Source organism: Urechidicola sp. KH5, from assembly GCF_054661455.1.
On sequence record NZ_BAAFSW010000002.1, the window covers coordinates 519,043 to 749,728 of the forward strand.

At 33.7% G+C, this 230,686-nt stretch carries 192 protein-coding genes and 5 tRNA genes (2 of these 197 running past the window's edge); 89 read left to right on the plus strand and 108 right to left on the minus strand.

Translation table 11 applies throughout. The features are described from left to right. The 4 genes from ACYQ5R_RS06975 to ACYQ5R_RS06990 form a co-directional block, all read right to left on the minus strand. On the minus strand, window positions 1–2,243 hold the 5' portion of the coding sequence (locus tag ACYQ5R_RS06975) for a TonB-dependent receptor (protein WP_460190201.1). Its footprint begins 157 nt before the window's first position; 2,243 of the gene's 2,400 nt are visible here — the first part of the coding sequence; the start codon lies at window positions 2,241–2,243; its stop codon lies beyond the left edge, outside the window. 40 nt (window positions 2,244–2,283) lie between these two features. Continuing rightward, window positions 2,284–2,637 (minus strand): hypothetical protein, encoded by a 354-nt coding sequence (locus ACYQ5R_RS06980; RefSeq protein ID WP_460190202.1) that lies wholly within the window; start codon window positions 2,635–2,637, stop codon window positions 2,284–2,286. A gap of 91 nt (window positions 2,638–2,728) precedes the next feature. Continuing rightward, complete coding sequence (gene alr / locus ACYQ5R_RS06985; RefSeq protein ID WP_460190203.1) at window positions 2,729–3,829, minus strand: alanine racemase; 1,101 nt, start codon at window positions 3,827–3,829, stop codon at window positions 2,729–2,731. Continuing rightward, entirely contained in the window at window positions 3,822–4,451 is a 630-nt protein-coding gene (locus ACYQ5R_RS06990; RefSeq protein ID WP_460190204.1) for a thymidine kinase, read from the minus strand. Before ACYQ5R_RS06990 ends, alr begins: the two co-directional genes overlap by 8 nt. 96 nt (window positions 4,452–4,547) lie before the next feature. Between ACYQ5R_RS06990 and ACYQ5R_RS06995 the strand changes: the two genes are divergently transcribed. Both ACYQ5R_RS06995 and ACYQ5R_RS07000 read left to right on the plus strand, forming a co-directional pair. Continuing rightward, window positions 4,548–5,354, plus strand: coding sequence for a hypothetical protein (locus ACYQ5R_RS06995; RefSeq protein ID WP_460190205.1), 807 nt, complete (start codon window positions 4,548–4,550; stop codon window positions 5,352–5,354). Beyond that, window positions 5,354–6,088 (plus strand): glycosyltransferase, encoded by a 735-nt coding sequence (locus tag ACYQ5R_RS07000; RefSeq protein ID WP_460190206.1) that lies wholly within the window; start codon window positions 5,354–5,356, stop codon window positions 6,086–6,088. Before ACYQ5R_RS06995 ends, ACYQ5R_RS07000 begins: the two co-directional genes overlap by 1 nt. A 1-nt stretch (window position 6,089) precedes the next feature. On the opposite strand, the gene ACYQ5R_RS07005 is transcribed toward ACYQ5R_RS07000, so the two are convergent. Next, window positions 6,090–7,724: a hypothetical protein gene (locus ACYQ5R_RS07005; RefSeq protein WP_460190207.1), complete on the minus strand. Its 1,635-nt coding sequence runs from the start codon at window positions 7,722–7,724 to the stop codon at window positions 6,090–6,092. A gap of 40 nt (window positions 7,725–7,764) precedes the next feature. Continuing rightward, entirely contained in the window at window positions 7,765–8,118 is a 354-nt protein-coding gene (locus ACYQ5R_RS07010) for an arsenate reductase family protein (RefSeq protein ID WP_460190208.1), read from the minus strand. Window positions 8,119–8,164: 46 nt separating this feature from the next. Between ACYQ5R_RS07010 and ACYQ5R_RS07015 the strand changes: the two genes are divergently transcribed. Next, window positions 8,165–8,620: a DinB family protein gene (locus ACYQ5R_RS07015; protein WP_460190209.1), complete on the plus strand. Its 456-nt coding sequence runs from the start codon at window positions 8,165–8,167 to the stop codon at window positions 8,618–8,620. On the opposite strand, the gene ACYQ5R_RS07020 is transcribed toward ACYQ5R_RS07015, so the two are convergent. The 3 genes from ACYQ5R_RS07020 to ACYQ5R_RS07030 all read right to left on the minus strand — a co-directional run bounded on the left by ACYQ5R_RS07020 (window position 8,617) and on the right by ACYQ5R_RS07030 (window position 11,878). Next, window positions 8,617–9,456, minus strand: coding sequence for a THC0290_0291 family protein (locus ACYQ5R_RS07020; protein WP_460190210.1), 840 nt, complete (start codon window positions 9,454–9,456; stop codon window positions 8,617–8,619). The genes ACYQ5R_RS07015 and ACYQ5R_RS07020 overlap by 4 nt on opposite strands. A 73-nt stretch (window positions 9,457–9,529) precedes the next feature. Further along, window positions 9,530–11,137, minus strand: a complete 1,608-nt coding sequence (locus ACYQ5R_RS07025) for an Ig-like domain-containing domain (protein WP_460190211.1) — start codon at window positions 11,135–11,137, stop codon at window positions 9,530–9,532. 51 nt (window positions 11,138–11,188) lie between these two features. Continuing rightward, window positions 11,189–11,878, minus strand: a complete 690-nt coding sequence (locus ACYQ5R_RS07030) for a ComF family protein (RefSeq protein ID WP_460190212.1) — start codon at window positions 11,876–11,878, stop codon at window positions 11,189–11,191. A 156-nt stretch (window positions 11,879–12,034) separates the two neighbouring features. Between ACYQ5R_RS07030 and ACYQ5R_RS07035 the strand changes: the two genes are divergently transcribed. Further along, window positions 12,035–12,916, plus strand: coding sequence for a hypothetical protein (locus ACYQ5R_RS07035; protein WP_460190213.1), 882 nt, complete (start codon window positions 12,035–12,037; stop codon window positions 12,914–12,916). Between the two features lie 99 nt (window positions 12,917–13,015). Beyond that, window positions 13,016–14,557 (plus strand): glycine--tRNA ligase, encoded by a 1,542-nt coding sequence (locus tag ACYQ5R_RS07040; RefSeq protein WP_460190214.1) that lies wholly within the window; start codon window positions 13,016–13,018, stop codon window positions 14,555–14,557. A gap of 54 nt (window positions 14,558–14,611) precedes the next feature. Here ACYQ5R_RS07040 and ACYQ5R_RS07045 read toward each other — a convergent pair whose 3' ends face one another. From ACYQ5R_RS07045 to ACYQ5R_RS07060, 4 genes are all read right to left on the minus strand, one after another. Next, complete coding sequence (locus ACYQ5R_RS07045; RefSeq protein ID WP_460190215.1) at window positions 14,612–15,109, minus strand: DUF3575 domain-containing protein; 498 nt, start codon at window positions 15,107–15,109, stop codon at window positions 14,612–14,614. A 69-nt stretch (window positions 15,110–15,178) separates the two neighbouring features. Beyond that, on the minus strand, window positions 15,179–18,556 hold the full coding sequence (locus ACYQ5R_RS07050; RefSeq protein WP_460190216.1) for a hypothetical protein: 3,378 nt from the start codon (window positions 18,554–18,556) through the stop codon (window positions 15,179–15,181). 32 nt (window positions 18,557–18,588) lie between these two features. After that, complete coding sequence (locus tag ACYQ5R_RS07055) at window positions 18,589–19,077, minus strand: methylated-DNA--[protein]-cysteine S-methyltransferase (RefSeq protein ID WP_460190217.1); 489 nt, start codon at window positions 19,075–19,077, stop codon at window positions 18,589–18,591. Next, complete coding sequence (locus ACYQ5R_RS07060) at window positions 19,067–19,834, minus strand: TatD family hydrolase (protein ID WP_460190218.1); 768 nt, start codon at window positions 19,832–19,834, stop codon at window positions 19,067–19,069. The genes ACYQ5R_RS07055 and ACYQ5R_RS07060 overlap by 11 nt, the downstream gene beginning before the upstream one ends. Before the next feature lie 35 nt (window positions 19,835–19,869). Between ACYQ5R_RS07060 and ACYQ5R_RS07065 the strand changes: the two genes are divergently transcribed. The 4 genes from ACYQ5R_RS07065 (at window position 19,870) to ACYQ5R_RS07080 (ending at window position 22,874) form a co-directional block, all read left to right on the plus strand. Continuing rightward, complete coding sequence (locus tag ACYQ5R_RS07065; protein WP_460190219.1) at window positions 19,870–20,325, plus strand: retropepsin-like aspartic protease family protein; 456 nt, start codon at window positions 19,870–19,872, stop codon at window positions 20,323–20,325. Window positions 20,326–20,459: 134 nt separating this feature from the next. Continuing rightward, window positions 20,460–21,023 (plus strand): RNA polymerase sigma factor, encoded by a 564-nt coding sequence (locus ACYQ5R_RS07070; RefSeq protein WP_460190220.1) that lies wholly within the window; start codon window positions 20,460–20,462, stop codon window positions 21,021–21,023. Further along, window positions 21,010–21,762, plus strand: a complete 753-nt coding sequence (locus ACYQ5R_RS07075) for a hypothetical protein (RefSeq protein WP_460190221.1) — start codon at window positions 21,010–21,012, stop codon at window positions 21,760–21,762. The genes ACYQ5R_RS07070 and ACYQ5R_RS07075 overlap by 14 nt, the downstream gene beginning before the upstream one ends. 38 nt (window positions 21,763–21,800) lie before the next feature. After that, window positions 21,801–22,874 carry a coiled-coil domain-containing protein gene (locus tag ACYQ5R_RS07080; RefSeq protein ID WP_460190222.1) on the plus strand — a complete coding sequence of 358 codons (1,074 nt, stop codon included), beginning with the start codon at window positions 21,801–21,803 and terminating at the stop codon, window positions 22,872–22,874. A 73-nt stretch (window positions 22,875–22,947) separates the two neighbouring features. On the opposite strand, the gene odhB is transcribed toward ACYQ5R_RS07080, so the two are convergent. Next, window positions 22,948–24,159, minus strand: coding sequence for a 2-oxoglutarate dehydrogenase complex dihydrolipoyllysine-residue succinyltransferase (gene odhB / locus ACYQ5R_RS07085; RefSeq protein ID WP_460190223.1), 1,212 nt, complete (start codon window positions 24,157–24,159; stop codon window positions 22,948–22,950). Between the two features lie 44 nt (window positions 24,160–24,203). After that, window positions 24,204–26,939: a 2-oxoglutarate dehydrogenase E1 component gene (locus ACYQ5R_RS07090; RefSeq protein WP_460190224.1), complete on the minus strand. Its 2,736-nt coding sequence runs from the start codon at window positions 26,937–26,939 to the stop codon at window positions 24,204–24,206. 172 nt (window positions 26,940–27,111) lie between these two features. Here ACYQ5R_RS07090 and ACYQ5R_RS07095 point away from each other — a divergent pair. The 5 genes from ACYQ5R_RS07095 (at window position 27,112) to ACYQ5R_RS07115 (ending at window position 30,375) form a co-directional block, all read left to right on the plus strand. Then, window positions 27,112–27,185 (plus strand) — tRNA-Asn (locus ACYQ5R_RS07095). Window positions 27,186–27,564: 379 nt separating this feature from the next. Then, a complete protein-coding gene (locus ACYQ5R_RS07100; protein ID WP_460190225.1) occupies window positions 27,565–28,275 on the plus strand; it encodes an NUDIX hydrolase in 711 nt (236 codons plus the stop codon). A 362-nt stretch (window positions 28,276–28,637) separates the two neighbouring features. Further along, window positions 28,638–28,712, plus strand: a tRNA-Pro gene (locus ACYQ5R_RS07105). 93 nt (window positions 28,713–28,805) lie between these two features. After that, complete coding sequence (locus ACYQ5R_RS07110) at window positions 28,806–29,567, plus strand: hypothetical protein (RefSeq protein WP_460190226.1); 762 nt, start codon at window positions 28,806–28,808, stop codon at window positions 29,565–29,567. A 46-nt stretch (window positions 29,568–29,613) separates the two neighbouring features. Then, window positions 29,614–30,375: a LuxR C-terminal-related transcriptional regulator gene (locus ACYQ5R_RS07115; RefSeq protein WP_460190227.1), complete on the plus strand. Its 762-nt coding sequence runs from the start codon at window positions 29,614–29,616 to the stop codon at window positions 30,373–30,375. A 291-nt stretch (window positions 30,376–30,666) separates the two neighbouring features. Here ACYQ5R_RS07115 and ACYQ5R_RS07120 read toward each other — a convergent pair whose 3' ends face one another. The 5 genes from ACYQ5R_RS07120 to ACYQ5R_RS07140 form a co-directional block, all read right to left on the minus strand. Further along, window positions 30,667–32,202, minus strand: a complete 1,536-nt coding sequence (locus ACYQ5R_RS07120; RefSeq protein ID WP_460190228.1) for a sulfatase-like hydrolase/transferase — start codon at window positions 32,200–32,202, stop codon at window positions 30,667–30,669. After that, window positions 32,202–33,602: a sulfatase-like hydrolase/transferase gene (locus ACYQ5R_RS07125; RefSeq protein ID WP_460190229.1), complete on the minus strand. Its 1,401-nt coding sequence runs from the start codon at window positions 33,600–33,602 to the stop codon at window positions 32,202–32,204. The genes ACYQ5R_RS07120 and ACYQ5R_RS07125 overlap by 1 nt, the downstream gene beginning before the upstream one ends. A 166-nt stretch (window positions 33,603–33,768) precedes the next feature. Next, window positions 33,769–35,490, minus strand: coding sequence for a RagB/SusD family nutrient uptake outer membrane protein (locus ACYQ5R_RS07130; RefSeq protein WP_460190230.1), 1,722 nt, complete (start codon window positions 35,488–35,490; stop codon window positions 33,769–33,771). A 16-nt stretch (window positions 35,491–35,506) separates the two neighbouring features. Then, window positions 35,507–38,671, minus strand: a complete 3,165-nt coding sequence (locus ACYQ5R_RS07135; RefSeq protein ID WP_460190231.1) for a SusC/RagA family TonB-linked outer membrane protein — start codon at window positions 38,669–38,671, stop codon at window positions 35,507–35,509. A 457-nt stretch (window positions 38,672–39,128) separates the two neighbouring features. Beyond that, window positions 39,129–43,196 carry a hybrid sensor histidine kinase/response regulator transcription factor gene (locus ACYQ5R_RS07140; RefSeq protein WP_460190232.1) on the minus strand — a complete coding sequence of 1,356 codons (4,068 nt, stop codon included), beginning with the start codon at window positions 43,194–43,196 and terminating at the stop codon, window positions 39,129–39,131. 227 nt (window positions 43,197–43,423) lie between these two features. Here ACYQ5R_RS07140 and ACYQ5R_RS07145 point away from each other — a divergent pair, with 227 nt between their 5' ends. Together ACYQ5R_RS07145 and ACYQ5R_RS07150 are read left to right on the plus strand one after the other, a co-directional pair. Then, the gene (locus ACYQ5R_RS07145; protein ID WP_460190233.1) at window positions 43,424–43,972 is read left to right on the plus strand and encodes an RNA polymerase sigma-70 factor; all 549 of its coding nucleotides are present in this window, start codon (window positions 43,424–43,426) and stop codon (window positions 43,970–43,972) included. Between the two features lie 44 nt (window positions 43,973–44,016). Then, entirely contained in the window at window positions 44,017–45,618 is a 1,602-nt protein-coding gene (locus ACYQ5R_RS07150) for a sulfatase family protein (RefSeq protein ID WP_460190234.1), read from the plus strand. 76 nt (window positions 45,619–45,694) lie between these two features. On the opposite strand, the gene ACYQ5R_RS07155 is transcribed toward ACYQ5R_RS07150, so the two are convergent. From ACYQ5R_RS07155 to ACYQ5R_RS07170, 4 genes are read right to left on the minus strand one after another with little or no spacing between them, the layout of a single operon-like run. Then, complete coding sequence (locus ACYQ5R_RS07155; protein WP_460190235.1) at window positions 45,695–46,717, minus strand: UDP-glucose--hexose-1-phosphate uridylyltransferase; 1,023 nt, start codon at window positions 46,715–46,717, stop codon at window positions 45,695–45,697. A gap of 5 nt (window positions 46,718–46,722) precedes the next feature. After that, window positions 46,723–47,871, minus strand: a complete 1,149-nt coding sequence (galK, locus tag ACYQ5R_RS07160) for a galactokinase (protein WP_460190236.1) — start codon at window positions 47,869–47,871, stop codon at window positions 46,723–46,725. 4 nt (window positions 47,872–47,875) lie between these two features. Continuing rightward, window positions 47,876–50,986 carry a beta-galactosidase, LacZ type gene (lacZ, locus tag ACYQ5R_RS07165; RefSeq protein WP_460190237.1) on the minus strand — a complete coding sequence of 1,037 codons (3,111 nt, stop codon included), beginning with the start codon at window positions 50,984–50,986 and terminating at the stop codon, window positions 47,876–47,878. Window positions 50,987–51,011: 25 nt separating this feature from the next. Continuing rightward, window positions 51,012–52,010, minus strand: coding sequence for a GntR family transcriptional regulator (locus ACYQ5R_RS07170; protein WP_460190238.1), 999 nt, complete (start codon window positions 52,008–52,010; stop codon window positions 51,012–51,014). A gap of 173 nt (window positions 52,011–52,183) precedes the next feature. Between ACYQ5R_RS07170 and ACYQ5R_RS07175 the strand changes: the two genes are divergently transcribed. Then, entirely contained in the window at window positions 52,184–54,397 is a 2,214-nt protein-coding gene (locus ACYQ5R_RS07175) for a tetratricopeptide repeat protein (RefSeq protein ID WP_460190239.1), read from the plus strand. A 7-nt stretch (window positions 54,398–54,404) separates the two neighbouring features. Here ACYQ5R_RS07175 and ACYQ5R_RS07180 read toward each other — a convergent pair whose 3' ends face one another. From ACYQ5R_RS07180 to ACYQ5R_RS07225, 10 genes are all read right to left on the minus strand, one after another. Continuing rightward, window positions 54,405–55,427, minus strand: a complete 1,023-nt coding sequence (locus ACYQ5R_RS07180) for a S1C family serine protease (protein ID WP_460190240.1) — start codon at window positions 55,425–55,427, stop codon at window positions 54,405–54,407. 56 nt (window positions 55,428–55,483) lie between these two features. Then, window positions 55,484–56,503: an HAD family hydrolase gene (locus tag ACYQ5R_RS07185; RefSeq protein WP_460190241.1), complete on the minus strand. Its 1,020-nt coding sequence runs from the start codon at window positions 56,501–56,503 to the stop codon at window positions 55,484–55,486. Window positions 56,504–56,557: 54 nt separating this feature from the next. Next, entirely contained in the window at window positions 56,558–58,087 is a 1,530-nt protein-coding gene (locus tag ACYQ5R_RS07190) for an arylsulfatase (protein WP_460190242.1), read from the minus strand. A 9-nt stretch (window positions 58,088–58,096) separates the two neighbouring features. After that, window positions 58,097–59,629: an arylsulfatase gene (locus tag ACYQ5R_RS07195; protein WP_460190243.1), complete on the minus strand. Its 1,533-nt coding sequence runs from the start codon at window positions 59,627–59,629 to the stop codon at window positions 58,097–58,099. 151 nt (window positions 59,630–59,780) lie between these two features. Continuing rightward, window positions 59,781–61,094 (minus strand): BatD family protein, encoded by a 1,314-nt coding sequence (locus ACYQ5R_RS07200; RefSeq protein ID WP_460190244.1) that lies wholly within the window; start codon window positions 61,092–61,094, stop codon window positions 59,781–59,783. Next, the gene (locus tag ACYQ5R_RS07205; RefSeq protein WP_460190245.1) at window positions 61,088–62,815 is read right to left on the minus strand and encodes a VWA domain-containing protein; all 1,728 of its coding nucleotides are present in this window, start codon (window positions 62,813–62,815) and stop codon (window positions 61,088–61,090) included. Before ACYQ5R_RS07205 ends, ACYQ5R_RS07200 begins: the two co-directional genes overlap by 7 nt. Further along, window positions 62,808–63,800 carry a VWA domain-containing protein gene (locus tag ACYQ5R_RS07210; protein WP_460190246.1) on the minus strand — a complete coding sequence of 331 codons (993 nt, stop codon included), beginning with the start codon at window positions 63,798–63,800 and terminating at the stop codon, window positions 62,808–62,810. Before ACYQ5R_RS07210 ends, ACYQ5R_RS07205 begins: the two co-directional genes overlap by 8 nt. After that, a complete protein-coding gene (locus ACYQ5R_RS07215) occupies window positions 63,793–64,308 on the minus strand; it encodes a DUF4381 domain-containing protein (RefSeq protein ID WP_460190247.1) in 516 nt (171 codons plus the stop codon). The genes ACYQ5R_RS07210 and ACYQ5R_RS07215 overlap by 8 nt, the downstream gene beginning before the upstream one ends. Continuing rightward, a complete protein-coding gene (locus ACYQ5R_RS07220) occupies window positions 64,305–65,243 on the minus strand; it encodes a DUF58 domain-containing protein (RefSeq protein ID WP_460190248.1) in 939 nt (312 codons plus the stop codon). The genes ACYQ5R_RS07215 and ACYQ5R_RS07220 overlap by 4 nt, the downstream gene beginning before the upstream one ends. An 11-nt stretch (window positions 65,244–65,254) precedes the next feature. Further along, entirely contained in the window at window positions 65,255–66,229 is a 975-nt protein-coding gene (locus ACYQ5R_RS07225) for an AAA family ATPase (RefSeq protein WP_460190249.1), read from the minus strand. Window positions 66,230–66,387: 158 nt separating this feature from the next. Here ACYQ5R_RS07225 and ACYQ5R_RS07230 point away from each other — a divergent pair, with 158 nt between their 5' ends. Beyond that, a complete protein-coding gene (locus tag ACYQ5R_RS07230) occupies window positions 66,388–67,125 on the plus strand; it encodes an outer membrane beta-barrel protein (RefSeq protein ID WP_460190250.1) in 738 nt (245 codons plus the stop codon). Between the two features lie 4 nt (window positions 67,126–67,129). Here the strand turns inward: ACYQ5R_RS07230 and ACYQ5R_RS07235 are convergent, their stop codons facing one another. The 7 genes from ACYQ5R_RS07235 to ACYQ5R_RS07265 all read right to left on the minus strand — a co-directional run bounded on the left by ACYQ5R_RS07235 (window position 67,130) and on the right by ACYQ5R_RS07265 (window position 78,699). Beyond that, a complete protein-coding gene (locus ACYQ5R_RS07235) occupies window positions 67,130–68,017 on the minus strand; it encodes a metallophosphoesterase (protein ID WP_460190251.1) in 888 nt (295 codons plus the stop codon). A 473-nt stretch (window positions 68,018–68,490) separates the two neighbouring features. After that, complete coding sequence (locus ACYQ5R_RS07240) at window positions 68,491–70,884, minus strand: glycoside hydrolase family 31 protein (RefSeq protein ID WP_460190252.1); 2,394 nt, start codon at window positions 70,882–70,884, stop codon at window positions 68,491–68,493. 138 nt (window positions 70,885–71,022) lie between these two features. Continuing rightward, entirely contained in the window at window positions 71,023–72,924 is a 1,902-nt protein-coding gene (gene glgB, locus ACYQ5R_RS07245) for a 1,4-alpha-glucan branching protein GlgB (RefSeq protein ID WP_460190253.1), read from the minus strand. Window positions 72,925–72,928: 4 nt separating this feature from the next. Beyond that, entirely contained in the window at window positions 72,929–74,191 is a 1,263-nt protein-coding gene (locus tag ACYQ5R_RS07250) for a glucose-1-phosphate adenylyltransferase (RefSeq protein WP_460190254.1), read from the minus strand. A gap of 3 nt (window positions 74,192–74,194) precedes the next feature. Next, entirely contained in the window at window positions 74,195–75,601 is a 1,407-nt protein-coding gene (locus tag ACYQ5R_RS07255) for a glycogen synthase (RefSeq protein WP_460190255.1), read from the minus strand. A gap of 144 nt (window positions 75,602–75,745) precedes the next feature. Next, complete coding sequence (lepA, locus tag ACYQ5R_RS07260; RefSeq protein ID WP_460190256.1) at window positions 75,746–77,542, minus strand: translation elongation factor 4; 1,797 nt, start codon at window positions 77,540–77,542, stop codon at window positions 75,746–75,748. 65 nt (window positions 77,543–77,607) lie between these two features. Then, window positions 77,608–78,699, minus strand: coding sequence for a TolB family protein (locus ACYQ5R_RS07265; protein WP_460190257.1), 1,092 nt, complete (start codon window positions 78,697–78,699; stop codon window positions 77,608–77,610). Between the two features lie 78 nt (window positions 78,700–78,777). Here ACYQ5R_RS07265 and ACYQ5R_RS07270 point away from each other — a divergent pair, with 78 nt between their 5' ends. Beyond that, window positions 78,778–79,998 (plus strand): M28 family peptidase, encoded by a 1,221-nt coding sequence (locus ACYQ5R_RS07270; RefSeq protein WP_460190258.1) that lies wholly within the window; start codon window positions 78,778–78,780, stop codon window positions 79,996–79,998. 19 nt (window positions 79,999–80,017) lie between these two features. After that, entirely contained in the window at window positions 80,018–80,998 is a 981-nt protein-coding gene (gene dusB / locus ACYQ5R_RS07275) for a tRNA dihydrouridine synthase DusB (protein WP_460190259.1), read from the plus strand. A gap of 55 nt (window positions 80,999–81,053) precedes the next feature. Here dusB and ACYQ5R_RS07280 read toward each other — a convergent pair whose 3' ends face one another. Then, complete coding sequence (locus ACYQ5R_RS07280) at window positions 81,054–82,256, minus strand: ABC transporter permease (RefSeq protein WP_460190260.1); 1,203 nt, start codon at window positions 82,254–82,256, stop codon at window positions 81,054–81,056. Between the two features lie 3 nt (window positions 82,257–82,259). Next, complete coding sequence (rbfA, locus tag ACYQ5R_RS07285) at window positions 82,260–82,652, minus strand: 30S ribosome-binding factor RbfA (RefSeq protein ID WP_460190261.1); 393 nt, start codon at window positions 82,650–82,652, stop codon at window positions 82,260–82,262. Between the two features lie 43 nt (window positions 82,653–82,695). Here rbfA and mce point away from each other — a divergent pair, with 43 nt between their 5' ends. The 5 genes from mce (at window position 82,696) to truB (ending at window position 85,882) form a co-directional block, all read left to right on the plus strand. Next, window positions 82,696–83,103 (plus strand): methylmalonyl-CoA epimerase, encoded by a 408-nt coding sequence (gene mce, locus ACYQ5R_RS07290; RefSeq protein WP_460190262.1) that lies wholly within the window; start codon window positions 82,696–82,698, stop codon window positions 83,101–83,103. Window positions 83,104–83,209: 106 nt separating this feature from the next. Next, the gene (locus tag ACYQ5R_RS07295; protein ID WP_460190263.1) at window positions 83,210–84,088 is read left to right on the plus strand and encodes a cell division protein FtsX; all 879 of its coding nucleotides are present in this window, start codon (window positions 83,210–83,212) and stop codon (window positions 84,086–84,088) included. A 51-nt stretch (window positions 84,089–84,139) separates the two neighbouring features. After that, window positions 84,140–84,394 (plus strand): DUF3098 domain-containing protein, encoded by a 255-nt coding sequence (locus ACYQ5R_RS07300; protein WP_460190264.1) that lies wholly within the window; start codon window positions 84,140–84,142, stop codon window positions 84,392–84,394. Then, window positions 84,391–85,185: an undecaprenyl-diphosphate phosphatase gene (locus ACYQ5R_RS07305; RefSeq protein WP_460190265.1), complete on the plus strand. Its 795-nt coding sequence runs from the start codon at window positions 84,391–84,393 to the stop codon at window positions 85,183–85,185. The genes ACYQ5R_RS07300 and ACYQ5R_RS07305 overlap by 4 nt, the downstream gene beginning before the upstream one ends. A gap of 4 nt (window positions 85,186–85,189) precedes the next feature. Next, on the plus strand, window positions 85,190–85,882 hold the full coding sequence (gene truB, locus ACYQ5R_RS07310) for a tRNA pseudouridine(55) synthase TruB (RefSeq protein ID WP_460190266.1): 693 nt from the start codon (window positions 85,190–85,192) through the stop codon (window positions 85,880–85,882). Here truB and ACYQ5R_RS07315 read toward each other — a convergent pair. Then, complete coding sequence (locus ACYQ5R_RS07315; protein ID WP_460190267.1) at window positions 85,879–86,361, minus strand: ABC transporter ATPase; 483 nt, start codon at window positions 86,359–86,361, stop codon at window positions 85,879–85,881. The two genes, truB and ACYQ5R_RS07315, sit on opposite strands and share 4 nt — an antisense overlap. Window positions 86,362–86,483: 122 nt before the next feature. Between ACYQ5R_RS07315 and ACYQ5R_RS07320 the strand changes: the two genes are divergently transcribed. The 3 genes from ACYQ5R_RS07320 to ACYQ5R_RS07330 all read left to right on the plus strand — a co-directional run bounded on the left by ACYQ5R_RS07320 (window position 86,484) and on the right by ACYQ5R_RS07330 (window position 90,243). Continuing rightward, the gene (locus ACYQ5R_RS07320; RefSeq protein WP_460190268.1) at window positions 86,484–87,122 is read left to right on the plus strand and encodes a hypothetical protein; all 639 of its coding nucleotides are present in this window, start codon (window positions 86,484–86,486) and stop codon (window positions 87,120–87,122) included. 82 nt (window positions 87,123–87,204) lie between these two features. Further along, entirely contained in the window at window positions 87,205–89,283 is a 2,079-nt protein-coding gene (locus ACYQ5R_RS07325; protein ID WP_460190269.1) for a M13 family metallopeptidase, read from the plus strand. Window positions 89,284–89,373: 90 nt separating this feature from the next. Next, on the plus strand, window positions 89,374–90,243 hold the full coding sequence (locus ACYQ5R_RS07330) for a cupin-like domain-containing protein (protein WP_460190270.1): 870 nt from the start codon (window positions 89,374–89,376) through the stop codon (window positions 90,241–90,243). Window positions 90,244–90,258: 15 nt separating this feature from the next. Here the strand turns inward: ACYQ5R_RS07330 and ACYQ5R_RS07335 are convergent, their stop codons facing one another. The 6 genes from ACYQ5R_RS07335 to ACYQ5R_RS07360 all read right to left on the minus strand — a co-directional run bounded on the left by ACYQ5R_RS07335 (window position 90,259) and on the right by ACYQ5R_RS07360 (window position 100,229). Next, complete coding sequence (locus tag ACYQ5R_RS07335; protein WP_460190271.1) at window positions 90,259–92,763, minus strand: M14 family metallopeptidase; 2,505 nt, start codon at window positions 92,761–92,763, stop codon at window positions 90,259–90,261. A gap of 38 nt (window positions 92,764–92,801) precedes the next feature. Further along, window positions 92,802–93,275 (minus strand): regulatory protein RecX, encoded by a 474-nt coding sequence (locus tag ACYQ5R_RS07340; RefSeq protein WP_460190272.1) that lies wholly within the window; start codon window positions 93,273–93,275, stop codon window positions 92,802–92,804. A 297-nt stretch (window positions 93,276–93,572) separates the two neighbouring features. Then, window positions 93,573–97,043, minus strand: coding sequence for an efflux RND transporter permease subunit (locus ACYQ5R_RS07345; protein WP_460190273.1), 3,471 nt, complete (start codon window positions 97,041–97,043; stop codon window positions 93,573–93,575). 73 nt (window positions 97,044–97,116) lie between these two features. Next, window positions 97,117–98,283: an efflux RND transporter periplasmic adaptor subunit gene (locus tag ACYQ5R_RS07350; protein ID WP_460190274.1), complete on the minus strand. Its 1,167-nt coding sequence runs from the start codon at window positions 98,281–98,283 to the stop codon at window positions 97,117–97,119. A gap of 16 nt (window positions 98,284–98,299) precedes the next feature. Further along, on the minus strand, window positions 98,300–99,634 hold the full coding sequence (locus tag ACYQ5R_RS07355) for a TolC family protein (RefSeq protein WP_460190275.1): 1,335 nt from the start codon (window positions 99,632–99,634) through the stop codon (window positions 98,300–98,302). Beyond that, window positions 99,624–100,229 (minus strand): TetR/AcrR family transcriptional regulator, encoded by a 606-nt coding sequence (locus ACYQ5R_RS07360; RefSeq protein ID WP_460190276.1) that lies wholly within the window; start codon window positions 100,227–100,229, stop codon window positions 99,624–99,626. Before ACYQ5R_RS07360 ends, ACYQ5R_RS07355 begins: the two co-directional genes overlap by 11 nt. Window positions 100,230–100,352: 123 nt before the next feature. Here ACYQ5R_RS07360 and ACYQ5R_RS07365 point away from each other — a divergent pair, with 123 nt between their 5' ends. Continuing rightward, entirely contained in the window at window positions 100,353–101,324 is a 972-nt protein-coding gene (locus ACYQ5R_RS07365) for a polyprenyl synthetase family protein (protein ID WP_460190504.1), read from the plus strand. Here the strand turns inward: ACYQ5R_RS07365 and ACYQ5R_RS07370 are convergent. Further along, window positions 101,321–101,854 (minus strand): alpha-ketoglutarate decarboxylase, encoded by a 534-nt coding sequence (locus ACYQ5R_RS07370; RefSeq protein WP_460190277.1) that lies wholly within the window; start codon window positions 101,852–101,854, stop codon window positions 101,321–101,323. The genes ACYQ5R_RS07365 and ACYQ5R_RS07370 overlap by 4 nt on opposite strands. Before the next feature lie 119 nt (window positions 101,855–101,973). Here ACYQ5R_RS07370 and ACYQ5R_RS07375 point away from each other — a divergent pair. After that, window positions 101,974–102,047: transfer RNA gene (locus tag ACYQ5R_RS07375), tRNA-Ile, on the plus strand. A 75-nt stretch (window positions 102,048–102,122) separates the two neighbouring features. Next, entirely contained in the window at window positions 102,123–102,302 is a 180-nt protein-coding gene (locus ACYQ5R_RS07380; RefSeq protein ID WP_460190278.1) for a PID-CTERM protein-sorting domain-containing protein, read from the plus strand. Here the strand turns inward: ACYQ5R_RS07380 and ACYQ5R_RS07385 are convergent, their stop codons facing one another. Continuing rightward, window positions 102,303–102,887: a riboflavin synthase gene (locus ACYQ5R_RS07385; protein ID WP_460190279.1), complete on the minus strand. Its 585-nt coding sequence runs from the start codon at window positions 102,885–102,887 to the stop codon at window positions 102,303–102,305. Between the two features lie 56 nt (window positions 102,888–102,943). On the opposite strand from ACYQ5R_RS07385, the gene pdxA reads away from it, so the two are divergent. From pdxA to accC, 6 genes are all read left to right on the plus strand, one after another. Further along, window positions 102,944–103,984, plus strand: coding sequence for a 4-hydroxythreonine-4-phosphate dehydrogenase PdxA (gene pdxA, locus ACYQ5R_RS07390; protein ID WP_460190280.1), 1,041 nt, complete (start codon window positions 102,944–102,946; stop codon window positions 103,982–103,984). Window positions 103,985–104,051: 67 nt separating this feature from the next. Continuing rightward, the gene (locus tag ACYQ5R_RS07395; protein ID WP_460190281.1) at window positions 104,052–104,570 is read left to right on the plus strand and encodes a YceD family protein; all 519 of its coding nucleotides are present in this window, start codon (window positions 104,052–104,054) and stop codon (window positions 104,568–104,570) included. Window positions 104,571–104,578: 8 nt separating this feature from the next. Then, window positions 104,579–104,773, plus strand: coding sequence for a 50S ribosomal protein L32 (rpmF, locus tag ACYQ5R_RS07400; RefSeq protein WP_460190282.1), 195 nt, complete (start codon window positions 104,579–104,581; stop codon window positions 104,771–104,773). A 152-nt stretch (window positions 104,774–104,925) separates the two neighbouring features. Then, window positions 104,926–105,927: a beta-ketoacyl-ACP synthase III gene (locus ACYQ5R_RS07405; protein ID WP_460190283.1), complete on the plus strand. Its 1,002-nt coding sequence runs from the start codon at window positions 104,926–104,928 to the stop codon at window positions 105,925–105,927. Between the two features lie 36 nt (window positions 105,928–105,963). Beyond that, complete coding sequence (accB, locus tag ACYQ5R_RS07410) at window positions 105,964–106,461, plus strand: acetyl-CoA carboxylase biotin carboxyl carrier protein (protein ID WP_460190284.1); 498 nt, start codon at window positions 105,964–105,966, stop codon at window positions 106,459–106,461. Window positions 106,462–106,508: 47 nt separating this feature from the next. Then, entirely contained in the window at window positions 106,509–107,846 is a 1,338-nt protein-coding gene (accC, locus tag ACYQ5R_RS07415; protein ID WP_460190285.1) for an acetyl-CoA carboxylase biotin carboxylase subunit, read from the plus strand. Window positions 107,847–107,918: 72 nt separating this feature from the next. Here the strand turns inward: accC and ACYQ5R_RS07420 are convergent, their stop codons facing one another. Both ACYQ5R_RS07420 and ACYQ5R_RS07425 read right to left on the minus strand, forming a co-directional pair. Continuing rightward, complete coding sequence (locus tag ACYQ5R_RS07420; protein WP_460190286.1) at window positions 107,919–108,617, minus strand: Bax inhibitor-1/YccA family protein; 699 nt, start codon at window positions 108,615–108,617, stop codon at window positions 107,919–107,921. Between the two features lie 104 nt (window positions 108,618–108,721). After that, entirely contained in the window at window positions 108,722–109,396 is a 675-nt protein-coding gene (locus ACYQ5R_RS07425) for a zinc metallopeptidase (RefSeq protein ID WP_460190287.1), read from the minus strand. A 67-nt stretch (window positions 109,397–109,463) separates the two neighbouring features. Here ACYQ5R_RS07425 and ACYQ5R_RS07430 point away from each other — a divergent pair, with 67 nt between their 5' ends. From ACYQ5R_RS07430 to ACYQ5R_RS07460, 7 genes are all read left to right on the plus strand, one after another. After that, window positions 109,464–110,495, plus strand: a complete 1,032-nt coding sequence (locus ACYQ5R_RS07430) for an asparaginase (protein ID WP_460190288.1) — start codon at window positions 109,464–109,466, stop codon at window positions 110,493–110,495. Window positions 110,496–110,679: 184 nt separating this feature from the next. Continuing rightward, window positions 110,680–110,766: transfer RNA gene (locus ACYQ5R_RS07435), tRNA-Ser, on the plus strand. Between the two features lie 77 nt (window positions 110,767–110,843). After that, window positions 110,844–111,578, plus strand: a complete 735-nt coding sequence (locus ACYQ5R_RS07440; protein ID WP_460190289.1) for a MotA/TolQ/ExbB proton channel family protein — start codon at window positions 110,844–110,846, stop codon at window positions 111,576–111,578. 9 nt (window positions 111,579–111,587) lie between these two features. After that, entirely contained in the window at window positions 111,588–112,055 is a 468-nt protein-coding gene (locus tag ACYQ5R_RS07445) for a hypothetical protein (RefSeq protein ID WP_460190290.1), read from the plus strand. A 14-nt stretch (window positions 112,056–112,069) separates the two neighbouring features. Further along, a complete protein-coding gene (locus ACYQ5R_RS07450; protein WP_460190291.1) occupies window positions 112,070–112,708 on the plus strand; it encodes an ExbD/TolR family protein in 639 nt (212 codons plus the stop codon). Window positions 112,709–112,723: 15 nt separating this feature from the next. Further along, window positions 112,724–113,185 (plus strand): ExbD/TolR family protein, encoded by a 462-nt coding sequence (locus ACYQ5R_RS07455; RefSeq protein ID WP_460190292.1) that lies wholly within the window; start codon window positions 112,724–112,726, stop codon window positions 113,183–113,185. 68 nt (window positions 113,186–113,253) lie between these two features. Then, window positions 113,254–113,928, plus strand: coding sequence for a porin family protein (locus ACYQ5R_RS07460; RefSeq protein WP_460190293.1), 675 nt, complete (start codon window positions 113,254–113,256; stop codon window positions 113,926–113,928). On the opposite strand, the gene ACYQ5R_RS07465 is transcribed toward ACYQ5R_RS07460, so the two are convergent. The 6 genes from ACYQ5R_RS07465 to pyrH form a co-directional block, all read right to left on the minus strand. Continuing rightward, the gene (locus tag ACYQ5R_RS07465; RefSeq protein WP_460190294.1) at window positions 113,916–114,515 is read right to left on the minus strand and encodes a hypothetical protein; all 600 of its coding nucleotides are present in this window, start codon (window positions 114,513–114,515) and stop codon (window positions 113,916–113,918) included. The two genes, ACYQ5R_RS07460 and ACYQ5R_RS07465, sit on opposite strands and share 13 nt — an antisense overlap. 1 nt (window position 114,516) lies before the next feature. Next, a complete protein-coding gene (rpoN, locus tag ACYQ5R_RS07470) occupies window positions 114,517–115,965 on the minus strand; it encodes an RNA polymerase factor sigma-54 (RefSeq protein WP_460190295.1) in 1,449 nt (482 codons plus the stop codon). An 81-nt stretch (window positions 115,966–116,046) separates the two neighbouring features. After that, on the minus strand, window positions 116,047–117,480 hold the full coding sequence (gene asnS / locus ACYQ5R_RS07475; RefSeq protein ID WP_460190296.1) for an asparagine--tRNA ligase: 1,434 nt from the start codon (window positions 117,478–117,480) through the stop codon (window positions 116,047–116,049). Window positions 117,481–117,567: 87 nt separating this feature from the next. After that, entirely contained in the window at window positions 117,568–119,844 is a 2,277-nt protein-coding gene (locus ACYQ5R_RS07480; RefSeq protein ID WP_460190297.1) for an efflux RND transporter permease subunit, read from the minus strand. A 257-nt stretch (window positions 119,845–120,101) separates the two neighbouring features. Further along, window positions 120,102–120,656, minus strand: a complete 555-nt coding sequence (gene frr / locus ACYQ5R_RS07485; protein ID WP_460190298.1) for a ribosome recycling factor — start codon at window positions 120,654–120,656, stop codon at window positions 120,102–120,104. Window positions 120,657–120,677: 21 nt separating this feature from the next. Beyond that, the gene (pyrH, locus tag ACYQ5R_RS07490; protein WP_460190299.1) at window positions 120,678–121,385 is read right to left on the minus strand and encodes a UMP kinase; all 708 of its coding nucleotides are present in this window, start codon (window positions 121,383–121,385) and stop codon (window positions 120,678–120,680) included. A 109-nt stretch (window positions 121,386–121,494) separates the two neighbouring features. Here pyrH and ACYQ5R_RS07495 point away from each other — a divergent pair, with 109 nt between their 5' ends. After that, complete coding sequence (locus ACYQ5R_RS07495) at window positions 121,495–122,169, plus strand: spondin domain-containing protein (protein ID WP_460190300.1); 675 nt, start codon at window positions 121,495–121,497, stop codon at window positions 122,167–122,169. Between the two features lie 82 nt (window positions 122,170–122,251). On the opposite strand, the gene ACYQ5R_RS07500 is transcribed toward ACYQ5R_RS07495, so the two are convergent. Genes ACYQ5R_RS07500 through ACYQ5R_RS07510 form a run of 3 tightly spaced genes read right to left on the minus strand, consistent with a single transcriptional unit; the run spans window position 122,252 to window position 126,223 of the window. Continuing rightward, a complete protein-coding gene (locus ACYQ5R_RS07500) occupies window positions 122,252–123,838 on the minus strand; it encodes a beta-N-acetylhexosaminidase (RefSeq protein WP_460190301.1) in 1,587 nt (528 codons plus the stop codon). A 22-nt stretch (window positions 123,839–123,860) separates the two neighbouring features. Then, window positions 123,861–125,789, minus strand: coding sequence for a glucosamine-6-phosphate deaminase (nagB, locus tag ACYQ5R_RS07505; RefSeq protein WP_460190302.1), 1,929 nt, complete (start codon window positions 125,787–125,789; stop codon window positions 123,861–123,863). Between the two features lie 11 nt (window positions 125,790–125,800). Then, window positions 125,801–126,223, minus strand: a complete 423-nt coding sequence (locus ACYQ5R_RS07510) for a hypothetical protein (RefSeq protein ID WP_460190303.1) — start codon at window positions 126,221–126,223, stop codon at window positions 125,801–125,803. Between the two features lie 269 nt (window positions 126,224–126,492). Here ACYQ5R_RS07510 and ACYQ5R_RS07515 point away from each other — a divergent pair, with 269 nt between their 5' ends. The 4 genes from ACYQ5R_RS07515 to ACYQ5R_RS07530 all read left to right on the plus strand — a co-directional run bounded on the left by ACYQ5R_RS07515 (window position 126,493) and on the right by ACYQ5R_RS07530 (window position 130,791). Next, entirely contained in the window at window positions 126,493–127,542 is a 1,050-nt protein-coding gene (locus ACYQ5R_RS07515; protein ID WP_460190304.1) for a sensor histidine kinase, read from the plus strand. Further along, complete coding sequence (locus tag ACYQ5R_RS07520) at window positions 127,539–128,267, plus strand: LytR/AlgR family response regulator transcription factor (protein ID WP_460190305.1); 729 nt, start codon at window positions 127,539–127,541, stop codon at window positions 128,265–128,267. The genes ACYQ5R_RS07515 and ACYQ5R_RS07520 overlap by 4 nt, the downstream gene beginning before the upstream one ends. Before the next feature lie 117 nt (window positions 128,268–128,384). Beyond that, window positions 128,385–129,692: a sugar MFS transporter gene (locus tag ACYQ5R_RS07525; protein ID WP_460190306.1), complete on the plus strand. Its 1,308-nt coding sequence runs from the start codon at window positions 128,385–128,387 to the stop codon at window positions 129,690–129,692. Window positions 129,693–129,696: 4 nt separating this feature from the next. Then, window positions 129,697–130,791, plus strand: a complete 1,095-nt coding sequence (locus tag ACYQ5R_RS07530; RefSeq protein WP_460190307.1) for an acyltransferase family protein — start codon at window positions 129,697–129,699, stop codon at window positions 130,789–130,791. Window positions 130,792–130,865: 74 nt separating this feature from the next. On the opposite strand, the gene tsf is transcribed toward ACYQ5R_RS07530, so the two are convergent. The 7 genes from tsf to ACYQ5R_RS07565 all read right to left on the minus strand — a co-directional run bounded on the left by tsf (window position 130,866) and on the right by ACYQ5R_RS07565 (window position 135,276). Beyond that, window positions 130,866–131,687, minus strand: a complete 822-nt coding sequence (tsf, locus tag ACYQ5R_RS07535) for a translation elongation factor Ts (RefSeq protein WP_460190308.1) — start codon at window positions 131,685–131,687, stop codon at window positions 130,866–130,868. Window positions 131,688–131,747: 60 nt separating this feature from the next. Continuing rightward, window positions 131,748–132,494, minus strand: coding sequence for a 30S ribosomal protein S2 (gene rpsB / locus ACYQ5R_RS07540; RefSeq protein ID WP_460190309.1), 747 nt, complete (start codon window positions 132,492–132,494; stop codon window positions 131,748–131,750). 163 nt (window positions 132,495–132,657) lie between these two features. Further along, the gene (gene rpsI / locus ACYQ5R_RS07545; RefSeq protein WP_460190310.1) at window positions 132,658–133,044 is read right to left on the minus strand and encodes a 30S ribosomal protein S9; all 387 of its coding nucleotides are present in this window, start codon (window positions 133,042–133,044) and stop codon (window positions 132,658–132,660) included. Between the two features lie 3 nt (window positions 133,045–133,047). Continuing rightward, on the minus strand, window positions 133,048–133,503 hold the full coding sequence (rplM, locus tag ACYQ5R_RS07550) for a 50S ribosomal protein L13 (RefSeq protein WP_460190311.1): 456 nt from the start codon (window positions 133,501–133,503) through the stop codon (window positions 133,048–133,050). Between the two features lie 252 nt (window positions 133,504–133,755). Then, window positions 133,756–133,837, minus strand: a tRNA-Leu gene (locus ACYQ5R_RS07555). Between the two features lie 488 nt (window positions 133,838–134,325). After that, window positions 134,326–134,649, minus strand: coding sequence for a YegP family protein (locus ACYQ5R_RS07560; protein WP_460190312.1), 324 nt, complete (start codon window positions 134,647–134,649; stop codon window positions 134,326–134,328). A gap of 177 nt (window positions 134,650–134,826) precedes the next feature. After that, the gene (locus ACYQ5R_RS07565; protein ID WP_460190313.1) at window positions 134,827–135,276 is read right to left on the minus strand and encodes an acyl-CoA thioesterase; all 450 of its coding nucleotides are present in this window, start codon (window positions 135,274–135,276) and stop codon (window positions 134,827–134,829) included. Window positions 135,277–135,495: 219 nt separating this feature from the next. Here ACYQ5R_RS07565 and ACYQ5R_RS07570 point away from each other — a divergent pair, with 219 nt between their 5' ends. Genes ACYQ5R_RS07570 through ACYQ5R_RS07580 form a run of 3 tightly spaced genes read left to right on the plus strand, consistent with a single transcriptional unit; the run spans window position 135,496 to window position 136,117 of the window. Then, a complete protein-coding gene (locus ACYQ5R_RS07570) occupies window positions 135,496–135,639 on the plus strand; it encodes a hypothetical protein (protein WP_460190314.1) in 144 nt (47 codons plus the stop codon). After that, on the plus strand, window positions 135,624–135,863 hold the full coding sequence (locus tag ACYQ5R_RS07575) for a hypothetical protein (RefSeq protein WP_460190315.1): 240 nt from the start codon (window positions 135,624–135,626) through the stop codon (window positions 135,861–135,863). Before ACYQ5R_RS07570 ends, ACYQ5R_RS07575 begins: the two co-directional genes overlap by 16 nt. Further along, complete coding sequence (locus ACYQ5R_RS07580) at window positions 135,803–136,117, plus strand: hypothetical protein (protein ID WP_460190505.1); 315 nt, start codon at window positions 135,803–135,805, stop codon at window positions 136,115–136,117. Before ACYQ5R_RS07575 ends, ACYQ5R_RS07580 begins: the two co-directional genes overlap by 61 nt. Here ACYQ5R_RS07580 and ACYQ5R_RS07585 read toward each other — a convergent pair. Together ACYQ5R_RS07585 and ACYQ5R_RS07590 are read right to left on the minus strand one after the other, a co-directional pair. Next, window positions 136,114–137,202, minus strand: coding sequence for an ABC transporter permease (locus ACYQ5R_RS07585; RefSeq protein ID WP_460190316.1), 1,089 nt, complete (start codon window positions 137,200–137,202; stop codon window positions 136,114–136,116). The genes ACYQ5R_RS07580 and ACYQ5R_RS07585 overlap by 4 nt on opposite strands. A gap of 41 nt (window positions 137,203–137,243) precedes the next feature. After that, a complete protein-coding gene (locus ACYQ5R_RS07590; protein WP_460190317.1) occupies window positions 137,244–139,559 on the minus strand; it encodes a carboxy terminal-processing peptidase in 2,316 nt (771 codons plus the stop codon). A 317-nt stretch (window positions 139,560–139,876) separates the two neighbouring features. Between ACYQ5R_RS07590 and surE the strand changes: the two genes are divergently transcribed. From surE to ACYQ5R_RS07610, 4 genes are all read left to right on the plus strand, one after another. Further along, the gene (gene surE, locus ACYQ5R_RS07595; RefSeq protein WP_460190318.1) at window positions 139,877–140,644 is read left to right on the plus strand and encodes a 5'/3'-nucleotidase SurE; all 768 of its coding nucleotides are present in this window, start codon (window positions 139,877–139,879) and stop codon (window positions 140,642–140,644) included. Next, entirely contained in the window at window positions 140,641–140,919 is a 279-nt protein-coding gene (locus ACYQ5R_RS07600) for a hypothetical protein (protein ID WP_460190319.1), read from the plus strand. Before surE ends, ACYQ5R_RS07600 begins: the two co-directional genes overlap by 4 nt. After that, window positions 140,920–142,032 (plus strand): lipid-A-disaccharide synthase, encoded by a 1,113-nt coding sequence (lpxB, locus tag ACYQ5R_RS07605; protein WP_460190320.1) that lies wholly within the window; start codon window positions 140,920–140,922, stop codon window positions 142,030–142,032. Window positions 142,033–142,233: 201 nt separating this feature from the next. Then, window positions 142,234–144,258: a ComEC/Rec2 family competence protein gene (locus tag ACYQ5R_RS07610; protein ID WP_460190321.1), complete on the plus strand. Its 2,025-nt coding sequence runs from the start codon at window positions 142,234–142,236 to the stop codon at window positions 144,256–144,258. 7 nt (window positions 144,259–144,265) lie between these two features. Here the strand turns inward: ACYQ5R_RS07610 and ACYQ5R_RS07615 are convergent, their stop codons facing one another. From ACYQ5R_RS07615 to ACYQ5R_RS07625, 3 genes are all read right to left on the minus strand, one after another. After that, window positions 144,266–145,795, minus strand: coding sequence for a peptide MFS transporter (locus ACYQ5R_RS07615; RefSeq protein WP_460190322.1), 1,530 nt, complete (start codon window positions 145,793–145,795; stop codon window positions 144,266–144,268). A gap of 66 nt (window positions 145,796–145,861) precedes the next feature. Continuing rightward, window positions 145,862–147,394, minus strand: a complete 1,533-nt coding sequence (locus tag ACYQ5R_RS07620; protein ID WP_460190323.1) for a peptide MFS transporter — start codon at window positions 147,392–147,394, stop codon at window positions 145,862–145,864. Between the two features lie 35 nt (window positions 147,395–147,429). Then, on the minus strand, window positions 147,430–149,571 hold the full coding sequence (locus ACYQ5R_RS07625; RefSeq protein WP_460190324.1) for a S9 family peptidase: 2,142 nt from the start codon (window positions 149,569–149,571) through the stop codon (window positions 147,430–147,432). A gap of 137 nt (window positions 149,572–149,708) precedes the next feature. Between ACYQ5R_RS07625 and ACYQ5R_RS07630 the strand changes: the two genes are divergently transcribed. The 4 genes from ACYQ5R_RS07630 (at window position 149,709) to ACYQ5R_RS07645 (ending at window position 153,597) form a co-directional block, all read left to right on the plus strand. Then, window positions 149,709–150,986, plus strand: coding sequence for a hydroxymethylglutaryl-CoA reductase, degradative (locus ACYQ5R_RS07630; protein WP_460190325.1), 1,278 nt, complete (start codon window positions 149,709–149,711; stop codon window positions 150,984–150,986). A gap of 81 nt (window positions 150,987–151,067) precedes the next feature. Then, window positions 151,068–151,994, plus strand: coding sequence for a GYDIA family GHMP kinase (locus ACYQ5R_RS07635; protein ID WP_460190326.1), 927 nt, complete (start codon window positions 151,068–151,070; stop codon window positions 151,992–151,994). A 44-nt stretch (window positions 151,995–152,038) separates the two neighbouring features. Beyond that, window positions 152,039–152,389: a GIY-YIG nuclease family protein gene (locus ACYQ5R_RS07640; protein WP_460190327.1), complete on the plus strand. Its 351-nt coding sequence runs from the start codon at window positions 152,039–152,041 to the stop codon at window positions 152,387–152,389. Then, on the plus strand, window positions 152,386–153,597 hold the full coding sequence (locus ACYQ5R_RS07645) for a BaiN/RdsA family NAD(P)/FAD-dependent oxidoreductase (RefSeq protein ID WP_460190328.1): 1,212 nt from the start codon (window positions 152,386–152,388) through the stop codon (window positions 153,595–153,597). The genes ACYQ5R_RS07640 and ACYQ5R_RS07645 overlap by 4 nt, the downstream gene beginning before the upstream one ends. Window positions 153,598–153,647: 50 nt before the next feature. Here ACYQ5R_RS07645 and ACYQ5R_RS07650 read toward each other — a convergent pair whose 3' ends face one another. Beyond that, on the minus strand, window positions 153,648–153,881 hold the full coding sequence (locus ACYQ5R_RS07650; RefSeq protein WP_460190329.1) for a hypothetical protein: 234 nt from the start codon (window positions 153,879–153,881) through the stop codon (window positions 153,648–153,650). A gap of 75 nt (window positions 153,882–153,956) precedes the next feature. Here ACYQ5R_RS07650 and ACYQ5R_RS07655 point away from each other — a divergent pair, with 75 nt between their 5' ends. From ACYQ5R_RS07655 to ACYQ5R_RS07680, 6 genes are all read left to right on the plus strand, one after another. Further along, window positions 153,957–155,030, plus strand: coding sequence for a diphosphomevalonate decarboxylase (locus ACYQ5R_RS07655; protein ID WP_460190506.1), 1,074 nt, complete (start codon window positions 153,957–153,959; stop codon window positions 155,028–155,030). A gap of 63 nt (window positions 155,031–155,093) precedes the next feature. After that, window positions 155,094–156,023, plus strand: coding sequence for a mevalonate kinase family protein (locus ACYQ5R_RS07660; protein WP_460190330.1), 930 nt, complete (start codon window positions 155,094–155,096; stop codon window positions 156,021–156,023). A gap of 46 nt (window positions 156,024–156,069) precedes the next feature. Beyond that, a complete protein-coding gene (locus tag ACYQ5R_RS07665) occupies window positions 156,070–156,960 on the plus strand; it encodes a geranylgeranylglycerol-phosphate geranylgeranyltransferase (protein WP_460190331.1) in 891 nt (296 codons plus the stop codon). 81 nt (window positions 156,961–157,041) lie between these two features. Further along, a complete protein-coding gene (locus ACYQ5R_RS07670) occupies window positions 157,042–157,908 on the plus strand; it encodes a pseudouridine synthase (protein ID WP_460190507.1) in 867 nt (288 codons plus the stop codon). A 192-nt stretch (window positions 157,909–158,100) separates the two neighbouring features. Then, complete coding sequence (locus ACYQ5R_RS07675; RefSeq protein ID WP_460190332.1) at window positions 158,101–160,443, plus strand: arylsulfatase; 2,343 nt, start codon at window positions 158,101–158,103, stop codon at window positions 160,441–160,443. A gap of 92 nt (window positions 160,444–160,535) precedes the next feature. Beyond that, on the plus strand, window positions 160,536–161,714 hold the full coding sequence (locus ACYQ5R_RS07680; RefSeq protein WP_460190333.1) for a hypothetical protein: 1,179 nt from the start codon (window positions 160,536–160,538) through the stop codon (window positions 161,712–161,714). A 487-nt stretch (window positions 161,715–162,201) separates the two neighbouring features. Here ACYQ5R_RS07680 and argH read toward each other — a convergent pair whose 3' ends face one another. Genes argH through ACYQ5R_RS07740 form a run of 12 tightly spaced genes read right to left on the minus strand, consistent with a single transcriptional unit; the run spans window position 162,202 to window position 173,166 of the window. Continuing rightward, entirely contained in the window at window positions 162,202–163,488 is a 1,287-nt protein-coding gene (argH, locus tag ACYQ5R_RS07685; protein WP_460190334.1) for an argininosuccinate lyase, read from the minus strand. A gap of 1 nt (window position 163,489) precedes the next feature. After that, a complete protein-coding gene (locus ACYQ5R_RS07690) occupies window positions 163,490–164,548 on the minus strand; it encodes a M20 family metallo-hydrolase (RefSeq protein WP_460190335.1) in 1,059 nt (352 codons plus the stop codon). Beyond that, window positions 164,545–165,327 (minus strand): acetylglutamate kinase, encoded by a 783-nt coding sequence (argB, locus tag ACYQ5R_RS07695; protein ID WP_460190336.1) that lies wholly within the window; start codon window positions 165,325–165,327, stop codon window positions 164,545–164,547. The genes ACYQ5R_RS07690 and argB overlap by 4 nt, the downstream gene beginning before the upstream one ends. Next, entirely contained in the window at window positions 165,320–165,499 is a 180-nt protein-coding gene (locus ACYQ5R_RS07700) for a hypothetical protein (RefSeq protein ID WP_460190337.1), read from the minus strand. The genes argB and ACYQ5R_RS07700 overlap by 8 nt, the downstream gene beginning before the upstream one ends. Beyond that, window positions 165,496–166,455: an N-acetylornithine carbamoyltransferase gene (locus tag ACYQ5R_RS07705; RefSeq protein ID WP_460190338.1), complete on the minus strand. Its 960-nt coding sequence runs from the start codon at window positions 166,453–166,455 to the stop codon at window positions 165,496–165,498. The genes ACYQ5R_RS07700 and ACYQ5R_RS07705 overlap by 4 nt, the downstream gene beginning before the upstream one ends. A gap of 1 nt (window position 166,456) precedes the next feature. Further along, entirely contained in the window at window positions 166,457–167,227 is a 771-nt protein-coding gene (gene proB, locus ACYQ5R_RS07710) for a glutamate 5-kinase (protein ID WP_460190339.1), read from the minus strand. Continuing rightward, window positions 167,211–168,404, minus strand: a complete 1,194-nt coding sequence (locus tag ACYQ5R_RS07715; RefSeq protein ID WP_460190340.1) for a glutamate-5-semialdehyde dehydrogenase — start codon at window positions 168,402–168,404, stop codon at window positions 167,211–167,213. Before ACYQ5R_RS07715 ends, proB begins: the two co-directional genes overlap by 17 nt. After that, window positions 168,401–169,525 carry an aspartate aminotransferase family protein gene (locus ACYQ5R_RS07720; protein WP_460190341.1) on the minus strand — a complete coding sequence of 375 codons (1,125 nt, stop codon included), beginning with the start codon at window positions 169,523–169,525 and terminating at the stop codon, window positions 168,401–168,403. The genes ACYQ5R_RS07715 and ACYQ5R_RS07720 overlap by 4 nt, the downstream gene beginning before the upstream one ends. 2 nt (window positions 169,526–169,527) lie before the next feature. Next, entirely contained in the window at window positions 169,528–170,328 is an 801-nt protein-coding gene (gene proC, locus ACYQ5R_RS07725; RefSeq protein WP_460190342.1) for a pyrroline-5-carboxylate reductase, read from the minus strand. A 27-nt stretch (window positions 170,329–170,355) separates the two neighbouring features. Further along, window positions 170,356–171,333, minus strand: coding sequence for an N-acetyl-gamma-glutamyl-phosphate reductase (argC, locus tag ACYQ5R_RS07730; RefSeq protein ID WP_460190343.1), 978 nt, complete (start codon window positions 171,331–171,333; stop codon window positions 170,356–170,358). After that, entirely contained in the window at window positions 171,333–172,520 is a 1,188-nt protein-coding gene (locus tag ACYQ5R_RS07735) for an argininosuccinate synthase (RefSeq protein WP_460190344.1), read from the minus strand. Before ACYQ5R_RS07735 ends, argC begins: the two co-directional genes overlap by 1 nt. 1 nt (window position 172,521) lies before the next feature. Continuing rightward, window positions 172,522–173,166, minus strand: coding sequence for a GNAT family N-acetyltransferase (locus ACYQ5R_RS07740; RefSeq protein WP_460190345.1), 645 nt, complete (start codon window positions 173,164–173,166; stop codon window positions 172,522–172,524). 483 nt (window positions 173,167–173,649) lie between these two features. Between ACYQ5R_RS07740 and hisG the strand changes: the two genes are divergently transcribed. The 9 genes from hisG to ACYQ5R_RS07785 are packed head-to-tail and all read left to right on the plus strand — an operon-like array spanning window position 173,650 to window position 181,059. Then, on the plus strand, window positions 173,650–174,507 hold the full coding sequence (gene hisG, locus ACYQ5R_RS07745; protein WP_460190346.1) for an ATP phosphoribosyltransferase: 858 nt from the start codon (window positions 173,650–173,652) through the stop codon (window positions 174,505–174,507). A 1-nt stretch (window position 174,508) separates the two neighbouring features. Further along, window positions 174,509–175,810: a histidinol dehydrogenase gene (gene hisD, locus ACYQ5R_RS07750; RefSeq protein ID WP_460190347.1), complete on the plus strand. Its 1,302-nt coding sequence runs from the start codon at window positions 174,509–174,511 to the stop codon at window positions 175,808–175,810. After that, window positions 175,800–176,849, plus strand: a complete 1,050-nt coding sequence (gene hisC / locus ACYQ5R_RS07755; RefSeq protein WP_460190348.1) for a histidinol-phosphate transaminase — start codon at window positions 175,800–175,802, stop codon at window positions 176,847–176,849. The genes hisD and hisC overlap by 11 nt, the downstream gene beginning before the upstream one ends. Then, complete coding sequence (gene hisB, locus ACYQ5R_RS07760; RefSeq protein ID WP_460190349.1) at window positions 176,842–177,981, plus strand: bifunctional histidinol-phosphatase/imidazoleglycerol-phosphate dehydratase HisB; 1,140 nt, start codon at window positions 176,842–176,844, stop codon at window positions 177,979–177,981. The genes hisC and hisB overlap by 8 nt, the downstream gene beginning before the upstream one ends. After that, complete coding sequence (gene hisH / locus ACYQ5R_RS07765) at window positions 177,982–178,563, plus strand: imidazole glycerol phosphate synthase subunit HisH (RefSeq protein WP_460190350.1); 582 nt, start codon at window positions 177,982–177,984, stop codon at window positions 178,561–178,563. After that, on the plus strand, window positions 178,560–179,288 hold the full coding sequence (gene hisA / locus ACYQ5R_RS07770; protein WP_460190351.1) for a 1-(5-phosphoribosyl)-5-[(5-phosphoribosylamino)methylideneamino]imidazole-4-carboxamide isomerase: 729 nt from the start codon (window positions 178,560–178,562) through the stop codon (window positions 179,286–179,288). The genes hisH and hisA overlap by 4 nt, the downstream gene beginning before the upstream one ends. A 2-nt stretch (window positions 179,289–179,290) precedes the next feature. After that, window positions 179,291–180,046 carry an imidazole glycerol phosphate synthase subunit HisF gene (hisF, locus tag ACYQ5R_RS07775; protein WP_460190352.1) on the plus strand — a complete coding sequence of 252 codons (756 nt, stop codon included), beginning with the start codon at window positions 179,291–179,293 and terminating at the stop codon, window positions 180,044–180,046. After that, window positions 180,046–180,639: a bifunctional phosphoribosyl-AMP cyclohydrolase/phosphoribosyl-ATP diphosphatase HisIE gene (gene hisIE / locus ACYQ5R_RS07780; RefSeq protein WP_460190353.1), complete on the plus strand. Its 594-nt coding sequence runs from the start codon at window positions 180,046–180,048 to the stop codon at window positions 180,637–180,639. Before hisF ends, hisIE begins: the two co-directional genes overlap by 1 nt. Continuing rightward, window positions 180,640–181,059, plus strand: a complete 420-nt coding sequence (locus tag ACYQ5R_RS07785; protein WP_460190354.1) for an acyl-CoA thioesterase — start codon at window positions 180,640–180,642, stop codon at window positions 181,057–181,059. It abuts the gene before it with no gap. On the opposite strand, the gene ACYQ5R_RS07790 is transcribed toward ACYQ5R_RS07785, so the two are convergent. From ACYQ5R_RS07790 to ACYQ5R_RS07820, 7 genes are all read right to left on the minus strand, one after another. Next, window positions 181,033–183,267, minus strand: a complete 2,235-nt coding sequence (locus ACYQ5R_RS07790) for an FdhF/YdeP family oxidoreductase (RefSeq protein ID WP_460190355.1) — start codon at window positions 183,265–183,267, stop codon at window positions 181,033–181,035. The two genes, ACYQ5R_RS07785 and ACYQ5R_RS07790, sit on opposite strands and share 27 nt — an antisense overlap. Window positions 183,268–183,358: 91 nt before the next feature. After that, entirely contained in the window at window positions 183,359–184,744 is a 1,386-nt protein-coding gene (locus ACYQ5R_RS07795) for a TolC family protein (RefSeq protein WP_460190356.1), read from the minus strand. Window positions 184,745–184,746: 2 nt separating this feature from the next. Beyond that, window positions 184,747–186,090 carry an HlyD family secretion protein gene (locus ACYQ5R_RS07800; protein ID WP_460190357.1) on the minus strand — a complete coding sequence of 448 codons (1,344 nt, stop codon included), beginning with the start codon at window positions 186,088–186,090 and terminating at the stop codon, window positions 184,747–184,749. Beyond that, window positions 186,084–187,760, minus strand: coding sequence for a peptidase domain-containing ABC transporter (locus ACYQ5R_RS07805; protein WP_460190358.1), 1,677 nt, complete (start codon window positions 187,758–187,760; stop codon window positions 186,084–186,086). Before ACYQ5R_RS07805 ends, ACYQ5R_RS07800 begins: the two co-directional genes overlap by 7 nt. Beyond that, complete coding sequence (locus tag ACYQ5R_RS07810; RefSeq protein WP_460190359.1) at window positions 187,760–188,440, minus strand: TetR/AcrR family transcriptional regulator; 681 nt, start codon at window positions 188,438–188,440, stop codon at window positions 187,760–187,762. The genes ACYQ5R_RS07805 and ACYQ5R_RS07810 overlap by 1 nt, the downstream gene beginning before the upstream one ends. Before the next feature lie 150 nt (window positions 188,441–188,590). Continuing rightward, a complete protein-coding gene (locus ACYQ5R_RS07815) occupies window positions 188,591–189,919 on the minus strand; it encodes a GntP family permease (protein ID WP_460190360.1) in 1,329 nt (442 codons plus the stop codon). A gap of 11 nt (window positions 189,920–189,930) precedes the next feature. After that, entirely contained in the window at window positions 189,931–191,577 is a 1,647-nt protein-coding gene (locus ACYQ5R_RS07820) for a sulfatase (protein ID WP_460190361.1), read from the minus strand. A gap of 212 nt (window positions 191,578–191,789) precedes the next feature. On the opposite strand from ACYQ5R_RS07820, the gene ACYQ5R_RS07825 reads away from it, so the two are divergent. From ACYQ5R_RS07825 to ACYQ5R_RS07870, 10 genes are all read left to right on the plus strand, one after another. After that, window positions 191,790–192,737: a 2-dehydro-3-deoxygalactonokinase gene (locus ACYQ5R_RS07825; protein WP_460190362.1), complete on the plus strand. Its 948-nt coding sequence runs from the start codon at window positions 191,790–191,792 to the stop codon at window positions 192,735–192,737. Between the two features lie 9 nt (window positions 192,738–192,746). Further along, window positions 192,747–193,388: a bifunctional 4-hydroxy-2-oxoglutarate aldolase/2-dehydro-3-deoxy-phosphogluconate aldolase gene (locus tag ACYQ5R_RS07830; protein WP_460190363.1), complete on the plus strand. Its 642-nt coding sequence runs from the start codon at window positions 192,747–192,749 to the stop codon at window positions 193,386–193,388. 90 nt (window positions 193,389–193,478) lie between these two features. Further along, a complete protein-coding gene (locus ACYQ5R_RS07835) occupies window positions 193,479–194,009 on the plus strand; it encodes a carbohydrate binding domain-containing protein (RefSeq protein ID WP_460190364.1) in 531 nt (176 codons plus the stop codon). A 145-nt stretch (window positions 194,010–194,154) separates the two neighbouring features. Continuing rightward, window positions 194,155–195,561: a T9SS type A sorting domain-containing protein gene (locus ACYQ5R_RS07840; RefSeq protein WP_460190365.1), complete on the plus strand. Its 1,407-nt coding sequence runs from the start codon at window positions 194,155–194,157 to the stop codon at window positions 195,559–195,561. Between the two features lie 150 nt (window positions 195,562–195,711). Continuing rightward, on the plus strand, window positions 195,712–197,079 hold the full coding sequence (locus tag ACYQ5R_RS07845; RefSeq protein ID WP_460190366.1) for a T9SS type A sorting domain-containing protein: 1,368 nt from the start codon (window positions 195,712–195,714) through the stop codon (window positions 197,077–197,079). A 189-nt stretch (window positions 197,080–197,268) separates the two neighbouring features. After that, the gene (locus ACYQ5R_RS07850; protein WP_460190367.1) at window positions 197,269–198,678 is read left to right on the plus strand and encodes a T9SS type A sorting domain-containing protein; all 1,410 of its coding nucleotides are present in this window, start codon (window positions 197,269–197,271) and stop codon (window positions 198,676–198,678) included. A 174-nt stretch (window positions 198,679–198,852) separates the two neighbouring features. Continuing rightward, window positions 198,853–199,161 (plus strand): Dabb family protein, encoded by a 309-nt coding sequence (locus ACYQ5R_RS07855; RefSeq protein WP_460190368.1) that lies wholly within the window; start codon window positions 198,853–198,855, stop codon window positions 199,159–199,161. 107 nt (window positions 199,162–199,268) lie between these two features. After that, window positions 199,269–200,426, plus strand: coding sequence for a mandelate racemase/muconate lactonizing enzyme family protein (locus tag ACYQ5R_RS07860; protein ID WP_460190369.1), 1,158 nt, complete (start codon window positions 199,269–199,271; stop codon window positions 200,424–200,426). 11 nt (window positions 200,427–200,437) lie between these two features. After that, window positions 200,438–201,886: an NAD-dependent succinate-semialdehyde dehydrogenase gene (locus tag ACYQ5R_RS07865; protein ID WP_460190370.1), complete on the plus strand. Its 1,449-nt coding sequence runs from the start codon at window positions 200,438–200,440 to the stop codon at window positions 201,884–201,886. 25 nt (window positions 201,887–201,911) lie between these two features. Beyond that, window positions 201,912–202,937: an L-rhamnose/proton symporter RhaT gene (locus ACYQ5R_RS07870; RefSeq protein WP_460190371.1), complete on the plus strand. Its 1,026-nt coding sequence runs from the start codon at window positions 201,912–201,914 to the stop codon at window positions 202,935–202,937. Window positions 202,938–203,011: 74 nt separating this feature from the next. Here the strand turns inward: ACYQ5R_RS07870 and ACYQ5R_RS07875 are convergent, their stop codons facing one another. Then, window positions 203,012–203,875, minus strand: coding sequence for an AraC family transcriptional regulator (locus tag ACYQ5R_RS07875; RefSeq protein WP_460190372.1), 864 nt, complete (start codon window positions 203,873–203,875; stop codon window positions 203,012–203,014). 404 nt (window positions 203,876–204,279) lie between these two features. Here ACYQ5R_RS07875 and ACYQ5R_RS07880 point away from each other — a divergent pair, with 404 nt between their 5' ends. The 4 genes from ACYQ5R_RS07880 (at window position 204,280) to ACYQ5R_RS07895 (ending at window position 211,999) form a co-directional block, all read left to right on the plus strand. Next, window positions 204,280–206,055 carry a tail fiber domain-containing protein gene (locus ACYQ5R_RS07880; protein WP_460190373.1) on the plus strand — a complete coding sequence of 592 codons (1,776 nt, stop codon included), beginning with the start codon at window positions 204,280–204,282 and terminating at the stop codon, window positions 206,053–206,055. 105 nt (window positions 206,056–206,160) lie between these two features. Continuing rightward, window positions 206,161–208,332: a tail fiber domain-containing protein gene (locus ACYQ5R_RS07885; protein WP_460190374.1), complete on the plus strand. Its 2,172-nt coding sequence runs from the start codon at window positions 206,161–206,163 to the stop codon at window positions 208,330–208,332. A gap of 79 nt (window positions 208,333–208,411) precedes the next feature. Further along, entirely contained in the window at window positions 208,412–210,130 is a 1,719-nt protein-coding gene (locus tag ACYQ5R_RS07890) for a tail fiber domain-containing protein (RefSeq protein WP_460190375.1), read from the plus strand. A gap of 147 nt (window positions 210,131–210,277) precedes the next feature. Beyond that, window positions 210,278–211,999, plus strand: coding sequence for an autotransporter outer membrane beta-barrel domain-containing protein (locus ACYQ5R_RS07895; RefSeq protein ID WP_460190376.1), 1,722 nt, complete (start codon window positions 210,278–210,280; stop codon window positions 211,997–211,999). Between the two features lie 55 nt (window positions 212,000–212,054). On the opposite strand, the gene ACYQ5R_RS07900 is transcribed toward ACYQ5R_RS07895, so the two are convergent. From ACYQ5R_RS07900 to ACYQ5R_RS07955, 12 genes are all read right to left on the minus strand, one after another. After that, the gene (locus ACYQ5R_RS07900; RefSeq protein WP_460190377.1) at window positions 212,055–213,626 is read right to left on the minus strand and encodes a sulfatase; all 1,572 of its coding nucleotides are present in this window, start codon (window positions 213,624–213,626) and stop codon (window positions 212,055–212,057) included. A gap of 10 nt (window positions 213,627–213,636) precedes the next feature. Beyond that, window positions 213,637–215,715 (minus strand): hypothetical protein, encoded by a 2,079-nt coding sequence (locus ACYQ5R_RS07905; RefSeq protein WP_460190378.1) that lies wholly within the window; start codon window positions 215,713–215,715, stop codon window positions 213,637–213,639. Continuing rightward, window positions 215,716–217,704, minus strand: coding sequence for a beta-galactosidase (locus tag ACYQ5R_RS07910; RefSeq protein ID WP_460190379.1), 1,989 nt, complete (start codon window positions 217,702–217,704; stop codon window positions 215,716–215,718). Between the two features lie 7 nt (window positions 217,705–217,711). Then, window positions 217,712–219,094, minus strand: a complete 1,383-nt coding sequence (locus ACYQ5R_RS07915; RefSeq protein ID WP_460190380.1) for a sulfatase-like hydrolase/transferase — start codon at window positions 219,092–219,094, stop codon at window positions 217,712–217,714. Between the two features lie 159 nt (window positions 219,095–219,253). After that, window positions 219,254–222,667 carry a carbohydrate binding domain-containing protein gene (locus tag ACYQ5R_RS07920; RefSeq protein ID WP_460190381.1) on the minus strand — a complete coding sequence of 1,138 codons (3,414 nt, stop codon included), beginning with the start codon at window positions 222,665–222,667 and terminating at the stop codon, window positions 219,254–219,256. Between the two features lie 193 nt (window positions 222,668–222,860). Further along, on the minus strand, window positions 222,861–222,992 hold the full coding sequence (locus ACYQ5R_RS07925) for a hypothetical protein (protein WP_460190382.1): 132 nt from the start codon (window positions 222,990–222,992) through the stop codon (window positions 222,861–222,863). Window positions 222,993–223,437: 445 nt separating this feature from the next. Further along, entirely contained in the window at window positions 223,438–224,640 is a 1,203-nt protein-coding gene (locus ACYQ5R_RS07930) for a carboxypeptidase-like regulatory domain-containing protein (protein ID WP_460190383.1), read from the minus strand. 85 nt (window positions 224,641–224,725) lie between these two features. Then, the gene (locus ACYQ5R_RS07935) at window positions 224,726–225,655 is read right to left on the minus strand and encodes an alpha/beta hydrolase (protein ID WP_460190384.1); all 930 of its coding nucleotides are present in this window, start codon (window positions 225,653–225,655) and stop codon (window positions 224,726–224,728) included. A 1-nt stretch (window position 225,656) separates the two neighbouring features. After that, window positions 225,657–227,567: a LamG-like jellyroll fold domain-containing protein gene (locus ACYQ5R_RS07940; RefSeq protein ID WP_460190385.1), complete on the minus strand. Its 1,911-nt coding sequence runs from the start codon at window positions 227,565–227,567 to the stop codon at window positions 225,657–225,659. A 57-nt stretch (window positions 227,568–227,624) separates the two neighbouring features. After that, a complete protein-coding gene (locus ACYQ5R_RS07945; RefSeq protein ID WP_460190386.1) occupies window positions 227,625–228,656 on the minus strand; it encodes an alpha/beta hydrolase family protein in 1,032 nt (343 codons plus the stop codon). A gap of 24 nt (window positions 228,657–228,680) precedes the next feature. Further along, a complete protein-coding gene (locus tag ACYQ5R_RS07950) occupies window positions 228,681–230,096 on the minus strand; it encodes a hypothetical protein (RefSeq protein WP_460190387.1) in 1,416 nt (471 codons plus the stop codon). A gap of 210 nt (window positions 230,097–230,306) precedes the next feature. Continuing rightward, on the minus strand, window positions 230,307–230,686 hold the 3' end of the coding sequence (locus ACYQ5R_RS07955) for a sialate O-acetylesterase (RefSeq protein ID WP_460190388.1). The gene runs 1,687 nt beyond the window's last position; only the last 380 of its 2,067 coding nucleotides appear in the window; its start codon lies beyond the right edge, outside the window; the stop codon is at window positions 230,307–230,309.

The following is a 230,686-nucleotide window of genomic DNA, read 5'->3' on the forward strand; positions in this document are numbered from 1 at the left end:
CTCGAATTAAAGTTTAAAAGGTGATACGCATCTGGTGGTGTACTGATATCTACCTCTTCGTAGGTTTGCGTTTCTGGAATAAATACTTCAAAATTATTGTCTGGATATTCGTTTTGACGGAATACATATTCGCTTTGCAATGACAAACGCAAATTGTTTAACGCTGCTTTGGTAAAAACAAGCTCGTTAACAGTACTTACAGGTGGTACATCAATTAAGGGTTCGTCTTGTATATTATCATATCCCTTTAAGAATGAAAATTGACTCGTTAAAAGAAAATCATCTAAAAAAGCATAAGACGCATCTAAATCTACACCATACAGATTAGCATCTGTTTGTCTGTACTCCCATACAGGAAAACTCCCTCTTAAGGTTTGGTTAATACCGGTTGGTTCTAAAAGAATATAATTGGCTACATTGTTATAAAAAGGTGTTACTTTAAAACTAAACTTGTCATGCGACCTTTCTAAACTTGCCGAAAACTTATGTCCAATTTCTGATTCTATTCTCAAATCTCCATATTCTATTCTAGCGGCAGAATGGTGCAATCCTTCACTAAATAATTCAGACGCATTTGGTGCTCTAGAGGCTAAAGAATAATTTAAATACAATTTATAATCTTCTGAAATTGTATAATTGGCACCAAGCATAGCTGAACCATTAGAAAAATTTAGTTGCGGCTTGGTAAGAACACTGTTATTGGTTTCTTCCACTACGATATCAGCAAACTCCTCGTCGTAAACTCTTTCTTCCCAAAAAGATTTTCTATAGAATTTCCATACATCCATGTAGCGGTAATCAAATCGAGCACCAGCTTCTACGAGCCAAGAATCATTTAGTTTATAATCTGCGATAGCAAAGATTCCAAAGTCGTATTGGTCGTAGTCAGGAATTAAACGTTTTACTCCCGTTTCAGGGTCTGGAAAATTAACTTGGTACCTACCAGTGATACCAGCTTTTAAATTTAGGTTTTCCTTCAATTTAGTATCTAAATCAAAAGTTAATGAATGCGTGTCTAGCTGAAGATCTAAAGCTGGTTTGTTTTGTCTTTCACCTCTTCTAATATCAAATTCTAATCTGTTATTGAGCTGAAAATCGTATTGCAGATTTAATTTGGTTTTGTTATTGAGCCAATAAAACCCATTTAGTTTAGCTAAATGATGTGTTACTTCTTGTCTCGGAGGGTTAATCTCATAAGTAAAATCCTCAATGTATAGAGGTACATCGCTTTCGATAGCTCTATATAAATCTCGAATGTTTCCTAAATGAGATGCTCTTAAAATGCCAATGTCGTTTTTAAACATAGAGTAGTACAGGTCTATGCCGTAGTCAATTCGATTAATCCCCGCATTTATAGAAAAATTACGTTCATAAATTCCGGTATTACTCAATACATAATCCGGAGCTTCGTAATCTCCGAACCTTTTAATAGTACCTTGTATGGTAGTATAAAAACCTTTTTCTGTACTTCTGGTAAGTTGAGAAGTTGCAGAAAAGCCTCTGCCGTTAGTAGTACCAGTTAATAAGGTTTTGCCGTAAATACTATCTTTAAGATGTGCTCTTTTTGGAGATACTACAATAACTCCTCCAATCGCATCTCCACTGTATTGCAATGCCCCAGCGCCCTTAACCAAGGTAATGTTTTGGGCTGCATTAATATCAATGTTAGGTGCATGTTCAGAGCCCCATTCTTGGTCTTCCATTCGTACACCGTTATTGATAATTACAACTCTGCTACTGTGCAACCCATTGATAATTGGTTTTACAATATTATTACCAGTATTTAATGTTGATACGCCACTTAAACTCTTTAACGCATCTCCCAGAGTGGCACCATTGTTTTGTTCGATTTCCTTTTCAGAAATAGTACTAACATTTATAGTTTTTGCAGTATTATTAAATGCCTTACCATTAACAGAAATTTCGTTTAGTTGATCTAAGTGATGTTCAAGTTTAAAATCTTTATTTTGATTTTTTGATAAGGTGACATTAAAGCCTCTAGTCGCACATTCTGGGTGCGATATTTGTATAAAATACTTGCCTTCACACAAGTTTTTAATAGTATAGTTCCCATCAAAATCACTTTCTATAACAAGATTAATATCAGCCACAACAAGTGTTGCCCCAACTAATGGAGAATCATCATGAATGTCTATAATCTTTCCTGAAAGTGTTAAATCACAATTTTGTGATATGGTAACAATACTACTAAAAAGTAGCACTGTTATAAATAAAAACCGCATAGTAAATGTTTCTTAATTAACGTGATAGCTAGATCGTTGATTAAGAATAAATAGGAGGTGCGCGAAGTTGTTTGTTTGAATGGTGATAGGAAGAAATAGCAACGGTTGTGTAGCTATCAATTTTTGATAAGATTGGAAGATTTAAACTATAGTCATTTGTGAAAGCTACAGCATTATTATAAGAAAATGCTTCAAATGAACAGATACTACAGTCTAAGTCAGTTTTGCAAAAGTGAGTTTCAGTTTCATTACACGTCATATGCTCATGTCCTTCAAACACATGCAACAACTGAACAGCAGAAGGAGTCATTAGCGCAATAAAAAGCACTAAAGACAACATGTTTTTTTTACACTGTTCTGTAATATTCACTTCAATAATTTGATTAAGTGGCAAAACTAATGAATTAAAATTTGATTTGCTTATAAAAAATAGAGCAATATGTTAAACAAGTCTTAAATAGCTACTACAATTTCTAATTGCAATTTTAGGAGTTAATTACTCTTTCCACCCTCTGAGAAATAGCAGTTAGAAGTTCGTAAGAAATAGTTTCTGCTGCTTGAGCTAAATCTTCTATCATTTCTTGGCTATCAAAAATAACGACAGTATCTCCTTCAGTACAATCAATTTTAGAGATATCAACCATAATCATATCCATACACACATTGCCTACAAAAGCCGCCTTTTGGTTCTTAATTTTTACATACCCCTTACCTTTGCCTAAAGCTCTTAGAATACCATCTGCATGGCCAATAGGAATGGTAGCAGTTTTCATTGCAGAAGTTGCTATTAAACCTCTATTGTAACCCACACTCTCACCAGGTTCTATAATATGAATCTGTGAAATGATACTGTGTAAAGAATTGACATTTTTTAGTTGCGATGTAAAATGTGTGTCATTTGTAAATCCATGCAAGCCAATTCCAATGCGAACCATATCAAAGTGGGCTTCTGGATAATTTAATATACCCGAAGTATTACACATATGCAGCATTGGTTGGTAGCTCAATTGCGACGCTAGTTTATTTGTAATAGTTTTAAACATATCAATTTGACTCAATGAGAATTGCCTTTCGCTTATGTCTTCTGATGCAGCTAAATGTGAGAAAACACCATTTAGTTTTAAATTCGAATTGTTTTTAAAATAAGAAACTATATAATCTACATCAGAATGCCAAAAACCAAGTCTATTTAATCCCGTATTAAATTTGATATGAACAGGCAACTGGTTGAAGTTTTGTTGCTCAGCTAGTTTAAAAAATGCTTTCAAAATTCGGGCATTATACAAGTTGGGTTCTAAAGCAAAATCAACAAGAGTTTGTAAATTGTCTATTTGTGGATGCAATACTAAAATAGGGGTATCTATTCCAGATTTCCTCAATGCAACTCCTTCTTGAACATAAGCAACAGCAAAATAATGAACTTTATCTTTCAAGTGGTTGGCTATTTTAAAAGCATCACTACCATAACCAAAGGCTTTGATTACAGCCATTACCTTGGTAGATTCAGAAATCTTAGTTTTAAAAAAATATAGATTGTGTGAGAGTGCGTTTAAATCAATAAAAAGCTTGGTGACATGCTTATTCATTCTTTTTTACTTCTTCTTCAATAACATCCATTTTAGCGACCTCTTTTTCAAGATTGGCTTTATAATATGCAGCTCTACTTAATGGCTCGTATTCTTGAGTTTCACCCAATAAAACCAAATCATCGCTTTCTGCTGTTCTATGGCTATAATGCGCCAAATTTCCTGTTCTAGTGCATACAGCATGTACTTTTGTTACATATTCTGCAGTTGCCATTAATGCTGGCATAGGGCCAAACGGATTGCCTTTAAAATCCATATCTAATCCAGCAATTATTACACGAATTCCTTTGTTGGCTAAATCGTTGCAAACCGAGACAATTTCATCGTCAAAAAATTGTGCTTCATCAATACCTACAACGTCTACATCGTTTGCCAATAATCTAATGTTTGCTGCAGCAGGCACAGGAGTAGATCGAATCTCGTTTGAATCATGAGAAACCACCATCTCGTCATCATACCTCACATCTACTGTAGGTTTGAATATTTCTACCTTTTGTTTCGCAAATTGAGCACGTTTTAAGCGTCTGATTAGTTCTTCGGTTTTACCAGAGAACATTGATCCACATATCACTTCAATCCACCCAAATTGTTCTGTATGATTTACCGTATTTTCGAGAAACATTTTGTAATTTTCGGACTTGTAAAGGGTTTAGTAAAGAAATTTAACTACGTAACTCCACAAATGTATCAAAAATAACCCATATAAATTCTGCTACTTATGCACAAAAAATTGGAATCTGAATTGATTAGTCTTGCACACAGTATCTTACAGATGAAAAATAGAGATGATGTTCTTGCATTAAGAGATAAAGCTCAAAAATTATACGAGCGATTGGCTTTGTTAAGTTATGTAGATGAGTTTATAACTACAACTCCTCAAAACACCAAATCAAAAGAAGAATTGCTCGATACTGTTACTGTCGAAATTGAGGCTGCTGAGCAAGTAGACGAGGTTGTTGAGAAAATTGAAAGTTTGGATGAAGTGGTTGAAGATATTGTAGAGGAAGTTGTAACGAAAGTTGAAGAAGAAATAGAAAGTGTATTTGTTCCTGAGGAAAAGGAAGAAACAAAAGATGAAGTTGAAGAAGTATTTGAGAAAGCTGAAATGGTTGAACCTGTTCCAGCTATTGAGAATGTTGAAGAGGTAAAAGAAAAGTTAGTTGAAGAAACACCTCCCAAAAAACAACTATCATTAGAGGAAGAGTTTAAAGATGCGGTTTCTGTTGATGTTACAGCCGATTTATTTCAAAAGGCCGATGAGGTTCTTCAAGCAAAACCAACACTAAACGATAAATTTAAAAATAAACATATTCAAGTTGATTTAAATGATCGTATTGCTTTCGTAAAGCATTTATTTAATCAAAGTCAATCTGACTTTAATCGTGTTTTATCGCAGCTAAATTCTATTGAAACTGAAAAAGAAGCCAAACAGTTTATTAATAAAATGGTGAAACCTGATTACGATTGGGAAGGGAAAGAAGAGTATGAAGAACGTTTTATGGCTTTAATTGAACGCAGATTTTAATGAGCATTACCACCAATTATATTTTTTGCATGAAATGGGGCACCTTATATGGTCCTGAATATGTAAACAGATTGTATTCTATGGTCAGTAGAAACCTGACAATACCTTTTAAAATGGTTTGTTTTACAGATGATACTACTGGAATAGATGATGCCGTTGATTGTTACCCTATACCAGAAGTTGACATAGATTCAAATCTTCCTGAACGAATGTGGAAGAAGCTTACTACAATGAAAGAGGATTTGTATGGTTTAGAAGGGAGGGCGCTGTTTTTGGATTTGGATATCGTCATTGTAGATAATATTGATTGCTTTTTTGAAGTTGATGGAGAGTTTAGAATAATTAAAGATCATAGCTGGAGGTCTTGGCGCATTACAGGTAATTCTTCTGTATATCGTTTTGATATTGGTAAACACGGTTATGTGTTTGATAATTTTGTAGTGAATTTTGATACCATTAGAAAAGAGCATCGCAATGAGCAAGAATATTTAACGCATGCAATTAACGATAAAGGAAAATTGCAATATTGGCCAGCAGAATGGTGTCCCAGTTATAAATACGATTGCATCTCTAGATTTCCATTAGCATTTTGGAAAGTTCCTGTAATTCCAGAAGGTTCTAAAATCATCATTTTTCACGGAGAGATTAACCCTCATAAAGCTATAAAAGGTGGTAGAGGAAAATGGTATCGATATGTGAGAGCTGCACCTTGGGTAGCAGAATATTGGAAATAATTTATTTTTTCTTTTTCACTTTTTTACCAACCGGATTTAGTGTGTTTACTAATCCAGACTGAATGGTTTTCCAGAAGTAATTACCCAAACCTTTATAGGGCACGCGTTCAAATTGCATGATAACTTCTCTAGGTTCTTTTCCTTTTTTTGGATTGGATTCATGAATCAAAGAATTGACACCCCAGGATAAGAATTTATTTTCTTCTAGAGAATTTGATTTAAAGATTTCAGCCTCTAAGTCATGATAAAGCATGGTCATACTACCTTCTGAAGAAATCGAATTGGCAGATCCTTGAAAACTTAAATGGTCTAATTCTCCCTTTATAACTTTTAAGCCTAATGCAGGAAAAAGTGCAGAGTCAAAGAGTTCTAATTTTGATTTGCTTAAAGTTCCATTAAAATAAAAGCGGTGGTTGTTGTCTTGCATGTTAAATGATGCCTTTGCATGAATTTTACCTGATTTCATAAGCAATGCATTAATATCTGCTATAATGGGTGCTTTTCTATATTTCGCAATTGAACTTACATTAGAAATAGATGCATTAATCTGGTTAATTGGGACCTCCATCAATATGTCTTTTTCGGCTAATTTTTCTTGAACTAAAATGCTGCAATCTACTAAGGCAACATTTTTTATCAATAATGGAAGTTTCAATTGTTTTAATTTAATGTGAGGTAAGCCAGGTCTTTTACTTTCATTAAATGGTTTGCGCTTGTCTTTAAAAATAGTTATGTCAGCTTTTTCCAAAGAAACACTATCTATAAAAACCCCATTGCCATTTATTAAATTCTCTATATTAAAATTGTATAATTGAATTTTTTGGATATCTACATCTATTATATCATCATTATGTTTTTTAGTTGTGGCGAGTTTAAATTTGTCTGTTTTTGGATGAATACTTAGCTTTTTGAGGTCCCAAATATTTTTGGTATTGTCGTATTCAAAAGAATTGAGTTTGAATTGATAATCTATATTGTCAAATCCAATACCTTTTATAGCAAATGATTTTCCTAATACTTCAAGTTTAAAATAGTTCTTCCCATTAGGGGTTAATTTTAAACCACCCATTTTTAAATCTAGTGGTACACTTGTAAAAGTAATTTGATTACTGTTGAAATCGAAGGATTCAAATTGCGCTTCATTAAAAGTAAATTTCTTTACTTCTAGACCATTAATGTCTTTAATTGGTATACTATCAAGCTTAATTTTTATTCCCGATTTTTTAATTTTTGATTCTGAATTTTTGAATTTATAGAACTTTAATCCATTTACTGCTAATTCACCTATATTTATTTCTTTATGAAACAAAAAGTCGAAGAAGCTAATGTTATTTATTGAGATGTATTTAGCTGAAATTTTATCAAGATTGTTTTTATCGAGATCTTTCTCCATCAAATTGAGTAAGGCTTTACTCTTAGGAGTAAACTTAATGTCTTTAAGAGTTATATTACGTTGAATAAATTTAAAAGAAACATCTGAGACTGAAACGGTGTAATTTGTAATAGGATTCTGCTTAAGAATCGACTGTAATTTTTGTTTGATAAATACGGAGACTGCAATATCTGTTAATAGAATGAGTAGCAATAGTATTGCAAGTATTCTTACTCTTTTATTTGAAAATAGACTGTTGGGCATAGCTATGCGTTAGCTATATAAAGGTAATAAATTAAATTAACTATTCACTTTTAAGAGCTAATTGCAATGCCTCGACATTTTTTTTGCTGTTGCCTATAAAAATATTGTTTCTAATTATTGCCACAGGTCTTTTGAGAAACGTATACTCGTCTAACAGTAATCTTCTATACTCTTTCTCAGAAAGATTTTGGTTTTTAAGATTCATTTGCTTGTACTTCTTTGCACGTTTATTAAATAAACTTTCATAAGAATCTGTTAAAGTATACATTTCTTCTAATTGTTGAACAGTAACAGGATTAGATTTAATTTCTTGAAGCTCTATACCGTCAATATTTAAAGATTTAAGAATTCTTGAACAGGTATCACAGGTTTTTAAAAAGTAAATTTTTTTCATGAGTTAAAAATAATCAGTTTGTGTACATTTATCAAAAAAATGAGATATGCAAGATCAGTTTGATATACTTCATAAAAATAGAGCCTTAATAACTAAAATAGTTTCAGGTTTAACCTTAGAACAATTAAATACAATACCACAAGGATTTAAAAATAATATTGCTTGGAATCTTGCCCATTTGGTTGCTACTCAGCAGTTACTTTGTTATTTTAATTCAGGCAATAAAATGTTGGTTGACGATACCTTTATTGAAACCTATAAAAAAGGTACTGCACCAATAAAGTTGATGTCACAAGAAGAATTAGATCAAGTTTTACAATTCTTCAAATCTTTACCAGAGCAACTTGAAAAAGATTATTCTAATGGTTTATTGAATAACTATAATGTTTATACCACTAGTGTCGAAGTAACTTTAGATTCTGTAGAAAAGGCAATTGGATTTAACAATTTTCATGAAGGTATACACTTAGGGTGTATATTAGCTCTCAGAAAATTGGTTTAATTAAGATAATAGATAAAGCCAAAGTTTACAAATAAACTCCAATCGTTATATTTATTATTTGGATCGGTACCATTGACATCAGGTCCTGTGGCATTTAATCCGTCAATCCAATCATTAAAATAGTAGTGCCATTTTCCTTCTAAGAAAACGTCTGAGTATTCACCCAACTTAATTCGAGAACCTAAACTAGAAGTAAGTGTTCCTGTAAAACCTGCATCAGTGCTTACATAAGCTGGATTCGCCCATTTCTGATACAATAAGTCGTAATTGCTTTCCCAGTCACCATCACCATAAGTGGTTTCGATTGATGGATTATAATAAGTTGCCATTATACCAATACTTAAATAAGGTGAGAAGCGTAGTTTAGGATTTCGTCTAGAACCAAAATCTGTAATATTTACAAAGTGGTACTCTGCTTGTGTACCAAAATTAATAGTTTTGGCCTCTCCTGTATGTGCACGTAATCGATCTGCTTGATCAGAGGTTTGGCTATCATCAACATACTGCCCAAAATGCTCTAATTTAGCTTGATAATAAGATAATTCTGTTCTAAATCTAAAGTGATCCCTAAAGAAACTATGTCTCTGATTCCAACGATATCTGTAATCCGCTAAGGTAAAATAATGTATTGCGCTAATTCCAAAACCAGTATTTCCTGCTCCACTACTTTGAGTTTCATATCGCTCTCCATAATCAGTAGAAAAAAATGGAACACCTATACTCACTCCAATTTCGTGAGTAACTTTTCCATGTCTATTCCAGTCTTGTGCATGCAGATTATTGCAAACAAAAATAATGAGTAGTATTGGGGTTAGTATTTTTGTACTATTAATCAAAAAATATTTTTTTCTTGTCAACAAAAGTAGCAAAATCTATCAAACATACAACGTTTTATTAAATTCTTTATTGTTATTTTAAATTTAAATTAAAATCTTCGATTTGCTCCCAATTAGGTTTTATCTCTATCTCCCCTTTTCTATAAACGACTTTTTCAGGTTTGATGCGCTTTAAAAAATTACCGGTATCCCAAATGCCATTTTCATTTGTGTCGTAAATAACTCTAAATTGATAGTTGTCTGGAGTCAGGTATTCAAATTTGAAACGGTTATTTTCTCTTACATAAATTTGTTCTATTATTTCTTGCTTACTGTTTAATAGTTCCAGAATATATGGGTAAGAAGCTGCATTTTGCATATTTAATTGAATGGTGCCATACATATCTAGTGTTCCTGTTCTTGCAGTCATATTTAATGTATCATTGGTGTCGCCAAACAAATCTTCAATAGCATTAGGTAAAAAGCGAAGGTTGTAATTCTCTTCAAAGTTTTTATCGAAATTTAATTTTAACTCTTGTTTAGAGGAAGACAAATGCATTGTGAAATTTACAGGTAATGAATCTTTATCTAGAATTGATATTTGAGATTTTCTGATATTTAACATGGGTACATTGGAGGAAATCGAAAAGGTGTCCTTTAAACTTAAAACTCCAGATGTAACTTGAGAAATACGCAATGAATCGCGCTCTTTTTTCCTCAAAAAGACTTTAAGTGTATCTAAATATTCATTTTTAGAAACCTCAAAAAGTAAAGAATCAGCGTTTATTGGAGTGTACCAATAACTCAAAGTATCTTTATCTTTTTCAAAAACAATATGAGAATTAAAAATGCTGTCTGGTGGAGATAACAATTTAATTGAAGCTCCAGTGGGATCTCCTTCATATCCAAAATATAATTGCCCCATTTTGTTTTCAGAAGGTCTTATAAAACGAAATGGTAAAACTTCATTAAATAATGTTAACTCAAATATAGTATCATTCGGAATTGTAATATAGGTTGGGTGATAGCCAATTTTGTCAACTTTTGCATCAAATTTATAGTTCCGACTTACATCTTTTATTGCGACCATTAAATAAGTGCCTTCTTTTAAGTTTGTAAGTTCAAAAGCAATACTGTCTAATGTGTTTGCAACATAACTAGGACGTTCTTTGTATATGATGGAATCAGAAAATTCTTCAGTTATTTCGTATAACTGAACAGATACATTTTTCTCTGATTCTAGATTGAATGCATCAGATATTCGGCCTGAAATGGACAAAGAATCTATATAGTCTCCTGTTGAAAAAATATATTTAAACTGTGCTAACGGATTTTCCTCGTTGTTATCTACCACACTATTGCCAAAATTAAATGTGTATGTAGTATTTGGTTTAAGGGTATCTGTAATTCTAATATTTATATCTTGACTAGCCGTTCCAACAGGTGTAATTATTGGTTGATTTTCTAATGGTGGAGATACAACAAGCTGTTGATTAATATCTTTTAATTTAATGTATTCGTCAAAACTTATTCTAATTTTTTCTTCATCAAAATTAATACTTAAATGTTCTGGTTTAGCTGTAATTACAATAGGTGGCAATTCATCTTTAGGTCCCCCAGAAGGTCTACCTCTTCTCGCACAACTGGCTAATAATAGTAATACAACGGCCACATAAAACCAATTGTTAAGTTTAAAAATCATACAGCTAAATTTGTTACAAAGAAACCATTTTTTTTGGCTTTTGTAAAGCTTTTATTCGGTATAAGCCATAACAGCAATACTTAACTTAATTTCTGATATTTTGAATAAGGCGTTTGCGCAATTAGTAATAGTTGCTCCAGTTGTAATTATGTCGTCGATTAATAGTACGTGCATCCCGCGCAATTCTGAAGTATTTGTAATTTCAAATTGTTTATCCGCATTTTCCCACCGATTAAATTTTGTTCGTTTGGTTTGACTAACTCGTTGTTTCGTTTTGATAAGTGTAGAAGTGTTTATTGGAGCATTTAATAGCTTTGACAAAGCCTTGCAAAAAAGAGTTAATTGATTGTATCCCCGTTTTTTCAACTTGGCAGGGTGTAAAGGTACAGGCACAATTACATCAATTGTTTTAAATCGATTACTTTTTAACATCTCATATCCAAGCCAATTTCCTAATAAATCGCCAATATTTTCGTGTCCTCTATATTTTAATTGGTGTATTACTTTTTGAACTATATGATTTTTGTGAAAGAAAAATAAGGCGGTTGCTTCTTGCAATTCAAAAATTCCATAGAGTCGTTTTTCTATTAAATTTCCAGTGCAGTTACTAAAATTAGTTAAGGGTACTTCGTTGCGACAGTTAGTACATATCAGTAATTCACTCTTCATCAATGTTTGTTCGCACGAATAGCACAATTTTGGGAAAAATAATGCAACTATATTCTTAGCAATAGTCAACATAGCTTTTTGTTTGTAAGTTACAATTATTTAATGATTTAGGTGATTTTTGAAGAGACTCCAAATGATGGGAAAATCATAAAAATAATAGGGTAGTCATATAATTTCAATTAAATTTGCACATTTGTTATAATTAACCCTAAATAATTCATTTTAATCATGGAAGATACTAAATCACAAAGAAAAATTGTTGTTGGTATTTTGCTTTTACTTTTGGTAAGTCTTGGAGTTTATACCATCTATCAAAATAATCAGTTAAATGCTTCAAACAACTTTTTAGAAGAAGAAAAAGTAACCATTCAAAATAACTTAGATGAAATGGTTGCGAAGTATGATGCTGCAATTGCAGAAAACTCTGAGTTGAGTGAAGAGTTAAAATTAGAACGTGAAGACATTATTTTATTGCGCGATTCTGTAAAAAACCTAAGGAGTACTAATTATAGTATTATTAAACGTTACAGGTCTAAAATAGAGGATCTTGAGGCCTCAAATAAAGAATTGTTTCGTTTAAACGATTCACTTAGAATCGCAACGCAAATTTTAGAACAAGATTTAGAAAGTGCTGAAGGCGTTATTGCTACTCAGAATTCGGCTCTAGATTCTATTAATTCGCAAAATGAAACCTTAAATGGTAAAGTGGCAGTTGGCGCACAGTTACAAGCAAATAGTTTAATCGTAAGTACTTTAAAAGAGAAGAGTAGTGGGAAAATGGTTGAAACTACAAGAGCTAATAGAACTGATGCCCTGAGAATTCAATTTACAATTGCAGAAAATGCATTAACAGAGGCCGCTACTAAACAAGTGCAGATTCAATTGTTAAATCCAAAAGGAGAAGTATTAAATATTGTTGGAAATTCTACAACTTCTGATGGAACAAATTTTGACTATTCAGATGCTACATCTGTAGATTATGCAAATAAAAACCAAGATGTTATTTCTTTAATCAAAGTAGACAGAAAAGAAATGCAGAAAGGTACACATACAGTAAACATTTATTTAGAAGATAGATTGGTAGCTGTTGGTGGATTTGTATTAAAATAAATTCGGTAGAAATATACAAATTGGTGGCTTTTGTTTGCGCTTAAGCCACTTTTTTTATGTTCATACCTCTAATCTTAAAACCTTTATTATTTTTGCAGCATGGCAAAACAAGAAGATAAATTTAAAGCAGTAATATCTCACGCAAAGGAGTACGGATATGTATTTCAAAGTAGTGAGATTTATGACGGTTTGAGTGCAGTTTACGACTATGCTCAAAATGGTGTAGAGTTAAAGAAGAATATTAGAGAATATTGGTGGAAAGCCATGGTGCAAATGAATGAGAATATTGTAGGAATTGACGCTGCAATTTTTATGCATCCAACCACTTGGAAAGCTTCTGGGCACGTTGATGCTTTTAACGATCCATTAATTGATAATAAAGATTCTAAAAAACGATATAGAGCTGACGTTTTAATAGAAGATTACGTTGGTAAATTAGATGCTAAAATTGAAAAGGAGGTAAAAAAAGCAGCTAAACGTTTCGGAGAGGCTTTTGACAAAGAGCAATTTTTAGCCACCAACCCCAGAGTTTTAGGTTATAAAGAAAAAGGAAATACCATATTAAAGCGCATGGGCCAATCTTTAGAGAAAGAAGATTTAGCAGATGTAAAAGCTTTAATTGAAGAGTTAGAAATTGCTTGTCCATTATCTGGTTCTAAAAACTGGACAGATGTAAAGCAGTTTAACTTAATGTTCGGCACAAAACTTGGTGCATCTGCTGAAAGTGCGATGGATTTATATCTTAGACCAGAGACAGCGCAGGGTATTTTTGTAAATTTCTTAAACGTTCAGAAAACAGGACGTATGAAGATTCCTTTTGGTATTGCTCAAACAGGTAAGGCATTTAGAAACGAAATTGTAGCTAGACAATTTATTTTTAGAATGCGAGAGTTTGAACAAATGGAAATGCAATTCTTTATAAAGCCAGGAACTCAAAAAGAGTGGTACGAGCACTGGAAAGAGGCTCGATTAAAATGGCACTTATCTTTAGGAATGGGTAAAGATAATTATCGTTTTCATGATCATGAAAAATTGGCGCATTATGCTGATGCAGCATCGGATATTGAGTTTAGATTTCCGTTCGGGTTTAAAGAACTCGAAGGAATTCATTCTCGAACAGATTTTGATTTATCGCAACACGAAGAATTTTCTGGTAAAAAATTACAATACTTCGATCACCAAGAGAATAAATCGTATGCGCCATACGTATTGGAAACTTCGATTGGTTTAGATAGAATGTTTTTGGCTGTTTTCTCTAATTCGTTACAAGAAGAGGAGTTAGAAAACGGCACAACACGCACAGTTCTTAAATTACCTGCTGTTTTAGCGCCTACAAAAGCTGTAGTATTGCCATTGGTAAAGAAAGACGGGTTGCCCGTTATTGCCCGTAAAATAGTAGACGACTTGAAGTGGGATTTTGCTGTTGGATATGATGAGAAAGATGCAGTTGGTAGACGTTACCGTAGACAAGATGCTGCTGGTACTCCATTTTGTATCACAGTTGATCACGATACATTAGAGGACAATTCGGTTACGATTCGTCACAGAGATACTATGGAACAAAAGAGAGTGCCAATTTCAGAATTGAGAAGTATTATTGGTGAAGAAGTGTCAATGCGAAACTGGTTACAAAAAATGTAAACTATTGCCTATATAAATTATAGAAAAAAGCCTTACTTCTGTAAGGCTTTTTTATTAAAATCGTTTTCCAATGCTTATTCCAATTCTAGGGATTCCTTCGATATCGTGATTGCCAAATAGGTTTCTGCCAACTCCAACATAAAGTTCTCCAACAAAACCATTTTTAGATAGAAATTTCCCACCCAATCCTAAACCAAGGGCAAAATCATTCGTAACAATATCATAATCGTCTCGAGTAGAGTACATTCCAAAACCTTCAATAAAAAATCCTGCAGTTGGTTTATCACCAAAATAGAATCTATAATAAGGTGTAAACGCAAAATTTAAATCGGTATCATCATTTAAAGCAAGCAATACAGAAGCGCCTAAGGCAGAATCTTCATTTAATAGATATTCATAAGAAATTTCAGGAATGGCCAAAAGTGAGTACAAAGCGTTTAGTTTGATTTCGTGTTTGGCTTGTTTGGGAGATGATTTTTCAAAGTCATTATTCTGAGCATTTATTGTCAAAACTGTACAAAATAATACGAGGGGCAATAACGTTTTTTTCATAGGTATTTTAGGTTATGTTGATAAGATGATAATTTTACTCTTTGGTTGCGTGCAAACTTAATACCATTTTTAAAAATTTGCTCTCAACTGGACAGTGCCTGTGTGAATCGCACCAGTTTCTTCACTTTTTCTTCCGAGATAGCTCAAATTAAGATCTAAAAAATTAGTGAGTCGCTGTTGCCACAAAACGCTCCAAGTGAGGTTATTGCCAGGTTGCAAACCTTCTAGCATTTGATATGCAACAGGGCTTTGTTGATTGCCATCAAAATTGTTGATTAAAAAATTGAAGTCAGCTGAAATAGAAGTACGCTTTTGATTTGAAGCTTTAAAGGCAACTCCCAATTTATGTGATTCTAACTGCTCTAAATTGCCAACGGTATTCTCTTTTAATTGAAATTCATAGAAAAAATCTAAGGTGGTTGTCTGATTATAGAGGTACGAAATTTTAGGAAAGGCACTCAACGTATTTAAATCAAAATTTCTACTTGGGTAATTTACTGAGGTGTTTTCATGAGTGCCAGAAGTTGCTCTAATATCACTAAGCCAATTCATTCCTATTTTATGTAAAAATTGAATCTGATGAGCAGTAATTTGAGTGTCTACTTCGTCTACTGTAAAATTAGTTTTAACTCGCGTATTTAAATAGGTATAATTAGTAGAGTAATTCTGTAATCCTCTGTTGTAAAATAAGGTGTTTTTAAAATTGGTATTCAAAGCGAGTAAATTATCTGTTTTAAACGGATTCATATTAAACCCGTTGTCTTGTCTTTCTTGCTTGTTATCTAGTAATAAAAATGTCTGATTTTGAAAATGTGATAATCCTTTTAAAAACCCTTTTTGATTTTGCCATTGCTGAAAGTTCACTAAAACCGATTGACTCAACTTTGTTTGATGGGTTTCTAAATAATTTATGGTGGGTAAGGCTACGCGAAGATAAGTAGCTTCATCGGGAAATTGAGCAATTTCAAATTCATCTAATTCTTGAATTCCGTTACTATTGTAATCTATCCATGTGTAAAAACCTTGTCCGGGTTCTACCTCTATATAGGTAAATTCTTGCTGTGGTAGGCTTCCAGAAACGGTTTCATAAACTGTACTTAAATTGACAATTCTATTAAACAACTGTTGATTGTAAACAAGTCTTGAATTAAGTGCTTCTGAATCGTTTATAAAGGTATTATTTACTTTCCTGTAGTTCACATATAAGCGCAGGTTTGCTTTTTGTTTTTGAATTAATTGTGAATTGATAAAATACGTTTGTGCTTCACTCACTTTTTGTAACGTGCCATTGTGCAAACTGTCATTGGTTCTTAAATTTATACCAAGCTCAACAAAAACCTTGGTAGAATCTCCAATTCCAAAAAAGGCCTCATAATCTTGAAATCGCTGACTTAAAGGAGAGATACTATTGTCTATAGCAATTGTTCGCTCTGAATCTTCGGCCTCAATTTTAGCTCCTACCCAACTTTTATTAAAACTGTACTTAGCAGTGCTGTACAATCTAAAAAAAGCATTTTCTTTAATTTCGGATGTGCTATTTAAAAGGCTTGTATTAACTCGTAATTGTAAACGTTCAAAATTTAATGTGCTCAAAACGCTATGTCTAATTCCATCAAATGAGTCATCAAAATTTAACGATTCAAAAACATATCTAATATAGCCGTTAGTGTCGTTACTATAATCTAAACTACCACTAAATAATTGCTGTTGACCTGTGGGATTTATTAGAGTCCAATCACGATTAAATTCTATGTTTCTGAAATTTTCAATGGTTTGAAAATGCTCGCTTAACAACTCGAAATTTAGATTGCTTTTTAGGTCCCAATCTCTATCAAGAATTGTTTGATCCCAATTAGCTTTTATGGCAACGCCATCATTCATTTCGTTGTCAATAGAAGAAAAGAGATTGGCATCTCTTTGACTAAAGGCTACTTCTGCAGCAACATTGGTCTTATCAGAAGGGTAGTATTTGCTATTAACAATCATAAGCTGAGTTTTTTCAGGTGGTACCAACCTAATTAATGGTGCGTAGTCTCCCATATTAGCGCCCACATATTCATATACTTTACCTGTTGCAATGGTTGTAGCTAGTATGTAAGCTCCATTATTATTGCCAATATTTGTGAATCGTACATTAAATAATTCGTCATCTGGGTTGTTTGAATACACAAAAACTTCTTCTGAGCCAATCAGTTCTTTACGGTATAAAATTTTGTTTTCAGAATAACTATCTGGCGCATCACTTGGAGCAAACATTTTTAATGGGTCATTCCCTGCATCGGCCAATATTTGTTTTTGTGCATCTGTTAAATCTTGTTGTAATGGTTGATTTTTAGAATCACTTTCTAAATAATATGAACCGCCAATTGCAAATTTTTCTCCTTCATAATAAGCGCCATCATGTGTAACAAATCGAGTGTAGTTCTCATCAGAATATTGAAATTCTACAGTAATTCGCATATTGGCATTAATAGGGTAGGTAGGTGTAAACGTAATTTCGGCAGTGTTGTAGTCTATAATATAATCATTGTTTTCACCGCGAGTTAAAGGAACACCATTTACATAAACAGTTTCACTCCCAGAAATAATTACAATATACTGCTCGTTATTTGGTCCAAACAATCGATACGGACCTTGATTACTTTCTTGCCCCACAAATCGATAGGTAGTAAATTTACCTCTTACCAAGGCTCCAGATGCAAATACTTTGGTGGTGCCCGTGCCATGGTCTAGAGTAGCATCTATGGCAATCCCTGCTACTTTTTTATTGAAACTGCCGTAATAAGATTGGTTGTTATATAGGTTAACATCACCAGCAGTAATTTTCCATTTTTCCGTGTACAATTCAATAAATACGCGATCGAATTCATTTAATTGTTGGGTGTAGCCATTTTCTTGAATGGGTATGTTACTATCAGTAATAGAGGCTCTTAATGTGACTTTATCAGATAATTTACCTGCAATTTGCAGGTCAAGAGCAGAGTTTACTACGGCATCTTGATTGTTACCTATGGTTAGTCCTCTGCTAATACTCCCAGTTGATTGCAACCCTTCAAAAGGAGTAAAAAAGCTTTGTTGTTTTTGGGGCCTAACAGAATATAATGTTGCATTAGGGCTGCTAGCTGGAACAATTATATTAGGGTCGTAGGCACTGTAGGTTTTGGTTATAAATTCTGGAAATGCTAAATAATTAACTGTAATCTCTGAGTAATTATTAGCATCAATCACTAAATAGGCTTCGGCAAAATTTACTCTATATTGAAGTGGATTCACTTCTTTTTGGTTATCATCAAAGACCTTTATAAAGCTCGAATTTATGCTTACGGTGTCTATTTGAACAGTGTCTTTAGCAACTAAAAAAGTTTTAGTTCGATACACACTATCTTCTTTTTGCGCCCAAAGTGAGCAGCTAAATACAATAAAGAAAATAAGGAGTACCTTTTTCATGTTGTTATGAACGCTAATAACACAAAAATAGTTTAAAATAAAGACTGCTGTTTACTACCACTTTCATGCTCTAATAACCATTTCTTTCGCGATATTCCACCCGCATATCCAGTTAAAGAGCCATCAGATCCAACAACTCTGTGGCAAGGAACTACAATCCATAACGGATTTTTTCCATTTGCATTTGCTACAGCTCTTATGGCTTTTATATCACCTAAATGTTTTGTTTGTTCGCTGTAGGTTCGAGTGCGGCCATATGGAATGTCTAAAAGTGCGTTCCATACTTTTTTTTGGAATGGAGTTCCTTGCGGTTGTAACTTTAAATCAAATGAAGTCCTCGAGCCATTAAAATATTCTTTTAATTGAATAGCGGCTAATTTCAAATAATTAGGCATTTCATTGATTGGTGTTGGTGTTGTATGTTCGTCTTCTAGAACAGATATTTCCGCAATACCTTCTTGATCACCACTAATTTTAGCAATGCCTAATGGAGTTTCTATGTACACTGATTTAAATTCCAAAAATAGCTTTTGAATTTTGAGTAGTAATATCGGCAATTTCTTGGAAAGATTTTCCATAGATATCTACTAATTTGTCTATTACATAGGTCAAGTAGCTACTTTCGTTTCTTTTGCCTCTATAGGGTTTTGGTGCTAAATATGGCGCATCTGTTTCTAAAACAATATGCTCTAAAGGAATTTCATTTAAAAATTTATCCATCTTACCATTCTTAAAAGTTGCCACCCCACCAATGCCTAATTTCATATTAAAAGAAAGTGCCTTTTCTGCCTGTTCTTTGGTTCCAGTAAAGCAATGGAATATTCCGAAGAGTTTATCGTCTTTTTCAGTTTCTAAAACTTCAAAGATTTCGTCAAAAGCATCGCGACAATGAATTACAATTGGTAGTCCTTTTTCTTTTGCTAATTGTATCTGAATTCTAAAAGCTTCTTGTTGTTGTTTTAAAAAGGTTTTATCCCAATATAGATCTATACCAATTTCTCCAACCGCATAAAAATCTCGTTTGTCAAATTGCTCTTTAACATGTGCTAATTCTTCTAAATAATTTTCTCCAACCGAGCATGGATGTAGCCCCATCATTAAAAACACATTTTTTGGATAGGCCTTTTCTAAATCGTACATACGGTTTGTATATTCAGAATCAATTGCGGGAATAAAGAAACGATGAACTCCAGCATCTATAGCTCTTTGCATCATTACCGATCTATCTTCATCGAATTGTGAGCTGTACAAATGGGTGTGAGTATCTGTTATATTCATATGCTTTCGTTACTTTTAGGCAAAAATACTACTTAATGACAAGCCTCAAAAAGATACTTTCTAAAAAGGGTTATATAGCTATAAACTTTAAACGAACCAAAACAAACCATATAGAAATTAAGGCCAAAATAAATGGAGTAAAAGGTCGATTTATATTAGACACAGGAGCTTCTAATTCTTGCTTGGGTATAAGTGTTTCTGAAAAGTTTAAGTTAGAGGTTACAGATTCTGAAATTAAGGCTGCAGGTGCAGGTGCTATAGATATGGAAACACAAGCCTCTAAAAAGAATAGTATTAAAATTGGTAAATGGGCTTTTGAAAATTTAAACCTAATTATTTTTGATTTAGCGCATGTAAATACTGCTTTATTAAACCATGGCGCAAAAACTGTAGATGGTATAATTGGAGCAGATGTTCTAGATAAAGGTTCTGCGATTATAGACTACAAAAAAGAACGTCTTTATTTAAAACGATTAGTTTTCAAATATTAAAAGCGTAACTAATAAGGAGTTGAAGCGTCTTTTTAGTAGCGAGTTTATTAATTTTGAAAAAAAAATGAGTCACGGGCAACCATTTTCTTAAGTGCGCCGTCTTTATAAGTGAAGATCAAAACCAACTGAATATTTTGAAAATTATTCAATTGCATAGCAATCAAAAATCATTGCTTAAAAAAGCAAAGCAAAATGATAGAGAAGCGCAAAAGCGTTTGTTTGATTTGTATGCGTCTAAAATGCTAAGTGTTTGTAGGTATTATATTAAAGATGTTCAAACAGCAGAATCGGTTATGTTAAGCGGCTTTTTAAAAGTGCTTACTAAATTGGATTTATATTCAGGTTCAGGAAGTTTTGAAGGATGGATAAGACGTATTGTGGCTCGTGAGGCAATTTCGTATTTACGCAGTCAGAAACGTATCGAGTTTTCTGTAGAAGAAGTTACCGTACCTCATTCTTACGAAAATAATATTCAATCGGCTATGGATGTTGCGCAAATTCAGCAGTTGATAGATAAGTTGCCAGATGGTTACAGAATTGTTTTTGTTATGTATGCAATTGAGGGGTATAAACACCATGAGATTGCTAAAGAGCTGGGTATAAGCGAAGGGACTTCTAAATCACAGTTATTTAAAGCAAGAAAATTATTGCAACAGCAATTAACGGCATTAAACACGACTAGTTATGGCACCGTATAAATTTGAAGAAGACATAAAAAACACGTTAGAGAAACGCACTATTGTACCTTCTCAAGATGCTTGGAGTACATTAGAAGCTTCTTTAAATACGAGTCCTAAAAAAAAGGTTGTGGGCCGCTTTTGGTGGCTTGGTATTGCGGCAAGTATGGTTGGTATTACATTGTTGGCTTTCGCTGTTTTTGGAGATCAAGATCCAATAAGTCCGACAATAGTTGATACTCCAGAAAAATTTGAAACACCAATTCAAGAAGTCGAAACACCGGTTGAAGTAATTGCACAAACAGATGCAGTAGCACCAATTGAAACTCTAGAATTAAAAGAGGAGCAGATCGTTACGGATACAGAAAATCAGCAAGTCGCAACAGTAGTTGAAAGCTATGAGCGAAATGAAGAAGCCACAGTAGTCAAAACAGCAACAAAAGAGTTTGTTGAAAAAGAAGTTCAAAAAGTGACTGTTGTAGAAAGTGCTGTTCCAATGGAAGCTGTAGCTTTAAATACTGAAACTAGTTTAGACTCAAAAGAAGCTGTTTTAGATGCTGAGGTTGAGACTTTGCTTTTGATGGCTAAATATAAGTTAGACACCAAAAAAGGTCAGGTAACAGATGCAGATATCAATGCACATTTACTTTTGCTTGAAGTTGAAGAAGAACTCGATCCAACATTTAGAGACAAATTGTTTAATATGTTAAAAGAAAATTACCAATCGGTAAAACATGCGGTTGCCAATCGCAACGAATAAAGAACCAATCATTTACATCAAAATTAAAATTGAAAACTATGCGTACTATTACACATTATATGCTATTTATTGCCTTGTTTTTAAGTGCAACAATGTATGCTCAAGAGGAAGAAAAGACTCAAGCAAACGAAGAGAAAATAGAAGTTTTAGAAAAACAAAAAGCAGCAATTGAAGCAGAAGAAAAAGCACTGTTAAAAGAAGAAGTGGCTGCGATTAATGCAAAACTGAGTAAAGGAGAAATTAGCCAAGAAGAGGCAGATAAATTAAAACAGGAGGCTGCCCAAAGACGTGCCTTGAATATTGAAAATAGAACAACCATTATTGATAATAAAATTGCTTATTTAAAACGAAACGAAGATTCTTATATGGATGAATATAAAATCTTTGGAGTTACAGTTGTGGCAGAAGAAGATGATGTAGTTAGTATTCGATTTAAAGATGATGATTACGACAAGCCTATTAAATATGATAGAAGAACTACAAGTGATTTAGTAGTGTCATTTGGGTGGAATAATGCTGTGATTGAAGGAGAGAGCTTTAATGATTCTCCATATAAGTTTTGGGGGTCTCGTTACTTTGAACTAGGATGGGCATGGAAAACCAGATTGTTAAACAGTTCGAATGCATTGCGTGTTAAATACGGTTTTTCGTTTCAATGGAACGGTTTAAAATTAGATGACAACATGTACTTTGTTGAGAATGGAGATGAAACCGTTTTTGAAGAGCATCCTTTTAACTTAAAGAAGGCCAAATTAAATATTACCAATGTAATTTTTCCAGTGCACTTAGAATTTGGTCCGTCTAGAAAAACGCAAACCGATTCTTATGTACGATATAGTACACGAAATAAATTTAAAATGGGTGTAGGAGGTTATTTTGGATTTAATATTGGCACTTATCAAAAGTTAAAGTATACAGATGATATGGGCGATAAAGGGAAGGATAAAATCAAAAAAGGATACAATGTAAGCGATTTGGTTTATGGTTTAAGTACATACGTTGCCTTTAGTAATGTAGGGTTGTATGCTAGATATGAATTATCTACCATTTTTGAGAATCAATCAGTAGATCAAAATTTAGTGGCCTTAGGATTGCGATTTGATATGAATTAATCTTTGTTTTTCATTATAAATAAAAAAGCCCAAGTTTAAAACTTGGGCTTTTTTTAAAATATATTGTTTGAATTTACATCTCCAATGCAGATTTTGGATCGTCGTTCATTAATAACTCCACTGGATTTTCTAATGCTTCTTTAACAGCAACTAAGAAACCAACAGATTCTCTACCATCAATAATTCTGTGATCGTAAGAAAGTGCTACATACATCATAGGTCTAATCACTACTTGACCATTTTCTGCAACAGGACGCTCAACAATGTTGTGCATACCTAAAATACCACTTTGAGGAGGGTTAATAATTGGCGTAGACATCATAGATCCAAATACACCACCATTGGTAATTGTAAATGTACCACCAGTCATTTCGTCAACAGTAATTTGACCATCACGTGCTCTAATGGCTAAACGTTTAACTTCGCTTTCAACACCTCTAAAAGTTAAGTTTTCTGCATTTCTAATTACAGGAACCATTAATCCTTTTGGTCCAGATACGGCGATTGAGATATCTTGGAAATCGTGAGAGATTTTAAAATCTCCATCAATCATCGAATTTACATCTGGATACATTTTTAAAGCACGAACAACAGCTAGTGTAAAGAAACTCATAAAGCCTAATCCAACACCGTGTTTTGCTTTAAATGCTTCTTTGTATTCGCTACGTAAGTCGAAAATAGGTTGCATGTTAATCTCGTTAAACGTAGTTAACATAGCCGTTTCATTCTTCACAGAAACCAAACGCTGTGCAACTTTTCTGCGTAGCATAGAAAGTTTTTTGCGTTCACTGTTTCTTGTACCATGAGCAGGAGGTGTACCCATTGAAGGTACAGCGCTAATAGCATCAGCTTTAGTAACTCTACCATCTTTTCCGGTACCCTTAACTTCAGAAGCTGCAATACTTTTTTCAGCTAAAATCTTTTTGGCTGCAGGTGATGCGCTTCCTGTTGCATACGTATCGGCAGCAGGTGCTTCAGCTTTTGCTGCTGGAGCCTCTTCTTTTACTTCTACTTTGGCAGGTGCATCTTCAGACCCCTCAGGTTTTTTAGCATCCATATCAATTAAACAAACCACAGCACCAACTGCTACGGCGTCTCCTTCTTCTGCTTTTAAAGTAATTACACCACTTTCTTCAGCAGGTAATTCTAAAGTAGCCTTATCAGAATCTACCTCGGCAATGGCTTGATCTTTTTCTACATAATCACCATCTTCTACCAACCAAGTGGCAATTTCTACTTCTGTAATAGACTCTCCCGGAGAAGGGACTTTCATTTCTAAAATCATGGTCTTAATTTTTTATTTCTAACCTAATTTGTTGTCGTATTTATTTATGATTCAGTGCTAAAAACACTATCAATAACTCGTTGTTGTCTGCGTTTATCACGTGCACCATTACCTGGTGCAGGTGCTGCAGCAAAATCTCTAGCGGCTACTTTTAAAGGAGCCAATTCAAAGCGTTGTAACATGTAGCTCCAAGCTCCCATGTTTTTTGGTTCTTCTTGTGCCCAAACATACTCTTTAACGTTCGGGTACTTATCCATAATTGCTTTGATTTTATCGTGATGTAATGGGAATAATTGCTCTATTCTAATTAGGGCAACATCATTACGGTCTAATTTCTCTCTTTCTGCCAATAAATCATAATAGAATTTACCTGTACAGAAAGCCATTTTAGTTACATTTTCAGGTGCTATAGTATCATCTATTACTTCTTGAAAACCACCTTCTGCTAGTTCACTTATAGATGAGATTGCTTTTGGATGACGCAATAAACTCTTAGGTGTAAGCACTACCAATGGTTTTCTAAAATCGCGTTTCATTTGACGACGCAACAAGTGGAAAAAGTTGGCAGGGGTAGTACAGTCTGCAACAATCATATTGTGGTTTGCACACAATTGTAAGTAACGTTCCATACGAGCACTTGAGTGTTCAGATCCTTGACTTTCGTAACCGTGAGGTAATAAAACTACAATACCATTTTGCATTTTCCATTTATCTTCAGCAGCTGAAAGGTATTGGTCAAAAATAATTTGAGCACCATTGCTAAAATCTCCAAACTGCGCTTCCCAAATAGTTAAGGTATTCGGGTTTGCCATGGCATAACCATAATCAAAACCTAAAACACCATATTCAGATAAAAGAGAGTTGTAGATGTACATTTCTCCTTTATTTTCTGAGTTGGTATTTAAAAGATTGATACGTTCCTCTGAAATTTCGTCTCTCAAAATAGCATGACGATGACTAAAGGTACCACGCTCTACATCTTGACCTGTAATACGAACATCGTAACCTTCTTCTAATAAAGAACCATAAGCCATAGTTTCTGCCATACCCCAGTCTAAAGTATCTGTCTCAAACACCATTTTCTCTCTCCCTTTTAAAATTCGCTCAGCTTTACGAACAAACTTCACACCTTCTGGAACGGTAGAAACTACTTTTGCAATATTTTTAAGGTTGCTTTCGGGATATGCGGTTTCCTGATCTTGCAACATACCGTCTAATTTTTGACGTTCAAATCCTACCCAACGTTCTTGCATGAATTCACGCACTTTAGAAGAATCAGATTCTTTTGCTTTGGTATACTCACTTTCTAAAGTAGCCTTAAATTCAGCTACAATATTTTTAGCATAATTGCTATCAATAGTACCTTCAGCAATTAACTTATCGGTATATATTTTTAAAGGATTATCGTGTTTAGAAATAGCCTTGTATAATTTAGGCTGTGTGAAACGAGGTTCATCACCTTCATTATGACCATATTTACGGTATCCTAATAAATCGATATAAATGTCTTTTTTGAATTTCATACGGTATCTAACCGCTAATTCAACAGCATGAACAACCGCCTCAGCATCGTCTGCGTTTACGTGAAGAACAGGTGATAAGGTAACCTTAGCAACGTCTGTACAATACGTACTTGATCGGGCATCTAAATAATTGGTTGTAAATCCGATTTGGTTGTTTACAACAATATGAATTGTACCACCAGTTTTATAACCGTTTAATTGACTCATTTGAGCAACTTCGTACACTATACCTTGACCAGCAATAGCAGCATCACCATGTACTACAATAGGTAAGATTTTAGAATCGTCGCCTTTGTAGTCTTTATCTATTTTTGCTCTTGTAATTCCTTCTGCAACCGGTGCAACAGTTTCTAGGTGCGATGGGTTAGGAACCAAGTTCATTTTTATCGTCTTTCCGTTTTGATAAGTTTTATCAAGTGTAAGACCAAGGTGATATTTAACATCACCATCAATATTTTCGTCTTCAAAATCTTTTCCTTCAAATTCACTAAATAGCTCATTCATTGGTTTACGGAAAATATTTACCAAGGTACTAAGCCTACCTCTATGGGCCATACCAATAACGGCTTCTTTGACATCAAAATCTTTTACAGCATCATATAGAGCAACACTAATTGCTGGAATTAATGATTCGCCTCCTTCTAATGAAAAACGTTTTTGACCAACATATTTTGTTTGTAAGAAATTCTCAAAAGTAACAGCGTGGTTTAGCTTCGAAAGAATATATTTTTTAGCATCATCAGAAAATTGCTTGTGATTGTCATTTTTATTTAACTGCTCTTGCCACCATTTAATCACTTCTGGATTTCTAATATACATATATTCTACACCAATAGAATCGCAATAAATCAATTCTAGGTGGTGAACAATATTTTTAAGAGAAGTACTACCTAAACCTAGAACATCTCCAGCATTAAAGGTTGTGTCTAAATCATTTTCTGATAAACCAAAATTAGAAAGTTCAAGCGTAGGTCTATAAGTTCTGCGATTTCTAACTGGGTTAGTTTTAGTAAATAAATGCCCTCTAGTACGGTAACCGTTAATCATGTCTAAAACACGAAATTCTTTATGAACCTGCTCGGGAACTTCTACTTCAATTTCTTCGCCATCTATGCTATAATTTTCATTGGCTAAATCATAACCTTGAAAAAAGCTTCTCCATGTTGGTTCAACCGCATCTGGGTTTACCAAATACTGGTCGTATAAATCAGAGATAAACTCTGAATGAACTGCATTTAAAAATGAAAACTTGTCCATATGATTTTTCGTGCTAAAAATGTTTTATTTAAAACAGGAACAAAAATACAACTTCTTAATTTATAGCCCCATATTTTTAGCTTGATTTAAGCCTAAATATTTTTTTTAAAATTTGTTTGGTGAAACTATAAAAAGATATATATTTGCACACCGAATTTAACAACGGAAACATTCCTCCTTAGCTCAGTTGGTTAGAGCATCTGACTGTTAATCAGAGGGTCCTTGGTTCGAGCCCAAGAGGGGGAGCTGTAAAAAGCAAAAGTCATTCAAGAAATTGGATGACTTTTTTGTTTAAACAGCATATAGTATTTGATTTATTTTTTAAATGAATGGGATTTGATTAAGTTATGTATTAATGCTCGTAGGGTTCTAGTTTCATTCGTATTTTTATGAACTTTTTAAGTTTGTTTTATTTTTTATTTTTTTAATGTTAACTTAAACATACTGGTAGGGAAATGCAAAATTATTTTGTAATTTTGTGAATGCGGCAAGTAATATTCTTAAATCTTTTGGTTTACCGATAAAATGGTTAAAACTTAATAGGTAATGATGTTGATTTGTTGTCTAAATAAAAACTAACTAGCTATAAAAGCTATAACTACTTCATTTATAAATGACGAATGTTATGAACATTACACAGCACGATATGGAATATGTATATGCAGGTCAAGATAAAATATTGTTGGCTGTAGATTGTGTTGTATTTGGATTTGATTCAAAAGAAATTAAACTATTATTATTTAAGAGAAAGGTAGCCCCATTAAAAGGAGAATGGTCTTTAATAGGTTCGTTTATAAAAAACGATATGAGTCTTGAAGATTCCGCTCAAAGAGTATTAAATGAATCTACTGGCTTAGATAACGTATTTTTTGAGGAATTAAAAACGTATAGTAATGTAAATCGTGATCCTGGTGCGCGTGTTATATCTGTAGCCTATTATAGTCTAATACGTTTAAACGATATGAACAAGGAGTCTGTAGAAAAGTACGATGCACGTTGGTTTGGTTTGAATGAAATACCAGAGCTAATATTAGATCATGGTGATATGGTACGATTAGCTATTGAAAGACTAAAAGTAAAAGTGAGAAGAAGACCAGTTGGATTTAATTTATTGCCAGAGAAATTTACGTTACCCCAATTACAAATACTTTACGAAAGTATCTATCAAAGAAAAGTAGATGATAGAAATTTTAGGAAGAAAATATTGTCTTTTGATATTCTTACTAAAACAGAAGAGAAAGATAAATCTAATTCAAGAAAAGGAGCTTTTTACTACAAATTTAATAAAGACAAATTTGATGAATTCGTAGCAAATGGCTATAACTTTGAATTGTGATTATAAATAGTAATAGCTATTAAAAAACTTCACATTATCAATATATAGTATAAAAACAGTAAAATTAGACATCTAAATTGCATGTTTGTTAAAAAACATTGTGCTAATTTATCAATACGGCTTTTTTAGCTATTGTAAAAGTTTTTATTTTATTGGTCGCTTTTTGCTTAATATCATGTAGTGCTACTAAATCAACTACGGCAAATTCTCAAAACACAAAAGAGAGCAATCATGTAGTACCTCCAGATACTGGGATCAAATAAGTATTAAAAAAAAGATAAGGTGGTTAAAAAAATCTTAGAAGTAAACACCATTTTTAATGGTATTTTTTTATAGAAATTAGTACTTTCACTGCGATAAATCGGGATGTAGCTTAGTCCGGTTAAAGTGCTGGTCTGGGGGACCAGAGATCGGAGGTTCGAATCCTCTCATCCCGACTTTTTCAATTTTAGATTCCATTTTACAATACGAAAAGTTTTAGCATTTTTAAAATATTCAAATCTGTTGTATTTTTAAAGAAAAATAATGCTATGAAAAATATCTTTTTTCTTTCATGCTTCTTTGCAACTTTTTCACTTTTAGGCCAAGAGAACATATCAAAAACTGAAGAGTCGGAACAAAGAACTTATTTAATAGCACCTTATTTACTATTTCCGAATATGGAAGGTGCAAATAAAATTAGAATGTTACCACCAGTTGAGGTAGATGCTCGTCCGTCTGATATTTTCGGACAACTGAAATTTGGAGGAATGCTATATTTTGAAACCAGTAAAAATAAATGGATTATAAGTACTGACTTTATTTACATGCATTTGGCAATGGGACTGGAGGAAGGTTTGGTCGTAGATAATGGGGAAATTGATTTAAAGGAATTACTGTTCGAGGTATCCTTTCTGAGATCTTTAACCGATTGGATAGATATTGGTGTCGGAGGGAGAGTTGTTAGTATTAAAGAGGGAATGACTATAAATACTAAAATTCCGAACTCTATACCATTGACAGGAAGCATTACCGAAACGTGGTTTGATCCTGTAATATTATTGAGATCTAAAGGATATTTTAATGAACATTGGTTTTATCAAGCTCGTGGAGATTTTGGTGGATTTGGATTAGGATCTGATTTTACTTGGCAGATTCAGTTGGAATTAGGATATCAGTTCACCGATAAATTCGGATTGAGTTTGGGGTATCGTAATTTAGATATTGATTACAATAATGGTCAGGGGTCAGATTATTTCTCTTATGATATGAACACGTTTGGCCCACAACTAAAAGGTGTTTTTTCGTTTTAATCAATTTACTTAGTTATTATATTTTGTTCTTATTCAATTTCCCGTAATGGATATTAAAGAAATTTATCAGGAGATATTTAAATCTTATGGTCATATTGATCTAAGTAGTCGTATTCAGAAAATTATTGATCTAGACAGATTTTTACCTTATAGTTCTACTTTTTTTAGTGTTACTAATACAAGAGATTTGTCATTTCACTACATCAGTAAAAATGTCTTCTCAATACTTGGTTATACACAACAAGAAATAGTCGATGGAGGGATGCGTTTTTTTTGGAGCAAAATTCATCCTGAAGATATTGATATTTGGTTAAAAACTCTTGCAGATTTAATGCAGTTTACGATGAATGAAATAGCGGTTGAAGACCGAAGAAACATGACCTATGTCTGGAATTATAGAATGATAAATTCGAATGGTGCATATGTAAATATTGTGCAGAACACTACTCCTTTGGAGTTTGATGAACATGATAAGCCAATAATTGGTTTAGCTCATTATACCGTTTTACATGGTGAAGTACCTATGCCAATTACAGCCTCTGCAAAATTGATGAATGAGCAAAATGAATACGAGACCGTTTATTTTAATAATTTTTCTCAGAGATTATTAACGGATGGTTTGTCTAATAGAGAGCGAGATGTTATTAGATTGCTTGCTCTTGATTATACGAGTAAGGAGATAAGTTCAAAATTGAATATCTCATCTAACACTGTGGATACACATAGAAGAAATATATTAAAAAAATTAAAGGTTTCTTCAACTGGAGAATTGGTTGGTTTAATTAAGTCATATCAATTAATTTTATAAATATGAGAATATTTTTGATGTAAAATACTCAAATTGAGTATTGTATATTCTGATAATTCAAAGTATATTTGATATAGTTAAGTTACGTAACTTAACTATATAACTTTTTATTGTTTTTAATTGGGGGATTAAAATACATATGAAAAAGAAAGTTATAAAAATGAAAAAGGACCGCTTATATGAGTGGTCTTTTTTTGTTGATTTAATCTTAGAGAAGTTGTTTCAAATTGATCCATTAAAAAAACACCAACTTATTAAAGTTGGTGTTTTTTTAGTTTATTTTATTTACAGTTATTTCTGTTTATTTTGTTGTATTTGATATTCCTTTTTAAGTTTACCATAGTTTGGTTCAATGCCCTTTTTCATTTTAGCAATAACATCTGGACGTTCTTTTTTTAACCATTCAACAACTTCTGGTCCAGGAGGAGGAGGCGCATTTTCCCAATCTATTTCATCGAATCCAAAATCATGATTTTTGCTATTCCAATCCTCAAAATATCCTTGCATCACTTTTAATTGTTCTTTGTAGTTTGGATCATCAACAAGGTTGATTGTTTCATAAGGATCGTTCACAAGATCGTACAATTCTTCCTTTTCTTTTGTAGCAGCAAAAAATCTTGATTGTAATTCATTTAACTCATCTTTAGCATATAAATCTCTCATAATATGAACAGCAGGTCTGTAAAACTCTAGATATGCTTGTTGCGCATCATAAGGTACTTCAGGCATGTTGTTTCTTATGTATTTAAAATTTTTCGTAGTAATTGCTCTTGACTGCTCTAAGATTTCATCCCACAAATCTCGACCAGAATAAACATATTCTCGACTCGCATTATCATTATTAATAAATGGTCGTGCTGTCATATAAGATGGTAGTTCAACTCCTGCTACTTCTAAAATTGAGGCTGCAATATCTATTGATGAAACCAACCTTTCATCAACCTTACCTCCAGTCATACTTGCAGGCCAATTTACTATTAAAGGCAAGTTGATACCTGGTTCGTATAAATAGCCTTTACCGCGAATATTGCATCTGCCGTTATCTCCAATAAAAATCACGATCGTATTTTCTTTTAATCCTTTTGCTTCTAGATCTGCTAGCAACATCCCAACCTCATTATCCATATATTCAATTTGGTCCAAATATTTAGCCCAATCTTCTCTAATTGCTGGATGATCTGCATAATAAGGAGGTAAAACTACATCAGCAGGATCAACTTTGTGCTCAGATTGATTCCTTACTTGATTCCACCACCCACCTCTGTGCGTCACATTTAAAGTAACTTGTGCAAAAAATGGTTGATCAGAGGGTAGAATACTATCGTATTTGTCAAATAGACCAAATTCTGTAGATCCGTTCCAACTTCCAATAGCCTCATGTTTAAAATTAACATCAATTTTTCTTCCTTTACCTCTAACAATTGGACTTCCTAAAATAGTGGTGTAACCAGCTTCTTTTAATAGGGCAGTTATAGGTTTAATAGAATCTCTTAAAATAATCTCTCTATTAGATCTATGATGCTGCGTATTTGCAACATTTTGATGTACACCTGTTATCATGTTAGATCTACTAGGTGAGCATATGGAATTGGTACCATAAGCATTGGTGAACATACTACCCGTTTCAGCCAACTTGTTTAAGTTAGGTGTTTTTACGGCAGGCATTCCGTAAATTTCTAAATCAGTCCCAATATCTTCTGCCATTATCCAAAGAATATTTGGTGGGGTTTTCGTTTCTTTTTCTGTTGCTGAATTTTGTTCGCAGCTCATTAATACACCAAGTGCGAGAGCAGCAAAAGCCATTTTAAGTTGTGTTAAATGTTTCATTAATAAGGTTTTTCTTTTCTAGGCTCATTTAGCCAAGTTCTTAACTCTGTTACTAATTTCTCAGCAATTTTGGGGTATTGGTTTAGAAGATTCCAACGTTCATATGGATCTTCTTTTAAATTGTAAAGTTCAATATATTCTCCTTCTAATGCAAGTAATTTCCAATCTCCTTTTCGAGCAATTTGATTTGCCACTGGATGAATAGGTTCATCTATGGTATTTACATAGTTCCAATTATTTTTGTAACGATTGGAAATTTGAAAAAACATTGTTGGTCTTTCTTCAACTTCAATATTTTTTAAGAATAATTCACTTAAATCTATTCCGTCAATTTTATGTTGTTCTTCTATGGTTGAATTGCTAATTGTTGCAAATGTTGGTAAAAGATCAATTGTATTCGCTAGACTATTAGAGATTTTATTTGGTGCTATTTTAGATGGCCACCATGCAATAAACGGAACTCGAATTCCACCCTCATGAAAATCAGTTTTCCTTCCTTTATAAATACCAGAACTACCCAAAAATGCAGGTCCATTATCGCTAGTAAAAATTACCAATGTATTTTGGGCAATGTCTAAGTCTTTTAAAAGAGCGAGTATCTCACCAACACCCTTATCAATTTGTGATACCATTGCCCTATATAATAAATCTTGCCCATTAGTACGGTGTTTATAGTTTGCAATTAAAGAATCTGTAGAATACTCATATGGAGCATGAGGTGCATCTAGCCAAAGGTTTAAGAAGAATGTTTTTTTGGAGTTATTCTGTTCTTCAATATATTTTTTCGCTGCATCAAATTTTAGTGAGGTCCAATGATCATTATTTGGAGGTAACCTCTTTTCATCTTTAACCAAATATTTTCCTGCATCTTTATACAGTCTTTTTTCTTTCATAGCGGGAGCTCTGTATAAAGTATCTTCAAGCATTGTAAGATAGTGATCAAAACCATGTTGTAAAGGCCCTGGAGGAGATTCTTTTCGGTTTTGTATATGTTTTTCATTGAGTCCCCCTAAATGCCATTTACCAATATGCATGCTGTTGTAACCTTTTGAATTAAGAAGCTTAGGTATGGTAAGCATGGTATTGTCAAGATACATTTCTTTATCATTAAAATGTTGAGAGACGTTATACCTAAGAGGGTAATTGCCGGTAAGAATACTTACTCTAGTGGGAGTACAAACAGCGGAGGCTGCATAGAATTGATTGAGTTGTAGACCTTCTTTGGCCATTTTATCTAGTTGAGGAGTTTCTATTCGCTTACTTCCATAAGTACCTAGATCTGCATAGCCTAAATCATCTGCAACGATCAAAATTATATTTGGACTCACCTCATTTTTTACTTGACCAAATAAAGATTTAGTGGCAATTAGAGTAATAAATAGAAGTCGTGAGAAACTCATTTTTAGAAATAAAATTAAAGTGCTATGATAGATTAATTTAAATTATTGATTGTAGTATTCATTAATTTAAAGGTTGTATAAATTATCTATTTATTAGATAAAAAGAGCCCAGATAAAACATCTTAGGCTCTTTGAAATTAATTTAACTACTTATTATGATATAAAACTAATATCCTGGATTTTCAACCAAATTAGGGTTGTCTGCAACTCTATTTATTGTTATTGGTAAATAGTAATGCTTTTCTTGAAATACTCTTGGTCCTGTTGAGGCACCTCTTCTAATTTGAATTTTATACTTATCTGTTGCACCGTTATAGGTAAATTTTAAACCTTGAAGATTTGTTCCATTCAAAACATCAACAGCAATTCTCCATCTTCTTAAATCCCAGTAAGCTTGGTCTTCAGCAAATAACTCAACACGTCTTTCTTGTTGAATGTTTTCAAGTGTTAAACTAGTTCTTGCTGGCATTCCCGCTCTCGCTCTAATCATGTTAATAGCGTCTAGAGCTTCATCAGTATATCCTAAGTGAAATGCAGCCTCTGCCAAATTTAAATAGGTCTCTCCTAATCTAAATACTATATAATCAGTATCATCAGTATTTCCAATTGGAAATTCGGTTCCTTCATCTACGCGTTTTCTAAGCAATAATCCCGTACCGTTGGCTTGATTTCTGTTTTTTCCTGGGGCTCTATTAGACCATCCTGGAGGTGCGCTCGTAGCATTAATTGTATTGTCATGGAAATATACTTTGCCACCTTGCCAATCACTTTCAGGGAAAAATACAGATGCAACAAATCTTGGATCACGATTTCTAAAGAAATCATCTACATGCCATTCTTGATTATGTACTAAAGAACGATCGATTTTACCAGTTGATCCATCAGCAAAATCAAATAACTCAACAGTGTCATAGAATACGAAGAAGTTTGCACCCCATCCACCATGGAACGGCCATGGCATCGCCAATAGACTGAATGAATGCGCATTCAATTCATCATCAAATTTTTCTGAGAAAATAACTTCAGGGTTCTCATTTTCATCAGTAAATAATTCTTGAAAGTTTTTTGCTGGATCACTGTGTCTTTGGTATAAAGAGTGTCCACTTTGTTCTATCAAAGTTTTAGAAGTATTATAAGCTTCTTGCCAAAACGGCTCTGCATCTGGTATTCCTACTACACCATCTAATTGCACAGTACCGTATTCTCCAATGGAACCAGCGTATAATGCTGCTCTATTTCTTAAAGCCATTGCTGCCCATTTAGAAGGAGTTCCGTCGTTTGTAGTTTTATCTGGTAAAATAGCTTCAATAGCCCTCATTTCAGAAATAATAAAGTTGTAAACTTCTTCTTCGGTATTTCTAGACACAAATAATTCTTCAGCAGGAGCATCTATTGCTTGTGGCTCTGTTATTATTGGAACTCCTCCATAGCGTTTAACCATGTGAAAGAACACATAGCCTCTTAAAAATCGAGCCTCAGCTATTCTGGCTAATTTAAAATCAGCGTCTAATTCAGATATAGTTTCCATATTAACAATGAATTCATTGCAATTACGCACTTGCGTATATGCCCAATATTGCACTGCCCCAGCTGGAGTACCAGTCTCATCTATATCTCCAGTTGATGCACCAAAAGGCTCTTGCCATGGTCCTATATTTCTAAATTCACCAGCCATATTTCCGTCTAATCCGGCATTAAACCCAGATTGGCCAGCTTGATTTAAGAATAGTGAATTCTTATAAAGTTGGTTTAATTTAGTGTCTACTAAATTCTCATCTTGCCAAACACTTGCATCAGATATTAACCCCAATGGCTCTTGGTCTAATACATCATTGCAACTTGTTAATGCGAATGAAATACCTAAGATTATATATGTTAATTTTTTCATTTCTATTTCGTTTTAATTATAGTGCTAATTTTACTCCGAAGGTATAAGTTCTCATAATAGGATAGTGGCGTCCATTTTGTGTAGCTGGGCTTTCCGCATCAAACGTATCTTTATAGATTCCTAGATTATTAAAACTAAATAAGTTTGTTCCAGCAGCGTAAATGTCTATTCGATCGAACCCGATTTTGCTAACAACATCAGAGTCAATAGAATAGTTCAAATTTAATGATTTTAATCGAACATACGTGTTATCTAATAACCAGAAATCAGAAGTTACATTGTTATTTGGTGCAACACCATTATTGGTAATCTTCGGTAATCTCGCCATTGGATTTGTGTTAACCGTTGGATCATCATAATCTGGTCTCCAAGAATATTTTAGGTGATAATCATAAGGTGTAGATGCATTTGAAAAAGCGCCTCGCGCCGCACCAGCAATATTCATATTGAATAATCCGGCACCTTGGAATAATGCAGATACAGAGAAGTTTTTGTATTGCATGAAGATATCTAAACCATAAGAAATATCAGGTGTACTACCTGTACCAATCTCTTTCTGATCTCTCCAGTCAATCACGCCGTCTCCGTTTAAATCAACATACTTAATGTCTGAAATACCTGGAGCTCCGTTTCCTAATTCATAGACTGCGTAGTTGTCAATCTCTTCTTGAGTTTCAAATAAACCATCAGATACATAACCAATCCATCTATTGGTATAATTTCCTTCTTGTTGGTATAATCTAATTCTATCTGGATCTGTTTCGGCTTCTTCAGCAACACTTACCCATTTTTGTCTTGCCCATCCAACATTACCTGAAATACTATAGCTAAAGTCATTACCAATTTTATTTTTATGATTGATTAAGATGTCAAATCCTCTATCATCTCTATCATTGATATTTTCTTGAGGCAAAGCAGCACCAAATGTACTAGGTATATCCGTTTGGTTAGTACCAAATAAACCTTCGGTCAATCTGTAGAATACATCTACTTCAAACCCTAATAAACCATTCCAGAAACTACCATCAACACCCACATTATACAAGGTATTGGTAAACCAAGTTATTTCTTGATTAGGTAAGCCGTTAGTAAAAATGATTTGACCAGTTCTATCGTCGATTAAATAAGTTCCATTTTCTGAAATTGAATATCCAGTTAAGAATCTAAAGTTTCCTACGTTATCTAAACCTGTTTGGCTAAAAGAAGCTCTTAATTTTAAATTATCTACTGAATTAGAGTTTGCTAAAAAGTTCTCTTCAGATAGTCTCCATGCACCAGAAACACTTGGGAAATAACCCCATCGATTATCTGGATCAAATTTTTCTCCGGTTGCATCTGCTCTCATAGTAGCTTCTAAGAAGTATTTACCTTTATAGTTGTAGTTTACCCTTCCCACATAACTCATACGTCCAGAAGAACTAGCATTACCACTGTTTTCGGCAGTTTCTTTATCACCTGATCCTAAGTAAGGAATATCAGTAGAAATCAGATCATATCTTCTTGCTTGTATTGCATCGTCTTTAAATTCAATTGTTTCAACTAAACCTAGAGCGTTAATGTTGTGCCCGTTGATACTCTTTTTATATTCTAAAGAAAATTGAGGGTAGAACTGAATTCGTTTTCTATAATCTTCAGTAATACTGCTTCTTCCTTGAGCAGTACCTTGATATAAATACTCATCATTTTCATAGTCATAATCCCATACATCATAAGGTTTTCTCAATGCTTTTCTTGATGAATTTAATGATTCATACATTATGACACCTTTTGCAACTAGATCATTCGTAATGTTGAATTTTAACTGTACTCTTGCATTTAGGAACTCTCTGATATCCTCATTGAATCCACCAAAACTTTTATCTGTAGCAGCGTATGGACTTCTGGTATTAAATCCTGAAAAAGCAGCTCTCGTTGGGTCTGGTAAAAACGCAGAGTATACGGGTTGTGCCGTTTGTAATCTGTTGTACATATCACTAGGATTTGTTGCTGGTTGATCTCTATCTTCACGTCTGTAAGAGATGTCTACTCCAAATGATAATTTTTCACTGATTTTAGCATCTAAGTTTGAACGTAAGTTGTAACGTCTGAAGCTTAAATCTCCTGAACGATATGCACTTTCTTGGTCTAATAAACCGACAGAAGCAAAGTATTTTACATTTTCGCTACCTCCACTTACATTTAGGTTGTGCTGTGTCATAGGAACATTTTGAGTAAATACTGCATCATTCCAATCTTGGTTTACATATCCTGGTACATTTCCAGCTTTAAATTTATCTACATCTTCTTGAGTATAGGTATCGTCTAAGCTTCCATTTCCGTTTAAATCAGCCTCTCTAATCAAAGTAGCGTACTGCCAAGAATTAACATAGGTACGCTCTTTAACAGGTGATTGGAAACTGGTGTTACCGTGATAGGTAATTTTAGCTTTTCCTAATTTACCTCTTTTGGTAGTTACTAGAACAACCCCGTTACCAGCTCGAGAACCATAAACTGCAGCGGCACCATCTTTTAATACAGAAACACTTTCTATATCATTCGGATCTATTCTGTCCATTGAAGTTTGAACTCCATCAACTAATACTAAAGCATCACCAAAACCACGAATATTAATAGTGGTAGCATCGTTACCTGGTACACCCGTGTTTTGTTTTGTAATTAAACCAGCAACACGACCCGATAATAGTTCTGTCGCAGTTGATGTAGGCGCTTGAACAAGAGCTTCTGATTTAACTGTACCAACTGCTCCAGTTAAATCAGTTTTTAAGGTTTGACCATAACCTACAACTACAACCTCATCTAGTTGGCTTGTACTTTCGGCAAGAGTTACATTTAAAAGAGTTTGATTTGCTACTGTAACAACCTTAGTTTCGAAGCCCACAAATGAAAATTCAAGTTCATCTCCAGTGTTTGCATTAATTGTAAAGTTTCCGTCAAAATCAGTTTGAGTTCCATCGGTTGTACCTTTAATTAAAATACTAACACCTGGTAAAGGTGCTCCGGCATCATCGACAACAGTACCAGATATTTGTTGTTGTATCGCTGCTTTTTCCTTAATAGAAATATTAGCGTTTTTGTAAGCATACATTGTATCTGCAGTAAACATGATACACGTAAGTACTAAACACATAATTAGCTTATTCTTATATTTAGAATAAACTGAAGAGTTCAGTAGTTTTTCCATAATTAATTAAGTTAGTTAATAGATTTCGTTTAGTTCTATAGTTTTAAGAAAAGAAAACTATCTTTTCTATGATTTACCATTAACACACACTGCACTTCTGGTGGGTAGTGGTGGGTTCGAAACAAAATTCCTTTTTGTTTTAAAAATTTCTGGGGTATTTAGAAGTCAATATGAGGGTAAAATGAGTGCATTTCTTCTTGTAGCTCGTTATAAAGATTAATATTTTAGTTATTTAATTGAAAATTGTATGATTATAGCACTTTCTATATGAATTTTAAAGGGATACCATAACTAGTATACCTGTAAACAAAAGGATTATTAAGAGAACAACAATGAGTTGAAAAAATTTGTATTTATATTGGTTTTTGTTAGAAGCCATTTATCAAATATCTAATAACTTCCTTTTAAAATAGGGTATAATTAAATCAACAAAAGGGTAAATTTAAATCAGATTGATTTATTTGTACTTAGAGGGAGTAATACCAAATTGTTGAATGAAACACTTTCTAAAGTATTTGGGATCGTTAAAGCCAACTTGATAGGCTATTCCGGAAATATTATCTTCTTTATTTTTTATCATTTGGGCAGCCTTTTTAAGTCTAATGGTTCTTATAAAGGCAGAAATATCTAGATCTGTAATAGTCTTTATACGTCTATATAATGTTGAGGCACTGACAGCCATTTCACTAGCCAAAAACTCTCTGGTTAAATTAGGGTTATTTAAATTTTCAGATACGACAAGGCTAACCTTATTTAGAAATTCTTGGTCGAGTCTACCAATTGATATTGACTCGGAAGACTCAAGACTAATAGAGTTCTCGAAAAATTCGCGTAATTTCTCTCTACCATGCAGTAATCCCTCCACTTGAGCTCTTAATACGTTGGGATTAAATGGTTTTGTTACATATAAATCGGCACCGGCATTATATCCCTGTTCTTCAAAAATTTTACTTGTCCTAGCAGTTAGTAAAATTACAGGTACATGCAATGTTTTTTCGTTTTCCTTTATAGATTTGCTTAAAGTTAATCCATCCATATTAGGCATTATAAGATCGCTAATTATCAAATTAACTTCTTTGTTTTGGCAAATCTCTAGGGCTTCAATACCATTTTTTGCTTCTAAAGTTTTAAAAATATTATTGAAAATTGATTTAATAAATGCACGTATATCAGCATTGTCATCGACAATTAAAATTGTAGTATTTAATTTATTAGATTCAGATCTGTCTTTTGATTTTAAAGATTTATTTATTACTGTTTCTTTAACCAATAAAGGAGTAGTTGTTTTAGTTGGAATTTTGGTGCCGGTAATTTGTTCTGTGCCAGTTTTAAGCTCAATAATAAAAGATGTTCCTTTGTCTTTGGTAGATTCATAGGTAATGGCTCCTTGATGCATTTCTACATATCTTTTGGTTAGTGCAAGTCCAATTCCTGAACCTCTTAAGTCTAATTCATCAGCTTCATTACCTTTGTAAAATCTATCAAAAATTTGATTTCCTATATTCTCTGGGATTCCAGTTCCGTCATCTGTGACCTTTATAAAGAATCCTTTTTTATCTGGAGTTTTATCTAAAATTATAAACACTTTTGAGTTTGTATGTTTAAAAGCATTAGATAGTAAATTACATAAAACTACTTCCATTTTGTTTGCATCAAAAGTTGCTTCTAAATCATCTTTGAGAGGAGAAAATTTGTAGATAATACCTTTATCATCAGCGAGTGTTTTAAATGAAAGGAATATTTCTTGTACAAAATCATTTAGACTATAAGTGCCAATAGTAAGATTAAGTTTTCCCTTTTCTAATTTTCTAAAATCGAGTAATTGATTTACAAGATTCAATAATTTTTGAGTTTGAGTATGAATCGTATTTAAGTAATTTTTATCACTGCTGTTCAGATTAAGATTTTGCGAAATTAAAGCGTCAACGGGTCCAGTTATTAAAGACAAAGGAGTTCTAAATTCATGAGCAACATCTGTGAAAAAGCGTTCTTTTAAATTACTTATTTCTATTTCTTTTTCCTTGTTTAATTGGGCAATCGCTAATTTGTTTTTGAGATTATTTTGTTTGTTAATAAGATACCTATAAAGGTATAGGAGGAGTGTAAAAATGACTATGTATAATACTATTGCTTTGTTTGTTTTGTAAAAAGGAGGTAAAACTTCTATTGCAATAGATGATGGTAAACTATTTGTATAATAATTTCTAGATTCTGGTCGAATAATAAATTCATATTTACCAGGGGTTAAGTTGGCATAATTAATAGTATTTACTCCTGTTAGTTTTTGCCAATTATTGTCCTTTCCTATTAATTTATATTGATAACTTTGATTGCTAGAGGTGTTGAAATTTATTGTGGTAAAGGAAAGACTAAAAGAATTTTGAAAATATTCTAGTTCAATAGAATTGGTGTATGAAATTGATTTTTCAAGAATTATTTTATTCTCATATAATTGAAGAGGTAGTATTGTTTCCCCTCCAATCCTTAATTCAGTAAGTATTACTTCAGGAGAAGTGACATTCCTAATTTGTTTCGGATCAAAAATACTTAGTCCACTGTTACTTCCAAAATAAAGTTTACCAGAATCGTCTTTTAAGGCAATTTTATCATTGAATTCATTTGAATTCAGCCCGTCATTGGCATCAAAATTAATGAATAAACTTTTGCTGGTATTGAATCTTGAAAGTCCTAAATTGGTACTCACCCAAATATTTCCTATATCATCTTGTATGATACTATGGATATATGAGTTTGGTAGGCCGTCTGAGGTGTCATAAATATTAAATTTAATTTGTTTTGATTTTAAATCAAATTGATTCAAACCATTTGTAGTTCCAATCCAAAGGTTTTCACTTGTATCCTCAAATAACGATGTAACTATATTGCTGCTTAACCCACCATTTTCAGGATTATTCTGGATTCTGATAAATGTGTTGTTGTTAAGGTTGTATTTAATTAAACCATTATAGGTTCCTATCCACAAGATGCCATATTTGTCTTGATGGAAAGATGTTACTCTATCCTTTTTAAAAATATTTTCAAAATCAGCGTTTAATGGATTTCCTTTAGTTGAGGATTTATAGACACCATGCTGTTGCGTGCCTAACCAGAAGTAGTTGTCAGAAGATTGAAAAATAGCAGTGGCTTTGGCAATATTTATATAGTTAATTGAGTCTTTCAATTTAATTTTAATTGGGATTAAATTGAAGTCATCACCTTCGGTCTCTACATTGTATATGGTATGATTGTCTGATGCCCAAAATGTGCCACTTAAGTCTTCATAGATTGCCTTTATTCCTTTTTTTCTCCCTTTTAATCTCGGATTTAAAATAGGAGGTGCCGGTTTTGATTTTAAATGCGAGTTTTCTTTAGATACATATAAGTTATTATCTCCTTTAATACCTAACCAAATTCTTTTTTCACTATCCTTTAGAATAGACCATATTGGTTCCTTTGGAAGGAGATTTAAAATCGGAGCCTCAGCATAAGAATTAAATTGATTAATTCGATTGTCAACTTGACATAACCCTCCACCATTTGTGCCTAACCACATAAGACCATTTTTGTCTGTGGAAATAGATATAATGTCTTTATACAGTTCCTTTCCTCCTCTGTTTTGACTATTTTCTATTTGATAATGAAAGAATCGTTTTTTTGCAATATTGTATTGGTATAGACCATCTCCCCAGGTTGCAATCCATAAATTCCTGTCTTTGTCTAATGCTAACCTATAAGCATTGTTGCGTTGACTGCCACTAGTTTGAAACTTTGGAATAATAATATTTTCGAATTCTATATTTTTTTCATTGTATTTAAAAATATCAAAATTCCAAGAACCGAAATACAGATCTTTAGAAATGGGGTCTTCGATTACACAAGTTAGATAACGAGGAGATAGCTTTTCGATTAATTCTCCGTTCAAACTGTATTTAAAAACACCTTCTGATGAAACAGCGATCATCCTATTGTCAGAAGTTTTGTGAAGATCTAATATGATTGATTTGGGAAGAAGATGCTTGATGATTTGTTGGTTTTTGTCAATAACAATAATACCTTTCTGCCAAGAACCAAGCCAGATTTGCTGAGTTGTACCCTCTTCGATACTTACAATTCTTGCATTAAATAAGTCAAGATTGTTTTGATTTGTTGGAATAATAGTTTTAAACTGTTCGAATTCTGGAGAATATCTTGTAACTCCATTCGATTTTGTTCCGATCCATATATTACCTTGCTTATCTTCGAAAATTGTTTCAATAGAATTATTAGATAAACTATTAGGGTTATTTAGGTCATTGTTAAAAACTTTAAACTGTTTACCATCATATCTATTTAAGCCCCCTCTAGTACCTATCCATAAAAAACCTCTTTTATCTTTTATAATAGAGGTTACCTCACTTTGAGAAAGTCCATCTTTAGAGGTTAAGAACTTTACTTTGTTATTGAATTGGGAATATTGACTAAATGTATTAGTAGTTAGAAGTAATGAAATTATAATGGAACATGCAGACAGGTAGTTCTTTAGCATTTTTCTATTAGTTAAAAAAGCAGTTAATTTTGTATTCATTACTTAGAATGTCTTTCAAATATAGATTATTTTTTTAGTGCCATGCAAAAGAATAATAAGTAATTGAAAATATATAAGCATTCTGGTAGGTAGTGGTAGTAAAAAATATTCAAAATTTCACTATTTTTCAGAATAGTTTCCTTAGATTAGCCAAAATTCTTTTGGAATATTAACTTTTCTTAACTAGATTGAAACAAGATTATTTGACCATAAGGCATATCACACCCGAAAACTACAGCTTGGTGTACATGAGTTTTAAAGACGTACTTTTTTACTTTGCATTAAAATATGTAGAGGATCAAGTTGCAGAAGATATCGTACAAGATGTATTTTTAAAACTTTGGCAAAAAAAGGATGAAATTGAGTTTAAATCTTCTATAAAGTCTTATTTATTTACAATGGTTAGAAATGGTTGTCTTTCTCATTTAGAAAAGCAAGCTGTTAGAATCAACTATAAAAAAAATAAAGAGGTTTATCTTAAAGGAAATTTGCAGAGTGCGGCTCACGAAAAACAAGGTGATACCATTCTCATAGAAAAAGAAAATGATGCCTTTTTTCAAAAAGCACTTTCAAAACTTACCCCTAGAAGTTGTCAAGTGTTCTTGTTGAGCAGAGAGCAAGACAAAAAGTATAAAGAAATTGCAGAAAGTTTAAACGTTTCTATTAAGACCGTTGAAAAGCATATGACTTCTGCTCTAAGAACGCTTAGAGTAGAATTGGCTGTTCATTACAATTAATTGATTTAAGCTTTTCTTTAGAAACTACTAATACACTTGATTAAATGAAATTATTTCGTTTAGATACGAGCATTTTAATGCTTGCTTTTATGTTTATGGGATGTAATCCATCAAACAATCAAAAAGAAAAAATAAAAGCTCCAAATATTATTTTTATAATGAGTGATGATCATGCATATCAGGCTATAAGTGCTTATGGTATGAATTTAAATCATACCCCAAATATAGATCGAATTGCTCAAGAGGGAGTTTTGTTTAATAAGGGTTATGTAAGTAACTCTATTTGTGCTCCTAGTAGGGCAGTTATGCTTACTGGTAAGCATAGTCATATGAATGGAAAAGTAGACAATATACAGCCTTTTGATTGGAATCAAGATAATTTTGCAAAACAGCTGCAATCGGCTGGATATAATACGGCACTTATAGGTAAGATACACTTAAATGGCTTGCCCCAAGGATTTGATTACTCAAATGTGTTGCCAGGTCAGGGTAGCTATTATAACCCAGATTTTATTGAAAATGGCGAGCGCAAAAAATACCAGGGCTACGTAACTCGGATTACAACCGATTTGGCGCTAGATTGGTTGGATAATAAACGTGATAAAGAGAAACCTTTTCTATTATTGTATCATCAGAAAGCCCCGCATAGAACTTGGATGCCTGAAAAAAAGTATTTAAACTTATTTAGGGATTCAATTTTTAACATGCCCTCTAATTTTTATGATGAATACCACAACCGAAATGCAGCTTCAATGCATGAAATGGGTATTGTTAAAGATTTAGATCTAGTGTATGATTTGAAAATGTTGGATAAAGCGGGCGAGTTAAAAACAAGATACCGAAGAGCCTTTCAAAACCAATACAATAGAATGGATTCTATTCAAAAGAGTTCTTGGGACCAATACTACAACCCAATAATAAACGAGTTTAAAAATGCTGATTTAGAAAATGAGGCATTAGCAAAGTGGAAGTATCAAAGGTATATGCAAGATTATTTAAGTACTATACAATCTGTGGATGATGGTGTCGGAGAAGTTTTGGATTTTTTAGATGCAAATAATTTAACAGAAAATACCATTGTTATTTATACCTCTGATCAAGGTTTCTATTTGGGAGAGCATGGTTGGTTTGATAAAAGGTTTATGTACGAAGAGTCTTTTAGAACGCCCATTTTAATGCGGTATCCAAAAGAAATAAAGAGTGGTACTGTTTCTGAAGATTTGATCCAGAATATTGACTTTGCTCCAACTTTTATAGATTATGCAGGACTCGATATTCCTGAAGAAATACAAGGAATGTCTTTCAGAAGTATAGTAAATGAAACTTCTGATGAGTGGAGGGATGCTCTGTATTATACATACTATGAATTTCCGGGAGAACACCATGTTAAAAGACATTACGGTATAAGAACAGATAGGTATAAACTTATACATTTTTATTATGATATTGATGAATGGGAATTGTATGATTTACAAGAAGATCCAAAGGAAATGACTAATCTTTATGATGATACTAACTATAAAGAAATTCAAGTTTCACTGCATAAAAAGCTCGATGATTTAAGAGTGCATTATAAAGACAGTGATTCCTTAAATCAATATCACTTGAATCGATTTTTAGACGCTAAAGGATTGCAGAAGCACTAAAAGAAAATCCCGATAAACTGAGTTTTAAATCAGTCTATCAGGAATGTTCAATCAAAATTAACTAAGTATGTAATAATTATGCAATCTGCGCTTTAATTCTTTGAGCAGCAGACTCAGCAGTAATATCTCTTTGTGGCGTGCCGAACAATTCGTAGCCAACCATAAACTTTTTAACGCTAGCACTTCTTAACAAAGGTGGATAAAAGCTCATATGCCAATGCCAATGATTGTTATTTTTACCATTCGTTGGTGCCTGATGAATTCCACTAGAATAGGGGAAAGAACAATTGAATATCTTGTCGTATGCTTTCGTTAGAACTGCAATGCCTTCTGCATAAGCTGTTTGTTGTTCTTGTGTCATTTCTAATATAGAAGTTTGTTGTTTTATGGGGGCAATCATTGCTTCAAATGGCCAAATAGCCCAGAATGGAACAAGAACTACAAAATGATCATTTTTAAAAACTACACGTTCATCAGCTTCTAATTCTTGTCTAATATAATCTTCTAATATAGATGCGTTTTTATCTGCAAAATAAGCCAATTGCTCTTTATCTTTTTTAAGTACCTCGTTTGGTAAATTTGATTGACTCCAAATTTGGCCATGCGGATGTGGATTACTACAACCCATAACGGAACCTTTATTTTCAAATATTTGGACGTAGTTAATCCCTTCTGTACTTCCTAATTCTTGATACTCTTTCATCCAAGTGGCAACCACTTTTTCTATCGCAGTTACAGACATATCTGCTAATGTTTTAGAATGGTCTGGGCTAAAGCAAATTACTTTACAAATTCCTTTTTCGCTTTCAGCTTTTAGTAACCCATCGTTCACAGTAAAATCTGGTGAGTCTTTTTGTAAAGCGGCAAAATCATTTGTAAATACAAAAGTTTCTGTGTATTTTGGATTTACTTCACCACCAATTCTAGTGTTTCCAGCGCATAAATAACAACTCTCATCGTATGATGGTCTTACTTCTTTAGAAATGCTTTCTTCTTGCCCTTGCCAAGGTCTTTTGGCTCTATGAGGTGATACTAATACCCACTCACCAGTTAATATGTTAAATCGTCTGTGCGAATAATTATCTAATTGTTCGTTCATTGAATTTAGTTTAAAACGTGCGTTCCGTTAGAAAGTGCTACGTCGTAAATAGAACAGTCTTTATTGAATTTTTCTTTATAAATGGCTGAAATTTCTTTTGAAATTTCGGATACCTTAGATTTCTTAATTAGGTTAATTGTACAACCTCCAAATCCACCACCCATCATTCTAGCTCCAATAATGGCATCCTTATTTTTGGCGTATTCCACCAAAAAATCTAACTCTTCGCAGCTCACCTCATATTGATTCTGAAGACCGTTATGAGAGCCAAAAAGTAGTTTGCCTACCTCTTGAATGTCGTTATTTTTCATTGCTTCTATGGCCTCTTTTACACGTTTGTTTTCTTGTAAAACAAAAAGTGCTTTTTGATAAGTGTTGTCTGATAGTTGATCTTTAATGTTTTCTAAACAATCAAAAGAAACCTCACGTAAAGAAGGTCTGTCCAATAAGTCGGCTACTTCTTCACACTTACTTCTTCTGTCGTTATAGGCACTTTCAGAAAGACTGTGCTTAACGTTGGTGTTAATTAATAAAAACTGATAGTCACCTAAATCAATCGATACGCTTTTATAGTCCATAGTTTTGCAATCTAAAAGTAATGTATGGTTTTCAATTCCAAACATACTTGCAAACTGGTCCATTATTCCACATTTTACACCAGCATAATTGTGCTCAGCTTTTTGAGAAATTAAAATCATTTCATCTTTAGTTAGTCCTAAACTAAATAATTCATTTAACCCAAACACAACACTATTCTCAATGGCAGCTGAAGATGATAAACCAGATCCGTTAGGAATATCACCACCAAAAACTAAGTCAAAGTTGGTAATAGTTTTACCTGACTTTTGCAATTCAGCAACGACTCCCATAATGTAATTCTGCCAAGCACCAGCTTCTAACGCTTGGATGTTATTTACATTAAACGAATACGATTCATTTAAATCATAAGCATATAGATTACAAGAACCGTTTGAATTTTTGGCCAAAGATGTTACAATACCCTTGTTAATTGCCGCCGGTAATACAAATCCGTTATTGTAATCTGTATGCTCTCCAATTACATTGATTCGTCCAGGTGAGCATATTGTAAGAGGACTGTTGTTATACAACTCTACAAATTTTTTGGGGATGTTTTCTTTATAACTCTTATTCATAATATTAGTTAAATTGAACTGGACGAATCCAATATGTGTAATTGTAATTTTTAAAAGGTAATAGATATTGTTTTAAAGGCTTTGCACCCCAGCTGTTCACGCTTCCTAGCCCCATTTGGTAGCCATCTATATTAACGTAAACTTCTTTTCTAGGACTTAGTTCTCCTGCATGTTCTTGGCCTTTTTTATCACCGGAGTCCAAATCTGAAGTGCTAAAATTAAGAGCAGATATATTTAAGGCGTCTGTTCCCCAAATTTTTAAACCTACTCCTTTTTTCGTGTCTAATACAGCCCATCTAACCTCACTTTTATTACCAGTTTCTTGAGGTCTGATGTACGGATGGTATTGTTCTTCTATAGTTTGGTTATAAAGACCAATTTTAGCTGCATGTTGTCTGTCTGCATAAGCTTCAAAAGGACCTTTACCATACCATTTTAATGTTTTGAATTCTGAATTTAATACCAATTGATTTCCAAATTTTGGAAGATTGGTATGCTTGCCCTTAATTTTTGTAATTGTATTATCTATTTTAAGAGTGCCATCAGCTAAAACTTGTATAATTTGTTTTGTAGTTGCGTCTCCCTCTAGAATAGAATTTTCAATAACCACCGTTACAAAGTTTTCTTTTTTTGAGAAAGAAAAATCACTTATCACATCGTTAAAAGCAGTCTTCCACTCCTTATTTTTAACCGGAGTTTTAGCGCCATAGTCATTATCAACAGGTGCTCTCCAAAAATTGATTTTAGGACCTTGTTCAATAATTTCATTACTCTGATAAGTGTAAGAAGATATTACACCATCGATCTTATTAAAAGTAACTGAAAAGTCTTTACCGGAAATTAGTAATTCAACATCAGAATCAGCAATTGTTAATTCACCTTCTTTAGACGTATATTCTGATGGAAATTCAAAAGCTTGTAGATTAAATTGCTCATAGGCTAGTTCGTAACCCTCAGGAATTAATGGTTCTTCAGATTTTGTAGTTGCATTTACATTTAGTAAATATTCGTTTCCTGGTTTAAGCTCTGATTTAAAAGGAATTTGGAAGTCTTTAGTTTCTTTTGGCAATACGTTTATGTCTTTAATCATGCCAGATTCAATTGACTTTCCATTTTCAATGATTTCCCAACTTAACGCATAGTTGCTTAAATCTCGAAAGAAATACCAGTTTTTAATTGAAACAATTCCTTTGTTTAAATCTTTCTCGTAAAACTTAATGTTTTGGTGTATGTGTTTTACTTCATACATGTGCGGATTTAATGTTCTGTCGGGTTGAACTAAACCGTTATTCAAGAAATTGTTTGAACTTGGTACATCTTCTGGTCCAAAATCACCTCCATATGCATATATTTCATGTCCGTTCTTAACTGTTTTTAATCCTTGATCAACATAGTCCCAAATAAAGCCACCTTGTAATTTTTCGTATTCTTCGTATAAATCCCAATACTCTTTAAAACCTCCCATACTATTACCCATAGCATGTGCATATTCGCATTGAATTAAAGAACGTTGCTCTTTATCGTTTTTAGCATAGTCTTCTACATGTTTTGGTCCAGCATACATTGGCACATAGAAATCTGTATTCCATTCTAAACCTGCTCTTTCATATTGAGTAGGTCTTGTTGTGTCCATTTCTTTTGCAAGTAGATAGGTATTGTAAAAATTGAAACCATTACCAGCTTCATTTCCTAATGACCAACCAATAATAGAAGCATGATTTTTATCTCTAGCAATCATTCTTCTTGTGCGATCCATGTGAGCTTCTAACCAGTCTGGTTGATTTCCTAATGTTTGTGTTGGTTTGTAGCCCATACCATGAGATTCAATGTTAGCTTCATCTACAACATAAATACCATATTCATCACATAACTCATACCAGTAAGGGTCATTTGGATAGTGGCACGTTCGTACTGCATTAATGTTATTTTGCTTAAAGATTTGAATATCTTTTAACATATCTTCTCTCGTAATAATATGTCCTTTAATAGGGTCATGCTCATGGCGATTAACTCCTTTAATTAAAATAATCTCACCGTTTACAACCAATCTACCATTGATAATTTCAACATTTCGGAATCCTATTTTTCTTGAAATAATTTCAATTGCCTTTCCTTTTTTATCTTTTAAGGTAATTTGTAAATCATATAGTTCCGGTTGCTCTGCATTCCAACTTTTAATATTTGGTAATTTAGCCGTGAAATTTGTATTGGTATTGCTATTTGCTGCTGCAGTTACACTTTTTTCAGTTGAGAACAACTCTTGATCATCTCTCGAGATACTCACTTGCAGTGAACTTTTAGAATCTTTAGGATTAAAATTAGTTGTTTCTACCTCTAAAGAAAAAGCACCATCTTTGTAATTGTTCTCAAGTCCAGCTACTACTTTAAAATCTTGAATTTGTAATTGAGGTCTTGCATATAAATATACATCGCGTTCGATACCTGAAAGTCTCCAGAAATCTTGACATTCTAAATAACTTCCATCACTCCATCTATAAACTTCAAGAGCAAGAATGTTATTTCCAGTTTTAACAAAAGGGGTTAAATCAAATTCGGCTGGTAATTTAGAGCCTTGACTATAGCCAACTTTTTCACCATTTACCCATATGTAAAATGCCGATTTTACAGCGCCTAGGTGAATATATACTTGCTTTCCATCCCAATCTTTCGGAATTTCAAAGTTTCTTCTGTAAGATCCAACAGGATTATAACCATCAGGAATATCTGGTGGATTTGGATTTTTAAAGGCAAATGGATATTCAATATTCGTGTAAATTGGAATCCCAAAGCCTTCAACTTCCCAGTTTGAAGGAACTGCAATGTCATCCCAACTAGAGACATTAAAAGAAGTTTTATAAAAATCTTTTGGTCTATCTTTTGGATCTCTAGTCCAATTGAATTTCCAAGTTCCGTTTAATGATCGGTAATTAGAAGCTTCTTCAGGTATGTTGGCTTTTGCTTCAGTTGAATTGTTGAATGGAAAAAATGAAGCTCTAGCATCCATTTTATTCATACTAATTACCAAGGGGTTCTCTATCACTGGGTCAAGCGTTTGCCCTTTTGAAACACTTACACAGCTAATTAGAGTTAAAATTAATAGAGAGATTTTTTTCATTTAATGATAAGTGACTTATTGTGGTTTATAAAGAGTTCCTAACAATTACAGAACTCGGGTTTTTAATACTAATGCTCTCTTTATTCATAACCATTTTTGCAAGACGTTTGCCCATATATCCAAAATTGGTCGAAATACTGGTAATACCTCCTTCAATTATTTCTTTAAGTGGCGTGTCGTTATATGAAATAATTCCAACATCTTTTGAAAGATCTAGCTTATTGGATTTAATTTCCTTGATTAAAGTAATAAGGCTTTTATCTTCAAATATCAGATACACTTCACCAGTTGTTATTTGATGATCATCTAGGCTCGGAATTATTTCATAGGATAAATTATTTTTAGAACAGAATCTTTCAAATCCTAATAAGAATCCTTGGGGTTGCTTGTCGTCAGAAAAGACCATAGTTATGTGTTCATAGTCTTTTATATTTTTTTCAAGTCGAACAAGACCGTTGTATAAATCGTGCTCAAAATTCTGGAAAATTGCAGAATAGCTTGAAAGCTCAGGGTGTGTCTGGTCTAAAATGTATACTTTTTGATGTGGTAAACGCTCTATAGCAACATGAGCATCTCTTAAATTTGCTGGCATGATAATAAAATAATTGTAGTTGCCAACATTGTTGTAAATTAAACTATTAAATACATCGATATTAAAGTGATGAAAAAAGATATCTACATCTATGTGTTCATCTAAATTATTAATAAAGGCATTATAAATATCTTCTTTAAAGCTATTGAGCTCATCGAATAGTAAAAATATTTTTTGCTTAACATTGGTGTTAATACTTTTTACATAGTAGCCTTTCCCAGCAACCGACTGCACAATTCCACGTAATTTTAATTCATTAAAAGCTAATAATACAGTATCACGAGAAAGATCAAATTCTTTTCTAATCGAGTTGATCGAAGGTAGTTGGTCACCTACTTTAAGCCCCCCATTTTCAAGCGCGCGTTCAACCGATTGAACGATTTGTTTATACTTAGCAACTCCAATTTGGTTGTTGATGTTAATTAAGCTCATGTTACAAAGATACACAAATACTTTAAAAAAACAACTGGTAGGTACTAGAAGTATAAAATTCTATTTTTGCCTTATTTATTAAGGGTATTAAGTTTTTGTTATTGAGAATATTTTAATAAAGTCACTTAATTATTAATAATGAATTTCTATTTTAGCCACCTTAGAATTAATCGATGACGCAACGAAGCAGAAAATTTGTTATTCTTTTAGGGTTAGTAGCGGGCCTTATATTAATTGGGTGTTCTAAAGAAGAACAAAGCTATTCTGAGATCTCGAAATCCTCTGCAATGCCTGCTTCTCATTTTGTTGGTTCTCAAGATTGTAAGTCATGTCATCAAAAAGAATTTGATACTTGGAAAGGGTCTCATCATGACAATGCTATGAAGGTTGCAGATAGCATCACTGTTTTGGGAGATTTCAATAATATAACGTTCAAAAACAATGGTGTTTCTGCTCGTTTTTTTAAGCAGGAGAATGAGTATTTTGTTCATACAGAAGGTATTGATGGAACCTATAAAGATTTTAAAATTGATTATACTTTTGGTATTTATCCATTGCAACAATATTTAATTGCTTTTGAAAATGGAGAGTACCAATGTTTAACTACTGCCTGGGATTCTAAAAAAGGTAAGTGGTTTAGCTTGTTAGATAATAGTATTGATATTAATCATGGTGATTGGCTGCATTGGACAGGAGGAGCAATGAGTTGGAATACTATGTGTGCAGATTGCCATTCTACGGATTTAAAAAAGAATTACGATGCAATAACTGATACCTACACGACCACTTTCTCTGAGATAAATGTTAGTTGTGAGGCATGCCATGGGCCTGCAAGTGCTCATATTACATATTATAAAGAAGGTAAAACTGGAGCGGCTCCTGAAATGTATATGCATAAGGATATGACTTCAGAAGAAGTTGTAGATAAATGTGCCCGTTGTCATTCTAGACGTTCACAAATTACACCTTATTTTGATTATCAAGGAAAATTTACAGATCATTATGCTCCAAGTCTGTTGGTAGATGGTTTGTATGAATTAGATGGTCAAATTAATGATGAGGTTTATGTGTATGGTTCTTTTGTACAAAGTAAAATGTATCATAACGGAGTTTCATGTAAAGATTGCCACGATGTTCACTCATTAAAGCTTAAAAAACATGGAAATGATTTGTGTTTGCAATGTCATACTCCAGATTACAATTCACAAGAACACCATTTTCATTCCAACAACTCTAAAGGAGCTCAATGTATCAATTGTCATATGACAGGTAAGATATATATGGGTAATGATTATAGACGAGATCATAGTTTTAGAATTCCTAGACCTGATCAAAGCGTTACTTATGGAACACCAAATGCATGTACACAATGTCATACCGATAAAACGGATGAATGGGCTGCGCAGGTTGTAATAGATAAGTTTGGTCCGGATAGGGCTGATCATTTTTCTGATCATATGTTAAAAGGCTATTTCGAAGATCGCGGAGCTTTTGAAATGGTAATTGCAAATCATGGATATCCAGATATTGTAAGAGCAACTGCGTTAGGGCAATTTTCGAATCAATATTTAGACCAAGATCAGCTGAATAATTTACGCAGCTATTTAAAAGATTCTTCTGAATTTGTTAGAAATGAGGCCTTGATGGCTATAGAACGTTTACAAGTGCCAAATCAAGCGTTTGCAATAAATCAACAATTAAATGATAGCAGTAGGGTTGTAAGAATTTCTGCTGCCCGATATTTTGCCATGTTAGGTGAAGAAGGGGCTGATCTGGTAAAGTATTCAAATGCTAAAAAAGAGTTTTTAACTTCTTTAGAATTGAATGCAGACTTTGCCTCTGGTCAGCATCAAATAGGCTTATATCATCAAGCAAATAATAATATAATGGGCGCTATTAAAGCTTATGAAAGAGCAATTGAAATTGATGGGTATTACAATAGAGCTCGTATGAATTTAGCCTTATTATATTATCAACAAGGTGAAGTAGTAAAAGCAGAAAATCTGTATTTAAAAGTAGTTGAACAAGAACCGGAGTTTGGCTATTCTTACTATATGTTGGGCTTATTGTATAATGAGTTGGGCAATAATGCTGAAGCCATTAAATATTTGAAATTGGCAATAGAGAAGGAGCCAACAAATCAAAATGCTTATTACAATTATGCTATTAAATTACAAGAATCAAAAGACTTTGAAGCTTCAATTAAAGTTTTAAATAAAGGTCTACAAAGTTACCCGTATGATGAGCGCATGTTATATGTAAAGTTATTGGCAGAAATAAATACTAATAATATAATTCATGCTAAATCTACTTGTGAATTATTACTACAAATTGCTCCGAACAATCAGCAATATCAACAAATTTATGGAAGGTTAATGGGGCAATAAAAATGCTTTAATTATCAATAGTAACCTTTTCAACTTTACCATTTCTCAAGTAAACAATGTCATAATCTAAGTTGTCAAACAACACCATTTTTAGTCTTAGTTGTGTTAGAGCTTCATCACTGTTTAGTTTAACGCCTGCAATAGATAAAATTATATCGCCACCAATAAGAAGTTCACTTCCTTCAATTACGGCATTAATATAACCGCCTTTTAGGCCTAATCTATCGCCAAGTCCTTCAGAGGCCACAGACAAAACGAGTAACCCTCCTTTTTGAGGAATGTTAAAGGCGTCAGCTAATTCATTTTGAAGGAAAACAAATTCCATACCCGACCAGATATTTTTTTGTTCCATTAAGATTTTAGTAGCAACATTACTGGAAGCTCCAAAACCTAAACCATCAAATCCTCCTGATTTAGATAGAATAAAACTTGCTATAGCAATTACCTCGCCTTTCATGTTAAATAGTGGTCCGCCTGAATTTCCTTGATTAATTGCAGCATCTGTTTGAATAAATTCTACCGGTAAAAAATCTTCTTTTAAATTATCTTTTGCAATTCGTCCGCTTACAATTCCTCTAGACAAACTTTGCTCTACGCCAAGTGGAGAGCCAATAACAAAAATCTCTTCACCAATTCTAACCAAATCTGAATTGCCAATTGTAGCAACATGTTTGTTTTTAAGTTGAAAAGATCCTTTTACTTTAATTAAGGCTACATCTGCTGTTGGACTCGTGCTTAAAATTTCAGCTTCGTAAATTTCATTATCAGTAAATTTCACTTGAACTTTTTCTGCAGTGTGAACAACATGGGAAGCCGTCCAAATGAGTCCATCATCTGATATCAGAACACCAGATCCCAAACCTTGTTCCGAATTCGTTTTAATTTTATCGCCACCACCTGCACTCAAATTAGAAAGTGTTTGAATTACCACAACAGAAGAATGCACTTGTTGGTATAAATCAGCCAAGTTTTGTGAGTAGATAGTAGTAAAAGAAATGATTGTAATTATGCTTAAAATGGTTTTATTCATAGAAGTATTTTAGACTAGTAAAAATAAAGTAAATCTAAATTTTATTCAATATGCTTTTATTTTTTTAAATCATGTGGATAGATAACTTTCCAATCATTTTTCATATCAATAATTGTCCAGCCTTTTTCTTGAGCTTCATCCAATCCTTTATTTAATTTTCCTATATGAGATTCGCGATCATAGGCCCATTCTCGAACATCATCTGTGTGATGTAAATAAAGCTGAAAACTCTTATAAGAATTTGAATCGGTCCATTGTAGCATTTGCAAATCTCCATCAGAATTACCAGAGGCGAATACTGGCTTTTTACCAATATACCTATGAATACCAACTGGTTTTCCGTCTTTGTCATCAATAAAATGAAGTTTTGGTAATCGTCTAATTACAGGTTTCCCATTATTATAATCATATGCTACTTCAACATTTGATCCAATAACTTGATCGGGTGGAATGCCATATACTTTTTCTGTCCAAGGCCTCATAAATTCAATTCCACCCCCAGATACAATATAGGTCTTAAAGTTATTAACACTCAAATATTCAAGTAGTTCAAGCATGGGTTGGTAAACAAGCTGGTAATAAGGCTTGTCAAATCTTGGATGTTTTGCAGTATTCAACCAATTTACGACTTCTTGTTCAAATTCAACGGTAGTAATCCCCGCATGGGTAGCCATAATAATTTCTATTAAGCCTTTTTCTCCAAAAGAAATTAAGCTGTCTATATCATTTTCCAAAACTGCTTTAAATGGTTGTTCTGTCCTCCATTCAGGGTGCTCATCTACTTTTGATTTTACCATATCTATTGCAAAAAAAAGTTGAAAGTAAGCAGGTTGTTCACTCCATAAAGTACCGTCGTTATCAAAAGTTGCAACACGATCTTCAATTGGTATAAAATGAATACTTCTTGGGTCAGTCACTACTTCTACATAATCTATTATTGCTTGTTTTGTTGATCCCTCATTCCAGCTATTTAAATAATTTGGTGCTTGAGTTTTTTCCTTTTTATTTGGTGGGCTACAAGCAACAATTAAAACTGAAAGTACTAGTAAAATTTGAAAGTTTTGAAATAGTTTCATAAGCAGCGAATTTTAAAAGAAAAGGTCAGTACAAAATACTGACCTTAAATATAATTAATTTCTTTTTGCCGATTCCATCTGTTCTAGAACTTTGTCTAGGCTAAAACTTCCCACGGCTTGTCGTTGAGGGTAATCTTTAAAGGTAGCTAAAAATTCAGCAATTTTTCCTTGAGCTGGAACAAGCATAAACATACGTTCTGTCAACCAATGATTGTAATCTTCAGAATCGTGCTGTGCTCTTTCAAATGGATCTCCGTACATATCCATTATCATAGGGAATCTTAATTCAGTATACTTTTTTTGCCAAACATTAAAGCCGTGGTTTTCTTGTATTTTAAAATGCATTTTCCATCTTTTATATCTAAAAGCATTCAATCCGCCATCATCATCGAAATAAAATATTTCTTCTCTAGGACTTTCGTCTGTTTGTCCTGTTAAGTATGGTAAGAAGTTATAACCGTCTAAATGAACTTTGTAATTTCTGCCAATAGCGTTATGACCTTTAAGAAGTTTTTCCTTAACATCAGGTTCTCCAGCGGCGGCTAAAAAAGTTGGTAACCAATCTTCTCCAGATATAATGGCGTTGCTCACTTGACCAGGTTTAATTTGTGCCGGCCATTTAACCATACAGGGTGCTCTAAAACCTCCTTCCCATGTAGTGGCTTTTTCTCCTCTAAAAGGAGTCATACCACCATCTGGCCAAAATATAATTTCGGCACCATTATCCGTACCAAAGATCACCATTGTATTTTCTTCAATTCCTAATTCATCTAACGTGCTAGTTAATGCTCCAACAATTTCATCTAATTCAACCATTCCATCAGCATAAACACCCAAACCCGTCTTTTCTTTGTATTTGTCTTGAAGGTGTGTCCAAACGTGCATCCTCGTAGAATTATACCAAACAAAGAAAGGTTCGTTATTTTTATGTGCCTTTTTCATAAAGGCAATAGCCGCATCTTTTGTTTCATGATCTACAGTTTCCATTCTTTTCTTTGTCAAAGGTCCTGTATCTTCAACTTTACCATCTGAGGATGATTTAATGACTCCTCTTGGTCCAAATTTCTTTTTAAATTCTGGATTTTTTGGATAATCAGGATGCTCAGGCTCTTCTTCTGCATTTAGATGATATAAATTACCTAAAAATTCATCAAATCCATGATTTGTAGGTAAGTGCTCATCTAAATCACCTAAGTGATTTTTTCCGAATTGACCAGTCGCATAGCCATGATTTTTAAGCAAACCTGCAATGGTTGGATCTAATATATTAAGACCCTCTTTGGCGCCAGGTAGCCCTACTTTTGTTAAGCCAGTGCGGTAAGGGGATTGCCCTGTTATGAAAGCAGATCTGCCAGCAGTACAAGATTGTTGCGCATAGTAATCGGTAAAAACAATACCGTCTTTACCAATTTCATCTATATTAGGAGTTTTATAACCCATCATACCCATATTGTAGATACTCGGATTAGACCACCCTATATCATCTCCCCAAATCACTAATATATTTGGTTTATCTTGGGCAAAAATTGTTAAAATACCCAAGGCGAGAAATGCAATTATTGTAGTAAAAATATTTCTTTTCATAGTATTTTTTTAATTTCTTGGAGGTTGTAATAATTGTTGAACAACTTTATCAATGCCCAAAGAACTTCCTTGGACTGGAGGAAATTCTTTGAAGGTTCCTAAAAAGTTGCCAATATAACTTTGAGCAGGAACGAATAACCACATATTGTCACCATACCAACGGGTATATAATGCAGATTTCCAAGAGACTTCATATGGATCTGCTCTTAGATTTATTGCTAAAGGCCATGAAGGAGATTTTCTATAAGCTTCATTTATAGCTCCTTCCATAATTGTAAAATGTAATTTCCAATCTTTATATCTTACAGCATTGAGATTTCCGCCAGCATCAAAATAGAATATCTCATTTCTTGGTGAGGCATCAATTTCTCCTTTAAAATATGGCATTAGGTTATAACCATCTAGATGTTGCTTAAACGTTTTGCCATTTGCTGAATGCCCACTTTTAACCTTTTCCTTAATATTCGCATCTCCCGCTGCGGCTAATAAGGTGGGCATCATATCTTCATGAGAGAAAATGTCATTGAATATGGTTCCTGGTTTAATTACTCCTGGCCATCTAATAGCACATGGAACTCTAAATCCACCTTCCCATGTTGTGCCTTTTTCTCCTGCAAAAGGAGTAGTACCTCCATCAGGCCAAGTAAATTTTTCAGCCCCATTATCTGTTGAATACATGATAATGGTATTATCAATAATTTTTAATTCTTCTAATTTTGCTAATACACGTCCAATTTGTTTGTCGTGCTCTACCATGCCATCTGGGTATAAACCGATACCAGTAACCCCTACACTTTCTTCTTTCAAATGTGTCCAAACATGCATTCTCGTAGCACTTAACCAAACAAAGAAAGGCTTACCGTCTGCATGCGCTTTTTCTATAAAGGCTATAGCTGCATCCGTAAATTCATCGTCTGCCGTTTCCATACGTTTGCGAGTTAATGGTCCTGTATCTTCAATTTTTCCGTCAGAGTATGAATGTAATACTCCACGGGGTCCAAACTTTTTATGAAATTCTGGATCTTTAGGGTAATAATAAGTTTCTGGCTCTTCTTCTGCATTTAAGTGGTACAAATTCCCGAAGAACTCATCAAATCCATGATTTGTAGGTAAATGCTCGTCGCGATCGCCTAAGTGATTTTTACCAAACTGACCAGAAGTATAGCCATGTGGTTTTAATAATTCTGCAATTGTAGGTTGTGTGTCTTTAATACCTTGGGTAGAACCAGGCATTCCAATAGTTAAAAGTCCTGTTCTAAAAGGGTGTTGCCCTAAAACAAAGGCCGCTCTTCCAGCTGTACAAGACTGTTGTGCGTACCAATCTGTAAACATTGCACCTTCATTAGCAATACGATCTATGTTTGGTGTTTTATAGCCCATCATACCGTGATTGTAGACACTAATATTGGCCCAACCAATATCGTCTCCCCAAATCACCAAGATATTGGGTTTCTCAGTTTGAGAAAATGCGGTTGTAATAAAAAGCAGAAGGCTAAAGCCAAACAACCTTTTAAAATTTAATTTTGTAGAAATAAATTCCATAGAAGTAAGTTTTAAATTAAATAATTTTCCCCTGCAATGGTCTTAAAAGTAACACAGAGATGTATGGGGCTGCAATTTTTTTATTCATTAAATATACTAAAAAATGCGGTGAAAAATAAAGGGAGAGTTTTATTTTTAGATAAAAAATAGGTTAAGGATTTACCCAGGTTGAGCTAGAACTCTTATTGACATATGGAGTTGTAAAAAGTTCTTTTCGAATTTTTTTCCAAGTTTTTAAAGATAGGTTGAACTTCTTAGCTTGAGTTTTCTGTAAAATCTTCTCAATCTCATTTCGATGCTTTGTTGAAATTGATTCACTTAATTCTATTGCTGATTTGGGTTTATTGGGCAGATAATTTAACCAAATGTAAAAATTGGTTAGAATTTGTGCGTCATCACCTTTCTGAATTGAGGATATAAATTCTTTAAAAAAATAGGGTTCAGAAACTTTATATAACTCTCGATTGAGTCGATATCTTCTCCACAGAATTAAAATTAGTTTTCTTAAAAAAAAAACAAAAATTGCTAGTAGAACTATTAAACCAGTTAATTGCTTGAGAGTTAAACCTAAAAATCTAAATGATTTAGAATCGGCATCTTCGGTTGTTTGATTATCTTCTATTAGTTCCTGTTTTTTTGATGCTAACATGCCCAAATCTGGATTTGGAGCAATGGTTAAGCTTTTTTCTGGGAGCGTCTTTTTGAACAACTTTTTTTGATAAGGGTCGTACCAAGTAAATTCAATTGCAGGTATGATTAATTCTCCTTCTTTTTCTAAAAGGTATCTAGTTCCTTCGAATCGGCTTGCGCTTATATTGGTTTTAGTTTTATTGTTTTTAACCTCGGATCTAGTCGGATATTGACTCACTCCTGGAATACTATCCCATTGCACAGGAGGAATTAATTCTGAAACAGAATTTGAAACTGTTCTTTTAATGGTTCTTTCAATAACATCTCCAACTTTCAAATTGCTGGTATTAGACCAATTTTCGGAGACAGACATCCAATTTGTTACTAACCAAGAATCTGAGTTGAACCCTTTGGGTATTGATTTAACATTTATAGATCTTGTTTGGGTGTTTACAGTTTGAGCAATTCCTTTATAACCTCCATCTCTAGGTGATTCAATTTGAATGGCTAAAGAAGGAAATTCAAGTTCGCCATCTTCATATGGAAATACATTAAAAAACAGTTGAACACCGGCATGAGTTTTTCCGTTAATTCGTTTAGAGGTGCTCAATGAACGGAAATATACTGTGTAGGCACCATTTACTTTAATATTTCCAGGGTTTACCCCTTTTGTAAACCAAGTTGAGGTAAATACCTCTACGGTAACTTGAACAGGTTGACCAACATACACATCTGAGCGATTAAAAGATACACCGCTACTTAACTGTTGTCCAAAAGTAGGTAGTGAAATCAACAAAGTAAAATAGATTATATGTACAAGTCTTCTAATTACCATTGTTTTGTTGTTGTCGGTTTTAATTGCTGTTGCTTGACTTGGTATTTAAATTTACGTTGTAAAAACAGTGCAGGGTCATCATCTATTTTTCGAAGCAATACTTTTTGATTGTTTTGTTGTTGACCTCCTTGAATATCATCTGGTACTTCATCTAATTCTTTACCCTTACGCATATCCGTTGTGACCGTTTCTTCTAAACGTTCTTTTTTCATGTCTTCTTCAGTAGCCTCTTGACCACCTCCACTCAAATCTTCCATGCTGTCATTTTGCTTATTATTGGCTGGTCCTTGTTCTGGAGCTTCTTCGGCATCTTCAGGATTAACTTCATTTTGGGCATCTGTTAATTGAGTAGCTAACTGCTGATTCTTGTTAGTATCTTGTGCTAAATCAGGATCTAATTCAACCGCATCTTTAAAAGCCTGTTGAGCCATTGTGTAATTGCCATTTGCCATATAGGCAATTCCTAAATTATAGGCCCCTAAGGCAGTTGTGTCTTTCTCAAATGCAGCAATCGCAGCACCGTAGTTTTTTGCTTTGTAGTAGGCAATTCCTTTTCTCAATGGGTCTTGATAGGTATTTCCTGCTTCATTATAGTTTCCTTTATTTGCAAATTGTTGTGCCTGATAATCTTTTGTTAGCCAAAGATCTTTGAATGAACTATCTGAAGAACATGAAGTTAATAGGAAGCCAGATAATGTAATGTACAATACCCATCCTTTTCTAAAAGACATTAAAATTACAATTAAGAAAGGCAATATAAAAAAGAGACCATAATCTTCCCAAGCATCTTCTTTTTCTTGATCAGCTTCTTTAAACTGTGCATTTTTACTCAATTTAGAAGCTAACAATTCCATGTCGCTCTTATCGAGTGTTAAATCGTGTATTGTAATATTAGAAATGGCATTTAGCTGAGAAAGTATTGTTTCATTTCTTTTAGAATACACTTCTTCGCCTTTCGTATTTTTTAAAACACCTCTTCCATTATAATTTGGGACAAATGCTCCGGATAAAGTATTCATCGGAACAAGTTCTAAGGAAGTGTCATGGTTTGTAGCATAATTCTGTAGGATTTGAAATGACTCTTCTTCAAAGTCGTCAGAGAAAACTATAAAACTAGCAGGCGCATCAGTAATTGAACAAATAGTATCTGCTAACTGTAAAGCCATGGGTAAATTATTTCCTCTGAATGGCATTATTTTAGGAGACAAACTACTGATATGCGTTTTAATAATGCGATAATCATTTGTAAGAGGTACGATTGTGTGTGCGGTTCCTGCATAACCAATTAATGCCAATCGAACTGTTGGATTTGCCTCAATTAGATCTGAAATTTTAAACTTTGCACGTTCTAATCTATTCGGTTGCAAATCCTCTGCCATCATACTTTGCGATAAATCTAGAAGGATAACCACAGGAGTTTCTAGTACTTGACCAGGAACTTCAATTTTTTTCCAAGTTGGACCAGCTAATCCTAAAATGGCAATTAAAAGTGTGAAGAGGGTTGTTAATTGCATCCATTTTTTAAGTGATTCACTTCCTTTTTTAATCACATAAGGTCTTAAATGTTCTGCAATATTTTTCTGCCATTTAACCTCATTTTTACTTTTAAGTATAAGTAAGATTAAAATGAATAGCACAGGTATAAGAGCCCACAAAAATTGAGGTCTTAAAAAATGGAATAATTCCATATCTATGGTAGCAAAATCACGTATTTTATCCATTATTCCTGAGATTAATTAGATTAGAAATACTTATAATTCCGCCATGAAGAAGTGCTATTAAAATAGCGATTACAAGGGGGTAATGGTAGAGCAGGGTAGTTGGAACATAAGATTCTTCTTCATACTCTATTGGTTCTAATGTGTCTAACTCATCGTAAATTTGATTTAATCTATCCGTGTCAATTGCCCTAAAATATTTAGCATCTGTTAATGAGGCAATTTCTTCTAATGTCTGCTCATCGAGGTCAGAACCAGGTGCATTAGGATCTCCAATTCCTATGGTGTAAACTTTAATACTATCTTTTTGAGCCATTGCAGCTGCATCTAGTGGTAAGATGTCGGTTCCAGCGTCAACACCATCAGAAAGTAATAACATAACTTTAGATTGTATGGTGTCTTGTTCAAACAGATCTATACCTTTTACAATTGCTTTACCAATATTGGTCATTTGACCTGCCATACCAACATCGGCCTCTTCTAGAAGTTGCGATACGGTATTTAATTCTGAAGTAAACGGTGCTTGAATATATGCATTAGTGCCAAAGAAAATGAGGGCCATTCTATCTCCATTTCGTTTGTAGATAAAATCTTTCATTACATATTTAACAGCTTCCCAGCGTCTTACACGATTACCTTCAATTCGCCAATCGTTTTGAGCCATACTAAACGATATGTCTGCCACGATCAAAAAGCTCCGAGATGTTTTTACTTTAAGTTCTGGTTCAGCTACCAAACGAGGAGATGAGAGTGCTGTTATTAAACTTGTCCAAATGAGTAAAAGAGAAATCCAAGATATTACATTACGTCTTTTAATAAGAGCAGCTGTTCGAGCTTTTTCTCCGGTGTAGTGTTCCGATTTTTCAAAATCAGGAAATAATAAAGCAGCACTTTTTAGGCGCAATGGGGGCAGAATCCAATACATCAAAAGAGGTAATGGTAGTAACCAAAACACAAATTTATATGCTATTTCAAAATTTTCAGGCATGGTGATTGATCCATTGTTTACTGATTTTTAAAAGTGTTTTTGCTTCATCAATTGTAACTACTTGGTGATAAATAGCATTCATATAGAATGATTCATATTGTTCGAATGATATTGATTTGGCCGAATTTTTTAGAAATTCTATCCACTGGCTTCCATATAAATTTGCCACCGTAGTTCTACCATAAGATTGTATTGCAACCAATTTTAATTCTACCGCCATTTGTTCTATACTTTGGTTGCAATTGGAGGTATTTAGTACTTGTTCTAAGTTGGTTAATTTTTTATGTGCGTTTCTTTTGTATGCCATTTTTCTATACCGAACATAGATTTTGAAAGCATAGAAAATACATATGACAATTAGCACAATGAATAGTACTTTCCAACCAATTGTATCGAAAGAAAATTGAACAGGAGGAGGCTCTTTTATTTTATCTAAAACAATAGCAGTGTTTTGGTTTGATTGCGATATGCTATCTAATTGAGATGCTATGTAAAAAAGCCAAGTCAAATTTTTTTGGTTGGATTTAGAATGTCTTTTAACTGATCTGAAATAGGAGTAATGGTATTAAATGAAATTACTGGAATTTTATGACGTTTCATTTCGGTTTCAAATTTTCGGATACCTTGATCAAAACCAGAACTAAAGTTTTTTTGAATTTTTTTATTACTTCCTTTTACAATTAATTGTTTATCTCCATCGCCAAAAACAAATGTGTCTTGTGCAATATTTCGTTCAAAAGGATCGGTTACTTTAGCCAAAATAACATCATTTTTTTGAGCGAGTTGGGCGATGTTTTTTATTACTGTTGGATCATATCTTCTAAAGTCACTAATAATAATTACTAGAAAATCATGAGTAACTATATTTCGAACTTTTTGAAATGCAATGCTAGATGATTTTTGATGATCTGTGGCTTTTGCCGTAGCGAGTTCATTATTTCGGATCACAATTTTTTCAAAAAAATGTAAGATGTTTTTTCGATTTCTTTTGGGGTAAACAATGTCAATGCCATTATCAGAATAGACAACGCCACCAATGCGATCTCCGTCTTTTAAAATTTTAAATGCCGCTAAGGCCGCCAATTCTGCAGCTACAACAGATTTCATTTTTTCTTGAGAACCAAAAAACATAGATGTTGATTGGTCTACAAAAATTAAAGCAGGTTTTTCTTTTTCTTCACTATAAACCCGTGTATGGGTTTTTTGAGTACGTGCAGTAACTTTCCAATCTATTGTTCGAATATCATCCCCCGCAACATAATTACGAACTTCTTCAAAATCAAGTCCGCGACCTCTTAATTTAGATGCATGTTTTCCACCAAGTATACTTCGTACTTTTTGTTTTTTGGCAAGAAAACTAAAATCTTGTGCATGGTGCTCTTGGTAGAGTAGGTCTTGAAGCGAAACAAAGACTTTATTGGTATGTCCCAATTCTTTATCCATAGTCTTTAAAATTAACCTACAACTGCAACATGTTTTAACAATTCATCAATCACTTGGTCTGCAGAAATTGCATCTGCATTGGCCTCGTAACTTAATATCAAACGGTGTCTTAAACAGTCGTGAACAACAGCTCTTACATTATCTATAGATACAAAGTCATTGCCTTGCATCCATGCATGTACTCTACTTGCTTTATCAATACTAATAGTTCCTCTTGGGCTTGCACCAAATTCAATCCACGCAGAAAGTTGTTCGTTGTATTTTTCGGGATATCGCGTAGCCGAAACAATATCTACTATGTATTTTTCGACATTTTCAGAAATACTAATTTTGTGAATTTCTTGTCTCGCATCAAAAATAATTTGAGGAGATAATTTATCGCTCTTCTTAGAATCATTTGATTTTGGGCCTTGCTCAGCTCTATTTAAACGCATAATTGCTAGTTCTGATGCATCGTCCGGGTAATCTATGTTTACATGCATTAAAAAACGATCCATTTGAGCTTCAGGTAATGGGTAAGTACCTTCTTGTTCTACAGGATTTTGTGTGGCTAGCACCATAAAAAGAGAATCCATTTTATAGGTTTTTCCTGCAACAGAGACTTGACGTTCTTCCATTGCTTCTAACAAAGCTGATTGCACCTTGGCAGGAGACCTGTTAATTTCATCTGCCAAAATAAGGTTGCTAAAAATCGGCCCTTCTTGAAAAACAAACTTCTCTTCAGTTTCTGGTTGATAAATTTCGGTTCCAGTAATATCGGAAGGAAGTAAATCTGGGGTAAATTGAATTCTACTCAAACCACAATCTAGTTCTTTAGATAAGGACTTAATGGCTCTAGTTTTGGCAAGACCTGGTAAGCCTTCTAATAATAAATTTCCATCGGCTAATAGCACTAAAATTAGTCTCGAAACTAGTTTGTCTTGACCTATGATAGATTGCGACATACGTTCACGTAACCTATTTATTAGTGAAAGAGTGGTACTCATAGCATTTAATTTTAAGAGAGTACTTCAAATATAACGAACTCATTCGTAGATAAAAGAGCTTTTATAAATTAAAATGTTATTGTTCACTTACTTTGTGTGATTCATTAGTATATTTGTGTAAACAGGCAATTTATTTTGTTGCACTCCAACTACTATCTATGAAAAAGCTTCTCGTTGTAACAGCCCTTTGTTTTATTACCTATCAATCGAATTCGCAGGTTTTGATTTCACTTTTATTGGGAGATAAACTTAATTCCGAAAAATTGGAATTTGGTCTACAAGGAGGTTTGAATTGGATGCATTTAGGCGGACTGGATTCTAATGATTATTTAACGAAATTCAATTTAGGGTTTTATTTTACTTTTCAGATGAAAAATCCAAAGTACTATTTTCATACCGGAGTTTTAGTAAAATCTAATGAAGGTCTAGACCACTTATCGAGAGCAGATCTTGAGTCTATAGGAGGTGAATGGCAAGAAATTGAGGGGAGATACCAACAAATCATTCAAAGTTTTATGGTACCCGCTTTAATGCGAAGACAATTTGAAGATGGTGTGTACGTAGAGTTAGGTCCACAATTTGCTCTTCGTTCAAAATCGTATGTAGAGTATACATCCGATGTTGATGGCGTTGAGCGAAATATTAAATTTGATAATAAAGACTTAATCAATAGAATTGATGCCGGTGTTTTAGGTGGCTTTGGATATCGATTTGGCAAAAATAGAAATGTTGCAATTGGTGCACGCTATTACCAAAGTTTTGTAAACGTCTATAAAGATCGACCTAACACTCAAAGTAGAGGATTCTTTTTGAATGTAAATTATCCAATAGGTGTAAAAAAGGCGAAAGCAAGAAGAGAGACGAAAGAAGCTGAAGAAAAGAATTTAGAAAATTAATAAGTTATTTGAGCTTTAAACTTTTGTTAGGTTCTCTGCCAAATCCTGATATGAATAGGCTATCGTTTGTAATAGTTGCAATGGCAAAAGCTGTAGTATCTTTGGTATCTACCATTCCTTTAAATGTAACATGATGTACATTATTTAAAGTTGCATAGGCTCCAGCATGATTGTGTCCATTCATATAGAACTTTATATTTTCATACGGTGCAATAAGCTCTAAAAATTCCTCGGTATTCCATAAGTTATGGTTGTCTATTGGTTGCACGGGGAAATGACAGAAAAATCCCACATTTTGATTTTGTGATTTGGCCTCTTCAAGTTGAATTTTTACCCAACTCATTTGTTCTTTACTTAAAGCACCATTGTAAAACATAGCATAGGGCAATGAATTTTTTTCTTTTTTAGCTAATAATTGTTGCGATGCTTGTTGGTTATTTTTTGATGGGGCATAAGTACTTAAATCGGTGCCATCTAGTACTATAAATTTCCAGTTGTGTTTGTTGAAACTATAGTATCGATTTTTGAGTTTTAGTTTATAGGGTATTTTGGACTTTAAACTATCTGCTACATCAAAATCATGATTACCCAAAACATGATATCTATCTGAATTTAAATTTTTCCAAGTAGGTAAGATACTGTCAAAACTTTTAAAATCTTTATCGATAAAGTCACCTAAATGAATTGTAAAATCAAGATCGTGCTGATTTAACTCATTTACAGCATCACTTAAACGTTGTGGTGATTTTCTAAAATAGCGGTCCCATTTTATATCACAATCACAATATTGACAGTCTGCGATTATACCAAACGAAAATTCTACTGATTCTTCTTTTTTTTGGCAAGAAATAACACAAAAAACAACAATTATAACATAAAGTAATTTTGACATTTTCAAATGAATTAAAAAATAAAAATACAAATAAAATAAATTCAACAAATCTTTGATAAATCCTTAATAATTACGGCGAAAATTAACAAGTTTTGAATTCTGTTGTTTATTGTGTTTTTTTTACACGTTATACTTGTTTAGTGATTATGGAGATTATATATTTGTAAGGTAGGTTAGACCTACTTTCTTTTTCATAGCAATTTTCCCACTTAATCACTTAAGTGGGTTTTTTTTGTGCTTTTTTGTTTGGAAATATTTTAGAGTTTTACGAATTTCATTATTAAATGTAAAAAATACAATTTATCCTTGCGTAATATTCCAAAGTAACATATCTTTGTTGCGTAGGTTAAAACCTACTTTCTTTTTCATAGCAATTTTCCCACTTAATCACTTAAGTGGGTTTTTTTATGCGCAAAAAAACCTCTTTACATTTATAGAAAGAGGTGTGCTTAAGTTAAAATTAAGTTTATTGACTATTTACCAACAATATGTATCGTCGTAAAATCTTTTGAAACTATTAATGTTTCGCTGTTTTTTGATACATCCACGTTCTCATTATCAACAGAAATACTAGCTATTTCAAAAGGTAATCCTTTTAAGTTCAATTTAAATGTTGAGTAAGGAGTTATGTATTTACCAGATTTGTGTTGTTGAATTGAAAGTGAGTTTGATTTACCAACTAAACTGAAATTTCTCAAACTATAACGCCCTTTGATATAGTCATAGCCGTCATGTGCATCTTCAAATAATTGCGATTTTTCTTTTCCTTTTTTGTAATACACATCTAAAGTTAATTCATCAAATTCTTTTTCACCTACATATTGTTGAATTGGATATTTAGGAATGATTGCCCCCTCTTTTATAAAGATTGGCATAAAATCTAAATCTGCATCTACCCATGCTTCTTGACCACCTTCAACAATACTATCATCCCAGAAGTTATACCATCTGCCACGAGGGAAGAACATGCGTCTACCTTTAGCATTTGGTTCATTAATTGGACATACTAATATTTTCTCTCCAAACACAAACTCATCATTTCTGTAATGTGTATGCGGATCTTCTTGGTCAAATAAAACCAATGATTTTAGAATTGGCACTCCGTCATTCACGTAATTCCAAAAGGCCGTATATAGGTATGGTAGTAATTGGTAACGAATCTCAATAAACTTTCTAACTACATTTGTAATGTTGTCGTCAAAAGCCCAAGGTTCTTGATCGCCATGGTCTCCAGAAGAGTGTGTTCTACAGAATGGGTGGAATATTCCTAACTGAATCCAGCGAGCGTATAATTCACCATTCGGTTGTTCTGCAAAACCACCAATATCAGAGCCTACATTTGAGAATCCAGATAAACACATACGTTGTGCTTGTTGGTTAGCAATATTTAAATGATCCCATGTAGCAATATTATCACCTGTCCAAGTTGAGGTATAACGTTGTGTACCAGAATAGGCTGCACGTGTAATTACAAAAGGACGCTTAGGATATGAGAATTTTTTCAATCCTTGGTATGTTGCTCTTGCCATCTGCATACCATAAATATTATGAGCTTTTCTATGGCTACAATGGTTACCGTCGTAATTATGTCGCACGTCGTCAGGAAAAGTTTTACCAGGTACATCCATTACTGCAGGCTCGTTCATATCATTCCAAACACCCTTAACACCAACTTCCTCAATCAGTTCTTTAAATAAATCAGACCACCAATCACGTACTTTGGGATTTGTAAAGTCAGGGAAATGGCATTCACCAGGCCAAACTTTACCATTCATATATGGTCCATCGGCACGTTTACAGAAGTAATCGTTTTCCATTCCTTCTTTAAACACGCTGTAGTTGTTGTCTATTTTTATTCCTGGATCAATTATAACAATAGTTTTAAATCCATCGTCAGAAAGGTCTTTAACCATTTTCTTTGGATTCGGGAAATATTCTTTGTTCCATGTAAAGCAGCGGAACCCATCCATATAATCAATATCTAAATAGATGGCGTCACAAGGAATTTTTAAATCTCTAAATTTTTGTGTGATTTCTCTAACGTTAGATTCTGGATAATAACTCCATTTACATTGGTGGTAGCCTAGTGTCCATAAAGCTGGCATATGATGAGGCTTACCTGTTAAATCTGTATAATTAGAAACTACATCGCTCATCTGAGGTCCGTAAATAAAGTAGTAGTTCATCTCGCCACCTTGAGCCCAAAAACTTGTAATATTTCTGCGTTCCTGACAAAAATCGAAATACGATCTGAACGTATTGTCAAAAAAGATACCATAAGACTTTGTGCCATGCAATCCTATAAAGAACGGAATAGCTTTATAAATTGGATCTGTATCTCTACCGTATGCATAAGAATCTGTTACCCAGTTTTGAAAGCGTTTTCCTTTTAGGTTGATGTGCGAGGGTTTGTCTCCTAAACCATAAAAGCTCTCACTACTTTGAGAAGCTTTGGTCATTTTTACAATATTACCTCCGTATTCATAACTTTCTTCCCAGTGAAAACCAAGTTCGTCTTGATTGATTAGGCTACCGTCTTTTGCATCATAAATGCTTTTTCGAAGGTTTACTTTTGAGATATGACAAATCAACTTTGCAGTTGTAATAATATAATTGTCATCGTCTTCTGTAATCTCTAAATGATTGAAACCTCTACTCGCATATTTAGTTATTGCATACGAGAAATCGTTCTCAAAAATTAGGTTGGTTGTATATCTAAATCTCAATACACTGTCTCTAACAACAGTTACCTGAAGTACCACATTATTTTCTGTAGTAAAATAAAGTGTATCTACATCTTTTTTATATGATATTATTTTCGATGGATATAAATTTCCTTTAAATTCTAATTCTTCATTTAAAATCATAAAACCTTCTATTTAAGCGTAGAGCAAATTTACTTAAATGTTAAATTTTATAGAGTGTATATATCATAAAAACACCCCTATTTTATTGAAGTTTTATCAACAAAAAAGAGGTGTATGTTAATTGAGAATAGTTGAGGGTTAATTAATTTCAAAAACCACAACAGCTAATGGTGGAATTGTAATTTCAGCATGATGTTTTTTACCATTCCAAGATTCTTTTTTAATTGTAATTGGTTTGGAATTCGATATGCCTCCGCCACCAAATTTTTTCATGTCACTATTAAAAATTTGTTTTAGCTTACCTTTGTTTTTGATGCCTATCTTATATTTTTCATGAACGGTAGGAGTGAAGTTGCAAACTACAATAACATCGGTTTCTTTTCCTTTTCTAATGTACGATATTACCGAATTCACATTGTCATCATAAGCAATCCATTCAAAACCTTTGTTAACAAACGCATTTTCGAAAAGTGCAGGTGTTTCTTTGTAAAACTTATTTAGGTTTTTAAAATAGGTTTGCATTTTTTTATGTGGTTCGAACTCTAAAAGATTCCAATCTAAACTTTGTTGGAAATTCCATTCGTTGTATTGCCCAAATTCGCCTCCCATAAATAATAAATTTGTTCCAGGGTGTGTAAACATGTAGCCATATAATAATCTTAAATTTGCAAAGCGTTGCCACTCGTCACCAGGCATTCTGCCAAGGATGGAGTTTTTACCATATACTACTTCATCGTGTGAGAGGGGTAACATGAAATTTTCTGTAAACGCGTAGGTTAAACTAAATGAAATGTCATTCTGGTGGTATTGTCTGTAAATCGAATCTTTTTTGAAGTAATTGAGTGTATCGTGCATCCAACCCATCATCCATTTCATGCCAAAACCTAAACCACCCATATCTGTAGGGTTGGTTACATTAGGAAAGGCAGTAGACTCTTCGGCAATAGTTTGAACATCTGGAAAGGATTGATAGATTTCTGCATTTAATTCTTGAAAGAAAGAGATCGCATCTAAATTTTCTCGTCCGCCAAATTCATTTGGTTCCCATTCGCCATCTTCTCGAGAATAATCTAAATACAACATAGAGGCTACAGCATCTACTCTCAAGCCATCTACATGGTATTGATCTAACCAGAAAAGTGCATTGCTAATTAAAAATGAACGCACTTCGTTTCGTCCATAATTAAAGATTAAACTTTTCCAATCTTGATGATATCCTTTACGACGATCTGGATGTTCGTACAAGTGTGAGCCATCAAAATAACCGAGGCCATGAGCATCTTCGGGAAAATGAGATGGCACCCAATCTAAAATAACACCAATGCCACTTTGATGTAGTTTGTCAACTAGAAATTTAAATTCTTCTGGATACCCGAAACGTGAGCTAGGCGCGAAATACCCTGTAACTTGATACCCCCATGAAGGGTCGAATGGAAATTCCATTACAGGCATAAACTCAACATGCGTAAAGTTCATTTCTTTTACATAAGAAACGAGTTCATCTGCTAACTCGAAGTATGACATAAAACGGTCTTCTTCAACCTTTCTTTTCCAAGAACCAAGATGTACTTCGTATACAGAATAGGGAGCGTCTAATGCATTGTGTTTTTTGCGGTTTTTTAACCAGTTATTATCTTTCCATTTGTAATTGTCATCCCAAACAATAGAAGCTGTTTTTGGTGGATGTTCGTACCTTCTTGCATACGGATCAGCTTTTTCTGTTATGACTCCGTTATGGTGTGATTCAATTCGGTATTTATAAATATGACCTTTGCCAACATGTGGTATGAAACCTTCCCATATACCTGAGGCATCCCATCGAACATTTAATTGATGTTCATTAGCATTCCAATAATTAAAATCGCCTATTACAGAAATTGATTTTGCACTTGGAGCCCAAACTGCGAAATACGTTCCTTTTACTCCATTAATCGTGGTAATATGAGAACCGAATTTATGATAAAGCCGGAAATGTTTACCGGCTTTAAATAAGTTGATGTCGAAATCAGAAAATAAACTATGTGCTAAAACTTCTGCCATACTGTTAGATTACAAAACCATTTGGAATAATAGCTCCTTTTTTAAGGACAACAATTCCATCTTTAATGACGCATAGATCAGTTTCTTGATCTTCTAAATGCACGCCGCCATTAATTCTCACATCATCCCCAATACAACAATTCATGTCAATTATAGCATTTTTAATAAAGCAACGTTTGCCAATACCTTTTGAAATAATATTTGGGTTTTCTAATTCTTCGAGTGATTGGTATGAGTCGCTTCCCATCATATAAGTATTTATTATAGTAGACTCTTCTCCAATTCGAGATCTAACACCAATTACACATCTCTCTAATTTTGCAGCATGAACAATACAGCCATCTGCTACTACAGTTCTATTTAATGTTGTGCCAGATATTTTTGTTGTTGGTAACATACGTGCACGCGTATAAATGCGCTGTGCTTTATCGTATAAATCGAAATCAGGAATATCGTCTGTCAAACCTAAATTGGCCTCAAAGAACGAATCTATGTTTCCAATATCTGTCCAGTACCCTTCGTATTGATAGCTTAATGTTTTGTGCTTTTCAATTGATTGCGGAATAATTTCTTTACCAAAATCAATGGTGTCTGGGTTTTTCATTAATTCAATCAGTAAGTCGCGATTAAAAATGTAAATACCCATAGAGGCAAGATAATGTCTTCCTTCTGCTTTCATTTCATCACTCACTTCAGAAGTCCAATCTGATAATAAATCAGCAGCTGGTTTTTCTATAAATGAAGTGATTTTTCCTTTATCGTCACTTTTCAAAATTCCAAAAGAAGTTGCTTGCTTCGCATTTACAGGAATGGTAGCAATAGAAATTTTTGCTTTCGCCTTTTCATGAGCCTTGATCATGGCATTAAAGTCCATTTGATACAATTGGTCACCAGATAGAATTAAAGCATATTCAAAATCATGACGCAAAAAATGGTGCATACTCTGTCTAACAGCATCGGCAGTTCCTTGGAACCAACCCTTATTATCAGGTGTTTGTTCTGCCGCTAATACATCAACAAACGCAGAACTGAAAAAACTAAAAGAATAGGTGTTTTTTATATGACGGTTTAATGATGCAGAGTTAAACTGCGTTAACACATACATTCTCTTAATATCAGAATTGATACAATTGGAAATAGGAATATCAACCAATCTATATTTTCCGGCAATTGGAACTGCAGGTTTAGATCTTGCGTGTGTTAATGGATATAAACGTGTTCCTTGTCCACCTCCTAAAATGATTGATAAAACTTTGTTGTTAACCATGACTTACTTTTTTAATGTATTATACAATTTTATATATGCTTTGGCAGATGCATTCCAAGAATGATCTATGTCCATAATAGCTTTTCTTATTTTAGTAAAATTTGGGGTATCATTGTAAAAATTAGTTGCTCTTTCTATTGCCTGAACAATTTGTTTAACTTCTACTTTTTGATGTACAAATCCAAATCCGTTATTGTCTATATCAATAACTGTATCTTTTAATCCTCCTATACTTCTTACAACAGGTATCAAACCATAACGTAACGAATATAACTGATTCAGTCCGCAAGGTTCTACTCTTGACGGCATTATTAAAAAGTCTGCACCAGCATAAATAATATGCGATAAGCGCTCGTCGTATCCGATATAGTTGTTATAAGTATTTGGGAATAGCTGTTTTATTTCATTTAATTCAGATTCAACATTTTTGTGACCTGACCCCAATAAAAGTACAGAAATATTTTCAGAAGCCAATGCTTCTTTAAAAGCCGATGGTAATAAATCGGCGCCCTTTTCGCCAACCAATCTTCCGATAAAGGCAAAGAGAGGTTTAGACTCATCTAATCCAAACTCATCACACAACCATTTTTTATTTCCTTTTCTGCCAGAAACTACCGTACTTTTTTTAAAGTTTTTAATAATGTAATTATCTGTTTCCGGATTCCAAACATCGGTATCGATACCGTTTAAAATACCAGAGCATTTTGCGTGCTCAGATGCTAATAAACTTTCCAGCCCATTAGCTGCTAGTTTTAGCTCTTCCATGTAACTTGGTGATACAGTTGTAACTGCCCAAGCACATTTTATTGCAGCTGCAAGCGGATTGATTGCGCCTCCCCAATCTAACAATCCAACATGGTCAAAATTAAATGCTGGTATCAGGCCAACCTTTTCATGTGAAAACCATCCTTGATATTGAGCATTGTGAATAGTAAGTACAACAGGAATTTTATTTAATGATTCATATTTATACGATTCTTGCAACATAAAAGGTGCCAACCCTACATGATGGTCGTGGCAATGAAATAGGTTTGGTTTTTCGTCCCAAGTTAAGACCCAGTCTAGCGCAGCAATCTGAAAAGCTAAAAAACGATTGGTATCGTCCGAAGAGTAGACATAATCAACAAATAATAGATTAGGAATTTTTATAAAATAAATATTAAACCCTAATGTGTTTTCTTTTAAAGTAACAATTTGATATGCTAAATTTTGATTGCCTAACTCTAGCGTACTATTATAAATTGTTTTATACTCGTTTTTATGAGTAAACGCATTGTCGTACAAAGGCATAATTACTTCAGATTGACTATTGCCATTGCTTTGATATTTTGGTAATGAGCCAACGACATCTGCTAATCCTCCAACTTTTGCTATAGGATAACATTCTGCGCTAAGGTGTAGTATTTTCATGGTTGTGATTGTGACCGAAAAAATACGAATTATAAAAAAAAGAAATGGGTGTTTATAGTTAAAAAAACACCCATTATTATTATGAAATTGTCAATTAAACTGAACGAAATATCAATTTCATCACATTTTATGCAAATATGTGGTTTAATCGTTTAATTTTAAAACAGCCATAAATGCCTGTTGAGGTATTTCTACGTTACCTACTTGACGCATTCTCTTTTTACCTTTCTTCTGTTTTTCTAATAATTTACGCTTTCTAGAAATATCTCCTCCGTAACATTTGGCCGTTACGTCTTTACGTAAAGCTTTTACAGTTTCTCTGGAAATAATTTTAGATCCAATGGCTGCTTGAATTGGAATGTCGAACTGCTGTCTAGGTATTAATTCACGGAGTTTTTCACACATTTTTTTGCCAATGGTATATGCGTTATCTGCATGTATTAAAGCTGAAAGCGCATCTACAGATTGTGCGTTTAATAGGATGTCAACTTTTACTAATTTTGAAGCTCTCATACCAATAGGTGAGTAATCAAAAGATGCATATCCTTTAGATACAGTTTTTAAACGATCGTAAAAATCGAAAACAATTTCAGCCAGTGGCATATCAAAACTCAACTCAACACGATCTTGCGTTAAATAGGTTTGGTTGGTAATTTGACCGCGCTTTTCAATACACAAGCTCATAACTGGTCCAACAAAGTCAGACTTGGTAATAATTGATGCCTTAATATATGGTTCTTCAACACGATTTAATGTTGAAGGGTCTGGTAAATCTGATGGATTATTTACAATGATGAGCTCATCAGGATTTTTATTGGTATATGCATGGTACGATACGTTTGGTACCGTTGTAATAACGGTCATGTCAAACTCACGCTCTAAACGCTCTTGAATAATTTCTAAATGCAACATTCCTAAGAATCCACATCGGAAACCAAATCCTAAAGCGGCAGAACTTTCTGGTTGAAACACTAAAGAAGCATCGTTTAACTGAAGTTTTTCCATAGAAGCTCTTAAGTCTTCATAGTCTTCTGTGTCTACAGGATAAATTCCAGCAAACACCATTGGTTTTACATCTTCAAAACCTGCAATAGCCTCTTGTGTTGGATTTTTAGCGTCGGTAATTGTATCTCCAACCTTAACTTCTTTTGCTGTCTTAATTCCTGTAATCAAGTATCCAACATCTCCAGTTTTAACAGAGTCTTTAACTACCTGATTTAGTTTTAAAGTGCCAACTTCATCAGCAAAATATTCTTTATCTGTTGCTAAGAATTTAATTTTTTGACCCTTTTTAATTTCACCATTTAGTACTCTAAAATATGTTTCAATTCCTCTAAATGTATTGAATACTGAATCAAAAATTAATGCTTGTAATGGTGCTTCTGGGTCGCCTTCTGGTGCAGGAATTCGATCGATAATGGCTTCTAGAATTTGATCTACACCAAAGCCAGTTTTACCACTTGCAGGAATAACCTCTTCTGGATCGCAACCTAAAAGGTCTACAATATCATCTGTAACCTCTTCCGGATTGGCACTTGGTAAATCTACTTTGTTTAGTACAGGAATAATTTCTAAGTCATTCTCTAATGCTAAATATAAGTTAGAAATGGTTTGTGCTTGTATGCTTTGTGCTGCGTCTACAATTAAAAGGGCTCCTTCGCAAGCAGCAATAGAACGTGAAACTTCGTAAGAAAAATCTACGTGACCCGGAGTGTCAATTAGGTTTAACACATAGGTTTCACCCTTGAATTCATACTCCATTTGTATGGCATGTGATTTAATGGTAATACCACGTTCACGCTCTAAATCCATATTGTCTAAAAGCTGATCTTGCTTTTCGCGTTCTGTAACAGAACCAGTGTAATCTAATAACCTGTCTGCTAGTGTACTTTTACCATGATCAATATGGGCTATAATACAAAAGTTTCTTATGTGCTTCATTTTCTATTCCTTCGTTCAGATTGCAAATATAAGTTATTGTGATTGGTTTAAAGACAAACTAACAGTTACTCTACCCAATCAGCTAAAAATAAATTGGTGTCGTGGCCCCCACCATTGTTTCTATTAGATGAAAACAAGATGCGATTACCATCATTAGAAAAAACAGGGAACGCATTAAACGAACCTCCATGTGTAATTTTTTCTAAGTTTTTTCCATCAATATCAATCATGTATAAATCAAATGGAAATCCTCCGTCATTTTCAAAGTTTGAAGAGAAAATAATTTTTTCTCCAGATGGGTGAAAGAATGGACTCCAATTGGCATTTCCTAAATGCGTTAATTGACGTAAATCTGATCCATCTGCGTTACAGATGTACAATTCCATTTCTGTTGGTTGTACCAGTCCTTCTATTAATAATGCTTTGTATTCAGCAATTTCTTCATCTGTTTTTGGTCTTGACGATCGGAAGATAATTTTGCTGCCATCAGGTGAGAAAAACGCACCACCATCATAACCATAATCAAAGGTAATTTGCTTAATATCGGTGCCGTCAATGTTCATTGTGTACAACTCTATGTCACCACTTCTAGTTGAGGTAAACACAATTTTATCTCCTTTAGGCGATACTGTTGGTTCTGCATCGTACCCAGGCTCATTCGTTAACTTTTTAATGATTTCTCCTTGTGGATTTGCTAAGTAAATATCGTAGGTATCATAAATTGGCCAGATGTATTTGCCGTTTTTACGCAATACAGCTTCTGGACATTCATGGTGCCCTTCATGTGTAGAAGAATAGATAATATTTCCATCTGGCAAAAAATAGGAGCAAGTTGTTCTTCCTAATCCTGTACTTACCATTTGTGGTTTCGAATCTTCAAACGTTTCGCCAACATTCATTATAAACATTTGATCACACTCAACGCCCCATTCTTTGTGATTTGATTGGAAAATAATTTGTTTATCATCAAAACTCCAATAGGCCTCTGCATTATCTCCACCAAATGTAATTTGTTGCATGTTTTTAAAGTGTTTTTCACCTTTAAAATACAATGAGTCGGTATAGGTTTCCCCACTCCAAGCGTCCTTATCTTTTTTATCTGATGGTACACAGCTAATTAAAAACAGTCCTGAAAGGGCAAGGAAAAGTTGATTCATTTATTTGTATATTTTTGGTGGTTTAGCGTTTTAAATATGTTAGAATATTTAATTTTGCAAAATTAATCCGATAATCCTATGAAACAATATTTTGCGCTGTTATTTTTGGTAGTTATAGCAGCTTGTACTACTGAAAAATTTGACACAAAAATGCAAGAAGATGTAACTTATTTGGCTGATGATAGATTGGAAGGCAGGCAAACTGGAACTGAAGGAGAGCAGATTGCAGCAGATTATATTGCTAAACGTTTTAGAAAATTAGGTTTAGACCCAAAAGGAACAGAAGGGTATTTTCAGTCATTTTCATTTGTGCCCAAAACACATCCGCATGCTCAAGTAAAGTTTACGGACTCGGTTTCTAAGAACACAATTACAGGTAAGAATGTTGTTGGCTTTTTAGATAATGGTGCAGAAAATACGGTAATCATTGGAGCGCATTATGATCATTTAGGTTGGGGTTCTGAAGGATCGTTACACAGAGGGGATAGCTTAATACATAATGGTGCAGACGATAATGCAAGTGGTGTAGCCGTAATGTTAAATGTAGCAGATAGATTACAAGAAATTAATACGAACAACAATTACCTTTTTATGGCTTTTTCTGGTGAAGAAATGGGATTGTTGGGTTCTAATTATTTTGCAAAAAATCCTACGATTGATATTAAAAAAGTAAATTATATGATCAATATGGATATGGTTGGTCGTATGAAGCAAGATAGTTCTTTAGCAGTTTACGGTACCGGTACATCACCATTGCTGTCACAAACAGTTCATTCTTTAGGAGACGATTTTAAAATTATTGAGAAAGAATCTGGTGTGGGGCCTTCAGATCATACTTCTTTTTACTTACAAGATCTGCCTGTTTTGCACTTGTTTACAGGACAACATGAAGATTATCATAAGCCGTCAGATGATGCAGAATTACTGAATTATGAAGGTATGTATAAAATAGCAGACTATGTAGTAGCTATTGTTACAGAATTGGATGATAATGGAAAATTAAAATTCACAAAAACTAAGAATGAATCTGAAGAAACACCAAGATTTAAAGTAAAGTTGGGCGTAGTTCCGAATTACTTATATGACGGTGAAGGAATGAAGGTTGATGGTGTTAATGAAGGCGGTCCTGCTGCAAATGCTGGAATTCAGAAGAAAGACATTGTTGTGAAAATGGGAGATCTAGAAATTGTAGACATGATGGCATATATGAAAGCGCTTTCACAATTTGAACGAGGTCAAACAGTAAAGGTGGTTGTACAGCGTAAGAAAGAATTGGTTGAAACTGAAGTAACTTTCTAAAACAGTAAAATTAATAGAAGTGGTAAAAATTGGAGATATAGAATTAGGAGATTTTCCGTTGTTGCTTGCACCAATGGAAGATGTGAGTGATCCGCCTTTTAGAGCTTTGTGTAAAGAGCAAGGAGCCGATGTGGTATATACGGAGTTTATTTCTTCTGAAGGGTTGATTCGTAATGCAGCTAAGAGTGTTAAGAAATTAGATATTTACGAAAAAGAACGTCCTGTTGGTATCCAGATTTTTGGAGCCAATTTAGAATCTATGCTGCGTACGGTTGAGATTGTAGAGCAATCGAAACCAGATATTATCGACATTAATTTTGGTTGCCCAGTTAAGAAGGTTGTTTCACGCGGAGCAGGTGCAGGTATTTTGAAAGATATCGATTTAATGGTTAAGCTTTCTGACGCGATGGTAAAGCATACAGATTTACCTGTAACAGTAAAAACGCGTTTGGGTTGGGATCACGATTCTATTAAAATTGTTGAGGTGGCAGAGCGCTTGCAAGATGTAGGTGTTAAATCCATTGCCATACATGGCAGAACTAGGGCTCAAATGTATAAGGGAGATGCAGATTGGAAACCTATTGCCGAAGTAAAGAATAACCCTAGAATGCATATTCCGGTTTTTGGAAATGGCGATGTTTCTACCCCAGAGAGAGCTAAAGAAATGCGTGATGATTATGGGCTTGATGGTGCTATGATTGGAAGAGCTTCTATTGGAAACCCATGGTTTTTTAAGCAGGTAAAACACTTTTTTCAAACAGGTGAACACTTGCCAGAAATATCAATTGCGGAACGTGTAGAAATGGCAAAGCGTCATTTGCAAATGGAGATAGATTGGAAAGAAAGTGAAATGCAAGGGGTGTTAGAAACAAGAAGACACTATGCAACCTATTTTAAAGGAATTCCACATTTTAAAGAGTACAGACTTAAAATGGTAACTTCAGATGACGCTCAAGTGGTGTTTGATACGTTTGATGAAGTGCTTCAAAAATTTGGTTAGAACAGAAGTAAGTATCAAAAGTTAGATTCATTTTGACTTAGCTCTGTATTTGTTGCTAAGAAATAAAAGACTTTGTGATTCTACTACTAGCTATTTTGGCAGCCACATAACCAAGTGTTAGAATTGTTACAATAACTACAGCTACATTTATCACTTTAAATTCTACAGGAAAAGCAAGAGAAGGAGTTATCATAAATAAATGATATTGCTTTTGTAATACTACAAGAACAATACCTAATACCAAGCCTATAGCGAGACCAATAATACAAAGTAAGCTTCCTTGTAATACAAAAACACGTTTAATATCTTTTACTTGAAGGCCAATATTAAATAGCGTTGTAAGATTTTTTCGTTTGTCAAAAATCATCATAATTATGGCTCCTATAACATTAAAGAGCGCAATAATAAGGATAAGTGTGGAGACCAAATACGATGCTAAATTTTCAATATTTAGCATTCTGTAAAAAGTGGCATTAAGTTGTTCTCTTGTTTCAATTTTAAAATTGGCACCTAACTTTTCTTCTAAGTCAGTAATCAAATTGGAACGGTTGTCTAGATTGTCAACTTTTACCTCAATTGCACTAATTTGATTTAAATCATACTCAAGCAATTGTTGTGCTTTTTGCTTGGTAATAAACACATATTTAGAATCGTACTCCTCTGTCAATGCAAAAATCCCTACAGATTGGGTCAAAATGGTACTAATATCATTTTTCATGCTTTCTACATAGCCTTTACCTGGTTTCGGCACATAGATTTTTAGTGGCTCTAAATGGTCGTTGATACCCATTGATAGTTTATTGGAAATTTCATTCCCAATAACTGCGTGATGATCAAAATCAAAATTTATCCAAAAACCAACAACCAATGCCGTATCTACATTGTTTACTTTAATGTAGTTTTCTTCTATACCTTTAATGTATCCTAAATGTGTTTTACTTCCGTGTTCTAAGAAAACACGTTCTTCAATTACTTCGGCATAATGTGCAATACGATTGTCATTATTCAAAACTTCTTTTATGCTGTCGGTCATAAAAAATGACTTTCCATAGGTTGGCGTAATTTTAAAATCTGGGTCTGCAATATCTACAAAAGACAAACTGAAGGCCTTTAATCCAGAAAATCCTGAGAGTACAATAAACAATGCCATAGTGCCAATAACAACACCTATAGTTGCAATGGCGGTAATAATGTTTATAGTATTATTACTGCTTTTTGAGAATAAATAGCGTTTGGCAATGTATAGGGATATGTTCAATAATTAGCGTTTTTGACGTTTTTCGAGAATATCCGGATTTTCAATAGGATTTTCCTCGTTTCCACTCAAGGCATTGTCAATACCTTCTATATAGTCTAACGAATCATCTACAAAAAAGTGTAAGTTAGGCATTCTACGTAGCTGATTTTTTGTTCGAGCAGCTAACTCATGCCTAATATCTACAGTATTTGATTTGATACCTTCAATCAAAACATCTCTTTTGTCTGTTGGAAAAATACTTAAGTATACTTTGGCTTCACCTAAATCTGCTGTAACATGTACTTTAGTTACAGATATAATTACCCCTGGCATACCTTCTCTTGCTGCACTTTGCAACACGTCTACCAAGTCTTTTTGTATAACGCCTGCAATTTTCTTTTGTCTGTTTGTTTCCATGCCACAAAAGTACGGTATATTTGAGAATGTTAAGAATAGTAGGATGAAAAAAATAGAACATTTAGGAATAGCCGTTCGAGATTTAGAGGCTTCAAATCAATTGTTTGAAAAACTGTTTGGCGCGGCTCCATATAAAAGCGAGGCTGTTGAATCAGAAGGTGTGATTACCTCATTTTTTAAATCTGGCCCTAATAAAATTGAATTGTTAGGAGCAACAAATCCAGAAAGTCCGATCGCCAAATTTTTAGAAAAGAGGGGCGAGGGTATTCATCATATTGCCTTTGCAGTAGACGATATAAATGCTGAATTAAAACGCTTAAAAGCTGAAGGTTTTACTTTGATTAATGAAACACCAAAGCGAGGTGCAGATAATAAACTGATAGCTTTTGTAGATCCAAAAACAACCAATGGGGTATTAATTGAGTTGTGCCAAGAGGCACCGCAAGAATAAGGTATATACTAATTTTAAACTCAGTTCGTTTTTTACGTATAACAAACTCAATCGATTCTTGGCATAGAGCCTAACGATTGTTATCTTGCAGCAAAATCAAACTTTCATGTCTAAATCCTTCGAAAAATATCAAAAACGACGATTGCGTTCGTCATATATTTCTGTAATAGTAAGTATAGCCTTGGTGCTTTTTTTGGTTGGTATGTTAGGATTGGTATTGTTAAAAACTCAAAATATTGCAAAGCACTTTAAAGAGCAAGTTGCAATAACTGTGTTTTTGAATGACTATATAGAAGAAGATGATGTGCTTACATTAAAGACTATTATTGAAGGTCAAGAGTATACGAAAGAAGTGGTTTATATTTCGAAAGAAGAAGCAGCAAAGAATTTTGGAGAAGAGATTGGTGAGGATTTTATTTCTTATTTGGGTAAAAATCCTTTAAAAGATGCCTTGAGTATTTATGTGAAATCAGATTTTGTTACTCCAGGAAAAATGACTTTAATAGCGAATGAACTAGGAGAGAATGATTCGGTATTTGAGGTGAGTTATGATAAGCCTCTGATTGATTTACTCACTCAAAATATTCAGCGTTTCAGTTTCTGGATGCTTATTTTTAGTGGGCTATTTACATTAATCGCCGTGGTTTTAATTAACAGCGCAATAAGACTCTCTGTATATTCAAAACGATTTACAATTAAAACGATGCAAATGGTAGGTGCCACTAAAGCATTTATAAGAAGACCTTTTATTTGGCGCGGAATTCAATTAGGTTTGGTTGGGGCAGTTGTAGCTATTTTAGGTATAGTAGGTCTTCTAATTTATATCAACGGAAATATTCCTGAATTACAAGTCTTAGAAGATAAAGTTCAATTAGCTATAGTTTTTGGTGCAGTACTGTTATTAGGTATTTGCATCACTTTTTTAAGTACTTATTTTGCAACTAGAAGGTTTTTAAATTTACGTACAGAAGACCTGTATTATTAAATAATAACCGTTACTTTGCATTGACTCAAAAAGTAACAGAAATTAAACACCATGAGTAAGAAGAAACAAACAAGCAAGCCACAAAAACCATTTTTATTTGAAAAGAAAAATTACATTTTAATGGTAATTGGTTTAGTAGTTATTATGCTAGGTTTTGCCTTAATGGCAGGTGGCGGAAGTGATGATCCTGAAGTGTTTAATGAAGCGATTTATAATTTTAGAAGAATTCGTTTAGCTCCAACTCTAGTTATTTTAGGATTGGGTATTGAAATCTATGCCATCTTAGCAAAATCTAAAAGTGAATGAGCTATATAGAGGCCCTTATTCTTGGAGTTATTCAAGGTCTTACGGAGTTTTTACCAGTATCTTCTAGTGGTCATATAGAATTAGCAGAAGCTATTCTTGGCGATCATGCATTACCACAGGAGAGTTTAACTTTTACAGTTGTGTTACACTTTGCTACGGCGTTAAGTACGATAGTCATTTTTAGAAAAGAGATAGCTCAAATTTTTAAAGGATTGTTTCAATTTAAATGGAATGAAGAAACATCTTTCTCATTTCGTATTCTATTGTCAATGATTCCAGCTGCAGTAGTTGGTTTCTTGTTTGAAGAGCAATTAGAAATGCTGTTTTCTAGCCAGATTTTATTGGTTGGATTTATGTTGATTATAACTGCATTGTTACTATTATTAGCAGATAGAGCGCAAAATACAGAGCGAAAAGTGTCGTTTTTTTCTGCCTTTATTATTGGGGTTTCACAAGCCATTGCAATGCTTCCTGGTATTTCGAGGTCTGGTGCTACAATTTCAACTGCTGTTTTATTAGGTATTGATAGAACAAAAGCTGCACGCTTTTCATTCCTCATGGTAGTGCCTTTAATTTTTGGTAAGGTTGCTAAAGATATTTTAGGAGGTGAGATAAGTTTTGAAGGAAGTCAAATTGGTATTTTATCGGTGGGTTTTGTTGCAGCATTTGTATCAGGGTTGCTCGCTTGTACTTGGATGATTAGTCTTGTTAAACGAAGCAAATTATCTTACTTTTCTATTTATTGTGCAGTAGTAGGTTTCATAGCTATTACAGTTTCTTTAATGAATTAATACTATGAAAACACTTGAAGATTTTAAAAACGGACAAGTGTTGTTAATTGATAAGCCCTTGAATTGGACTTCATTTCAAGTGGTGAACAAATTGCGATGGGAAATCCGTCAAAAATTCAATATCAAAAAAATTAAGGTTGGTCATGCAGGTACTTTAGATCCTTTAGCTACTGGATTGTTGATTTTGTGTACTGGTAAAATGACCAAGCAAATTGAAACTTTTCAAGCGCAGCATAAAGAATATACTGGTACTATAACAGTTGGGGCTACTACGCCAAGTTACGATTTAGAAACAGAGGTTGATGCGACTTTCGAAACGTCTCATATTACAGAAAAACTGATTCATCAAACAGCTCAAAATTTTGAAGGGAATCAACAACAAATTCCACCTATTTTTTCTGCATTAAAAAAAGATGGAAAGAAATTGTATGAGCTAGCAAGAGAGGGTAAAACTACTGAAATCAAATCCCGAAAAATTGAAATTTCATCTTTTGAAATAACGAAGATAGACTTACCGCATATAGATTTTAAAGTTGCCTGTAGTAAGGGTACTTATATTAGATCGTTGGCATTTGATTTTGGCAAAGCCTTAAAATCTGGAGCACATTTATCGGCTCTTAGAAGAACCAAAATTGGTTATTTTTCTGTAGATGATGCTCAGTCAATTGAAGCATTTATTACAGAGTTAAAAGCCTAGATAAATCTATTGTGCCAACTCTCTGTAATAGGAACCTCCCAAGCGTCTTCTAGTTCTTCTTTGGTTTCAATTAAGTTATTAAAAACAATTATTTTTTTAGAAATTGCCCCTTGCTTGAGCATCTTTTTAAATTCTTGAACACTTTTATATTGCACAAAATCACCTTGTTTAAAACATACATTAACTTTATCTAAAAGTGTTAAGTCATGTTTGTTTTCAATGCCTATTATAAAACTGATTAACGCATCTATGGCTTGTACATTTAAAGAATCAATTGTTTGGTCTACACCAACAATAATAATACGATTGTAAGCAATTTTATACCCTGAAATTACAGGCTTTCCATTGTTTAACCAGTTGCTAGAAAATTGGGTGAGTAAATCTTGAATTTCATTAAATAACTTAGCATGCAATTTTTTGCTTGAAGGAAAGATCCAAATTTTTGAAGCGTTTGGAAGTTGCTTAAAATCTACGTTCATAAGTTATTATTTATGTGTAAAAATACGACTTTAATAAGACCCTCGTTTAAATGAATAGTTCGCAATGTTTTCTGAATGATTATGTTGCAATTTTGCTATTTTTACCAACTACAAAAGTATTTATGAGAACCTTACTATTCATATGTCTATTAGCACTTTTTGTATCGTGCAATTCTAAGAAGAAACAAACAATAGAAGAAGTGTTGGCTAATACTGAGCAAGAAGAAACACAAATAAGCAGAATAGGTGTTACTTTAAGCAGTATGGCTCAAAAAGACATGCAAACATGGGTTAAGTATCAAAACATGCGTGCGATGGTAGAGCGTTATCAACGCATCACCAAATCAGAGGCGCTTCAAAATGCCTTGGAGTTGTCGGAGTTAATTTTGGATGCATCCGATACAATTGAGGTAGCTATGGTAGATAAACCAGAAGTACAGATGCGTTTTCATGTGCTGTATAATCAAGCATTTCGATTAAATGATATGGCAGACATAAGCTCTATTACTAAAGAAGAAGTGGAGGTGCAGGTAACAAATATTCTTGATGCATATTCATCTTTAAACGATAAGATTAATGTACTATATAAAATTGATCAGTTTAAAAGGCAATACAAAGAAGGAGAAGATATTCCGTTTGAAATTCAACAACCTGTTTTAAAAGACGGAAGGAGCTTGAATGAAATGCATAAAAGAACTTCTAATAAGAAAACTCCTAATGAGCGCCTCGAAGCAAAAAAAGGCGAAAACAGTAGACAGTAGTCTGTTAATTAGCGTTAATTTTTTCAGCTAAAACTTTAATTTGTTTATTTTGGCAATTCGAACTTAATTATTCAATTATATTATGAAATCTTTTCAAATGAAAGCAGGACTTTTTAGTCTTGTTATCTCTTCTGGACTTGTATTCACTGCATGCGAGAAAAAGGAAGAAGCACCTACGGTTCCGGGTATAGACATTGCCAAAATGGACCAAAACATTAGTCCAAAAGACGACTTTTTTAAATATGTAAATGGTACTTGGTATGACAATACTGAAATCCCTTCAGATAGAGCACGTTGGGGTAGTTTTGATGAATTACGTCAAATGACAGATGAAGATGCCCTTGCAATTTTGCAAGAGGCCATGGAAAGTGAAGCCTTAAAAGATGCTCCGGCACCTGGAAATATTACAGATCAACAAAAGGCAATAAATTTTTACGAAACGATAATGGATACGGTAACAAGAGACGCTCAAGGTATTGAGCCATTGAAGCCATATTTAAATCGAATTGACGAAATTAATAACGTTGCAGATTTACAACGATTCTTAATTGAAATGGAACCTTTTGGGGGAATCGGTTTCTTTGGTTTTGGTGTAGGTTCTCATCCAGAAAACAGTGATTTGAATACGGGCTATTTAGGGTCTGTAGGTCTTGGTTTAAGTAGAGACTATTATGTAGATACCGATGAGGATACTCAAGAGAAAATGAAAAAATATCGCAAGCATGTTGCACGTATGTTACAATTTATTGGCGATGATGAAGAAACAGCAAAAACCACAGCCGATGTAGTTGTAGATTTCGAAACAAGTTTAGCGGAACCTAGAATGAATAAAGTAGATAGAAGAGATGCGCGTAAGCGTAACAACCCGCGTTCTATTGCAGATTTAAACAAAATGGCTCCATCTATAGATTGGCAAGCTTATTTTGATGGTATTGGCGCAAAAGTAGATACTGTTATTGTTACAGATCCTAACTACATTATTGCCATGGATGGTATTTTAAAGCAAAACGATGTTGCTGCTTGGAAAGCCTATTTGCGTTGGTCTGCTATTGACAGAGCAGCAGGAAATTTAAGCACCGACATAGATAAAGCTAATTGGGAATTTTACTCTAAAGAATTAAGAGGTGCTAAAGCAATGCGCGATAGAAAAGAGCGTGCTTTAAATGCTTTAAACGGTAGTATTGGTGAAGCATTAGGTAAGTTGTATGTTGAGAAGAAATTTCCGCCGGAAGCTAAAGAGAAGGCTGAAAAAATGATTAAGAATATCATGTTAGCTTATGAGAAACGAATCAACGAATTAGAATGGATGCAGGCTGAAACCAAAGCTAAGGCGATTGAGAAGCTCAGAAGAATGAAAGTTAAAATTGCGTATCCAGATGAATGGAAAGATTATTCTGCGTTGGTTATGGAAAGCACTAAAGACGGTGGAACTTATTATGGTAATACTTTAAACTTATCAAAATGGAATTATTATAAAGATTTAGATAAATTGGGTAAGCCAGTTGATAAATCTGAGTGGTTTATGCCACCGCAAATGGTAAATGCCTACTTTATGCCGCCATATAATGAGATTGTATTTCCAGCAGCAATCCTACAACCTCCATTTTATAATTATCAAGCAGATGAAGCCGTTAATTACGGAGGAATTGGTGCTGTAATCGGACATGAGATTTCTCATAGTTTTGACGATGCTGGATCTAGATATGATGCAGATGGAAACTTGAATAATTGGTGGACCGACGAAGATTTAGAAAAGTTTAAAGAGTTAGGTAAAAAATTAACAGATCAATTTGATGAAGCGGAAGTATTACCTGATGTGTACATAAATGGTGCATTTACCTTAGGAGAGAATATTGCTGATTTAGGAGGTGTACTTGCTGCATATGATGGTTTACAGATGTATTATAAAGAAAATGGTAGACCTGAAGATATTGATGGATTTACAGCAGAACAACGCTTTTTTCTTTCTTGGGGAACGATTTGGCGAACAAAATCTACGGATGATGCATTGCGTAATCAGGTAAAAACTGACCCACATGCACCAGGTATACAAAGAGCACAAATGCCCCTAAAAAATGTGCAAGCATTTTACAAAGCTTTTGATATTCAAGAAGGTGATCCTATGTATTTGGCACCTGAAGACCGAGTAAGAATTTGGTAATCAAAAAGCGATCATATTTAAGCGCCCACGCTAGTGGGCGCTTTTTTATTTTATGTACTTTTACTTTAAGAAATTGTAAATGAGTTGCAGATGAAATTGAACCTTCAAGAAATTGAAAGGGTACCCACAATTACCAAACAAGAATTCGTTAAAAATTATCTGAAGCCGCAAAAACCAGTTGTAATAGAGCAGTTGGTAGATGATTGGCCCGCTATTAAAACATGGAGTTTAGAATATATGAAAGAAATAGCAGGAGAGATATCTGTTCCTTTATATGATGATCGGCCTGTTGATTATAAAGATGGTTTTAACGAACCTCATGCAACCATGAAGATGAGTGAGTATGTAGATTTGTTAAAATCAGAGCCAACAAAGTACCGTATTTTTTTGTGGAATATTTTGAAAGAAATTCCGTCACTACAAAAAGATTATAGCTATCCAGATATTGGTATTAAGTTGTTAAAGAAATTACCTATGCTATTTTTTGGCGGTAGAGATTCTTATACCTTTATGCATTATGATATTGATTTAGCCAATATTTTGCATTTCCATTTTGAAGGAAAAAAACAATGCATTTTGTTTCCTCAATCGGAAAATGATTTTCTGTATAAAATTCCACATTCTTTAATAACGCGAGAGGATATCAATTTTGCAAATCCAGATTTTGAGAAATGGCCTGCCTTAAAAAAGGCGAGTGGTTACATAACTCATTTAGAACATGGCAATGTATTGTATATGCCCGAAGGATATTGGCATTATATGCGTTATTTAACTCCTGGTTTTTCTATGAGTTTAAGAGGGTTAGCTCGGAACCCTAAAAATTTAGGAAAGGCAGTGTACAATGTGTTTGTAATGCGAACTGTTGATAATTTAATGAGGCGATTAAAAGGTCAGAAATGGATTGATTGGAAAAATGAACAAGCCATAATAAGAACAAATAAAAAAAACGGGAAGCATTAAACTTCCCGTTTTTAATTACATTTCATTTCTAAAGAAGATGGCGTTCATCAATAATTTATTGGTTCCGTACCAAAATCCTCTAAAATTAGTGTTGTCTGTAAATAATAATACTTTACCTCTTTTTAATCTTTTCGTTTTAAAAGGCACAGTGCTTTTTAGACTATCCAATTTTTCTTCAGAAATATAACCACTTAATAATGGTTTATTAGTGTATTGAATTGGGTTGTTATAACTCTGCTTTTCAGGTTCCATAAAGATTGACGTGTTTCTAAACAGAGCCAACTCATCATTTTTGTATCCAAAGTTAATTGGATGTGAACGATCTATTTTAGCATTAAAAATGGCACCTCCAATATTTTGGGCTCCTCTAAAGTTCTGGCGGTCTTCAAAGCTTACATCATTAGCTATTAAACTTGATTTTTTGATTTCAACCTTTATAATCTCTTTACTGTTTAGCCAAGATATTGTATTTCTATAGCCAATGAGTGTTCCACCATTTTCAATCCACGATTTTAAATTATTAGTAACACTTTCAGAAAGTCCTCCTGCACTTGGTAAAATAATGGTATTATAACGTGATAAATCTAAACGTCCTAAATCTTCTGTATCTAATTTTGCAATTGGAATATTAAATCTTTGATCTAATAAATGCCATATTTCTCCTGCATCATAACTCGAAACTCCATTGCCAACAACTAAGGCGATTTCTGGGGTTTTTAATGTTCTAAAATTGTTACTTCCTAAATCAATACCTTGATTTAAACCTGTATTAACTGATGTTACAGTTAAATGCGCATTTTTAGCAGCGATATTTATTCTATTAAACAATTCTGAATCGTCGTATTTCTGATTTTGTACAGGTATCATTAAAGTTCCATAGTCATATTCAATGCCACCCGCAGTAAATTGTTTTAAGGCACCTTTAATACGAATTCCGTGAGATTGTAATTCAAATGCAAATTTAGGCGAATAATACTCATGCCATTCTACTAAATAGGCATAGTTGCTTTTATTCAGAGCTTTGCCTTCTGGTAATTTAAGATCTGTTACAGGAGATCCAGCATTGCTCATACTTGCATTTTCGTTGTAATCTATATTAAAAGCTAAAGGAAAGGTCCATGCAGAAACATCGTAGAATAAACTGTCTTTAAACGTAGTTCGTTTTTCAAACATAGCTTGTAAAAGCTTACTATTCTTTTGTTGTTTTGGCACCACAAAGCTGTACCCTTTTTTATAATTTTTACCTTTTAAAGTTATATCTTCTTTTAATTCGTAAAACTCAATTTTATGACGACTTAAGATTTCGGCTAAATGATATGTTTTGGCTGCATCTTTTGCATCTCCAAAAACAATGGCTTGTTTTACCTTATTGTTGCGCATGTGAGCAAAAAAATCTCTTTGATAATTAAGCAAGTTTTCGCGCAAAGATTGAGCTGCTTTTAAAGTAGAAAGTGCAGTGGTAAATTGATTTCGTATAGTAAATGGAAATGATAATAGGCCATTAGAAGTTTCTTGTAAATGACCTCTTGAACTTGCCTGCTCAAATAATATTCCAACAGCACCATTTATATCAGGAAATGTAGAGCCTTTTCCGTAATAGTAATCATCAAAACTTTCTTCAGAATAATAAAGAGAACCAATGTTATCTAGTGCTTTAGCATGGAATTTTGCAATTTCTTTTGTTAAACTCTGATTCAAATCAGGAGTTAAGGGATGTGTTCTAGATGGAATGCCTGGTTGGAAAAAGAAGGAAGCGTTTGACCCCATTTCATGATGGTCGGTCAAAATATTTGGCATCCATTTATGAAATGTATTAATACGTGCCCTTGATTCTGGTAATTGCACTGGCAACCAATCTCTATTCATATCGAACCAATAATGATTCGTTCTTCCTCTTGGCCAAACTTCGTCGTATTCACGGTCGTTTGGATCCGAAGTTAAATTTTTGTTTTTGTTAGTGTTTGCCCAATAGGCAAAACGTTGTAAGCCATCTGGATTAAATGATGGGTCGAATAAAATAACCACATCGCTTAATAGTTGTTTTACCTCTTCAGAATTAACTGCAGCTAAATAATAGGCCGCTACCAATGCGGCATTAGAGCCACTAGGTTCGTTTCCATGAATTGAAAATCCTTGATAAACTACAATTGGCGCATTATTTAAATCTACATTTTCTGCTCCAGCTTCTGTTAACGCCATATGTTCTTTTTGAATATCATCTATATTGGCATGATTTTCAGTTGAAGTAATCGTTAATAAGACCAAAGGACGATCTTCAAAAGTTTTACCTCTATTTTCAATTGTAATTCTGTCTGAAGCCTCTGCTAGGGCATACATGTATTGAACCAATTTATCATGTGTAATATGCCATTTTCCCACAGGGTGCCCAATGACACTTTCAGGAGTTGGTATGTCCGGATTTAGATTTGATTCTTGAAAATAATACGATAAGTCTAAGTTATTTTGTGCATTGCTTATTAGTGAGAAAGCCAAAGCACAACATAGGATAATTCGATTCATATTAGATGTTTGTTGTATTTCTCAAAAATACAGAAATATTACCCAATTAAATCCTTAAGTTTTTCATAAACCATTGCAGATTCCCAACCTCGGTAGAGTAGATAGTCGGCCAATTTTTTCTTAGCTTGAATTTTTGATTTACCTTTTAATGTTTCGTATTTTTTTAAGGAGAGTTCATCAAAAGTCTGTAGATATTCTTTATCACTAATTTCTTGAAGTGCAGACTTAATATTGTATGTTGAAATATCTCTAAATTTTAACTCTCTTATGATACGCTGTTTGCCCCATTTTTTAATTCGAAACTTACCACGAGCAAAACTCTTGGCAAATCGTTCTTCGTTCAAAAAGTTGTGTTCGATTAAGTGAACAATTATATGATCTATTGCCTCAGTTATCATATGGTATTCTCTTAATTTTTTTTCAACTTCTTTATGGCAACGATCTTGATATACACAATAACGCTCAATGTTTCTTTTGGCCTCTTCTACAGTGTATGTTTTTTTGTTGTTCACGAGACGAAAATAATTAAATCAGTTATATTTGATTAACCAATAAGAAGTAAAATAATCATGAAGAAAGTTTATAACATTGTTGCAATCATTTCTATTCTATTGTTCGCGATTGGATTTGTTGCTGATAAATTAAACGTTGAAAGTTTGAATATGCTGATTGAGAACAGGGATTTATTTGTGGTAATCTATTTATTTTCTAGTCTACAATATCAGAGAAAATTAAATCTTGAAAAGGAAGCATTAATTAAAAAATTAAAAAAAATAAAAAACCGAAGCATTTGCTTCGGTTTTTATGTTTTAGGCTGCTCGCCATCTTTTGATTCTGTGTTTAAACTTGTTTACTAAGTAGAATAATATTGGAACAACTATCAGGGTTAAGAAGGTGGCTACAAACAGACCGTAAATAACCGCCCAAGCCAATGGTCCCCAGAAGATAACATTATCTCCTCCAAAATAGATATTAGGGTCAAACTCATTAAATAATGTATAGAAGTTTATGTTAAACCCTATAGCTAAAGGAATAAGACCTAAGATAGTTGTAATGGCAGTAAGTAATACAGGACGTAAACGTGCCTTACCTGCTTTTACAATACTTGTATGAATATCTTCTATTCCTAATAATTCATCTTCATTAAAGTCTTGTTCTACTTTTTTTCTATCTATAAGTAATTGGGTATAGTCTAGAAGTACCACTCCATTATTCACTACAATTCCGGCAAGGGAAATAATACCCATCATGGTCATCATTAATACAAACGATGCGCTTGTAATTAATATGCCACCAAATACACCAATAAAGCTTAAGAAGATAGCTATCATGATAATTGTTGGTTTAGAAATAGAGTTGAATTGGAAAATTAAAATCAAGAATATCAGACCTAATCCCGAGAAGAAGGCGCCCATTAAAAATTTCTGTTGTTTTTCTTGTTCTTCAATCTGCCCTGTATAATTAATTTTGATATTTGAAGGTAATCCTTCAAAAGATTCCATTTCATTTTGAATTTCTGTCACAACTGCTCTCGCATCAATAAAACCAGGTGCTAAGGCTGAATACACTGTTACAACACGTCGAGAATCACGATGTTTAATTGCACTAAATCCAGACGTGTTTTTTTGTTCTGCCACGGCGGATACAGGGATTTCCTTAATTTGACCAGAAGCCATATCTCTAAACGTAATCTTTTGGTTAAAGATGGCGCTGGTATTGTAGCGGATATCTTTGTTAAAACGAACATAGATATCATAATCATCGCCATCGTATTTGTATATGCCTGCTTTTGCACCAAAAATTGCATTACGTAATTGTTGCCCAACTTGACCTGCGCTTACCCCTAATTCACCCGCTTTTTTACGGTCAACATCAACAATCATTACTGGCTTCGATTTATTTACATCTATCTTTAGCTCATCGATACCTCCAATATTTCTATTGTTGATAAACTCACGCATGCGCTCAGCTGTCAGAATAAGTTCTTCGTAATTATCTCCCTCTAATTCAATGTTAATAGGATGTCCGATAGGCGGTCCGTTCACATCTTTTTCAACAGAAATTAAAACTCCTGGATATATTCCAACTAGGGCGCGTTGCACTTTAGCCATAAGTTCTTCACTCATTCTGCCCTCTCTATATTTATACTCGCGCATTGAGGCAGTAATTTTGGCTTTGTGCGGCATTTCTGCTGTTGAACCACCATCTGAATTTGGGTTGCCTGCACCTTCACCAACTTGAGATACAACAGATTCCACTAAATAGTTATGGTCGCCATTCATATTGTCTGGGTCATCTAAAAGCTTGTATACGCGCTCTTCGATATCTTTTGTAATGCGATTGGTTTTTTCGATATCAGTACCTTCAGGATACTCGATGTATACAATAATTTGATTTGGTTTATTATCTGGGAAAAACTCAAACTTCGTATCTCCACTTCCTAATGATGCCCCAAATTTTGCAAAGATGAAAAACAGTAAAAAGAAGGTTCCGACAGTAATAATATAAGGTCTGTAACCACGTAAGGCAATTTTTAATGTTCTTTCGTAAAAACGCTCTAAAACGGTTAGAATTCTTGTTTGGAAAAAATTAGCGGCTTTTCTTAAGATCAATCGATACACCCATAACATGATGGCTGTAAAAATCATGATACTACCTAACATTTTGTATCCTCCACCAATTAATAGGATGATTACACCTATTACTGTAAGAACTGCAGTTATACCAATAATATTTTTTAATGGCATTTCGCTATCCTCAACTTTCATAAACTGAGATACTAAAACTGAGTTAAAGAAAATCGCAACAAATAGAGATGATCCAAGTACAACTGATAAAGTTATAGGGAAATAAATCATAAATTGCCCCATTAACCCTGGCCATAAACCTAATGGTACAAAGGCTGCTACAGTTGTTGCAGTAGAAATAATAATTGGAAATGCGATTTCGCCAATACCTTTTTTAGCAGCTTCTTTTCTACTCATTCCTTCCTCGTCCATCAAACGATAAACGTTTTCTACTACTACAATACCATTATCTACTAACATCCCTAATCCCATAATTAGGGCAAATAAAATCATGGTATTCATAGTATAACCAAACTGGTCTAATATCATTAAACTCATGGTCATAGACATTGGAATAGCAAACCCAACAAAAAGGGCATTTCTAAATCCTAAGAAGAACATTAAAACAGTAACAACTAGAATAATACCGAAAATGATATTGTTTACAAGATCATCTACCTGACCAATAGTTTTAGAAGATTGATCGTTGGCATAAGTAATTTCTAAGTCTTTAGGAAAAACATCTTCTTGCGCCTTTTTTACAATATCATATACTTTGTCTACTGCTGCCACCATGTTTTTTCCTGCACGTTTTTTAACGTCAAGCATAACAACACGATCAACATATTGACGAGCATAAGTGGTGCGTTCTTTTTCTTTAAACTTAATATCTGCAATATCCTTAAGGTAAATGGGATTGTTAAATTCAGATTTTACAACAAAGTTTTGCAATTGTTTTGGAGTGGTAATTTCACCTAAAATTCTTATTGTTCTTCGTTGTCCACTGGCTATTAAATTACCAGCACTCATAGTGGTATTACCATTTTGTATAGCGTTAATAACGTCAGAAAAACTCACTTGAGCAGCCATCATTTTATATATGTCTACAGCTACTTCAACTTCTTTTTCTTGCGCTCCACGAATGGCTACTTCTTTAATCTCATCTATGGCTTCAATTTCATCTTGAAGGTATTCACCAAATTCTTTTAACTTTTCTACAGGATAATCTCCAGTAAGGTTAATGTTGATGATTGGAAACTCTTCAGACATAGATAAATCAAAGACATTTGGCTCTACCTTGGCACCATTAAATGTCGGCCAATCTTCGCTAGAAGTTTCGGTATCAATTTCGTCTTTAACTTTTTGTTTGGCGGCTTCTACAGTTATGTTTTCATCAAACTCTACAATTACCATCGATACATCTTCTTGTGATGTAGATGTAATTTCTACCACATTACTTAGGGTTTTAAGAACTTCTTCTATTGGATCTGTAATTAGTTTCTCTATATCTTCTGCTGTGTTTCCAGGGAAAATAGAATTGATATAGATTTTAGTTTCTTTAATCTCAGGGAAATTCTCACGAGGCATGCTGTTGTATGCAGAATATCCAAAGAATAATATAAGAAACATCGCCATGTAAATGGTAGTCTTATTGTTGATAGCCCATGATGAGAGCTTAAATTCTTTATCTACTTTTTTTTGATTCTTAGTCATTTGTTTTTCATCTTAATTTGTTAGCTAAGATTGAATAGGGGATATTCAATACTTTCTTTTTCAGATTTTTGGTTTATTCAACCACTTTTACAGATTGACCTTGGTTTACTGTTCGCGCTCCTTCTTCAATAATCTCCATTCCTGGTTCAAGACCCCCTAGTACTTCTATAAAGTCTCCTTGAGTCTTGCCAGTAGAAATAATAATTCGCTTTGCTTCGCCAATATTTTCATTTTTATCAATAACGGCATACACATATTGCTCACCAGAAGCATTCTCAGTAATTATACTTTGAGGGATTAAAACAGCAGTTTCATTTGTGTAATCGTTTATTTTTAATCTACTAGTTAAGTTTGGTTTGATTTGATGGTCTTTATTTGGAATACCAATTTCAATTTTAAAAGACCTATTACTAGGGTTGATATAATTTCCAACTTGTCTAATTGAAGTTTGAACAGTTTTGCCTAGAATTGGGAAGTATACTTCTACAGATTTTCCTTTTGTTACATTTTTGATATGTGCTTCTGGAACTTCGGCTTCAATATACATGTTGTCTAAGTTCACTATACGCATAAGCATAGAGCCACCTGGAGCAACAACGGTACCTTCATCTGTTAATACATCATCAATAATTCCTGAGAAGGGAGCGGTAACAATGGTTTTAGCCAATTGCTTTTTCATTTGATCAACTGCATTTTGTTGTGCTAAATAGGTAGTTTCTGCTTGTAAATATTGAATTTCAGAACCTATTTTTTGATCCCATAGACGTTTTTGGCGTTCATAGGTAGTTTTGGCAAGTGCAGCCTGTGCTTCTAATTGAGCAAGTTGTTGGCTCAATCCACCATCATCTATTCGAGCCAATTTTTGCCCTTTCTTTACGGCTTGTCCTTCTTTAACAAACACTTCTATAAGAACTCCACTAAACTCTGGATATATCACTATATTTTGTTTTGTAACTACATTACCTTGTAATTCTAAAAAGTGATTGAACTTTGTTGTAACAATTGGCAATGTTGTTACTGTAGGGTTTCTTGAATCTCTATTTAATTGACTTAAAGCCTCTTCAATTTCTTTTAGCTGTTTCGCCGTTTCTTGTTGTGTTTTTCTTAGCTCTGATTTTTTTGATTGTAGCGCTTTGGTGTCTCCAGCAGCAACAAGATCTTCAATACTTGTTTTATTGGCGTTAGAACTACAAGCAGCAATCAAAATAGCTATGACGATTATAGTTAATGAGTTTTTCATTTTTATAGTGGTTTTTTTATTTAATGTTAAGTGCGTTTTCTAATGTTACTTTCGCGTTTATAAGGTATAAGATGGCGTCTAAATATTCTCTTTGACGAGAATATAGTTGATTTTGTGCATTGCTTAAATCAAAGCTTGTTGATACCCCTTCTAAGTATTTGGTGTTTTCTTTGCCTTCAATTCTTTCGGCTAAATCTAAGTTTTGTTTAGCGTTGTAATAGCTATCTATAGCAAAGGTGTAATCTGTTCGAGCATCACTAAGTTCCACTAAAAGGCGCTGTTCTGTTTCTGTTAATTTTTTTGAGGCTTTGTCTAGTTCTATTTTAGCTTGTTGTGTTTTAGCATCTCTACTAAAACTACTAAAAATTGGTACATTTAAACTAACACCTAGCATAGATGAAGCAAACCACCTTTGATCGTTACTTAGAAATCGAAATTCATCATTATTTGCTGTAGTTCCAACATTTACAAATGCGCTTAAAGATGGTAAGTATTTGCTTTTTTCGTACTTCATCTGCAATTCGCTAGTTTCTTTATTCGTGTCTGCTATTCTATAATCTATATGTTCTGTGATATCGAATTCTTGCTGAGTCAATCCAAGATTAAGATTGGCCATTAATAGGGATTCTAAACTTTCACTTAAAGTGATGGGTTTATTAATATCGATCCCTAATCCGAGATTTAGTAACTTATAAGCCGAAGCTTTAACTCTATTGGATCGATTAATTTCATTTTCGATAGCAGACAATGTTAATTGCAATTGTTCTGCGTCTTGCTCTTCGCTAAATCCGTTTTCAACAAGCTTTGTTGTTTGATGTAAATTGCTCTCCAAAACAGCTTTGTTTTTTTCTAAGATTAAAATATTTTCTTCAACCAATAAAACGTATGTATAGGCATTTGTAATAGTTTGTTTTATTACAAACTCGGTTTTCTCTTTTGCATTTTCGCTGAGGCTTAAGTACATTTTTACACCTTTCAGACCTATAAAATAAGAACCGTCAAAAAGTAGTTGATTAAGTACTAACTGAGCATTCACATTTTGTTTGGTGCCAAATACTACTTCAGCAAATTCTCCATCTTCACCACCAAAAAATTCGGCAGGAACTAAAGAGACTTGTTGTTTTATATTGTTTTGGTAATCTACATAACCATTTAATTGAGGTAAACCAATGGCGGTAGTTTCTCTAACCTGTTGTTCGGCAATTTCTATGTCTTTTGAGGCATAGTCCATTTCATAAGAATTTTGAATGGCATAAGCTACAGCCTCATCTAAACTGAAGGATTGAGGAACTTCTTGTGCTTGCAAAAAAATACTTATTAGAGTTAGTAATAGTAAAAAGTTATTTTTCATTTTTCAGTATTAATTTTTCTAATGTTTGGATTCCTTTTTTAGTGGCAATTGCTCTAATGTGATAGTCTAAATAGAGCGTTGATATATAGTTATAGTTATATTCATTACTTGGAAATGTTTCATCGTCTTTTAAACCAATAGCGCCTATGAAGTATATTCTTGTAATAAAGTCAACATCTAAATCGGGTCTGTATAAACCCATTTGAATACCCAAATTCAAATTTTTAGATACGCAACTTTGAATAAGTTCTAATTGCTTCAATTTTAAATTGTGAAAAATTTCGGGATAATATTTCTGGAGTTGGTAATGTGATGAGGATGATTCGTCTTTCAAATGTTCGTGAGTAAATTTTTTAACGGCAAAAAGTTCTTCTATGGGGTTTTTGGTGTTTTTACAAATCAAATCAATACCACCTGATATCATCTCAAACAATGCCATGGTGGCTTCTTCAATTAGAATGTTTTTATTTTTAAAATGTGAATATATGGTCTTTTTTGATATACCCAATTTGTCGGCTATATCATCCATAGTTACACTTTTAAAACCATATTTAAGAAAGAGTTCTCCAGCCTTTTCTAATATAGCACACTTCATAGTAGATTGGTTAAAATCGAGTGTAAATATAGTTTGGAAACTTTTTACACACAAAAAGTTTCCAAAGTTTTCACAGAATTTTAACGGTTTATTTAAAACTTGATTTATTTTAGCAAAAAATCCATCATTTTGTTAGAAGACTACAAACAAGAATTCCTTAAGTATATAGAAGAAAAAACTCGTTTTAGCGAACCTAGTTCTTTATATGAACCTGTTAATTATATTTTACAAATTGGAGGTAAGCGTATTCGTCCTATTCTTGCGTTAATGGGAGCTGATGTGTTTGGAGCGAATTATAAAGACGCTTTAGATGCGGCTTTAGCAGTTGAGGTTTTTCACAATTTTACGTTATTGCATGATGATATTATGGATGATGCACCTTTGAGAAGGGGGAAACAGACAGTTCATGAGAAATGGGATATAAATACAGGAATTTTATCTGGGGATGCCATGTTAATTTTAGCCTATCAATTTTTAGAAAAATATGAACCAGAAATATTTAAAAAGCTTATAGCAGTTTTCAGTAAAACTGCACGAGAAGTTTGTGAAGGGCAGCAATATGACATAGATTTTGAAACAAGAAATGATGTTGCCATAGATGAATACATTAAAATGATACGACTAAAAACTTCGGTGTTGGTTGGGGCAGCTTTAAAAATGGGAGCTATTGTTGCAGGCGTAAGTGAAGAGCAGACCGAGGCTATATATGATTTTGGAGTAAATCTTGGTATAGCATTTCAACTGCAAGATGATTATTTAGATGCTTTTGGTGATCCAAAATCTTTTGGAAAAAAAGTAGGAGGAGATATAATTGAGAATAAAAAAACATTTTTGTATCTAAAAGCTCTTGAGTTAGGAACTGATGAGCAGAAAGACATACTATTTAATTTATTTCAATTAACCGAAGACTCAGAAGATAAGATTAATAAAGCAAAGAGTCTTTTTAAAAATTCTGGAGCAACTTCTGCTACCAGAAATGAAATTTTGAATTATACGAATAGAGCATTTGAAATTTTAGATAAACTGCAAATAGAAGTGTCAAAAAAGAAGTTGTTACAAGCTTTTGGAGATCAATTAATGCATCGTACAGTTTAAAAATAGGCTCTAAAAACAGGAGTGAAAGCTGATCCATAAATAGCCTGATTGTCATCGTATAATACATCATAGCGCATTCCGAATGAAATATTTCCGGTGTTGTAGGCTATTCCAAGGTACAGGGCTGTATTCCAATAATTATTATCAAACTCAAAGCGGTCATCTGAATTATTAACATGCATCTGTTCTAATTCTACTGAAAACTGAACAGGAGGCAATACGTTAAAAAGACCTATAAAACTTCCTCCAATGATATTTGAAGAAACCTCGAAATCTCTATTTAAAGAAGGGCTATAATATTCACCTTTACTATACAGGTAATTAAAGCTTACACCAGCACTAACTTTTGGATTAAAATCATAAATAGCACTGGGCGATACACCTATTGATGTATAATTGTTGCCAAATCCTAGATTAAAAGTACCGCCAAATCTAACATTATCAAAAAACATCGATCCCTCAGATTGAGAATAAGAAAATGCAGAAATACACAATAAAGAAATAAAAAATGCGTTTTTTATAATTTTCATAGTGGAGTTAATTTTAAGTAAATGTACGAATTAGTTCGGATAGCTTTAATTAGTGACATCATTGTTGAATAAAAAATTGTACAATAGGTAAAATAATAGTAATATTGCACCCAGTTTCAGGACCCATAGCTCAGCTGGTTAGAGCACCTGACTCATAATCAGGGGGTCGAAGGTTCGAGCCCTTCTGGGTCCACTATTAAAAATTAAATGAAAACTAGAAACAAATGGAATTTTATTCTATATTTGTGTCCAAGCTTAACCCCAAATTATGAATAAAAGTTTGAAAAGACTTTTTTTAACTTTAGTTCTTGTAACGGTTTCTCAATCGTTTTTTGCTCAGGTAGCTCCCCCTCCTCCGCCTCCTGTGGGTCTTCCAATTGATGGAGGAATTCTTTTTTTAGTTATATCTGGTTTAGTATATGGAGTCTGTAAAATAAAGAAAGACTAATTATTGTTGCATCAATTTCGCAACGTATTTTCCAATAACATCAAATTCTAAGTTTACTAAGGTGTCTTTGGTGATGGCTTTAAAATTGGTGTGCTCTAAGGTGTAGGGTATAATTGCGACACTAAATTCATTTAATTTAGAATTAACTACTGTAAGACTAACTCCGTTTACAGTGATTGAACCTTTTTCAATAGTTACATTATTTAATGAAGAGTCGTATATAAAAGTAAATATGTGACTTCCTTCTTCGTCTGAAATGTTTATGCATTTTGCTATTTGATCAACATGACCCTGAACTATATGACCGTCAAGTCTAGCGCCCAATTTCATGGCGCGTTCAAGGTTGACTAAAGTTCCAACAGTTAATTCACCGAGACTAGTTTTGTCAAGAGTTTCTTTAATAGCTGTTACTACGTATTCTCTGTTTTCAATTGAAACAACAGTCAAGCAAACTCCGTTGTGAGCAACACTTTGGTCTATTTTTAACTCTTGAGTAATGTCGCTTTCAATGGTGAAATGAACATTTTCTTGTTCTCTTTGAATGGCTTTTACAATGCCTAATGTTTCAATTATTCCGGTAAACATGTCTAAATATTATTGATTACTTTTGAGGTTTCAAAAATAGCAATTATTTAGGCGGTATGGATAATCATAAAATGAAAATAGGAATAAGCGTTGGAGATATAAATGGAATTGGTGTTGAGGTAATTTTGAAAACATTTTCAGATAAGCGAATGTTGGACTTTTGCACTCCTGTGATTTTTGGAAATAATAAATTGATTGCTTTTTATAAGAATCATTTGAGTCTTAATTTTCAAACTCATCAAATTTCTAACCTTAGCCAAATTAATGATGATAAAATAAATGTTTTCAATGTTTGGAATGAAGATGTGCAGATTACTCCAGGAAAATCTAACACCCAAGGAGGAGAATACGCTCTGAAGTCATTGGAAGCTTTAGTTAAGGGAGTACATAGCGGTGCTATAGATGCAGTTGTAACAGCTCCTATAAATAAAGATAATATTCAATCTGAAGGATTTCAATTTCCAGGTCATACGGAATTTTTGGATGCATCATTTGATGGTAGTAGTTTGATGATCTTAATGACAGGAAAGTTGCGTGTTGGTTTAGTAACTGGTCATATCCCAGTTTCTGAAATATCGAATGCCATTACGCCAGAAGCAATAGAACGTAAGGTTAAGCTGCTCTATGATTCGTTAATAAGAGATTTTAAAATTAGTAAACCTAAAATTGCAGTTTTAGGTTTAAATCCTCATTGTGGAGATAATGGTGTAATTGGAAAAGAAGATGATGAGATTATCAGACCAACCATAAATAAAATAAAGCAAGAGGGAAAACTTGTATATGGACCTTATGCAGCAGATGGATTTTTTGGATCAAAAACTTATGAGCAGTTCGACGCTGTCTTAGCTATGTATCACGATCAAGGATTAGCGCCATTTAAAAGCTTATCTTTTGGTAAAGGGGTAAACTTTACCGCAGGACTTTCTGTAGTTAGAACTTCACCTGATCATGGAACAGCATTTGAAATAGCAGGACAAGGAGAGGCTGATGAGGGGTCTTTTAAAGAGGCGTTGTTTACGGCAAAATTGATTGCTGAAAACAGATCGGAATTTAACGATTTGACAAAGGATCCATTAAAAATGACAGCTTCAGAATAAAAAGTAAAATTGATTTAGATTTATACGATATTTTTATATCTTTGCACGCTCAAATTAATGTTTTGAAATGAAGGAGTTACGTGAATTTGATATTCCGTTTGTAGGTTTAAAACTAGGAAAACATGAGTTTGAGTATCAAATTGATACTAAGTTCTTTGAGAATTATAATTACGACGAGTTTTACCAAGCCAAAATAAAAGTGGTGTTGACTTTCGAAAAGAAAGCAAATATGTTGCAGCTTGAGTTTGAATCTAAAGGTGTTGTTAATGTTGCTTGCGATGTAACAAATGAGCCTTTTGATTTGAATGTTGATGGCAAACTAAATTTAGTGGTAAAGTTTGGAGAAGAGTTTAATGACGATGATGAAGAAATTTTGATTCTACCGCATTCTGAGTATCAGGTAAATGTAGGGCAATATATTTATGAAATGATTGTGTTGTCTTTACCTATAAAAAGAGTACATCCAGGTGTTGAAGATGGAAGTTTGAATTCAGAAGTGTTAGAACAATTAAATTCTTATAAAGAGCAAAAAGAAGAAATAGACCCGAGATGGGCAAAACTAAAAGAGATACGAACGAATAAATAATAGTAATAATGGCACATCCTAAGAGAAAAATATCTAAGACGAGAAGAGATAAGAGAAGAACGCATTATAAAGCATCCGTTCCTCAAATTGCGGTAGATCCAACTACAGGAGAAGCACATTTATATCACAGAGCACATTGGCATGAAGGTAAATTATATTACCGTGGTCAGGTGGTGATTGATGCTACTGGAGCAGAGGCTTAATATAAAACACATAAAACTATGAAAACTCTCAATTTTGAGGGTTTTTTGTGTTTTTTTACTTCAAAATGAGCGAAAAATGACTTTTTTTCGCTTTTTTTTGAAATAAATTTCATTACTTTGACATCCTTTAAATGGAGTAAATACTTAATCTTATGACTAAAGTAACTGCAGCTATTACTGCTGTTGGAAAGTACCTTCCAGAGCACGTTTTAACCAATCAAATGTTGGAGAACATGGTTGAAACAAATGACGAGTGGATTGTGACTAGAACTGGAATTAAAGAGCGAAGAATTTTAAAAGAAGATGGTAAAGGAACTTCTTTTATGGCAATTAAAGCGGCTCAAGACTTACTTAATAAATCTGAAATTAATCCTAAAGAAATAGAATTAGTGGTTGTTGCAACTGCAACGCCTGATATGCAAGCTGCAAATACTGCGGCTTATGTTGCTTACAAAATAGGTGCAATAAATGCATTTAGTTTTGATATGGACTCCGCTTGTTCAAGTTTCTTATTCGGTATGTCTTTGGTTTCCGGGTATATAGAATCTGGAAAATATAAAAAGATCTTACTCATAGGAGCCGATAAAAACTCATCGATGATTAATTACGAAGATCGCGCAACATGTATCATTTTTGGTGATGGAGCTGCTGCGGTTTTGTTTGAGCCTAATACGGACGGTCTTGGTTTGCAAGACGAGTATTTAAGAACTGACGGTTCAGGTAGAGAACACCTAAGAATTTTAAAAGGTGGATCTGCTTATCCTTTTAAGAAAGGAGAAGTGTTTGGTGGTGGTGAAGAATATTTTATTCGTCAAGAAGGGCAAACAGTATTTAAGAATGCTGTATTTAACATGGCTGATGTTTGTGTTAAACTATTAGAAAGAAATAATTTAAAGAAAGAAGATATTTCATGGTTAGCTGCGCATCAAGCGAACAAGCGAATCATAGATGCTACTGCCAATAGAATTGGACTAGAGTCAGAAAAGGTGATGATTAATATTGAAAAATATGGAAACACCACTTCTGCAACTCTACCATTATTATTAGTAGATTACGAGTCGCAATTGAAAAAAGGCGATACCATTATTTTTGCTGCATTTGGAGGAGGTTTCTCTTGGGGAGCTGTATACTTTAAATGGGCTTATAACAGTTAATTTGACTAACTAATTAAATCAAAAAACATAAATCATATGGATTTAAAAGAAATTCAAAGCCTGATAAAATTTGTATCAAAATCTGGCGTAAACGAGGTGAAATTAGAGCAAGAAGACTTTAAAATTACTATCAAGGCAGGAGGTTCTGCTTCAGAAACAACAATTGTACATCAAGCAGCTCCAGTAGCAATGCCTCAGGCTCCAATTGCAGTGGCAGCTCCAGTAGCTACTGCTCCAGTAGCACCAGCAGCTCCCGCGGTAGATGCAGCACCAGCAGCTGATGAAGATTCAAAATATGTTACGATTACATCACCAATTATTGGTACTTTCTACAGAAAATCATCTCCAGATAATCCAAACTTTGTAGAAGTTGGAGATTCAGTACAGAACGATAGCGTTGTTTGTATAGTAGAAGCTATGAAATTATTCAATGAGATTGAAGCAGAAGTTTCAGGTAAAATTGTAAAAGTTTTAGTTGATGATGCATCTCCAGTTGAATTTGGTCAACCATTATTCTTAGTAGACCCTTCTTAATTGTTTATTGCCTTATTTAAAAATAAGGACACAAAATATTTTTAGTTATGTTCAAAAAAATATTAGTTGCCAATAGAGGGGAAATAGCCCTACGCGTTATTAGAACTTGTAGAGAAATGGGGATTAAAACAGTTGCTGTTTATTCAACTGCTGATGCCGATAGTTTGCACGTTAAATTTGCTGATGAAGCAGTTTGTATTGGTCCAGCACCAAGTAGTGAGTCATATTTGAAAATTGCAAATATTATTTCAGCTGCTGAAATTACAAATGCAGATGCTATACACCCAGGTTACGGATTCTTATCTGAGAATGCAAAGTTCTCTAAGATCTGTGAAGAGCACGAAATTAAATTTATTGGTGCTTCTGCCGAGATGATTGGTAAAATGGGAGATAAAGCAACTGCTAAAGCTACCATGAAAGAAGCTGGTGTGCCTACAGTACCAGGTTCTGACGGAATTATTGATTCTTTTGAAGAATGTGAAAAATTAGCTGAAGAGGTAGGATATCCGGTTATGTTAAAAGCTACTGCTGGAGGTGGTGGAAAAGGAATGCGTGCTATCTGGAAAAAAGAGGACCTTAGAAAAGGTTGGGATGATGCTCGTATGGAATCGAAAGCTGCTTTTAACAATGACGATATGTATATGGAGAAGTTTGTTGAAGAACCTCGCCATATTGAAATTCAAGTTGTGGGTGATGCCTATGGCAAAGCATGTCATTTATCTGAGAGAGATTGTTCTGTACAACGTCGCCATCAAAAATTAACTGAAGAGGTTCCTTCGCCATTTATGACTGACGAATTGCGTCAAGCTATGGGAGATGCTGCTGTAAAAGCTGCTGAATTTATTAAGTATGAAGGTGCTGGTACAGTTGAATTTTTGGTTGATAAGCACCGTAATTTCTACTTCATGGAGATGAATACACGTATTCAAGTTGAGCACCCAATTACAGAGCAAGTAATTGATTTTGATTTGATTCGTGAGCAAATATTAGTTGCTGCAGGTGTGCCAATTTCTGGTAAAAATTATGAGCCAAAATTACACTCTATAGAATGTAGAATTAATGCGGAAGATCCTTATAACGATTTCCGTCCTTCACCAGGAAAGATTATAACATTGCATGCGCCAGGTGGTCATGGCGTTAGATTAGATACACATGTATATGCAGGATATAGTATTCCGCCAAATTACGATTCTATGATTGCCAAATTGATTACTACTGCTCAAACCAGAGAAGAGGCAATCAACAAAATGAAGCGCGCTTTAGATGAATTTGTAATTGAAGGAATTAATACTACGATTCCATTCCATAGACAATTAATGGATGACCCTGATTATGTTGCAGGAAACTATACCACAAAGTTTATGGATGATTTTGAAATGAAATAATATTCTTCTTAAAAAGAGATATAAAAAAGGGTTGCTATTGGCAACCCTTTTTTAGTTTTATTTTTTGAATGACTAATCTCTTGATAGAAATATTTGAATCACATACCAGAATAATAGCATAAGTGAAGCAAACAACCCTAAAGCTGCTGGAACGTATTGATCTTCAGAATATTTATGCACAATATTAGATGTTTGGTATAAGATTGAGCCAGATGCTAATACACACATCCCAACAGAAAACCAAAGGCCCAAATCAAAACCGAAAAAGATTCCAGCAACAATTAAACCTAAAGCAATAAAGAATCCCATTGTTAAAATTGATCTTAAAAAAGAAAAATCTTTTTTAGTGAAAAATACAATTGCGGATAGTCCAGTAAATAGAGACAATGTAACAATTGAAGCTTGATACAATAAGTTATATCCTTCAGTATATGCGATAGCAATATACAATAATGGAACAAAAATAAATGCCTCGGCTACAATGTAAAGTCCGTAAGCAAGATATTGAGTTTTCATATCTGGTGCTTTAAGAGTCATTCTTTCGGCATAATTAGTAATAAGCATAAATCCACCGAGCATCAAAAGCCATTTATAGCCATCAAGCATTGAAAGTGTAAAACTTATAAGCGTATCAGATTGTAAAAATAGGTATTCTATAATAATAAAGGCTAAGATACCACCTGCTACATGACTGTAAGTTTTACGATAAAATTCTGCTCTTGCTGATTCAGACAATTCGCCAATCAGTATTGGTTGTTGGTTGTTTTCCATGATTAAGTTTTAATTAAATTGAAGATTAAATGTATATTAAAATCCTTAGTAAAACAAAAAAGGGATATGTCTCCATATCCCTTTTGGCTGTAATCTATTGATATTTAGTCTCTACCCATGTAAATCATAATGTAGTAGACCAAAGTTGCTAAAGAACCGACTGCAGCAACCACATAAGTTCTTGCTGCCCATTTCAACGCATCATAAGCACCATCTTGTTCATTAGGCGTAAGCATATTTGTATTGCTTAACCATGCCAATGCTCTATTACTGGCATCATATTCTACCGGAAGAGTAACAAAGCTAAATACAACGGTTGCAGCGAATAAAATTATACCGATTGGTAGCAATGCGGGAAATGATTGAATGAATAAGCCCGCTAAGATAATCCATGTAGATAGTTTGCTTGCAATACTTACCATTGGCACTAAAGAAGATCTAAATTGCAGCCAAGAATAGGAAGTAGCATGTTGTACAGCATGCCCCACTTCGTGAGCCGCAACTGCAGCCGCAGCGGCATTTCGCTGCATATAAACAGCTTCACTTAAATTTACCGTTTTATCACTTGGATTGTAGTGGTCTGTTAGTCTACCCGGGGTAGAGATAACTTTTACATCATAGATGCCATGATCGTGTAACATTTTTTCTGCAATCTCTTTTCCAGAGAGTCCGTTTCGTAAATGAATTTTTGAATATTTTTTAAAAGTACTTTTTAATTTTTGTTGCACCAGAAATCCTGCAAGTGCAATTCCTATTAAAATGATGTAACCTAGAGTCATTTTGAATTATTATTTTTGATTCACTTTATAAATGACATAAATTATACCAAATTCAAAACACGTCAAAATGGCAAAAACACCACATATTTTATTACTTTATACTGGAGGTACTATTGGAATGATTCGCGATTTTGACACTGGCATTCTTCGACCATTTAACTTTGATAAGTTGTTAATGCAAATCCCAGAGTTAAAGCATTTGGATTGTAAGATTTCAAGTGTTTCTTTTGAAGAACCTATTGATTCGTCTAATATGAATCCAGCGCATTGGAGTGTGATTTGTGATCGTATTCAAGAGCGATATAATGATTTTGATGGTTTTGTGGTGCTACACGGTTCAGATACGATGGCTTATACTGCTTCGGCCATAAGCTTTATGTTTGAGAATTTATCTAAACCTGTCATATTTACGGGATCTCAGTTGCCTATTGGATACATTCGTACTGATGCAAAGGAGAATTTGATAACCTCTATAGAAATTGCAGCAACTCAAAAAAATGGGCGGCCAATTGTATCTGAAGTATGTTTGTATTTTGAGTATAAGTTGTATCGCGCAAATAGAACTACAAAAATTAGTTCGCAGCATTTTAACGCTTTTATATCGCCCAATATGGACCCTTTGGCAGAAAGTGGAGTTGATTTAAGTTTTAATCAGTATTTACTATTAAAACATAGAAAATCCTGCGATTTAAAGGTGAGTAGGCAATTGTCTGAAAATATTGTTGTTCTTAAACTCTTCCCTGGAATTACAGAGCAGGTTGTGAAGAATGTTCTGAGTATTGAGAAATTAGAAGGGGTTATTTTAGAAACTTTTGGCGCAGGAAACTCTCCGACAAATTTGTGGTTTCAAAAACATTTAAAAGAGGCTCTTAAAAAGGGAGTTAAGATTGTAAATGTTACTCAATGTATTGAAGGAGGAGTGCAAATGGGTAGATATGAAACTAGTGAGCACTTAAAATCTTTGGGTTTAATAGATGGGAAAAATATTACGACAGAGGCCGCAATTGCCAAATTAATGTATTTATTAGCGAAAGATTTATCCGAAATTGAATTCAAATCACTATTTGAAACATCTTTGAGAGGTGAAATCGATGAGTAATAGATTCTACAATTGAAAAAAATCTAAAGAACCTTGTTTTAATCGTTGTTTAATTGAATTAAAACCAACAAAAAGAGGAGATTACCTTAAAATATTTTTTTAACCACAATGTCTTTAAAAACCGAAATTTAAATTTTCTCAACTCAACATTTTTTTGTTACTTGGCGTTCGCAAATCCAAATTTGGAGAGGTGGCCGAGTGGTCGAAGGCGCACGCTTGGAAAGCGTGTATGCAGGAAACTGTATCAAGGGTTCGAATCCCTTTCTCTCCGCCTCAAAAATTGGAAGCTTTGCAAAAAAGTTATATCTTTAACCCGTTTAAATAAATTATTAAATTAAGTATCACACAATGAAAAAATTATTTACCATCCTAGCAATTACAGGTCTATTGTTATTAGGAACAACACAGAGTACTTACGCTCAGGAAGATGCTCCTGCGCAAACAGAAAAAACTTTCCACCAAGAATTAAAACAACGTTTTATTGAGGGTGGTGCTAGCTTTATGGGAATTGTATTAATTGCCTTAATTCTAGGACTTGCGATTGCTATTGAGAGAATTATCTACCTTAATTTAGCTACAACTAACACTAAAAAGTTATTAGCTAGTATTGAAGATGCATATGCTTCAGGTGGTGTTGAAGCAGCTAAAGAGGTTGCTCGTGACACTAAAGGTCCTGTTGCTTCTATCTTCTACCAAGGTTTGCAAAGAGTAGGTGACGGTGAAGGCGTTGAAGCTGCGGAAAAAGCAATCGTTGGTTACGGTGGAGTTCAAATGGGATTATTAGAGAAAAATATTTCATGGTTATCTTTATTTATCGCATTAGCACCAATGTTAGGGTTCATGGGAACTGTAATTGGTATGATTAAAGCCTTTGATGATATTGCGGTTTCTAACGAGATGTCTCCAGCAACTGTTGCAGGTGGTATTAAAGTAGCATTATTAACAACTGTATTTGGTCTTATTGTTGCGATTATTCTTCAAATTTTCTACAACTACATTATTTCTAAAGTTGATAGTATTGTGAATAACATGGAAGATGCTTCAATTTCTTTAGTCGATATTTTAGTAAAACAAACTAAATAAATCTGAATTATGAATAATAAGTTTTATAAAATAGCAAAAATCCTTATCGCTGTTTTAGGACTTATAGGTATTATTATGCTTGTAAGAGTTCTAGGTACAGATGAGGAGATGCTTAAAACAGATTTAGATATTCAGAGTGGTATCGTAGATCCATTTGTGTCGTTCACAATTTTTATGCTGATTATTACTGCGGCATTTGCAGTTATTTTCTCAGTAATTAACTTAGTGAAAAATCCAGCAGCTTTAAAGAAGGCCGTAATTAGTTTAGCAGTTTTAGGCATACTATTTGCGATAGCATATGGTGCTGCTTCAGATGCTGAGATTACAGGTGCTAATGGTGCTTATTTAGAAGGCGGAGAGCAAGGTTCAACTCCAAAAATGATTGGAGCCCTTATTAAATACACATACATTTTAGGTGCTGCAGGTCTTGCGATGGTAATTTGGGGATCTGTTAAAGCAATGTTCAGTAACAATTAAAAAAGAAAAATATTATGGCAAGAAGAGACGCTCCAGAAATTAATGCCGGTTCTATGGCAGACATTGCGTTCTTACTATTGATATTTTTCTTAGTAACAACAACAATGGATATTGACGCTGGTATCTCACGTAAATTACCTGAGAAACAACCAGAAAACGTTGAGCCTCCAATTGTTAAGCAAAGAAACGTTTTACAGATTATTATTAACAGAAACGATGATTTGTTAATTGAAGAAGAAGAACGTACAGTTGGCGAAATTCGTCAAATTGCGATCGACTTTATTGACAATGGTGGAAACGTTGGTAACCCTATTAAAGATTTAGGGCAAACAAAGGGTGAATTATGTGATTGGTGCCAAGGTGCAAAAGATCCCAATTCATCAGATCATCCAAATAAAGCTGTAATTTCATTATCAACAGATCGTAGTACAAGCTATGATATGTTTATTAAAGTTCAGAATGAGTTAGGAGCTGCTTATACTTTCTTAAGAAATAGATTGGCTCAAGAAAAGTATGGTATGCTTTATACAGATATGGTGGCCGAAGAAAGTAAAGGTACTTCTGAACCTGCTCGTTTAAACAGATTGAAAGATCAAATTAAGGATATCAAAATGCGTTATCCAGAAATTATTGCAGAAGCAAATACGAATTAATTAAAACATAAACACATGTCAAAGTTTAGTAAAAAGAAAAAAGGAATGGCGCCAATTAACACGGCATCGCTTCCAGATATTGTATTTATGTTATTATTCTTCTTTATGGTTGCTACCACGATGAGAGAGAATACCATATTAGTTGAAAATGATTTGCCTAATGCAACTGAAATCAAGAAACTTGAAGATAAACGTTTAATTATGACTATTTATGTAGGAGCTTCAAAAGAACCTGCGCAAGCGAATGACGGCGATAAAATTCAGTTGAATGATAAGATTGCATCTATTAAACAAATTAGAAACTTTATCGATGTTTCAAGAGCTAAGGTACCAGAAGAGGACCAAAGTTATATGACTACATTAATTAAAGCTGATGCAAATTCTAGTGTTGGTACTGTTAATGATATCAAGAAAGAGTTACGTGAGGTTAATGCCTTAAAAGTGACTTATGCTACTAGACAAGGTGCAGTAGAATAGAACAATATCTTTAGAGAATAATAAAAACGGCAACCAATATTGGTTGCCGTTTTTCGTTATATTTGTGTATGCCTCAATTTAGATTAATTGCTGTTTTTACTATTATAGGATCTTTAACTACCTGGTCTCAAAACGATAGTACTTTTGTTGATACAAAATACCTTGAAGATCATTTGTATTTTAATATTACGTATAATTTAATGGTAGACCATCCAGAAGATTTTAGTCAGAATGGAATTTCTGGTGGAATTGCTCTTGGGTTTATTAAAGATATACCTTTGAATGAGAGAAGAAATGTTGGACTTGGTATAGGTTTAGGATTTAATTACAATGCATTTAATCATAATATTAAATTTACAAATGATAATCCACCTATTATTATTCCAGAATCTGATTTCAAAAACAATTATCTGGCTACATATGTAATTGAAGCACCAATTGAATTTAGATGGCGGACCTCTACAGCTACTAAATATGGATTTTGGCGTATTTATACAGGTTTAAAATTGGGTTATGTAGTTGGAAGCACTAATAAGTTTTCTGACGATTTAAGTTCAATTAAAGTGTCTAATCTTGAAGAGGTAGATAAATTTCAATATGGATTGAGTTTTTCTGCAGGCTATAGTACCTTTAATTTGCATTTATATTATGGCTTGAATCCATTATTTAAAGACACTCAAATAAATGGACAAACATTGAATTTAAAACAACTAAATGTTGGATTGATTTTCTATATATTGTAGAAGATGTACACTGTTATTTGACTAATAATTCCAATGGCTGCTCCAAAAAATACTTCTTTTGTTGTATGAGCTTCTAACTTAATTCTTGCATTTGCAATAAAACCTGCGATAACAAACAGAAACGCTAAAAGAGGTAAAATGTTTAATTGAAATTCAAAACTAAAAAAAAGGAAGAATCCAATCATACCAGTTATTCCAATCATGTGTAAACTAGCTTTAAATTTTACATATAGTAATGCATAGGTTATTGCTAAAGCAACAGTTACTCCCATAAAAAACAAAGCCAATTCAAATGTATTAACACCTTTAAATATTAGGTTAGCCAGTAAAAAAGAAATTGACATAAAAAATAAAACCGGAAATTTTCGTTCATGAGGATCCTCTAAATGAAAATTGCGAATAGCTTTAGTGTATTTTAAACTGTAAAGAAATAGTAAGGGTACAGCATATGTGCCTATAAAAACGGCTAAAATAATATATAATTCCGTTTGGCGGTTTATATGTTGTGGTAACAAAATAAAATATATTATTGTACCAACAACAGGCATAATAATAGGATGTAGAAGGTATGATAAAACTTTATTCATACTATAACTTCTTTCTTAAGCGAGCAACCGGAATATCTAGTTGTTCTCTATATTTAGCAACTGTTCTTCTAGCGATTGGATAGCCTTTTTCTTTTAATAAATCTGAAAGTTTATCATCGGTTAAAGGTTTCTTTTTGTCTTCTTCTTGAATAACAGTTTCCAGTATCTTTTTGATCTCTCTTGTTGATACATCTTCGCCTTGATCATTTTTCATTGATTCAGAAAAGAATTCTTTTATCAATTTGGTGCCATAAGGTGTTGATATGTATTTGCTATTGGCAACGCGCGATACTGTTGAAATATCCATTTCTATATTGTCTGCAATATCTTTAAGAATCATAGGTTTTAACTTACGTTCATCCCCTGTTAAGAAATATTCTTCTTGATAATGCATAATAGCATTCATAGTAAGTAAAAGTGTTTGTTGCCTTTGTTTAATGGCATCTATAAACCACTTTGCAGCGTCTAACTTTTGCTTGATAAATAATACAGCATCTTTCTGCGCTTTGGTTTTATGCTTAGCATCTTTATAACCTTTCATAAGATTATTATACTCAGTAGAGACGTGTAACTCTGGTGCATTTCTAGCATTTAGCGTAAGTTCTAATTTGCCATCTATAATCCTAATTGTAAAATCAGGAACTATTTGTTCTGCTATCTTATTATTGCCTACATAGGCACCACCAGGTTTTGGATTGAGTTTTTCGATTTCGCCAATAGCCTCTTTCAATTGTGCTTCTGATGCAACATGCTTTTGCAGTAATTTTTTATAATGCTTTTTTACAAAGGCATCAAAAGATTCTTCAAGAATTGCTATTGCTAAAAGTCTATTTGCAGACTCCTCTTTTCTTTTAAGTTGAAGTAAAAGGCATTCACTCAAATTTCTTGCACCTACTCCAGCAGGATCTAAGCTTTGTACAATATCTAAAAGTTTACAAACTTCATCCTTGTCTGTAAACAAATTTTGAGTAAATGCTAAGTCGTCAATAATATCTTCTAACTCTCTTCTGATATAACCACTTTCATCTATACTTCCGATTAAGAAATCTGCAATAGCTTCTTCTTGTTCCGTTAAAGAGAAAGTGTGAAGCTGACTTAATAAGTGCTGATTAAACGATGTTCCTCCAGCATAGGGAATACTTTTTTCATCATCATCTGCACTGTAATTGTTAGCCTGTGTTCTGTAGGACGGGATTTCATCGTCACTCAGGTATTCATCAATATTAATATCTTCAGTATCAATTGTCTCAGTGTCATTAAAATCGTCTTGAGCAACTTCATCAAAATTGTCAGATTCTTCCTTGCCACTTTCTAAAGCGGGATTCTCTTCAATCTCCTGTTTTAAACGTTGTTCAAAAGCTTGTGTAGGCAACTGAATCAGTTTCATTAACTGAATTTGTTGCGGTGACAATTTTTGTTGTAATTTATATTGAAGTGATTGTTTTAACATAGTACTTCTAACGAACCTAAATGGATTTTTATTGAAATACTAAAATAAAAAAATCTTGTAGATAATGATGCTAATAGTCTCTTAAAACTCGGCACTCTGAGGTGTGCGAGGATAAGGAATTACGTCTCTAATATTACCCATACCTGTAACAAATTGAACGAGTCTTTCAAATCCTAATCCAAAACCACTATGCACAGCAGTACCAAACTTACGTGTATCTATATACCACCAAAGTTCTTTTTCATCAATACCTATTGCTTTAACTTTCTCTTTTAGAACATCTAAGCGTTCTTCACGTTGACTTCCTCCTACAATTTCTCCGATACCTGGGAATAAAATATCCATGGCTCTTACTGTTTTGCCATCATCATTCAAACGCATATAAAATGCTTTAATATTTGCTGGGTAATCAAATAGAATTACCGGACATTTAAAGTGTTTTTCAACTAAATAACGTTCATGCTCACTTTGTAAATCAACCCCCCATTCGTTTACAGGAAATTGGAACTTCTTCTTTTTATTTGGTTTTGAATTCCTCAGAATGTCGATAGCCTCTGTATAGCTAACTCTTTTAAAGTTGTTATTTACTACAAAATCTAACTTTTCGGTAAGTGACATTTCACTACGTTGATTTGCTGGCTTTGATTTTTCTTCTTGAGTTAACCTATTTTCTAAAAAGGCAATATCATCTTTACAAGAAGCAAGTACATCAGAAATTACAGATTTGATGAAATCTTCACCCAAATCCATGTTAGCATCTAAATCGTTAAATGCAACTTCAGGTTCAATCATCCAAAACTCGGCAAGGTGTCTAGTTGTATTTGAATTTTCAGCTCTAAAAGTAGGTCCGAATGTATAAACTTTACCCAATGCCATTGCATACGTTTCTGCCTCTAATTGACCAGAAACCGTAAGATTTGTTTCTTTTCCAAAGAAGTCTTGAGTATAATCAACCTCGCCATTTTCTGCAATAGGAGCTTTATTAGGCTCAAATGTGGTTACTTTAAACATTTCTCCTGCGCCTTCGGCATCTGAACCAGTAACAATAGGAGCATGAAAATTATAGAATCCATTTTCTGTGAAATATTTATGAACGGCAAAAGATAGGGCAGAGCGAACACGCATGACAGCGCTAAAAGTATTTGTTCTAACTCTTAAGTGAGCGTTTTCTCTTAAAAATTCTAATGAATGTCTTTTTGGTTGAATAGGGTATTCGTCTGGATCAGAATCTCCTAAAATCTCAATAGACTTCGCTTGAATTTCTACTTTTTGCCCTCTACCTTGACTTTCTACTAAAGTACCTTTAATTGCAACTGCAGCACCTGTAGTAATTCTTTTTAAAACCGATTCGTAGGTGTTTTCAAAATCTACAACGCATTGAATATTATTAATGGTAGAACCATCGTTTAGAGCAATAAATCTATTGCTTCTAAAAGTTCTAACCCATCCTTTAATTTCAATTTCTTGAAGGAGTAATTCTCCTTCTAATAACTGTGCTACATTGCTTTTTATCATGGTATGAAAAATTGGTCAGCAAAGATACTGAATGATATTAATGATTAAAAGTGAAACTATCGTAAAATATCTATTAAACAACTCAAACTACTTGTCTTCATCATCCAATTTTTCAATTGGTAATACCGGAATTGTTGGCTCTTTTAATGTCTGTTTGTTTGCTATAGATTGTTCTAAAGATAGTAGTAATGATGGCAACAACAAAAGATTAGAAGACATAGCAAATAGAAGTGTAATAGAAACCAATCCTCCAAGTGCCACTGTACCTCCAAAACTAGAAACAGTAAATACTAAAAATCCGAAAAATAGTACAATAGAAGTATAAAACATACTCACTCCTGTTTCTCTTAATGCCCCGTACACAGACTTTTTAATTTTCCAATTGCTAGCTTGTAACTCTTGCCTGTATTTTGCTAAAAAGTGAATTGTGTCATCTACAGATATACCAAAGGCAACGCTAAATACTAATATAGTGGAAGGTTTTAAAGGAATGCCTAAGTAGCCCATTAAACCTGCTGTGATTAGTAAAGGCAAAATATTTGGAATAATTGAAATCAAAATCATTTTAAATGACCTAAACATAAAGGCCATAAATATTGCAATTAATAATACGGCTAAAGAAAGCGATAAAACAAGATTATTGATGAGATACTTGGTTCCTTTTAAAAATACTAAAGCCTTTCCAGTCATAGTAACTTCGTAATCTTCTGGATTAAATTCTTTATCAATTTTGGCTTGAATTAATTGCTCAATTCCTTCCATTTTTGTAGTTCCAACATCCTTCATATACATCGTCATACGAGCATATTGACCAGTGGAGTCAATCAGATTATTCATTAGGTTAGTTTCTTCACTAACCGAATTTTTCATATAAGAAAGAATAAAGTTTTTATCTTGATTTGTTGGTAATTGATAGTATTTAACCATGCCGCGGTAATATGCTTGTTTCGCATATTTAACCATATTTAGAACAGAAACAGATTTAGATAACTCTGGGAATTCACTCAATTTTTCATTGAGTTTTTCCATTTTTTTAAGCGTCTTTAAATCCATGACTCCTTTAGGCTCTTTTGTATTCACCAATATTTCTAAAGGCATAATTCCACCAAACTGTTCTTCAAAGAATACAATATCGCTAAAGAACTCTTTGTCTTTGGGCATATCATCAATTAAACTACCAGAAATTCGCATTTGATAAATACCAATCATACTTACAATAATCAATATTACAGAAGAGGCGTAAATAGCAAATCTATGATGACGCACCATGTTTTCCATCCAGTTCACAATGCCTTCCATCCATGTACGATCGAGATGTTTTAAATGACGTTCTTTTGGCAGGGGTAAAAAGCTGTACATGATTGGAATAATTAATAATGCCAAAAAGAAAACAGCAATAATATTAATTGACGCCATAGTTCCGAATTCTACTAGTATCTCATTTCTAGTAAAAATAAAAGTTGCGAACCCAGATGCTGTGGTAATATTTGTCATTAAAGTGGCATTACCAATTTTGGTAATAACACGCTGCAAACTTTTGGCTTGGTTACCATGTTGCTTAATTTCTTGCTGATATTTATTAATTAGGAAGATGGCATTTGGAACACTAATTACAATAATCAATGGCGGAATTAATGCCATCAAAACTGAAATTTCATATCTAAATAAACCAATAAAACCAAAGGCCCAAGTAACACCAATGGAAACTACTATCATGGTAATTAAAGTGGCTCTCCAAGATCTAAAGAATAAAAAGAAGATTAATGCTGTTACACCTAGTGCTAGTAGAACGAACATGCGCATTTCGTCAATAATGTTTTGCGCATTCATAGTTCTTACATAAGGCATTCCAGAAACACGAACATTAATGTCGTTCTCTGCTTCAAACTTTTCTATAGCTTTATTGAACTTGCCAAGAATGAGGTCTTTACGAGCTGCCGTATTTACAATATCTTTTCGTATATATACTGCAGATAATAATGCCCCTGTTTCTTTATTGTAGAGGATATTATCATATACAGGTAGATCTTCAAACAAGAGTTCTCGAAATTCTTCAACTTCACTTTTTGTAGTTGGTATAGTATCTGTAATTGGTGCTAAAACAAATTTTCTCTGTTCGTCATCTCGCACCAATTTCTGAATATCTCCAATACAGAAGGTGTAGTCTATTTCTTCAAAAGATGCTATTTCTTTGGAGAGATTGTTCCAATTATTAAACTTTTCTGGAGTAAATATGGTGCTGTCTTGCACCCCCATAATTATCACATTTCCTTCTTCGCCAAAAAGTTCTAAAAATTTATCGTATTGTATATTTACCTCATGGTCTTCTGGCATTAAGTTGGCTTCTGTATATGAAAATTTCATATACTGAAATTGTGTTGTAAGTAAATAGGTTACAATACCAATAAGAAGTAAAATTACAAGGCGACCTTTAATTATAAGTCTTGAAATGCGTGTCCAGAAATTCACTCAAAAAAATTTGTGCAAAGTTAACAAATACAATTAAAGCATGATGAAGAAGAATGATTTAAAATTTCTAAAAAGCAATTAAAAAGATTTGAAGTTTTAGTTAATAAAAAAGTCCACCTATAGATGGACTTTATATTCTTTATCAAACAGCTTTAAACTGTCATAATATCTGTTTCTTTTTTAGTGTACATGTCGTCAATAATCTTGACATATTTATCAGTTAAATCTTGTACTGTAATTTCAGCATTTTTCTTCATATCGTCAGAAGTATCTAACTTCTTAATGTCGTTATTAGCATCTTTACGTGCATTTCTAACACTTACTTTATCGTGTTCAGCTTCAGCTTTTGCTTGTTTAGCCAATTCTTTACGACGTTCTTCTGTTAATGGAGGAACATTAATAATGATCATTTCTCCATTATTCATAGGGTTAAAACCAAGATTTGCAATCATAATTGCTCGTTCAATCTCTTGTAGCATAGATTTTTCCCAAGGCTGAACAGATAGTGTTCTACCGTCTGGTGTATTTACATTTGCTACTTGACTTAAAGGAGTTTGAGAACCGTAATAATCTACCATAACGCTACCCAACATAGAAGGTGTAGCTTTCCCAGCTCTAATGTTTCTCAATTCTTTTTCTAAATGAGCTAGGGCATTATCCATTTGCTCTTTAGCTGTGTCAATTATAAATTCAATTTCTTCGTTCATTTTTGTAAAAATTTAAAGCTTTTATTTATCAACGATTGTACCAATATTTTCACCTTTAACTACCTTTAGTAAGTTACCAGGTTTGTTCATATCAAATACGATAATAGGTAATTCATTTTCTTGACTTAAAGTAAAGGCAGTTGTATCCATAATTTTAAGTCCCATTTTTAAAACGTCGCTAAACGATAATTTTTCAAAACGCTTCGCATCTTTATTCTTTTCAGGATCTGAATCGTATATACCATCTACTCGTGTTCCTTTTAGAATAACATCTGCTTCAATTTCTATTGCTCTTAAAACAGCAGCAGAATCAGTAGTAAAGAACGGATTACCCGTGCCTGAACCAAAAATTACAACACGTCCTTTTTCAAGATGTCTTACAGCTTTTCTTTTGATGTATGGTTCTGCGATTGCCTCAATTTTAATGGCTGTTTGCAATCTTGTTTGAATCCCTTGATCTTCAAGAGCACTTTGCAATGCCAATCCATTTATTACAGTTGCCAACATGCCCATATAATCTGCTTGAACGCGATCCATACCATTACTAGCTCCTGCAACTCCTCTAAAAATATTACCACCACCAATTACTATGGCAACTTCTACACCCGTACTAATAATTGCATCAATATCTTTTGCATATTCTGCCAATCTTTTTGGGTCGATACCATAATTTCTATCGCCCATTAGGGCTTCACCACTTAATTTTAAAAGGATTCTCTTATAAGACATAGGTTGTTTTGAAAGTTGTACAAATATATAAAACTTATGTAAGTTTTGAATTGAATTAAAGTCTTAATAAAAAGTTGATTTTAATGAAAACCTCAAATACCAAATAACCATGAAAGCACTACGATTATTACTAATAGCTATGTTGTTGATTTCCATTTCTTGTGATGATGATGAAGACACCCCTTTCCCCCCTCCTGTAGATACTCAAGCAACCTATACGGCAGTTTTTGATGCACAATGGACTCCGACTTCACATCCATATATGTATCCAGGGAATGCTCATTTTAGTTGGATGGTTGGAACCACACACCAACAACAAGATGTAATGTTCCGTTTGGGTGGAATGGCAACTGAGGGTATTGAAGATATGGCAGAAACCGGTGCCACTAGTATGCTGGCAAGTGAATTAGATACTGCAATATTGATGAATAATGCCTATGAATATAAAATCGGAAATGTGATTGATGGAGATGGTAGAGATGAAATTACAGTTACTGCCACAACAGATCATCACTTATTTTCATTTGTTTCCATGATTGCTCCGAGTCCTGATTGGTTTGTAGCTAACGTGAATGTGGATTTAATGAATAATGGAGATTGGATTGATAGTTTGGAGTTGGATGTAATTTTATACGATTCAGGTACTGATTCTGGCCCAACATTTACCTCGTCTAATGATGATACAGTTCCTAAAGCTCCTATTGCCTTAATTGTAGGACCTCCTTTGGGTGATGGCTCAGGGGTAAATCCGGCAGTAGGAAAATTAATTTTAACAAGACAATAAAAAAGCCCCTCGATTGTCATCAAGAGGCTAACCATTATTAATCAAAAATAACACTACTACTTCATAGTATTATGGGTTTAATCTATTCAACAGGTGCCCAATCAACACGATCAGATTGATAGTATTGAATGTTCATCTTTTTAAAATATGATGTTTGGTTTGCTAATCTAACTTTATAAGTTTTCCAACTAAAGTCAGTTGGGGCACTCCAGCCTAATTCTGCTGCACTTAGTAGTCTCGGAAAAGCTAAATATTCAATCTCTTGCATGTTTGAAATAGTTTCAGACCAAAGAGGTGCCTCAACGCCTAAAATTTGTTCTTTAGGTAATCCGTGTACATAAGTTTCAGGATTCCATGTATAAGATGAATCTACAGGAATGTATGCTGCCCAGTGTAAACCATGTTTAGATAAAGAATCGTATTGCATATCTAAATAGATTTTTTTTGCAGGAGAAAGAATTACTTTCATTTCTTTTTCTTGAGCAAGTTTTACGTTTTCTTCTTCTGCCCAAAATTGTACTACAGATTCAGAGCTAACATCAGCATTTGCTATTTCGTCCCATCCAATCATGGTTTTACCATATTTTTGAATGATTTTTTCTACACGGTTTACGAAATAAATGTAATCGTCTTTTTCTGTTACTAAGCTTTCATCACCACCCATATGAATGTATGGACCCGGAGTTAGTTCTGCAATCTCTTTTATAACATCATCCACAAATTCATATACCTTTTCATTGCGAGTGTCGAATGTGCTAAAACCTACTTCAATACCAGTATATAAAGCAGCTTTTCTATTATCTCCATGCGTGTCTAGCATTTCTGCTGTTTTCTTACTTCCATTTAAAAATGGATAGGCAGTTGACGCAGCATGTGTATGCCCAGGCATATCAATTTCAGGAATAATTGTGATATGGTGTTTAGTAGCGTAAGCCACAATTTCTTTATAGTCTTCTTGTGTAAAGAAGCCTCCTTCTTCACCACCAACTTCCGTATGTCCTCCAATTTCAGTAAGTAGAGGCCATTTTTTAATTTCTAGTCTCCAACCTTGGTCATCCGAAAGATGAAAATGAAGTATGTTCATTTTGTAATACGCCATAATATCGATGTATTTTTTTACGTCTTCAACAGTAAAAAAGTGACGCGATACATCTAACATAGATCCGCGATGATCGAAATTTGGGCTATCTTGAATCTGTCCTGTTGGAATTAACCATTCAGTATTTAAATTATCTACAGAGTTAAAAGGAATAACTTGTCTTATAGTTTGCATTGCCCTAAATGCACCTACTCCTGTAGGAGCATTTATGACAATGGAATCTTGGGAAATAATTAATTCATAACTCTCAGGGTGCGCTGCTGCATCGTTTACTTGATTTAAGTAAATTCCTTTTTTGGCACCACCATTAGATACTACATTAGGGGTTAATTGTGTTTTCATTGCTATTTTTTCTACAAGAAAATTAGCGGCATCCTTAAAACTTGCATCATCAGAAGATTGAATTACAACATCTGCGTTTAATACAAAGTTCTTATGAGTTGCTTCTATTTTGTTCGGTATTGGTATCAATGCTGCCTTTGCTAAATCTGAGACCGGTAATTTATCTCCGCCACAAGATGATAAGACAAGTCCTAAGCCAATACCAGTAATAACTTTAAAAAGTTTCATTTTGATTGTTTTAAGGTTGATTTTATTTAAAATGATATCTTCTAAATGCTTCCATAGCAGCATAATCTGCTAAGCCTAAAGCATGATATTTTCTAGCTGTATCGTTATTTCTATCTTCAGCACGAACCCAGAATTCACGAGTGTCGTTACCTTGGAACATTACACCATCTTTTTGAGATTGATGATAGAATATTGCCTTACGTTTTTTCAACACTTGATCCGGACTCATTGGAACCGCCATTTCAATTTGATGGATGTCCCATTCGTGCCATGCACCTCTGTATAACCAAACCCAACAATCATCCATATAAGATTCGTTTTTAAGGTTTTCTAAAGCTGCAAATATGGCATCTAAACACACTTTGTGCGTACCATGTGGATCGGCTAAATCACCTGCGGCATATATTTGGTGTGGTTTTACATCTGCAATTAAGTTGGCCACAATATCTATATCTTCTTGACCTATAGGATTCTTTTTAACAGTGCCAGTTTCGTAGAAAGGCATATTTAGAAAATGTACTTGATTATCCGGAACTCCAACAAAACGAGTTGCAGCTAATGATTCTCTTTTTCGAATCAATCCTTTTAATTGTCGTACTTCTACAATATCTTCAACAGCACCAGTTTTAGCATTTAAGCTGCCTATTACATGATCAATTCTTGAAGAGTCAGGGTGCACATCTTTCATCACTTCAGCAAACATTAGTGCTTGGTGATCTGATACGGCAATATTACCCGAAGTTTGATATGCTATATGCACTTCGTGCCCTTGTTCTACCAATCTATCAAAAGTACCTCCCATGGAAATTACATCGTCATCTGGGTGTGGACTAAAAATAATTACACGCTTTTTCTCTGGTGTAGCTCTTTCTGGTCTTGAACTATCATCTGCTCCAAATTTACCTCCTGGCCAACCAGTAATTGTACGCTGTAATTTGTTAAACATTTTGATATTCAAATCGTATGCAGAACCACCTTGAATAAGAAGGTTAGACATTCCATTATCATTGTAATCTTTATCAGTTAATCTTAAAATGGATTTCCCGGTTTTCTCGCATAACCATACAATAGCTTTTGCTGTTAACTCTTCATCCCAAATACATGGGCCTACTAACCATGGTGTTTTAAATCTTGTTAACTCTTCTGCAGCTTCAGCGTTTATAACAAAAGTTGTATTGTTATGATCTTGCAAATAGGTTGCAGGAACTTCTGCAGAAATTTCTCCTTCTATAGTTTCTTTTAAGATTGCGGCTTTATTACTACCCCATCCTAATAGCACAATTCTTTTTGCCTTTTTAACAGTGCCGATACCCATAGTTATCGCCTTTTTAGGAACATTGTCAATTCCTAAGAAAGACTCAGCAGTATCAATTCTGGTAATATGGTCTAAGGTTATACTTCTTGTTCCAGAGTTGTAGTGAGAACCAGGTTCGTTAAAACCGATATGTCCTGTTCTACCAATTCCTAATAGCTGAAAATCTAACCCGCCGTATTCTTTTATTTTTAAATCGTAATCAATACAATATTGGTGTAATTCTTCAGCGCTAACTGTTCCGCTAGGGATGTTTACATTTTCTGGGCTAATATCTACATGGTCAAATAAATGCTGGTGCATAAAGTAGAAATAGCTATGAATACTATTTTTTTTCATCGGATAGTATTCGTCTAGGTTAAATGTAACAACATTGGCAAAACTCAACCCTTCTTCACGATGCATTCGAACTAATTCTGCATATACCTTAATTGGAGATGAACCTGTAGCTAAACCTAAAATGCAAAGTTCATTCTTTGCTTGTTTTGTTTTAATAAGCTCAGCAATTTCTTCGGCGACTGTTAAAGATGCTTTATCTGAACTTTCAAATACAACATTGTGTATTTTTTCAAAACGGGTATCTTCAAACTGACCAGCTGGTTGGTATTGAATACTTGATACATCTACTAATTGACTCATTTTTCTTGAATTTATTTAATTGGAATGTGCTTTTCTACTACATATCTTTCGACGCCAGCTTCAGGAACTTCTTCATGTCCTTGCTGAATAAGTGTATCACCACTTTTATGCACAGTGAACGAAAATTTCTGATTGCGCCAATTGCTATTATCTAAAAATTGTAATGTTTCTGTATAATTGTTTCCTTCTAATTTATAGGTGCCTACGCCAGATACAAAATGTCCTATACTGTCTTTCTGTTGATTGAAAAAGGCAAAGTGAGAAGGAGAGATATTCTTAATTTCATCACCTTCTTGCGTATGATCAGAAACAAGTTGCCACGAACCCTGAATGTCTAATGAATTGGTTTGGAGTGAGGAAAATTGAGGTTGAGTCTCTTGATTTGAACAAGAAATGAAAGTTAAAGCTAATACCAAAATCCCTCTGCTTATCATTTACCGATGATTTGAGATTACAAAAGTATGATGACTGTAAAGTGTTTTGAAATAAAATCTATAAACAACAGTTTTAGCGCAATAGAAAACCAGATTTGAAATATAAACGTTTTAGCATTTTGTAGAGAGTTCGTAATTAATAGATTGTAGTATTCGTTGATTTTAAAAAGGCAAGAAGCATATTGTTTTACAGTTTCTTATAGGGGCTTTTTGTCTATCAATAAAAATTGACCTACTTTCACAAGCGCAATAATTAACGCATTGATTTTTTGAAAGGAAAACGTCAAGAGAATATTAGATATGCCATTCCAATACAATACCATATAATTTTTTGGTGTTGTTATTTTATTTTTGAGGTAGTTCGTTGGGGAAGTTATTACGAAGATTATACATATTCTTTAAAGTCGAACTTGGTAACCTTTACAATGAGTATGTTATTGGTGTATTTTAACGTGTACTACTTAATCCCAAAATTTATACTTAAAAAAAAGTACAAGTTATATATCTTATTTTTCTTTATCACACTCTCCATGTGGTATGTTGTGCGTACAGAGTTGATTTATTATTTAATCAATGAGAATGTTTGGCCCGAATCTGAAACCCCTCAGACTGCTTATTCTTTTAATCATGTTGTTGCTGTTTTTTTAATAGGATTATACGAAGTCGCTTTTGTTACTGCTATTAAGCTTATGGCAGATTGGATTTATGTTAGAAGGAGAGTAGAGAATCTTCAAGAGATGCAATTGCGAACCGAATTAGATTTCTTAAAAACTCAAATACAACCACACTTCTTTTTTAATACCTTAAATAATTTGTATGCATTAACATTAGAAAAGTCTGATGTAGCACCTAGTGTTGTGTTAAAGTTATCTGATATTATGCAGTATGTACTGTACGATGCTAGTGAGCCAAAAATTAGGTTGTTTGATGAAATTAAATACATACAAAATTATATTGATTTAGAGCGTTTAAGGTATGGTGATAATGTAGAGGCTGAAATGGAAATAATAGGCAATATAAACGATGTGAAAATTCCTTCTTTACTATTTATTCCGTTTATAGAAAATTGTTTTAAACACGGTATTCAACAAGACGAAACATTTAAATTAAATGTTAAATTTGAAGTGGTAAATAACAAATGGTTGTATTTTAGAGTTTCAAATCCATTTAACCCGCATTTAGAGAAAAAAACCATACATGGAATAGGTATAAAAAATGTTTTAAGAAGACTGGAGTTATTATATAAAACAAACTTTACCTTTGAAACCAAAACTATTGAAGACAATTATATTGTAACCATAAAGATTCCGATTACATGAAGTTGAGATGTGTAATTATTGACGATGAACCCTTAGCGATAAAAGTATTAGAAAATCATTTAAAAGAGTTTCCTGAAATCGAATTGATTGATACTTTTAATTCTCCTATGAAGGCGTTAAATACAATTAAAGAAGAAAACATAGATTTTATGTTTTTAGATATTAATATGCCTAAAATGAATGGATTAGATTTTCTTAGATCTTTGTCGAAAAGGCCTCATGTAATTATTACTACTGCGTATAGAGAATTTGCCGTTGAGAGTTTTGATTTAGATGTTTTAGATTACCTAGTAAAACCAATTCCTTTTGAGCGTTTTATGAAAGCCGTAAACAAGCTTACTAACAGATTGCGCTTAGAAAAAGGAGGTTCTGAAACTTCGGAAGTTAAAATAAAAGATGAGCCGTTCATCTTTTTGAAGGTTGACAAAAAACTAATGAAAATCAAATTAAATGATATTCTATACGTAGAGAGTTTAAAAGATTATGTGAAAGTAATTACCACAGCTGGAGATTTTTTGGTGCATAAATCAATGACCAGTATGTCTGAAGAATTACCAAGTAGTAATTTTATTAGAATTCATAGGTCTTTTGCTATAGCTATCAATAAAATTTCTTTCTTAGAAGGCAACTCGGTTAAAATAGGAAATCGTAGAATCCCTATAGGTAGAAATTACCTGCAATATGCAAAACAACGCATTTTAAATACCCCAGAGTCTTCAGAATAGGCTAATACCTTTTTTTTGTTTGTTTATCTTCTTTTTAATGTTGCTTATAGAAAATTGTTTAACAGCTTTTTATTTAGGCATACATTACCATTTCAATTTATTTAAAACTTAACAACAATGTCAAATTCTAAAAACAATACATTGGTACCTATTGCAATTATTGCAGGGTTATTTTTCATCTTCGGTTTTGTAACCTGGATTAACGGAGCGCTAATTCCGTTTATGAAAACTATCAATGAGCTTACGGAGTCTCAATCTTATTTAGTAGCTTCAGCATCTTATATTTCGTTCGTTGTAATGGCACTACCCGCATCTTGGGTAATTAGTAAGATAGGATATCAAAAAAGTATGTCCTTAGGTTTGGTCATCATGGCTATTGGGGCTTTGGTATTTATTCCTGCTGCTAATGCAAGAACATATTCGGTCTTTTTATCAGGTATTTTTATTCAAGGTTTAGGTATGACATTGTTACAAACAGCATCTAACCCATATATTACAATTTTGGGCCCTATAGAAAGTGCAGCAAAACGTATATCTATTATGGGTATTGCTAATAAAGTAGCAGGTGCCTTAGGTTCTTTAATTTTTGGAGCCATTCTTTTAAAAGGCATTGATGGAATTCAAGAAAAGTTAAGTTCTGTCAGTACTGCGGAAAAGGATGCAATGTTAAATGAAATGGCGAGTTCTGTTGTTACACCATATATAGTAATGGCCATTGTTCTTGTAATATTAGGAATTTTAATTAGAAAAGCTCCTTTACCTCATGTAGAGGCAGAGCCAATAGAAGAAGGTGAAGATGGAGCTTCAACTAAAACAAGTATTTTCCAATTCCCACATTTATGGTTGGGCGTAGTAGCGTTGTTTTTATATGTAGGAGCTGAGGTAATTGCTGGAGATACCATTATAGCTTATGGAATTTCATTGGGGATTCCTGCAGCAGAAGCTAAATTCTTTACAACTTTTACATTAATGGCTATGGTGGCGACTTATGCTTTAGGAGTGGTATTGATTCCAAAGTATATGAAGCAAGACACAGCACTTAAATTAAGTGCAGTTTTAGGGATTATATTCTCGGCTTGTATATTATTTACTGATGGTTTTATATCTGTATTATTTGTGGCAGCTTTAGGTATTGCAAACGCTTTGGTATGGCCTGCAGTTTGGCCATTAACATTAAAAGGTTTAGGGAAGTTTACTAAGACTGCATCGGCTTTATTAATTATGGCAATTGCAGGTGGAGCCATTATTCCCCCTTTATATGGTAGATTAGTAGATGGTAAAAAGGAAGAATTAATTGCACAAGGAATTGAAGTAGCAGCAGCACAGGCCGAAGCAGCAACTTCAGGATATTGGATATTATTCCCATGTTATGCATTTATTTTGTTTTACGCAACCATTGGTCATAAAGTAGGACTTAAAAAATAATACTATGGCTTCTACTAAAAGATTACTTGCGCTCGATGTTTTAAGAGGATTAACAATTGCTTTAATGATTTTGGTGAATACACCAGGTAGTTGGAGTCATGTATATGCACCTTTATTACATGCGTCTTGGGATGGTTGTACACCAACTGATTTAGTATTTCCATTTTTCTTATTTATTGTAGGATCTTCTATGTGGTATTCCTTTAAGAAGTATGGAAATGGGTTAACCAGTGCTGGAATTCGAAAAGTTATAAAGCGATTTGTGGTAATATTTTTAATAGGCTTGTTTTTAAACGCTTTTCCAAATTTTGATTTTGAGAATTTAAGAATATACGGTGTGCTTCAACGTATTGCTATTGCTTATGCTATTACGGCTATTTTATGTATGCAATTTGATATTAAGAAATTGATTTATATTGTTATTGCCTTGTTATTAGGGTATTGGGCAATATATCATTTAGGAGGCACCTATGATTTAGAAGGTAATGTTGTTCGTAAAGTAGATTTGTGGTTATTTGGAGAAAAACATATTTATCATGGCTATGGAATGCCTTTTGATCCAGAAGGGTTAGTTTCTTCTATTCCATCTGTAGCTACTGTTTTACTGGGGTATTTTGCAGGTAACTTTGTGGATAAGTCAGTTACCGTTATGCAAGGGGTTGTAAAATTGATTTTAGCTGGAGCTTTATTAGTTGTACTTGGCTTGATTTGGAACTTTGGATTCCCAATTAACAAACCAATTTGGTCGAGCTCTTATGTTGTTTATACAGGTGGATTGGCAATGTTGTTTTTAGCCCTGTTATTGTATTTAATAGACGTAAAGAACATAAGAATACTATTTACACCATTTATCCATTTCGGTACAAATCCATTATTCATATATGTTCTATCTGGAATGATTGGCGGTATATTAGGGTTTGTTCAAGTAACTAACAGTGCTGGTGAATCTGTTGGTATTTTAAGAGCATATTATACAGATGTATTGGTACCAATGTTTGGTGATTTAAATGGTTCTTTAGCATATGCTATATCTCATGTTGTTTTCTTATGGTTAGTTGCACTGATTCTTTATAAGAGAAAGATATTTATCAAGATTTAGTAGTAGTTTTTCATTATATTAGAAAAGCCCGATACAATTTTGTATCGGGCTTTTGATATCTATTAATTTAGGGCTTATCCTAAGTTTACTCTTGAGAATGCAGTAACCTCAACATCACCTAAAGATTTTACATACTGAGCAACAGTTTGCTTACTATCTTTAATGAATGCTTGGTTTACTAAAGTATTGTCTTTAAAGAAACGCTTGATTTTACCTTGAGCGATTTTATCTAACATTGCTTCAGGCTTACCTTCTTGGCGTAATAAGTCTTTTGCAATTTCAATTTCTTTCTCAATAGTAGCAGCATCAACACCTTCTTCGTTTAAAGCAACAGGGTTCATTGCAGCAGCTTGCATAGCAACGTCTTTTGCAACAACGTCAGCACCATCTACACTAGCAGATAAACCAACTAATGTAGCAATTTTGTTACCAGCGTGAATGTATGATCCTACAAATGGAGCTTCAATTTTCTCAAACGCGTTGATCTCAATTTTCTCTCCAATTACACCAGTTTGCTCAATTAATTTTTCAGCAACTGTGATACCATCGAAATCAGCAGCTAAAAACTCTTCTTTTGATGCAGCTTCTAAAGCCATTTCAGCTAAACGGTTAGCTAAAGCAACAAAATCATCATTTTTACCTACGAAATCAGTTTCACATCCTAATACAATAGAAGCACCAACAGTGTTATCTGCATTTACTTTTGAAATAGCAGCACCTTCAGTTGATTCTCTATCAGCTCTTTTAGCAGCAACTTTTTGACCTTTCTTACGTAAGATCTCAATTGCTTTGTCAAAATCACCATCAGCCTCAACTAATGCTTTTTTACAATCCATCATACCAGCACCTGTGGTAGTACGTAATTTTTTTACGTCTGCAGCAGAAATATTTGCCATTTTTAATTGTGTTTAAATTGGTTAAAGACCATCTTTTCAGATGGTCTCAACCTTGTTAATTTATGCTTTAACTTCTTCTTCTTTCTTTGGAGCAGCTTTAGCAGCAGCTTCTTTGTTTGATTTTCTTTGAGCTAAACCTTCAGAGATAGATTCAGTTACAATAGACAATACTTTGTCAATTGATTTTGAAGCATCATCATTAGAAGGAATTACAAAGTCAATCGCACTTGGGTCAGAGTTTGTATCAACCATTGCAAAGATTGGAATGTTTAATTTCTTAGCTTCTGCAACAGCAATGTGTTCTTTCTTTACATCTACTACAAACAATGCACCTGGTAAACGTGTCATATCAGCAATAGAACCTAAGTTCTTTTCTAACTTCGCACGTTGACGGTCGATTTGTAATTTTTCTCTCTTAGAAAGTGCAGCAAAAGAACCATCAACTTTCATTCTATCAATTTGAGCCATTTTTTTAACAGCTTTTCTAATTGTAGCGAAGTTTGTTAACATACCACCTGGCCAACGCTCAGTAATGTAAGGCATGTTTACACCATTAGCTTTATCTGCTACGATGTCTTTTGCTTGTTTTTTAGTTGCAACAAAAAGGATTTTTCTACCTGAAGCAGCGATTTTACCTAATGCTTTAGCAGCTTCTTCCATTTTTGCAGCAGACTTGTAAAGGTCAATAATGTGAACACCATTACGCTCTGTATAAATATACGGAGCCATACTTGGGTTCCATTTTCTAGTTAGGTGACCAAAGTGTACACCTGCGTCTAATAATTCTTTAATATCAATGTTTGCCATTTTATTTTAGTTTACGTTCTTAATCTTAGCAATAATTAAGTAGCCTGTTTAAGAGTCTTAATTATTTAGATGCTAAACTTTAACAACATTATTTATAATATGCCTTTCGGCTTTAGAATTTAATAATTTGAAAAACGTATAAAAAATACCTTGCAATAAACGATTAACGTTTAGAGAACTGGAATTTCTTACGTGCTTTCTTCTGACCGTATTTCTTACGTTCAACCATTCTTGGATCACGTGTTAATAATCCTTCTGGTTTTAAAATGTTACGGTTTTCAGCATCAATTTCACATAATGCTCTAGAGATAGCTAAACGAATAGCTTCTGCTTGACCAGTAACACCACCTCCAAATACATTTACCTTAATATCGAAAGCTTCTTCGTTATTAGTTAATGCTAAGGCTTGTTTTACTTTATACTTTAAAGTACCTGTTGTGAAATAGTTGTCTAACGCTCTACCGTTAATTACAATCTCACCTTTACCTGCTGAAAGATAAACACGCGCTACGGCTGTTTTTCTTCTTCCTATTTTATGAATTGTATCCATTGCTTATCTAAGATCGTTTAAGTTAATAGCTTTTGGTTGTTGAGCTTCGTGTGCGTGCTCAGTTCCAGCATATACATATAGATTTCTGTATAATGCGCTACCTAATTTGTTTTTTGGTAACATACCTTTTACTGCTTTTTCAATTAATCTCGTAGGATCTTTTTGAAACATTTCTGTTGCAGTTAACGATCTTTGACCTCCTGGATAACCTGTGTGTCTGATATATGTTTTATCAGCCCACTTTTTACCTGTCAAATTAATTTTTTCAGCGTTGATAATTACAACGTTGTCTCCACAATCTACGTGTGGAGTGTAGTTTGGTTTGTACTTACCTCTAATTAGCATTGCTACTTTAGAAGCTAAACGACCCAATGTCTGTCCGTCCGCATCAACCACTAACCACTCTTTATTTGCAGTAGCTTTGTTCGCTGATACTGTTTTGTAACTTAATGTGTTCATACACTATTAGTTTTTGTTTATGTTAATAACTCTATTTTATCCCTCTCAAAAGGGAGTGCAAATGTACAAACTTTTTAATAGATAACAAACAGTGTTTCAGTTGTTTTTTTTAAAAGCAACATTAAGTTAATATTGAACTTATAAATCATTGTTTTTCCCATTTAATTATAGGTGATCTCATGTCGCTTCAGAGTGAATTAATTACACAAAAAAAGCTTCAGAGAATTCTGAAGCTTTTTTTGTTTTACTTTGTGCGGGCGGAGAGACTCGAACTCTCACGCCGCGAAGCACTAGATCCTAAGTCTAGCGTGTCTACCAATTCCACCACGCCCGCAAAGTGGGTGCAAATATACACAATACTCTAAAAATGCAAAGAAGATTGTAATAAAATTAAAATGTTTCTGTTACCATTACTATCTTACTGCTTCTCTATAGTAAAATAGTCACCGCTCCGCATTTTAGTAGTTTTAAATTTACGAGATTTAATTTTACATAATAATCTTGTTAGATATTTATTCAAATTAATTTTAAATATTAGACTTTTATTTGTGATATTCTTTAAGAATTTTTTTAAGAGTCTTGCTTATTGCATTATAATTAGGTAACTATTTTGTATGTGAAATTCAGGAAGTTTCCATCGAAGAAATAATATCGATTATAATCTTCGTTATTAGGACACATTGGAATTAATAAAATTCGTTTTGTGTTTAATCATTTATTTAGTAATGATTACTTAAGGACTTTGTAATTTTTGATAAATTGATTCAATAAAAAAGCTTCAGATACAATCTGAAGCTTTTTAAATTCACAAAAGTAGAGTGATTAAATTTCTTTAATTTCGGCGATAGGTGCATTTGTTTTAATAGATGAAATTCCATTTTCCATACCTGATTCGCCACTATACATTTGACTAGTGCCAATTATTTGGCCATTTGTAGCTTTTAAATTAAAATAAAACTTCCCGTTTTTTGCAATTTTCCTTTCAAATAAATCGTCATTCGTTCCATTTTTCTTGACAGATTCAGCACCATTCAAAGCACCTGCTTTACTAGCATATGATTGACTGGATAGGATTACTTGCCCATTTTTGGCTTTTAATACAAAGTGAAAACTCTCTCCACTTTCTTTTTGTTTGATTTCGAACATAACAATCTGATTTTAAATATTGTAAATAACTTTAAATTTAGTAAAATAAATCGTTTGAATTCATTTTTTTATTAAAATAAAAAAATGTAACAGATATTCGGAGATCTTAAAAAGATACGATAATACAATTCTTAGATACTTAGTAATCCTTTTCTAACAATTTGATTTGCCTTTATTTTAAAGCTTAGGTTTTAACAATATTTTTTCAAATCCTTCAGCTTTATCCAATTGATCTAAAATGGCAATCATTTCCGCAGGAGGTATTGTAAGCTTACGAATTTTTAAATCCATCCAAGCTCCGTATATTTCAATCTCAGCGGCAATTACCCCGTTTTCTTTTATTATCTGATGTTTGAATTTAAAACGCTCACACTTTTCAGAAGAAGCTGTAAATAATAGGTTTACTTTAATATTCTCACCTAATAATATTTCTCTAAAAAACTTGGTGTTTTCTGAAAATAGCACTGGGCCAATATTATGCTTTACAAAATCGGCCATAGTAAAACCAAACTGGTTAAAAAAACGAGCCCTTACTTCTGCTGCGTAATCGTTATATGCAGTGTGACGCATATGTGCGTTGGCATCAAAATTTGCCCAAATTGTAGGGAATTCAACCTCAAAAGTCATAAATCAATATTTTAGATGGCAAACTTAGGCATTATTAACTAGAAAAGCCTCCTCTTTTGAAGAGGCCTAATGATTGATAATTACAATTGTTACTCCAGCGAAGTTTCGCCTTCATTTGGATTGTATACATAATTAAATGTATAATATCTGCTTTCTTCTGCACCTGTTGGATTATCTGCAGCAACCTTATAGTAAGAAAGAATCTCAACTTTTGCATATTTGCCATCACGAGTTCTAAATACTAAGATTTTACCTGCAGTTGGAGAAATTAAGTGTGAAGGTGGACCAGCATATGTATACCATCCATTTCCGCCACCAGATGAAATTGCGAAGCCTTCAGCCCTATCTTGTTCAACATTTTAAGCGAATTAAAAGGAGGAGATGAGTTCAAAGCAACCATTCAAAAAAATGAAGAGTTCCATTTACCTATAAATATAGAACATGTATTTATAATATCAAATGGTACAGGTATTGCTCCGTTTTTGGGGATGATAGATGAAGTAAATGCCAACATAAAGTCAATTTTATTTGGGGAGATAGAACCAGTACTTCGTATGATTTATATGAGCGTGAGCTTGAGGCATTAATTGATCACAAAAACATTTCAGTTAATAAGGCATTTTCAAAAGAAGCAACTAAAACGTATGTACAAGATGTAATCTCTGAACAAGCGGAATATGTCGCAACATCTTTAAAAGAAGGTGCAGTATTTATGCTTTGCGGTTTTGTAGCAATGCAAAAGGGAGTGATGGAAACTCTAGATCACATTTGTTTGGAGCATCTCGAAATCTCGATAGAATATTTTGTAAAGAAAGGTCAGTTGTTGTCTGACTGTTATTAAGCTTTTACATCTAAGGCATCTCGTAAGGCATTTCCTGTAAGCATAAATGCCAGCACTAAACTCATAATGGCTAAGCCAGGTATAACAGCTAGATACGCTTTTCCAACAATTATATAACTGTAATGATCTTTAATCATGGCGCCCCAAGATGGAGTAGGAGGTTGTGCACCAATACCTAAGAAACTCAAACCACTTTCTATTAAAATTGCAGCTGCAAAATTTGCTGCAGAAATCACAATAAGTGGTGCAGTAATATTGGGCAGAATATGTCTAAAAATAATTCTAAAATCACTAAATTCTAAAACTTTTGCTGCCTCAACGTATTGTTGGTTTTTGGCGGATAAAATTTGACCTCTTACAACTCTTGCAACTTCTACCCACATGGTTAAACCAACTGCAATAAACACTTGCCAGAATCCTTTGCCTAAGGCTAGCGTAATTGCAATAACCAATAATAATGTAGGTATTGACCAAGTAATATTAATTAACCACATGATTAAGGCGTCTATTTTGCCACCGTAATATCCCGCCGTTGCTCCTAAACTAATGCCTATTACTAAAGAAATAAATACAGCAATAAAACCAATAAAAAAAGATATACGTGTGCCAACTAAAATTCGGCTTAACAAATCACGACCAAATTTATCTGTTCCTAATCTATATGTTTTGGTAACAATGTAAGAGCTGGGGTCATTATTAGAAAAAAAGTTTAATGAATAAGAAGCTGTTTTAATATTGTCAGTTTCAGAATACAAAACTACTTCAAGTGCATTGCCTACAATCTTATATGAATTAATTGGGATTTGTGTTACAGGTTGTTCTTTCCCATTTAATAAAAAGCTAATAAAGGATTGTTCCGATATTTCTGCAGGAATTTCTAAAATATCAACTTTAAATCCAGGTGGTTTTGAATGCAATTCAATATGCATTTGATTGGCATTGCTACTATTATCAGGAGCAATGGTGTAGCAAAAAATAGCGATTAATCCGCAAAGTACGATATACCAAAAACTGAACACTCCGACGGTGTTTTTCTTAAACCGTCGGAGTGCTAATGTTGTTAGTGATGTAGCTGTATTTTGCAAGTGTTCCTTTTTATTGCGATAAAAATACTAATAAAAAGGGCTTAGTTTTTAACTACAGTATACTTCTTTTTAATTTCTAAATCTCCTAAAATATTCAAGCCTTCTTCAATGTGCGCATCTTTAGCAAGGTTATTATGCCACACTTCACGTTTTTTACCTAAAATAGAATCTTGAGCTACCAAGGTAACTTCATATTCTGGCGACCTAAAAGATAAATCTGTTTGATAGTCTCTTAAAGCATCAAATTTCTGACTTTCTTCAGCATGCCTTTCTAAATCTTTACTATATGTCTCAAAGTTTAAATATACCGTGTTGTCATCACGCGTTTTTTTCAACCATTTAGCATTTTCTTCAATTAAAATGAATTGTTGGTTTTTATTAATGCGCTCTATACTGTTCATTACAACTTCGTCAAAATTGGCATATTTATCCCATTTTGTATAGTTGGCCTTTTTGATTTGATCCCATGGTAATGGGTTGTCAAAATCTTTTTCTCCAACATCCATATAACCGTATCGAGAAGGTAAAATTACATCTGGTTTCACTCCTTCTAATTGTGTAGAACCACCATTAATTCTGTAGAATTTTTGAATAGTTAAAGTCATACCACCAAGGTCTTCTTCGTAGTTGTAATAGCGATTCAAATCCATTACTGTTTGAACGGTACCTTTACCATATGTTTGTTTACTACCTATTACAACGGCTCTACCATAATCTTGCATTGCTGCTGCAAAAATTTCTGAAGCAGATGCAGATAATTCATTGGTTAAAACTACCATTGGGCCATCGTATAAAATAGACTTATCTCTGTCTTTTTGAACAATTGGCTGCTCTCCTTTATATTTTACTTGTACTACAGGACCATCTTTAATAAATAATCCCGCCATTTCAATTACTGCAGGTAATGAACCTCCTCCATTATTTCTAAGGTCAATCAATACACCATCAACATTTTCTTTCTTTAATTCTTTAATTTCTTTGGCCATATCTTTAGCACAATTACGAGCATCACGATCATTAAAATCAATATAAAAACTAGGTAAATTAATTACGCCGTATTTTTTTCCTTCTTTCTCTACTATACTAGATTTAACAAAGGTTTCTTCAATTTCTACAACATCTCTAATAATAGAAATTACTTCTATAGAACCATCAATTTTTTTAAGTGTCAATCGAACTTCAGTGCCTTTTGGGCCTTTAATAAACTCAATTGCGTCGTTTAATCGCATACCCACAATATCAAGTGGTTCTTCTTCGCCTTGTGCCACTTTTAAAATGATATCGCCCACCTCTAACTCTCCAGCTCTCCACGCAGGTCCACCAGAGATTAATTCAGACACTTTTGTATAATCATTTCTTTGCATTAGTCTAGCACCAATACCTTCTAATTTACCAGAAAGTCGCTCATCAAATTGTTTCTTGGTTCTTGGAGCGAAGTAAGATGTATGTGGGTCAAAGGCCGCAGTAATACTATTTAAATAAGTTGCAAACCAATCGTTATGATCAAAATCGTCCATTCTGTCGTAGAAGTCGTCGTAGTTTTCTTTAGTACTTGTTCTCGCCTCTTCTTCCAATTTTAAGAAGTTAACAGAAGTCATATCAATATTTTCAGGTTTGAATTGCTGCTGGTATTTTTTGACCGCATTGGCTGTATTTCGACCATAAACACCATCAGCCGTTCCTACAGATATACCATTATCAACTAATATTTGCTGCACTTTTTTTACTTGGTCAGCCTCAGGATAGTATTCAGAGAAATTAAAATCTGGATCTGCAAGATTAGTTCTGAATTCTTTTTCGAAATTAGAAATAACGTCAGCGTCACCAAAATCTCCGGTACTCACCCTATCGTAAATTCTTGAAAGCGTACTAAATTTTAACTGCTTTCTCCAAAGTTCTGCTAATTCTTCCTTATTTGCAGCAAAACCTTTATTGTCTGAATTTAAATCAAAAGTTTCGACTTTTGTAAAGTCATAAGGTTTATCTAAAATAGCTACATAATATTCTTTTGCTTCATCTACTCTTTCTAAGAAGCGTTTGTATACTACATTAAAAAACTTGATTTCGTCTTTTTGAATTTGATTGTCAATTTTGTACTTAAAGGATTCAAAATCTTCTATATCTGAAGCCAAAAAATAACGTTTAGCAGGATCTAGTCCTTCTATAAAATTATTAAATACCTCTTCAGAAAAATCATCGTCTAAAGCATTAGGTTCAAAATGATTGCTGGCTAATAAATTTTTAAGTAAATAAACGAGCACTTTATCTTTATCATTATTGTTGTTGGCAACAGAAAAACTTACTAAAGTAAGTGCTACTAAAAAAAATGGAATTAAAAATTTAATTGGTCTTTTCATATCTCTCCAAAGATTACATCTACATTAATACTTCACTAAAATACTATGATTTTCATCAAAGTCAATTTTTTGTATTTGTTTTTTACGATATCCAAATACTAATTTCTACTTAGCAAAAGGCGTGCTAATTTTTAAGCTTCTGTAAAGGTTGGTGTTAAAGTTTTTACAAAACTTACAAGTAGCCCTTTGTTTGAAGAGAATTAAAGCAATGATAGCGAATGTTCTCATCTTCGTGTCTTTAATAAATGTTAAAATTATTAGGCGACATGTTGTCATAAAATTATAGTAATTTTGTAGTGTAGAGTACTTCTAAAAATATGCAAGAAAAGCCCTTAATTTTAGTAACAAACGACGATGGTATTACTGCTCCTGGTATTCGTAAGCTTATAAGTGTTATGAATAAAATTGGAGATGTAGTTGTTGTTGCGCCTGATAGTCCGCAAAGCGGAATGGGCCATGCAATAACAGTAGATGCTACATTAACCTTAACCCAAATCACAGTTGATGATGGTCCGCAAAAAGAATATCAATGTTCTGGCACACCTTCAGATTGTGTTAAAATGGCTATTCGTCAAATTTTGAAAAGAAAACCAGATATATGTGTGTCTGGAATTAATCACGGTTCTAATGCCTCAGTTAATGTGATTTACTCTGGAACCATGAGTGCAGCTATTGAAGCGGGCATTGAAGGGATTCCTGCTATCGGATTCTCTTTGTTGGATTATAGTTGGAATGCTGACTTTAATCCGGTTATTAATATTGTAGAGCAACTTACAAAACAAGTATTGAAAGAAAAGCTCCCAGAAGGAGTGGTTTTGAATGTTAACTTTCCAAACATTTCAGAGTTTAATGGAGTAAAAGTTTGTAGACAAGCCAGAGGAAATTGGGTTGAAACCTTTGATAAAAGAACAAACCCAATGGGAAAAGAGTATTTTTGGTTGGCAGGTAGGTTTGAATGTTTAGATAAAGGTGAAGATACCGATATTTGGGCATTAGAAAATGGATATGTTTCTGTAGTACCAACACAATTTGATTTAACAGCACATCATTTTATACAGAAACTTAATAATTGGGATTTAAAATGAAAAAAGATATTGTTACAGGATTTATAGTTGCTTTATTGGCCACAGCTTGTGGTGTGTTTATTTATATGCAATTTATCTCAAAATTTGGGTTTCAAGAAACCCTTGCTATGATGGAACATACCGAAGTATTTGGCAAAATAGTTACTCTAGGTGCCATACCAAATCTTTTTGTGTTTTCTGTTTTTATCAAAAAGAAACAAGATCAAAGAGCTAAAGGTGTGTTGATAGCAACCATTATATTGGCAATCTCTTTATTGGTTTTAAAGTTTTTCTAAATGAAGTATTATATCATTGCAGGCGAAGCTTCGGGGGATTTACATGCATCCAATTTAATGAAAGCTCTTTCAAAAGAAGACGTTAATGCAGATTTTAGATTCTGGGGTGGCGATTTAATGGGGGCAGTAGGCGGTACTTTGGTAAAGCATTATCGCGATTTGGCTTTTATGGGCTTTGCTGAGGTGGTTATGAATTTAAGAACCATTCTTAAAAATATGTCTTTCTGCAAAGAAGATATTCTTGCCTATAAACCGGATGCATTGATTTTGGTAGACTATCCTGGTTTTAATATGCGTATTGCAACTTTTGCAAAAGAACAGGGTATACCAGTTCATTATTATATTTCTCCTCAAATTTGGGCATGGAAAGAAAATCGAATTAAGAAAATTAAACGAGATGTTGATGCCATGTATGTTATTCTGCCTTTTGAAAAAACATTTTATGAGGATAAACATGATTTTCCGGTTCATTTTGTTGGACATCCTTTATTAGACGCCATAGCAGATAGACCTCCAGTAAATAGCGATGTGTTTAGAGCTGAAAATGGATTAAACAAAAAATCAATTATTGCTTTACTTCCTGGGAGTAGAAAACAGGAGATTCGCAAGATGTTGTCGGTGATGTTAACTATGGCGGATAAATTCCAACAATATCAATTTGTAATAGCAGGTGCACCAAGTCAAGAGTATGAGTTTTATCAAGAATTTATTACAACAGACAATGTCAAGTTTGTTTCAAATAAAACCTACGATTTATTATCGGTGTCTTATGCTGCACTTGTTACTTCTGGAACTGCTACTTTAGAAACAGCTTTGTTTAAAGTACCTGAAGTTGTTTGCTACAAAGGAAACTGGATTTCGTATCAAATTGCGAAACGAATTATTACATTAAAATTTATTTCGTTGGTAAATTTAATTATGGACAAACTAGTAGTGACTGAATTGATTCAAGGTGTATTTAACCCAGAACGATTGGAAGAAGAATTGATAAAGATTACAAAAGATGAGCATCGTCAACAAATCTTTAACGATTACTTCGAATTAGAACAAAAGTTAGGCGGTAAAGGTGCAAGCGCCAATACTGCCGAACTTATTGTAAAATCTTTAAACTAAGCAAAATCGTTATTAATTATACGTAATTAGGCTTCTGATTTGCATTAAGAAGCCTCAATTTTCTACAAAGACATCTCCTTTAAAGTAATACTTGCTTAGGTTTTAATCTTCATCAATTTCTTAGCTAGATAAATAGCTCTAGTGGAGGATTTTTATAGCTATTCTATACTGTAAAAGATAAAATGTTAATTTTGAGTTGCTATGAGAAAAATGTTACAGTTTATACCTGTACAACTAACCCTATGCTTGATTGTTGGTATATTAATAGGGTTTTACTTTACAATTGAGTTGCAATTGTTATGGAGTATTATTCCCGTTTTATTTGTTGTTCTTCTATTTCAAGGTTATTGGAAATCTAGAAATCCGTTTAAGTCTGGTTATTATTTTATTACAGTTTGGCTATTAACCATTTCCATTGGAATTTTAATTTTGGAGATGAGAAAACCTGAAAATAATAAAAATCATTATGCTCATTACATCACTTCATCAAATGTTAGCATACTTAAAATTCGAAAAGAATTAAAACCAGGTCGCTACTATAAAAAGTACATGGCAACGGTGAGTCAAGTTGATAGTGTAGAAGTAGAGGGAATAGTTTTATTAAATATAGATAAAGAATACCAAGATAAAATAGTTGTTGGGAGTTCTATTCTAATACAATCTGAGTTTAAGCCAATACTTCCTCCTTTAAATCCGTATTATTTTGATTATAGAAAGTACTTAGAAAAGAAGGGAGTGTATCATCAATTATTTGTAAATACAAATTCCTTAAAAGTTATCAACTCAGAAAAAAGTTCTTTCCTTTCTATAGCTGATCAAGTAAGGAGTGAAGTTCAATCTAAGTGGTTACAGTATAATTTGCCCCAAGAGCAATGGTCTATTGTTAATGCCTTGCTTTTAGGCCAACGCCAAGAAATTTCACCAGAATTATTAGAGCAATACACCAACGCTGGTGCCATACATATTTTGGCAATATCCGGACTTCATGTGGGTATATTGTTATTAATACTCCACTGGTTATTTAAGCCAATTGAGCGTTTTAAATATGGTAAAATATTTAAGTTTGTTTTAATTCTAGTAGTGCTTTGGAGCTATGCTTTTATAGCAGGTTTATCTGCTTCTGTGGTGAGGGCAGTAAGTATGTTTAGTGCTGTTGCTATTGGTATGACTCTTAAAAGAATTACCAATGTGTATAATACACTTACCATTTCTATGTTTTTTCTGCTTTTGATATACCCTTATTTCTTGTTTGATGTGGGGTTTCAACTAAGCTATTTAGCAGTATATGGTATCGTTTGGCTGCAACCAATGTTGTATAAACTGTGGATACCCAAATGGAAATTGATTGATTATTTTTGGAAACTTCTCACGGTTTCAGTAGCAGCTCAATTAGGTATAATTCCATTGTCACTCTACTATTTTCATCAGTTCCCAAGCTTATTTTTTATATCTAATTTGGCTGTTATCCCTCTATTGTTTGTTGTATTAATTGGGGGAATTTTTATTAGTGTTATTTCCTTGTTTGTTGAATTGCCAATTCTCGTTGTGCAACTTTATGGTGAAATAATTGGATTAATTAATGCTATTGTTGGTTGGGTAGCCGAACAAGAGCACTTTTTATTAAAGAATATAAGTATCTCCGTTCCTATGGTGCTTGGGTTATACGTCTTAATAATTGCCTTGTTAAAGTTTTATGAACAGCAAGTCTATGCTAAACTAAAACTATTATTGTTTGTGATTCTCGGCTTTCAATTACTGATGTTTTTAGAAAAAGAACAATTACAGAGTCATAAGGATTTAGTAGTCTTTCATACTTCTAAAAATAGTTTAATCACACATCGAAATGGATCTAAATTACAAGTGTATCATTCCATGCCAATAGAGACATTAGAAGCGCAAAAATTTTGGATTCAATACCAAATTGGCGCTTATACCAAAAACAAAGTGTTTGATAGTATACCTAATGTTTTAGAAACGCCAAAAGGTGCTATGTTACTTGTTGATAGTGTAGGTGTGTATCAAGGCTCATTTAAACCTGAATTGGTGTATTTAAGAAATTCTCCACGAATTAATATGAATAGATTAATAGACAGTCTTCGACCATCTATCATTATAGCCGATGGGTCAAACTATACTTCTTATATCAAAAGATGGGAAGAGACTTGTAAGCAAAAAAATACGCCTTTTCACTACACAGGGCGAAAAGGCGCATATATTTTTAAATGATGTAAATTTAATGTACTCCGTGCATCATTTTCTTCATCCATTTATTTATTACAATCAATATTAATCCAGCTGCGGTAGTTATTAAAGTAAAGATTAAGAAAAATATACTCATTGAGTATTTTTCTACAATTACATCAATATACCCTCCCACAAATTGCGCTAAATAGTTTCCAGCGGCGATGGCCAAATACCATATACCGAACATGGTTCCAATTTTTCTAGGTGGAACCAACTTAGAAACATATGAAAGACCAACTGGAGATAAACTCAATTCGCCCATAGTGTGTAATAAGTAGGCTAAAACTAACCATACAACACTAACCGATGCGGTTTTTGCTCCTTGCGGTATAGCAGATGAACCATAAGCTAAAGCGGCAAAACCTAAACCAAGTAATAAGAGCCCCATTCCAAATTTCACTCCTGCCGATGGGTTGTATTTACTTTCCCAAATTTTTGAGAAAATAGGCGCCAATGTAATAATGAATAATGAGTTTAAAATCAAGAACCATGAAGCTTCAATTTCAGCAGAATCTTTAGGCAATATGACACTTAATTTCCAAATAGCGAGTCCCCAAATACCAATAAAACTTGCTGCTAGCACAATATTAGATAGCGAAATTTTTTTAAACGTTTGTCCGAATAACTTTAATAATACCCATGTAATGATAGACAATGGCACAATGGTTATAAGTGTATCAATGATTTTAAAAGTAGATGCGGCGTTACCAATTAAATCACGTTGGGTATAATCACGAGCAAAAATTGTCATAGAACCACTTGCTTGTTCAAATGCCGCCCAAAAGAAAACAACAAAGAACGCTAAGATACCAACTACAATATAACGGTCGCGTTGTATGTGCGCAGGTACTTTATTTTCCTCAATATTAGTGGCACTTTTATCTATTTTTTTAGGTTCTTTTCCAACATCTCCAAAAATGCTTCTACCAAACCAAAATTGTAGCATACCTAAAAGCATAAAAATCCCTGCTAATCCGAATCCCCATGAATAGTTTAAATTACTTGCCAAGAATCCACATAACAGTACTCCTAAAAAACCACCAGAGTTTACACCCATATAAAATATAGTATAGGCGCCATCTTTTCTTTCTGGATACTTGTCATATAAACCACTAACAACAGAAGTAACATTTGGCTTAAATAAACCGTTACCAATTATTAATAGGCCAACACCAACATAAAACATAAATTCTGTTTCAAAAGCCAATGAGCCATGACCTAGGGTCATTGCCAACGCACCGAGCGCAACGGCAATCTGCGAGCCTGTAAATTTATCGGCAATCCAGCCACCGATTAAAGGAGTGATATATACAGAACTCGTATAAATACCTAAAAGACCCAATGCACGTTCATTAGACCATTCCCAGCCGCCTTCTACAAAAGGAGCTGTTAAGAACAGTACAAAAATGGCTCGCATACCGTAATAGGAAAAACGCTCCCACATTTCTGTAAAAAACAATACAAACAATGCGGGTTTGTGACCTAGAAGACTAAATTCATTAGTTTCAGTTGTTGTCATAATCAAAAAGTAGTTTAAAAAGAAAAGCCCTACCAAAAAGGTAAGGCTTTGTTATATGTTTTGTTTTTAGTGTACGCTGCCCATTAACTTTTTCATTAGTGGGCCAAATATTAATACAATCAATCCTGCACCTAATGCGTATTGAGCAATTAAGGTAAATCCGTCTGTGTACATGCCTAATGTTTCAAGTCCTCCAACATTTTCATCAGTACTTTCTACCGATAATTGTTTAGAGATAAATCCAACAATTTGGAATGCAAAAGCAGAAGATAAAAACCAAACACCCATCATAAATGATACAATACGTTTTGGCGATAAATCTGTAATTTTTGATAATCCTACAGGCGACATGAATAACTCACCAATCGATAGAATTAAATACATTACTACTAAATAACTCAACGGTACCAATCCGTTTTCATTAGCACTACCAGCACTTAAACCAAGCACATAGAAACTCAATCCAGCCAAAACTAGTCCTAAACCAAATTTATAAGGAGTTCGAGGATTTAATCCTTTTTTAGAAAGATAGCCCCACAATATTGACACTGGTATAGAAAGTAAAATAATAAATACTGGATTTAACGAGTTAGTTTGCGAAGCATTTAACCAGGTCAAGTCTACATTTCTATCAGCAAATAAGGTAATAATACTACCTGATAATTCATGGAATCCCCAGAATAAAGTCATAAAGAAAGTAATTAATACTGCCATAATTAACTTCTTTCGTTCATCTGGTTTTGAATTGATCAAGATAAATACCATATACCCCAAAACACTTAAGCCAATAAGAACGAAGAGTATATTCACTGGGTTTTTATCTCCTAAAAATGTTTCACCACCACCAATGGCTTTGTATGCTGAAAGTAAATAAGCAATTACGGGAGTTGCTAAAAATGCAACAATAGGAATAAACGTTTTTTGAGGAATACCCATTACTTTTCTTTCAAATATTTCTGGGTCTGGTGGTAAACCCTTGTCACCAAAAACATTCTTTTTAATTCCGCTCCAAAAGAATATTAAACCTGCTAACATTCCGATTCCTGCTAATCCAAAACCGTAATGCCAACCGTATGTTTCACCGAGCCATCCACATAATAATGGAGATACAAAGGCACCAATGTTAATACCCATATAAAAAATGGTAAATCCAGAGTCTTTTCTTCTATCGCCATCTTTATAAAGGGAGCCTACAAATGTTGATATATTTGGTTTAAAGAATCCATTTCCTACTACAATAAAGGCAAGCGCCATAAAAAAGGCAATATCATTTTCTATTGCTAAAACAAAATGACCAATAGCCATTAAAATTCCACCTAAAAAGATGGAGCTTCGCATACCTAATATTTTATCTGAAATCCTACCTCCGATAACTGTTGAAGCGTATACTAAAGAGCCATAAGAAGCATAAACAGCCGCCGCTGCAGCATCTTTTTCGGCAAGAGCTTTAAAAATTTCATTAACCATATAGAGCATTAACAATGCTCTCATTCCGTAGAAACTAAAACGTTCCCACAATTCTGCAAAGAACAAGTAAAATAGGCCTTTAGGATGACCGAACATTTCTTGTTCTTTGGTGTTTACAGATGTATCTGACATATTTGAATAAATTAAGGTTGAGTTAAAACAATCTTTTAAAGATTATTTTTGATAAAGTTAGTCATTTTTGTGTACAAATGTAATCTCGTGTTTCCACCATAAATTCCATGGTTTCTATCAGTGTACATTCCCATTTCAAATTGCTTGTTTGCTTGTACCAATGCCTCGGCCATTCTATAGCTGTTTTGAACATGTACATTATCATCACCTGATCCGTGAATTAGTAAGTATTTACCTTTTAATAATTCGGGATAATTTAATGGAGAATTGTCATCGTAGCCAGAAGGATTCTCTTCTGGAGTTCTCATGTAACGCTCAGTATAAATAGTGTCATAAAAACGCCATGTAGTAACAGGAGCCACTGCAATTGCTGCCGAGAAAATGTCGTTACCTTTTAATAGGCAGTTTGTGCTCATATGTCCACCATAAGACCATCCCCAAATACCAATTCTAGTTTCATCAATATAAGGTAGTTTAGCTATTTCTTTAGCAACAGCTATTTGATCTTCAGTCTCATGTTTTACAAGGTTTAGATACGTTACCTTTTTAAAGTCACGACCTTTAAAACCTGTTCCTCTTCCGTCTACACAAACAATAATGTAACCTTCTTGTGCTAACATTTGATGCCAATAATCGTTAGAGGCATTCCAACGATTTGCTACGTTTTGAGATCCTGGACCTGAATATTGATACATCAATACAGGATATTGCTTATTTACATCAAAATTTGAAGGTTTAATAGTATACATGTTTAACTCAACACCATTAACTGCTATTGTAGAAAATTCTTTTGGACTTATATTGTAATTAGCGACCTTCTCTTTAAGTGTCTTGTTGTCAATAATGGTTTTTAGTACTTTGCCCTTAGCATTTCTTAAAGTGTAAACATTTGGAGTATTAGCATCAGAATAAGTATTTATAAAGTAGTTTAAATTACTGCTAAATGATGCGTTATTTGTTCCAGATACTTCGCCTAAAATTGTTTTTTTAGTTCCTTTTAAAGAGATGCTATATACACCTCTGTTAATAGATCCGTTTTCAACTGATTGGTAATAAATAGTTTTCTTTTTCGCATTGTAACCATAGTATTTAGTTACTTCCCAGTTTCCTTTTGTAATCTGGTTAATTAAGTCACCATTACTTGAATAGTGATAAATGTGATTAAACCCATCCTTCTCACTTGTCAAGATAAAACTATTATCGTTTAAAAAAGTCAAATCGTCATTCACTTCTACATAGGCATCATCTTTTTCATTTAAAACAAGAGAAACCGCATTAGTAGCAGCTGATACAAAAAATAAATTCATATCATTTTGATGACGATTTAAGATACGAACAGCAAGTAAATCATCATTGTTGGTCCAATTGATTCTTGGAATGTATTCATAATCTCCTAAGTCAACCGATACACTCTTACGAGTATTTAAAGAGTACATGTGTAATGTTACTTTGGCATTGTCTTCTCCTGCTTTCGGATATTTAAACACTTCTTGAGTAGGATATTTGCCAGTGCCATAAACATCCATAGAAAATGTTTTCACTTCACTTTCATCAAATCTTAAAAACGCTAAATAATCACTGTTTGTACCCCATTCAAAGGCCTTTACAAAAGCAAACTCTTCTTCGTAAACCCAATCTGTAATTCCATTGATGATATGGTTTTTTTTACCGTCATCCGTTACCTGTGTATTGGTGTTGTTTTCAAAATCCTTTATAAATAAGTTGTTGTCTTTAGCATAAGCTACTTTCTTGCTATCTGGAGAAAAAGTAGGACGTTGAATGTCTTTACCAATTAATTCCAAAGATTTCGAGGCAATATCATACACGTAAAAAGTACCAAGAAATGATCTTCTAAAAATAGGTTTAAAGTTGGTGCCTAGAATTAATTTAGACTCATCGTTATTAAAAGAGTAAGACTGAAAACTTTCAATCGCATCCAAATCTTTACTATCAACAATAGTACTTACCTTTTCTAAAGTTTCATATGAATATTGGTCTACAGTGGTACTTCCTTCTCTGTTTAAAAGAGAGTAATAGTCACCATTCATAGAGTTTAATGAATTCATAGACTCGGCTCTAAACGTACCGTCTTTCCAAATGTCTTCTAATGTAATATTTGTTTTTTGTGCTTGTAATAGGGTAGTGAACCCTAAAAAAAGGATGATTATTTTGTTCATATAATTGTGGTGATTTGTAAAAAAATTCGTCAATTTTACGATAATTCCAGCAAATTTCGTGTTAAAAAAAGGGAAAAATAGTTGTGCTCAGATTTTGACAAGATTGAAGTATCTTTGTAGAGCAAAAACAAATAAGCATGACTAAAACTGTTAGTGGATTTTCGAAATTCACCAAACAAGAAAAAATAGATTGGCTGATTAAAACTTTTTTCAACGGTAGTGAAGAAGTTTACAAAACCTTAAGTCAGTATTGGAATGAGAATAAAGTATTACAAGATCTTCACGATGACTTTATTGAAAATACAATATCCAATTTTTATTTACCATATGGAGTAGCTCCAAATTTTGTAATAGAGGGCAAGGAGTATGTAATTCCTATGGTAGTTGAAGAAAGTAGTGTGGTGGCAGCAGCTTCATTGGTGGCAAAATTTTGGAGTACACGTGGAGGTTTCAAAGCCAACGTAATTTCTACTACCAAAATTGGTCAAGTGCATTTTATGTATGAAGGAGATACATATGAATTGCAATCTTATTTTGACTCAAAGATTGATGAGTTTTATACTGTTACAGAAGGCATAACCAAAAATATGCGCAAACGTGGTGGCGGAATTTTGGAAATTGAATTGCGTGATAAAACGGAAGAATTAGCGAATTACTATCAGATTCATGTCACTTTTGAAACGAAAGATTCAATGGGTGCCAATTTTATCAACTCTTGTTTAGAGGCCATTGCTTCTGCATTTGAAAAGGATGATATTCAAATTGTAATGAGCATACTTTCTAATTATGTGCCAGAATGTTTGGTACATGCTGAGGTATCTTGTCCTGTAGAAGAATTGTATCACGAGAATCCTGAGCTATATGCACAAAAGTTTAAACAAGCTGTTGATATAGCCAATGTTGAGCCACATAGAGCTGTAACTCATAATAAAGGAATTATGAATGGTATAGATGCTGTAGTGTTGGCAACAGCCAATGATTTTAGAGCAATTGAATCGGGCGCACATGCTTATGCTTCCAAATCTGGACGATATAAGAGTTTAACCAATTGCGAAGTAAAAGATGGTATTTTTAGATTTTGGATTGAGATTCCCCTTGCCTTAGGAACAGTTGGAGGATTGACAGCTTTACATCCTTTGGCCAAATTGTCTTTAGATATGTTAGGAAATCCTAGCGCTGAAGAATTGATGAAAATTGTGGCAGTGGCAGGATTAGCACAAAACTTTGCTGCTTTAAGAGCATTAACAACTACGGGTATTCAACACGGTCATATGAAAATGCACCTTTCAAATATTATTAAACAGTTAGATGCAACAGAAGATGAGAAGAATTATTTGTTGAATTATTTTGCAAATAAACAAGTATCTCATAGTGCTGTTGTTGAAGCTTATGAGCGAATGAAAACTGGTGGTTGAGCGTAGTCGAAACCACTGTTGATAGTAAGAGATATTTAAAATGAATTGTGACTTCGACTTTGCTCAGTCACCCGAGTATATATGAACAAAGAGTTTTATTCCAACGGAAAATTATTAATTACGGCAGAATACTTGGTGTTAGATGGGGCCAATGCCTTGGCACTACCTACTAAGTTTGGTCAAACCTTAGTGGTAGAATCTATAGTACAAGAGATGGTAGTGTGGGAGAGTTTCGATGTTTCTAATAATTGTTGGTTTCAAGCAGAGTTTCGATTAAATGATTTACGGATAGTTTCAGAAACGTTTGATGCAACTTCTGAGGATCCAAAAGAATCTATAGCCTTGACACTCAGCGATATTTTGTTAAAGGCACGAGATATGAATCCATCATTTTTGCAAAAAGGTTGTCATGTTAAAACTCGTTTGAACTTTCCTAGAAATTGGGGATTAGGTACTTCTTCTACCTTGATTAACAATATTGCTTCTTGGGCGGGTATTGATGCCTTTAAATTACTTTGGAACTCTTTTGGAGGTAGTGGGTATGATATTGCTTGTGCTCAGAACAATACCCCAATTATATTTAGTAATTTCAATAAAGTTCCAAAAGTAAACCAGGTAACATTTAATCCTAGCTTTAAAGAGCATTTGTATTTTGTTCATTTAAATATTAAGCAAGATAGTAAGAAGGGTATTGCACGTTATCGTCAAAAAGAATTTGATATTGATAAAGCTTTAAGACAAGTAAATCAGTTAACAAAAGAATTTGAATCTGCTAAAACTATTGAAGATTTTGAGCAACTTGTTAACGAGCATGAAGCATTGATTAGTAGCATTATTGGAAATAAACCAGTAAAAGAGGTTTTATTTGCTGATTACCCTGGAGCCATTAAAAGTTTAGGCGCTTGGGGTGGAGATTTTGTGTTGGTAACTGGTGATAAGAATACACCTGCTTATTTTAAGTCTAAAGGATTTGAGACGGTATTACCATTTGATGAGATGATTTTATAGTATTGAATTCTGGTGGTTGAGCGTAGTCGAAACCACATTAAATTATGAAAAAAGGTTTTGTATACATATTAAAGTGTTCTGATTGTTCTTTTTATACAGGAAGTACGATTGATATGGAGCAAAGATTAAATCAACATCAAATGGGAAGAGGTTCTAATCATACTCGAAATCGGTTACCAGTTACATTGGTGTATTTAGAAGTGTGTACAACTATAGGTGCAGCTTTCGAGAGAGAAAAGCAGATTCAAGGATGGAGGCGAGAAAAGAAATTAGCTCTGATAAATAAGAATTATGAGCTATTGCCAAAATTAGCAGAGTGTAAAAATAGTACCCATTTTAAAGAGTGGCTTCGACTACGCTCAGCCACCATTAACTCCAAAGAAAATAATACATGAGTAAGCTAATAATTATTGGAGGTGGTGCGGCAGGTTTTTTTGCAGCAATAACTGCTGCAGAGGCTAATCCTAAATTAGAAGTAGTAATTCTAGAAAAGGGAAAAAATGTACTTCAAAAGGTAAAGATTTCAGGAGGCGGAAGATGCAATGTTACGCACGCTTGTTTTACTCCGAAAGAGTTGGTAGAATTTTATCCTCGCGGTAAAAGGGAGTTATTGGGTCCGTTTCATCAGTTCATGACAGGAGATACTATGGAGTGGTTTGAAAGCAGAGGTGTGGCATTGAAAATTGAAAACGATAATAGAATTTTTCCTGTATCAAATTCTTCCCAATCCATCATAGATTGTTTAACTAATAGTGCCGCAAAGGCTGGGGTTGAGGTTAAGTTGCAACAGAATGTGTTGTCAATTGATCCTTTAGGTAGTCAATTTAAAATTAGTACTAAGCAGGATGAATTTATTGCTGACAAGTTACTTATAGCTGCAGGAAGTAATCCTAAAGTATGGGAGTTGTGTAAGAAACTTGGGCATTCTATTGTTACTCCGGTTCCTTCTCTATTTACGTTTAATATCAATGACCCAAGATTACATGAATTAATGGGTGTTTCTGTATCCAACGCAACTGTTAAAATAGCCAAGACTAAGTTAAGCTCAAGCGGACCATTGCTAATAACACATTGGGGTATGAGCGGACCTGCAGTTTTAAAATTATCAGCTTTTGGAGCGAGAATTCTAGCTGAAAAGAATTATCAATACAATGTAATCGTTAATTGGTTGTCTAAAGATTTAGACGAAGTGCTAGAAACCTTAAAACAGTTAAAAGCTACACAACCAAGAAAAGAAGTTATAGGTAAGTCACCATTTCAGGATATGTCTAGGCGCTTATGGGATCGATTGGCACTTACATCTGGAGTTCAGGAAGGTTCTAAATGGGCAGATGTTTCAAATAAAGTACTTCAAAAATTCGCAATACAACTTACAGAGGGCGTTTATAATGCGAACGGTAAAAGCACCTTTAAAGATGAGTTTGTAACAGCTGGAGGTGTTGCTTTGAAAGAATTGAATTTTAAACGATTTGAAAGCAAAATTCACCCAAATCTCTTCTTTGCGGGTGAGGTTCTAAACATAGATGCTGTGACAGGAGGTTTTAACTTTCAAAATGCATGGACCGGAGGATTTATTGTAGGCAATGCTGTGGTTGTAAAATAGAAGTTTTGTTATCTGTTGGATATCATTTTTAGGCTTTTTGATAAAATAAATTATGCCAACACCCCTCTATGAGGCTTCAATGCATCCCTAAAAGTTTTCATATCAGTTTCGTCAACTGTAATAAAAGCAATGGCGTGCATGTCTGAAATTTCTACAGAGTTTACCTGGTAAAAGTGCAATTTTTCAATTTGTGCAAATTCTTTTAAATGGATGGCATGATGTTCTGCAGTTTTTAATCCAGCAGGACCCCTAAAATCCCAAATCAATTTTATTTTTCGACTCATAATTAAATATTGTGCGGCAAAAGTAATTAATCTTATTTTTGCAAAAACATCTTTATCGTGACAGAAACTGACTTTATGTATGCTGCAGTCTCGAAGCAGCCAATTACATCTGGAAAAGTTACTTGGCAAAGTCCTAGTAATATTGCATTAGTTAAGTATTGGGGTAAAAGAGACCCGCAAATTCCTGAAAATACTTCTATTAGTTTTACGCTAAATAATTGTCATACAATAACCACGTTGAGTTTTAATCCTGTTTCTGAAAAGCAAGAGGAGATTCAATTTGAAGTTATTTTTGAAGGGCAGAAGAAAGCATCTTTTAAACCAAAAATCGCTACGTTTTTTAAACGAATTGAAAATTATTGCCCGTATTTGTCAGACTATAGTTTTACTGTCGAGTCAGAAAATTCTTTTCCGCATAGTAGTGGTATTGCCTCATCTGCAAGTGGAATGGGAGCACTAGCGTTGTGTATAATGAGTATAGAACGTACTTTGAGCGAAGTTGAAATGACAGATGATTACTTTTATAAAAAAGCATCATTTTTAGCGCGATTAGGTTCAGGTAGTGCTTGTAGAAGTGTAAAAGGAAACGTTGTTGTATGGGGAGGTCATGAGCAGATAAATGAAAGTTCAGATTTATTTGGAGTTCCTTTTGATGGCGAATTGCATTTGAATTTTACGAATTACCAAGACACTATTTTGTTAGTGGATAAAGGAGAGAAACAAGTAAGTAGTACAGTAGGGCATAATTTAATGCATGGACACCCATATGCGCAGCAACGATTTGCACAAGCTAATAATCATATAGTAAAGATGAAGGATATTTTGATTAACGGCGATCTTGATGCGTTTATAAACTTGGTGGAGAGCGAAGCATTAACCCTACACGCCATGATGCTTACTAGTAATCCGTATTTTATGTTAATGAAGCCGAATACGCTATCAATTATTAATAAAATTTGGGAATTTAGAAAACTGAATGACTCAAAAATTTGCTTTACTTTAGATGCGGGAGCGAATGTACATGTCTTATATCCAGAAGTTGAGAAACAACAGGTTATGAGTTTTATAGAAACTGAATTAGCACCTTTGTGTCAAAATAATCAGTATATTTGCGATAGTTTAGGTGATGGTGCACGTCAATTAAATTAACAGAATGAAACTACCTCAAAATAATTATGCTTTAAGAGGTTTAATTATTTTAAAATATACATCATGAAAGGACCCCTGTTTTACGCGAAGATTTTGCTGTTTGGTGAGTATGGAATTATTAAAGACTCTAAAGGTTTGGCAATACCATATAATTCATTCCAAGGAGCCCTGAAAATTTCGGAGAATCCAACAGAAGAGGCTAAAGCTTCCAACAAAAGTTTGGTGGCATTTTACAAGTATTTATCAAATCTGAATTCAGATTTAGTAACCTTTCGTTTAGATGAGTTAAAGTCTGATGTAAATAATGGTATGTATTTTGACTCAAGCATACCGCAAGGTTATGGAGTAGGTAGTTCTGGTGCCTTGGTTGCTTCAATATACGATAAGTATGCTGACAATAAGATTACTGTTTTAGAAAACTTAACTAGAGAAAAATTGTTAAAACTTAAACAGATTTTCTCTTTAATGGAGTCTAATTTTCACGGTAAAAGTTCTGGTTTAGATCCTTTAAATTCATATTTGAGTATTCCTATTCTTATTAATTCAAAAGATAATTTAGAGCCTACCGGCATTCCTTCACAGAAACAAGAAGGTAAAGGTGCTGTGTTTTTATTAGATTCTGAAATGATTGGAGAAACTGCTCCAATGGTCAACATTTTTATGAATAAAATGAAAAATGAAGGTTTTAGAAAAATGTTGAACGAAGACTTTGCAAAATATACAGATGCTTGTATTGATGATTTTTTACATGGTAATGTAAAATCTCTTTTTAGCAATGTAAAGCAATTATCGAAAGTAGTACTATCTAACTTTAAGCCTATGATTCCTCAGGCTTTTCATCAACTATGGCAGCAAGGTATTGAGAGTAATTCATATTACCTAAAGCTATGCGGCTCTGGTGGTGGAGGCTATATTTTAGGCTTTACAGAAGACTATGAGCGTGCTAAGGAGTTGCTTAAAGACTACAAACTCGAATTGGTTTATAAATTCTAATAGAGTCCTAATTTCTTAAGATTTTATGTCTAACCAACCAACAACCATGAAACAGCTGGCTTTAAAAGTATTTAGTTTGTTTTCTGTGGTTAGAGGTTACAATGTGCTAACATTGGTTATAGCGCAATATTTAGCCGCGGTTTTTATATTTTCCCCTGAACATTCTTTGGGAGCGGTATTATTAGATTCACAATTATTTTTGGTAGTTCTTGCAACGGTATGTGTTGTATCTGCAGGGTATATAATTAATAATTTTTACGATAAAGAAACAGACCAAATAAACAGGCCAGTTAAAGCGAAAATTGATAGTTATGTCAGTCAGAATACCAAGTTATCAATATACTTTACACTTAACTTTATAGGTGCTTGCTTAGGTTTATTAGTTTCTTGGAAAGCTGCAGCATTCTTTTCGGTGTATATTTTTCTTATTTGGTTCTATTCACACAAGTTAAAGAAATACCCGGTTATTGGAGTAGTAATGGCAGCTATGCTAACAATATTGCCCTTTTTTGTAGTATTTGTATACTTTAAGAACTTTTCAGTAATCATATTTGTTCATGCCTTTTTCTTATATGCCTTATTGCTGATAAGAGAGTTGATAAAAAATCTTGAAAACATGGATGGTGATTTGTTAGCTAATTATAAAACGGTGCCTATCAGTTATGGTGTAAAGTTTACCAAAAAACTTATTTCATTTTTGAGTATCGCTATGTTTTTACCTTTATTTATTTTATGGCAATACCCAGAAATTGGTTGGATGAAAGTTTACTTTTTTGCTACCATCCTCGGAATTCCTCTATTCGTCTTTTTGCTATGGAAATCAGATACAAAGAATAGATATAGACTCCTTCACAATCTTATTAAACTATTGATTTTTACTGGAATTTTTGCCTTAATGCTTATTGATACTTCATTGCTTATTGAGAGGGTTTTATAGCTAATTAATTTGAACTGAAAAACTTATAAGTTTTATAGTGTTCAAAATCCTTTTATCTCGTATCTTTGCACAAAATTTGAAATTATGGCCAGAGAGAAATCGTCGAGAGGACGACAAGCTAAAAAAAACATTCCTCAATCATCTTCTAAAAAGAAGAATACAAAAAACTTTAGAGCACATCCAGAACGCGTTAAGAACTTTAAAAAGGCTTCTTCAGATAAACCTAAAAAGGGGACTAATGATGGGATTCGACTGAATAAATTTATTGCCAATGCAGGAGTTTGTTCTAGAAGAGAAGCTGATGTATTTATAGCCGCAGGTAATGCCTCTGTAAATGGTAAGATTGTAACAGAAATGGGATACAAGGTGCAGCCAACAGATACAGTGCATTTTGATGGACAGTTATTAACGCAAGAAACCAAGCGTTATGTGTTATTGAATAAGCCTAAAAATTACATTACTACCATGGAGGATGACCGTGGTAGAAGAACTGTTATGGATTTAATTGCAAGTGCCTCTAAAGAACGCATTTACCCAGTGGGTAGATTGGATAGAAATACTACGGGTTTATTGTTATTTACCAATGACGGTGAAATGGCAAAAAAACTAACACATCCCAAACACAACGTTCGTAAGTTGTATCATGCAACTTTAGATAAGAAATTAGCCTTAAAAGACTTACAAGCTATTGGAGAGAATTTTATGTTAGAAGGTAAAATGGTTTATGTAGATGCTATTTCTTATATAGAAGGACAGCCTAAAACAGAAGTTGGTATTGAAATACATTCAGGTAGAAACCGAATTGTAAGAAAGATTTTTGATCATTTTGGGTATACTGTAACCAAATTAGACCGAGTTATTTTTTCAGGTCTAACCAAAAAGAATTTACCAAGAGGTCATTATAGACATCTAACACAGCAAGAAGTGATTAATTTGCAGATGCTTTAAATTGCTCAAACTTAATTAAAAAAGGTAGCCACATGGCTACCTTTTTTTGTTTAACTAAAAAATAATGCAAAATAAAATGCTGAATGAGAATGGTTTATTGATTTTAATTTAGAAATGCTAATTATGAAATGTGTTTAATTTTTAGTATATTGATTATCTAAATATTTGTTTAATAATTAGTAAAAAATATCTATGAAAAAGAAACAGTTAATTTTAAGACTATTTGCATTAATTTTTGGATGTTCTTTAGTGGCACAAGAAACAATAAATCGAGAGATTTTACCAGTAGTGCCACCAGCTCCAAAGAAATATACAGAGCTTGATGCAAGAAACACGACACCTCCGGCTCCATTTGAGGTTAAAATGCCTAAGGATGCACCAAATGTAATAATCGTTTTGATTGATGATTTAGGGTTGGGTGCTACCTCTGCATTTGGAGGGCCAATTAACACTCCTACAATGGACCGACTTTCTGATGGAGGTATTAGATTTAATAATTTTAACACAACTTCATTGTGTTCTCCAACAAGGATGGCAATCAAAACGGGTAGAAATCACCATACCTGTAACACTGGTTCAATTATGGAAACATCTACAGCCTATCCTGGTAACACAGGTTCCTTGCCAAGCAGTGTAGCTCCGTTGGCTGAAACATTGAGGCTGAATGGTTACAACACTGCTGCTTTTGGTAAATGGCATGAAACTGCGGCTTGGGAAACAAGTGTTTCTGGTCCTTTTGATCGTTGGCCAACAAGACAAGGTTTTGATAAGTTCTATGGTTTTATTGGCGGAGAAACAGACCAATGGGCACCTTTAATTTTTGATGGTATAAAAAAGGTGAATCCACCTAAAATGGAGAATTATCACTTTACAACTGACATGACAAATCAGGCGATTAATTGGGTAAAGGCTCAACAATCTATGACACCTGATAAACCATTCTTCATGTATTTCTCAACAGGGGCGGTACATGCTCCTCACCACGTTTCTAAGGAGTGGTCAGATAAATATAAAGGTAAATACGATAAAGGTTGGGATAAGGTAAGAGAAGAGTCAACCAAAAATATGAAAGCTATGGGAGTAATTCCAGAGAACACCAATCTTGGCCCAAAACCAGAGGACATTAAAGATTGGAAACAGCTTTCTAAAAATGAAAAGAAATTATTTGCTAGACAAGCAGAAGTATTTTCTGGATTTGTTGAGATGACTGATTATGAAATTGGAAGATTAGTTGATGCGATTGATGAAATAGGAGAACTTGATAATACAATGATCATATTTATTGCTGGGGACAATGGCACAAGTGCCGAGGGAGGAATGGTAGGTATGTATAATGAAATGACTTATTTTAATTTTGTTGAAGAAAAAGTTGATGATTTAATACTTTTATTAGATGATTGGGGAATGCCAAATACATTCCCTCATATGGCAGCAGGTTGGGCCGTAGCTTTTGATGCTCCATTTACTTGGACCAAACAAATTGCTTCAGATTTTGGAGGTACAAGAACTGGTATGATAGTGCATTATCCAGATAAAGTGAAAGACAAGAATAGTATTAGAGGTCAATTTACACATGTCATAGATGTGGTGCCAACTATTTTGGAAATGGCAGGTTTGCCAGAACCTAAAGTGGTAAATGGTGTGCCGCAAACACCAATTGAGGGAACTAGTTTTGCTTATACTTTCGACAATCGAAATGCTGCTGAAAGACATACTACTCAGTATTTTGAGTTATTTGGTAATAGGGCATTGTATCACGATGGTTGGTTTGCTAGAACGTTGCATAGAGCGCCCTGGGAGATGAGTGGCTTCGGCCCATTAGAAGATGATGTGTGGGATTTATATTATGTAAAAGATGACTTTAGTTTAACCAATAACATTGCTGGTCAACATCCAGAAAGACTCAAAGAAATGCAAGAGTTATTCATGGCGGAAGCATATAAATACAATGTACTACCAATTGATGATAGGGTGGTAGAGCGTACAAATCCTGCGATTGCTGGTAGACCAGATATCATGGGAGGAAGAACGAGTTTGAAATTGTATGAAGGTATGGAAGGAATGTTGGAGAATAGCTTTATAAATATTAAGAATAGATCCTTTAGTGTGACGGCTGATATTGAGGTTATGAATGATAGCGATAATGGCGTAATTCTCTCTCAAGGAGGCAGATTTGGAGGATGGTCATTATATTTAAGAAAAGGCGTTCCAGAATTTACTTATAACTTTTTGGGATTAGAACGTTATGTTATTTCTACAGGTAAAAAATTAAAACCCGGAAAAGCGACATTAACCTTTAATTTTGAATATGATGGAGGGGGAAATGGTAAAGGAGGTGATGCTACTTTAAAAGTTTCTGATGGAACAAGTGGTCAAGGTAGAATTGAACGCACACAACCAAATATATTCTCTGCAGATGAAACTGCAGATGTTGGTTTAGATAACCAAACTCCTGTAGCTGAAGGTATAGGGTATGGGCCTTATGAAACAAAATTTACGGGCAAAATTGACAAGGTTTTGGTTGAGTTAAAATAACAAAATTAAAAATTGTGAGAATTAAATTATAAAAGGGCAATTAAAAGTGATTGCCTTTTTTTAATTTAGGAAGGAAAATTTAAAAAATTGAAATGCAAAAATTCCAATTGTTAATTTCCAAATTACATATCTGTTTACTCTTTTTGATGTTTTTCTGTGTTACACTAAATGCTCAAAATTTAAAAGAAGTAGATACGCTTACAAACAATGTTATATCTAAAGTTTATATAGAAGAAATAGATAATAAAAATAGCGATTCAATTAAAAGAGAATCATCTTTTAATGCATACCCATATGTCTTTTATACTCCAGAAAGTGAATTTGCAGTAGGTGCTGGAGGAATTTATGTTTTTTATACTGATGAAGGAAAAAAAATAAAACCATCAAAAATAGGATTTGGAGGCTATTATTCAACGAATAAGCAATACAAGATTAGTATGAATAGTTCGTTCTATTTTAATGATAATAAATTGGTAATTCAACTCCCAGTTAGTTACGGGTATTTTGTAAATAAATATTGGGGAATTGGCGATGAAACTGAAGATTATGAGAACGCCCCTTATACCATGACTACCTTTGCAGGAACGATTAAATTACAAATCCCTCCTTTGTTGTTTTCTTCTGATAGATCAGGTTTAATAATAGATGTAGATCATACAACCATTGAAGATAAATTGAATAACGAATTACTTTTAGATGAGGATTTAATAGGAAATGATGGAGGAACTGCTGTGGGATTTGGGGGTGATTTGGTTTGGGATTCTAGAGACCATTTGTTTTATCCGAACAAAGGTGGGTACCAATATTTTTCTGTAATTTTTTATACCGGTTTAGGAGATTTTACATATTCGAAATTTAAATTGGATGTGCGACATTATTTCAAATTGGGACAAAAAAGAGATCGTGTATTAGCAGCAAATGTATATGTTGAATCTACAGTTGGAGATACTCCTTTTTACGCCTTACCATCTATGGGAGGAAAACAGATGAGAGGTTTTTTCTATGGTAGATATAGAGATAATTTTTATTTAATGAGTCAGGTAGAGTACAGACAATATTTTTCGAAAAGATGGGGGTTTGTTGTATTTGGAGCCTTAGGTAATGTGTCTGAAGATATAGTAAAATATGATTTTCAAACGTTAAAATATAGTGTAGGATCAGGCATTCGTTTTCTATTTAATAAGAAGGAAAAAATAAATCTAAGAGCAGATATTGGTGTTGGAAAGGGTGGTAATGCAGGTATATATTTTGGAATTGAAGAGGTGTTTTAGTTATCTATGTTATTATCAGTAATTTCAGGCTAAATTATATATTACGAATTTTTCCTTATGGTGATCGGGTATCTCAATACGCAGACTTAAGTAAAAAAGATAGCAGTTAGAGAATCACGTTACTAAATGTAACTTTTTGTAGTTGTTTACATATATTTAGAGTTTTAGGATTTCCAAAATTTATTATAGTATCATTATTACGAAGATTATTCTTAATTCATAACGCTATTCCAAATACCTAAAGAGCAAGGGTTTATTACTGTAGTACTAAAACCTATCTAATCACCATGAACTTAAAGTACTACCTAATCCTAATTTAAAAAAAATTGTAAAAGGTCTGCACTTATTCTAATAAGGAATTGACTTTGTAATAGGGTCAAATGGAACTTTTTTTATTTTAAGATCTGATTAAAATAAAAGGATTGATCGCCTTATATGATAGAGTTATACATCCTTCTTAAATCCTAAAGAATGAGAAAAAATAGCCCTAGGATTCTAAGGCTATCTTCATTTTTTCTTCAATTTTATCGAGGCATAAATTACCAATACTACCTTCGTGCGTATGGTGTACTTTTTTCTCAGGATTAAAGTTGCCTTCACCAATGTTTTTGCCTACTATTTTATAAGCATCTCTAAAAGGTGTGCCATTTTGTACAAACTTGTTTACTTCTTCAACACTAAAAAGGTATAAGTACTTTTGATCACTTAAAATGTCTTCATTAACTTGAATTTGTTCCATTGAAAAAGTGATCATTTCTAAACATGATTTCAATGTTTGAATTGCAGGAACAATCCCTTCTTTTAATAACTGTAAATCTCTGTGATAGCCACTTGGTAAATTATTTGATATGAGTGTTAGTTCATATGGTAATGCTTGTAGCTTATTACATTTGCCACGAATCAATTCAAAAACATCAGGGTTCTTTTTATGTGGCATAATGCTCGAGCCCGTTGTTAACTCATCTGGAAAAGAAACGAAATTAAAATTTTGACTCATATACAAGCAAATGTCCATACTCATTTTAGATAAAGTTGCACCTAAACTACTCATGGCAAATGCAACGGATTTTTCTAATTTTCCGCGACCCATTTGTGCAGCAATAGAGTTGTATTTCAAGGTTTCAAATCCCAGTAATTCTGTTGTCATTGTTCGGTCAATCGGGAAAGAGCTTCCGTATCCTGCCGCAGAGCCTAATGGATTTTGATTTGTTACCTTTTCTGCAGCATTTAGAAAATAGATGTCATCTATCAAACTTTCGGCATAGGCTGAAAACCACATGCCAAAAGAAGATGGCATCGCCACTTGTAGATGTGTGTATCCTGGTAATAAAACCTTTTTATACTTTTTTGAAAGCGAAATTAATAGATTGAAAAATGATGTAGTCAGGTTTTTAATCTCTGCCAATTCATCTCTTAAATACAAATGCATGTCTACTAAAACTTGATCGTTTCTTGATCGGGCAGAGTGTATTTTCTTACCAGTATCGCCTAACTTCTCTGTAAGTAGATGTTCTACTTTAGAATGTACATCTTCAAAACTATCTTCTATAGTAAAGGTACCTGCCTCAATCGTAGTCATAATATTGTCGAGTTCGTCTTGTAAAGCTTGATTTTCATCTGAAGTCAACAGACCTATTTTGGCCAACATGGCCGCGTGGGCTTTATTTCCAATAACATCGTATTTGGCAATAATGGTATCTAATTCACGATCGTTACCTACCGTAAAAATGTCTATTTTTTTATCTGTACTAAAGCCTTTATCCCAAAGTTTCATGTTATATTATTTTGCTTAATAATTCAATGTAAATTTTAATTCCTTCTTCAATTTCATACACATATATAAATTCATTTGCGCTGTGTGATCTAGTCGAATCACCAGGTCCTAATTTTAGTGATTGACAACTCAGCGCTGCTTGATCTGAAAGGGTAGGAGAACCATAAGTTTCTCGCCCCATTGCACTACCTGCTTGTACAATTGGATGATGCTTGTCTATCGCTGAAGAATTCAAGCGTAAAGATCGGGGTTTTAATTCGCAAGGAGCTAATTCATTTAAAATATCATATACCTCTTGATTAGAATATTTGTCGTTTACCCTTACATCAATTACCAAATGCGTCTCTGCAGGAACTACATTGTGTTGTTTGCCAGCATTAATTTGTGTAACTGTTACCTTCACCTCACCTAAGACCTCAGAAACTTTTTCAAATTTAAAATCTCTAAACCATTCTAAGGTTTTGATGGTATTATAAATAGAGTTGTCATCATTAGGATGTGCTGCATGACTTGGTGTTCCTTTAACCACTGCGTCAAAAACAACCAACCCTTTTTCGGCAATTGCCAAATTCATTAAAGTAGGTTCTCCAACAATGGCAAATTCAATTTCAGGTAACAATTTTAAGGTACTATTCAAACCATTAGCTCCTGAACTTTCTTCTTCGGCAGAAGCGACAATTATAATGTTGTAATTTAAATTATCTTGATTGTAATAGTAAGTAAAGGTAGCAATTAGCGATACCAAACAACCACCGGCATCATTGCTTCCTAGACCATATAATTTACCATCTTCAATATGAGCGTCAAATGGATCTTTCGTATACGCAGCATTAGGCTTTACAGTATCATGGTGAGAGTTCAATAATAATGTTGGCTTATTCTTGTCGAAATTCTTATTGTAAGCAATTATATTATTGCCGCTTCTTTCAAACGGAATACTATAGTTGTTAAACCAATTCTCAATGAGTATCGCAGTTTCCTCTTCTTCTGTTGAAAAAGACTGTGTTTGAATTAGGTTTTTAAGAAGCTCTATGGCTTCCAAGGTTAATTGTTCTATCATAATACCAAGGTTGTATGAGATTGATTTGGCTTGTTTAAAATAGATGAACTTGCAATTTTAACCTCAGATACTCCTTTTTCAAGGGCATTAAAACAATTAAGCATTTTAGGGAGCATGCCATCTGCTATTATTCCATCTTCTTTTAACTGATTATAAGATTTTGAGTTGATATTTTCTATAACTGAATGATCATTTTCAATACTCTTTAATACACCATTTTTTTCAAAAGTATATATCAAAGAAACATCGTATAGTTGCGACATAGCAATGGCAACTTCTGATGCAATGGTATCCGCATTTGTGTTTAATAATTGTCCCTTCTTATCATGTGAAATGGCACAGAATACGGGAGTCATTTCATTCTGTAAAAACACATTTATTGCTTTGTGATTTACGCTATCTATATCTCCTGCAAAGCCGTAGTCGATATCTTTTACAATACGTTTATGAGCTTGAATGCTGTTTACATCTGTACCAGAAAGTCCAAGAGCATTACACTTATTTTGTTGCAATTGAGCTACAATATTTTTGTTGAGTAATCCAGCATACACCATCGTAACAATCTCTAAATTAGCTTCGTCGGTAATACGTCTTCCATTGATCATTTTTGGCTCTAAACCAATAGACTTAGCTAGCTCTGTGGCACGTTTTCCTCCACCATGAACTAAAATTTTATATCCATCTAATTGTGCAAAATCAATTAAAAAGGAAGATAACGTTTCAGTATCATTAATGATATTACCTCCAATTTTAACGATTTGTAGTTTTGGTTTAGCCATCTTTTCTAATCTGGTAAATTAAATAAAGTCCAAATGCCATTAAAAATGTATTCGATATAATTCCGTAAAATGAATTCTGATTTAAATTGCTAAAATCTAAATTATACACATTTATAATCAATAGAATAAATGATACTATGACTATTGTATAAGGTATGACTTTTTTATTCATTTATTATGATTTAAAGTTTCTAGTATTTTCTTCAGCACTACCTGCGCTGAGTATGTTCTATTATTTGCTTGTTCAATTACCAAAGAATTTTCAGAATCAATCACATCATCAGCCACTACCACATTTCTTCTAACAGGTAAACAGTGCATGAATTTTGCATTATTTGTTACGGCCATTTTTTCATTCGTTATTGTCCAACTAGCATCACTTGATTTTACCTGACCATAGTCTTGATACGAACTCCAATTTTTGACGTACACATAATCTGCATTTTCAAAGGCCTTCTCTTGGTTGTATTCTACGGTTGCTCCTTTTACAATTTCAGGATTCAAATCGTAGCCTTTCGGGTGTGTTATTACAAAATCTGCATCTTGTAAATGCATCATATCAATAAACGAATTTGCTACGGCATGTGGTAATGCTTTTGGATGTGGCGCCCATGAAAGAACTACCTTTGCTTTATGAGAAACAGAATGCTCTTCTATGGTTATGGCATCTGCTAAAGCTTGTAATGGATGTCCGGTAGAACTTTCTAAATTTACAACTGGAATACCTGCTAATTCCTTAAAACTATTGATGACGATTTCAGCTTCATCTTTTTCTTTATCTGTTAAAGAAGCAAACGCCCTGATAGCTACAATATCGCAATACTGTGCTACAACTTTTGCCGCTTCTTTAATATGTTCAGATTTATTCTTATCCATAATAGCTCCATCTTCATACTCCAATTGCCATCCTTCACTACCAAAATTCATAACAATAGTATTCAAGCCAAGGTTTTGAGCAGCCTTCTGAGTACTCAATCGTGTTCTTAAGCTATTATTAAAAAATAATAAGCAGATAGTTTTACCTTTTCCTAATTGCTCATTTTGTAGCGGATTCTCTTTAATAGTAATGGCCTCTTGAACTATGTTTTGCAAGCTTTCTAGTTGATTGATATGTGTGTAATGCTTCATTTTAATAGGTTGTAATTGTTGTAAATTGTACGCTCTTTGAAAACGCCTCTTTTATAAATTGCTCTTGTAAACCATTAACTATCCATGTAGTAATTCCAGCCTTTTGAGCAATTTCGGCAGCCTCCAATTTTGTGGTCATTCCACCGGTGCCATGTTTTGAAACAGACTGAGTAATTTGATCTGAAAGCGAATTTAAATCAGAAATTGATTCAATGGTCTCTTTCGTTTCATTATCCAAAGAAGCCTTGGTATAGATGCCATTGGTGTTGGTAGCAATTATTAATAGGTCTGCCCCAATTAATTCTGCTGTTAATGCAGCTAATTTATCGTTATCGCCAAATTTAATTTCATCGGTAGCTACTGTATCATTTTCGTTGATAATCGGGATGTAATTGTTTTCAACCAAAACATTAATGGTATTTACGATATTGGTCTTTGCTTGTTCTTTTTCGAAATCGGCATATGAGAGTAAACACTGTGAGGTTAGTAAGCCAAGTTCTCTAAAGTTTTCTTGATAAATGCGCATTAAATGTGGTTGACCGATCGAAGCCAATGCTTGTTTTACGGTAACTTCTTTTCCCTCTAATTCTACAAATTGTTTAGCAGCTGCAATTGCGCCCGAACTCACAATAATAAATTCGTAGTTTTCTTTTAAAGAGGCTATTTGACGCGCAATATCTTCAATCTTACCTCGTGAGATATGATTGGTGCCTTTGGTTAAAACATTTGAACCAATTTTTAATACGATTCTTAGTTTATCTGATTTGCCCATTTCCTTTAATATACCATTTGTTGGTTACTAAATCATGCAGTCCCATTGGACCTCTATGATGTAATTTATCGGTACTAATTGCTAATTCACCGCCTAAACCAAATTGTCCACCATCGGTAAATCTAGAAGAAGCATTTTGATATACAGCAGCTGTGTCAACAGCAGCCATAAATTGATCTGCTTCTGTATCGTTTTTAGAAACAATAACAGCAGAGTGACCACCACTGTATTTATTTATTTTTTCTATTGCTTCATGCGTTGCATCAACTTGACCAATCACAATTTTATAGTCTAAGAATTCCTCGTACCAAATATCTTCAGATGCAATGGGGTCTACATGTTCAAATTGAGAGGTTGCTTGATCTCCTGAAATTTCAACGTTACTTTCTTTTAGCGTGTTTACAAGATTTTTGATAAACGAATCTTTGTTTTTAAGCTGACTATTTATTAGAACTTTATCAACAGCATTGCAAGCAGAAATCTTTGCAGTTTTACCATTGTTTATTAAGTTTAAAGCGATATCTAAATCAGCCTCTTCTGCCACATATACAAAGTTATTACCTCTACCGCTTACAATAACAGGGCAAGATGCATTTTGCTTAACAAAAGCAATCAATTTTTCTCCACCTCGAGGTACGATTAAATCAATTGGCTGAGAAGGATTTTTTAAAAACTTTTGTGTTCTGGCTCTGTCGTAGTTTAAATAGACAACCCAATCTTTACTGATATTATTTTCTTCTAAAGCTTGATGCCATAAATCTACTATTGCAAGATTTGAATTTAATGATTCTTTACCTCCTTTTAAAAGTATTTTATTACCAGACTTAAACGCAATTCCAGCAGCCTCAACCGTTACGTCAGGTCTCGATTCGTAAATAATCATTACAGTGCCAAAAGGAGCGGTTTTATTTACGATCTTCATACCGTTGTCATGAGTGAATTCATAGCGCTTTTGGTTGATAGGATCTTTATCAGATATCAATTGATGAAGAGATGATACCATGCCTTCAACTTTCTGATTATTTACAATTAATCGATCATACATGGCCTTGTCGTCTCCACTATAGGTATCAATATCTTTTTGATTTGCTTCGAGAATTGTTTGCTTGTTAAGTGCAATTAATTCAGCCATTTTTTTTAGAACAGTGTCTTTTTGAGATGAGTTTAATGGAATCATAGTAACGATTTTAGTGCATTTATAAATGTGTCTATGTTTGCCTTTGTAACCGAAAGTGGAGGTAAAATTCTCAACAAATTTTTATTCATAGCTCCACCTGTGAATATTTGATGCTCATAGATTAATTTCTTTCTAAGCTCATTTACTTCAAAATCAAATTCAACTCCGGCCATAAGTCCTTTTCCTTTCAGTTTTTTTACTTGAGGAATTTTTGAAACCTGTTCCTTAAAATAGTCTGAAATCTTAATTGCATTCTCCATTAATTTTTCACTTTTGATCACATCAAGTACTGCAATTCCAGCAGCACAAGCCAAATGATTCCCCCCAAAAGTGGTTCCTAATAAACCAAAGCTTGCTTCAAATTTTTGAGAGATTAATACTCCGCCAATTGGGAATCCATTTCCCATACCTTTTGCAGTTGTTATAATATCTGGTTGAATAGCGTGATGTTGGAAGGCGAAAAACTTTCCGGTTCTACCATATCCAGATTGAATTTCATCCAAAATCAGAACAACACCATTTGAATTACATAGTTTTTCTAATTCTTTGAAGAATTTTGTTGTGCCTTGGTCTAAACCGCCAACCCCTTGTATGCCTTCAATAATAACAGCCGCTATATCGCCTTTTGCCATTTCTATTTTTACGGCGTCGATATCATTTAATGGTACAAAAACAACTTCTTGTTGCAAGTTTATCGGCGCATTTATTTTTTGATTATCTGTTGTGGCGACTGCTGCACTAGTTCTTCCATGAAAGGCGTTTTCAAAAGATAGTATCTTAGACTTTCCGGTATGAAATGAAGCCATTTTAAGTGCATTTTCATTAGCCTCTGCACCAGAATTACACAAAAACAATTCGTAGTTATTACACCCAGAAACTTCACCAAGTTTATTGGCAAGTTCTTTTTGCAATGGATTTTGAATTGCATTAGAGTAAAAGCCAATATTGCTGAGTTGCTCAGTTACTCTGGCGACATAAGTAGGGTGTGAGTGTCCAATAGATATAACACCATGCCCACCGTATAAGTCTAAATACTCTTGATTATTTTCATCCCAAACGGTGCAATCTTTTGCCTTTACCGGAGTGACCTCGTATAATGGATATACATTAAAAATTTCCATTCTTAATTTTTTATCTCGTTTATTTTATCATAAGATTTAACCAAACCTCTAATTAGAGCACTGCTTAAGCCTCGATGTTCCATTTCATTTAACCCTTCGATTGTGCAACCTCTAGGTGTTGTAACCTTATCAATTTCTTGCTCAGGATGGCTTTCAGATTTTACCAATAAACTAGCTGCTCCTAAAGCAGTTTGCATTGATAGTTCTTGAGCTTCATCAGCATCAAACCCTAATTGAACTGCCCCTTGAGTTGTTGCTCTAATCAATCGCATCCAAAAAGCTATTCCACTTGCACAAATAACCGTAGCCGCCTGCATTAATTCTTCTTCTATATACATTGTTTTACCTAAGGCATTAAATACTTTTTTAGCACAATGAATATTCTTTTTTCCTTTCGCATTAGCACTAATACACGTCATACTTTGCGAAACAGAGATGGCTGTATTTGGCATGCTTCTAATAATCGGCAATTGCGTATCTAATTTTTCTTCTAAATAGGCAATATTTTTACCGGTAACAACAGAAACCAAACAGTGCTTTTTAGGATTTAGTACAGGTGCAATTTCATCTAAAACTCCTTCAACTTGCCCTGGTTGAACGGCTAAAATTACGACCTCCGAATTTTTTACAGCGTCCTTATTGCTTGATGTTATATGCACATTTGAAATGTTTTCAAAACAAGACAAAGTTGCTGTATTTCTCTTTGAGAGATATAAAGATTCGTAAGGAATATTTCCTTCGCCCACAATACCTAGAGCTATTGAGTACCCTAAATTTCCTACACCTATAATGGCAATTTTCATAATTTAAAATTTGGTTTTTTGTTAATTTTAGAAATAGGTTGATTTTAAATTCAGCCCTAAAGTTTCCTCTAATCCAAATATGATATTCATATTTTGAACAGCTTGTCCTGATGCGCCTTTTAGTAGGTTGTCAATAACACTAGTAATCAATAATTTATTTCCGTGTTTTTGTAAATGAACGAAACAATTATTGGTGTTTACAACTTGTTTTAGGTGAATCGGTTGGTCGCTAACATATGTAAATGTTGCATGGTTGTAATATTTCGTGTAGAGGGTTTGAGCCTCTTCTAAACTACCTTCAAATTCAGTGTAAAGTGTGACGAAGATACCTCTACTAAAATTTCCTCTATTCGGAATAAAAAGTAATTCTTTATTAAATTCATTTTGTAGTTGTACTAAGCTTTCTCCAATTTCTCCTAAATGCTGATGGTTAAATACTTTGTAAGAAGAAAAATTGTTGTCTCTCCAAGCAAAATGCGTTGTTGCGCTTGGTGTAACACCAGCGCCGGTAGCTCCTGTAGTAGCATTTATATGAACATCAGATTTTAATAATTGATTTTTAGCTAGCGGTAATAACGCCAATTGAATAGCAGTTGCAAAACAACCTGGATTTGCAATATAATTAGCTTTCTCTATAGTGTCGAAGTTTAATTCTGGAAGCCCATAAACAAACTCTTTACCTTCAAAAGTTGTATCTGCATTTAGTCTAAAATCATTACTAAGATCAATTATTTTTGTGGATGCTGAAAAAGAATGATTCTGTAAAAACTTGGTTGAATTGCCATGTCCTAAACATAAAAACACGATATCAACTTCAGTATTAATTGTACTGCTAAACGACAACTCTGTCTGTCCTACTAAATCTTGATGAACTGCGTATAACTTATTGCCAGCATTTGATGTTGAAAACACAAAATTAATTTCTGCCGCTGGATGGTTGATTAATAATCTAATCAGTTCTCCTGCAGTATACCCCGCTCCTCCAATTATTCCAACTTGTAACATTATTGCTTGTTTACGTGATTAAATATTTTTCCAGAATTCGATAGGATTTTGATAAATCCTTTGGCTTCATCTGCTGTCCAACCTTTATTCATTTCTCCATAGGATCCAAAAGAAGCATTCATCAAATCGTGTTCAGATTGAATACCATCTACAACAAATCTATACGGATATAGACTTACAAACACATCTCCTGTTACATGTTTTTGAGTGTCTTCTAAGAATACCTCAATATTTCTCATGACTTCATCTAAGTACTGTCCCTCATGTAACAACATTCCATACCAATTGCCCAATTGCTCCTTCCAATGCTGTTGCCATTTGGTTAATACGTGTTTTTCTAAAGTGTGATGACCTTTAATGATTATAATTGAAGCTGCGGCTTCAAATCCAACTCTTCCTTTAATACCTATAATCGTATCACCTACGTGAATATCTCTGCCAATGGCATATTGAGAAGCGATGGCCTCTAGTTTTTCTATATTGTTTACAGGAGTGTCTGCAGTGTCATTAATTGCGGTTAATTCACCTTTTGTAAAACTTAGTTTTACTTGCTCAGATCCCTCTTTTTGTAGTTGACTTGGATAGGCTTCTTCTGGAAGTGATAGGTGAGAAGTCAAGGTTTCATCGCCACCTACACTTGTTCCCCAAAGTCCCTTATTGATTGAATATTTTGCCTTTTCCCAAGGAAGATCTAAACCGTTTTCTTTTAAGTAATTAATAGAGTATTCTCTAGATAGTTTATTGTCTCTAATAGGTGTGATAATTTGAATTTCTGGAGCCAACGTTTGAAATATCAAATCAAATCTTACCTGATCGTTTCCGGCACCTGTAGAACCATGTGCTATATATTTGGCATCAATGCTTTTTGCATATTCCACTATCTCAATGGCTTGCACTATTCTTTCGGCACTAACAGAAAGCGGATATGTATTGTTTTTTAACACATTGCCATACACTAAATACTTTACCACTTTACTGTAGAATGTTTGAACTGCATCAATTGAAAGATATGAAGCAGCTCCTAATTGCAATGCTCTTTCTTTGATATTTTCAATTTCTTCGTTTGAAAATCCTCCGGTATTTACACTAACCGCATGAACTTCAAAATCTTCTTCTTTAGATAAGTACTTTGCACAATAAGAAGTGTCTAAACCGCCGCTATATGCTAAAACTAATTTTTTGCTCATTTTATTTATCGCCCTTTCCTTGTTTAAGGGACTTTTTTAGGAATAATGATTGTTTGATGTTTTTTAGTCTTGTCCACACTTTTTTATTGTATGGATGCTTTTGTTCTGTAAGTGTTTTGTACTCTTTCTTTGGGTCATAGAGCATGCCAGTACACAAACACATTTTATGTTCTTTCATTTTTAAAATCTCGTAATTGGTACACGTCTGACAACCTGCCCAAAATTTTTCGTCATCTGTTAATTCGGAAAAAGTTACAGGTTTATAACCTAAATCGGAATTGATTTTCATTACTGCTAAACCAGTAGTGATACCAAAAATTTTAGAATCTGGATATTTCTGCAACGAATAATCAAAAATGAATTTTTTGATTTGTTTTGCTAACCCAGTATTTCTAAAATCAGGATGTACGATAAGACCAGAATGTGCTACAAACTTTCCGTGTTGCCAACTTTCTATATAGCAGAAGCCTGCAAATTTATTACCGTCCAGGGCAATAACAGCATTGCTTTTCTCAAGTTTACTCTTGATATATTCAGGGGTTCTTTTGGCAATACCAGTACCTCTCTGCTTTGCAGATTCAGCAATTGTGTCACAAATTATTTCTGCGTACGAATTATGCGTACTATTAGCAATTACAATATCCATTGTAAATACGATGATTGATTAAAAAAATAAGTTGAATGTTGTCTTTGAATGCGGAATTGGACACACCTAATTCCAATAAATAGATAATACCCTTACGGGCGACGACGGCGTAAGCGAGGAAATGCTAAACGTGTATTTGAAATATCTATTCTCACGTGGCAAATCTACAAACAATATTTAAAATCAAAAAACGATTTTCAATAAAATTACAATAACGTTAGAATTAATTTAAGAATATAGTGGAATAGGTAAATTATCTTTTAGAATGTTTGCAGTAGTTTAAAATTGATTTATATTTGCAGCTCAAATAATAGAAATAATGATATTTAATCATACACATCACCATCATAATGCTCTTGCACAACAGGCGAGTTAGTGATGATATGGTTATAATTTAATAAATAATATCAAACCCGTCTGAAATGCTCAGACGGGTTTTTTTATAAAACTTGTTTTAGGTATTTCAGGCATTAATTAAACAACATGGAGAAAATTAAAATTGCAGTACAAAAATCAGGAAGATTAAATCAAGACTCTCTTAAACTATTAAAAGATTGCGGAATTTCCATTGAGAATGGTAAAGATCAATTAAAGGCAAATGCCAGAAATTTTCCGCTAGAAGTATTGTATTTGCGAAACGGTGATATACCACAATACCTGAGAGATGGCGTTGTAGATATTGCTATAGTTGGTGAGAATACCTTGATAGAAAAAGGAGATGATTTGCCAATAATTGAAAAACTTGGTTTTTCAAAATGCAAGGTATCTATTGCTGTCCCAAAAGATGTTGAGTACAATAGCATAGAAGATTTAAGAGGCAAGAAAATTGCAACCTCATATCCAAATACCGTGGAAAAATATTTTGCTAAGAAAGGCGAACAAGCCGACATACACATTATTAATGGTTCCGTTGAAATTGCACCAAATATAGGTTTGTCTGATGCAATTGTAGATATAGTTTCATCTGGAAGTACACTCTTTAAAAACAATTTAAAAGAGGTTGAAGTAATGTTAAAGTCAGAGGCGGTATTGGTAAAATCACCTGCATTATCAGATGAAAAACAAAATATTCTAGATAAAATTCAATTTAGAATTCAATCGGTATTGAAAGGTCGTAACTCAAAATATGTCTTAATGAATGTGCCAAACGAAAAAGTAGATACAATTATTTCGATTTTACCCGGTATGAAAAGCCCTACAGTATTGCCCTTGGCTCAAGAAGGATGGAGTTCTGTTCATACCGTGATTGCCAAAGATAGATTTTGGGAAGTAATTGATGAATTGAAATTAAAAGGCGCAGAAGGTATTTTGGTTTGTCCAATAGAGAAAATGGTATTGTAAGATGAAATTGATTTCAAATCCATCTAAAGATTTATGGTCTAAAATTTTAAAAAGACCTACTATTGATAAGCTAGATCTAGAGGCTATTGTACAAGGAGTTTTTGATGATGTAAACTCAAATGGAGACAGCGCATTGATAAATTACACCGAGAAATTCGATAAGGTGTTATTGTCTGATATTTCAGTTTCCGCCCCGGAAATTGCAGAAGCATCATCTTTAGTTTCAGAAGAATTAAAGGAAGCCATTCAACTGGCTAAAAAAAATATTGAAGTTTTTCATGCTTCACAACAATTAGATAAAAAGGTGATTGAAACTGCTCCTGGTGTTGAGTGTTGGCAAGAGGCTAGAGGAATTGAAAAAGTGGGAATCTATATTCCCGGTGGTTCTGCTCCTTTGTTTTCTACCGTTTTAATGCTAGCAGTTCCTGCAAAATTAGCAGGATGTAAAGAAATTGTGTTGTGCTCTCCTCCGAATAAAGAAGGTAAGTTACACCCTGCAATATTATATGCTGCGAATCTATGTGGAGTGACCAAAATATTTAAGGTTGGTGGAATTCAGGCCATTGGAGCCATGACTTTTGGAACGGAATCAGTACCAAATGTGTACAAAATTTTTGGCCCTGGTAACCAGTATGTAACGGCTGCAAAACAAATGGCTTTATCATACGGTGTTGCAATAGATATGCCCGCGGGTCCTTCTGAATTATTGGTGTTGGCAGATGATTCTGCAAATGCTGCCTTTGTAGCATCAGATTTATTATCTCAGGCAGAGCACGGTGCAGATAGCCAAGTAATCTGTGTTTCAAATTCTGAGTCCTTTCTAGACGAAGTTTCCAAAGAAGTTGCGGTCCAATTAGCCTTGTTGCCAAGAAAAGATATTGCCGCAAAAGCCATGGAGAACTCAAAATCTATCTTACTTAAAGATAAACGAGATATTATTGATCTGATTAATGAGTATGGCCCCGAACACTTTATTTTGGCAGTAGAAAATGAATCATTTTATTTAGAAAATATTATAAATGCAGGTTCGGTTTTTATCGGCAATTACACACCTGAAAGTGCTGGGGATTATGCTAGTGGTACAAATCATACCTTACCTACAGATGGGTTTTCGAAATCGTATAGCGGTGTGAATTTAGATGCCTTTGTAAAGAAAATAACGTTTCAAAGAATCTCTAAATCAGGAATTCAAACTATCGGTAACGCCATTGAATTAATGGCAGAGGCCGAAGGATTGCAGGCCCATAAAAATGCGGTGACGCTTAGGTTAAATCAATTAAAGGAGGGGGAAGATGATGTTTGATTTGAATGAAATTGTGCGTGAAAACGTAGCAAAATTAAAAGCCTATTCTTCTGCTCGTGACGAATTTGAAGAAGCAACTGCAGACATGGTGTTTTTAGATGCGAATGAAAATCCGTTTCAGAATGGAGTGAATAGATATCCCGATCCAAAACAGCAATCAGTAAAAGAATTGTTGGCAGGGATTAAAGAAGTGCCTTCAAATCAAATATTGTTAGGTAATGGAAGCGATGAGGTTCTCGATTTAATTTTTAGAGCCTTCTGTGAACCTAAACAGGACAATGTGATTCTCCTACCTCCAACATACGGTATGTATGGCGTTCTTGCAGGATTAAATGATATTTCAACTAAAGAAGTGTTGTTATCTGATGATTATGATATTAGAGTGGAGGCAACTTTAGAGGTAGTAAATGAAAATTCTAAATTGTTGTTTTTATGCTCACCCAACAACCCTTCTGGTAATTCTTTTTCATCAGAAAAAATAGAGCAAATTATTAAAGGGTTTAAAGGAATAGTTGTGGTGGATGAGGCATATATCGATTTTTCATCTGAGAAAAGTTGGTCTTCTCGGTTGAGTGAGTTTCCTAATTTAATTGTAACACAAACCTTATCTAAAGCCTATGGAATGGCAGGAATTAGATTGGGTATTTGTTATGCTTCTGTTGAAATTATTGAAATACTCAATCGCATCAAACCGCCATATAATGTTAATGAATTAACACAGCAAAAGGCCAAAGAGCGATTGATTAAAATAGATGAAGTCCAATCTGAAATTCAATCAATTTTAGCGGAGCGTGATGTGTTAGAAAAAAGCCTTAATGAGATTTCATTTATTGAGAAAATCTATAATTCTGATGCTAATTTTTTATTAGTAAAAGTAGATGACGCAAACAAACGTTACGATGAATTAATACAGAAAGGTATTGTAATTAGAAACAGAACAACACAGCCTTTGTGCGAAAACACCCTTCGATTTACGGTAGGAACAAAAGAAGAGAATACAAAATTAATAGAAGCACTTAAAGCATTAGATAATGACTAAACGAAAAGTACTTTTTATAGATAGAGATGGCACCATGATTAAGGAGCCTGCAGATGAGCAAACAGACTCATTTGAAAAATTGGAATTTTATCCGAAAGCCTTGGCGTATTTGCCAAAGATTGCTAAAGAATTGAATTATGAATTGGTAATGGTTACCAATCAAGATGGTTTGGGTACAGAGGTGTATCCTGAAAATACATTTTGGCCTATTCATAATTTTATCATGAAAACATTTGAAGGTGAAGGTGTTGTTTTTGATGAAGTTTTTATTGATAGAACTTTTGCGAAAGATAATCAACCCACTAGAAAACCGAATACTGGATTGCTGACTCAGTATTTTTCGGATGCATACGATTTAGAAAATTCATTTGTGATTGGAGATCGACTGACTGATATTGAATTAGCAAAGAACCTTGGAGCAAAAGGAATTTTTATCAATGATGAGACTAATTTTGGAACTGATGAAATTACGGTGAAACGTGAAGAGTTAGATACTGTTATAGCCATAGAAAGCAATGACTGGGAGGCTATTTACACTTTCCTAAAATTAGATGATAGAGTTGCTGAAATTAAGCGTAAGACCAATGAAACCGATATTTATATCAAACTTAATTTAGATGGAACAGGTAAAAGTGACATTGCAACGGGTATCGCATTTTTTGATCATATGTTAGACCAAATTGCACGTCATGGTAGTATGGATTTAACCATTAAAGTTGATGGGGATTTAGAGGTAGACGAGCATCATACAATTGAGGATACAGCAATTGCCTTAGGTGAAGTTTTTGCGGACGCACTAGGTAATAAGTTGGGAATAGAACGTTACGGATTCTGTTTGCCTATGGATGATTGTTTGGCGCAAGTTGCCATTGATTTTGGAGGAAGAAATTGGTTAGTTTGGGATGCTGAATTCAACAGAGAAATGGTTGGTAAAATGCCAACAGAAATGTTTCTTCACTTTTTTAAGTCGTTCACAGATGGGGCGAAGGCAAACCTGAATGTAAAAGCAGAAGGTCAAAACGAACATCATAAAATCGAAGCCATATTTAAGGCTTTTGCGAAGGCTATAAAAGTGGCTGTAAAAAGAGATGTAGATAAAATGATATTACCTTCAACAAAAGGATTGTTATAGATGAAAATTGTAATTATAGATTACGGTGCAGGTAATGTGAAATCAGTTCAGTTTGCTTTAGAACGATTGGGTTATGATGCAATCTGTTCGAATGATGCTGAAACAATAAAATCTGCAGACAAGGTAATTTTTCCGGGAGTTGGAGAAGCATCTAGTGCTATGGCTGAAATTAAGCAACAAGGATTGGATAAAGTGATTCCATTTTTAAAACAACCTGTGTTAGGAATCTGTTTAGGAATGCAGTTGATGTGTCAATTTTCAGAAGAAAATAATACAGCGTGTTTGGGTATTTTTCCTGTTGACGTGCTTAAGTTTAATGATGATTTAAAAGTACCTCAAATAGGGTGGAATGTAATAAATAATTTAAGAGGAGATTTATTTGATTCAGTGGAAGAGAATGCTTACGTGTATTATGTTCACAGTTATTATATACCAAAAAACACCAATGCAATTGCATTAACAGATTACGGATTGCAATATGCGGGTGCCATACAAAAAGATAATTTTTATGCATGCCAATTTCATCCAGAAAAAAGTAGTGGCGTAGGAGAGCAAATTCTAAAGAATTTTATAGAGTTATGAGAATAATACCAGCAATTGATATTATTGAAGGACAGTGTGTTCGTTTGTCTAAAGGTGATTACAATACAAAAAAAGTATACAACCAAAATCCCTTAGAAGTTGCAAAGCAATTTGAAGATCATGGTATACAGCACCTTCATTTAGTGGATTTAGATGGAGCCAAAGCGAGTCATATTGTGAATTATAAAGTGCTTGAGACTATCGCTTCTAAAACAAATTTAAAGATTGATTTTGGTGGAGGTTTAAAGTCAGATGAAGATTTGAGAATTGCCTTTGAAAGTGGCGCGAATCAAATTACTGGCGGTAGTATTGCGGTTAAAAATCCTGGTATTTTTGAGAATTGGTTGCAAGTTTATGGAGCCGATAAAATTATATTAGGTGCTGATGCTCACAATGAAAAAATAGCAGTTAGTGGATGGCTGGAAGAATCAGATCAAGAGTTGATTCCGTTTGTGAGGGCATATAAAAATAAAGGAGTTTCCTATGTAATTTGCACTGATATTTCAAAAGATGGAATGTTACAGGGACCATCATTTGACTTGTATAAAAAGATGCTGTCAGAAATTGAAGATGTCAAGTTGATTGCTTCTGGAGGTATTTCGGCTTTTAAAGAACTACCTGAATTAGCGGAGTTAGGTTGTGAAGGTACCATTGTTGGAAAGGCAATTTATGAAGGGCGAATTCAATTAAAGGAAATTGAGAATTTTATTTTAAATCAAGGATAATAATGGTAACAAAAAGAATTATTCCCTGTTTAGATATAAAAGATGGTCGCACTGTTAAAGGTGTAAATTTTGTTGGATTACGCGATGCTGGAGATCCAGTGGAATTGGCGGACAGATATTCTAAAGAAGGTGCAGATGAGTTGGTTTTTTTAGATATAACTGCTACCAAAGACAAACGTAAAACCATGATTGAAATGGTGGAAAAAGTGGCGCGTAAAGTCAATATTCCATTTACCGTTGGTGGAGGTATTTCGTCGGTGGAAGATGTGAATGCCTTATTAAGAGCGGGTGCAGATAAAGTATCTGTAAATTCATCGGCAGTAAAAAATCCACAGTTAATAAACAATTTAGCCAATAAATTTGGAAGTCAATGTGTGGTGCTAGCGGTTGATGCTAAAAATATAAATGGCGAGTGGAAAGTATTTTTAGTTGGAGGACGTGTTGAAACTGAGTTAAACTTGTTTGATTGGGTAAAAGAAGGTGTTGAGCGTGGTGCAGGAGAAATTTTATTTACCTCGATGAATAATGACGGAACCAAAGATGGATTTGCAAACGATGCCTTAAAAAAATTGAGTGAGATTGTAAATGTTCCTATCATTGCAAGTGGTGGAGCAGGTACAGTTCAACATTTTATTGATACCTTTAAAGAAGGATACTCAGATGCTGCATTAGCAGCCAGTGTTTTTCACTTTAAAGAAATAGAAATAGTAGATTTAAAAAATGATTTAGCCCAAGAAGGGATTAAAGTAAGATTGTAATGAATATAAAATTTGATTCAAATACAGGGCTGGTGCCAGCAATAATACAAGATGCACAAACCAAGAATGTATTAATGTTAGGTTATATGAACCAAGAAGCATTTGATACTACTGTTGCTACTAATAAAGTTACATTTTATAGTAGGTCAAAACAACGCTTGTGGACGAAGGGAGAAGAAAGTGGGAATTTTTTAGAATTAGTCAATATCAAAAACGATTGTGATGAGGATACCCTGCTAATTCAAGTCATTCCTCATGGCCCTACTTGTCATACAGGTACAGATACTTGTTGGTCTACAAAAAATACCTTAGAATTTGGCTTTCTGACTCATTTAGAAAATGTTATTGCCAATCGTAAAGAAAATTTAGATGAGGCTTCTTATATAGCTTCTTTATTCAAAAAAGGCATTAATAAAATTGCACAAAAAGTTGGTGAAGAGGCGGTAGAGGTTGTTATTGAGGCAAAAGATAATGACGAGCATTTATTTTTGAATGAGTCTGCAGATTTGTTGTTTCATTATTTGATTTTATTGCAGGCGAAGGGTTATACCTTAGAGGATATCGTTGAAGTTTTAAAATCTCGACATAAATAATTGACAGGTCCTTCAGAAAATAGTATTTCACATTCTTATCAAATCAAAGTTAAAGAAGAGCACATAGATGCACTAAATCATGTGAACAATGTGGTGTATGTGCAATGGGTGCAAGATGCTTCAGAAAAACATTGGGGTTTGTTATCAAATGCTAAAATCAATGTCAAGTATTTTTGGGTATGTCTTCGTCATGAAATAGATTATAAAGGACAAGCATTTTTTGGAGACGAGTTAAAAGTCTTGACTTGGGTTGGTGAATCAAAAGGAGTGACTTCTATACGCTATGTTCAAATATTAAAAAACGATAGAATTATTTTGCAAGCAGCATCTACATGGTGCTTGATGGATACAACAACCTTAAAACCAACAAGAATACCTCAAGAAATTTTTGAATTATTGACTAATAGTTACTTTAACTGATTTGCTAGCAGGTGTATTACTCTTTCGGGCTTTTTGACTTAACGGTATTAATGGGTTGCATTCAGGGAAATAAGTTGCAACACAACCTTTAGGAATATCGTAGGGTACAATGTGTAATCCGCTAACAGCTCTTTTTGTATTGTCGTAATTATTACTCAATGTAATAGGAGTGCCTACATCTAGTTTATACTTGTTAATATCCTCAGTATTCATTAACACCACCATTCTCGTTCCATATATGCCTCGATATCTATCGTCTAAACCATAAACCGTAGTGTTAAATTGATCATGACTTCTAATAGTCATCATCATAAGTTCATCTTCTTTGAGTTGGTGTTCCGATAATTTATTTACAGTAAATCTGGCTTTCCCAATATCGTTTGTAAACTCACCAATCCTTGGTCCGTTTGGTAATTCTAATATCTTTTCTGTTTTTAAGCGTTCATTAAAATCTTCAAAACCCTTCACAGACGTCCCTATTAAGTCTCTAATTTTACTGTAATCTTCAATTAATTCTTTCCAATTTACAATTGAATTGCCTACTGTGTTTGCTGCTAATTTTGCAATAATATGCGGTTCGCTTAATAAATATTCAGAACGAGGTGGTTGATTCCCTCTAGTGGTATGGACAAGACCCATAGAGTTTTCTACAGTCAATCGTTGCTCGCCTGAGGCTTCTAAAATTTTATCTGTTCTGCCTAAACAAGGTAAAATTAATCCAATAGCTCCATGATGTAAATGAGAGCGATTCAATTTGGTTGAAACGTGGACGGTTAAACTGCAGTTTTCTAATCCTTTTTGTGTTGCCTCAGTATCTGGTGCAGCCGATAGAAAATTACCACCCATCGCCATAAATACTTTACCCTTTTCTTTATGCATTAACTCAATGGCATCTACTACATCTACACCGTGTTTACGTGGAGGTTCAAAACCAAATGTACTAGCTAATGAGTCTAGAAAAGCTTTGCTTGGTTTTTCCCAAATACCCATAGTTCTATCTCCTTGTACATTACTATGGCCTCTCACAGGGCAAGTTCCAGCACCTTCTTTTCCTATACTGCCTTTCATTAAAAGAAGATTAACAACTTCTTGAATGTTGTCTACACCATTAATATGCTGGGTAAGGCCCATGCACCAACAGGCAATTATTTTGTTTCGATTGGCCAATAAATGAACAAAAGTGTCTATGTCCTCTTTATTTAAACCAGTTCGTTTTAATAATTCTGAACTATTATGAGATAATATTTCAGTTTTAAAAGTTTCAAAACCATCAGTTTTTGAGTTGATAAATTCTGAGTCGAGAATTTCTGGATGCTCTTCACTGAGTTCAAATAAACGCTGCATTAATAATTTTAGCAGTGCCGCATCTTCATTAATCTTAATCTGAAGATATAAATCAGCTATCGGAGTTCCAATTCCTAATAGACCTTTGGCTTCTTGTGGATTTTGAAAATTGAGTAAGCCAGCTTCTTTAAGCGGATTTATAGCAACAATTTTGGCCCCGTTAGCTTTTGCTTTTTCTAATGCAGATAACATTCTCGGGTGATTGGTTCCAGGATTTTGACCAAATATTAATATTAATTCAGATTTGTAAAAGTCTTCAAGTTTAACCGAACCTTTACCAATACCGAGCGTGTGACTCAGTGCTGTACCACTTGATTCATGACACATATTTGAGCAATCTGGTAAGTTGTTGGTGCCAAAAATCCGTATGAATAATTGGTAAAGAAATGCTGCTTCATTACTTGTTCGACCAGATGTGTAAAAAATTGCATCGTTAGGGTTTGGCAGTTCATTTAGTTGGTTGCTCACAATTTTAAATGCCTCGCCCCAAGAAATTGGTTTGTAATGAGCGTCACCTTTATGTATAATCATTGGTCGCACCAATCGTCCTTGTTGGCCCAACCAATAATCAGTTTGCTCTCTTAGATACTCAATCGTGTGTTTTTCAAAAAATGCTTCATCCGCATTGGCATCCATAGCTTCTTCGGCTATAGCTTTTACACCGTTCTCACAGTATTCTCCTAATCTTGAGCGATGGTCAGGATCTGGCCATGCACAACCTGGGCAGTCTACACCTTCTTTTTGATTTAAGCTATTTAGAATCTTAAATCCTTTAACTGGTTTTACTGTTTTAAATAACATGCGCATTGCATGGTAAACACCTTTTGTACCAGCGGCGCTTTTTGCAGGAGTTCCTAGTTTCATGCCAATTTATTGAGTTAAGTATCGATACGAAATTACAAATTATTCCATTGCAAATATTGGAGTGGTTAAAGAATGTAAAGAATAAAAATTATCAATTGATGGCTAGAATGTTAAACAGTTTGCCTTTGGCATTTAGAAGCTGATTTTCTGTTTCTAGCGCTTTCAACTTGTTTTCAATAAGTTTAGCTTCACGAGAGTTGATAAGAAATAAAGAGCTTTCTCCTATATCAAATTTTCGTTCTTCACCTTTTAAGAGTATGGTGTAATCTGCTACAATGTTATTGGTTATTTCAAGCTGATTCTCATAAGAATCAATTTCTTGTTCAATAGCTTTTAACTTATTATTTAATTCTAATTCAATAGCACTTTTTTCAAAGTTAATTGCATCTAACTTGTATTTTGTGAGCTTTAAATCAGCTCTTTCTTTTCTTAGAAAAATTGGAAATTTAACGGCAACTCCAGCTTTGTAATTATCTGTATTAAAAGAATTAATCGTTCCGGGAGTTTCGCTTAAAAAATTGTATTGTAAATCTATACTCGGAAGTAAATTGTTCTTTTGAAGTCTTTTTTCGATTTCAAGACCGCTAATTTTATATTCAAGAGATTGCAATTTCGGATGATTAACAATAGTGTTTTGGTCTTTTTCAAAAGACTGTATCTCTAAAATATTATCTACAATAATTGCTACCTCTGTTTCTGGTGTAACATTATTTTGAATTTCTGCAGGAACATCGTTAATCCATAAGAAATTTGAAAGTGCTAAAGCGGCCTTGGTATAATTTAAATTGGCTTTTTCGAGATTTAATTTTCTATTGTTGTATGCAATTTGAGCTTCAGTAATATCAATTGCAGGGTTTTCGCCAAGTTCATAACTGCGTTTTATTCCATTTAAACGCAATTCGGCATTGGTTAAGAACTCAGTGTATACTTCGAGTTCACCATGTGTTCTAACCCAATTAAAGTAGGCAATTGTAGCCTGAAAAAGCACGTCGTTAACCAGTAGCTGATTTTCTTTTTCTGCTTGTAATTGATATTGTTTGGCTTGTTTTATAGCTGCCATTCTCTCATTAATTAAGAAGCCTTTAGCTAGCGAAACGGATACCCCGACACTGTACAGTCCATCCGTTGGCAAAGTAGCCTCAGGGTTTAAATAAACTCCTGAATTATCTTCAAAGCTCCCTTTAAACTCAACACCATACCAAGTTGGAATTTTAAATACAGTGTTCAGTTTATCGTAATACTCTGTTCCTTCAAATTTTTTACGATCGTAATCAACTTCTATTTTTGGATCAAAAGCACCTCGCGATTTTAATAATTTTGCTTCACTCTCACTCAATAATAAATTAGCTTGTTTTACTATTGGATGGTATTTTTTTACATAGCCCAAATACTCCTCTAGAGTCAAGACTGTAGCATTTTGACTAAAAGAAATTTGCGTGGCAAAACAAATAAGAAGGCTTAAAAGAAGACGATTCATCATTATTTTTTGGCTGTTTCTGTTGTTGGTTTATAAAAGTTAGGAGGGAAACTGTTGATGTTTCGCCATAGTTCGTACCAAATAGGTACATCATTTAATAGAGCAATGGTTTTTGCACCAGAACCAACTCTAATCCCAGTTGGCCAAGGGTGGTCTTCTTCGTCTTGTGCAAGTAAAACACGATACATACCATTGTCACTAATAAAGTTTTCTATTGCCACAACCTTTCCTCCGAAGGTCCCATAAGAAATACTTTCCCAGCCACTAAATACAATTGCTGGCCAACCATCAAATTGCACACGTACTTTTTCTCCAATATGAATCAATGGCAAGTCTATTGGTTTTATATATGTTTCTACTGCTAAATCGTAGTTCGCAGGCATTATGGTTACAAGAGATTCTCCCTCTTTAAAGGTCTCGCCAACACCAGCTTTTAAAGCCTTATTTATAAATCCGTTTTGCGGTGCTGTAACATATTTTAACGTGTTTCTTTTTTCGTAATTAGAGTAGCTGTTTTCTAATTTAGAAACCTCTGCCTTTGTGTTAAATTGTGCAGATTTAGAGGTGTATAATTCACTTTCGGCTTTTGATATTTTATCGGTATATGTTGTATTGATTCTAGATAATTCTATTCTTGCATTTACAAGCTTGTTTTTACTTTCTAGAAGCTTGTTTTCTTGCGAAATAAACTTTGCCTCAGTAGCTTGAAGTTTTAAGCGGTTTTCCTCAACATCGCGTGTAGATTTTAACCCTTCTTCTTTTAAAGTTTTAATTCTATTGTAACGTGTTGTAGCAATTGTTTTATTGGTTTTGAGAACCTCTAAGTCTATACTATCACTTTTAACTTTAAGCTTTGCTTGTTCTAATTTATTTTTGGCTTGTTCAATCTTAAGACCTTGCTCTTTTTGAAGGGCATTTATCTGCTTTTCTTGTGCTAATATTTTACGCTCATACGCTTTTACTGATAAAGATTTAGCTTCAATTTGATTCCCAGTTCGTTCTACAAGCTTGTCATCAAAATAGTCACTTTTAATTTCTGAAATACGTAAGATTGTATCACCTTTTTTTACAAAATCACCTTCTTGTACATACCATTGCTCAATGCCACCAGGTATGGGTGATTGTATAGTTTGTGGGCGCTGACTAGGTTTTAAAGCAGTTACATAGCCTCTTCCAGAAATATTCTGAGTCCATGGTAAGAATAGTATGACCATAACTAAAACCAAGAATATCTTAGATATTTGATTGAATCGCTTGTAGTATTGCTTATTCGTAATTTTCTTACCTGATTTATATTCAGATAAAGAAATTTTTTTATTGATTGAGTTGTTCGATATGTTTAACATGCATCAGGAATTAAACGTTCAACTTTAACTTTATTCAAGTCGATTACTTCGTTTAAATAAGTTTTCCAATAATCATTAGAACCTACAACTAGTAATCCCCAAGGCTGATGAGGATTGCACAAATAATCAATAATTTGTTTTACTTCATCATTGTTAAATTGATCAAGGGCATTTTCTAAAATGATGATTTTTGGGTTTTTAAGTACCGCTCTTGCTAAAACAATTTTTTTGGCGATGGTAAACGATATTTGTTTTCCATCAGGAAATAACACAGTATCTAAACCTTTCGGTTGCTCTTTTAAGAATTCCGTTAAACCAACAATCTTGGTAAGTTCAATGATGCGTTCATCTGTTATGTTTGAATCGCCAAAAGTTAAATTTTCTCTTAGGGTACCTTCAAACGGATATTCTTCATTAAGCGATAATCCTAATTGTGCTCTATACTGATTTAAGTGAAGACCTTTAATAGATTGATTGTTGACAAACATGTTACCAGATGTAGGTGGCGTAACTCCTGTTAAAATTCGAATAAGGCTTGATTTTCCAGTACCTGACTCTCCCTTGATTAATACCCTACTTTGTGAGTTTACGTTTAGAGAAATTTTATTTAGTATTGGAGACTCCTTAGGTGGAACTTTAAAACTCACTTCATCAAGTTCGATTGAAATGCCATTTTCACATTTTGTTTGATTGCCATTTTGAGGCTCTAATGGTTTATCTACAACTTGCCCTAACTTTTCAATAGATGTAAGCATATCGTACAAAGTTTCTAAGCCAAGAATTAATTTTTCAACTGAAGTAATTACCAAAAGGATAATAATTTCGGTAGCTACAAACTGACCAATATTCATTTTTTGATTCAATACAAGTACCCCTCCAATGATTAATAATCCAGCTGTAATTAATGCCTTAAAACCAATCATTTTAATGTATTGAATTCTAATTACACTAAAGTGATTTTCTCTGGCATCTAGATATTTATCTACCAAGTCATCGTTTTTCTTTAAGGCGAGACTTGTTTTTCCTGAGAGTTTAAAACTTACAACAGATCTTGCTACTTCTTGAATCCAATGCGCAACTTTATATTTGATTTTAGATTCAACCAAACTCGTTTCTAATCCTTTTTTGGCGGTGTATTTAAAAACAAAATAAACAGCAAGCATTAGTACAATGCCAAAAACAATGAAAAGAGGGTGGTAAAACGAGAGCAGGATTAATGCAAAAATTACCTGTAAAATAGCTGAAGGCACATCTACCAGAACTTTAGATAGCCCCTTTTGTAACGTAAGCGTATCAAAAAATCGATTGGCCAATTCTGGTGGATACACGTTTTGTAAATATTCCATTTTTATTTTTGGAAATCGATAGCTCAATTCAAAAGAAGAACGAACAAATATGCGTTGTTGCAATGTTTCAATGATGCGTAATTGCATGAGTTGTAGAATACCCGTTAGTACCACTCCTAGAGTAACAAGAGAAACTAATACAATCCATGAGGTCGAAATTTGTCCACCTTGTATAAGATTAACTATTGCTTGAATACCTAGGGGTAAAGACAGGGCAACTAAACCAGAAAAAATGGCATAGTAAAATATTTGTAAAATGTCTTTTCGCTCAAGCGAAAGCATTTTTAAAAAGCGTTTCCACGGAGTAAGCTGTTGCGTGCTCATTATGCTTTAATATTTAAAGTTCTAAATACTAAATCTGTAATGTACTCTGTGGGACTTAATGATTCTTTACAATCTGTAATTGTTGGAAAATGATCTTTTAAGAAATGTTGATGTAATGTAGTTTCTATAACTGTACTGGCAAGACTAGCAGCAAACATATACTTGCCATTAACAGCAGTAATCATTTCTTTTAATCGAGTTACAAGACGCTTGTAAATTAAAAAATAGCCTTCTTGATTTTCTTTATCAACCTCTTTGGTTAGGAATGATTTAGAGTTTTCGTTGATGATAATCTTATTTAAAATTACTTCATTAATGTGCGTGTAATCAGAATCAGTTTTTGTGGCTTGGGTTGTTACTTTAATAGCCTTTTTTAGTTTTTCTATAGGATTTGTTATGCTATGTGTTTCTATAACCAGTCTGTATTCTAACCAAGCCCAATACCAACTTGATAGGTATACTAGTAGTTTATGTTTGTTATCAAAATATCTATATATAGAGCTCTCATTTGATCCAATTTTGGAACCAAGTTTTTTAAAGGTAAAAGCATCAAACCCAATTTCATCAATCAGTTCTATACTTTGCTTAACAATGCGTTTGCCTAAATCAGATGATTCAGGATCTTTTATAAAAATACTTTCTTGTACAGTAATCTTGAAGTTTGCTAGTAGTCTATCCATAGTATTTGCTTTTAATGGTTGCTAAAATAATAGTAATACTATTAACATCGCATAAAATATTTGCAAACATAATGTTAAAATTTTCAATAAATAAAATTTATCTTTTGAGAATCAATAGGTTATAGATGGTTGCTTTGTTGTGTAAAGCAGCTATTTTATACCTATAAGGTAAAGAATTAATACCCCTAATAAACCAAAAACACCCATTATTAGAGATTGAAGTGTATAGGTTTTATACAGTGTTTGTACCGATACATTGTGTAGCCTATTTAAAAGCCAAAAGAAACTTGCATTGGCATGAAATACACAAAAAGAACCACAGCCAATTAGGGCGGCCATTATTTCTGGAGAGTAGGGCATGACACTAGAAAACTCACCTAAAATAGAAGCAGTACCTATAAGAGATACGGTGATTGAGCCAGTTGCAGTAGTTAAAATTGCTGCAATTAAGAAGGGTAATAAGAACCCTACAAAGGGCATATCAGAAAAATATAAGCCCAAAGCTTCTTGCATTCCTGAAGCTTTTATAATCCCTCCAAAAGCACCTCCAGCCCCAGTAATCATAATTACTAAGGCAGATTTAATTATAGCAGATTCAACAAGTGAGTTTAATTTTGCTTTATCGTAGTTTCTAGCATAGTCTACAGCTGCAATAGCTGCTCCAATTAAGACAGCAATCATTGGAATACTTATAAATTCAAAAAACTTTCCCAAGGGTGTTTTTGATTTGAAAAATACGCCAATTCCCATTAAAACAATTGGGACTATTATTGGCGCTAAGTCAATTAATACAGATCTTTTTCTTTTAGATTGTTGTTGTTCTGCGGTTAATAATTGTTCCGTTGATTCAGGTTTATCATCAAATGGAAGACGGTATTTTTTGCAAAATAGTTTTGCCCATAACACACCACCTACAACTGCAAATACAGCCACAAAGGCATTGATTAATAGCAATCTGCCAATGTCTGCCTTTAATAAGGCTGCAACAGCCAAAGGTCCTGGAGTTGGCGGCATTAAGGTATGCGAAACAGTTAAGCCTGCTGCCAAGGATAACCCTACAACCAAAACAGGAGTTTTACTTCTTTTAGAAAGTGCTTCTATTATAGGGTGCAGTAGTATATAGGCAACATCAACAAAAACGGGAATTGAAACTAAGTACCCTGTAAAACCCATGGCCCAAGGCAATCTTTTTTGTCCTGTAAGCTTTAGTATTTTTTCAGAAATTCGAATACCTCCACCTGAAGCATTTAAAACTTCACCAATGAATGCGCCGAGAATTACTACTATAGCAATCCACTTAAGTGTATTGCTAAATCCATCTAATAAAACAGAAACAGTTTTTACACCATCAAAACCAACGGCAAAACCCAATGTAATTCCCGCTAAAAGCAATGCTATAAATGGATGTATTTTCCATTTAGAGATTGCTACTACCAGAAGTAGTAAAACAACAATTAAAATAAGGAGGTTTAAAATCATATTAAATTGGGCTATTCAATAATAGCTAGCATTTCTTTTTTTAATTGCTTTTTAATTGAATCAAAAGTAGGATTTTTGGCTAAATTGTTCCATTCGTTCGGATCTGTATGTTGATCATACAATTCTTCTTCGCCATTGCGATATAAGATATACCTGTATTGTTCAGTTCTATACGTGTAATTCTGCTGTCTTACATAGCTTTCATCTAAATCTTTAATAATTTCTATATGCCAAAGCGCCCCTTTGTTTTTACTTATACCCAATCCTTCAATGGGTTGATTTATTCCAGCTCCAAGAACTGTTAAGGCGCCATTAGGCCCCTCCCAAGAGCTTGTTTTAGGATTTTCTAGAAATGGTTGTAAACTGTGTCCTCCTAGTTGCGCTTTAGAATTAGTGCTTATCACTCCTTCTAAATCACATTTTTCCTGTAAAGTTGGAAACAAGTCAATAAGTGAAACAGGGTGTGAAATTTCTTTACCTAAACTATTTGATTTTGGATCTCTTATAATAAATGGAATTCTTGTACTTTTTTCCCAAGGTGAGTTTTTGTATAAATAATCTTTTTCACCCATTTGCCAACCGTGATCACTCACTAGAATAACTATGGTGTTGTCTTTAAATTTACTGTTGTCTAAAGCATCCATAACTTGTCCGACTTGCTCATCTACAAAGGCAACACATGCCAAATAAGCTTGTAAAAATTTTTGCAATCCTTCATCACCATTAGGATATGATTGCATTAACTTTCTATAATAAGCGATGCCCATTTCTGTATCTGGATATACTGAGTTGTAGAATGTGTCAATAACATCGCCATCTTTCATAATGGGTAATTCTATGTCTTTTAAAGGAAACATATCGAAATATTTCTGGGGAGCGTACAGCGGTGTATGCGGATTTACAAAACCTACACCCATAAAAAAAGGTTGTTTAGAATCTTGAGCTTCTAACTCATCTAATTTTTCAATAAACCACTCTGCATGCATTTCATCGGGTACTAAATCTCTAAGATCATCAGTTTCATATCTAAAAGGCTTTTTACCATAGGTCCAACCAGTTTCTACTTTGTTTCCTACACTATCTATGATATAGGGAGTATCAGCAAACGAAGCAAAAGAACCATCTACAACATTAATGCTCTTAAAAGGCTCTGGTACGGATGAGTGCCCCATAATTTTTTTGCCGTTAGAAGCATGTGGACCATAATTAATGCCTTCAGGCACTCCCCATTCTGTCCAATACTTTTTAACGTTTTTATGAAGTAGTTTACCTGTACCAAGAGTTGTATATCCATTTTCTTTAAATAACTCAATAAATGTTTTATGATCTTTAAGGACAGCTTGTTTGAAGTGAGGTGTCCACCCAAAATCTCTTGAATCGTGGGGGTAAATACCAGTAAATAAACTATTTCTAGATGGAGAGCAAACAGGTACATTGGTATGGGCATTTGTAAACACTGTGCCAGAAGCACCTAATTTATCAATGTTTGGTGTTTTCGCTTGAGGATGCCCACCAAATATGCCTTGATAATCATTTAAATCATCTAACATAATAAATAAGACATTTGGCTTTTGCTCTTCTTGAGCTATTGTGCTTGAATCAGCACAAGCAGCAAATAAAATACTAATAGCAATGTATTTAGAAATGGTTTTAATCATTGTAAATAGTTATTATGGAAATATAAATCTCTTTTATGCAAGATTCAAAATTTCTTTAAGTATTACGATTAGGTAGATTATCAAAATCAAACCACCTTTTACCATAAAAATTAGTGCTTGTGGTAACAGATGTAAAACAATGGTTAATGATTGCTTGATTAATTTTTGAGTTGCGAACTACTTTTGAACTACAATTATTGTAAACTATTTATATGAATGTAAGTCAATTTATAAGTGTTGATTGGGGTACCACGAACTTGCGGGTAAGATTGGTAAGCACTACAGAATTGAATGTTTTGAGTGAAGTGGTTTCCGATATGGGAATTAAAACAGTATTTTCAAAATGGCAAGAGACTCAAGCGGATCGCGTTAATTACTTTTTGAATGTATTGAAGCAAAAAATTAGTCAACTTAAAATTGTAGATAACAATGTGCCCATTGTAATATCTGGAATGGCATCTTCAAGTATTGGAGTTAAAGAGCTACCCTATGCTAAATTACCATTTGATTTAAAAGGAAAATCGTTACTCGTTGAAAAAGTTGAAAATCTTGTTCTCGAGAATAATGTGTTTTTAATCTCTGGCGTGTGTTCTGATTCGGATGTAATTAGAGGCGAAGAAGTTCAAGTAATTGGTTTGGAGGCTGGAAAAACTGAACAAGTTAAGACAACTTATATACTGCCTGGTACCCATTCTAAGCACATGAATTGTGATAATAGTTTTGTGACTGATTTTAAAACATTTATGACTGGTGAATTGTTCGATACTATTACCAAGCATACCATTTTGCAAAATTCAGTGACTATTGGTGAGTTTCATGAACCAAATAGAAAAGCCTTTATTAATGGTGTTAAAGCAAGTTTAAATTCGTCTGTTTTAAATACAATTTTTAGTGTGCGTGCAAATACCTTGTTTGATAGGTATGACCCTACAGAAAACTATTATTACCTTAGTGGTCTTTTGATAGGAGAAGAATTACAGCAGTTAAAAAATTACAAAGGAAAAATTTCCTTGATAGCGTCTGGTAAGTTGTTGCAATTGTATGTAACAGCTATTGAAGTAATGGGATTTGAGAATAGAACGGAAGTAGTGTCAGCTATTCAATCAGATAATGCAGTGGTTTTAGGGCAGTTTCAAATTCTTAAAAATATATTAGTATAGAGTAGTTATATGATTCATAAATTTGATAAAGAGAAATTTGAAAAAATGCCCGTAGTGGGCATTCTTAGAAATATACCCTTAGATGTGGTAAAACAGGTTGTTCCATTATATGAAAAAGCAGGTTTGACCACGATTGAAGTTACAATGAACTCTTCTGATGTAGAGAGTTCTATAGCATTTATTAAGCAAGAGCATCCTAATTTAAATATAGGTACCGGTACGGTTTGTACGATAGAAGATGTTAAGAAATCAGTAGAATATGGTGCAAGTTTTATAGTGACTCCAATTTTAGATGAAGAAGTAGTGAAGTTTTGCGTATCGCATGAAATTCCTGTTTTTCCAGGAGCGTTTACACCAACAGAGATTTATAAAGCCTATAGTTTAGGAGCAACTGCAGTAAAAGTTTTTCCAGCTACGCAATTAGGGGCACCATATATTAAAGATGTATTGGCCCCATTAAACAATGTGAAGATCATTCCTACGGGAGGAGTTTCTCTAGAGAACATTCATACATTTTTTGAAGTTGGAGTAGTTGGTGTAGGTATGGGTAGTTCATTATTTCATAAAGAATATATAGCTACAAATAATTTCGATGCACTTTATAACCACTTTAATGATGTGGTGAAAAAAGTGAAATCTTGTCTCGGGTAATATTTGGTAATTACGCGTTAATTATAGTCCAATTTTCTTTTTTATCATCTGTTACTTTTGAAACCTATACTTAATTTTAATAGTAATAAGATGAAATGTATTGTAGCTGTATTGGCACTTTTTTTTAGCGTAACTTTAAGTGCGCAGGAGGTTATTTTTAACCAAAATTTCGAAAAATTACCTGAAGGTAAACAATTATTGGAGCAGGGTAAAGACCGATTTTTTAGTTGGTATGATGACACTTCTTGGGAGGTTGTTTCAGGAGATGGAGCAGATGAAGGAAAGAAATTTGCTGTAAGTAGCACAAATCAACAAGTAAACATTGTACAGTATGCAGATTTAGTTGCAGGAGAGACATATGTGTTTAGTGTTGATGTTAAAATTGATAATCAAGGTGTAGCTTGGAAACGAAACTATTCTATCGGAATTTCTTCAGGGAAAAAAGGTGACAGTCACTCTTACAAAAACGAAAAAATTGAAATGCCCGTAGAAGGTAAATGGGAAAGCCACAGTTTTAAATTCAAGGTGAAAGAAGGCCGCGAAAAGATAAGCTTTCAAGTAGGTCGCTGGGCTGAAGGAGGTGTGTTGTGCGTAGATAATTTTAAAATAGTAAAAATGTAAAATTATTCTTTACAAAAGAATGAAGAGTATTTTTCAAACTTTAATATTATTATAATGTTAAAATATGATATATTAGCGGTAAAATATGAGATATAATATATAAATGTATATATTACATTTATCCCTTAACTTTTAACTACTTGATATGAGAAAAATATACTCACTTTTTATTTTATTACTAACCGTAACGTTTGCTCAAGCACAGTGGGCAGAATTTACTGGTGCTACAGACATTTCGTGGACCGAAGATACCAATTGGAATTTTGGTGCTCCAGCTGGTGTAACACCTCCTACTTCGATTGCTGAACCTAATTTAAATGTAAGTTTTGCTAATGGTCCAGTAGAGGTTAATTCGACTGTACCATACACTGCAAAACGTGTAAGAACAGCACCAGGTAAAACACAAGATTTTGTATTTACAGGATCTGATCTATTAACAATAGATGTAATGAATGCAACGCAAGGTAATGATGATAATACTAATACTAAAGCTATTTGGAATAGTAGTACTATCCCAACGGCTTTAACATTCAATTGTGATGTAACCATTGCAAATTCTGTGGCTCCTGATCCTCAGGGAGGCTTTTCGATTGTTTCGGCAACTACAGCTGGCAGTACTATAGATTTTGGAGCAGGAAATACTTTAACATTCGATAGTACAGGTAACACCAGTTTTTGGGGTGCAGGAGAAACTAATATTAATGGTACTATAGTTGGAGATGATAGTGTTCTGATTGGAAATAGTGCGAAGGTTAATTTTGGTAGCGCAACAAGTGATGTTAGTGGTTTTACAGGAACTCTCACAGTTGCAGTAGGTTCTGAACTTGTTTTGAAATCGAATGGAAGTTCGACTATAGTCAATACCAAACTTCAGGCCAATGGAACTGGAAGTATTATTACTTTAGATACTCCAAATGTTGTTGAAACTGCTGAAATAAGAGCCTCTACTAAACCTGCTCAAGCGGGTAGAGAACTTACTGTAAAAATTAATGCCAATCAAACATTGAATAATGCTATTAAAATGAAGGCACCTAATACGATTTTGCATTTAGAGATTGATCCAAGTGTTACTTGTGTACAGATGGGACCTAATAACATTAATGATACAAATTGGGAGCCAACTGCAACAGTAAATATTATAAATTACAGAGAAGGTGTTCTTAAGTTTGGAACTGACGCTACATCATTAAACAATGGAGCTTTGCTTTCAAGAATTACAATTAATGGTACTACACCCGGACCAGGTGATGGAGCTGCTTTAAGTTTAGATGTAAATGGTAATGTAGTAGGTGCAGAAAACTTAGCGTTATCTGTAAAAGATTACAATGCATTTGAGTTTGCGGTATATCCAAACCCAGCGAATGATGTAATTCAAGTTCAAACACAAGAAATAATTAACGCTGCAGAGGTATTTGATATGCTAGGTAAAAAAGTAGTGCATTCTCAAACTATTGAACAAATTAATATTTCAAATCTTACAAGCGGATTGTATATGTTAAAACTAACCGCTGATAATGGTGGTGTTGCCACAAAAAAAATTATCAAGAAATAACTTAATTTAGTTTTCCTAATTGCTATATGCACCCACAATTTATGTGGGTGCATTTTTTTTGATAAAAATTAGAATAGAAGAGTTAATTAGCAGTTGCTTATTAATTATATGTAGGTTAATTTTAGCTCCATTAATATTAAACTACTAGATATGAAGAAAATTTACACTTTTTTGATTTTAATATTTACTGTAACAACTGCTTTTTCGCAAACGTGGAGGTATATAAATGCTGCTGGTACAGACATTCTTTGGAGTAATTCTGCCAATTGGAGTGAAAACATATTGCCCGTAGCCGGTGATAGAGTTGGTGTTTGGAATCCCACAGAAAGTGTTGATCTTGATGTAGATTTGACAGTTGAAATTTTTCAAAACAACGGCACTAGACCAAATGACCTCGTTTTACTGAGTAATTTAGGTAATACATTGACAATTGATGTAAATAGTAGAACCAATTTTGGGGCAACTACATCAAATGGAATACGAAATTGGACATCTGCAGCAACGAATCTTAAAATAGATTGTTCCGTAATAGTTAATAATTCAATGTCTGAATCTGGAGCTAATTATGATGATTGGACTTCTTTTGAGATTGAAGATAATGTAGGTAATAGTATAGAATTTGGTTCGAATAGTAGCCTAGAATTGGCTGGTGCTGGTGGTACTGGATTGTTTGGAGATGGTATAGGAGAATTTTTTATGAATGGCGCTTTGTCAGGTACTCAAGTTCTTGGTATTGGGTTAAATACGAAAGCAACTTTTGGGAGTACTTTTGTAAATAATAGTTTTACTGGAGGTGTAACGGTTTATGCCGGTGCTGAGATAATTGTGAATACTCCTGATGGTGTAAAGTTTAGTAATAAAAAATTACAGGCTAACGGTACAGGTGCTACGGTTACTTTAAACAATGCCAATGTTATGGGCAAAGAAATTTCAATACAGGGGGCTAATGTATTAGATATAAACGTTAATGCCAATCAAAGTTTATCACATTTAACTTTTACAGGAACGGGAAATGGTACCTTAAATTTAAATATTGATTCAAGCGTTACAGAATTAAACTTTTGGAGAAATCACCTCAAAAATTGGGGTACAGGAACGTTAAACATAAACGGATATCAAGAGGGTGTAGTTAATTTTGGTCCTGATATTACCACTCCAGGTTTAACGGCACAACAATTATCTCAAATTACTATTAACGGTCAGGTTCCTAATGGAGGGAATCCGCTATCATTAGATGCAACTGGCCATTTGGTTGGTGCAAGTGATTTAATTTTGAGCACAGACAATTATAATACCTTTGAATTTTCAGTATATCCAAATCCAGCTAGTTCTAACATTTCTATTCAATCAATTGAGCCATTAAAAAACGCTCAAGTGTTTGATGTATTAGGTAGAAAAGTGTTGGAGACTTTTGAATTGGAAAATATTGATATATCCAACCTTAGAAGCGGTATGTATGTATTGCAATTAGAAGCTGAAAGCGGAGGTATAGCAACTAAAAAAATTGTAAAAAAATAGGTGTAAATAACAACAAATATTTTGGCTTCAATAATTTTTATTGGAGCCTTTTTATTTTACAAAATTTTAAAACCATTTATCTAAACATATTGCTTATCAAACTTCAGTTATAGTCGTTTAAACGAATATATTTAGCCATTCGTAATTGAATAAATACTTTTCAAAATAAGGTTTTTAAAATATTCAACTATGATTAGAGCTATTTATCTTTTTATTTTTTTAAGTTTTTCTATTTTATGTTATTCTCAAAACTGGAGAGCATTTAACGATTTAGGACCAGATAATAATTGGTCGACAATAAGCAACTGGGATACAGCAAACGGCGGGCCTAGTTTGCCCCTTTCAAATACTGACTTGAATATAGATATTTGGAACAATGTATCGAGTATTTTTGTAGATGTAGATTTTAATATGAAGACTTTTTCTAATAATCCTACAAGAATAGCTTCGGATGGTTCGATCGCAATAAATGGAAGTCAAACGTTAACAATTGATAATCAATCTAACTCATATCCAGCTGGAGATAATGCCCTGGGGCTATTTAATGAATCAAGTGAGGGAACTACACTCCAAATAAACTGTAATATAATAATTGAAAATTCCTTTACACCAAATCAATTTGTAGGTTGGACAACAATTAGAAATATAAATGGAGCAAGTAATAGTATCGTATTTGGTAACTCAAGTACGCTGACTTTAAGTGGTAACGGTAATACTTCAACTTGGTCGGATAACGAAGCTCAAAGTGTTATTTTTGAAGGAGTTTTACTTTCTCCAAATTCAGGTGTATCAAGAGATTTGCAGTTCGGAAAGAATAGTAAAAACAATATTTTTAATGCAACTGCAGATAATAGCATGTTTAAAGGTAATTTTCGATTTTTAGACAATTCGGAGGTCATTGTAAATACTTCAAATTTTGCGAATGCCGCCACGGGAAACACAAAGCTTTTTGCAAATGGAAACGGATTGATAGTTCTTAACATCGAGAATTGTTTGCAAAATGGTGTTGATATTAACGTAAATAAAAAGAAAACATTTACACTTGATATAAATGAAAGTCAAAATGAACTTGGACAAATACTTTTTACTGGAAATTCTCCGGAAGGTGTAATAGTTTTAAATATATCAGATTTAGATGATTTTAATACTATTGTATTTGAGGATAATAGCAGTACAGATTGGTTACAAGGTTCAATAAATATTGTAGGATTTAGAGAAGGTTTAATTAAATTCGGAAATGATGTGAATGGTTTGACCCAAGATCAATTGGATGTAATTGAAATAATCGATGGCCCATACATGGGAATGGATGTAGCTTTAGATTCTTTTGGTCAGTTACATCTAGCTTCAACACTTTCTGAACAAAATGTAAATACTTTCCGCTTCTCTATTTATCCAAATCCAGCGGACAATCAAATTTTTATTCAATCAGAAGAATTATTAAAGCAGGCTCAAATACTAGATTTATTAGGAAAAACTGTATTTACAACTAATAAGACAGCAAATATAGATCTTTCCAATTTAACTAGTGGAATGTATGTCTTGCAATTAGAAGCTGAAAGCGGAGGTTTAGCAACTAAAAAAATTGTAAAAAAATAAATATATTTTAAGTATTAATTGTTCAAACTCTTATGTGTTTCATAGGAGTTTTTGTTCTGTATACCTGTAGGTAATTCATGAAATGCAAGCGGTAATTTTTGATGTGATTTGTCTTTTTATGCGCATTACATTTGAGAATAACAGAATAGATTAACAAGAATAACTAACTACACTATGTACAAACATATTGTGCTTTGGAAACTTAAAGACCAAGGCAGTCAGGAAAAAAATCAATTGCTTGCGAAAGAAGTAAAAAGAAGATTAGATGAATTGCCGAAACATATTTCTGAAATAGTCGTTTATGAAACCGCTATTAATGTAGGAGATTACGGTGCTTCTTTTTTTGATATCAGTCTAATTTCAGTATTCGAAAATAAAGATACATTTTGGGCATATACAAAATACCCTTTGCACGATGAGGTGGTTGCATATATTCAGTCTGTTACTGTAGCAGAAGAGATTGTGGACTACCAAACTTCTTAGAAGATAAAAATTGCCAAAAGCTAGATAATAGCTATACGAAATAGATAAAAGAACCACGTTATTTTTGATTGTATTTAATCACAAATTTCGTTCAAATAAATAATAAAATGACTATTGAAAAAATAGAAACATTTGTATTAAAAGATACACTTTCTAAAAGCTTCTTTTTCTCTCAATGGGAATATTCTGAAAGGTGTATTTGCGTTGTTAAAGTAACTGCATCAGATGGTACCTATGGTTGGGGAGAAGGTTATGGTCCAGCAAGTGTATTAGCTGCTGGGGTAGAGTTATTAGAGCCAATTGTTACTGGTATGAATCCATTGGATACTGAGGTAATCTGGAATAAAATGTACAGAAAGACTCTTGATTATGCGAGACGAGGTGTATTGGTTGCTTCTATTAGTGCAATAGATATTGCCCTTTGGGATTTAAAAGGTAAAATATTAGGATTGCCTGTGTACCAATTATTAGGTGGCGCTCATAGAACAAAAATAAGGCCCTATGCAACGGGCTTATATTTCACAAGTCATAAAGATCCTTCTCGTGATTTTGATTTAGAATTGCAGCAATACCTATCTCAAGGATTTAAAGCCATCAAAATGAAGGTAGGATTGGGGATTCAAGAAGATTATAAGAATATTAAAAAAGTTCGTGATATTATTGGTAACGATGTGCAATTGATGATTGACTCGAATCATGCTTACTCTTTAAAAGAAGCTGCGCAATTGGCAAGAAAAATAGAGCAGTTCGATATTAGCTGGTTTGAAGAACCTGTATCTCCTGAATTTTATGAACAATACAATGAACTACGAAAGATAACGACCATTCCTATTGCCGGTGGAGAATGTGAATATTTGCGTTTTGGTTTTCACCAATTACTAAAAAACAAATCTGTAGATATTTTGCAACCAGATATTTGCTCTAGTGGAGGATTAACAGAAGCGAAGCGTATTGCTGCATTGGCTTCAACTTATGGAGTAGAGGTTGTGCCTCATACATGGGGTACAGCTATAGGTATTCACGTAGCTTTGCATTTTATTTCGAATCTAGAATTGATTCCTGGTCGAATGAAATCTCCTGATTTCTTAATCGAATACGATCAAACGGAGAATGCATTAAGAGAGCAACTAACCTATCCAGCAATTGAATTGAAAGACGGAATGTTAGAAATACCAAGAACTCCTGGCCTAGGATTAGATGTGAACGAAGAGATATTGCATAAGTATGCAATTCCTAAAGATAAAATTGAAAGTATTTTAGATTAATGAGAACCCCTATGAAGACACAACATTTTGGATACAAAAAATTATATATAGACGGTAAATTGGTTGATGCTGCTTCTGGTAAACGCATAGAAGTTGTTTGTCCAGCTACAGGTGAAGTTGTTGCCGAAGTTGCTCAAGCAGGTGAAGCTGACACGAAAAAGGCATTAGAATCAGCTAAAAAAGGCTATGAATATTGGTCGAAATTGCCCTTGGCTAATCGCACAGAGTGGATGGCTAAATTACGTGCAGCTGTGCTAGAAAGAGAGCACGAGTTACGTTCCGCAATTGTACATGAAATGGGTAAAACTTATGCTGGAGCTTATGAAGATATAGAAGCGGTAGTAAACGCATTAGAATGGTATCCAGCCGCAATGAAAAATTTGCGTGATGAGCAAATACCTGATTACGAAAACACCCATACTCATAGAATGATTCAGCAGCCAGCAGGTGTTGCTGTAGCCTATTTAGCTTGGAATTTCCCGTTGTTAAATGTGGGCTTTAAATTAGGTCCTGCGCTGGCAGCAGGATGCTCTTTAATTATAAAACCATCTTCTTTATCACCCCTATCGGCATATATTATTGGAGAAATATTGTACGATATTAATTTCCCTCCAGGAGTGGTAACTATTTTATCTGGTTCAAGCAAAGAAGTTGCAACACCAATGACTACTAGTACAATACCTTCTGTTATAACAATGATTGGTTCTACTGCTACAGGTAAACGTGTAATTGCAGATAGTACAACTTCTATCAAAAAACTGGGTATGGAGTTAGGTGGAAATGCCCCATTTATTGTTTTTGATGATGCAGACTTTGACAAAGCTTTAGATTTAGCTATCGGATTAAAGTTTGGAAATACCGGTCAGATTTGTGTAGCAGCCAATAGAATTTTTGTGCATAGTAGCATTTATAAGAAATTTTTAGAGGTCTATAAAAAAAGAGCAGCCGCTATAAAATTAGGTTTTAGTTTAGATGAAACTGTAGATATGGGGCCGCTTGTTACAAGAAGTGATAGAGATAGGATGTTTGAACTTATTGATGACGCAGTTGCTAAAGGTGCTATTTTAGAATACGGTGGTAAAGTTCCGGAAGGAAAAGAAAATGGCAATTGGTTGGAGCCAACCGTTATATCTGGTTTAACTACAGAAATGCGTTTGTTCAAAGAAGAAACCTTTGGTCCTATTGCTCCTATAATGTCTTTTGATACGGATGATGAAGTCTTAGAGTTAGCTAATAATACAGAATATGGTTTAGCATCGTATATATTTACAAATAACCATAAGAGAGTGCAGCGTTTTTCAGAGGAACTTCAGTTTGGAGAAGTCCAAGTAAACGGTGTAAAATATGCCATTTACTTACCGCATGGAGGTATAAAAAATAGTGGAATAGGTCATGATTGTTCTCACTTAGCATTGGACGATTATCTTGTAAAAAAGCGCATCTCTGTTGCAATTCAATAAACTTAACTTAAATAACTAATATTTTATGGAATTTGATTTTTTTCCTTTTCTATTAATCATCATTGCTAGTGTTTTTCAGGGGTCTTTTGGTCTTGGTATGAAATATATGGCACCTCTAAAATGGGAGTCTTGGTGGTTGATACACGTATCTATTGCTATGATTATTTTACCAATGGCATGGGCCTTTATTTCTGTGCCAAACCTTGCAGGTGTTTTAAGTCAAACTTTTTCGGATCCCACGTTGCAAAGTGTTGCATTCATGGCTATGTTCTTTGGTTTTTTATGGGGTATAGGAGGTATCTTGTTTGGTGTTAGTGTACCTTATATTGGTTTGTCTTTAACAATGGGAATTGTTATGGGGTTAGCTGGTTCTGTTGGAGCTTTAATTCCGTTATTGTTAATGGAAAACGCAACTTCATCACCTCAATTTCCATATGTAATTGCAGGTTTAGCTATAACCCTTGTTGGGGTGGCAATTACTGCAAAGGCAGGAATAGATAAAGATAGATTGACATCAGAAACATCAGGAGAGAAGTCGAATATTGTAAAAGGAATATCAATTGCCGTGGCTTGTGGTGTATTATCAGCTTTATTAAACGTTGGATTTGTCAATGCGGCTCCAATAGCAACACTGGCGGAAGAAATGGGTGCAATAGATAGAAATGCGAGTTTAGCTGCTTGGGTAGTAGTACTTATAGGAGCATTCATAATGAACGCGGGTTATGCAATTTTCTTACTATTTAAAAATAAATCTTGGAGCTCTTTCAAAGTGCCTAATGCAGGCAAGGCTTATAAGTGGGCAATTTTAGCAAGTATATTTTGGTTTGGAGCTCTAGGTATTTATGGTCAGGGTGCAGCACTCATTGGTCCTATTGGTGGAGTTATTGGATGGCCAATGCTGTTAGGACTTTCTTTAATTATAAGTAATTTTTGGGCATACCGAGCAGGAGAATGGAATGGAGCTAAAAAACCATTTAATCTTTTATTAGCAGGACTTTTAGTCTTAATTATTTCAAGTGTAATATTAGGTTACTCTAATAGCGTGGTGTAGACCGCGTTTACTAAATGAAAAATAAAGCGTTATTATTAATTTAATGACGCTTTTTGTTTTTCACACGTAATTTTTTACAAGTATATTTTAGAATACTTGCTTTTGTACTCACTTGCAGAGTAGTTTTTTAAATTTTTAAAGATTCTATTAAATGTAGAAAAAGAATTAAACCCTGTATCAAAGCAAATTTCAGAAATAGATTTTTCGCCGTTTATTAACATTTGACAAGCCTTATTTACACGGTATTCTCTAATAAATTGAAAAGCCGTTTTACCAGTTCGACTTTTAAAATACCTGCAGAAAGAATTGGTAGTCATATAGGCTACTTCAGCTAAGTCTTCTAAAGAGATGTCTTTCGTGTAGTTTTCACTAATATAATCTATTACATTCTGAATTCTGTTTTCTCCTTTGGAAGTACTTTTCAGTGAAAAATTCTCACTAGAAAGATACGTTACCTCTTCTTCTAAAGCTAGTATATGAAGTACCTTAAAAAGGTAAATCATTCTTTCAGCTTCTTTAGATTCTACCATCGCAATAATGAGGTCTTTTACTTGAGCAATCGTTTTTTTGGAAAATAAAATACCTCTATTTGCCTTATCAAGTAATTGTTGGATTTTTGAAAATTCAGGAAGTGAAAATAAAGGTAGTCCATTTAGTGTTGTGTTAAATTTAAGAACAATGTAGTCTACATCAGTAGATTCTTCTTTTTCTTCATTCTTGAATAAGTGTGGAACACCACTACCAATAAAAACTAAATTGCTTTCATTAAATGGGTCCATACTATCACCAACAATACGAACACCACTTCCCTTTAAAATGAATATCAATTCATATTCATCATGGTAGTGCCAGTTTACTCCAAAATATGGAAACTTCTTACGTTCAATATAAAAAGACTCCGTTTCTGAGTTTGTTGTTGCTTTGTATTTTAGTTCCAATTGTAGTAGTTAAATTATAAGGGCTCAATATACTATTTTATCTTCAAATTTTAAAAACAGTAGTAATTTGTGAATATGAGTGGTAGGTGCATATCCATAATTGCCTATTCAATTGATTTATTTACTTCAGTTTTAGATAGTTGTTCAAGGTAAAATATGAGTATTAAGGGGTATTTAGTGAGTGGTCTTTTGAGATATTTGAGTGTTCGAATGAATTGGTTTAGTAGGTGAAAACGTCAAATGAACATGCTTATTAAACACAGAGATTTAATTTAAGCGCTATTTTTTTAGAATGCGAATGCTCTAAATGTTGTTGGAATTATGATAGAATTTAACACGCAAGTTACTGAATAATAAAATGATAATTGTATATTTGATTACTGATTAATTAACCTCAAATAACTATGAAAAGAATAATATTATCCGTTTTGGCCATTATTTTAATGGCCAATCATGCGAATGCGCAAGTAGGTATTAATAATACCGATCCACAATCAAGTTTAGATGTTACAGCAAGTAACAGCGCTACTCCCGCAAATACAGATGGAATTTTAATTCCTAGAATAGATGCTTTACCTTCTACAAATCCAGGGGCTGACCAACACAGCTTGCTAGTATTTCTTACAACAGCAGATGGATTAGATTTACCAGGTTTTTATTATTGGGATAATACCCAAACAGACTGGGTTACTATTAGTGTGCCCCTAAGAATTAACGATTTGGTGGATGGTAAATCTGATTACGATGGTTCAGATAATGGCTCTTCCATATTTTTAGGGTTAAATGCAGGAGCAAATGACAACGGTACGCACAATCAAAATATTGGTATTGGTTACAATAGTTTAAATGCGTTAACCACAAACGTTGGTAATGTAGGAGTAGGCTATAACACATTATCAGTAAATACAGCAAATAACAATACTGCTGTTGGTAATACTACAATGCAGGCAACTACCACAGGTCAAAATAATACAGCAATTGGTCAAGGAGCTTTAAGATCAAATACCACTGGAGGTTCTAATGTGGCACTTGGTGCAGTAGCACTTAGAGATAATGTTGGCGGTGCTAATAACTTGGCAATTGGTAGATCTTCTTTATTAAACAATATTTCCGGAAATAATAATGTGGCTGTTGGTAATTATACTTTGTTAAATAATACAGCTACTGGAAATACTGCAATAGGAGGGTCTGCTTTAAATGCAAACACCTCAGGAGAAAATCTCGTTGCAGTAGGTGCAAGTGCTTTAGGATACAATACAATTGGAGATAATAATGTGGGTATTGGAGAAGGTACGTTGCAGCGTAATACAACAGGAAATGCAAATCTTGCTATCGGAACTCGAGCTCTGCAAAATATGGATGGCAGTGATGAAAATACGGCAGTTGGAAACAATGCAGCTATTAATGCAACTGGTGCCAGAAACTCATTTTATGGCCATCAGGCGGGTTATGACTCAACAGGTGATCAAAACACATTTATTGGTTTATCTGCAGGCTATAACAGTACAGGAGATAATAATGTTTATTTGGGACATAATGCGGGGTTCTTTAATACAACAGGAACAGGAAATGTATTTATAGGCTATTTAGCTGGAGAAAATACCGGAACAGATAGCAACCAACTTAGAATTGAAAATTCACAAGATAACACATCTCTAATTTATGGTGAATTTGCGGCAGGGGCCAATGGTTTAGTTGGTATTAATTGGGATCCAGCATCAGATGGCACGCCGCCAGATGAACTTGCTGTAAATGGTGATGCCTCAAAAAGTAATGGAGGAGGTAATTGGAACAATCATAGCGACAGAAGGTTAAAAAGAGATATCACAACCTTATCTACTTGTAAAGCTTTAGATTTAGTCTCTCAATTAAGAGGGGTAACCTATTATTGGAATGATACACAGACAGGACTCAAAAGAGATACACATTTGCAATATGGATTTGTTGCGCAAGAATTGAAAGAGATTTTTCCTGATCATGTATCTACCGACTCAAAAGGTTTTTATCAAACAGCCTATGGTAATTATGACGCACTTTTTGTACAAGCCATTAAAGAATTAAAGCAACAACTCGCAGAAAAAACAAAAGAGAACGAGCAGTTACAAGCACGTCTTGAATTAATAGAAGCAAAACTAGGTTTGAAACCCGAAACTGAAAAAGTAGTGCTGTTAGAAGATTGATAGTCTTCATTATAAGAAAATAAAAAGCATCCAAATGGGTGCTTTTTTTTAATATAAATTGTATAATTGTATTTTAAACATTTAATTACCTAACTCCAAAGAAATATGAAGATTAATTTACTGACAATTTTGGCTGTAATATTTATGGTCAATGTTACCTTTTCACAAGTAGGTGTCAACAATACAGATCCTCACGCAAGCTTAGATATTACTGCTAGCAATAGTGCAACACCCTTAAATACGGATGGTATTTTAATTCCGAGAATAGACGCCTTTCCAGCTACCGACCCTGGATTAGACCAACATGGTATGTTGGTGTTTCTTACAACTACTGATGGACTAGACCTACCAGGGTTTTATTACTGGGATAATGGGTTAACTAATTGGATTACCATTGGTGTGCCTTTGCGAATTAACGATTTGGTAGACGGTAAATCTGATTACGATGGCTCTCATGATGGTTCTTCTATTTTTTTGGGAATTAATGCGGGAGTAAATGACGATAGTTCTAACAACCAAAATGTAGGAGTTGGATTTAATAGTTTAAATTCAATCACAACAGGATCTGCGAATGTTGCAGTGGGTAATAATACATTATCTGCTTTATCAACAAATGGATACAATACAGCTGTTGGTGTAAACGCATTATTGAATTCTACTGCTGGTTTTCTTGTAGGAATTGGTAATAATGCATTAAGAGAAAACACTACAGGTGCTCAAAATACTTCAGTTGGTACCAATGCATTAAGAGAAAATCAAACAGGTTCAGGTAATACAGCTTTGGGAGCGTCGGCTTTAAGAAATAGCATTGGCGAAAATAATACAGCAGTTGGTAGATCTGCATTAACTGGAGCTGGAGGTGTTACCGGTGATAATAATTCAGCTGTTGGAGCCTTTGCATTAAATGCAAATGATTCCGGAAATAATAATACAGCAATAGGATTTTCTGCACTTACGGCCAATGATGCAGGAGGTGCTAATACAGCTATTGGAAACAATGCTCTGGGCGCAAATACATCAGGTAACGGTAATGTTGCTGTAGGAAGAGGTAGTTTAACTTCTAATACAACTGGGATCTTAAATGTTGCTGTTGGTAACTATGCTCTTGAAAATAATAATACAAACGATAATAGTGTAGCATTGGGATCTTATTCGTTGCGTCATAATATTGCTAATGGAAATGTGGCTGTAGGAAATTATGCATTAAATAACAATACGATAGGAGAGCAAAATCTGGCTGTTGGTAATAGTGCGCTAGCAGAGAATATTTCGGGTGAAAATAACACAGCAATTGGTTGGCAAGCATTGCAATTATCTCAAGAAGGAGACCGGATCACAGCAGTAGGTGTTGGAGCATTGCGTAATTTAAATGTAGTTGGAGAGGTGGCTTCAACGGCTATTGGTAACAATGCAGGATATGAATTGCTATCTGGTACGAGAAATGTTTTATTGGGGCATCAAAGTGGTTATTGGTTAAACGGTGATGAAAATGTCTTTCTAGGAAATTCTACTGGATTTAACGGAACTACAAATACACGAAATGTCTTTATAGGTCATAATACAGCTTTTGATTCAGAAGGAACTGGAAATGTATATATAGGTTACGCTAATGCTGACCAAATTACAGGAGATCATAATGTATTTATAGGGCATCGCGCTGGCTCAAGCACTGCTCGTGCCTTAAATGATAAATTATGGATTGAAAATTCAAATTCAAATATACCGCTAATTTATGGTGAGTTTGGAACCATAGCCACGAATAAAGTTGCAATTAATTGGGATACAACTGGTGCTGCTCCGACGAATACATTTTCTGTAAATGGGGATGCTTCTAAAACAACAGCAGGAGATTGGTTAGCTAATAGTGACAGAAGATTAAAAAAGGATATTGAGACGATACCATCAAATGAGGCATTAAGTTTAATTACTCAATTAAGAGGAGTTACTTATAAATGGAATGATAATCAAACAGGAATAAAAAGACCTGACAATGTGCAGTATGGGTTTATTGCCCAAGAAATTAAAGAGGTATTTCCAGAAAGAGTTAGTACGGACAATGCAGGTTATTATCAAACAGCTTATGGTAGTTATGACGCTTTATATGTTCAGGCTTTTAAAGAATTAAAGCAACAGTTAGAGGATAAAGAGGCTAAAATTCAAGATTTAGAAAAGCAATTAAAAAATTACCAACAGCTTTCGGCTCGCTTGTCTTTAATAGAATCTAAATTAGATTTAAAAACCGATTCGGAAAAAATAGTTGTCGTAAAAGATCAGTAGTAAAATAAAGAAGTTGGTAATAATATTCATATAGAAATAATAAATTGTATATTAGTGGTGTTTAAACCCCCGATTTATTATGAGAAAACATTTATTTCTAACATTGGCTATAGGGTTGATAGCCAATTTTTTATTTGCTCAAGTAGGTGTTAATAACACAGACCCTAAATCTTCTCTAGATATAACTGCCAGCAATAGCGCAGCTCCATCAAATACCGATGGCATTTTAATACCGAGAATAGATACTTTTCCATCTACCAGTCCAGGTTTAGATCAACACGGGATGATGGTATTTCTTACTACGGCTGTTGGTTTAGATTTACCAGGTTTTTATTATTGGGATAATGATCTATCTAATTGGATAACCATTAGTGTACCCATTAGAATTAACGATTTAGTAGATGGTAAATCTGATTATGATGGTTCAAACAATGGTTCTTCTATTTTTTTAGGTATCAATGCTGGTATAAATGATGATGGTACGGATAATCAAAATGTTGGAATTGGGTTGGGTAGTATGAGAGATAATATTGATGGAAGGCAAAATGTAGCTATCGGAAATAGTAGCTTGAATTCTACAACAACTGGAAATTACAATGTGGCCGTAGGATACCAAACGTTATTTACTTCAACAGCAAATAATTCAACAGCAATAGGGTATAAAGCACTTAAGTTTAATACTACGGCTGGTGCGAATACTGCTGTTGGTCGAGAAGCTCTAACAGCAAATACTACAGGAGGAAGTAACACATCTATAGGGGCTTTTTCTTCTTTGGCTAATACTATAGGAATTGCCAATGTTGCAGTTGGAGCTAGATCTTTACAATCAAATGTTTCAGGAGATAATAATATAGCAATTGGAAGGTACGCTTTAAATGATGGACAAGATGCAGATAGAAATATTGGTATTGGTACAGGTGCTCTAAACAACTTTAATTCAAGTGGAACGGCAGATAATGTTGCTATTGGGTTTAATGTAGGTTACCACTCTGATGGTGTTAAAAATATCTTTTTGGGGGCGCGAACTGGTTTTAATGCTGATGGAATAGAAAATATATTTATTGGTAATGGTGTTGGATTGAATAATTTAACTGGAAACAAGAATGTTGTTCTTGGCCATAATGCAGGGAGTGGAAGTGTAGGAGATAACAACGTTTACATTGGTTTTAATGCGGCCGATTCAATTGCTGGAAATCAGAATATTTTTATTGGTAACAATGTTGCGTCAGATCAACTAAGAGTGCTTAGTAATACTTTGTGGATTAATAATTCTATTAATTCAAAACCCTTGATTTATGGAGAATTTGATAATGAAAGGATTGGTATTAATTGGGATACAACTGGTGCTGCTCCGTCGAATACACTGTCTGTAAATGGGGATGCTTCTAAAACAACAGCAGGAGATTGGTTAGCCAATAGCGATAGAAGATTAAAAAAGGATATTGAGACGATACCATCAAATGAGGCATTAAGTTTAATTACTCAATTAAGAGGAGTTACTTATAAATGGAATGATAACCAAACAGGAATAAAAAGACCTAACAATGTGCAGTATGGGTTTATTGCCCAAGAAATTAAAGAGGTATTTCCAGAAAGAGTTAGTACGGACAATGCAGGTTATTATCAAACAGCTTATGGTAGTTATGACGCTTTATATGTTCAGGCTTTTAAAGAACTTCAAAAACAATTAGAAGAAAAAACAAAAGATTATGATAAACTGGAAGCAAGACTTGAGTTGTTAGAGGCAAAGCTTGGTTTGAATACTCCAGAAATAGAAGTAGCTAAATTGAAAGATTAATAGTTCTTAGTAAAGAAACAAAAAAGCATCCAAACGGATGCTTTTTTACTTTGAGAAATTAAATTAATCAATAAATGTTTATATTACATTTATGATTTTTGTATCTTAGCAAAAATTTAATGACACTTAATTTAACTATTCAATCCCATGAAAAAAATCCCCCTATTGTTTTTAACTTTATTTTTTGCTGTTTTAGTGAATTATGCTCAAGTTGGTGTCAATAACACAGATCCTAAATCTTCTCTAGATATAACTGCCAGCAATAGCGCAGCTCCATCAAATACTGATGGTATTTTAATTCCGAGAATAGACGCCTTTCCAGCTACCGACCCTGGATTAGACCAACATGGTATGTTGGTATTTCTCACAACTACAGACGGTTTAGATTTACCTGGATTTTATTATTGGGATGATGGTTTATCTGATTGGATAACCATTAGTGTACCTATGAGAATTAATGATTTAGTAGATGGTAAATCTGATTATGATGGTTCAAACAATGGTTCTTCTATTTTTTTAGGTATCGGTGCTGGTGCTAATGATGATGGTACAAACAATTTAAATATAGGAGTGGGTTATCAAAGTTTAAATGCAATTACTACGGGAAGGTACAATACTGCAATAGGATATCAGACACTATTGAATACCACAAACAATAATAATGTGGCTATTGGTTATCAAGTGCTAAGAGCTAATACTTCAGGTATCAATAATGTGGCTATTGGTAAAGAAAGTATGAAATTGAATATTGATGGTGATGCTAATACGGCAATTGGAACATTTTCTTTAGATGAGAATATAACTGGAAGTAATAATGTTGCTATTGGTAAAGAGGCCATGCAAGCCAATACTTCGGGTGGCAATAATACGGTTGTTGGTACTAATGCTTTACAAGCAAATACTATAGGTGCAGGAAATATTGCAGTAGGAATTAGTTCTTTAAATAGTAATATAGATGGTCAATTAAATGTAGCTGTAGGTAACTATGCATTAGAAAATAATATAGACGGAGATAATAATGTTGCGCTCGGTTCTTTTGCTTTAAGATCTGCTACTTCCGTAAATGGAAATTTGGCTGTTGGAAACTATGCTTTGAGTGATAATACAACCGGAGAAGATAATGTTGCTGTAGGTAATAGCTCCCTTGGTGAAAATCAAACCGGAGATAATAATGTTGCTTTGGGTAAAAGTGCATTACATTCAATTGAAGCGGGTAATAGAAATGTTGGTATTGGTACAGGTGCTTTATATAATTTTACTGGTACTGGAGATACAGAAAATGTGGCAATTGGAAACAATGTGGCTTACAATATGACTTCGGGAGAGAAGAATGTATTTATTGGTACAAGAACAGGGTACAATGCAAATGGTGATGAGAATGTATATGTCGGTAATGGTTCTGCATATTTAACAACTGGTAACAGAAATGTTATGATAGGGCATAACGCTGCAAATGGTAGTATAGGGGATAGTAATGTTTATATTGGATGGAAAGCAGCAGATTCTATTGCTGGTAATAACAATATTTTTATTGGAAATAATGCAGGTTCTGATAAAGAAAGAATCTTAAATAATACACTTTGGATTGAAAACTCAAATAATGATAGACCACTTATTTATGGTGAGTTTGGAAACGCAGCTGCGAATAAAGTAGCAATTAATTGGGATACTAATGGTACTGCACCTGCTGAAACACTGTCGGTTAATGGCACAACGGAATCGACACAATTTAAAGTGTCTGCCCTTAACACAGCACCTGCGAGTGCAACTGATATTGGCACTATAGGAGAAATAAGAGTTACGGCTGCCTATATTTACGTATGTATTGCGACAAATACATGGGTGCGTGCACCACTTGCGGCATGGTAAGTAGGTTATGGTATTTAATAAAAAAAGCACCCAATCGGGTGCTTTTTTTATTAAATTAAGGTGCCAATCGTTCTAGCTCAGCTTCTAGTTGTTTAGCCAGCGCTGCTTTTATTTTTTTATATTGCTTATCATTGGCAAGATTATTCCATTCATGCGGATCATTTGTATGGTCATATAATTCTTCATCTCCATTTAAGTAGCGTGTATATCTATAATCTTTAGAGCGCACAGATAAATGCTGTTTAGATGCTTCTTTAGATCTCCAACTAGTAATAACGCTTATGGCTACATCAGGACCTTGCCATTTGGCGTTTGGGTCTTTTAAGAAGTCTACCAAACTAAAGCCATTTAATCCTGCACCAGCTGTGCTTATTTTCGTTTCACCTTTTAAAGCAGCTATTTCAGCAAGCGTAGGATAAATATCAATTAAACCAACTGGGTGCGATACTTTGCTACCCGCAGTTTCTCTATACAAAGGGTGCCTGATAATTAAAGGTACTTGTGTGCTTTGTTCCCATAATGCGTATTTAAACAAGTACTCTTTTTCACCAATATTATACCCGTGGTCACTAAATAACACCACAACAGTATTGTCTTTAAATGTACTGTTTTCGAGTGCATCTAGTACAATACCAACCATGTCATCAGCAAAGGCTATACTGGCTAAATATGCCTGAGTATACGTTCTTAATGCTTCGTCGGCATCGGAGTAAAGACTAGATTCGGTAAGTGTTCTATATGCTTTTCTTCCGCGTGATTCTTTATCCGAGTTATTCGCTAATTTGGTATCTTCTCGATCATTCTTTTTTATAAAGGGAATTTGAACTTCGTCTAAAGGAAACATATCAAAATATTTTTGAGGCACCACCAATGGGGTGTGAGGTCTGATAAAACCTACACTCATAAAAAATGGTTCACCATTATTTTTTGAAGCCAATTTTTGAAGATTTTCTACCGCCCATTGTGCACTTTTCTCATCAGTCAGGAGATCACGGTCTTCTTCAGAATTGTAGTGAAATGGACCCTTTGTTTTCCGATGGGTGTTGTACCAACCGCTATAACCTGGTGTATTAGTAGCAGCTTTAACATCTGGTACATCAGATAAAGGAGCAAAGGTAGCATCTAATGGTCCCAACTCTAGCATTTCTGGTGGGTTAGAAGGATGTATAGCGGCTTTTTTACCATTATACGCCATCGGACCGTAATCGGCTACAATACCATCGTTATCATAGGCTCCTTTTTTATTCGCATGAAAAACTTTACCAGTCTGTATGGTTTGATAACCATTTTCTCTAAAATACTCTGGTAAGGTTTTAGAATTCATTAGCATATCATTTTTGAGCCAATTGCCAAAACCCCAGAATTTAGAAGTTATAGGACTAACACCTGTCATAAAACTGGCTCTTGATGCAATACAAATAGGTGCATTAGAATGTGCATTATTAAACAAGACACCCTCGTCTGCTAACTTGTCAATATTGGGTGTTTTAGCTTGTGGATGCCCTCCCATTACACCTACAAAATTGTTAAGGTCATCAAGAACAATCATTAAAACATTTGGTTGTTCCTGTGCTTGTAAAGTAAAAACGGTCAGTAGTAAAAAGCTGATAGTAATTAATTTTTTCATTAAAATCGTATTAATGTAATGTTCTGTATTGATATAGGTTGTATGTTGTTTTACGCATATATTGAATCAATTCATAATACGGCGTATCCGTTTCTGATACCAAGCCGCAATTGGCATTTTCTCCAACAACACTCCTGCCTGCAGTAGTAGAGTTGCCCCACATAAACCAGTGGGCACCAACACAATTGGGGTCTCTCAATGCGCTCTCTATAAAGTTGCAGTATTTCTCACCTCTATTTCTTTGATCTGCAGCAACGCCTAATCCCGGGTAGAATTTACCAGAATCTAAAGCTCCAAAATTGAATTCGGTAATCATGTACGGTTTGTCTAAAGTGTCTTTACCAGGATACGCAAATGTATCTAACTCATTATCGTATTGATTGAATGAAATAATATCTAAATACTGCATTCCAATTGGCACATTGTATTTATTGCGGTGTTGTCCATCAACATGCCATCGGCATCCCAAATATAAATTCCCAGGTGAAAGTTCATTAATAGCCTTTTTAATGGTGCTAAAATAGATATGACACATATCTTCGTAATAGACAATATTAAATTGCTCTAAAGCTCCGATGTTTTTAATTTTAGCAGTGTTTTTTAAAACGGCATTCCAATCTGTAAAATCGCTTTTTGTTTTTGCATTAAATTCTGCTATGGAAAGTTGTTTTTTTAGACGATTGATATAGGTCTTTTTACCATGATTTTGTGGTTTGTTTTGCAGTATATGTTGTGCCATAATGTTTGGCTCATACCAATGCATTTCGTTGTCTACAAAATACCCGAAGAAAAACGGATCTTCATTTAACTTATCCGCTTTCCATTTAATTTTTTTGCGAACGCTTTCTTCCCAAGTAGGATCAAAAACATCAGGAAATTTGCTATTTAATTTAGGACTAATGGTGCCAACATAGGCTGTATAAGGGACGCGATCCTTGGGTTGGTGTTCTTTAACAGTCTCAACAGACCATCCACCAAAAGTGTTTAAGCCCCAGCTTTTCATACGTTGTAAACTAAGTTTAGTGTATTGCCAAGGTTTGTATCCGCCATACTTCTTATGAAGGTTTGCCTTACCAAAACTAAATTCGCCTCTTCGATAAAAATCACCATAAACAGGATCGTCTTTAGCTGGTAACCAATCAAAAAAATGTTCTCTACCTTCATAGGGCGTATTTACGTCTAAATTACCACCTGAGTTTACACCTGCACTCCAAAACAATTTACCATCTGGATCAATAATCCACCACTTACCATCAATTTTTTTAGTTCTAAAATGTCCTGTTTTCTTAAGTTGAGGTCCCTGTAAATAGCCTCCGTACTGGTTCCATTCTGCTGAACCTGTATACTTAGCTAGGTCTCTTTTTTCAATTTCTATGGCAGCTTTAAATTGCTCATCAGACTTAAATTTGTCTTTCCAATTATCGTATTTGTACTGCCCATATTCATCTATAAATGGAAAGAAGGCTTCCGGATTTTCGAGGTACAGTTCTGACTTTGACGGCTTGTTAAGATTGATAGCTTTTAAAACAATAGTTTTTGTTTTAGCAGATGCAGGAAACTTAATTGTAATTTTATTGGCAAGCGTTAAATCAAACGAATTTTTGAAAGAGATGCCATCGGGCATTCCTCTCATATTCGGAAAATCTTCATGCATTTGTTTGTAATGCTTTTTCCTGGTTGAATAATCAGGCAGGAGTAAAGAATTGAAGTGTCGCGTTTCTTTTGGATGTAACCAACCTATATCCCATAAAGGCTTACTCCACTTTCTACCTTCAATTTCCCCCGACATATAAGGGTCGAAACGTACTTTTTCGTCTCCCTGATTTTCTAGAATTGTGGTTAAGTAAATCCATTCGCTAAAATCCCATGCTCCGTTAATTACAACCTCACTATCTGTATTCGCTGGAATTCGAAGTGTTAATCCGTTGGATGCAACGGTAGGTGTCGCTCCTTTAATATTGAATTTAGCTACCGCATCAGCATTGCTAAAGTCTACGATATTTTTGGAAGTTGGTCTTTTCTCACCTGTTGAAAAGGCCAACAGCGTTCCAATAATTATAACACTTGTTACTGCAATTACTTTCTTCATTTATTCTTGAATTAATCGCGTTTTTAAAATTGATTTTGCCGCTTTAGATATTACTTCTGTCATATTTTCATAGGGTTGGTCTGTTATAGAAACAAGGCCAATTCTAAAGTTTTCTCCATCGCCGCCTCTTCCTGTTGCAGGTTGATCACTCCATTGAAACCAATGAGCTCCGATAAATTGTGGGTGATTTACAGCGTCTTGCATGTATTGTTCATACAATAGGGCCTGATTTTTTAAATCGGTTGCACTTCTTAGTCCAACACCCCAAACTCCATGCGAACCAGTACCAAAATGAAATTCTCCAATAATTGCAGGTTTGTCAATTTCTGTATAAACCTTAAATCCTTTTACAGAATATTCATAGATGTTAAAACTAATAACATCGCAATACCTAGATGCCACTTTATGAATGCGTGTATTGTTTTTTACATTGCCATGAAACCTGCTCCCAAAGTATAAATGATTAGGTAATACCGCTTCTAATTCTTCTTGAACTGTTTTAAAATATGCTGTTGTAAAATGCTCAAAATAGGTGTGCATGTCTGTATAAAATGCATCCGTAAATTTTTGTTTACCTGGACCTTTTATTGTTTTAAACGAATCAAAATTCACATTCCAAGCTTTATTTAAAGCGTCAATTTTTTTGTATTTTTTTTTGAGCAATCGAATCATTTCTGCTCTTGCAGGTATTGATTTTTTAAGATTTAAAACCTGTATAGGAATACTCATTTCATTACCCCAATGCAGTTCGTTGTTTACAAATACACCTAATAACCAAGGGTCGTTTTTATAATGCTTTAATCTGCTAACTCTTTGTTGTAGATCAGTGTAGAAATCTTCAGAAAACGGATCAACCATTTTTTCAATTTTACCGATGCCTTGCTTACTTGGATGAATAATAAGGGTGTAAGGGTGTTGCTGTCCTTTTTCTGTTTTAGACCATGCACCATAGGTATTAATCCCCCAAGATTTTAATCTACCTGAAGTCACTAAACGATGTTGATCTTCCCAATTTTCACCGTACTTTCTTTTTAGGTTGAGGGTATAAAAATTGATGTTGTTTCTTTTGAATGAGTCTTCAAATAATTTCCAATTACTTGCTTTCTCTATAGAAAAGTCAGGAAATAAGTGTTTTCTATTCTCACTAGAAGTTGCACTGCCAATTCCGGCTCCCGTAACTCCTTGAGACCAAAATAAATATCCTTCGGGATCTACAAACCACCATTTTCCTTTATGTTTAGCTGTATAGAAATAACCTTTCGCTTCTAATTGAGGACCATTTAGAAATCCTCCAAATTTCGAGCGATCTTTTGAAAATGAACTCTTTTTAAAAGTCTTTAAATCAGTTTTTCCTTGAAGAGCCAAGTCACTTTTTGAATTTAATTTACCTTCCCAACTGCTATTGGCATATTGCCCCATTTCATCAAGAAAAGGCAAAGCCTCATCGGCGAACTTTTTATTAAAAAAATCTAATGGCTCTAGTCCTTTAGGTTTTGTAATAAATACAGAGTTTTGAGCAATAACACCTTCGTTAGATTTAATACTAACCACTACAGATTTAATTTGCTTTAAATCAAAGGCATTCCAGTGTCTAACATAATTTCCTGGTAAAGCACGCACCTTAGAAAAGTCTTTTTCCCAATCAGACAAACTATCGAGTTTTTTTCGATATAAAATAAGTTTTAATGTTTCTTTTGCTCCGTTGTCAACAAAATAGCGTCCTTGATTTTCTAGATGTTTTCTTGGTCCACGGTATTTTAAATCTACAATAATTTGCTTACCACTGTTGTTTTGAATATCAAATGCCAAATAGGTGTCTTTTGATACATCGAGATTACACGCTCTAAAATTAAATTCAACTAGTTTATTTATAGCAGTTTTACTATCCTTATTTAGACTGCACGCATCTAAAACTTGTGCAGAGGAATAATTGCTGAATACACTTAATAAAAATGCTAAAAATAATTGGGAAACTATGTTGATTTTCATGATGGTTTTATTTTTTGTTATCCCACCATTTTTCTTTTAGACTCGGGAAAGCACGGTCTTTTAATTGTGCATTCCACGCTTTCCAAGCCTTCATTAAGGCCTTTTGAGCTTCCTTATCTGAATTTGCTTGCGTTTCTTCTTTATCTTGTTCTATATTGTATAACACAGTTGGTGTTTTGTCTTTATTTTTATTGGCTACCAATTTGTATTGCGCATCTCGGATAGCCATGGCATTTTGTTCCCATTTTCTCCAGAATAAAAAGTCGTGCGGTTCTTCATTATTTTTTCCAGTGACATATGGAATTAAATTAACACCATCCAAAGGTCGTTCTGTGCTAATCTCAGCATTTGTAATGTCTGCAATAGTGGCTAAGATGTCTAATGAAGAAATAGCTTTTTCATAAGTCTGACCTTCTGGTATGGTTCCTTTCCAACGCATTGCAAATGGTACACGAATACCTCCTTCAAACAAGTCGCCTTTACGGCCTTTAAACGGACCATTATCTGAGGCATTGTTTTTTGCACCTCCATTGTCTGACAAGAAAACGATGATTGTATTTTCATCAATTCTATGATTTTCTAAGGCAGCCAAAATTTTTCCTACGCCATCATCAACAGCACTTACCATTGCTGCATAGGTTTTACGTCTTTTATCTTCAATATTAGGGAAACGAGCTAAGTATTTTTCTGTTGCTTGCATTGGTGTATGCGGTGCATTATAGGCCAAATACAGCATAAAATGTTGGTTGTTTTCGGCTTGTTTATTGATATAGTTTACAGCTGCATCTGTTAATTCATCAGTCAAGTAATCATCTGTTTCTACTTTGGTTCTATTTTCGATAATTTTAGTACGATACCACTCCCATTTTTGAGATACTTCGGATAAATCATTCAACGTTAACTGATCAGGAAAGTAATTATGGCCACCTGAAAGGAATCCATAGAAATAGTCAAACCCTTGCTCTAGTGGATGGAAATTAGGATGTGTACCCATATGCCATTTTCCAATGATGGCATTGTTATAATCTACTTTATGTAATATTTCTCCAATGGTTTCTTCTTCAACTGGTAGACCTGCAATTGGATTATTAGGATCTATAGTGGGATTGGTAGTAAAACCAAATCTGTCTTGATAACGACCCGTTAAAAATCCTGCTCTACTTGGTCCGCAAACCGGAAAAGATACATAACCTTCGTTAAAATTTACACCTTCGTTAGCTATCACGTCTATATTGGGTGTAGGTATGTCCGTACAACCATTAAATCCAACATCTGCCCAACCCATATCGTCGGTCATAATTACAATGAGATTTGGTTTGACTGATTGTTGCGAATAACTTGATATTTGTACTGCAATTAGGGCGAAGAATGTTACAATCGATTTTTTCATTATTTATAAGAGTTATTTTATTTCAAAGAACATTTTTTTAATCAACTCTTTATTCTTTTTATTTATCGAAACAATAGCAAAAATTATCTTTTATTAGTGTGTAAGATAAAACAACTTCCAACGAATCGTTGGAAGTTGTTGATACATGCACTACTTCGATTATTGGATAAATAGTTTTTCTTTTGTTTTATATTGTTTTGATATAAGATTGACAATATAAATTCCTTCAGATAAGCTGTTTAAATCGATTGTATTTGTAGAGTTATTTATAGTATTCAGCTTTTTATTTAAGACAATCTTTCCTAATATATTTCTTATTTCTACATTCATTTCACTTTCAATCCCATGAGTTTCAATAATTAAAAAATCTCTAGCAGGATTTGGATAAATTTCGCATTTTATTGAATTTGCTAGAGTCTTAAAATTTGATTCATTGGTGGTTTGTATATTTAAAGACTCTTGTATTTCAATTTTATCTAAAAAGGCTGACCCAATGGAACCATTAGGTCTCCAAAATCCAATCTTAGTATCTTCATCTGAAGCAGATGTTTTAAAATTTAAGGTATGATATGTATATGAGGTATTTGTTATTTGTTTGACATCATACACTGTTCCTGAAGAACTAGCTGCTTGAAAATTTACATGTACTGAAGGGTTATCTACTTTTGCATAGAACGACACTTGATAACTGGTATTGGGCTTAGTTTTTATGATCTGATTTGCACCGCCATTTCCACTTACTTTCAAAGAACGTTTTCCTTCATAAATTCCTGAAGTCACTGTATTCACTGTAGCAATCCCCCAACTAGTCCATGCATGAGTGCCTTTCTCAAAATCGCTATTCAACACATAAGAAGTTTCTTTCAAAACCATTTCATCTACATAGGAACTAGCAACGCCATTTCCAGGTCTCCAAAAGAATACTTTGATAGAATCGGTAGCTGCGCTAGTGGTAAACATTAACTTATGTAATGTATAGGATGTATCATAAATCTGTGCATTGGTAATACCATTATTGTTGTGATTATTAACTCCTAGTACTACTCGATCATTTTGTGGGTCATCTACCTTGGCGTATGCAGATAAAGTATAGGTTGTATTTGGTTGAACCTTTACCCATTGATTAATGGATGAAGGCCCTGTTAATTTAATTGCATCTCCGTAATAACCACCAGCAACTCCTGTGGGGTTGTTCCAAGAATTCCAATGTGTTAATCCTTGTTCAAAATCACCATTCATTAAGGTTACGGAAAACTCTGAATCGACAGTTACTAATGTTGAAGCAGTAAACCCTCCGTCATTTGTTTCAACTGTAATTATTGCTGTCCCAACTGAGACTGCTGTTACTTTTCCGTTTGCATCAACTGTTGCAACAGAAGAGTTACTACAAGACCACGTTACTGCTTTATTTAAAGCATCCAAAGGTGAAACTGTAGCTGTCAAATTTTGAGAATCTCCAGGTATTAATACTCCATTTTGATTTGAAATAGTAACTCCGGTCACTGGAATATTAGTTGGATCTATCCAGTTATTATAATTATTATCGGCTCCTACATTTGGTAAAAACGTTGCTATGTCTATTGTATTCCCGTACATATCCTCTGTTGGATGTAATGAAATATCAGAGAAGATTCCTTGTCCTGCCATTGGAAAATTAGGTTCTGGAAAATTCTTTCCAGCATCAATTACAGGACTATTTGATGAAATTTTATAGCCTTCTTTATTCGTTGCTCCTTGATTCACAAAATTAGGATTTCCACTAATAGGAGAGGTGTCTAAAATAGAAAATGAAGAATTAATATTTCCATGAAAAAGATTGTTCGCTACCACCAATTCTCCTCCATTTCGGATATCAATATCTACATTTTCTCCAATAATTCCATTTCCTGTTTGCATAAAGATATTGTTGTAGATATAAGTATCTTCACTAAAAAGAGAAAAATCAGGTTTTTGATTTGCTCCTAAAAATATTGTATTGTTGTACACATAAACATCATCAGACGGTATAGGTGTATTACCAGTACCAACATATCCAGAAGTCCATATAGTACTTCCGTGAAAATCTCTTATACCATCATTGACACTTACATTAAAGCGGTAAGCTACATTGTGGTTGTCTCCTAAAACTTCTACAAATCCACCTTCACTATCTTCACTATAATTGTATTGGTAGATAATATTTTTATTTCCAAAATCAATATGCATTCCATAAGAATCATTTGGCCCCCTTACACTTACAGATCGATTGTATTGACCCAATATATTGACACACTTAAACACCCACATACCACTACCGCGACCTGCTAATCTTGTCTCTATACCATTGCTATAGCCCGTATGGTCAAAATCGTTATTTTCTACTCTAGCATTTAGCATTTTAGAGAGAATTACACCAGAACCACCTGTTCTATAGAAGGTATTGTTACGAATGATGAAATCTGCATTTCTGTTAACAGCATCATTGCTACCGCTTTCTAATCCTTTATGAATAGCCCAAACTCCTGCTTTTCCAATTTTGGTAAAATAGGAATCCTCGATAAGTACATTTTTGATACTTACTTCTACATTAGGCTCGTTCATTTCAGACTCAAAACGAAGACCAGTTACACTCAGTTCATTGAATTCTGCAGGTAAACTCACTCCATAAACATTAGAAATTTTTAGATTTCTGAATGTTAATCCAGAAGAAACTCCACCCCATTTGTTGGCGACTACACGAATTCCGTAACTATTGGTTTCACCAAATGTATAACGTGTATTATTTTTTCGATCATTTTGAATCCAAAGATCAGACATTACAATATGAGATGCATTTACAAGTTTTATTGCTTCAAAATAATCTCCACCGGCTATATTTCCAGAACCTGATATTACTGGTAACTCCCCAGCACCATAACTACTAATGGTTATGGGTTTCTCTTCAGATCCAACACATTTAACTTCAAAATTCCCTTCAAAAGAATCACCTCTTTTAAAAAATAATCTATCTCCAGGATTTAGGATTCCACCACCACTACTTTTTGCTGCAACAGCGCTTGCTTTAGCTAAAGTTTTCCATGGTGTGTTTACACTTCCGTTATTCGTATCATCACCACTTGAACTAACATAATAATCATTAAAATATTCGGTAATTATAAAATAATCAAGTAGTACGTTTGAATTAGATGTGGCTTTAAAGGTAATAGAATTCAGCCCTTCATTTAGGTTTACATTTAGCAAAGTCAGCTTTGCCTGTTCTTGATAGGCCCAATTTGAAGGCTGTAAAACCACGGATTGAATAGCTCCTCCATTAATACTCAGATTTGCGTTTACAACTGTTCCTCCATTAAAAGAATACACATGTAATTTATACAGGTCAGTTGAATTGACATTAATATTAAATGTTAAAGAACCTTGTGGTTCTGAATTATTTAATTTTACAAAAGAACCATTAGATGCAAATTCTTTATTTACAATTGTGGTGTTTGATGTTAAGGATGTATTTTCAGCTTCAATTTTCATATTTAACATGGAAGCTTGAACTGAAATGACAGCACAAATCATCAAAAAGGAAAGATGTTTTTTCTTTTTCATAATGCAATTTTTTAGTTAGAAAAGTTTTTATTTTTTCAAATTATTCCTAAAACAATTCATGTCAAACAAGTTAAAAACCTATATTATAGGTAGTTGTGTTCTTGTTCGAGTGATAAATTTATTTTAGAAAAACAATTTGATTTTAAAAGTTCCCTTTTTTAAACTAAAAATTAAGATTATGAATTACCAATATTTATTCAGAAATTATCTGATTACTAGCGGGTATACCCTCTAATCCTTGTGCATAGATTTTATTAATTTCGTTAGAAGTTAATCCACGTGTCCAAATACAGAAAATATCTAATAAGTCTTCATAGGTACTCATTTGCATGCTTTTTTTTACATCTGTTTTATATGCTGGTATATGAGAAGCAATAGATATCCAATTGGCTTGAAAGGTGTTTATTTTAACATTGGTACCTTCTAATACTTTATCAACGATTATGTTACCATCAACGCAGAACTCAATGTCGTAGGCTTTGACAATAAAGGGTTCTCATTCTTTGTCAATAGTACTTTTAACTATTGTCGATCCAAATTTACTTTACTCCCATTTTAAATTAACTTCAAATCTACCACATACTTTTAAATCGTAAACACTTCTATATTTATCCAAGCTGAAGGAAGGCAATAAGTAACGCTATAAAACCTTCATGAGAATATAACAGCATTGCTACTAGACCTGCTGTTTCTTTCTTATTTTCCATGCAATTAAAATGATGGATGTACACAAATCAGCAATTATGATGCTCGATTTATTTGACATATTTTTAATTGACAGCCTTATATTGCAATTCGAGAGGAACACCATAATTAGCTTCTAATTCTGCCTTTATTTTTTTATAAAAGTCCGTATCTGGTGGTAAACTCAGATTATTCCAAAATTCTGAGTTATAGGGTAGATTAATCTCATTGAGCTCTTTGTTGTGTTCTTCGTATCCTTTTGCTGTAAATTGTTTTTTATCTGTTACAACTCCTAAAATGATTGCTTCGTGTCGGATGGCAGATTGTATTTGAGGTTTGTTAAGTCCCAAGTTTTTTTGATGAAATTCGGAAATCTTTTTTCTACCTATATATTCTCTCTTGTGATAACTTAAGTATAATTTTTCATCAGAATTTTTTACATATTGATAGACACATTTTCCTGCGGAACTTTCAATTTTATAGATATTGAATGTGTCATAACCTATATAAAGTGTTGTGGTTAATGTTCCTACTCGATCTACTTTTTCTTTAGTACCTTCTACTATCATTACATCTTCGCCATCATAAGTGGTATCCCCAATTTTAATCCAATTCATTTTTTTTATTGGAGTGTAAAAATCAGTCATAGGGTTTAAGTTTATCATATAAACCGCTGCGTGATCCCATTGTTTTTGCGGAGCAATTCGGTAGTCAGCAGATTTTCGTGATTCGTTTACTTCCAATCTTGTAATAGCACTTATAGGCCCTTTGTATATTATGGACATATATTGTTCAACAAAAAACTTAGAAACATTTTGTTCTACAGATGCGCGACGGTAAAGTAGATTTAATTGATGGTTATCTGTAAGAAAGGTGTTTTTGGCTTGTTTTACTGCTTCAAAAACATATTCTTTAGTTTTACTGGCACTTGTAATTTCAACAGTTTCGAGACTAGTAACTGCTTCTTCTAAAATAATACTACTAATGTTTTGTTTTAAGTAGTCATCAATTTTAATTGAATACGTATTGAAACCCATACTCGAAAACACTAAAGTATCTTGTAAGTTACTTGTGTTCAATGCTAAATAAAATCTCCCTTCATTTGTGCTTGTCGTACCTATTTGTTTGGTAGGAATGTGAACAGATACATATGGAAGTGGTTGTTCTTGATTATCAATAATTACGCCTTCAATTTCAATTTTATTTTCTTGTGAATTAATATTTATAACCGAAAAGAGTATACATAATAATGAAACTATTCTATTAAATATAATTTTATGTTGAATCATTTTATAATTGTTTTTTAATAGAAGTAAACTACTATTTTGTTTGCCTTTTATAAGGTTAATATCTTGATTAAGAGTTAAAAGATTTTTATTCATTTGAAGTAGTCTTTAGTATTTTTAACCAATCATTTGCTAAGGATGTCCAATCTGGAGCATGAGAATTGCGAAGTCCTAAGCTGTATCCATGACCACCATTTGGAAATATATGCATGGTTGTGGGAACATTATGTTTGATAAGTTTTTGATAGAATCGGATTGAATTTTCAATAGGAACTACCTTATCATTTCCAGAATGAATAATGAATGTTTGTGGAGTATTTTTATTTACATTTAGTTCATTCGAAAATTGTTGTATCAATTTTATGTTAGGCGATATTCCTAAAAGTTCATTTCTTGACCCACTATGTGTTATAGTACTTTCCATACTAATAACAGGGTAGATGAGCATCATAAAATCGGGTTCAAAAGCTTCTTTATCTATATCATCTTTAGATGTGTAATAATTTATTACATGTGTTCCTAAAGTAGAAGCTAGGTGTCCACCAGCAGAGGAACCTATAACTCCAACTTGATTTTTTTGAATATAAAATCTTTCCGAATGATAGCGAATGTATCTCATGGCTCTTTGAGCGTCTTGTATTGGAGCTTTATATGAAGTGATTACAGAAGCAGCTTGTGGCATTCTGTATTTTAATACAAAAGCAGCAAAACCTTGGCTATTTAGCCATTTAGCATAATCTGTACCTTCCCAATCGTATGCAACTCCAGAATATCCACCACCAGGAAGTATTAATATTGCTTTTCCGTTTGAGTTCTGTTTAGCAGGTAAATAAATTTCTAGCGATGGTTTTTGAACTTTTTGAATAAAAATAATGTTCCGCTTAGGGATGAACTCACTTTCCTCACTTTTTTGATAATTAGGAATGTTCTCATTAGACCATAGAGGAACAACTTCTTGTGCTTGTATAGTGAATGAAAAACAATAGAGTAAAAATAAGAAGTATACTTTATGTTTCATTTTATTGCTCTTTATTTTCTACTTCTAAAGCACTGATACCTTTTAATCCTTTTTCATAAACATTCTTAATTTCATTGGCTTTTAAACCTCGTGTCCAAATACAGAAATCATCTAATAAGCCTTGATAGGTACTCATTTGCATGCTTTTTTCTACATCTGTTTTATATGCTGGTATATGAGTAGCAATAGACATCCAATTGGCTTGAGAGGTGTTTATTTTAACATTGGCACCTTCTAATACTTTATCAACGATTATGTTTCCATCAATGTAGAACTCAATGTCGTTAAGAGTCCCATCCTTTTTAGGAAGAACAATGGCAAGATGATGCCACGTACCATCGTTTAGATTCAATCCTTTGGTATGTGCGTACAAATTCGGTCTTAATGCCAATTCGAGATTTCCTTCATTTAAGCTCATGTTAAAGAACTGCCCTTTGCCCCAGAATGAAGCAGAATTAAAAATGATTTGTCTACCACTAGCCGTTGTTTTTACCCAAGTAGAAAGTGTGCGCTCATAATTGGCATCTAACGGACCGATAGGTAGCACAAATAATTTTGAATTAGTAGTGATTTTTGCAGCATTACCAATCATACCTCTTTCTATTGATACACCTTCATTAATTAAGCTATAGTCGTAATTAAAATCTCCGTGATTATTAAATGCTTTAGGAGACTTCATTTGACTGAGCAATTTATTTTGTTTCGCGATTTTAGGAAATATACCTTCAACACTGCTTTTGTAATTTGTATCATCTAACAATTCATCAAAACTCCAATGTATTTGTAATCCTTTTGGATTTACAGGATTTAATAACCCGGAAGATTTAAAATTGGTTTTAGAGGTAGATTTATCTATTACAAAGTACCCTAATTCTTCACCATTTTCATGAAAAGTTGTTAAGGTTAATTTGTCTTTTTCAACATCTATTGCAGTTAAGTTTGATAAGTTATTACCGCGTCCCACAAATTGAATTAAATCTGATTCAGCATCTTTAGTTAAGGTATTCATATGCACCTCTCCAGCTAAATATAAATCAACATTGTAGGTTCTAAATAGATCAAGAATTTTTTCACTCTCTCTATCGTCTACCAGCATGCCACTACTTGCATATTTTCTTACCGGATAAATGATTGGTAAATGAGATTGCACTACAATATGATCTATTGATTTAATAGCTTGTGCCTCTTTTAAAACTAATGTTAACCAAGCTAAATGTTCTCCTGTAATATCACCAGAAACCACACCTTGATTTCCTAATACAGTATTTTCATCATCAAAGCGAAACATATCTAGTGTGATAAATAATACATTTTTGTATTGTACTGAATTTGAGGTGTGTTCATAGATAGTACCAATAGGTCTTGCAGGAGCATTTCCTATTTTTTCAGTAAAACGAGAATTTCCATTCACGTCTTTTGTAAATACTTTTCCAAATTCTTCTCTAAAAGTCGGAATGTGTTTTACTACTTCTTTCCCTTTTCCCCAAGGATTATCACCAATTTCGTGATCTCCAACTGCAACTAATAAGTGTTCATATCCCGAATTATGAATTAGTTGTTTTAATCCACCAAAACTTCTTTTACAAGCTTCTGCAACAACTTGAGATGTTGTGTAATTCGTAAATTTTGGTTCTGATGTAAAGCGTTTTACGAATTTCTTGTTGTACCAATGGCCACTAACAATATCTCCAGGAATTGTTATTAATTCACCTCCGTGTTTTTGGTACATCTTGACAAAACCTTGTTGCATTTGTTCAATTCGTTTTTGTAGTTCAGCGTCATTCTGTACACTCAAACCTTCAGATTTATGATAATCTGGAATATTGATAAAACGCCAAGAATCTTGAGCGATTATTTGTAGACAAAATAGTGCCGAAATGCATAATGTTAGGATAAAATCAATTTTTCTCATTTTGATCTGTAGTTTTTTAAATTATTTTTTTGGTGTAAAACAGGTAATACCCTCAATTTATCGAGATTTTTCAAATATTTTGTTTGCAAAATCAAACATCTTTAATGTAACATCTTCATATGCATCAGAGGCATTTTTATTGAAAAAAGCATGTGCATAAAAAGGGTATAAATGAATTTCTGATAAACCTTCGTGGGCAATTATCATTTTGTGAAATGCAACCGATTGATTATAAGAAATTGTAGTGTCGGCAGTACCATGAAATAAAACTACTGCAGGAATTTGTTTTTTGTCTTTTGGAATATGGTTGATCGTTGAAATAGCATTCAAATCGGTTATATTTTCGAGATATTTATTTTTTAGGGTCTTACCACCACAAAATCGCCCCTGACGGTTATTTATAAAATCATAAATCCCATTGCATCCTATGTATAATTTGCAGCCTTTATCGCTAAATTTCATTGCTGCTAGAGAGGATAACGGGGTACCTGCTGATCCGCCTGCAAATCCGAAATTTTTTATATCTAACCCCCAATCAGTTGCATGAGATTTTATAAACTGAACTGCTTCATCTAATTCCTGCATTCCCATCTCAAAATGTCCTCCGTGTTTTTTTAGAGAATAGGTAATTCTAACTCCTGCAATACCTTTTGAGGCGAAGTATTGCGATTGATTTTTAAATGCATTAGTACTTCCATTAGCCCAAGCCCCACCATGAACCCAAATAACAAAAGGGTAGCCTCTACTTTGTTTAGGAGTTTTGGGAATATCTACAACCATTTTAAGTGCATAGTTTTCATTAGGGTATTCTTTAAAAACATATTCAGAAGTCGTACAGTTTTTATAGGCTTCAGCACTTATAAGTATTGGTGTATATGACTTTTTTGGAATAAGGATGTCTTCCGGTAAATTTGCACAGTCATCAGGAATTATTTTACAGATTCTTTTTTCATCTGTTAGTTTATAAACATTGTTGTTCTCAGTTAATTTCATTCCATATCTATTTTTCTGTGCTACCGCGTTGTTATTTAAACAAAGCAAGCATAAGATTATATAGATTAAATAGTAATTAGATGTTTTTGTTTTCATTCTGAAGTATTTCTTGTTGACTATTTACATTCTTTTAAAGCGAAAGAGCGAGTAAGACATGTTGGGTAATTCTGCATTATGTTTTTTTAAGTTTCTGATAGGTATTGTTTTATTATTTTTCTGAATGAGTTTGCCAAATCCGTCTTTGGTGTTTACAAGCGTTTTTACATCTATAAATTGCATATTTGAATTACCTATAAAACTGAATTCTACATTTTGTGTATCGTTAGATTTATTGATGATGTATATTAGATATTCGCCATTTTTTTTGCATGCGAAACCATAGACAGAAGGGTTGCCATTGTCTTTATATTCTAGCATTAAACCTCCCTGGGCCTTGGAAAGCATTTCAAATCCATAATGCATTGGGTTGTATTTATAGTTATTACTTTTATCTACAACCCCTGTTAGATTGCCATTCGTTTTTTTTATAACTGACCAATAACAAGCCATGTACCAATTGCCAATGAAATGTTCTTGAAGCATATCAATCACCAAAAGATTTAAACTGTATTTATCAAAGTTTAGTAGATTAGAAGCTTTAGCAGTTCCATACTCATTATTTGCAAATTTTATATTTGGGTAACCAGCTTCTGTAGCTGCAACTTTTAATTCGTTTAAAGCAAATCGCCAAGCTCTATTATGATTTTTTCTATCTCTTAAAGGTGATTCTACCTGCCACTCTTCAAATGATCCTGGAGTATATTTTTTTGGATTACCTCCATACGGCCATTTGCCATGTGTTTCTGCAATATCTACATAGTCTCCAGCAATTTTTAAATACGCTTTTAAATATTTAGGAGTTAGATTATTATGATTGAACATGCACTTAATATTAGGGTCAATAGCCTTCATAGCCTTTGCATGTTTTACAAATAAATGAGCTTCGCTTTCAAGTCCTCCATTCATACCTTCATTACCCAAGTACCAAAAGGCTCCATCAAGACCTTTGCTCTTAACATACTCAACCATTTTAACAGCTCTATTTACACTCTCTTCAACTTTGTCAAAGCGATACCCTGATGTAATATTGACTCCAAATAATGGAGTAATGCCAGATTTTTTAACAAGTGAGATATATTCATCTAGGCTCATCCAATCAGCAGCGGGTTTATTTGAATCGCTGTAATCTGGATCCCATGAGTCTTTATTGGCAATCCCATTTGGGTTTTCCCAATCCCAATATTTAACAATTGAACCTCCAGGATAACGCATAATGTTAATACCTGTATCTTTCATCCAATTGGCAAATTTATCATCTTGATAGAATGCATCTGCATCATTCGAGTATACGGAGTGCATGCCAACTAAATAATCGCTAATTGTCCATTTGATTGAATCTGTAAATACGGTAATTTTATTATTTGATGTCTGAGCAACAATTGAGAAAGACCTTAAAATAAATAGTGATATTATGGTTAGTTTTATAAAGCTGTTCATTGGAAAAATATGAGAGTTTTTTTAAATTCTAAAAAAGGTTGATAATCCTACATAAAGATGAGCCCATAGTCTGTTAAGTCATTTATTTTGCTATGTTGTATCTTCAAAAATTAGTTTATTATTAAATCCAAATTAAATAGAGATGAAAAGTATTCTTTTTTAGATTCGTAAATTTCATTTTTGAGACTATATAATTCATAATTTTCTAAATTAATTTTTAATAAACTTTGAGTAATAATTGTCTATTTTCACAATATAGAGACCAGGTTTTAGTGCAGATATATTTATTTCTTCATTACCGTGAGTTTTCATCACAATTTGTCCATTTAAATTATAAATTTCAATCTGTTTAAATTGCTTTTGACTTTGAATGAGAAGTTTATTACTAGCCGGATTGGGATATAATTTAAATATTTTTTCATTTTTTTCATCAATATTTAAAGGTTCGAGTGAATAATCTGTTTCAAACATTAGTGCGGGAAGTCCGTCTGCAGAGAATAAGGTGGGAGTGAGACAATTACCATAAAGATAGCGTGCTTTCATAGGTTGTGAAACATGAACGCTACTTATTTCGATTGTATTATCTTCAT

What these genes read in the sequence shown, in the direction of transcription:
- alr (WP_460190203.1), bottom strand. Translation starts at nt 3,829, where the DNA reads ATGAATAAGCATGTCACCAAGCTTTTTATTGATTTAAACGCACTCTCA.
- ACYQ5R_RS06990 (WP_460190204.1), bottom strand. Translation starts at nt 4,451, where the DNA reads ATGTTTCTCGAAAATACGGTAAATCATACAGAACAATTTGGGTGGATT.
- ACYQ5R_RS06995 (WP_460190205.1), top strand. Translation starts at nt 4,548, where the DNA reads ATGCACAAAAAATTGGAATCTGAATTGATTAGTCTTGCACACAGTATC.
- ACYQ5R_RS07000 (WP_460190206.1), top strand. Translation starts at nt 5,354, where the DNA reads ATGAGCATTACCACCAATTATATTTTTTGCATGAAATGGGGCACCTTA.
- ACYQ5R_RS07005 (WP_460190207.1), bottom strand. Translation starts at nt 7,724, where the DNA reads ATGCCCAACAGTCTATTTTCAAATAAAAGAGTAAGAATACTTGCAATA.
- ACYQ5R_RS07010 (WP_460190208.1), bottom strand. Translation starts at nt 8,118, where the DNA reads ATGAAAAAAATTTACTTTTTAAAAACCTGTGATACCTGTTCAAGAATT.
- ACYQ5R_RS07015 (WP_460190209.1), top strand. Translation starts at nt 8,165, where the DNA reads ATGCAAGATCAGTTTGATATACTTCATAAAAATAGAGCCTTAATAACT.
- ACYQ5R_RS07025 (WP_460190211.1), bottom strand. Translation starts at nt 11,137, where the DNA reads ATGATTTTTAAACTTAACAATTGGTTTTATGTGGCCGTTGTATTACTA.
- ACYQ5R_RS07030 (WP_460190212.1), bottom strand. Translation starts at nt 11,878, where the DNA reads ATGTTGACTATTGCTAAGAATATAGTTGCATTATTTTTCCCAAAATTG.
- ACYQ5R_RS07035 (WP_460190213.1), top strand. Translation starts at nt 12,035, where the DNA reads ATGGAAGATACTAAATCACAAAGAAAAATTGTTGTTGGTATTTTGCTT.
- ACYQ5R_RS07040 (WP_460190214.1), top strand. Translation starts at nt 13,016, where the DNA reads ATGGCAAAACAAGAAGATAAATTTAAAGCAGTAATATCTCACGCAAAG.
- ACYQ5R_RS07045 (WP_460190215.1), bottom strand. Translation starts at nt 15,109, where the DNA reads ATGAAAAAAACGTTATTGCCCCTCGTATTATTTTGTACAGTTTTGACA.
- ACYQ5R_RS07050 (WP_460190216.1), bottom strand. Translation starts at nt 18,556, where the DNA reads ATGAAAAAGGTACTCCTTATTTTCTTTATTGTATTTAGCTGCTCACTT.
- ACYQ5R_RS07060 (WP_460190218.1), bottom strand. Translation starts at nt 19,834, where the DNA reads ATGAATATAACAGATACTCACACCCATTTGTACAGCTCACAATTCGAT.
- ACYQ5R_RS07065 (WP_460190219.1), top strand. Translation starts at nt 19,870, where the DNA reads ATGACAAGCCTCAAAAAGATACTTTCTAAAAAGGGTTATATAGCTATA.
- ACYQ5R_RS07075 (WP_460190221.1), top strand. Translation starts at nt 21,010, where the DNA reads ATGGCACCGTATAAATTTGAAGAAGACATAAAAAACACGTTAGAGAAA.
- ACYQ5R_RS07080 (WP_460190222.1), top strand. Translation starts at nt 21,801, where the DNA reads ATGCGTACTATTACACATTATATGCTATTTATTGCCTTGTTTTTAAGT.
- odhB (WP_460190223.1), bottom strand. Translation starts at nt 24,159, where the DNA reads ATGATTTTAGAAATGAAAGTCCCTTCTCCGGGAGAGTCTATTACAGAA.
- ACYQ5R_RS07090 (WP_460190224.1), bottom strand. Translation starts at nt 26,939, where the DNA reads ATGGACAAGTTTTCATTTTTAAATGCAGTTCATTCAGAGTTTATCTCT.
- ACYQ5R_RS07100 (WP_460190225.1), top strand. Translation starts at nt 27,565, where the DNA reads ATGAACATTACACAGCACGATATGGAATATGTATATGCAGGTCAAGAT.
- ACYQ5R_RS07110 (WP_460190226.1), top strand. Translation starts at nt 28,806, where the DNA reads ATGAAAAATATCTTTTTTCTTTCATGCTTCTTTGCAACTTTTTCACTT.
- ACYQ5R_RS07115 (WP_460190227.1), top strand. Translation starts at nt 29,614, where the DNA reads ATGGATATTAAAGAAATTTATCAGGAGATATTTAAATCTTATGGTCAT.
- ACYQ5R_RS07120 (WP_460190228.1), bottom strand. Translation starts at nt 32,202, where the DNA reads ATGAAACATTTAACACAACTTAAAATGGCTTTTGCTGCTCTCGCACTT.
- ACYQ5R_RS07125 (WP_460190229.1), bottom strand. Translation starts at nt 33,602, where the DNA reads ATGAGTTTCTCACGACTTCTATTTATTACTCTAATTGCCACTAAATCT.
- ACYQ5R_RS07130 (WP_460190230.1), bottom strand. Translation starts at nt 35,490, where the DNA reads ATGAAAAAATTAACATATATAATCTTAGGTATTTCATTCGCATTAACA.
- ACYQ5R_RS07135 (WP_460190231.1), bottom strand. Translation starts at nt 38,671, where the DNA reads ATGGAAAAACTACTGAACTCTTCAGTTTATTCTAAATATAAGAATAAG.
- ACYQ5R_RS07140 (WP_460190232.1), bottom strand. Translation starts at nt 43,196, where the DNA reads ATGCTAAAGAACTACCTGTCTGCATGTTCCATTATAATTTCATTACTT.
- ACYQ5R_RS07150 (WP_460190234.1), top strand. Translation starts at nt 44,017, where the DNA reads ATGAAATTATTTCGTTTAGATACGAGCATTTTAATGCTTGCTTTTATG.
- ACYQ5R_RS07155 (WP_460190235.1), bottom strand. Translation starts at nt 46,717, where the DNA reads ATGAACGAACAATTAGATAATTATTCGCACAGACGATTTAACATATTA.
- galK (WP_460190236.1), bottom strand. Translation starts at nt 47,871, where the DNA reads ATGAATAAGAGTTATAAAGAAAACATCCCCAAAAAATTTGTAGAGTTG.
- lacZ (WP_460190237.1), bottom strand. Translation starts at nt 50,986, where the DNA reads ATGAAAAAAATCTCTCTATTAATTTTAACTCTAATTAGCTGTGTAAGT.
- ACYQ5R_RS07170 (WP_460190238.1), bottom strand. Translation starts at nt 52,010, where the DNA reads ATGAGCTTAATTAACATCAACAACCAAATTGGAGTTGCTAAGTATAAA.
- ACYQ5R_RS07175 (WP_460190239.1), top strand. Translation starts at nt 52,184, where the DNA reads ATGACGCAACGAAGCAGAAAATTTGTTATTCTTTTAGGGTTAGTAGCG.
- ACYQ5R_RS07180 (WP_460190240.1), bottom strand. Translation starts at nt 55,427, where the DNA reads ATGAATAAAACCATTTTAAGCATAATTACAATCATTTCTTTTACTACT.
- ACYQ5R_RS07185 (WP_460190241.1), bottom strand. Translation starts at nt 56,503, where the DNA reads ATGAAACTATTTCAAAACTTTCAAATTTTACTAGTACTTTCAGTTTTA.
- ACYQ5R_RS07190 (WP_460190242.1), bottom strand. Translation starts at nt 58,087, where the DNA reads ATGAAAAGAAATATTTTTACTACAATAATTGCATTTCTCGCCTTGGGT.
- ACYQ5R_RS07195 (WP_460190243.1), bottom strand. Translation starts at nt 59,629, where the DNA reads ATGGAATTTATTTCTACAAAATTAAATTTTAAAAGGTTGTTTGGCTTT.
- ACYQ5R_RS07200 (WP_460190244.1), bottom strand. Translation starts at nt 61,094, where the DNA reads ATGGTAATTAGAAGACTTGTACATATAATCTATTTTACTTTGTTGATT.
- ACYQ5R_RS07205 (WP_460190245.1), bottom strand. Translation starts at nt 62,815, where the DNA reads ATGGATAAAATACGTGATTTTGCTACCATAGATATGGAATTATTCCAT.
- ACYQ5R_RS07210 (WP_460190246.1), bottom strand. Translation starts at nt 63,800, where the DNA reads ATGCCTGAAAATTTTGAAATAGCATATAAATTTGTGTTTTGGTTACTA.
- ACYQ5R_RS07220 (WP_460190248.1), bottom strand. Translation starts at nt 65,243, where the DNA reads ATGGATAAAGAATTGGGACATACCAATAAAGTCTTTGTTTCGCTTCAA.
- ACYQ5R_RS07225 (WP_460190249.1), bottom strand. Translation starts at nt 66,229, where the DNA reads ATGAGTACCACTCTTTCACTAATAAATAGGTTACGTGAACGTATGTCG.
- ACYQ5R_RS07230 (WP_460190250.1), top strand. Translation starts at nt 66,388, where the DNA reads ATGAAAAAGCTTCTCGTTGTAACAGCCCTTTGTTTTATTACCTATCAA.
- ACYQ5R_RS07235 (WP_460190251.1), bottom strand. Translation starts at nt 68,017, where the DNA reads ATGTCAAAATTACTTTATGTTATAATTGTTGTTTTTTGTGTTATTTCT.
- ACYQ5R_RS07240 (WP_460190252.1), bottom strand. Translation starts at nt 70,884, where the DNA reads ATGATTTTAAATGAAGAATTAGAATTTAAAGGAAATTTATATCCATCG.
- glgB (WP_460190253.1), bottom strand. Translation starts at nt 72,924, where the DNA reads ATGGCAGAAGTTTTAGCACATAGTTTATTTTCTGATTTCGACATCAAC.
- ACYQ5R_RS07250 (WP_460190254.1), bottom strand. Translation starts at nt 74,191, where the DNA reads ATGGTTAACAACAAAGTTTTATCAATCATTTTAGGAGGTGGACAAGGA.
- ACYQ5R_RS07255 (WP_460190255.1), bottom strand. Translation starts at nt 75,601, where the DNA reads ATGAAAATACTACACCTTAGCGCAGAATGTTATCCTATAGCAAAAGTT.
- lepA (WP_460190256.1), bottom strand. Translation starts at nt 77,542, where the DNA reads ATGAAGCACATAAGAAACTTTTGTATTATAGCCCATATTGATCATGGT.
- ACYQ5R_RS07265 (WP_460190257.1), bottom strand. Translation starts at nt 78,699, where the DNA reads ATGAATCAACTTTTCCTTGCCCTTTCAGGACTGTTTTTAATTAGCTGT.
- ACYQ5R_RS07270 (WP_460190258.1), top strand. Translation starts at nt 78,778, where the DNA reads ATGAAACAATATTTTGCGCTGTTATTTTTGGTAGTTATAGCAGCTTGT.
- rbfA (WP_460190261.1), bottom strand. Translation starts at nt 82,652, where the DNA reads ATGGAAACAAACAGACAAAAGAAAATTGCAGGCGTTATACAAAAAGAC.
- mce (WP_460190262.1), top strand. Translation starts at nt 82,696, where the DNA reads ATGAAAAAAATAGAACATTTAGGAATAGCCGTTCGAGATTTAGAGGCT.
- ACYQ5R_RS07295 (WP_460190263.1), top strand. Translation starts at nt 83,210, where the DNA reads ATGTCTAAATCCTTCGAAAAATATCAAAAACGACGATTGCGTTCGTCA.
- ACYQ5R_RS07300 (WP_460190264.1), top strand. Translation starts at nt 84,140, where the DNA reads ATGAGTAAGAAGAAACAAACAAGCAAGCCACAAAAACCATTTTTATTT.
- ACYQ5R_RS07305 (WP_460190265.1), top strand. Translation starts at nt 84,391, where the DNA reads ATGAGCTATATAGAGGCCCTTATTCTTGGAGTTATTCAAGGTCTTACG.
- truB (WP_460190266.1), top strand. Translation starts at nt 85,190, where the DNA reads ATGAAAACACTTGAAGATTTTAAAAACGGACAAGTGTTGTTAATTGAT.
- ACYQ5R_RS07315 (WP_460190267.1), bottom strand. Translation starts at nt 86,361, where the DNA reads ATGAACGTAGATTTTAAGCAACTTCCAAACGCTTCAAAAATTTGGATC.
- ACYQ5R_RS07320 (WP_460190268.1), top strand. Translation starts at nt 86,484, where the DNA reads ATGAGAACCTTACTATTCATATGTCTATTAGCACTTTTTGTATCGTGC.
- ACYQ5R_RS07325 (WP_460190269.1), top strand. Translation starts at nt 87,205, where the DNA reads ATGAAATCTTTTCAAATGAAAGCAGGACTTTTTAGTCTTGTTATCTCT.
- ACYQ5R_RS07330 (WP_460190270.1), top strand. Translation starts at nt 89,374, where the DNA reads ATGAAATTGAACCTTCAAGAAATTGAAAGGGTACCCACAATTACCAAA.
- ACYQ5R_RS07335 (WP_460190271.1), bottom strand. Translation starts at nt 92,763, where the DNA reads ATGAATCGAATTATCCTATGTTGTGCTTTGGCTTTCTCACTAATAAGC.
- ACYQ5R_RS07345 (WP_460190273.1), bottom strand. Translation starts at nt 97,043, where the DNA reads ATGACTAAGAATCAAAAAAAAGTAGATAAAGAATTTAAGCTCTCATCA.
- ACYQ5R_RS07350 (WP_460190274.1), bottom strand. Translation starts at nt 98,283, where the DNA reads ATGAAAAACTCATTAACTATAATCGTCATAGCTATTTTGATTGCTGCT.
- ACYQ5R_RS07355 (WP_460190275.1), bottom strand. Translation starts at nt 99,634, where the DNA reads ATGAAAAATAACTTTTTACTATTACTAACTCTAATAAGTATTTTTTTG.
- ACYQ5R_RS07360 (WP_460190276.1), bottom strand. Translation starts at nt 100,229, where the DNA reads ATGAAGTGTGCTATATTAGAAAAGGCTGGAGAACTCTTTCTTAAATAT.
- ACYQ5R_RS07370 (WP_460190277.1), bottom strand. Translation starts at nt 101,854, where the DNA reads ATGAAAATTATAAAAAACGCATTTTTTATTTCTTTATTGTGTATTTCT.
- ACYQ5R_RS07380 (WP_460190278.1), top strand. Translation starts at nt 102,123, where the DNA reads ATGAATAAAAGTTTGAAAAGACTTTTTTTAACTTTAGTTCTTGTAACG.
- ACYQ5R_RS07385 (WP_460190279.1), bottom strand. Translation starts at nt 102,887, where the DNA reads ATGTTTACCGGAATAATTGAAACATTAGGCATTGTAAAAGCCATTCAA.
- pdxA (WP_460190280.1), top strand. Translation starts at nt 102,944, where the DNA reads ATGGATAATCATAAAATGAAAATAGGAATAAGCGTTGGAGATATAAAT.
- ACYQ5R_RS07395 (WP_460190281.1), top strand. Translation starts at nt 104,052, where the DNA reads ATGAAGGAGTTACGTGAATTTGATATTCCGTTTGTAGGTTTAAAACTA.
- rpmF (WP_460190282.1), top strand. Translation starts at nt 104,579, where the DNA reads ATGGCACATCCTAAGAGAAAAATATCTAAGACGAGAAGAGATAAGAGA.
- ACYQ5R_RS07405 (WP_460190283.1), top strand. Translation starts at nt 104,926, where the DNA reads ATGACTAAAGTAACTGCAGCTATTACTGCTGTTGGAAAGTACCTTCCA.
- accB (WP_460190284.1), top strand. Translation starts at nt 105,964, where the DNA reads ATGGATTTAAAAGAAATTCAAAGCCTGATAAAATTTGTATCAAAATCT.
- accC (WP_460190285.1), top strand. Translation starts at nt 106,509, where the DNA reads ATGTTCAAAAAAATATTAGTTGCCAATAGAGGGGAAATAGCCCTACGC.
- ACYQ5R_RS07420 (WP_460190286.1), bottom strand. Translation starts at nt 108,617, where the DNA reads ATGGAAAACAACCAACAACCAATACTGATTGGCGAATTGTCTGAATCA.
- ACYQ5R_RS07425 (WP_460190287.1), bottom strand. Translation starts at nt 109,396, where the DNA reads ATGACTCTAGGTTACATCATTTTAATAGGAATTGCACTTGCAGGATTT.
- ACYQ5R_RS07430 (WP_460190288.1), top strand. Translation starts at nt 109,464, where the DNA reads ATGGCAAAAACACCACATATTTTATTACTTTATACTGGAGGTACTATT.
- ACYQ5R_RS07440 (WP_460190289.1), top strand. Translation starts at nt 110,844, where the DNA reads ATGAAAAAATTATTTACCATCCTAGCAATTACAGGTCTATTGTTATTA.
- ACYQ5R_RS07445 (WP_460190290.1), top strand. Translation starts at nt 111,588, where the DNA reads ATGAATAATAAGTTTTATAAAATAGCAAAAATCCTTATCGCTGTTTTA.
- ACYQ5R_RS07450 (WP_460190291.1), top strand. Translation starts at nt 112,070, where the DNA reads ATGGCAAGAAGAGACGCTCCAGAAATTAATGCCGGTTCTATGGCAGAC.
- ACYQ5R_RS07455 (WP_460190292.1), top strand. Translation starts at nt 112,724, where the DNA reads ATGTCAAAGTTTAGTAAAAAGAAAAAAGGAATGGCGCCAATTAACACG.
- ACYQ5R_RS07460 (WP_460190293.1), top strand. Translation starts at nt 113,254, where the DNA reads ATGCCTCAATTTAGATTAATTGCTGTTTTTACTATTATAGGATCTTTA.
- ACYQ5R_RS07465 (WP_460190294.1), bottom strand. Translation starts at nt 114,515, where the DNA reads ATGAATAAAGTTTTATCATACCTTCTACATCCTATTATTATGCCTGTT.
- rpoN (WP_460190295.1), bottom strand. Translation starts at nt 115,965, where the DNA reads ATGTTAAAACAATCACTTCAATATAAATTACAACAAAAATTGTCACCG.
- asnS (WP_460190296.1), bottom strand. Translation starts at nt 117,480, where the DNA reads ATGATAAAAAGCAATGTAGCACAGTTATTAGAAGGAGAATTACTCCTT.
- ACYQ5R_RS07480 (WP_460190297.1), bottom strand. Translation starts at nt 119,844, where the DNA reads ATGAAATTTTCATATACAGAAGCCAACTTAATGCCAGAAGACCATGAG.
- frr (WP_460190298.1), bottom strand. Translation starts at nt 120,656, where the DNA reads ATGAACGAAGAAATTGAATTTATAATTGACACAGCTAAAGAGCAAATG.
- pyrH (WP_460190299.1), bottom strand. Translation starts at nt 121,385, where the DNA reads ATGTCTTATAAGAGAATCCTTTTAAAATTAAGTGGTGAAGCCCTAATG.
- ACYQ5R_RS07495 (WP_460190300.1), top strand. Translation starts at nt 121,495, where the DNA reads ATGAAAGCACTACGATTATTACTAATAGCTATGTTGTTGATTTCCATT.
- ACYQ5R_RS07500 (WP_460190301.1), bottom strand. Translation starts at nt 123,838, where the DNA reads ATGAAACTTTTTAAAGTTATTACTGGTATTGGCTTAGGACTTGTCTTA.
- nagB (WP_460190302.1), bottom strand. Translation starts at nt 125,789, where the DNA reads ATGAGTCAATTAGTAGATGTATCAAGTATTCAATACCAACCAGCTGGT.
- ACYQ5R_RS07510 (WP_460190303.1), bottom strand. Translation starts at nt 126,223, where the DNA reads ATGATAAGCAGAGGGATTTTGGTATTAGCTTTAACTTTCATTTCTTGT.
- ACYQ5R_RS07520 (WP_460190305.1), top strand. Translation starts at nt 127,539, where the DNA reads ATGAAGTTGAGATGTGTAATTATTGACGATGAACCCTTAGCGATAAAA.
- ACYQ5R_RS07525 (WP_460190306.1), top strand. Translation starts at nt 128,385, where the DNA reads ATGTCAAATTCTAAAAACAATACATTGGTACCTATTGCAATTATTGCA.
- ACYQ5R_RS07530 (WP_460190307.1), top strand. Translation starts at nt 129,697, where the DNA reads ATGGCTTCTACTAAAAGATTACTTGCGCTCGATGTTTTAAGAGGATTA.
- tsf (WP_460190308.1), bottom strand. Translation starts at nt 131,687, where the DNA reads ATGGCAAATATTTCTGCTGCAGACGTAAAAAAATTACGTACTACCACA.
- rpsB (WP_460190309.1), bottom strand. Translation starts at nt 132,494, where the DNA reads ATGGCAAACATTGATATTAAAGAATTATTAGACGCAGGTGTACACTTT.
- rpsI (WP_460190310.1), bottom strand. Translation starts at nt 133,044, where the DNA reads ATGGATACAATTCATAAAATAGGAAGAAGAAAAACAGCCGTAGCGCGT.
- rplM (WP_460190311.1), bottom strand. Translation starts at nt 133,503, where the DNA reads ATGAACACATTAAGTTACAAAACAGTATCAGCGAACAAAGCTACTGCA.
- ACYQ5R_RS07560 (WP_460190312.1), bottom strand. Translation starts at nt 134,649, where the DNA reads ATGTTCGAAATCAAACAAAAAGAAAGTGGAGAGAGTTTTCACTTTGTA.
- ACYQ5R_RS07565 (WP_460190313.1), bottom strand. Translation starts at nt 135,276, where the DNA reads ATGACTTTTGAGGTTGAATTCCCTACAATTTGGGCAAATTTTGATGCC.
- ACYQ5R_RS07590 (WP_460190317.1), bottom strand. Translation starts at nt 139,559, where the DNA reads ATGAAAAGACCAATTAAATTTTTAATTCCATTTTTTTTAGTAGCACTT.
- surE (WP_460190318.1), top strand. Translation starts at nt 139,877, where the DNA reads ATGCAAGAAAAGCCCTTAATTTTAGTAACAAACGACGATGGTATTACT.
- ACYQ5R_RS07600 (WP_460190319.1), top strand. Translation starts at nt 140,641, where the DNA reads ATGAAAAAAGATATTGTTACAGGATTTATAGTTGCTTTATTGGCCACA.
- lpxB (WP_460190320.1), top strand. Translation starts at nt 140,920, where the DNA reads ATGAAGTATTATATCATTGCAGGCGAAGCTTCGGGGGATTTACATGCA.
- ACYQ5R_RS07610 (WP_460190321.1), top strand. Translation starts at nt 142,234, where the DNA reads ATGAGAAAAATGTTACAGTTTATACCTGTACAACTAACCCTATGCTTG.
- ACYQ5R_RS07615 (WP_460190322.1), bottom strand. Translation starts at nt 145,795, where the DNA reads ATGACAACAACTGAAACTAATGAATTTAGTCTTCTAGGTCACAAACCC.
- ACYQ5R_RS07620 (WP_460190323.1), bottom strand. Translation starts at nt 147,394, where the DNA reads ATGTCAGATACATCTGTAAACACCAAAGAACAAGAAATGTTCGGTCAT.
- ACYQ5R_RS07625 (WP_460190324.1), bottom strand. Translation starts at nt 149,571, where the DNA reads ATGAACAAAATAATCATCCTTTTTTTAGGGTTCACTACCCTATTACAA.
- ACYQ5R_RS07630 (WP_460190325.1), top strand. Translation starts at nt 149,709, where the DNA reads ATGACTAAAACTGTTAGTGGATTTTCGAAATTCACCAAACAAGAAAAA.
- ACYQ5R_RS07635 (WP_460190326.1), top strand. Translation starts at nt 151,068, where the DNA reads ATGAACAAAGAGTTTTATTCCAACGGAAAATTATTAATTACGGCAGAA.
- ACYQ5R_RS07640 (WP_460190327.1), top strand. Translation starts at nt 152,039, where the DNA reads ATGAAAAAAGGTTTTGTATACATATTAAAGTGTTCTGATTGTTCTTTT.
- ACYQ5R_RS07645 (WP_460190328.1), top strand. Translation starts at nt 152,386, where the DNA reads ATGAGTAAGCTAATAATTATTGGAGGTGGTGCGGCAGGTTTTTTTGCA.
- ACYQ5R_RS07650 (WP_460190329.1), bottom strand. Translation starts at nt 153,881, where the DNA reads ATGAGTCGAAAAATAAAATTGATTTGGGATTTTAGGGGTCCTGCTGGA.
- ACYQ5R_RS07655 (WP_460190506.1), top strand. Translation starts at nt 153,957, where the DNA reads ATGTATGCTGCAGTCTCGAAGCAGCCAATTACATCTGGAAAAGTTACT.
- ACYQ5R_RS07660 (WP_460190330.1), top strand. Translation starts at nt 155,094, where the DNA reads ATGAAAGGACCCCTGTTTTACGCGAAGATTTTGCTGTTTGGTGAGTAT.
- ACYQ5R_RS07665 (WP_460190331.1), top strand. Translation starts at nt 156,070, where the DNA reads ATGAAACAGCTGGCTTTAAAAGTATTTAGTTTGTTTTCTGTGGTTAGA.
- ACYQ5R_RS07675 (WP_460190332.1), top strand. Translation starts at nt 158,101, where the DNA reads ATGAAAAAGAAACAGTTAATTTTAAGACTATTTGCATTAATTTTTGGA.
- ACYQ5R_RS07680 (WP_460190333.1), top strand. Translation starts at nt 160,536, where the DNA reads ATGCAAAAATTCCAATTGTTAATTTCCAAATTACATATCTGTTTACTC.
- argH (WP_460190334.1), bottom strand. Translation starts at nt 163,488, where the DNA reads ATGAAACTTTGGGATAAAGGCTTTAGTACAGATAAAAAAATAGACATT.
- ACYQ5R_RS07690 (WP_460190335.1), bottom strand. Translation starts at nt 164,548, where the DNA reads ATGATAGAACAATTAACCTTGGAAGCCATAGAGCTTCTTAAAAACCTA.
- argB (WP_460190336.1), bottom strand. Translation starts at nt 165,327, where the DNA reads ATGGCTAAACCAAAACTACAAATCGTTAAAATTGGAGGTAATATCATT.
- ACYQ5R_RS07700 (WP_460190337.1), bottom strand. Translation starts at nt 165,499, where the DNA reads ATGAATAAAAAAGTCATACCTTATACAATAGTCATAGTATCATTTATT.
- ACYQ5R_RS07705 (WP_460190338.1), bottom strand. Translation starts at nt 166,455, where the DNA reads ATGAAGCATTACACACATATCAATCAACTAGAAAGCTTGCAAAACATA.
- proB (WP_460190339.1), bottom strand. Translation starts at nt 167,227, where the DNA reads ATGGGCAAATCAGATAAACTAAGAATCGTATTAAAAATTGGTTCAAAT.
- ACYQ5R_RS07715 (WP_460190340.1), bottom strand. Translation starts at nt 168,404, where the DNA reads ATGATTCCATTAAACTCATCTCAAAAAGACACTGTTCTAAAAAAAATG.
- ACYQ5R_RS07720 (WP_460190341.1), bottom strand. Translation starts at nt 169,525, where the DNA reads ATGGAAATTTTTAATGTATATCCATTATACGAGGTCACTCCGGTAAAG.
- proC (WP_460190342.1), bottom strand. Translation starts at nt 170,328, where the DNA reads ATGAAAATTGCCATTATAGGTGTAGGAAATTTAGGGTACTCAATAGCT.
- argC (WP_460190343.1), bottom strand. Translation starts at nt 171,333, where the DNA reads ATGTTACAAGTTGGAATAATTGGAGGAGCGGGGTATACTGCAGGAGAA.
- ACYQ5R_RS07735 (WP_460190344.1), bottom strand. Translation starts at nt 172,520, where the DNA reads ATGAGCAAAAAATTAGTTTTAGCATATAGCGGCGGTTTAGACACTTCT.
- ACYQ5R_RS07740 (WP_460190345.1), bottom strand. Translation starts at nt 173,166, where the DNA reads ATGGATATTGTAATTGCTAATAGTACGCATAATTCGTACGCAGAAATA.
- hisG (WP_460190346.1), top strand. Translation starts at nt 173,650, where the DNA reads ATGGAGAAAATTAAAATTGCAGTACAAAAATCAGGAAGATTAAATCAA.
- hisD (WP_460190347.1), top strand. Translation starts at nt 174,509, where the DNA reads ATGAAATTGATTTCAAATCCATCTAAAGATTTATGGTCTAAAATTTTA.
- hisC (WP_460190348.1), top strand. Translation starts at nt 175,800, where the DNA reads ATGATGTTTGATTTGAATGAAATTGTGCGTGAAAACGTAGCAAAATTA.
- hisB (WP_460190349.1), top strand. Translation starts at nt 176,842, where the DNA reads ATGACTAAACGAAAAGTACTTTTTATAGATAGAGATGGCACCATGATT.
- hisH (WP_460190350.1), top strand. Translation starts at nt 177,982, where the DNA reads ATGAAAATTGTAATTATAGATTACGGTGCAGGTAATGTGAAATCAGTT.
- hisA (WP_460190351.1), top strand. Translation starts at nt 178,560, where the DNA reads ATGAGAATAATACCAGCAATTGATATTATTGAAGGACAGTGTGTTCGT.
- hisF (WP_460190352.1), top strand. Translation starts at nt 179,291, where the DNA reads ATGGTAACAAAAAGAATTATTCCCTGTTTAGATATAAAAGATGGTCGC.
- hisIE (WP_460190353.1), top strand. Translation starts at nt 180,046, where the DNA reads ATGAATATAAAATTTGATTCAAATACAGGGCTGGTGCCAGCAATAATA.
- ACYQ5R_RS07790 (WP_460190355.1), bottom strand. Translation starts at nt 183,267, where the DNA reads ATGAAACTAGGAACTCCTGCAAAAAGCGCCGCTGGTACAAAAGGTGTT.
- ACYQ5R_RS07795 (WP_460190356.1), bottom strand. Translation starts at nt 184,744, where the DNA reads ATGAATCGTCTTCTTTTAAGCCTTCTTATTTGTTTTGCCACGCAAATT.
- ACYQ5R_RS07800 (WP_460190357.1), bottom strand. Translation starts at nt 186,090, where the DNA reads ATGTTAAACATATCGAACAACTCAATCAATAAAAAAATTTCTTTATCT.
- ACYQ5R_RS07805 (WP_460190358.1), bottom strand. Translation starts at nt 187,760, where the DNA reads ATGAGCACGCAACAGCTTACTCCGTGGAAACGCTTTTTAAAAATGCTT.
- ACYQ5R_RS07810 (WP_460190359.1), bottom strand. Translation starts at nt 188,440, where the DNA reads ATGGATAGACTACTAGCAAACTTCAAGATTACTGTACAAGAAAGTATT.
- ACYQ5R_RS07815 (WP_460190360.1), bottom strand. Translation starts at nt 189,919, where the DNA reads ATGATTTTAAACCTCCTTATTTTAATTGTTGTTTTACTACTTCTGGTA.
- ACYQ5R_RS07820 (WP_460190361.1), bottom strand. Translation starts at nt 191,577, where the DNA reads ATGATTAAAACCATTTCTAAATACATTGCTATTAGTATTTTATTTGCT.
- ACYQ5R_RS07825 (WP_460190362.1), top strand. Translation starts at nt 191,790, where the DNA reads ATGAATGTAAGTCAATTTATAAGTGTTGATTGGGGTACCACGAACTTG.
- ACYQ5R_RS07830 (WP_460190363.1), top strand. Translation starts at nt 192,747, where the DNA reads ATGATTCATAAATTTGATAAAGAGAAATTTGAAAAAATGCCCGTAGTG.
- ACYQ5R_RS07835 (WP_460190364.1), top strand. Translation starts at nt 193,479, where the DNA reads ATGAAATGTATTGTAGCTGTATTGGCACTTTTTTTTAGCGTAACTTTA.
- ACYQ5R_RS07840 (WP_460190365.1), top strand. Translation starts at nt 194,155, where the DNA reads ATGAGAAAAATATACTCACTTTTTATTTTATTACTAACCGTAACGTTT.
- ACYQ5R_RS07845 (WP_460190366.1), top strand. Translation starts at nt 195,712, where the DNA reads ATGAAGAAAATTTACACTTTTTTGATTTTAATATTTACTGTAACAACT.
- ACYQ5R_RS07850 (WP_460190367.1), top strand. Translation starts at nt 197,269, where the DNA reads ATGATTAGAGCTATTTATCTTTTTATTTTTTTAAGTTTTTCTATTTTA.
- ACYQ5R_RS07855 (WP_460190368.1), top strand. Translation starts at nt 198,853, where the DNA reads ATGTACAAACATATTGTGCTTTGGAAACTTAAAGACCAAGGCAGTCAG.
- ACYQ5R_RS07860 (WP_460190369.1), top strand. Translation starts at nt 199,269, where the DNA reads ATGACTATTGAAAAAATAGAAACATTTGTATTAAAAGATACACTTTCT.
- ACYQ5R_RS07865 (WP_460190370.1), top strand. Translation starts at nt 200,438, where the DNA reads ATGAAGACACAACATTTTGGATACAAAAAATTATATATAGACGGTAAA.
- ACYQ5R_RS07870 (WP_460190371.1), top strand. Translation starts at nt 201,912, where the DNA reads ATGGAATTTGATTTTTTTCCTTTTCTATTAATCATCATTGCTAGTGTT.
- ACYQ5R_RS07880 (WP_460190373.1), top strand. Translation starts at nt 204,280, where the DNA reads ATGAAAAGAATAATATTATCCGTTTTGGCCATTATTTTAATGGCCAAT.
- ACYQ5R_RS07885 (WP_460190374.1), top strand. Translation starts at nt 206,161, where the DNA reads ATGAAGATTAATTTACTGACAATTTTGGCTGTAATATTTATGGTCAAT.
- ACYQ5R_RS07890 (WP_460190375.1), top strand. Translation starts at nt 208,412, where the DNA reads ATGAGAAAACATTTATTTCTAACATTGGCTATAGGGTTGATAGCCAAT.
- ACYQ5R_RS07895 (WP_460190376.1), top strand. Translation starts at nt 210,278, where the DNA reads ATGAAAAAAATCCCCCTATTGTTTTTAACTTTATTTTTTGCTGTTTTA.
- ACYQ5R_RS07900 (WP_460190377.1), bottom strand. Translation starts at nt 213,626, where the DNA reads ATGAAAAAATTAATTACTATCAGCTTTTTACTACTGACCGTTTTTACT.
- ACYQ5R_RS07905 (WP_460190378.1), bottom strand. Translation starts at nt 215,715, where the DNA reads ATGAAGAAAGTAATTGCAGTAACAAGTGTTATAATTATTGGAACGCTG.
- ACYQ5R_RS07910 (WP_460190379.1), bottom strand. Translation starts at nt 217,704, where the DNA reads ATGAAAATCAACATAGTTTCCCAATTATTTTTAGCATTTTTATTAAGT.
- ACYQ5R_RS07915 (WP_460190380.1), bottom strand. Translation starts at nt 219,094, where the DNA reads ATGAAAAAATCGATTGTAACATTCTTCGCCCTAATTGCAGTACAAATA.
- ACYQ5R_RS07920 (WP_460190381.1), bottom strand. Translation starts at nt 222,667, where the DNA reads ATGAAAAAGAAAAAACATCTTTCCTTTTTGATGATTTGTGCTGTCATT.
- ACYQ5R_RS07925 (WP_460190382.1), bottom strand. Translation starts at nt 222,992, where the DNA reads ATGAGTACCTATGAAGACTTATTAGATATTTTCTGTATTTGGACACGT.
- ACYQ5R_RS07930 (WP_460190383.1), bottom strand. Translation starts at nt 224,640, where the DNA reads ATGATTCAACATAAAATTATATTTAATAGAATAGTTTCATTATTATGT.
- ACYQ5R_RS07935 (WP_460190384.1), bottom strand. Translation starts at nt 225,655, where the DNA reads ATGAAACATAAAGTATACTTCTTATTTTTACTCTATTGTTTTTCATTC.
- ACYQ5R_RS07940 (WP_460190385.1), bottom strand. Translation starts at nt 227,567, where the DNA reads ATGAGAAAAATTGATTTTATCCTAACATTATGCATTTCGGCACTATTT.
- ACYQ5R_RS07945 (WP_460190386.1), bottom strand. Translation starts at nt 228,656, where the DNA reads ATGAAAACAAAAACATCTAATTACTATTTAATCTATATAATCTTATGC.
- ACYQ5R_RS07950 (WP_460190387.1), bottom strand. Translation starts at nt 230,096, where the DNA reads ATGAACAGCTTTATAAAACTAACCATAATATCACTATTTATTTTAAGG.